At 63.8% G+C, this 230,686-nt stretch carries 183 protein-coding genes, 1 tRNA gene, 2 pseudogenes and 2 riboswitches (2 of these 188 only partly in view); of the genes and pseudogenes, 99 read left to right on the top strand and 87 right to left on the bottom strand.

Annotated features, from left to right (window positions below; translation table 11 throughout):
- The 5 genes from ACZ1JC_RS02440 to ACZ1JC_RS02420 all read right to left on the bottom strand — a co-directional run.
- On the bottom strand, window positions 1–1,690 hold the 5' portion of the coding sequence (locus ACZ1JC_RS02440; RefSeq protein WP_465139490.1) for a glycoside hydrolase family 97 protein. The gene continues 341 nt to the left of window position 1, outside the view; only the first 1,690 of its 2,031 coding nucleotides appear in the window; its start codon is at window positions 1,688–1,690; its stop codon lies off the left edge, out of view.
- 31 nt (window positions 1,691–1,721) lie between these two features.
- The gene (locus ACZ1JC_RS02435; protein WP_465139491.1) at window positions 1,722–3,185 is read right to left on the bottom strand and encodes a tryptophan 7-halogenase; all 1,464 of its coding nucleotides are present in this window, start codon (window positions 3,183–3,185) and stop codon (window positions 1,722–1,724) included.
- Window positions 3,182–4,741, bottom strand: coding sequence for a tryptophan halogenase family protein (locus ACZ1JC_RS02430; protein WP_465139492.1), 1,560 nt, complete (start codon window positions 4,739–4,741; stop codon window positions 3,182–3,184). Before ACZ1JC_RS02430 ends, ACZ1JC_RS02435 begins: the two co-directional genes overlap by 4 nt.
- A gap of 70 nt (window positions 4,742–4,811) precedes the next feature.
- A complete protein-coding gene (locus ACZ1JC_RS02425; RefSeq protein WP_465139493.1) occupies window positions 4,812–8,219 on the bottom strand; it encodes a TonB-dependent receptor in 3,408 nt (1,135 codons plus the stop codon).
- 191 nt (window positions 8,220–8,410) lie between these two features.
- On the bottom strand, window positions 8,411–10,018 hold the full coding sequence (locus tag ACZ1JC_RS02420; protein ID WP_465139494.1) for an MFS transporter: 1,608 nt from the start codon (window positions 10,016–10,018) through the stop codon (window positions 8,411–8,413).
- Between the two features lie 64 nt (window positions 10,019–10,082).
- On the opposite strand from ACZ1JC_RS02420, the gene ACZ1JC_RS02415 reads away from it, so the two are divergent.
- Window positions 10,083–11,096, top strand: coding sequence for a LacI family DNA-binding transcriptional regulator (locus ACZ1JC_RS02415; protein ID WP_465139495.1), 1,014 nt, complete (start codon window positions 10,083–10,085; stop codon window positions 11,094–11,096).
- Window positions 11,097–11,135: 39 nt separating this feature from the next.
- Here the strand turns inward: ACZ1JC_RS02415 and ACZ1JC_RS02410 are convergent, their stop codons facing one another.
- Window positions 11,136–11,813 (bottom strand): TetR/AcrR family transcriptional regulator, encoded by a 678-nt coding sequence (locus ACZ1JC_RS02410; protein WP_465139496.1) that lies wholly within the window; start codon window positions 11,811–11,813, stop codon window positions 11,136–11,138.
- 108 nt (window positions 11,814–11,921) lie between these two features.
- On the opposite strand from ACZ1JC_RS02410, the gene ACZ1JC_RS02405 reads away from it, so the two are divergent.
- The 3 genes from ACZ1JC_RS02405 to ACZ1JC_RS02395 are packed head-to-tail and all read left to right on the top strand — an operon-like array spanning window position 11,922 to window position 16,054.
- Window positions 11,922–13,034 (top strand): LLM class flavin-dependent oxidoreductase, encoded by a 1,113-nt coding sequence (locus ACZ1JC_RS02405; protein ID WP_465139497.1) that lies wholly within the window; start codon window positions 11,922–11,924, stop codon window positions 13,032–13,034.
- Between the two features lie 54 nt (window positions 13,035–13,088).
- Window positions 13,089–13,676, top strand: coding sequence for an NADPH-dependent FMN reductase (locus ACZ1JC_RS02400; RefSeq protein ID WP_465139498.1), 588 nt, complete (start codon window positions 13,089–13,091; stop codon window positions 13,674–13,676).
- Window positions 13,673–16,054: a beta-glucosidase gene (locus tag ACZ1JC_RS02395; RefSeq protein ID WP_465139499.1), complete on the top strand. Its 2,382-nt coding sequence runs from the start codon at window positions 13,673–13,675 to the stop codon at window positions 16,052–16,054. The genes ACZ1JC_RS02400 and ACZ1JC_RS02395 overlap by 4 nt, the downstream gene beginning before the upstream one ends.
- Before the next feature lie 107 nt (window positions 16,055–16,161).
- On the opposite strand, the gene ACZ1JC_RS02390 is transcribed toward ACZ1JC_RS02395, so the two are convergent.
- Together ACZ1JC_RS02390 and ACZ1JC_RS02385 are read right to left on the bottom strand one after the other, a co-directional pair.
- Window positions 16,162–16,503: a hypothetical protein gene (locus ACZ1JC_RS02390; protein WP_465139500.1), complete on the bottom strand. Its 342-nt coding sequence runs from the start codon at window positions 16,501–16,503 to the stop codon at window positions 16,162–16,164.
- 58 nt (window positions 16,504–16,561) lie between these two features.
- Window positions 16,562–17,773: an MFS transporter gene (locus ACZ1JC_RS02385; protein WP_465139501.1), complete on the bottom strand. Its 1,212-nt coding sequence runs from the start codon at window positions 17,771–17,773 to the stop codon at window positions 16,562–16,564.
- Between the two features lie 221 nt (window positions 17,774–17,994).
- Here ACZ1JC_RS02385 and ACZ1JC_RS02380 point away from each other — a divergent pair, with 221 nt between their 5' ends.
- From ACZ1JC_RS02380 to ACZ1JC_RS02355, 6 genes are all read left to right on the top strand, one after another.
- Complete coding sequence (locus ACZ1JC_RS02380) at window positions 17,995–18,627, top strand: gluconate 2-dehydrogenase subunit 3 family protein (RefSeq protein WP_465139502.1); 633 nt, start codon at window positions 17,995–17,997, stop codon at window positions 18,625–18,627.
- Window positions 18,628–18,629: 2 nt separating this feature from the next.
- Window positions 18,630–20,324, top strand: a complete 1,695-nt coding sequence (locus ACZ1JC_RS02375; RefSeq protein ID WP_465139503.1) for a GMC oxidoreductase — start codon at window positions 18,630–18,632, stop codon at window positions 20,322–20,324.
- Window positions 20,325–20,350: 26 nt separating this feature from the next.
- Entirely contained in the window at window positions 20,351–21,748 is a 1,398-nt protein-coding gene (locus ACZ1JC_RS02370) for an MFS transporter (protein WP_465139504.1), read from the top strand.
- Between the two features lie 197 nt (window positions 21,749–21,945).
- Window positions 21,946–22,983: a Rieske 2Fe-2S domain-containing protein gene (locus ACZ1JC_RS02365; protein WP_465139505.1), complete on the top strand. Its 1,038-nt coding sequence runs from the start codon at window positions 21,946–21,948 to the stop codon at window positions 22,981–22,983.
- 148 nt (window positions 22,984–23,131) lie between these two features.
- Complete coding sequence (locus ACZ1JC_RS02360) at window positions 23,132–23,479, top strand: hypothetical protein (RefSeq protein WP_465139506.1); 348 nt, start codon at window positions 23,132–23,134, stop codon at window positions 23,477–23,479.
- A gap of 143 nt (window positions 23,480–23,622) precedes the next feature.
- The gene (locus tag ACZ1JC_RS02355) at window positions 23,623–24,513 is read left to right on the top strand and encodes a hypothetical protein (protein ID WP_465139507.1); all 891 of its coding nucleotides are present in this window, start codon (window positions 23,623–23,625) and stop codon (window positions 24,511–24,513) included.
- A 71-nt stretch (window positions 24,514–24,584) separates the two neighbouring features.
- Here the strand turns inward: ACZ1JC_RS02355 and ACZ1JC_RS02350 are convergent, their stop codons facing one another.
- The 3 genes from ACZ1JC_RS02350 to ACZ1JC_RS02340 all read right to left on the bottom strand — a co-directional run bounded on the left by ACZ1JC_RS02350 (window position 24,585) and on the right by ACZ1JC_RS02340 (window position 28,971).
- Window positions 24,585–25,559 carry a hypothetical protein gene (locus ACZ1JC_RS02350; RefSeq protein WP_465139508.1) on the bottom strand — a complete coding sequence of 325 codons (975 nt, stop codon included), beginning with the start codon at window positions 25,557–25,559 and terminating at the stop codon, window positions 24,585–24,587.
- A gap of 106 nt (window positions 25,560–25,665) precedes the next feature.
- Window positions 25,666–27,888 (bottom strand): GumC family protein, encoded by a 2,223-nt coding sequence (locus ACZ1JC_RS02345; RefSeq protein ID WP_465139509.1) that lies wholly within the window; start codon window positions 27,886–27,888, stop codon window positions 25,666–25,668.
- A 33-nt stretch (window positions 27,889–27,921) separates the two neighbouring features.
- Window positions 27,922–28,971, bottom strand: a complete 1,050-nt coding sequence (locus ACZ1JC_RS02340) for a glycosyltransferase family protein (protein ID WP_465139510.1) — start codon at window positions 28,969–28,971, stop codon at window positions 27,922–27,924.
- Window positions 28,972–29,235: 264 nt separating this feature from the next.
- Between ACZ1JC_RS02340 and ACZ1JC_RS02335 the strand changes: the two genes are divergently transcribed.
- Window positions 29,236–30,348 carry a glycosyltransferase family 4 protein gene (locus tag ACZ1JC_RS02335; RefSeq protein WP_465139511.1) on the top strand — a complete coding sequence of 371 codons (1,113 nt, stop codon included), beginning with the start codon at window positions 29,236–29,238 and terminating at the stop codon, window positions 30,346–30,348.
- Here ACZ1JC_RS02335 and ACZ1JC_RS02330 read toward each other — a convergent pair.
- From ACZ1JC_RS02330 to ACZ1JC_RS02300, 7 genes are all read right to left on the bottom strand, one after another.
- Window positions 30,345–31,382, bottom strand: a complete 1,038-nt coding sequence (locus ACZ1JC_RS02330) for a hypothetical protein (protein ID WP_465139512.1) — start codon at window positions 31,380–31,382, stop codon at window positions 30,345–30,347. The genes ACZ1JC_RS02335 and ACZ1JC_RS02330 overlap by 4 nt on opposite strands.
- Before the next feature lie 111 nt (window positions 31,383–31,493).
- Window positions 31,494–32,837, bottom strand: coding sequence for an O-antigen ligase family protein (locus ACZ1JC_RS02325; protein ID WP_465139513.1), 1,344 nt, complete (start codon window positions 32,835–32,837; stop codon window positions 31,494–31,496).
- A gap of 42 nt (window positions 32,838–32,879) precedes the next feature.
- Complete coding sequence (locus ACZ1JC_RS02320) at window positions 32,880–34,016, bottom strand: glycosyltransferase family 4 protein (RefSeq protein WP_465139514.1); 1,137 nt, start codon at window positions 34,014–34,016, stop codon at window positions 32,880–32,882.
- Window positions 34,013–35,167 (bottom strand): glycosyltransferase, encoded by a 1,155-nt coding sequence (locus tag ACZ1JC_RS02315; protein ID WP_465139515.1) that lies wholly within the window; start codon window positions 35,165–35,167, stop codon window positions 34,013–34,015. The genes ACZ1JC_RS02320 and ACZ1JC_RS02315 overlap by 4 nt, the downstream gene beginning before the upstream one ends.
- Before the next feature lie 167 nt (window positions 35,168–35,334).
- Window positions 35,335–35,727, bottom strand: coding sequence for a C-glycoside deglycosidase beta subunit domain-containing protein (locus ACZ1JC_RS02310; RefSeq protein ID WP_465139516.1), 393 nt, complete (start codon window positions 35,725–35,727; stop codon window positions 35,335–35,337).
- Complete coding sequence (locus ACZ1JC_RS02305) at window positions 35,727–36,629, bottom strand: alpha/beta hydrolase (RefSeq protein WP_465139517.1); 903 nt, start codon at window positions 36,627–36,629, stop codon at window positions 35,727–35,729. The genes ACZ1JC_RS02310 and ACZ1JC_RS02305 overlap by 1 nt, the downstream gene beginning before the upstream one ends.
- Complete coding sequence (locus ACZ1JC_RS02300; protein WP_465139518.1) at window positions 36,629–37,633, bottom strand: sugar phosphate isomerase/epimerase family protein; 1,005 nt, start codon at window positions 37,631–37,633, stop codon at window positions 36,629–36,631. Before ACZ1JC_RS02300 ends, ACZ1JC_RS02305 begins: the two co-directional genes overlap by 1 nt.
- 198 nt (window positions 37,634–37,831) lie before the next feature.
- Here ACZ1JC_RS02300 and ACZ1JC_RS02295 point away from each other — a divergent pair, with 198 nt between their 5' ends.
- From ACZ1JC_RS02295 to ACZ1JC_RS02250, 10 genes are all read left to right on the top strand, one after another.
- Window positions 37,832–39,064: a CaiB/BaiF CoA transferase family protein gene (locus ACZ1JC_RS02295; RefSeq protein ID WP_465139519.1), complete on the top strand. Its 1,233-nt coding sequence runs from the start codon at window positions 37,832–37,834 to the stop codon at window positions 39,062–39,064.
- A gap of 32 nt (window positions 39,065–39,096) precedes the next feature.
- Complete coding sequence (locus tag ACZ1JC_RS02290; protein ID WP_465139520.1) at window positions 39,097–39,729, top strand: GntR family transcriptional regulator; 633 nt, start codon at window positions 39,097–39,099, stop codon at window positions 39,727–39,729.
- A gap of 26 nt (window positions 39,730–39,755) precedes the next feature.
- Window positions 39,756–40,334 (top strand): cysteine hydrolase family protein, encoded by a 579-nt coding sequence (locus ACZ1JC_RS02285; RefSeq protein ID WP_465139521.1) that lies wholly within the window; start codon window positions 39,756–39,758, stop codon window positions 40,332–40,334.
- 238 nt (window positions 40,335–40,572) lie between these two features.
- Window positions 40,573–41,781 (top strand): FAS1-like dehydratase domain-containing protein, encoded by a 1,209-nt coding sequence (locus ACZ1JC_RS02280; protein WP_465139522.1) that lies wholly within the window; start codon window positions 40,573–40,575, stop codon window positions 41,779–41,781.
- 157 nt (window positions 41,782–41,938) lie between these two features.
- Window positions 41,939–43,099, top strand: coding sequence for a CoA transferase (locus ACZ1JC_RS02275; protein ID WP_465139523.1), 1,161 nt, complete (start codon window positions 41,939–41,941; stop codon window positions 43,097–43,099).
- Window positions 43,096–44,283 carry a CaiB/BaiF CoA transferase family protein gene (locus ACZ1JC_RS02270; protein WP_465139524.1) on the top strand — a complete coding sequence of 396 codons (1,188 nt, stop codon included), beginning with the start codon at window positions 43,096–43,098 and terminating at the stop codon, window positions 44,281–44,283. The genes ACZ1JC_RS02275 and ACZ1JC_RS02270 overlap by 4 nt, the downstream gene beginning before the upstream one ends.
- Before the next feature lie 59 nt (window positions 44,284–44,342).
- Window positions 44,343–45,221, top strand: a complete 879-nt coding sequence (locus ACZ1JC_RS02265) for an NAD(P)-dependent oxidoreductase (RefSeq protein ID WP_465139525.1) — start codon at window positions 44,343–44,345, stop codon at window positions 45,219–45,221.
- A 23-nt stretch (window positions 45,222–45,244) separates the two neighbouring features.
- Complete coding sequence (locus tag ACZ1JC_RS02260; protein ID WP_465139526.1) at window positions 45,245–46,195, top strand: SMP-30/gluconolactonase/LRE family protein; 951 nt, start codon at window positions 45,245–45,247, stop codon at window positions 46,193–46,195.
- Between the two features lie 2 nt (window positions 46,196–46,197).
- Window positions 46,198–47,055, top strand: a complete 858-nt coding sequence (locus ACZ1JC_RS02255; protein WP_465139527.1) for an HTD2 family dehydratase — start codon at window positions 46,198–46,200, stop codon at window positions 47,053–47,055.
- Window positions 47,052–48,530, top strand: coding sequence for an aldehyde dehydrogenase (locus ACZ1JC_RS02250; RefSeq protein ID WP_465139528.1), 1,479 nt, complete (start codon window positions 47,052–47,054; stop codon window positions 48,528–48,530). The genes ACZ1JC_RS02255 and ACZ1JC_RS02250 overlap by 4 nt, the downstream gene beginning before the upstream one ends.
- 94 nt (window positions 48,531–48,624) lie before the next feature.
- Here the strand turns inward: ACZ1JC_RS02250 and ACZ1JC_RS02245 are convergent, their stop codons facing one another.
- From ACZ1JC_RS02245 to ACZ1JC_RS02235, 3 genes are all read right to left on the bottom strand, one after another.
- Window positions 48,625–49,206: an outer membrane protein gene (locus tag ACZ1JC_RS02245; protein ID WP_465139529.1), complete on the bottom strand. Its 582-nt coding sequence runs from the start codon at window positions 49,204–49,206 to the stop codon at window positions 48,625–48,627.
- Window positions 49,207–49,337: 131 nt separating this feature from the next.
- A complete protein-coding gene (locus ACZ1JC_RS02240; RefSeq protein WP_465139530.1) occupies window positions 49,338–50,864 on the bottom strand; it encodes an MFS transporter in 1,527 nt (508 codons plus the stop codon).
- 111 nt (window positions 50,865–50,975) lie between these two features.
- Window positions 50,976–52,016, bottom strand: coding sequence for a LacI family DNA-binding transcriptional regulator (locus ACZ1JC_RS02235; protein ID WP_465139531.1), 1,041 nt, complete (start codon window positions 52,014–52,016; stop codon window positions 50,976–50,978).
- Window positions 52,017–52,259: 243 nt separating this feature from the next.
- Here ACZ1JC_RS02235 and ACZ1JC_RS02230 point away from each other — a divergent pair, with 243 nt between their 5' ends.
- From ACZ1JC_RS02230 to ACZ1JC_RS02215, 4 genes are all read left to right on the top strand, one after another.
- Window positions 52,260–55,067: a TonB-dependent receptor gene (locus ACZ1JC_RS02230; RefSeq protein ID WP_465139532.1), complete on the top strand. Its 2,808-nt coding sequence runs from the start codon at window positions 52,260–52,262 to the stop codon at window positions 55,065–55,067.
- 161 nt (window positions 55,068–55,228) lie between these two features.
- Window positions 55,229–57,055 (top strand): alpha-amylase family glycosyl hydrolase, encoded by a 1,827-nt coding sequence (locus ACZ1JC_RS02225; protein WP_465139533.1) that lies wholly within the window; start codon window positions 55,229–55,231, stop codon window positions 57,053–57,055.
- 22 nt (window positions 57,056–57,077) lie between these two features.
- A complete protein-coding gene (locus tag ACZ1JC_RS02220; protein WP_465139534.1) occupies window positions 57,078–58,670 on the top strand; it encodes an alpha-amylase family glycosyl hydrolase in 1,593 nt (530 codons plus the stop codon).
- 203 nt (window positions 58,671–58,873) lie between these two features.
- Window positions 58,874–60,940, top strand: a complete 2,067-nt coding sequence (locus ACZ1JC_RS02215) for a glycoside hydrolase family 97 protein (protein ID WP_465139535.1) — start codon at window positions 58,874–58,876, stop codon at window positions 60,938–60,940.
- Window positions 60,941–60,987: 47 nt separating this feature from the next.
- Here ACZ1JC_RS02215 and ACZ1JC_RS02210 read toward each other — a convergent pair whose 3' ends face one another.
- A complete protein-coding gene (locus tag ACZ1JC_RS02210; RefSeq protein ID WP_465139536.1) occupies window positions 60,988–61,767 on the bottom strand; it encodes a class I SAM-dependent methyltransferase in 780 nt (259 codons plus the stop codon).
- Between the two features lie 87 nt (window positions 61,768–61,854).
- Here ACZ1JC_RS02210 and ACZ1JC_RS02205 point away from each other — a divergent pair, with 87 nt between their 5' ends.
- The gene (locus ACZ1JC_RS02205) at window positions 61,855–62,322 is read left to right on the top strand and encodes an Rrf2 family transcriptional regulator (protein ID WP_465139537.1); all 468 of its coding nucleotides are present in this window, start codon (window positions 61,855–61,857) and stop codon (window positions 62,320–62,322) included.
- On the opposite strand, the gene ACZ1JC_RS02200 is transcribed toward ACZ1JC_RS02205, so the two are convergent.
- Window positions 62,283–63,197, bottom strand: a complete 915-nt coding sequence (locus ACZ1JC_RS02200) for a LysR family transcriptional regulator (RefSeq protein ID WP_465139538.1) — start codon at window positions 63,195–63,197, stop codon at window positions 62,283–62,285. The genes ACZ1JC_RS02205 and ACZ1JC_RS02200 overlap by 40 nt on opposite strands.
- Before the next feature lie 207 nt (window positions 63,198–63,404).
- On the opposite strand from ACZ1JC_RS02200, the gene ACZ1JC_RS02195 reads away from it, so the two are divergent.
- Together ACZ1JC_RS02195 and ACZ1JC_RS02190 are read left to right on the top strand one after the other, a co-directional pair.
- A complete protein-coding gene (locus ACZ1JC_RS02195) occupies window positions 63,405–64,649 on the top strand; it encodes a glycosyltransferase family 4 protein (RefSeq protein ID WP_465139539.1) in 1,245 nt (414 codons plus the stop codon).
- Between the two features lie 61 nt (window positions 64,650–64,710).
- A complete protein-coding gene (locus tag ACZ1JC_RS02190) occupies window positions 64,711–65,484 on the top strand; it encodes an SDR family oxidoreductase (protein ID WP_465139540.1) in 774 nt (257 codons plus the stop codon).
- Between the two features lie 3 nt (window positions 65,485–65,487).
- Here the strand turns inward: ACZ1JC_RS02190 and ACZ1JC_RS02185 are convergent, their stop codons facing one another.
- Window positions 65,488–66,336 (bottom strand): SDR family NAD(P)-dependent oxidoreductase, encoded by an 849-nt coding sequence (locus ACZ1JC_RS02185; RefSeq protein WP_465139541.1) that lies wholly within the window; start codon window positions 66,334–66,336, stop codon window positions 65,488–65,490.
- A gap of 308 nt (window positions 66,337–66,644) precedes the next feature.
- On the opposite strand from ACZ1JC_RS02185, the gene ACZ1JC_RS02180 reads away from it, so the two are divergent.
- Window positions 66,645–68,903 carry a TonB-dependent receptor gene (locus tag ACZ1JC_RS02180; protein ID WP_465139542.1) on the top strand — a complete coding sequence of 753 codons (2,259 nt, stop codon included), beginning with the start codon at window positions 66,645–66,647 and terminating at the stop codon, window positions 68,901–68,903.
- 36 nt (window positions 68,904–68,939) lie between these two features.
- Here the strand turns inward: ACZ1JC_RS02180 and ACZ1JC_RS02175 are convergent, their stop codons facing one another.
- The gene (locus ACZ1JC_RS02175) at window positions 68,940–69,899 is read right to left on the bottom strand and encodes a TauD/TfdA dioxygenase family protein (RefSeq protein ID WP_465139543.1); all 960 of its coding nucleotides are present in this window, start codon (window positions 69,897–69,899) and stop codon (window positions 68,940–68,942) included.
- Window positions 69,900–69,955: 56 nt separating this feature from the next.
- Window positions 69,956–70,708, bottom strand: a complete 753-nt coding sequence (locus ACZ1JC_RS02170; RefSeq protein WP_465139544.1) for a TetR/AcrR family transcriptional regulator — start codon at window positions 70,706–70,708, stop codon at window positions 69,956–69,958.
- Window positions 70,709–70,901: 193 nt separating this feature from the next.
- Here ACZ1JC_RS02170 and ACZ1JC_RS02165 point away from each other — a divergent pair, with 193 nt between their 5' ends.
- From ACZ1JC_RS02165 to ACZ1JC_RS02155, 3 genes are read left to right on the top strand one after another with little or no spacing between them, the layout of a single operon-like run.
- Window positions 70,902–71,795 (top strand): TauD/TfdA dioxygenase family protein, encoded by an 894-nt coding sequence (locus ACZ1JC_RS02165; protein WP_465139545.1) that lies wholly within the window; start codon window positions 70,902–70,904, stop codon window positions 71,793–71,795.
- 40 nt (window positions 71,796–71,835) lie between these two features.
- Window positions 71,836–72,912 (top strand): LLM class flavin-dependent oxidoreductase, encoded by a 1,077-nt coding sequence (locus tag ACZ1JC_RS02160; RefSeq protein WP_465139546.1) that lies wholly within the window; start codon window positions 71,836–71,838, stop codon window positions 72,910–72,912.
- Between the two features lie 4 nt (window positions 72,913–72,916).
- Window positions 72,917–75,007 (top strand): oxidoreductase, encoded by a 2,091-nt coding sequence (locus ACZ1JC_RS02155; protein ID WP_465139547.1) that lies wholly within the window; start codon window positions 72,917–72,919, stop codon window positions 75,005–75,007.
- Window positions 75,008–75,042: 35 nt separating this feature from the next.
- Here ACZ1JC_RS02155 and ACZ1JC_RS02150 read toward each other — a convergent pair whose 3' ends face one another.
- The 5 genes from ACZ1JC_RS02150 to ACZ1JC_RS02130 form a co-directional block, all read right to left on the bottom strand.
- A complete protein-coding gene (locus ACZ1JC_RS02150) occupies window positions 75,043–77,364 on the bottom strand; it encodes a TonB-dependent receptor (protein ID WP_465139548.1) in 2,322 nt (773 codons plus the stop codon).
- Between the two features lie 167 nt (window positions 77,365–77,531).
- On the bottom strand, window positions 77,532–78,194 hold the full coding sequence (locus ACZ1JC_RS02145; protein ID WP_465139549.1) for a TetR/AcrR family transcriptional regulator: 663 nt from the start codon (window positions 78,192–78,194) through the stop codon (window positions 77,532–77,534).
- Window positions 78,195–78,215: 21 nt separating this feature from the next.
- Complete coding sequence (locus tag ACZ1JC_RS02140; protein WP_465139550.1) at window positions 78,216–78,650, bottom strand: nuclear transport factor 2 family protein; 435 nt, start codon at window positions 78,648–78,650, stop codon at window positions 78,216–78,218.
- A complete protein-coding gene (locus tag ACZ1JC_RS02135) occupies window positions 78,647–79,213 on the bottom strand; it encodes an SRPBCC family protein (protein WP_465139551.1) in 567 nt (188 codons plus the stop codon). The genes ACZ1JC_RS02140 and ACZ1JC_RS02135 overlap by 4 nt, the downstream gene beginning before the upstream one ends.
- Window positions 79,210–80,925 carry an FAD-binding protein gene (locus ACZ1JC_RS02130; RefSeq protein WP_465139552.1) on the bottom strand — a complete coding sequence of 572 codons (1,716 nt, stop codon included), beginning with the start codon at window positions 80,923–80,925 and terminating at the stop codon, window positions 79,210–79,212. Before ACZ1JC_RS02130 ends, ACZ1JC_RS02135 begins: the two co-directional genes overlap by 4 nt.
- 259 nt (window positions 80,926–81,184) lie before the next feature.
- On the opposite strand from ACZ1JC_RS02130, the gene ACZ1JC_RS02125 reads away from it, so the two are divergent.
- The 4 genes from ACZ1JC_RS02125 (at window position 81,185) to ACZ1JC_RS02110 (ending at window position 86,833) form a co-directional block, all read left to right on the top strand.
- Window positions 81,185–82,444, top strand: coding sequence for an MFS transporter (locus ACZ1JC_RS02125; protein WP_465139553.1), 1,260 nt, complete (start codon window positions 81,185–81,187; stop codon window positions 82,442–82,444).
- Window positions 82,445–82,689: 245 nt separating this feature from the next.
- Window positions 82,690–83,004 (top strand): hypothetical protein, encoded by a 315-nt coding sequence (locus ACZ1JC_RS02120; protein WP_465139554.1) that lies wholly within the window; start codon window positions 82,690–82,692, stop codon window positions 83,002–83,004.
- Entirely contained in the window at window positions 83,001–85,916 is a 2,916-nt protein-coding gene (locus ACZ1JC_RS02115) for a hybrid sensor histidine kinase/response regulator (RefSeq protein ID WP_465139555.1), read from the top strand. The genes ACZ1JC_RS02120 and ACZ1JC_RS02115 overlap by 4 nt, the downstream gene beginning before the upstream one ends.
- Window positions 85,913–86,833: a diguanylate cyclase gene (locus ACZ1JC_RS02110; protein ID WP_465139556.1), complete on the top strand. Its 921-nt coding sequence runs from the start codon at window positions 85,913–85,915 to the stop codon at window positions 86,831–86,833. Before ACZ1JC_RS02115 ends, ACZ1JC_RS02110 begins: the two co-directional genes overlap by 4 nt.
- 32 nt (window positions 86,834–86,865) lie before the next feature.
- Here ACZ1JC_RS02110 and ACZ1JC_RS02105 read toward each other — a convergent pair whose 3' ends face one another.
- The 5 genes from ACZ1JC_RS02105 to ACZ1JC_RS02085 all read right to left on the bottom strand — a co-directional run bounded on the left by ACZ1JC_RS02105 (window position 86,866) and on the right by ACZ1JC_RS02085 (window position 92,400).
- The gene (locus ACZ1JC_RS02105) at window positions 86,866–87,135 is read right to left on the bottom strand and encodes a DUF6356 family protein (RefSeq protein WP_465139557.1); all 270 of its coding nucleotides are present in this window, start codon (window positions 87,133–87,135) and stop codon (window positions 86,866–86,868) included.
- Between the two features lie 124 nt (window positions 87,136–87,259).
- Window positions 87,260–87,493, bottom strand: a complete 234-nt coding sequence (locus ACZ1JC_RS02100) for a hypothetical protein (protein ID WP_465139558.1) — start codon at window positions 87,491–87,493, stop codon at window positions 87,260–87,262.
- 348 nt (window positions 87,494–87,841) lie between these two features.
- Window positions 87,842–90,082, bottom strand: a complete 2,241-nt coding sequence (locus ACZ1JC_RS02095; protein ID WP_465139559.1) for a fused MFS/spermidine synthase — start codon at window positions 90,080–90,082, stop codon at window positions 87,842–87,844.
- Window positions 90,083–90,167: 85 nt separating this feature from the next.
- Entirely contained in the window at window positions 90,168–91,811 is a 1,644-nt protein-coding gene (locus ACZ1JC_RS02090; RefSeq protein ID WP_465139560.1) for a S10 family peptidase, read from the bottom strand.
- An 82-nt stretch (window positions 91,812–91,893) separates the two neighbouring features.
- A complete protein-coding gene (locus tag ACZ1JC_RS02085) occupies window positions 91,894–92,400 on the bottom strand; it encodes a MarR family winged helix-turn-helix transcriptional regulator (protein ID WP_465139561.1) in 507 nt (168 codons plus the stop codon).
- A gap of 77 nt (window positions 92,401–92,477) precedes the next feature.
- On the opposite strand from ACZ1JC_RS02085, the gene ACZ1JC_RS02080 reads away from it, so the two are divergent.
- The 4 genes from ACZ1JC_RS02080 (at window position 92,478) to ACZ1JC_RS02065 (ending at window position 98,434) form a co-directional block, all read left to right on the top strand.
- Window positions 92,478–93,635, top strand: coding sequence for a serine hydrolase domain-containing protein (locus ACZ1JC_RS02080; RefSeq protein WP_465139562.1), 1,158 nt, complete (start codon window positions 92,478–92,480; stop codon window positions 93,633–93,635).
- A gap of 254 nt (window positions 93,636–93,889) precedes the next feature.
- Window positions 93,890–96,319 (top strand): glucose/quinate/shikimate family membrane-bound PQQ-dependent dehydrogenase, encoded by a 2,430-nt coding sequence (locus tag ACZ1JC_RS02075; protein WP_465139563.1) that lies wholly within the window; start codon window positions 93,890–93,892, stop codon window positions 96,317–96,319.
- 94 nt (window positions 96,320–96,413) lie between these two features.
- Window positions 96,414–97,778, top strand: coding sequence for a carbohydrate porin (locus ACZ1JC_RS02070; protein WP_465139564.1), 1,365 nt, complete (start codon window positions 96,414–96,416; stop codon window positions 97,776–97,778).
- 38 nt (window positions 97,779–97,816) lie between these two features.
- Entirely contained in the window at window positions 97,817–98,434 is a 618-nt protein-coding gene (locus tag ACZ1JC_RS02065) for a TetR family transcriptional regulator (protein WP_465139565.1), read from the top strand.
- A 615-nt stretch (window positions 98,435–99,049) separates the two neighbouring features.
- On the opposite strand, the gene ACZ1JC_RS02060 is transcribed toward ACZ1JC_RS02065, so the two are convergent.
- Window positions 99,050–99,505: a MarR family winged helix-turn-helix transcriptional regulator gene (locus tag ACZ1JC_RS02060; protein WP_465139566.1), complete on the bottom strand. Its 456-nt coding sequence runs from the start codon at window positions 99,503–99,505 to the stop codon at window positions 99,050–99,052.
- 126 nt (window positions 99,506–99,631) lie between these two features.
- Between ACZ1JC_RS02060 and ACZ1JC_RS02055 the strand changes: the two genes are divergently transcribed.
- Complete coding sequence (locus tag ACZ1JC_RS02055) at window positions 99,632–100,060, top strand: organic hydroperoxide resistance protein (protein ID WP_465139567.1); 429 nt, start codon at window positions 99,632–99,634, stop codon at window positions 100,058–100,060.
- A 75-nt stretch (window positions 100,061–100,135) separates the two neighbouring features.
- Here ACZ1JC_RS02055 and ACZ1JC_RS02050 read toward each other — a convergent pair whose 3' ends face one another.
- The 6 genes from ACZ1JC_RS02050 to ACZ1JC_RS02025 are packed head-to-tail and all read right to left on the bottom strand — an operon-like array spanning window position 100,136 to window position 110,727.
- A complete protein-coding gene (locus ACZ1JC_RS02050) occupies window positions 100,136–101,164 on the bottom strand; it encodes a glycosyl hydrolase family 8 (protein ID WP_465139568.1) in 1,029 nt (342 codons plus the stop codon).
- 18 nt (window positions 101,165–101,182) lie between these two features.
- Entirely contained in the window at window positions 101,183–101,644 is a 462-nt protein-coding gene (gene bcsD / locus ACZ1JC_RS02045; RefSeq protein WP_465139569.1) for a cellulose biosynthesis protein BcsD, read from the bottom strand.
- On the bottom strand, window positions 101,641–105,117 hold the full coding sequence (locus ACZ1JC_RS02040) for a cellulose biosynthesis protein BcsC (protein WP_465139570.1): 3,477 nt from the start codon (window positions 105,115–105,117) through the stop codon (window positions 101,641–101,643). The genes bcsD and ACZ1JC_RS02040 overlap by 4 nt, the downstream gene beginning before the upstream one ends.
- A complete protein-coding gene (gene bcsA, locus ACZ1JC_RS02035; RefSeq protein ID WP_465139571.1) occupies window positions 105,114–109,610 on the bottom strand; it encodes a UDP-forming cellulose synthase catalytic subunit in 4,497 nt (1,498 codons plus the stop codon). Before bcsA ends, ACZ1JC_RS02040 begins: the two co-directional genes overlap by 4 nt.
- Complete coding sequence (locus ACZ1JC_RS02030; protein WP_465139572.1) at window positions 109,607–110,341, bottom strand: cellulose synthase operon protein YhjQ/BcsQ; 735 nt, start codon at window positions 110,339–110,341, stop codon at window positions 109,607–109,609. Before ACZ1JC_RS02030 ends, bcsA begins: the two co-directional genes overlap by 4 nt.
- The gene (locus ACZ1JC_RS02025; protein WP_465139573.1) at window positions 110,341–110,727 is read right to left on the bottom strand and encodes a hypothetical protein; all 387 of its coding nucleotides are present in this window, start codon (window positions 110,725–110,727) and stop codon (window positions 110,341–110,343) included. Before ACZ1JC_RS02025 ends, ACZ1JC_RS02030 begins: the two co-directional genes overlap by 1 nt.
- A 395-nt stretch (window positions 110,728–111,122) precedes the next feature.
- Here ACZ1JC_RS02025 and ACZ1JC_RS02020 point away from each other — a divergent pair, with 395 nt between their 5' ends.
- The 5 genes from ACZ1JC_RS02020 to ACZ1JC_RS02000 all read left to right on the top strand — a co-directional run bounded on the left by ACZ1JC_RS02020 (window position 111,123) and on the right by ACZ1JC_RS02000 (window position 118,785).
- On the top strand, window positions 111,123–113,084 hold the full coding sequence (locus ACZ1JC_RS02020) for a putative bifunctional diguanylate cyclase/phosphodiesterase (RefSeq protein ID WP_465139574.1): 1,962 nt from the start codon (window positions 111,123–111,125) through the stop codon (window positions 113,082–113,084).
- 47 nt (window positions 113,085–113,131) lie between these two features.
- A complete protein-coding gene (locus ACZ1JC_RS02015; protein ID WP_465139575.1) occupies window positions 113,132–114,346 on the top strand; it encodes a sulfotransferase family protein in 1,215 nt (404 codons plus the stop codon).
- 32 nt (window positions 114,347–114,378) lie between these two features.
- The gene (locus ACZ1JC_RS02010; RefSeq protein WP_465139576.1) at window positions 114,379–116,649 is read left to right on the top strand and encodes an NADP-dependent malic enzyme; all 2,271 of its coding nucleotides are present in this window, start codon (window positions 114,379–114,381) and stop codon (window positions 116,647–116,649) included.
- Between the two features lie 148 nt (window positions 116,650–116,797).
- A complete protein-coding gene (locus ACZ1JC_RS02005) occupies window positions 116,798–117,583 on the top strand; it encodes an SDR family NAD(P)-dependent oxidoreductase (RefSeq protein WP_465139577.1) in 786 nt (261 codons plus the stop codon).
- A gap of 23 nt (window positions 117,584–117,606) precedes the next feature.
- A complete protein-coding gene (locus tag ACZ1JC_RS02000; RefSeq protein ID WP_465139578.1) occupies window positions 117,607–118,785 on the top strand; it encodes a DUF1214 domain-containing protein in 1,179 nt (392 codons plus the stop codon).
- An 11-nt stretch (window positions 118,786–118,796) separates the two neighbouring features.
- On the opposite strand, the gene ACZ1JC_RS01995 is transcribed toward ACZ1JC_RS02000, so the two are convergent.
- The 5 genes from ACZ1JC_RS01995 to ACZ1JC_RS01975 all read right to left on the bottom strand — a co-directional run bounded on the left by ACZ1JC_RS01995 (window position 118,797) and on the right by ACZ1JC_RS01975 (window position 124,238).
- Entirely contained in the window at window positions 118,797–119,849 is a 1,053-nt protein-coding gene (locus tag ACZ1JC_RS01995; protein WP_465139579.1) for a Gfo/Idh/MocA family protein, read from the bottom strand.
- A 13-nt stretch (window positions 119,850–119,862) separates the two neighbouring features.
- Complete coding sequence (locus tag ACZ1JC_RS01990) at window positions 119,863–120,879, bottom strand: alcohol dehydrogenase catalytic domain-containing protein (RefSeq protein ID WP_465139580.1); 1,017 nt, start codon at window positions 120,877–120,879, stop codon at window positions 119,863–119,865.
- On the bottom strand, window positions 120,876–122,066 hold the full coding sequence (locus ACZ1JC_RS01985) for a sulfotransferase family protein (protein ID WP_465139581.1): 1,191 nt from the start codon (window positions 122,064–122,066) through the stop codon (window positions 120,876–120,878). The genes ACZ1JC_RS01990 and ACZ1JC_RS01985 overlap by 4 nt, the downstream gene beginning before the upstream one ends.
- 29 nt (window positions 122,067–122,095) lie before the next feature.
- Entirely contained in the window at window positions 122,096–123,268 is a 1,173-nt protein-coding gene (locus tag ACZ1JC_RS01980) for a hypothetical protein (RefSeq protein ID WP_465139582.1), read from the bottom strand.
- Window positions 123,269–123,383: 115 nt separating this feature from the next.
- The gene (locus tag ACZ1JC_RS01975) at window positions 123,384–124,238 is read right to left on the bottom strand and encodes an SDR family oxidoreductase (protein WP_465139583.1); all 855 of its coding nucleotides are present in this window, start codon (window positions 124,236–124,238) and stop codon (window positions 123,384–123,386) included.
- A 126-nt stretch (window positions 124,239–124,364) separates the two neighbouring features.
- Here ACZ1JC_RS01975 and ACZ1JC_RS01970 point away from each other — a divergent pair, with 126 nt between their 5' ends.
- Both ACZ1JC_RS01970 and ACZ1JC_RS01965 read left to right on the top strand, forming a co-directional pair.
- On the top strand, window positions 124,365–124,877 hold the full coding sequence (locus ACZ1JC_RS01970) for a hypothetical protein (RefSeq protein ID WP_465139584.1): 513 nt from the start codon (window positions 124,365–124,367) through the stop codon (window positions 124,875–124,877).
- 53 nt (window positions 124,878–124,930) lie between these two features.
- Window positions 124,931–125,566, top strand: a complete 636-nt coding sequence (locus ACZ1JC_RS01965) for a TetR/AcrR family transcriptional regulator (RefSeq protein ID WP_465139585.1) — start codon at window positions 124,931–124,933, stop codon at window positions 125,564–125,566.
- Window positions 125,567–125,625: 59 nt separating this feature from the next.
- Here ACZ1JC_RS01965 and ACZ1JC_RS01960 read toward each other — a convergent pair whose 3' ends face one another.
- The 3 genes from ACZ1JC_RS01960 to ACZ1JC_RS01950 form a co-directional block, all read right to left on the bottom strand.
- The gene (locus tag ACZ1JC_RS01960; protein WP_465139586.1) at window positions 125,626–128,118 is read right to left on the bottom strand and encodes a TonB-dependent receptor; all 2,493 of its coding nucleotides are present in this window, start codon (window positions 128,116–128,118) and stop codon (window positions 125,626–125,628) included.
- A gap of 418 nt (window positions 128,119–128,536) precedes the next feature.
- The gene (locus tag ACZ1JC_RS01955) at window positions 128,537–129,604 is read right to left on the bottom strand and encodes a LacI family DNA-binding transcriptional regulator (protein WP_465139587.1); all 1,068 of its coding nucleotides are present in this window, start codon (window positions 129,602–129,604) and stop codon (window positions 128,537–128,539) included.
- Entirely contained in the window at window positions 129,601–130,887 is a 1,287-nt protein-coding gene (locus ACZ1JC_RS01950) for an MFS transporter (RefSeq protein ID WP_465139588.1), read from the bottom strand. Before ACZ1JC_RS01950 ends, ACZ1JC_RS01955 begins: the two co-directional genes overlap by 4 nt.
- 306 nt (window positions 130,888–131,193) lie before the next feature.
- On the opposite strand from ACZ1JC_RS01950, the gene ACZ1JC_RS01945 reads away from it, so the two are divergent.
- From ACZ1JC_RS01945 to ACZ1JC_RS01925, 5 genes are all read left to right on the top strand, one after another.
- Window positions 131,194–133,470: a beta-glucosidase gene (locus ACZ1JC_RS01945; RefSeq protein WP_465140311.1), complete on the top strand. Its 2,277-nt coding sequence runs from the start codon at window positions 131,194–131,196 to the stop codon at window positions 133,468–133,470.
- A 91-nt stretch (window positions 133,471–133,561) separates the two neighbouring features.
- The gene (locus tag ACZ1JC_RS01940) at window positions 133,562–136,744 is read left to right on the top strand and encodes a TonB-dependent receptor (protein ID WP_465139589.1); all 3,183 of its coding nucleotides are present in this window, start codon (window positions 133,562–133,564) and stop codon (window positions 136,742–136,744) included.
- Window positions 136,745–136,833: 89 nt separating this feature from the next.
- Entirely contained in the window at window positions 136,834–137,550 is a 717-nt protein-coding gene (locus ACZ1JC_RS01935; protein ID WP_465139590.1) for a SapC family protein, read from the top strand.
- Window positions 137,551–137,575: 25 nt separating this feature from the next.
- Complete coding sequence (locus ACZ1JC_RS01930) at window positions 137,576–138,595, top strand: cupin-like domain-containing protein (RefSeq protein ID WP_465139591.1); 1,020 nt, start codon at window positions 137,576–137,578, stop codon at window positions 138,593–138,595.
- Window positions 138,592–140,106, top strand: a complete 1,515-nt coding sequence (locus ACZ1JC_RS01925; protein WP_465139592.1) for a tryptophan halogenase family protein — start codon at window positions 138,592–138,594, stop codon at window positions 140,104–140,106. Before ACZ1JC_RS01930 ends, ACZ1JC_RS01925 begins: the two co-directional genes overlap by 4 nt.
- Window positions 140,107–140,122: 16 nt before the next feature.
- Here the strand turns inward: ACZ1JC_RS01925 and ACZ1JC_RS01920 are convergent, their stop codons facing one another.
- From ACZ1JC_RS01920 to ACZ1JC_RS01910, 3 genes are read right to left on the bottom strand one after another with little or no spacing between them, the layout of a single operon-like run.
- Window positions 140,123–140,713, bottom strand: a complete 591-nt coding sequence (locus ACZ1JC_RS01920; RefSeq protein WP_465139593.1) for a chemotaxis protein CheB — start codon at window positions 140,711–140,713, stop codon at window positions 140,123–140,125.
- A complete protein-coding gene (locus tag ACZ1JC_RS01915) occupies window positions 140,710–141,534 on the bottom strand; it encodes a CheR family methyltransferase (RefSeq protein WP_465139594.1) in 825 nt (274 codons plus the stop codon). The genes ACZ1JC_RS01920 and ACZ1JC_RS01915 overlap by 4 nt, the downstream gene beginning before the upstream one ends.
- A 1-nt stretch (window position 141,535) precedes the next feature.
- On the bottom strand, window positions 141,536–144,949 hold the full coding sequence (locus ACZ1JC_RS01910) for a response regulator (protein ID WP_465139595.1): 3,414 nt from the start codon (window positions 144,947–144,949) through the stop codon (window positions 141,536–141,538).
- A gap of 358 nt (window positions 144,950–145,307) precedes the next feature.
- Here ACZ1JC_RS01910 and ACZ1JC_RS01905 point away from each other — a divergent pair, with 358 nt between their 5' ends.
- The 6 genes from ACZ1JC_RS01905 to ACZ1JC_RS01880 all read left to right on the top strand — a co-directional run bounded on the left by ACZ1JC_RS01905 (window position 145,308) and on the right by ACZ1JC_RS01880 (window position 157,195).
- Complete coding sequence (locus tag ACZ1JC_RS01905; RefSeq protein ID WP_465139596.1) at window positions 145,308–146,363, top strand: phosphatase PAP2 family protein; 1,056 nt, start codon at window positions 145,308–145,310, stop codon at window positions 146,361–146,363.
- Between the two features lie 65 nt (window positions 146,364–146,428).
- Window positions 146,429–148,588, top strand: a complete 2,160-nt coding sequence (locus tag ACZ1JC_RS01900; protein ID WP_465169060.1) for a prolyl oligopeptidase family serine peptidase — start codon at window positions 146,429–146,431, stop codon at window positions 148,586–148,588.
- A gap of 315 nt (window positions 148,589–148,903) precedes the next feature.
- A riboswitch (cobalamin riboswitch) is annotated at window positions 148,904–149,147 on the top strand.
- Between the two features lie 175 nt (window positions 149,148–149,322).
- The gene (locus ACZ1JC_RS01895; RefSeq protein ID WP_465139597.1) at window positions 149,323–151,371 is read left to right on the top strand and encodes a TonB-dependent receptor; all 2,049 of its coding nucleotides are present in this window, start codon (window positions 149,323–149,325) and stop codon (window positions 151,369–151,371) included.
- A gap of 183 nt (window positions 151,372–151,554) precedes the next feature.
- Window positions 151,555–151,830, top strand: coding sequence for an HU family DNA-binding protein (locus ACZ1JC_RS01890; protein ID WP_465139598.1), 276 nt, complete (start codon window positions 151,555–151,557; stop codon window positions 151,828–151,830).
- Between the two features lie 747 nt (window positions 151,831–152,577).
- Window positions 152,578–155,352 carry a TonB-dependent receptor gene (locus ACZ1JC_RS01885; protein ID WP_465139599.1) on the top strand — a complete coding sequence of 925 codons (2,775 nt, stop codon included), beginning with the start codon at window positions 152,578–152,580 and terminating at the stop codon, window positions 155,350–155,352.
- A gap of 58 nt (window positions 155,353–155,410) precedes the next feature.
- Window positions 155,411–157,195, top strand: a complete 1,785-nt coding sequence (locus tag ACZ1JC_RS01880) for an arylsulfatase (RefSeq protein ID WP_465139600.1) — start codon at window positions 155,411–155,413, stop codon at window positions 157,193–157,195.
- A 91-nt stretch (window positions 157,196–157,286) separates the two neighbouring features.
- Here the strand turns inward: ACZ1JC_RS01880 and ACZ1JC_RS01875 are convergent, their stop codons facing one another.
- Window positions 157,287–159,341, bottom strand: a complete 2,055-nt coding sequence (locus tag ACZ1JC_RS01875; protein ID WP_465139601.1) for a TonB-dependent receptor plug domain-containing protein — start codon at window positions 159,339–159,341, stop codon at window positions 157,287–157,289.
- A gap of 122 nt (window positions 159,342–159,463) precedes the next feature.
- Between ACZ1JC_RS01875 and ACZ1JC_RS01870 the strand changes: the two genes are divergently transcribed.
- The 5 genes from ACZ1JC_RS01870 (at window position 159,464) to ACZ1JC_RS01850 (ending at window position 163,727) form a co-directional block, all read left to right on the top strand.
- Window positions 159,464–160,051 (top strand): homogentisate 1,2-dioxygenase, encoded by a 588-nt coding sequence (locus ACZ1JC_RS01870; protein WP_465139602.1) that lies wholly within the window; start codon window positions 159,464–159,466, stop codon window positions 160,049–160,051.
- A gap of 31 nt (window positions 160,052–160,082) precedes the next feature.
- Window positions 160,083–161,036, top strand: a complete 954-nt coding sequence (locus ACZ1JC_RS01865) for a cytochrome-c peroxidase (protein WP_465139603.1) — start codon at window positions 160,083–160,085, stop codon at window positions 161,034–161,036.
- A gap of 195 nt (window positions 161,037–161,231) precedes the next feature.
- Window positions 161,232–161,900 (top strand): glutathione S-transferase, encoded by a 669-nt coding sequence (locus ACZ1JC_RS01860; protein ID WP_465139604.1) that lies wholly within the window; start codon window positions 161,232–161,234, stop codon window positions 161,898–161,900.
- Between the two features lie 197 nt (window positions 161,901–162,097).
- Complete coding sequence (locus ACZ1JC_RS01855) at window positions 162,098–162,349, top strand: hypothetical protein (RefSeq protein WP_465139605.1); 252 nt, start codon at window positions 162,098–162,100, stop codon at window positions 162,347–162,349.
- Between the two features lie 40 nt (window positions 162,350–162,389).
- A complete protein-coding gene (locus ACZ1JC_RS01850; RefSeq protein ID WP_465169059.1) occupies window positions 162,390–163,727 on the top strand; it encodes a metal-dependent hydrolase family protein in 1,338 nt (445 codons plus the stop codon).
- Window positions 163,728–163,956: 229 nt separating this feature from the next.
- Here ACZ1JC_RS01850 and ACZ1JC_RS01845 read toward each other — a convergent pair whose 3' ends face one another.
- Entirely contained in the window at window positions 163,957–165,672 is a 1,716-nt protein-coding gene (locus tag ACZ1JC_RS01845) for an alpha/beta hydrolase (protein WP_465148503.1), read from the bottom strand.
- 366 nt (window positions 165,673–166,038) lie between these two features.
- Between ACZ1JC_RS01845 and ACZ1JC_RS01840 the strand changes: the two genes are divergently transcribed.
- On the top strand, window positions 166,039–167,592 hold the full coding sequence (locus ACZ1JC_RS01840; RefSeq protein ID WP_465139608.1) for an alginate export family protein: 1,554 nt from the start codon (window positions 166,039–166,041) through the stop codon (window positions 167,590–167,592).
- A gap of 9 nt (window positions 167,593–167,601) precedes the next feature.
- On the opposite strand, the gene ACZ1JC_RS01835 is transcribed toward ACZ1JC_RS01840, so the two are convergent.
- From ACZ1JC_RS01835 to ACZ1JC_RS01825, 3 genes are read right to left on the bottom strand one after another with little or no spacing between them, the layout of a single operon-like run.
- Window positions 167,602–168,060 carry a c-type cytochrome gene (locus ACZ1JC_RS01835; protein WP_465139609.1) on the bottom strand — a complete coding sequence of 153 codons (459 nt, stop codon included), beginning with the start codon at window positions 168,058–168,060 and terminating at the stop codon, window positions 167,602–167,604.
- 1 nt (window position 168,061) lies between these two features.
- The gene (locus ACZ1JC_RS01830) at window positions 168,062–168,367 is read right to left on the bottom strand and encodes a hypothetical protein (protein ID WP_465139610.1); all 306 of its coding nucleotides are present in this window, start codon (window positions 168,365–168,367) and stop codon (window positions 168,062–168,064) included.
- Window positions 168,360–168,800 (bottom strand): DUF983 domain-containing protein, encoded by a 441-nt coding sequence (locus tag ACZ1JC_RS01825; RefSeq protein ID WP_465139611.1) that lies wholly within the window; start codon window positions 168,798–168,800, stop codon window positions 168,360–168,362. Before ACZ1JC_RS01825 ends, ACZ1JC_RS01830 begins: the two co-directional genes overlap by 8 nt.
- Before the next feature lie 90 nt (window positions 168,801–168,890).
- Between ACZ1JC_RS01825 and ACZ1JC_RS01820 the strand changes: the two genes are divergently transcribed.
- Window positions 168,891–170,282 carry an aminotransferase-like domain-containing protein gene (locus tag ACZ1JC_RS01820; protein ID WP_465139612.1) on the top strand — a complete coding sequence of 464 codons (1,392 nt, stop codon included), beginning with the start codon at window positions 168,891–168,893 and terminating at the stop codon, window positions 170,280–170,282.
- 68 nt (window positions 170,283–170,350) lie between these two features.
- Window positions 170,351–170,959, top strand: a complete 609-nt coding sequence (locus ACZ1JC_RS01815; protein WP_465139613.1) for a hypothetical protein — start codon at window positions 170,351–170,353, stop codon at window positions 170,957–170,959.
- An 18-nt stretch (window positions 170,960–170,977) separates the two neighbouring features.
- Here ACZ1JC_RS01815 and ACZ1JC_RS01810 read toward each other — a convergent pair whose 3' ends face one another.
- The gene (locus ACZ1JC_RS01810) at window positions 170,978–171,301 is read right to left on the bottom strand and encodes a hypothetical protein (protein WP_465139614.1); all 324 of its coding nucleotides are present in this window, start codon (window positions 171,299–171,301) and stop codon (window positions 170,978–170,980) included.
- A 1-nt stretch (window position 171,302) separates the two neighbouring features.
- On the opposite strand from ACZ1JC_RS01810, the gene ACZ1JC_RS01805 reads away from it, so the two are divergent.
- The 7 genes from ACZ1JC_RS01805 (at window position 171,303) to ACZ1JC_RS01775 (ending at window position 177,146) form a co-directional block, all read left to right on the top strand.
- Window positions 171,303–172,349, top strand: a complete 1,047-nt coding sequence (locus tag ACZ1JC_RS01805) for a sulfate ABC transporter substrate-binding protein (protein WP_465139615.1) — start codon at window positions 171,303–171,305, stop codon at window positions 172,347–172,349.
- Between the two features lie 56 nt (window positions 172,350–172,405).
- The gene (gene cysT, locus ACZ1JC_RS01800) at window positions 172,406–173,257 is read left to right on the top strand and encodes a sulfate ABC transporter permease subunit CysT (RefSeq protein ID WP_465139616.1); all 852 of its coding nucleotides are present in this window, start codon (window positions 172,406–172,408) and stop codon (window positions 173,255–173,257) included.
- Complete coding sequence (gene cysW, locus ACZ1JC_RS01795) at window positions 173,254–174,093, top strand: sulfate ABC transporter permease subunit CysW (RefSeq protein ID WP_465139617.1); 840 nt, start codon at window positions 173,254–173,256, stop codon at window positions 174,091–174,093. Before cysT ends, cysW begins: the two co-directional genes overlap by 4 nt.
- Window positions 174,090–175,043 carry a sulfate/molybdate ABC transporter ATP-binding protein gene (locus ACZ1JC_RS01790; protein WP_465139618.1) on the top strand — a complete coding sequence of 318 codons (954 nt, stop codon included), beginning with the start codon at window positions 174,090–174,092 and terminating at the stop codon, window positions 175,041–175,043. Before cysW ends, ACZ1JC_RS01790 begins: the two co-directional genes overlap by 4 nt.
- 16 nt (window positions 175,044–175,059) lie before the next feature.
- Window positions 175,060–175,236, top strand: coding sequence for a YezD family protein (locus ACZ1JC_RS01785; protein ID WP_465139619.1), 177 nt, complete (start codon window positions 175,060–175,062; stop codon window positions 175,234–175,236).
- Between the two features lie 17 nt (window positions 175,237–175,253).
- Entirely contained in the window at window positions 175,254–175,958 is a 705-nt protein-coding gene (locus tag ACZ1JC_RS01780) for a glutamine amidotransferase (RefSeq protein ID WP_465139620.1), read from the top strand.
- Window positions 175,959–176,072: 114 nt separating this feature from the next.
- The gene (locus tag ACZ1JC_RS01775) at window positions 176,073–177,146 is read left to right on the top strand and encodes a Rieske 2Fe-2S domain-containing protein (protein WP_465139621.1); all 1,074 of its coding nucleotides are present in this window, start codon (window positions 176,073–176,075) and stop codon (window positions 177,144–177,146) included.
- Window positions 177,147–177,591: 445 nt separating this feature from the next.
- Here the strand turns inward: ACZ1JC_RS01775 and ACZ1JC_RS01770 are convergent, their stop codons facing one another.
- From ACZ1JC_RS01770 to ACZ1JC_RS01760, 3 genes are read right to left on the bottom strand one after another with little or no spacing between them, the layout of a single operon-like run.
- Complete coding sequence (locus ACZ1JC_RS01770) at window positions 177,592–178,359, bottom strand: SDR family NAD(P)-dependent oxidoreductase (RefSeq protein WP_465139622.1); 768 nt, start codon at window positions 178,357–178,359, stop codon at window positions 177,592–177,594.
- 3 nt (window positions 178,360–178,362) lie between these two features.
- A complete protein-coding gene (locus tag ACZ1JC_RS01765) occupies window positions 178,363–179,667 on the bottom strand; it encodes an acyl-CoA dehydrogenase family protein (RefSeq protein WP_465139623.1) in 1,305 nt (434 codons plus the stop codon).
- A 44-nt stretch (window positions 179,668–179,711) separates the two neighbouring features.
- Entirely contained in the window at window positions 179,712–180,776 is a 1,065-nt protein-coding gene (locus ACZ1JC_RS01760; RefSeq protein WP_465139624.1) for a phosphotransferase family protein, read from the bottom strand.
- Between the two features lie 137 nt (window positions 180,777–180,913).
- On the opposite strand from ACZ1JC_RS01760, the gene ACZ1JC_RS01755 reads away from it, so the two are divergent.
- On the top strand, window positions 180,914–181,795 hold the full coding sequence (locus ACZ1JC_RS01755) for a helix-turn-helix domain-containing protein (protein WP_465139625.1): 882 nt from the start codon (window positions 180,914–180,916) through the stop codon (window positions 181,793–181,795).
- A gap of 86 nt (window positions 181,796–181,881) precedes the next feature.
- On the opposite strand, the gene ACZ1JC_RS01750 is transcribed toward ACZ1JC_RS01755, so the two are convergent.
- Window positions 181,882–182,886, bottom strand: a complete 1,005-nt coding sequence (locus ACZ1JC_RS01750; RefSeq protein ID WP_465169058.1) for a hypothetical protein — start codon at window positions 182,884–182,886, stop codon at window positions 181,882–181,884.
- 38 nt (window positions 182,887–182,924) lie between these two features.
- Window positions 182,925–183,170, top strand: a riboswitch (cobalamin riboswitch).
- A 186-nt stretch (window positions 183,171–183,356) separates the two neighbouring features.
- Here ACZ1JC_RS01750 and ACZ1JC_RS01745 point away from each other — a divergent pair.
- A complete protein-coding gene (locus tag ACZ1JC_RS01745; protein WP_465139627.1) occupies window positions 183,357–185,363 on the top strand; it encodes a TonB-dependent receptor plug domain-containing protein in 2,007 nt (668 codons plus the stop codon).
- Between the two features lie 4 nt (window positions 185,364–185,367).
- On the top strand, window positions 185,368–186,897 hold the full coding sequence (locus ACZ1JC_RS01740) for a PepSY domain-containing protein (protein ID WP_465139628.1): 1,530 nt from the start codon (window positions 185,368–185,370) through the stop codon (window positions 186,895–186,897).
- 207 nt (window positions 186,898–187,104) lie between these two features.
- On the opposite strand, the gene ACZ1JC_RS01735 is transcribed toward ACZ1JC_RS01740, so the two are convergent.
- On the bottom strand, window positions 187,105–189,543 hold the full coding sequence (locus tag ACZ1JC_RS01735) for a prolyl oligopeptidase family serine peptidase (RefSeq protein WP_465139629.1): 2,439 nt from the start codon (window positions 189,541–189,543) through the stop codon (window positions 187,105–187,107).
- Between the two features lie 424 nt (window positions 189,544–189,967).
- On the bottom strand, window positions 189,968–190,570 hold the full coding sequence (locus ACZ1JC_RS01730; RefSeq protein WP_465139630.1) for a winged helix-turn-helix domain-containing protein: 603 nt from the start codon (window positions 190,568–190,570) through the stop codon (window positions 189,968–189,970).
- Between the two features lie 98 nt (window positions 190,571–190,668).
- On the opposite strand from ACZ1JC_RS01730, the gene ACZ1JC_RS01725 reads away from it, so the two are divergent.
- Window positions 190,669–191,940, top strand: coding sequence for a S41 family peptidase (locus ACZ1JC_RS01725; protein WP_465139631.1), 1,272 nt, complete (start codon window positions 190,669–190,671; stop codon window positions 191,938–191,940).
- Between the two features lie 89 nt (window positions 191,941–192,029).
- On the opposite strand, the gene ACZ1JC_RS01720 is transcribed toward ACZ1JC_RS01725, so the two are convergent.
- The gene (locus ACZ1JC_RS01720; protein WP_465139632.1) at window positions 192,030–193,229 is read right to left on the bottom strand and encodes a tyrosine-type recombinase/integrase; all 1,200 of its coding nucleotides are present in this window, start codon (window positions 193,227–193,229) and stop codon (window positions 192,030–192,032) included.
- A gap of 259 nt (window positions 193,230–193,488) precedes the next feature.
- On the opposite strand from ACZ1JC_RS01720, the gene ACZ1JC_RS01715 reads away from it, so the two are divergent.
- Window positions 193,489–193,568: transfer RNA gene (locus tag ACZ1JC_RS01715), tRNA-Ser, on the top strand.
- A 304-nt stretch (window positions 193,569–193,872) separates the two neighbouring features.
- On the opposite strand, the gene ACZ1JC_RS01710 is transcribed toward ACZ1JC_RS01715, so the two are convergent.
- Window positions 193,873–194,787 (bottom strand): S1/P1 nuclease, encoded by a 915-nt coding sequence (locus tag ACZ1JC_RS01710; protein WP_465139633.1) that lies wholly within the window; start codon window positions 194,785–194,787, stop codon window positions 193,873–193,875.
- Between the two features lie 165 nt (window positions 194,788–194,952).
- On the opposite strand from ACZ1JC_RS01710, the gene ACZ1JC_RS01705 reads away from it, so the two are divergent.
- The 5 genes from ACZ1JC_RS01705 (at window position 194,953) to ACZ1JC_RS01685 (ending at window position 201,846) form a co-directional block, all read left to right on the top strand.
- Window positions 194,953–195,588: an RNA polymerase sigma factor gene (locus tag ACZ1JC_RS01705; RefSeq protein ID WP_465139634.1), complete on the top strand. Its 636-nt coding sequence runs from the start codon at window positions 194,953–194,955 to the stop codon at window positions 195,586–195,588.
- On the top strand, window positions 195,569–196,555 hold the full coding sequence (locus ACZ1JC_RS01700) for a FecR family protein (protein ID WP_465139635.1): 987 nt from the start codon (window positions 195,569–195,571) through the stop codon (window positions 196,553–196,555). Before ACZ1JC_RS01705 ends, ACZ1JC_RS01700 begins: the two co-directional genes overlap by 20 nt.
- 86 nt (window positions 196,556–196,641) lie before the next feature.
- The gene (locus ACZ1JC_RS01695; RefSeq protein WP_465139636.1) at window positions 196,642–199,578 is read left to right on the top strand and encodes a TonB-dependent receptor; all 2,937 of its coding nucleotides are present in this window, start codon (window positions 196,642–196,644) and stop codon (window positions 199,576–199,578) included.
- Between the two features lie 13 nt (window positions 199,579–199,591).
- Window positions 199,592–200,809: an SGNH/GDSL hydrolase family protein gene (locus tag ACZ1JC_RS01690; RefSeq protein ID WP_465139637.1), complete on the top strand. Its 1,218-nt coding sequence runs from the start codon at window positions 199,592–199,594 to the stop codon at window positions 200,807–200,809.
- A gap of 11 nt (window positions 200,810–200,820) precedes the next feature.
- Window positions 200,821–201,846 carry a phospholipase C/P1 nuclease family protein gene (locus tag ACZ1JC_RS01685; RefSeq protein WP_465139638.1) on the top strand — a complete coding sequence of 342 codons (1,026 nt, stop codon included), beginning with the start codon at window positions 200,821–200,823 and terminating at the stop codon, window positions 201,844–201,846.
- Window positions 201,847–202,426: 580 nt separating this feature from the next.
- Here the strand turns inward: ACZ1JC_RS01685 and ACZ1JC_RS01680 are convergent.
- From ACZ1JC_RS01680 to ACZ1JC_RS01665, 4 genes are all read right to left on the bottom strand, one after another.
- A complete protein-coding gene (locus tag ACZ1JC_RS01680; RefSeq protein ID WP_465139639.1) occupies window positions 202,427–203,809 on the bottom strand; it encodes a M1 family aminopeptidase in 1,383 nt (460 codons plus the stop codon).
- Window positions 203,810–204,074: 265 nt separating this feature from the next.
- Window positions 204,075–204,662 (bottom strand): OsmC family protein, encoded by a 588-nt coding sequence (locus ACZ1JC_RS01675; protein ID WP_465139640.1) that lies wholly within the window; start codon window positions 204,660–204,662, stop codon window positions 204,075–204,077.
- Between the two features lie 29 nt (window positions 204,663–204,691).
- Window positions 204,692–205,597 carry a hypothetical protein gene (locus tag ACZ1JC_RS01670; RefSeq protein WP_465139641.1) on the bottom strand — a complete coding sequence of 302 codons (906 nt, stop codon included), beginning with the start codon at window positions 205,595–205,597 and terminating at the stop codon, window positions 204,692–204,694.
- Window positions 205,598–205,629: 32 nt separating this feature from the next.
- Window positions 205,630–205,752, bottom strand: a complete 123-nt coding sequence (locus tag ACZ1JC_RS01665; RefSeq protein WP_465139642.1) for a hypothetical protein — start codon at window positions 205,750–205,752, stop codon at window positions 205,630–205,632.
- A 169-nt stretch (window positions 205,753–205,921) separates the two neighbouring features.
- Between ACZ1JC_RS01665 and ACZ1JC_RS01660 the strand changes: the two genes are divergently transcribed.
- The gene (locus ACZ1JC_RS01660; RefSeq protein ID WP_465139643.1) at window positions 205,922–207,544 is read left to right on the top strand and encodes a bifunctional AfsR/SARP family transcriptional regulator/alpha/beta hydrolase; all 1,623 of its coding nucleotides are present in this window, start codon (window positions 205,922–205,924) and stop codon (window positions 207,542–207,544) included.
- Between the two features lie 304 nt (window positions 207,545–207,848).
- Here the strand turns inward: ACZ1JC_RS01660 and ACZ1JC_RS01655 are convergent, their stop codons facing one another.
- Genes ACZ1JC_RS01655 through ACZ1JC_RS01615 form a run of 9 tightly spaced genes read right to left on the bottom strand, consistent with a single transcriptional unit; the run spans window position 207,849 to window position 218,371 of the window.
- Complete coding sequence (locus ACZ1JC_RS01655) at window positions 207,849–209,783, bottom strand: hybrid sensor histidine kinase/response regulator (protein ID WP_465139644.1); 1,935 nt, start codon at window positions 209,781–209,783, stop codon at window positions 207,849–207,851.
- Window positions 209,783–210,427: a chemotaxis protein CheX gene (locus ACZ1JC_RS01650; RefSeq protein WP_465139645.1), complete on the bottom strand. Its 645-nt coding sequence runs from the start codon at window positions 210,425–210,427 to the stop codon at window positions 209,783–209,785. The genes ACZ1JC_RS01655 and ACZ1JC_RS01650 overlap by 1 nt, the downstream gene beginning before the upstream one ends.
- Window positions 210,424–210,807 carry a response regulator transcription factor gene (locus ACZ1JC_RS01645; protein WP_465139646.1) on the bottom strand — a complete coding sequence of 128 codons (384 nt, stop codon included), beginning with the start codon at window positions 210,805–210,807 and terminating at the stop codon, window positions 210,424–210,426. Before ACZ1JC_RS01645 ends, ACZ1JC_RS01650 begins: the two co-directional genes overlap by 4 nt.
- Before the next feature lie 35 nt (window positions 210,808–210,842).
- On the bottom strand, window positions 210,843–211,109 hold the full coding sequence (locus ACZ1JC_RS01640; protein ID WP_465139647.1) for a hypothetical protein: 267 nt from the start codon (window positions 211,107–211,109) through the stop codon (window positions 210,843–210,845).
- The gene (locus ACZ1JC_RS01635; RefSeq protein WP_465139648.1) at window positions 211,106–213,067 is read right to left on the bottom strand and encodes a chemotaxis protein CheA; all 1,962 of its coding nucleotides are present in this window, start codon (window positions 213,065–213,067) and stop codon (window positions 211,106–211,108) included. Before ACZ1JC_RS01635 ends, ACZ1JC_RS01640 begins: the two co-directional genes overlap by 4 nt.
- Window positions 213,067–213,918, bottom strand: a complete 852-nt coding sequence (locus ACZ1JC_RS01630) for a CheR family methyltransferase (protein ID WP_465139649.1) — start codon at window positions 213,916–213,918, stop codon at window positions 213,067–213,069. Before ACZ1JC_RS01630 ends, ACZ1JC_RS01635 begins: the two co-directional genes overlap by 1 nt.
- On the bottom strand, window positions 213,911–215,029 hold the full coding sequence (gene cheB, locus ACZ1JC_RS01625) for a chemotaxis-specific protein-glutamate methyltransferase CheB (protein ID WP_465139650.1): 1,119 nt from the start codon (window positions 215,027–215,029) through the stop codon (window positions 213,911–213,913). The genes ACZ1JC_RS01630 and cheB overlap by 8 nt, the downstream gene beginning before the upstream one ends.
- A gap of 2 nt (window positions 215,030–215,031) precedes the next feature.
- Window positions 215,032–216,444: a chemotaxis protein CheW gene (locus ACZ1JC_RS01620; RefSeq protein WP_465139651.1), complete on the bottom strand. Its 1,413-nt coding sequence runs from the start codon at window positions 216,442–216,444 to the stop codon at window positions 215,032–215,034.
- A gap of 4 nt (window positions 216,445–216,448) precedes the next feature.
- A complete protein-coding gene (locus ACZ1JC_RS01615) occupies window positions 216,449–218,371 on the bottom strand; it encodes a methyl-accepting chemotaxis protein (RefSeq protein ID WP_465139652.1) in 1,923 nt (640 codons plus the stop codon).
- A 240-nt stretch (window positions 218,372–218,611) separates the two neighbouring features.
- On the opposite strand from ACZ1JC_RS01615, the gene ACZ1JC_RS01610 reads away from it, so the two are divergent.
- Window positions 218,612–220,762 (top strand): catalase, encoded by a 2,151-nt coding sequence (locus ACZ1JC_RS01610; RefSeq protein ID WP_465139653.1) that lies wholly within the window; start codon window positions 218,612–218,614, stop codon window positions 220,760–220,762.
- Window positions 220,759–221,991, top strand: coding sequence for an NAD(P)/FAD-dependent oxidoreductase (locus ACZ1JC_RS01605; RefSeq protein WP_465139654.1), 1,233 nt, complete (start codon window positions 220,759–220,761; stop codon window positions 221,989–221,991). Before ACZ1JC_RS01610 ends, ACZ1JC_RS01605 begins: the two co-directional genes overlap by 4 nt.
- Window positions 221,992–222,095: 104 nt before the next feature.
- On the opposite strand, the gene ACZ1JC_RS01600 is transcribed toward ACZ1JC_RS01605, so the two are convergent.
- The 4 genes and pseudogenes from ACZ1JC_RS01600 to ACZ1JC_RS01585 form a co-directional block, all read right to left on the bottom strand.
- Window positions 222,096–222,275 (bottom strand): hypothetical protein, encoded by a 180-nt coding sequence (locus tag ACZ1JC_RS01600; RefSeq protein ID WP_465139655.1) that lies wholly within the window; start codon window positions 222,273–222,275, stop codon window positions 222,096–222,098.
- A 138-nt stretch (window positions 222,276–222,413) separates the two neighbouring features.
- On the bottom strand, window positions 222,414–222,563 hold the full coding sequence (locus ACZ1JC_RS01595) for a putative zinc-binding metallopeptidase (protein ID WP_465139656.1): 150 nt from the start codon (window positions 222,561–222,563) through the stop codon (window positions 222,414–222,416).
- A complete protein-coding gene (locus ACZ1JC_RS01590) occupies window positions 222,560–223,126 on the bottom strand; it encodes a putative zinc-binding metallopeptidase (RefSeq protein ID WP_465139657.1) in 567 nt (188 codons plus the stop codon). Before ACZ1JC_RS01590 ends, ACZ1JC_RS01595 begins: the two co-directional genes overlap by 4 nt.
- 143 nt (window positions 223,127–223,269) lie before the next feature.
- A pseudogene (locus ACZ1JC_RS01585) lies at window positions 223,270–223,503 on the bottom strand (zinc-ribbon domain-containing protein); the annotation flags it as partial.
- Between the two features lie 56 nt (window positions 223,504–223,559).
- Here ACZ1JC_RS01585 and ACZ1JC_RS01580 point away from each other — a divergent pair.
- Window positions 223,560–224,006 (top strand): pyridoxamine 5'-phosphate oxidase family protein, encoded by a 447-nt coding sequence (locus tag ACZ1JC_RS01580; protein WP_465139658.1) that lies wholly within the window; start codon window positions 223,560–223,562, stop codon window positions 224,004–224,006.
- Window positions 224,003–224,761 carry an SDR family oxidoreductase gene (locus tag ACZ1JC_RS01575; RefSeq protein ID WP_465139659.1) on the top strand — a complete coding sequence of 253 codons (759 nt, stop codon included), beginning with the start codon at window positions 224,003–224,005 and terminating at the stop codon, window positions 224,759–224,761. Before ACZ1JC_RS01580 ends, ACZ1JC_RS01575 begins: the two co-directional genes overlap by 4 nt.
- 289 nt (window positions 224,762–225,050) lie before the next feature.
- Here ACZ1JC_RS01575 and ACZ1JC_RS01570 read toward each other — a convergent pair whose 3' ends face one another.
- A complete protein-coding gene (locus ACZ1JC_RS01570; protein WP_207080913.1) occupies window positions 225,051–225,218 on the bottom strand; it encodes a DUF1328 domain-containing protein in 168 nt (55 codons plus the stop codon).
- Between the two features lie 377 nt (window positions 225,219–225,595).
- Here ACZ1JC_RS01570 and ACZ1JC_RS01565 point away from each other — a divergent pair, with 377 nt between their 5' ends.
- Together ACZ1JC_RS01565 and ACZ1JC_RS01560 are read left to right on the top strand one after the other, a co-directional pair.
- Window positions 225,596–226,102 carry a DUF4126 domain-containing protein gene (locus ACZ1JC_RS01565; RefSeq protein WP_465139660.1) on the top strand — a complete coding sequence of 169 codons (507 nt, stop codon included), beginning with the start codon at window positions 225,596–225,598 and terminating at the stop codon, window positions 226,100–226,102.
- A gap of 49 nt (window positions 226,103–226,151) precedes the next feature.
- Window positions 226,152–226,412 carry a hypothetical protein gene (locus tag ACZ1JC_RS01560; RefSeq protein ID WP_465169057.1) on the top strand — a complete coding sequence of 87 codons (261 nt, stop codon included), beginning with the start codon at window positions 226,152–226,154 and terminating at the stop codon, window positions 226,410–226,412.
- Window positions 226,413–226,491: 79 nt separating this feature from the next.
- On the opposite strand, the pseudogene ACZ1JC_RS01555 reads toward ACZ1JC_RS01560, so the two are convergent.
- Window positions 226,492–226,729, bottom strand: a pseudogene (locus tag ACZ1JC_RS01555) (plasmid stabilization protein).
- Window positions 226,730–226,914: 185 nt separating this feature from the next.
- On the opposite strand from ACZ1JC_RS01555, the gene ACZ1JC_RS01550 reads away from it, so the two are divergent.
- From ACZ1JC_RS01550 to ACZ1JC_RS01515, 8 genes are all read left to right on the top strand, one after another.
- Entirely contained in the window at window positions 226,915–227,184 is a 270-nt protein-coding gene (locus ACZ1JC_RS01550) for a hypothetical protein (protein WP_465139662.1), read from the top strand.
- Window positions 227,185–227,343: 159 nt separating this feature from the next.
- The gene (locus ACZ1JC_RS01545) at window positions 227,344–227,559 is read left to right on the top strand and encodes a hypothetical protein (protein WP_465139663.1); all 216 of its coding nucleotides are present in this window, start codon (window positions 227,344–227,346) and stop codon (window positions 227,557–227,559) included.
- A 223-nt stretch (window positions 227,560–227,782) separates the two neighbouring features.
- Window positions 227,783–228,586, top strand: a complete 804-nt coding sequence (gene xth, locus ACZ1JC_RS01540; protein WP_465139664.1) for an exodeoxyribonuclease III — start codon at window positions 227,783–227,785, stop codon at window positions 228,584–228,586.
- A 9-nt stretch (window positions 228,587–228,595) separates the two neighbouring features.
- Entirely contained in the window at window positions 228,596–228,742 is a 147-nt protein-coding gene (locus ACZ1JC_RS01535; protein ID WP_465139665.1) for a hypothetical protein, read from the top strand.
- Window positions 228,743–228,811: 69 nt separating this feature from the next.
- Complete coding sequence (locus ACZ1JC_RS01530) at window positions 228,812–229,066, top strand: hypothetical protein (RefSeq protein WP_465139666.1); 255 nt, start codon at window positions 228,812–228,814, stop codon at window positions 229,064–229,066.
- Window positions 229,067–229,241: 175 nt separating this feature from the next.
- Window positions 229,242–229,751 carry a hemerythrin domain-containing protein gene (locus tag ACZ1JC_RS01525; protein WP_465139667.1) on the top strand — a complete coding sequence of 170 codons (510 nt, stop codon included), beginning with the start codon at window positions 229,242–229,244 and terminating at the stop codon, window positions 229,749–229,751.
- Window positions 229,752–229,834: 83 nt separating this feature from the next.
- Window positions 229,835–230,008: a hypothetical protein gene (locus ACZ1JC_RS01520; RefSeq protein ID WP_465139668.1), complete on the top strand. Its 174-nt coding sequence runs from the start codon at window positions 229,835–229,837 to the stop codon at window positions 230,006–230,008.
- Window positions 230,009–230,178: 170 nt separating this feature from the next.
- Window positions 230,179–230,686, top strand: partial view of a TIGR03557 family F420-dependent LLM class oxidoreductase gene (locus tag ACZ1JC_RS01515; protein WP_465139669.1) — the 5' portion only. Its footprint extends 437 nt past the window's final position; the window shows 508 of its 945 coding nt (coding positions 1–508); the start codon lies at window positions 230,179–230,181; its stop codon lies off the right edge, out of view.

Raw genomic sequence — 230,686 nt, 5'->3', positions numbered from 1 at the left:
GGAAGGCGCCGGGGTTCTTCTCGTAGTTCTCGGGCAAGTCCGCCGCCATCTGCACGGGGCTGTAGACCACGACATATTCGGCGAGTTGCACCGCCAGCGTCGACTGCACGCGGCGTGTCAGTTCGATGCCGCCACGGGTGATGTCGAATATGCCGGGGGTGAAGTCCATCGGGCCGCCCAGCAGGCGGGTGAAGGGCAGGATGGTCATGTGCTCGGGCGGATTGGTGGGATCGCCCCAGGCGTTGTATTCCTGCCCGCGCGCGCCTTCGCGGCTGATCCAGTTGGGGTAAGTGCGGCGCAGGCCGGTGTCTTTCACCGGCTCATGCGTGTCGATGGCGATATGGCGCTTGGCCGCGGCTTCGACCACGGCAAGATCGTGGCGGACCATGTACTGCCCGGCGAACCACTGCAGGCCGCCGTCGGCATCGACGATGTTGCCGCTGTGGCGGACATAACCGGTCTTCACCACGCCCACGTCGTGCGCCTTGTAGAGATCGAAGGCGGCGTCCATCTGGCGCGCGTAGTTCTCCACCGCGCCGCCGGTCTCATGGTGGCCGATCAGGCGCACGCCGCGCTGGCGGCCATAGGCGGCGATCGCGTCCATGTCGAAATCGGGATAGGCCTGGGTGAAGCTGAACTTGTCACCCTCCACCGTCCAATCACCGTCCCAGCCCTTGTTCCAGCCTTCGACCAGCACGCCGTCGAACCCGTACTTCGCGGCGAAATCCATGTAGCGTTCGACATTGGCGGTGTTGGCGCCGTGCTGCGGCCCGCTGGCCCAGGTCGTGCGCTTCAGGTGCATTTCCCACCAGACGCCGATGTATTTGCCCGGCTTGAACCACGAAACGTCGCCCAGCTTGTTGGGTTCGTTGAGGTTCAGTTCGATCCGGCTGTCGGCCAGCGTGCCGATGGAATCGGTGATCAGAATGGTGCGCCAGGGGGTGGAGAAGGGCCCCGTCTTCCACGCCAACGTGCCGTCGGGCCAGGGCATCAGGCGGGCGGAGAGCGTTCCCGCGCCGTCGCCTGCCAGCAACATGCTGGGCCAGTCTACCAGGGCAGCCTCATGGAAGGAGAGGTAAAGGCCGTCGTCGCGTTCCAGCGTCAGCGGCGTTTCGGCCGTGGTGATGCGGCGGGCGTCGGTGGAGGTGTAAAGGTACTCGTCCCGCTCCTGACCCAGCGCGGGGTACCACCAGGCGGTGTAATGGCCTTGAGGGCGGAACTGCGTGCCGTCGCTGACCACGGCGACCTTTTGGCCAGCGGGCACGTCCTTATAGTCGTAGCGCAGGCCGATGCCTTCATCGAAGATCCGGAACGTCACGCCCACGTGGCGGTTGAGCGCGGTGTCGCCGGTGAGCGTAAGCCCCAGTTCCGAGTGGTTGTCCCGGATCAGGCGTTCTTCGCCCCACGGCTGCTCCCAACTGGTGTCCACAGTGCCGGTGCGGACATCCGACAGCGCGGAGTAGCGCACCGGTGCCTCGCCCGCGAAGCCAAGGCCCAGCGTGGCGGGGGCGAGCACTTGCTGGCCCCGGCGCGATACTTCGTAAGTCGCGCGACCGTCACGCACTTCGACGCAGACTTCCAGTACTTTGCCCGGCGACTGCGCACAGGCGCGCTGCTGCGCTTCGGCGGCAAGAGGGGCCGAAAGGGGCACGGCGAGCGCGCTGAGGAGTAACGCGGTGCGCAGGATCATCGGGGTTCCATTTTCCATTGTTGAAAGGGGGTCAGATGGCGGCAGGTGCGGCAGGGGGCAGGCACCGGCCATGGTCGGGTTGCGCCACAACGGCGTCGCGGATGAAGCGGAGCATGGTGCGCAGCCCATCGCGCAATTGTGCAGGATCGAGCCGGTCTGCTGCGGGTGGCCATGTCTCGGGCGTCAGGCCAAGGCCGGTGAACATCGCGCGCCAGCTGTCTTCGGAGAAACTTTCGTCCTCACGCGGGGCGATCTCCCCCCGCGCGCGGAACAGGGCCACGCGGTGAGAGAGGTCGGCGGAGACCGGCACGGCGCGGCCTTGTTCCCAGAAGTTGCCGGGCCACGGTGCCAGCGCGCGGAAGGCATGCTGGAAATCGCGGATCCGGGCGAAGGAGGAGGCCATGATGCGGTTGTATTCGGCCCGCTCGGCCGCGAAGCCGTCCCCCGTCGGCAGTAGCGAGAGGAAATGGACGAGCCCGAGTTGCAGGGCGTGCAGGTCTACATCGTGGAAATGGTCGAAGGTTTCGGCCGCGCGGCCCATGGCGATGCAGTTGGCGAGCCATGGTTCCTCGAACCGCACGCCGTCCTGCGCGTGGAAGGAGACGCTCTCCAGCCTTGCGCAGCCGGCCAGGCGGGTGGCGGCGTCTAGCGCAGCGCCGTCGTCCTCATCGGCGTCGAAGACATATTCGGCCGCGCTCGCGGTGCGGGTGGGCTTCAGGCGCAGCCAACCTTCAGGCCCGGCGCGCAGTTCCGCAAATGCCGGAATGCGCGTGAAGGGCGGCGCTAGCGCGGTGAGCATCCGCGTGGCCGGGGCGTCCGCCGCGATCCGCCGAGCGAACGGTAGGTGGCGCAGCAGCACCGCATCCTGCGTGAGATCGATGAACAGGTCGCCCGCGATGCATTGGCCGTCATCCAGCCGAACGGCGGCGATCATTTCCCGGTCTTCGGTCAGCACCGGATCGACCTTGCTGGCGGTGTGGACCGTCAGTTCGCCAAGATGCGCGCGCAGCAGGGCGGCGTAAGCGCGCGCGGGCAAGTGATAGCCATAGTCGCAGCGGCCGAACCGCGCGCTTTCGGCGCTCGGCAGCATCAGCCGGCCATTGGTGGCAGCGATGGCGCTGGGGCAGAATTGCTGCAGATCGGCATCGAGCCCATCGGCCCGCGCGCGGAGCCACTGCGCGAAGAAGGCGTGGCCCTCTATCGGTGCGCCATAGGCGGCCCAGGCATGGAAGAACGGCCGCGAACCGGGGCCAACCACGTTCTGCCCGGCCGAATAAGTGCCGCCCGTGGCGGCGAGCAACCTGCCTTCGTCCAGCCCGATGCGCGCGTGCAGCGCTTCCAGCGGCGGCTGCGTGGCATGGACTTTCGCCGCGCCGTCCCGGTTGGGGAGGGCGATCAGGGTGAGGTCCATCAAACCCGGCGGCAGCGCGCGGCGCAGCACGGCGGCGGCGAGCCACAGGGGGGCATCGTGACCGACGAGTACCAGACGCTTCATGCGGGCAGTCCTTCGCGGGCCGGCGCGGCGTTGCAGTAATCGCGCACGAAGCGGGCGTGGTCGGGCATAGCGGCGACGCCAATGGCAATCCGCGCGCGCAGATCGTCGAGCCGGGCGGTGAGGGCATCGGCCGGAATGGTCTGCGCCAGTGGATCGAACGCCTCCGGCTCGATGCCTTGGCCCATCAGCACCGAAAGCCAGCTATCGCGGGAGAACAGGCCGTGGCGATAGTCGGGCAGGGTCGCGCGTCTGCGAAACAGGTCCAGTTTGTGCACCAGCGTGTCGGGCAGTTCCATGGCGCGGACATGGTCCCACAGCGGCTCACCGAAGCGGCGGTTGGCGGTGTAGTGGAGGATCAGGAAATCGCGGATACGCGCATATTGCAGGTCGGAGAGGCGGTTGAATTCCCCGACGAGCGCGGGATCCGTGCATCCGGGGCTGCGCGGCATCAGCCGGGCAAGGTCGGTGACGGCGGCTTGGATCAGGAAGATGCTGGTCGATTCCAGCGGCTCCAGAAAACCGCCCGCCAGCCCGATCGCCACGCAGTTGCCGGCCCACGTCCGCAGGCGTCGGCCGGGGGCAAAGCGCAGCAGGCGCGGTTCGGCCAAGGGCTCTGCCTCCAGCCCGGCGAGCAGGGCCTCGCGCGCGGCGTCTTCGTCGATGTAGCGGCTGGAAAAGACATAGCCGTTACCGACGCGGTGCTGCAGCGGAATGCGCCAGGTCCAGCCCGCCAGCCGCGCGGTGGCGCGGGTATAGGGCAGGAACGCCTCGCCATGCGCGCTGGGCACGGCGAAGGCCCGGTCGCAAGGCAGCCAGTGCGACCAGTCTTCCCACTCCACGCCGAACTCACCCCCCAGCAGCAGCGAGCGAAAGCCCGAGCAGTCGAGGAAGAAATCGCCTTCGATGCGCTGGCCTGAGGCTAGGGTGAGCGCGCGCAGGTCGCCGCTGTCGCCGTCGCGCTCGGCGGCGCACATGCGGCCTTCGATGCGTGTCACGCCTTGGCCAATGGCCCAGTCGCGCAAGTATCCGGCATAGAGCGCGGCGTCGAAGTGATAGGCGTAGCTGAAGGTCGATGCGATCGCGCGCGGATCAGGATCAGGCATGGCGCAGCGGTTTGCCCGCGCGGCCATGACGGCGAAGGAATAGGCCTCCAGCGAGCCGGGATCGCGGCCCAGTTCTTTGGCTCTCAGCCAGTGATGCTGGAAGGCGATCCCGCCCCATGGCTCTCCGAAAGTGCCGAAGGGGTGGATGTAGCTCGATCCGGGCCGGTCCCAGTCGCGGAATTCGATTCCCAGCTTGAACGTCGCCTGCGTGGCGCGCAGCACTTCGGCTTCGTTCAGCCCCAGCATGTCGTTGAATTGCTTGATATGCGGCAGCGTCGCTTCGCCGACGCCGACCGTGCCGATCTCGTCCGATTCGATCAGTGTGATCGTGTAGTCGTTCGCGGGAAGCTGGCTTGCGAGACCCGCTGCCGCCATCCATCCGGCCGTGCCGCCGCCGAGGATGACGACCCGAAGAGGCCCCGCCGGCTGCCGATCCTGTGTTTTCGTGTTCACGCGGTCCTCCCGTCAGGAAAGGGGCCGCGCCGCCGAAGGGTTCGGTCAGCGGCGCGGCAGGGAGAGCCCTTCAGTATTTCAGGCGAAGGCCAAGCTGGAAGCGGCGGTCCACGCGGCTCCAGTTGGCATCGCGGTAGACCGCCTTGGCGCCCGGCGTCTGCGGGGAGTCCCCGAAGATCTGCTGCTGGTAGATCGACTTGGTGCCCAGCAGATTGGACCCTTCCAGCGAGATTTCGGCAAAGTCGGTAACCGACCAGCGGATCGACCCGTCAAGGAAGCCGGCGGACTTCTGGAACACCGGCAACCCGATGCAGCAGTCGAGGTTCTGCGTGAGGTAGCGAGAGCGCCAGTTGTAGGCGAGGCGGAAGCCGAACGGACCGTATTCGTAGAGGCCCACCACGTTGAACGTATTCTTCGAGATGCCGGCCAGGCGGTGCGAGTCGATCACCGAACCGGTGCCGCCAAGCGCCTGCTGCCCCGCGCCGAAGGCGCCCACGTCGCCGCTGGACGATGCGGTGATCAGGTTGGAGTTGCTGATGCCAGACTGGCTTACGTAGGTATAGTTGATCTGCGTGCCCAACCCCTTCAGCGCGCCCGGCAGGAAGGTGAAGAAGGTCTGGAATGCAGCCTCGAACCCCTTCAGCTTGCCGCCGCCCTTCGAATTCTGCGGGCCGATGATCTGCACTTCCTGCGTGGATGTGCCGTTGGTGATCTCCCGGTCGAACTGGCCGTAGGTGATATAGTTGTTCAGCTTCTTATAGAATGCCGTGAACGTGAACGAGGTCGTCGATCCGGCATAGTGTTCGAACGAGATGTCGAACTGGTCGGCCGAAACCGGCTTCAGCGCGGCATTGCCCGAATTGGCGCGAAACACGAAGTTGTAGCCAACGACGTTCGCCGCGATCGGCTCCGCATTGGGCGAATTGAGCACCACATAGGGCGAATCCGGCCCGGTGTTCAGGATCGGCGCATTGATCGCCACGGTATCGCGCAGCAGGCCGAAGTCCGGACGCGAGATCGCCTTGGAATAGGCGAAGCGCACGAAGTTGCGGGTATCCAGCCCCAGACGCAGGTTGACGCTGGGCAGCCAGTCGGTGTGCGAACCGGTATAGGTGTCTTCCTGAACCGCGCCGTTGGCGAAGTTGCGGACATCGTCCGTCAGGTAGCAGCTGGGATTGACGATATCGGTGCCCGAAAGCGGCGTGCCGCAGGGCTGCAGATTGTCGAAGATGTTGGACTGCGGGAAAGCGACGCTGCCTTCGCTGCGGGTCTTGGTATTGACCACGCGCAGGCCGATGTTGCCGGTCACGTTGATGCCGCCGATGTACTTGTCGTCCCCGCCGAAGCGGAGCATCGCGTAACCGGCCCAGGTCTTTTCGCGCACCTTCATCACTTCACCCGGCGTGAAGCATTCGTCCACGGTCGCTTCCGGACGGTCGCAGATGCCGGTGTAACCGGTGCCCAGCGGCGAATGGGTCTGCGCGCCGCCCAGCGAGTTTATCAGGCGGTCGTAATCGTTAAGCGTGCTGCGGTTGAGGTAGACCAACTGGCCGTTGGGGTAGGTCCCGCCCGAATAGAACTTGCCCAGGCTGTAGGATTCCCAGATCCCGTCGCCGTATCCGGCGAAATCGGGATGGCCCGCGTTACCGGCGCAGTTGCCGGTATTGGTGGGATAGGCGCCGCCAGTGGTATTGTCGGCATTGAAACCGGGGCCGTTGCAGTTCCACGGCGCCGCGATCGAGGTCCAGTTGAAGGTCGAATAGCGCACCGTCTGGTTGCGGTTCGAATAGCGCACGCCGACCGAAAGCGAGTCCAGCCAGCTGCCATCGGCGAACTTGTATTCGGCATCGGCGCGGGTGGCGAATTCCTTGGCGTCGTTATCCTCGACATGGCCCTGGATGAACGGGATCCAGTAGTTGTGCGGATTGGCAAGTCCGCCCGACGCGTAGTTGACGTTGTCGCCCGGCAGCAGGGAAACCTGCGGGGTGCCGTCCTTGTTCACGCTGTAATCGAAGTTGGCCATCGACCCGGTCGCGACCAGGATGTCGTTGTTGTAGGTGGAGGCATCGATGTACTGCGCGTCGGCGCTGAAGCGCAGCCGGTCGTTCGCCTGCCAGTCGATGTGCGCGGAAAGGTCCTTGGTGCCTTCCGAGTGGTTGAACTTGCGCGCCTCGTTCTGGAAATACATGCCGTCGCGCAAGGTGGAACAATTCGCACCGGCACCGCAGTAATTGACGAAGGGCACTCCGGGGATAGCCGAGCCGGCGTTGAGCGCCGCTTCGAGGCTGTCGTAGGAGCCGGAGAAGCTGCCGTGCGGCTGCGTCAGGATGCCCGATTGCAGCATTCCGTTCGATCCGAACACCAACGGTGAAGTGCCGTCCGCGGCGCCGAGGATGGTGCTGGTGCGCGGATTGAAGGCGGCCGTGCCGAAGTAGTTGCCGTCCAGAATGACGTGGCTGGCGCGTTCGTACCAGGCGTTCTTGTACTTGGAATCGAGGTACTGCACGGTGGCATGCACATCGCCGCCCGGGCTTTCGTACTGTGCGGCAAGGGCAAGGCCATGGCGCTTGCGGTCGTAATCGACCTGCGAATAGCGCACTCCGTCGGGCGCATAGGCCCAGCCCGTGCCGCCGAACGGGTTGCCGGTGCAGGCCACACTGCCGTCCGAATTGACGATCCCTGCGTCCTTGGTGCCGAAGCCCGAAGTGCAGTAAGTATCGATCTTGTCCATGATCACGCTTTCCGTGCGCGTGATCACGTGGCTCCAGGCATAGTCCGCCAGCAGGCCGAAGCGGCCCATGTCGGTATCCCAGGTGTTGCTGATGAGGCCGGAGAACTCCGGCGTAACCTTCTGCGACAGGGTGCCGTAGTTCAGCTTGGCGACGCCGGTGACCAGCAGGCCCTTCTGATCGAACGGCAGGCGGGTGCGCAAGTTGACGGTGCCGGCGATGCCGCCTTCGATCATGTCCGCCGTCTGGTTCTTGTAGGCGTCGATGCCGGCAAGCAGTTCTGGCGAAACGTCGTTGAATTGCAGCCCGCGCGCGGAGTCTGCGGAGAAGCTGTCACGCCCGTTGAATTCGGTGCGCACCATCGGCAACCCGCGGATCAGCACGCTGGTCGGCTCGCCCGAGGGGTGGGTGCTGTCGTCGGCCGACTGCAGGCGGTTCACCGTGATGCCGGGGATGCGCTGAAGCGCTTCGGCCGCGGACTTGTCCGGAAAGGCGCCGATGTCGGTCGCGGTGATGGAATCGACGAAGGTGTCGGCGTTCTTCTTGATCTGCTGCGATGTTTCCAGCGCACTGCGCACGCCGGTGACGATGATGGCATTGCCGTCATTGCCGTTCGCGTCGCTGTCGGTGGGTGCGGCAACCTGGGCGCCGGCCTGATCCTGGGCCTGTGCGTTAGTTGCGCTGAAAAGCAGTGCCGTGGCCGATGCGCCGCACGCGAGCGCACGCTTCGTCTGCTGCAGACTGAGCATATTTCCTCCCCATTGTCTTGCCGGGCTTGTTCCGGTCTGGTTGCAACATTTGCGCAATTTTGCGCAACGTGCAAGAGGGAAAATAGCCGAATAATCTAAGGTATTTGCGAATCTTTTCGAGGATAGTGGCGGTGCTTATGCAAAACTTTGCATAAATCGTCATGCAAAGTTTTGCATAACTCGAAGGATCCCTAAGCCGGGGCGGGTGCCACGCCGTCTGCGGTTTTCGGAAGCAACAGGCTGCTGGCCGCGGCAAGGGCCATGGCGACGGTCGCCACCACCAGCATCAGGTCGGCGCGGCCGCCAAGCAGGTTATCGACCACCAGCCCAAGGCAAGCCGCGCCGCACAGCTGTGGCAGCACCAGGAACACGTTGTGGATGCCCATGTAGACGCCGACTTTGGCAGCGGGGGCGGATTCGGCGACGATCACGTAAGGCGCCGCCAGTATCGATGCCCAGGCCACGCCGATGGCGAAAGCCGGCATCCACAACATGCCGGGGCCATTGACCAGCAGCAGCCCGGCAATGCCCATTGCCCCGGTAGCCAGGCAGGCCCCGTGGATCAGTCTGAGGCCAAGGGCGCGGACCAGCAGCGGAAAGCCCAGCGCCACCAAGGCCGCCGTCCCGTCATAAAGCGCCGCCAGCACGCCCACCCAGTCCGCGCTGGCGGCATAGGCGGCCGAACGCGGGTCGCTGGTGCCGAAGTGGCGCAGGGCTATCGCCGGCACCGAATAGACCCAGACGATGAACAGCGCGAACCACGTGAGGAACTGCGTGATCGCCAGCCGACGCATCGCCTGTGGCATTGCGGCAATGTCATCCAGGATCACCAGCACCCCGCGATTCCGGCTGTGGTTCCTGTCCTCCTTTGCCATCCTTGCCAATCGTGCGCGGAAAAAGCGCAGAATGCCGAAGCCGCCGATCACCGCCGCCAGCAGAAAGGCCTCCCGCCGCAGTGGTGCCAGCGCAGCAGTTACCGCGATGACAATGGCGAATCCGATTGAGGCAAGTCCGGCATGACCGCCTTCGTCGGCATCCGGCAAGGCTTGCGAAGGAGGCGTCGGTGAAGCGGCCGGGTGCGCGGGTGTCGCTACCGGTTGTTCACGGGTGCGAAGCAGGGCCCAGCCCACCGTCAGGATGACCGCCAGCGCACTCAATTCGAAAGCCAGTTCCACCGAACGGGGCAGTCCGTCCTCGGCCGTTCCGGAAACGCCGAAAAGGTTCACCAGCACCCAGGGCAGCGTCGATGCGAAAACCGCGCCGGCGCCGATGAACAGCACTTGCATCGAAAAGCCCAGCGCACGTTCGTCGGCGGTCAGCTGATCCGCCGCCAGCGCGCGCAAGGGATGCATCAGCAGGTTGACGGAGGCGGTCAACATCCACAGCCCCGCGATGGCCATGGGCAGGCTGGTGGCATGGCCCATCACCAGCAGGGCGATCACCGTGAGCACGCAGCCGACGGCCATGAAGGGCCGGCGGCGGCCCCATTGGCCTGCCCAGCGGCTCCAGCGCCCGGCATCCACGCCGCCCAGCCGATCGCTGAAGTGGCCGACCACCGGCTGCACCAGCATCCCGGTAATGGGCGCGGCGATCCACAGCAGCGGCAGGTCAGACAAGTCCGCGCCAAGGCTCTGGAAAATGCGGCTTGTATTGACGTTCTGCAGCCCCCAGACCACTTGCACGCCGAACAGGCCGACGCTCATGTCCAGAATTCTGGCCTTACCCCAGTTTCCGGCACTGTCCCGGATTTCGACGGCGTCCGGTTTTACCGGTACGCGCGCACGATCAGGATCGGTCATCTTGCAATCCTCCCCGTGTCATGCGCTACAGGATGTCGAAACGATTTGGTATGGGCGAGGCTGAATGACACTTGGGAATGCCCGGAAAACGACATTGGAGGATCTGGCACGGCTGGCCGGCGTTTCGGTGTCCACCGTGTCGCGCGCACTCAACGACCAGCCGCTCATCAGTTCGCGCACCAAGCAGCGCATCTGGGCCCTTGCCCACGAGCATGACTATCCGTTCCGCATGTCCATGCCGGCCGCGCCCATCGGGTCGGAAGGCAGCATCGTTGTCGTCACGCCCCATGCCCATGGCCGTCCGCTGCCGCTTTCGCACCCGTTCTTCCTCGAATTGCTGGCCAGCATAGGTGAGGCAGCGCGCGCGCGCGGATGCGATTTCACCGTCAGCCATGTTTCGCCGGGCAGTTACGAGGATCTGGTCATCGCCAGCACCACCAGCCGGGCGACGGGCGCGATCTTCCTGGGGCAGGGTGAGTTGCACGAAGCCTTCAACCGGCTGGCGGACAGCAACCATCCTTTCGTCGTCTGGGGCGCAGAGCTTCCGGGCCAGCGCTATCGCTCGATCGGGTCGGACAATCTGTTCGGCGGGCGCCGCGCGACCAGTCACTTGGTGCGGCTGGGCCGCCGCCGCATCGTCTTCGTGGGCGGCACCGATCCCGAGGCGGAGCAGCGCCGGCGCGGCTATGTGCAAGCGCTGGAGGAGGCCGGGGCCGATGTCGATCCCCGGCTGATGGTCACGGTGGAGTTCGAACTGGACCACGCCGATGCCGCCGTCAGTCACCTGATCGAGGATGGGATTGCCTTCGACGGCATTGTTGCCTCCAGCGACCTGCTGGCGCTGGGGGCAATTCAGGCGCTCAAGCGCGCGGGGCTGGATACCCCGCGCGATGTCGCAGTGGTCGGCTATGACGACATGCTGCTCAGCCGCCTCAGCACGCCCAAGCTGACCACGATCCGCCAGGATACCCAGCTTGCCGGGCGGCGGCTGGTGTCCAGCGTGTTCGATTCGCGCCCGCGCATGGCGGTGGATCGCCTGCCGACCGAACTTGTGATCCGCGAATCGTGCGGGGGGTGAGGGCCTGATCGCGGCGAAAGGCAGGCCCTCGCCAAGACTTCAAAGGTCGGTGGTCAGATAGGCCAGGCACATCCGGCCCAGTTCTATCTTCAGTTCCTTCCAGTCCTGCGGGTGTACCGACTCGCCGGTCGAACCGAGGCTCAGCTGCCGGGCCAGAGTGGCGAAGATGATCTGGTAGGCGGCATTGGCCTTGCGCTCCTGATCGGATCCGCCGAACTGGTCGCGATATTCCAGCATGGCCCCGATGCCCAGCGCGGCAGCGCGGTTGGCGCTTTCGCGGCCGGGTGCGGCCACCAGCGGGTCGAACGCGGCGCGGGCCATGCTCTGGCGCAGCAGCGGCGCTTCCTCGCGCAGCAGTTCGGCGTAGTTTTCGACGAAAGCGGGAACGACCGTTGCGAGCGAACTGGACTGCGCGCGCACCCGCTCCATCATCTCATTTTCGCGTTCTTCCATACGCTTGAGATGGTTGCCGATCACCGCGCGGACGAGGTTCTCCTTGCTTTCGAACCGCAAGTAGATCGATCCGATCGAGACATTGCCGGTCTGGCTAACCTCCTGAAGCGTGAACTCCTCGCTCCCCCGTTCCAGCATCAGCTTTTCGGCGGCCGTGACCATGCGTTCGAGCGAGGCCTTGCTGCGCCCCTGCTGCGGCGTGCGGCTGACGGAATCGACGGCCAGCTCTTTTTTGGCGGCCTTGGGTTTTGAGCGTGTTGACATGGCAGCAACAAACAGCCTATCGAAATACGAACGTCAATTCTAATTCAGTCCTGTTTCAAACAAACCGCACGCCATCGCGGCGGCGGCAATGCCCCAAGGGAGGGGAAGATGCGCTTTTCCGTATTTCTGAACGCCCGCTCGCTCGGCCCCGAGCAGGACCGAAAGCTGATGAAGGACCTTGAGGGGCACGCGAAACTGGCGGCCGATCTGGACTACGACGCCATCTTCCTGCCGGACCATCACTTCAACGGTTACATGCCGGTGGCCAGCGACAGCTTCATCTTCGCCGCTTACCTCGCGGCGCAGATGCCGAAGATGCATTTCGGCTTCTCGGTCGTCTCGGTGCCGCTGCATCACCCGGTGCGCTTTGCGGAGCGGATCAACATCCTGGACCAGCTGACCGACGGCAAGCTGCTGGTGGGTGTCGGTTCAGGCACCACGCCGGAAGAGATGATCGGCTTCGCAGTGGACTACCGCGACGCCGGCGCCCTTGCCGAGAACAATCTGGCGATTGCCGAACAGCTCTGGGCCAAGGGCATGGAAGATCCGGCGGTGGTGATCGACAACGGGCCCTACAAGGGCCGCGTGCTCCAGCGCATCACGCCTTCGCCGTTCACGCCGGGCCATGCGCGGCTGATGCCGGTGGCGATGAAGGAAGCCAGTTCGCGCCGCGCGGCAGAGAATGGCTGGCCGGCGTTTATCCCCGCTTTCACCCCGCCCAAGATCGGCGGAACCGAGCCTTTCGTCCACGTGAAGAAGTGGTTCGATATCTACAAGGGCTTCCTGCTCGAAGCCGGGCACAGCGATGAAGTCGTGAAGTCCGCGCTCGACTGGACGACGCACACCTATCAGGTGGTCCATGTGGCGGAGAGCGACGATCAGGCGCGCGAGGAACTGGAAGTGATCCTGCGCAGCTATCAGGAAGCGATCGAGCGGGAGGCCGAGTTCAACGCCCGCGCCGAAAGCGACGAAGCCAACAAGAAGACCGACAAGACGCCCGATGCGCTGACCGACGACTGGATCGGTACCTGGTGCCTCTACGGATCGCCGGAAACGGTGCTGGAACATCTGACGCCTTATGCCGAACTGGGCATCGGCAACGTGCTCTGCGGCACGACCACCGGCCCGCTGACCGAGGAGCGCCTTGCCTACGGCGATCAGACGCTGCGCCTGATGGCGGAAAAGGTGATGCCTGCGTTCAAGGCGGCCGTTCCGGCTTGAGAATGATGTGATGGCGCGGCCCGCAAGAAGGCCGCGCCGCTTGAGGAGATAGCGATGACCGTGATTTCGCCCGCCGCGCCTCGGCGGATCGTCGGGCTGGGCGGCACGTTCCGCCAGGCCTCTTCCAGCGAACGGATCGTGCGCGCGGTACTGGCCGAATGCGCCGCGATGGACGCCGAGACGGTGATGTTCGACGGGCCCGCGCTGGCTGCGCTGCCACATTTCAACCCGGAAAATCCGGATCGCACGCCGGAGCAGCAGGCGTTGGTAGAGGCGGTGCGTGGGGCGGACGGCATCGTCATCGGCAGCCCCGGCTATCACGGCGGCTATTCCGGCCTCGTCAAGAACGCGATCGACCTGCTGGAGGACCTGCGCGGCGATGCGCGCGTCTATTTCGACGGTCGTCCGGTCGGCCTAGCCGTCACGGCGGCGGGGTGGCAGGCCTGCGGCACCACGCTTTCGGCCATGCGCGACGTCGTTCACGCCATGCGCGGTTGGCCGACGCCGGTGGGCGTCGCGGTCAATTCAGTGGAGCAGAAGCCTTTCGCGCCGGACGGTTCGCTGGCCGACGAAGGCGTGGCCCGCGCCGTGCGCGCGCAGGCCGAACAGATCATGGGTTTCCGGATGGAGCTTTCGGCATGAGCGACGTGACTCTCCAGCAATCCTGCGCGCTGACGGCGGGCGGGGCCATGTGGTCGACGCTGGCGGTGCCAGAGGCAGGAATTCCGTCCTTCACCATGTCCGACGGGCCGCTGGGCATCGCCAGCGGCAAAGTGGACGAGCGCGATATCGCTTTGCTCAGTCCCTGTTCGACCTTGCTGGGCGCGACCTGGGACCGCGATCTTACCCGCCGCATCGGCGCGCTGGTGGGCAGCGAGGCGGTTTCGCGCGGGGTGGATGCGGTGCTGGCGCCGAACCTGAACCTGGCGCGGAGTCCGCTGGCGGGGCGGGCCTTTGAGTATTTCTCGGAAGACCCGGTGCTGACCGGCGTGCTGGGCGCGGAATGGGTGCAGGGGCTGCAATCGACCGGCACCGGATCGGTCGCCAAGCACATGGTCTGCAACGACAGCGAGACCTCGCGCGACGAAGTCGACGTGCGTGTGGATGAGCGGACCTTGCGCGAAGTCTATCTGCTGCCCTTCGAATATGCCGCGAATGCGGGCTGCGTGGGGCTGATGGCGGCTTACAACCGGGTCAACGGATCGTGGTGTTCCGAACAAGCGCATGTTCTGACCCAAGTGGTCAAGCAGGACTGGGGCTTTCCCGGCCTGATCATGAGCGACTGGTTCGGCACCCATTCTAGCGAGGGCACGATCAATGCCGGGCTCGATCTGGAAATGCCGGGGCCGGCGCAGTTCATGGGCAGCAAGCTGGAAACGGCTGTGGCTGCCGGGGCGGTCGATCCGGCGCGCATCGAGGACGCGGCTTCGCGCGTGGCCTCTGTCGCGCGCCGGATCACTGCGGACAAGGCCCCGCCGATGCCGAAGTCGGAGGCCGATGCGCTGCTGATCGAGGCGGCGGCGGCTGGGTTCACCCTGCTGCGCAATGAGGGCGAAATGCTGCCGCTGACGCCGGGATCGGTGAAGACCCTGGCGGTGATCGGCCCCAACGCCTGGGCGCCGTGTTTTCAGGGCGGCACGTTCGCGAAGATCTCGATCTCTCCCGATGCACCGACGCCGGTTGAGACCTTGCGCGCGGCCTACGGTGCTTCGTGCGATATCCTGTTCGAACCCGGCGTCGACCCGCAGCCGCGCCTGCCGAACATGAGCGTGACGCCGGCGCAGGATATCGGCGACGGCTGCACGCGCGGGATGACGCTGGAATACTTCGGCGCGCCGGACTGCGCGGGCGAGGTGCTCACGCGCGAGACGCGGGACACCAATTCGCTCGTCTGGTTTGTGGGCGTTCACGATCAAGCGGACTTTACCGTGCCGGGGTCGGTGCGGGCGAGCGGCCGCTACACGGCGACGCGCAGCGGCGCGCATATGCTCCATCTGGGTTCGACCGGCGCGGCGCGCATTCTTGTCAACGGCAAGGAGGTGCTGCGCGCGGGCGGAGAGATCCCGGCGGGCGATGTGATGGGCGTGCTGAAGCGCGGCGATTCCGATCACGTCAGCCTCGATCTTGCCGAAGGGCAGGAGGTGACGGTCTCGGTCGAGTTCTCATGGACCGGCGGGCGCGTGCAGGGCCTCTGGTACGGCCTTCGCGGCCCGGGAAGTGCCGAGGAGATGCTGCAGGCCGCCGTCGATGCCGCCCGTGCGGCGGATGCGGTGTTTCTGATCGTGGGCGAAACGTCCGATTCCAGCGTCGAGAGCAAGGACCGGCCCGATACCCTGCTTCCCGCCGAACAGTTGCGTTTGATCGATGCGGTTACGGCGGCCAATCCGCGCACGGCGGTGATCGTCAATGTCGGTCATGCCTTCGACAGCGCGTGGGAAGACAAGGCGGCGACGCTGCTTTCGGTCTGGTATCCGGGCGAGGGCTTCGCCCGCGCGCTGGCCGATGTGCTTTCGGGCGTGCGCGAGCCGGGCGGCCGCCTGCCGGTGACGATCGCGGCGAACGAGGTGGACTACCCCGCTTTCGCGCTGCAGCCTGCGGCCGATGGCTCTCTGGCCTATTCCGAAGGCACTCTGCTGGGCTATCGCGGTCTGGTCGCGGCGGGCACGGCCGCGCGCCATCCGTTCGGTTCGGGCATGGGCTATGCGCGCTTCGCATGGTCCGACGCGGCGGCTGAGGGCGATTTGCTGCGCGTGACCGTGAGCAACCTGTCCGATCGCACTGGCAGCGATGTGGTGCAGGTCTATCGTGACAGCCCCGAATGCGCGCTGGTGGGCTTTGCCCGCATCCAACTCGCCGCCGGGGAGAGCCGCCGCGTGGCCGTGCCGCTGGAACCGCGCGCACTCCAGCGTTGGGGGGAGGGGGGCTGGGAGCCGGTTGCCGACCGCCTGACACTGCGCCTCGCCCGGCACTGCGAGGATGCGGGCATTCCCGTCGAGATGGAGATCGCAGCTCTCGTTTAGGGGGCGCAGATCGCAGGCAAAGAGAGGCCCGCCGGGATCGATCCCGGCGGGCCTCTTTTTTCTTTGGCGTTGCTGCGCGGATCAGTCCGTCCAAACGCCGCTCTGCGTCAGCGCTTCTTCTTCGGGATGGTCGCGGTGAAGTCCGGGTCCTTGTTGGCTACCCAGTCGACGAATTTGCGCACGGCGGGATCGGCCAGCAGGCCCTCCACGTCCATGCCGTGGCGCTGCAGTTCGGAATTGGTGAAGTTGGCGATCAGCGTCTGCTGGCAGATCGGGTGCATCGGCACCACGTCGCGCCCGCCCCGGCTCTTGGGAACGGGATGGTGCCAGACGATGGTCTCGCCCGTGGGGCGGCCGCAGAGCCAGCAGGGGACGGGCGGCGGGGGAGCTTCCTCCTCTTCGCTGCCGAAATCGTCAAAGGATCCATGTTTGCGGTGCTTGCGGGCCATGGATGTGCCTATAGCGGGTGCGGCGGACATTGCCACACCCGCTATCGAGTCTGTGCCGTCAAACCGTAAGCGGCGTTTTGCCCCGCGTGATGCCCATGCTCAGCGCACCGATGGCGACGGCCAGCGATACCACGCCCGCCGTGACGAAAGCGCCCTGCATCGATCCGGTCGCGCCGCTCGCCTGATGGACGAGCACGGGGGAGATGAACTGGCCGAAGAAGAACGATCCGGTCCAGATGCCCATGCCCCGACCGCGATGTTCGAAGGGGAACTTGGTCTGGGCCCAGGCGATCAGCGAAGGCACGGCCATGCCCGCGCCGGTCTGCTGGATGGCCAGGCCCACGATCATCTCACCCGGATTGCGGGCAAGCCCGATTACGGCAAGGCCGGTGCCGAGGATAGCAAGGAACGCGCCGAGCTGGACGCCGTTGGAACGGCCCGAAAGGATGCGGAACAGCAGCGCGCCCAGGATCACGAAGAGGCTGGGCAGGAAGCTCATCTTGGCGACGTCTGCCGGGTTGGTCACGCCCACTTCGCCGAAAGCGATGCTGCCGTTGACGATGAAGACGTAGTACTGCGCGGCCGAGAACAGCGTCAGCGCGGCAACGCCCAGTGCGGCGCCCAGCGGGAAGCGGGCCTTTTCGCTGCCGGCCTGTATCGGCGTATCGTCATGCACGCCGCGGCCCTTTGGCTCGTAGAGGAAGGCCAGCATCGCGAAGTAGATCGGGAAGGCGACGAGGTAGACGAGGAAGCCGCCGTTCCACTTCATCGAGGCGACAAGGCCCGACATCAGGATCACGCCGGAGGCCAGGAACGGCCCGATCACGCCTTGCAGGAACAGCCAGTTGCGGCGGCTTTCGTTGTCCCAATAGTCGCCGATCAGGGTGTTGACGATGGTCAGGATGCCTGCCTCACACACGCCCAGCGCCAGTCGGCTGGCGAAGATTTGGTTCAGGTCGTCCAGGAAGAACGGCAGGGTGCCGAACAGGCCATAGAAGAACGTGCAGATCAGCAACAGCCGGCGGCGGCCGAACTTGTCGACGAACCAGCCCGCGAATGGGGCAAGGATGGCGATGGTAAGGCCCGGCGCGGTGACCATCAGCGGCACTTTGGCGGCTGCATCCGGATCGGTGTGGAAATGCGCGATCATCGACGCCACGATCGGGAACATCGATACGATCGCAAAGATCGGAAGGAAGGCCGCGATGACGATCGTCATGCCCTGCGGCTTCATGGTGAGTTTGCTGAAGAATCGGGAAACCGGGTTCATGCCTCTCCGCCCGCGCCGCTGACCGGCGCTATATTAGAATTACTATTCCTGTTTCCTATCGACGATTTTGATCGCGGTCAATGCAATCGAAGGCCTTGACCGAACGGCTCATCTAAAATTAGAACCATCATTACAAATTATACGAGAGGAAGCATGACGAAAGCGCGCCTGAAGAGGGGCATGGATAGGGTGTTCAGCGCCCGGCCGGTGGGAATTGGCGCATGAGGCGCGCCGATTCGGGCTGGAATCGCCGGGAGTTCACGGCAGGCGCCGCGCTGCTGGCGCTGGCTTTGGGCATTCCCGTGGCCGGGGTGAAGCTGACCGACCTCGATGCGGCCGACTTGCCGAGCGATCGCCAGCGCCGGCTGATCGCGGAGGTTTCCGATCTGGTCATCCCGCGCACCGATACGCCGGGCGCGATGGACGTGGGCGTGGGCGATTTCGTGGTGCTGGCATTGGCTCACGGCCTTTCCGGAACGCGCGCGCCGATGGCGTCGGAAATGGTGACGGCGGCCATCGCGCCCTTTCGCCGCCGCGACGGATCGCTGCGGCATCTCGCCTGGCTGGAACACACGCTGGACCGCGCGGCGGGGGGCGATTTCCTGCGGCATGGCCTTGCCGAGCGTACGCGCCTGCTGGCCGCTCTCGACGATGCAGCCTTCGCCCAAGGTGCGCCGCCATCGCCATGGAACGCGATCAAGGGGCTGATCCTCACCGGCTACTACACCAGCGAAGCGGGCGGATCGCAGGAGCTTCGTTACGAACTGGTCCCCGGCAAATGGGAATGGGACATCCCCATCCAGCCCGGCGACCGCGCATTTTCCAGCGACTGGACCGCAGTGGATTTCGGCTGACAATGACCAACAATACGCAATTCGACGCTATCGTCGTCGGCTCCGGCATTACCGGTGGCTGGGCGGCGAAGGAACTGACCGAAGCGGGCCTGACCGTTCTTATGGTGGAGCGCGGCCGCAATATCGAGCATCAGACGGGCTACGACACCGAACTCAAGGCCCCGTGGGAAATGGAGTTTCGCGGGCAGGGCGATGCGGAGCTTTATGCACGCGAATACCCGGTGCAGATGCTCAACAGGCACTTCAACGAGTTTACCGAAGGCCACTTCGTCAACGACGCTGATCAGCCCTACCAGAAGGCGCCGGGCAAGGATTTCGACTGGTTCCGCTCTTACCAGCTTGGCGGTCGCTCGCTGACTTGGGGACGGCAGTGCTATCGCTGGTCGGACTACGATTTCGGCGCGAACAAGCGTGACGGTTTCGGCACCGACTGGCCGATCCGCTATGCCGACCTTGCCCCGTGGTATGACAAAGTTGAGGAATTCGTCGGGGTTTCGGGCGCAGCGGAGGGGCTACCGCAGCTTCCGGACGGACGCTTCCTGCCGCCGATGGAGCTGAACTGCGTCGAATCCGCGATGCGGGAGCGTATTCGCGCGAAATACCCGGACCGGGTGATGACCATTGGCCGCACTGCCAATCTTACCGAGGCGCGGCCGGAACAGGGCCGCGCGCATTGCCAGTACCGCAGCATTTGCGCGCGCGGCTGCTCCTACGGCGCCTATTTCTCCACGCAATCGGCCACGCTGCCGGCGGCGAAGAAGACCGGGCGGCTCACTGTCGTCACCGATGCGCAAGTCCACAAGGTGGATTACGATGCGAAGACCGGCCGCGTCACCGGCGTGCGCTGGATCGATACCAAGACCGGCGAGCACAAGGTAGCCTATGCCCGCGTCGTGTTCCTGAACGCGGGGGCGTTCAACTCCGTCCACCTCATGCTGAATTCGGCCAATGAGGCGATGCCGCAAGGTCTCGCCAATTCCAGCGGCGTGCTGGGCACGCATATCATGGACCATGCCAATACGATGGCCGCCATGGCGGTGGTGCCGGGTTTCGAGGGGCGAACCAGCTTCGGCAATCGCCCGACCGGCATCGTCATCCCGCGCTTCCGCAATCTCGACACTTTGGACGGGGACGGTTTCACGCGCGGCTATTCGTTCCAAGGCGGGGCGCTTCAGGGCACCTGGACGCGTGGCAAGCGGATGGGCGGCATCGGCAAGGACTACAAGGAGCAGCTGCACCAGATCGGCCCATGGACGATGGTGCTGGTGGTTTTCGCGGATTCGATGCCGCGCGCCAGCAATCGCCTGACCTTGAGCAACCGCACGGACCCGCGCGGCGTGCGCCAGCTTGAGATCGCCTTCGAGCACGGCAAGGAGGAAATGGCCGCGCTTGCCGATGCGCATAAGGAAGCGACGAAGATGCTGACCGACGCGGGCGGGCATGTCATCATGGGCTTCGACAAGCCCGGCCATGGCGGCACTTCCATCCACGAGATGGGCGGCGCGCGCATGGGCTGGGATCCGAAGACCTCCGTTCTCAACCGGCTGAGTCAGGCGCACGACATCCCGAACCTGTTCGTCACCGATGGCGCGCAGATGAGCTCGTCGGCCTGCCAGAACCCCTCGCTCACTTACATGGCGCTAACCGCGCGGGCCTGCGCGACGGCGGTCTCGATGTTGAAGGAAGGCGTGATTTGACGGCGGTTGCCTCGCCGGCGTTCCCGATGGACCTGACAGATCGGCAGAAGTCGCTCGCCTACCTGACCTTGATGGTGGCGCTGGTTCTGGAGATCGTCGATGTAACCATCGTCAATACCGCGCTGCCGGTGATCGAGCGGGACTTCGGCGCCGCGGCGGCGCAGGCGCAGTGGGTGGCGGCGGGCTATTCGCTGGCCTTTGCACTGCTGCTGATGCTGGGCGGGCGACTCGGCGATGCCTTCGGCTACAACCGTCTGTTCATCGGCGGCGTGGCGGGATTCACTTTCGCGTCGATGCTTTGCGGACTCTCGGGCAGTCCGGACCAGTTGATCGCTGCGCGCGTATTGCAGGGGGCCGCCGGCGCGATGATGGCGCCGCAGGTCATGGCGCTCATTCAGGTGCTGTTCGAGCCGCTCGAACGCGTGGCAAAGCTGGCGTGGGTGGGGGTGATCGGCGGCCTTTCGGCAATCTGCGGGCCGATCATCGGCGGCGTCTTGATCCATGCGAACTTGTTCGACCTTGGTTGGCGCAGCGTGTTCCTGATCAATGTGCCGGTGGGGGTGGCGGCCGTGATAGTGGCTTGGCGACTGCTCCCGGCATCGCGCTCGGCCACTGCGCGCGGCATCGACGGGGGCGGCACGGTGCTGTTCGGCGCGTCGATGGCCGCGCTGCTCTACCCCTTGGTGCGCGGGCACGATCTGGGCTGGCAGCCGTGGCATGTGGCCCTGCTGATCGCCGCCCCGATGCTGCTGGCGTGGGTCTGGAAACGGACCGCTCGGCGCGCCAAGGACGGGATGGCGACGCTTTTCGCGCCTGAACTGTTCCACCAGCGCCAGTTTTCCATCGGGCTCACCATCGCGCTGGCCTTCGGTGCGGCGACCGGCGGGTTCCTGTTCGTCTTCGCTTTCGGTGCGCAGAAGTTGCTGGGGTTTTCGCCACTGGAAACCGGCCTGCTGCATATTCCATTCAGCGCGGGCGTCATGCTGGGGATCGCCTTCCTCGGCCGAAAACTGGTGACCAGCCACGGCAAATGGGTGCTGGTCGGCGGTATTGCGCTGATGGCCCTGTTCGCGGGCGGGACGCTGCTATGGATCGAAAGCGGCGTGCCGTTCTGGTGGGCGCTGCCCTGCCTTGCACTGGCGGGGACGGGCATGGGCATGACCAGCGGCCCGCTAACCCCCGTGATCCTTGCACGCGTGGACCGCAGCCACGCCGGCGCGGCCAGCGGACTGATCAAGACGGTGCAGGAACTGGGCATGGCACTGGGCATCGCGGTGGTCGGAACCGCCTTTTTCGCGGGCGCGCCGACAGGGAAAGTGGGCGCGATCTTTCCTGCCATCGCCGCGATCGAAGGATTGATGCTGCTTTGCTTTGCGCTCGCGCTCCGGCTGCCCGCGCCCTTGTTTCCTGAGCATGATGCTTGACTGGAATTTCCATTCTATTTAGAGTTCGGGCTGAGCCTGGTAGCGGAGTTTCTCCGCTTGGGAAGTCGGCGCTGCCTCATCCGGTCGCGCCTTCATGCTGCGGGCCGCTTTGTCCTTCGGGACGACCCTTTCGGGGGTGGCGGCGCAACGTGTGAACACATCGGCCCGTCTCCCTCGTCAGCGATTGGGAGAAGACCATGGCCGATTACGTCCGCAATCTCTGGTATCTTGCCGCCTGGGACCATGAAGTGCCGCAAACCGGCATGTTGTCCCGCACTTTGCTTGACGAAAAGTGGCTGATCGCCAGCCTGTCCGATGGAACATATGCGATGCTGGCCGACCGCTGCCCGCATCGCTTCGTGCCGCTGAGCAAGGGGCGATTGCAGGAAGACGTCATCCATTGCCCCTACCACGGGCTTGGCTTCGACAGGACCGGCGCCTGCGTGCACAATCCCTTTCCGGCATCCCCGCCCGCCCATGTTCGCGCGCGGACGATGCCGGTGGTCCATCGCCATCGCGGCTTGTGGTTCTGGCCCGGCAATCCCGACCGCGCCGACCCCGCCCTGATCCCCGACTTTGCCTTCGTCGACCGGCAGGGCATGCAGCGCAGCCGCCTTGTCATCCAGGGTAACTACGAACTGGTGACGGACAACCTGATGGACCTGACTCATGCGGAGTTCCTGCATGTTACCAGCTTCGGCGTGAACGGTTCCATCTTCTCCGGTCGGCAATCGGTGCTCACCGACGAGAGCGGGGCGATCTGGAACAATTGGGACATGGAAGCCGTCAAGCCGCCGATGTGGGCGTCGCCCATGCTGAACGAGGGCGAGCAGGTGGATCAATGGCTGCACATGCGCTGGCACGCGCCGGCCGCGATGGCATTGACGGTGGGGCTTTCCAGAGCCGGGACCGACCGCGGCGAAATGCTGGTGCCGATGATGGTCAATCCGCATATCATTACGCCGGAAACGCGCACCAGCAGCCATTACTTCTACGACCACGAAGCGACACCGGAAGCCGAGGCGCTGGCCCGTCAGGTCTTCGTGGACGAGGACGAGCCGATGATCGAGGCGGCGCAGGAAGCGCTGGGGGAGCAGGATTTCTGGGCGGCGCGTCCGGCGATCCTGGAAACCGATGCCGGGGCCATCCGGGCCCGACGGCGACTGATGCAGTTGCGGCGTGCCGAAGCCGAATTGGGCGAGGCGAAGGTGGGCGCAGCGATGGCGGCAGGCTGAATCGGGCGTCCCTGCCTGCCCTCCGTGCCCGCGAACATTATTGTGAAGAAGGGACTTTCTCGTTCCTGCCGGGCTTGCTAGGCGAAGGAATTGCACTTGCTGCGACAGTGGTGGTGCAATTCTCGCACGGGGCCCCAAGAACCAGAACATGAAGAATGCCGGGCAGATGCATCGTCCCGATCTGGAGGTCGCCGTCCTGCGGATGTCGCCGGCGCGGATCGATGGCCGGGTGATGGACGATGCCGCCGGCAATGGCCTGATCCGGGCGGGCGTGGACGTTACCGTGTTCCTGAACCCGCCGGGCACGGCATTCCGGGATCCGCAGATCATGGGCAGCGGCCGGATCTATGAGGACCGGATCGAGATCGACCTGACGCTGCCGCCAGCGCGTGTGGCGGCGCTGACCGGCGCGGTGGAAGCAGGCGCCCGCCTGCAGTTCAAGATGCGGTCGATCACCGACACGCTGTTTCGGGTGGAAGCGGTCGCCGCGGCCTGAAAATGCGTTCCCAAACCGCGCCCTGAGGCGGGCCGCAAGACGCCATTACCGCGAAAGAGATGGCGCGCTTCTCGCAATAGCAGGGGCGATCGTGCCTGCTGGGGCTATCCTGCCAGACGGGATGAAACCGTCGACCGGGATCGATGAAGGCACGCATCAACAAGCTTCTCAAGCCGCTCGGCTACGAACTCGACCAGTTGGACGAGCGTCCCTACTGGCCGCGAGCACGGGCCAAACGCATCGACAAACCCTTTCTTTTCCTGCTCAACCCCGCCGGATCGGGCTCTGCCGATATCGCCTGGTATCTCAGCCAGCGCAGCGACATCGGCGGGCTGCACCACAGTTTCGAAGGGCAGCGCCTGATCAAGGGGCTGATGGACAGCGACCGCTGGTGGCCTGAGAAATTCGTCGATTACGAAGCCGTGATGGGCGCGTGGAGCGCCCGCATTGCCGAGGCCGATCCTGAAGGGCGCTACGGGTACTGGCTGGAAAAGAGCCCCGCGAACCTTGTCCGGCATCGGCAACTCCTCGAATACTTCCCCGATCACCGCGTGGTGGTGAACAATCGCGGGCCGGTGGCCAATGTGGCGGCGCAAGTCCGCCGCTACCTGTACAAGGAATACCACGGCGCTCGCCGTCCGCTGGTGGTGCGCCATCTCGCACGGATCTGGCTGTGGCGCAGCCGGTTGCTGATGCAGGCCGCGCGGGACCATGGCTATCCCTGCCTGTCTTACGAGGCGTTCTGCCAGCGCCCCGATGCGATCGCGGAAGCCTTTGGCCTCGCTCCGCTGACGCTGGTGAGCGGAGTCCAAGCCTTACCGCCCGGCATGACGCGAACCACCCCCGACACCGCGCGCCAGCTGACCGAGCACGAGCGCGAAATGGTGGTGGATGAGCTTTCCGGAGCCGAAGAGGTGCTGGCGTTCTTCGGCTATGACCTTGCCACCGAACTGGCGGGCGAAGAGGGCGCCGATACGGGGCAACCTAGCGTGCACGCCGTTCCGGCCGCCGCCTCTGACAGCGGAGCCGAGTGAGGCGTCATAGTATGTGACGCTGATCCGTCATGCGAAGAAGTTCGGACATTTTCGCAATGCGGTCCTTGAAGTCATAGCTTGATCGAACGATCCCCTTGGAAAAGCTGCTCGAAGCAATTCGGCATTTCACTAGCTTCAGAAGCAAGCTCATACAATTTTGGGTCTGTCCAGACGTCCTCGAACAGAGGCTGCGCGTCTATGTCGCAGGCAATTCTCAGGACAGCGACGCAACTTTCGGGGGGTAGAAATCGCATTCGCAATATAGGTCGATCATAATTTCCTGAATAATGCCCGTTCAGCGAATGAGACCAATCCCAGTCGATTGCAAATGAGTCCTGTCTTGCTAGCTCACTGGGCTGTTCAATCTCACCCGACAGCAACGGATAAGCACCTACCAGCCATGTCATGACCTGGATCTGCCAATATGGATTGGGAATGGCGATTACCGAACGGAACCAAGGATCAATCGAACTGATAGGCAAATATCTGATGCACAGGAAAAGAGAAGCGGAAAGCAAATTTCCGGCGCTACGCCAACCGGCTAGCCCATTCGGGCCCTTCCATTTGCTTAGGCAATTCTCCGCATCGAATTCACCGCCGGGCCAGAAGCGGGGCGACATGATATAGCGGCCAAGTGTAGCCAGAACATCTTCGCGATAACCTGAATACGGCAGCGTATCATCGCTTTCCAGTCGATGTTGTATTATGAACGCCGTTATTAAAGCCTCGGCAGGCTGATAATGGGTCGTGATCCAATTACGCGCAATAAGACGCGGTAATAGGTAGTGATACCATTGCAGCCATTCGTCGCTCGGACCGAAGGCACTCGTTCCGGAAATTATTTCTCCGAGCGCGTGCGTAACGTCGTCGTCGGATGCCGCATCTAGATCGAAAAGTTGGCGATACTTCTTTCGCTCCGATCCCATGAACCAGGCTTCGCCCATCGGTTTAGTTGGTGCAGAAGAAGCGCGGGACATTCGATCAAGCGCTGAATGATCCGGACCGTGTTCTGGTACCCACAGATATGCTTGAGAAGCTTTGGACATTCCCAAAGCCTAAGCCAACTTCGCTAACGACCGCTTTAGGTTATGCCGTAATTGCTGACAGCAAAACAAGCGGGCGTTGAACGCATATCGCTCCAAAGGGCGCCGTTCAGGTCGTCGCAGTCCGGCTGTAGTAGTATTGATAATAGGCCATTTCCTCGCCCAGCACAGCGGCGGAGCGGGTATCGACCTGGGTCAGCACCACGCCGAAGATGTGTGCCTCTGCCCTTTCCAGTTCGCGCAGTGCCGTCTTGATCACGCTGCGCGGGGTCGTGCGCCAGCGCACGACCATCAGCACGGCGTCAGCCATGGCAGCGACGGCGCGCGCTTCCGCCACCGGAATGGCCGGGGCGATGTCCAGCACGATCAGGTCGTAGCGTTGCTTGCAGCTTTCCAGCAGCGCCACGGTTGCATCGGACTGGACGATGTCGAAATTGCCGGCGCCGGAGGTATTGAGCGGCAGCACATGCGCGCCGGAGGCCGGATCCGTCAGGATCACGTCGTCCAGGCGGGCATGGCCCGACAGCACTTCCACCAGTCCGGACCTGCCGGACAGGCCCAGCGCGAGTGTGGTGCCCAGACGGCGGAAGTCGCAGTCCACAAGCAGCGTCCGGCGTCCTGCCAAAGCGGCAGACCGGGCGAGTGCGATGGCGGTGCTGGTCTTGCCTTCGTCCGGGATCGAGGAGGTGAGGCCCACGGTTCGCGCCAACTGGCCTTTCTGGCCGATGCGCAAGGCCGTCCAGATCGCGCGGACCGATTCCGAGAACGGGGATTCGCGGTTCTTGATCAGGAAATCGGGCACCGAGAGCAATTCGCCCTTGCGGAAGTCGGGCTCGTCCATGGTGCCGATATCGGGCAGGCTGCTGATGACCTTGAAGCCGGTGAACTCCTCCGCTTCGGTGCGGGTGCGGATGCCGCGCTCACGCCATTCCAGCAGCAGTGCCAGCACCACTGCGGCGATTATCCCTGCGATCAGGCCGGCCAGCAGATAGACCAGAATATCGGGCGAAGTGGGCAGCGTGGGCGGCTGCGCGCGCGAAATGATGTCGGCCTTGCTCTTTTCCGTGCCGCGCGTGGCCAGTTCGACGCGATAGCGGTCAAGGAAGGTCTGGTAGAGCTGGCGGGAACTTTCCGCCACGCGGTCCAGTTCGGCCAGGCGAACCGAGGCATTGTTGCCGGCCACCAGGCGGCCCTGCGTTCCGCCCATCACGCTCTGGATCGCGCCGACGCGCTGGCTGGCGACGCGGATGTCCTGATTTACGCCGGCGCTCGCACGTGCAATCTCGCGGTTGAGCGAGGCGCGGGTTGAGGCCAGTTCCGCCTCCGTCCGCATACGGTCGGGGTGGTTGGGGCCCAGCGTGGCGGACTGCTGCGCCAACTTCTGTTCCAGCGTGGCCACCTTGCTGCGCAAGTCGGCGATCACCGGGCTGGAGTTGACGATCGAGCCGCTTTCGCCGGCATTGGCACTGGCCCGGCCCTGTGCGGCGGCAAGATCGCCCTTGGCCGAGGCCAGTTCGGTATTCAGCGTGGAGAGTTCCTGCTGCCCGATCGTATTGTCGTTGCTGGAACTGACGAGGTTGGCACTGGCCTTGTAGCTGGCAACGTCAGCCTCGGCCTTCTGCACATCGCCGCGCAGCTGATCCAGCCGGGTGCGGAGCATCTGGATGTCTACCGTCCGCGCGGCCTGTGCGGCCTGCACTTGGCCGCCGACGTAGGCATCGGCCACGGCATTGGCGACCATGGCGGACACTTGCGGGTTGTTGGAACTGAAGGCGAGGTTGATCGCGTAGGACAGCCCCTTGCGCTCCACCGTCAGGCTTGAGCGGACCAGGTTGGCCGCCGCCTCGACGGAAATCGGCCCGGTGGCATCGCGGGCCTTGGCGTGGAGGAAGGCGGGATTGGTGTTGAGCTTGGCCCGTTCGACGGCGGCCTGCGCGATTTCGGGGGAACTCAGAACCTGAACTTCGGTATCGACGGCGGGCGAATCGATCACGTTATCCCGGTCGCTCTGCTCCGTCCGCACGATCTGCTGGTCGTTGCGATCCAGCGCGAGGATCACGTTGGCGTCGTAGACCTTCTGCGCCAGCATGTAGGCCAGCATGGTCACCGCCATGATTGCGGCAATCACGCCCAGCATGACCCATTTGTACCGCCAGGCCAGCGTGGCCATCCAGGCCAGGTCTATCACCTTGTCGCTCTGGCCGGTGGCGGACGCGGTGCCTTTCCCTTCGGCCGCAGGGCCGGCGTCGTGGGAGAGCCGGGGTTCGCGCGCGCGCTCACGCGCGGAGTCGCGCGCAGAATGGGGATCGAGTTGCTGGGAACCGAAATGCAAGTCCGCAAGCTCCTGGGCCGGGGAACGCCGGGGCTATCTTGAGGTAGAACCGGGCGATTGATCCATGAGAAACAGGTAGTAATTCGAAATCTCCCGCACGATCCGAGCGGGCGCGCGGCGGGCCATGAATTGCCCGTCGATCGTTCCCATGACGCCTCTTGCACTGTCGAAAGCATCGGCGATTTGCGCATGGGTGAGGGGGGCGGATATCTCCGTGACGCGCGGGGGGCCCAGTTCTTCCAAAAGCGGCTCGAAAGCGGGCAGGGACGATACCAGCAAGGGCGTGCCGCGTTCGGCCGCCAGCACGGCAAGGCCGCTGTTCTCTCCGCTGTGGTAGGGCAGGACCAGCAGGCCCGCCTGGGCCAGCCGATCGGCCATTTCCTGCTCGCTCAGCCGCTGCAACACGAATTCCAGCTGCCATCCGCGGCGCTGGAGCGCGTGCAGACGATCCTTCAGCGCGGCAGGGTCAATCCCGTCCGCGGGCAGACCGTGCACCAGATAGCGCCGCTGGTCCGGCTCGGCCGCTTCCATTGCCGCTAGCAGCACGTCCAGCCCCTTATAGGCTTTCAGATCCCCCAGAAAGGCGATTGATCGTGTCGTCCGGGCGTCATGTTCGGCGGAGGGATAGGCGCCGTCATAGGTCCAGTGCGGTGCGACCAGACAGGCCTTTTTCGCAATTGCGGGATAGATGGCCCGCGCCTCGCGCAGGCTGGTATCCGAAAGAGCGTGCACACCGTCCAAAAGACCCAGCAACCGTGACATCCACCAGCGTTCGAGTCGCGGACGTACGGCTTCGTGCGATGCAACATTATGCACCGTCCAGACGATGTGGGCGCCTCTTGCCTTTTGCAGTGCAAGAAATCCAAGCCAGAGGCCGATCGAACGCAGGCTGAGCAACAGGCTGTCCTGCACGACCTTCTGCGGCCAGTGCAGGTGGATGATGTCACATCGGCTCAGCATGCGGGCAGGCCAACCGGGCGAGTAGGCGGTATGGCCCAACTTGCGCAATTCGCCGATCAAGGTGGAGGTATAGGGATTGCTCCGCCGATTTTCCTCTCCGGGGAACGACCAGATCACGGCCATCGGCATCTGCCTCGTCGCTGTGCCATCAGGCGCTTATACCTAATTGCACTGGATAGGGGTTCTGGTTGCACTGCACAATGACTCGTAAGAGACTGTTTGAAAATTCGCGAAATGCGAATTTTGCGGCACCGGCCCTCTCCCCCACCCTACCACCCATCGGTAGTATCCTGCGGGTGGTAGGGTGGGGGAGAGGGCCGGTGCCGCCTCAAAAATGCCCCTGCGGGCATTTTTCAAACGGACTCCTAAGTGTAAGGAACCAGCGCGATGCCGGTGAGCAGGGTGATCTTTCCCTTCACCAATGCCAAGATCGGGGGCAGCCACGTATCTTCGTTCACGCTGGGGGAGACGCTCCAGCGCGATCATGGGGTGGAGGTCGTTGTCGCCGCCCCGGCGGGCAGCCTTATCTGCGACGTTGCACGGGAACGGGGGTTCACCGTCTGGCCGCTTCCCGAGAAACCGGCTTTCCGCCATGGCGTGCTGGCGGAGGCCAGACTGCTGCCCGGCCGCCTGCGCTTGCTTTCGCGCCAACCGGCCGGAACCGTGGTGCACAACAACGATCTCTCCGCGCTGCAGAGCTGGGGCCCGGCGGCGCGCATGCGGGGCTTGCCCGTGATCTATCACAACCGCGCGTTCAACCGGACGGTGCCGCCCAATCTGGCGGTCATGGCCATGGCGCATCGCATCATCTGCATTTCGCAGGCCGTGGAGCAGCGCTTGCCGGGCTGGCTCGCGCGCCGCTCCACCTTGGTGGACAACCCCTTCGAACTGGCGAACGGGCAGGACGTGCCTGCGCTGCGCGATGCTTTCGCCCGCGACTATCCGGTCGCGGGGGGAGGAGGGCCGTTGATCGGCTTCGTCGGCAACTTCGCGCATCGCAAGCGGCCGCGCTATTTCCTGGAAATGGGCAAGGCCCTGCTGGAGCGCCGGCCCGACGCCTCGTTCGTGATCTTCGGGCGGGAAGTGGACGAGACGCAGGAGGAACTGGAACGCCACGCCGCATCGCTGGGCATCGCCGGGCGCGTGATCTTCGCCGGTTTTCGCCTGCCGGTGGAAGACAATATCGCGATGCTGGACATGTTGGCGATCACCGCTGTCGAGGAGCCGCTGGGCCGCACGCCGCTGGAGGCACTGATGCTGGGCGTGCCCTATGTCGCCACTGACGATGCCGGGCTCGGCGAGACGGGGCGCCGCTTCGGGGGCGGCCTGCTGGTCCCGCGTGATGCCGGTCCGGACCGCTTTGCCGAAGCGGTGCTGCAGGGGTTGCGCGATTACGATCCGGTCCGCCTGTCGCAAGCGCGCCAAAACGCCCGCGATATGCTGAGCGCGCGGCGGCATACCGACCGCGTCATGGCGATCTATGATGAGCTTGTGCCCTAATTGGTGATCCGCTGATCGACGATCACCTGCGATCCGGAATAGCTGCCGCTGCCTTTCAGGACCTGGTTCGATTTGGCGACCAGGCGGCCGATATGCAGGATGACCTTGCCATCTTCGGCCACGAACAGCGGGATGGCGGGGTTGCCGGAAGCTATCAGCACCTCGATCTCTATCGTGCGCGTTTCGGACGAACTGCCCTTGCCGATGATCCCGGCGAAACTGTTGGTGCCCAGTTCGATCAGGCCGTGATGCTGGCTCTGCCACGTCTTCAGCCCTTCGCGGCAGCCGGAGAGGTAGACGTTGTTGACGGTAACTGCGCCCTTGATGTCCAGACAGGCGTCGCTGGCATTCATCACCCGGCCGTTGGAAATCGTGCCGGAAAAGCCCTTCTCGGTCGAGATCCCGTCCACGTTGCGATAGTGACTGCCGGGCGCCATGTACAGATTCTGGAAATCGAAGTTCGTGACCTCGAACGTGCCGAAATCCTTGGCGTTCTTGCCCTTCAGCGTGATTGCGCCCCAGGCATCGTCGCCGTTGATCGCGGGGGATTTGGTGTCGCCGATCCACACCACATCGCGGAACACGGCATGGCCGATGCCGCTGCTGATATTGACGAGGCCCAGTCCCAGCGTGGGGTCTACCCGCGCGCCGGTGGCGGACACGCGCTCCACGCGCAAGTCGGGCACATTCACGCCGCGCATCACCGGGCCGTAATTGCGGGTGATGACGTCGGTCATCGCGAAACCCTGCGCATTGCTGCCGTTGACGAGGATCTTGCCGTCCGATGCGCAGATAGATTTCAGCGGCGGCGTGCTGGCGGTGAGGCGGATTGTCGAGCGAACCGGACAAGAGGACGTTGCCACTGCCGGCTTGGCGATGGACGGCATCCGGAATGTTGTTGCCCCGGCGGCGGTGGAGGCCAGGCCGACTACCGACATCGCCAGCGGCGCGGGCCGCGGTTCGCCGCCGCCCTGCGAGCCCACTGCCGGGCCAACCAGCAGTAACGGAAGCGCCAGACTGACAGTTTTCATCATCACCGTCCTCGCAAAGTCACGAAAATGCGGCTCGCCCAATCAAAACGGCAGTGGGCAGGAAAGTCTCCCGCATGATTTGCCATCCCGGCGAAAAGATCATGACCGCAGCGATCAAACCGGGCGGGGGCGAAGCGCATTTGCGACGGGGCGTTCCGGAGCGGGCCGATTGAGCCGCGTATAGACCGTGAAGCCGCATAATAGGCCGTAGAACAACAGCCCTTCGATCATCCAGAGCGGCATCGTCGCCATGTTGAGCACGATGAAGCCCAGGTGCGCCAGAACCAGCGTAATGCGGGTCGGGCCGGAGGTGGAAAGGGCGATGCCCAGCATCCACACCCACAGCAGCAGCATTGCCGCCACGCCCAGCGTGCCCAGTTCGTAAAGCGTGGAGACCAGTGTGTTGTGGGCATAGTAGCGATAGCGCCCCTCCCACGAATTGGCGCCATACCCCAGCACGTGCTGCCGTTTGCTGCCATGGCGCCACGCGTCGATATACTGGCTCCACAAATAGAGCCGGCCGGACATGATCGCCCGGTCCAGCTTGCGGAATTCGTCGGGCGTCTTGGTCAGCACTTCGGGTTCGGAGGCCAGCGTGGTGATCGTATCGAACCGGTCGCCGGCAAGGTGCGGGATGATCGGAACGGCTGACAGGATCAGCAGACAACCGAGGATCCCGGCCAGACCACGCTGTCTTGTCGGCACGGCAGCCATGGCCGACGCCAGCAGCAGGCCCAGCAGCAGCGGACCCGCCGCGACGATCGCGGTGCGGTAGTTCGCCGCCAGAATGCCCCCCACGCAGACCGCCGCAACCGCCAGCTTGTAGCGGGAACGCAGCGTTGGATGCAGCAGCCCGGCCAGCAGTCCTGTCAGCAGGATGATCGAGAAGCTGGCCTCATGGTTGTACCCGCCGATGTAGGACGTCGATCCATCGCTTTCGGTGGCCTTGGCCACGTGAAGCACGATACTGGCCGCCTGCAGCGTCAGCGGCAGTGTGAAGGTGCACAGCAGGCGCGACAGCACTTTGCCCGGGCCATCCACCACGAAGGCATCGTAGGCGGTCAGGATGATCGTGGCGAGGTAGGCGTACTTTACGAAGCTTTCGATGCCGCCGGACACGTCCTTGTTCAGCAGCAGGCTGGCAAGGACCACCAGCGACAGCGGTGCAAGCGGCACCAGAACCAGCGGCACGGCGCGCGATCGGCGCAGCAGCAGGAGTCCGACCAGCACCACCAGCACCGACGCCAGCGCGTTCCAGCTGAGCCCGGCGGGCGAGGACGAGAACGAAAAGCGCGGCTGTGCGGACATCGCCAGGCGCACGGCGAAAGTGATGACCAGAAACCCCGTGGAGGCGCTCGCCCGTCTGGCGACGACCAGCATCAGTGCCAGATAGGCCATCAGCACCGGCAGGACGATGAAGGCCGGAAGCGGCGGGCTGCCTGCGGTCAGCGATAGCACGGCGGCATCTCCTCGCGGCGGGGGGCGGCGGGCGCGAAGGGATCAGCCGGCATTGCGCAATTCCGGGGTTACGCGGGTGCGGCCCACCATCTCGCGGTAATAGGGGGCGGTGCGGGCGGCCACTTCATCCCAGCTCATCAGAGCGGCGCTTACCGGGCCGCCGCCGCCGTCCAGGTTCGCCTGGCCTTCGGCAAGACGCTGTGCCAGGGCATCGACGTCGCCCACCGGGAAATAGCATTGCGGCGGCAAGCCGAGATCGAGATTGGGCTGAATATCGCTCAAGAGCACCGGGCAATGGCAGGACAGTGCCTCCAGCGCGGCGATCGGCAGCCCTTCGTGGAAGGACGGCAGCACGAACAGCGAGGCATGGCGATAGAGCACGCCCAGCACACTGCGCGGTTGCATGCCCAGCATACGCACATTGTCCCCGGCCTGCGCCATCAACTCCTCGGCATAGCGATCGCCTTTCCGGCCGGCGCCGGCGATCACCAGCATGCGGTTGTCGCCGCTGCGGCGGTGGGCCTCGATCAGGTAATCGATGCCCTTTTCCGGCACGAGGCGGGCGGCGCAAAGCACATAATTGCCGCTTTCGCAGTGCAGCCGTGCCAGCACCTCTTCGGCAGGTTCCTCCGGCGGTTCGGGCGGGTCGACCCCATTCGGAATGAACACCACTTTGCCGGCGGCGGCGGGGTAGCGATCGCGCATGTCCTCGGCCAGAGAAGGGGAGACGCAGATCACCCGATTGGCGCAGCGCATTCCCAGCCACTCGCCCAGCCGCAGCATCGATCTGGCGACATTCCCCCACTTCGCCCGCTTGTAGTCCGCGCCGTGGTGCGTCAGCAGCACGCTCAGGCCCAGGATACGGGCAAGGGGGGCGAGAAGCGCGGGGCCGACAGCGTGGATATGCACGGCGTCCACGCCCTGACGCCAGGCATGGACGATGGCCACGGCGGTGGAGACCAGCGCTTCGCTGGCATTGCCCGATGGAGAATAGAGCGGTGCCAGCCGCACGCGGCGAAAGCTTTCCATTTCCGGGTCGACGTATTGCGCGCGGCAGCAGACCTCTATTTCGATGTCCGGATTGATCTGGGCGATCCGCGGCAGCAGTTCCTCGCAATGGGTTTCCACGCCACCGATCACGCCGGGAATGCCGCGAAGTCCTGTCACGCAGATCTTCATCCGGGCAGCACTCCGTTTCCGGCCGCAGCGGTCAGGATGGTATCACGAAAAGCCTCCACCGCGCGCGATACGGAGAAGGCATCGACCCGCGCCATGCCCTCGTGCACGCAGGCGGCGCGTGCGGCAGGTTCGACTAACCGGTCCATGCAGCGCGCCATCGCCGTGTGATCGTCCATGGCAACCAGCGCGCCACCGGCCCCGAAGGCCGGATTTTCGCCGTCCAGGCTGACCTGAAGAATTTCCGACGGGCCGGAGGGGCAATCCGTGGCGACCACCGGCAGGCCGCTGGCCATGGCCTCCAGCATGGCGTTGGGAAATCCTTCCGCATTGGACGTCAGCAGATAGCAACCCGCGCGGGCCAGCACGGCATAAGGATTGGCAAGGAAGCCGACCATCTGCACGCGCTCTGCCACCCCCAGCGATAGGGCAAGCGCTGCCAGATCGTCCCGCAGGGGCCCTTCGCCCAATACGATCAGCCGGCCTTGGGACTGTGATGCCGCCAGCGCGCGGATCGCCATGGCCGTGTTCTTGTTGGCGACAAGACGCCCCATCGTCACGAAATCCTGGGGTGAAACCGCGATTTCGGGCGTCATCGCGGCCATCTTGCGGATGCGTTCGATGTCCACGGGATTGTAGATCACGCAGATCCGTTCCCGTTCCACAGAGAAGTCGTTCTCCAGCGTCTGCGCGACGCCTTCGGACACCGCGATGATCTTGCGGGCCGAAGGATAAGTGCTGCGGATCAGCAGGCGGCTGAGGAAGCCGAACCGGCCGGACTTGAGGTGTGCCGTCGTATTGACGCGCTCGCTGATGACGGCCGGGCCGCCGGTGCGGCGCATGGCTACCACGGCTGCCACGTTGGCGCGGGACAGGAACGATACGGTGACATCCGGCCGCAGCCGCCCGACCAGCCGCCGCAATTGCGTGACGCTGCGCAGCAGGCCGCCGCGTGTATCCAGCCGTTCCACCGGGATTTCCGGCGGCAGGTGGTAGGCCTCGTCGGCCTCTTCATCCAGCAGGGCGACCGTGATCTCCATGTCTCGGCCCGGCCCGCTCAATTCGCGAACCAGCGTGGTAAACACGCGTTCCGCCCCGCCCCCGGCCAGCGAGTTGATTACGAACAAGGCACGGAGTTGAGCTTGCGAGCCCATCGCGACGCGGCCACCTTATCTGCCCTTATGCAACCTTATGCTGCATTGCGGCGGGAAGACACGTTAACCGCGAGAATGGCGGCGCACGACCCAGCCATTGGGAGTGGCCGGCAGGCGCAAAAGGGGTGCCCCGTCGGCCTTTACCGACGAGGCGTGCTGCCTGCGGGTTATCCCGGGAAGGACACCAACTTGGCGTCGCTGTTGATCGAGGGGAAGGGCAAGTAGGAAACGCGAAGTTGCTGCAACAGCGAAATTTCGTGATCGCCCTGCGGGAAACCGCCCGCCCGTTCGACAAGGATCGTCGCCGGGGTGCCGAATGGCCAGCGCCGCTCGTAAGCGGTCTCCATCTCGTCCAACGATAGCGGGCCGTTCCCTTCGTCGAAGCGCACCGCTTCGCGCGGAAGCGTCTCCCCGTCGATGGACACGTCCAGCTTCTCGATCATCGAGAGGCCAAGGCCGCGATAATAGCCCAGCTTCGCCTCGAACGCGAAGCCGGTTGGGGCATCGGCGGGGCCGGTGTTGCGCAGCGTGGCCGCGTCGATCAGGTACTTGTCGAACATCACTTCTCTCCCGACAGGAAGCCGGACGAGGCCAGCCACCTGTACAATTGATCCATCCATCCCTCTGTGGGGGTTCCGGGCTTGCCCAGGCCAAAGCCGTGGCCGCCGGCGGCGTAGTAGTGGAATTCCACCGGCTTTCCGGCCGCGCGCCAGCTATCGACTAAGCCGAACGGGCTCTTGCCGAACAGCGTATCGTCGGCGGCGAGGGCCACGAACATCGGCGGCGCGTTCGCGGGCACCTCCACCGCGTTCATCATCGGATAGATCGGCGCGATGAAGGCGGGCATGTACTGGCCCGGATGCGTGGCAAGGCTGCGCGTGAGCATCGCCCCTGCCGAAAAGCCCATCATGCCGATGCGGTTCGGGTCCACGCCAAACTCGCTGGCGCGGTCATGCACGAGTGCGATGGCCGCGCGGGCATCGTCCAGCGCCGGTTGCGGCGTATCGGCTGGCGGTGCGAAGCTGGCCTTTCCGCCGGTGACGACCTTGGCCATCTCGCTGGCGAACACCTCCTGATCGGGCGGCGTCGGCAGCACGCGGTACTTGAGCACGAATGCAGCAATGCCATGGTTGGCCAGCCATCGGGCGACGTCCCAGCCTTCCTTCTCGATCGCAAGACCAAGGAATCCGCCGCCCGGTGCCACGATCACGGCGGCTCCGGTGCCCTTGCCCACCGGCAGCACTGGCGTGAGCGTGGGCTGGGTCACGTTGCGCACGGCGACCTGCGTGCCGTCCAGATGCCAGACCTCTCGCTGCGGGGTGCTTTTGGCAACCGGCAGGTCGATGGCGCCGGGCTGGCGCGGCGCCGGGATCGTCTCCCGGCTGACGGCGGGCTGGGCGAATGCGGCAGGGCTGCTGCCCAGCAGCACCGTAGCCGCCAACAGGGCGGCGAACCGGCGCATCAGGCCGCCTCCCGTTCCGCTTCGGCCTTGGCGATCAGGTTTTCGAACATCACGTGTTGGCGGCGCACCTGCTCACGGCTGTCCACGGGCGAGACGTCCTGAATCCAGCGGTTGCCTTCGTACTCGCTGGAAAGCGTGCCTTCCCAGCCGCACTTCACCAGTTCGGGGATCACTTCGTCATAGGCGATCGTGGGGTCGGTGCAGTCCTCCGCCATGCCGTAGAACTTGGCCTGAATGTGGCGGAAATAGGGGGCATAGTCCTTGATCCGCTTCGGGTTGGCGAAAGGTGCGTGGCGCAGGGTTTCCGCCATGGCGACTTCCGCCTTGTTGCCGCCCATCTTCACCGCCACTTCGTAGATCGTGTATTCGCACATGATCTTCTGTTCGTGCTGGTCGACGATGAACTGCGTCACCTCCGGCCGCGCGCCTTGCCGCTCGAAACGGGCGCGGAATTCGGGCGGGTAGTGCTTCATGAAGATGCCCATGTCGGGCAGGATGCCGAGGTGCTTCGTGCCCAGCCGGTCTGCCACGTCGATCGTGCGCAGGATCCAGGCGTGTTCCAGATGCCACGGTGCGTGGACTTCCACGCCCATGTGGACGTCGAGTTCTTCCGCATAGGGCACGCACTTTTCGAGGATGTCGGGCCGCACGAAGACCAGCACGCGCATGTTGCGGATGCCCAGGCGATTGCACAGCACCAGATCGCGGCGGATGCTGGCCACCTGTTCCTCGTCCGACATCGTTTCGCCCTTGCGCAGCTTGGTGTCGAGGAACATGTCGTAGCAGGTGAAATGCGCGCCGTGGCGGGCGAGCATGTCGTGCCAGCGCGCCACTGCGGCGTCGTCTATATTCGGGAAGCGGGGCATGTTCTGTTCGGGCAGGATCTCTATGCCCTTAGCCCCGATGGAACTGGCGAAGGCCACGCAGTCCTCGACGTTCATCTGGCCCAGGAACATCTCTTCCTGAAAGCTGTAGAGGCTGACGCCCCGCTGGATCTTGGACATGGAACCTTCTCCCCGGCGGCCCGAACGGACGACCATTATTAGAATTACAATTCGTGTTTATGGGCGTGCGCTATGGGTTGTCAACGGTCTTTCAGGCGTCCGCGGCCAGCGGCCGGGGCGCCTCGCCGGCGGCGCCATATCGCCATGCGGATGCAGTTCCTTCTATGATGGATAATGCATTATTGTTAATCGTCGGACATGAGCAACGGATTTCGGCCCCTTTCGGGCATGCGCGTGCTGGAACTCGGCACCATGATTGCGGCGCCTTTTGCGACGCACATTCTCTCGCAACTGGGGGCGGAGGTGATCAAGATCGAGCCGCCGGCGGGCGATACCACGCGGTCGCTGGTGCGTGGCGGGCCTTCGGGAACGATCATCGCCTATAGCCATTCGAAGAAGGCGATTTGCCTGGACCTGACGACCGAGCAGGGCAGGGAGGTGTTCCGCCGGCTGGTCGCCACGTCGCGGGTGGTGATCCACAATCTGGCCCCGTCGGCGGCGCGCAAGCTGGGGGTTTCGGCGGACGATTGCATGGCGGGGAACCCGCATCTCGTTCACGTTCACATCAAGGGCTATACCCATGGCCCGCAAGCCGAAGGGCTGATGACCAACCCCATTGCCGAGGCGGCCACCGGGGCGATGGACGACCACCGCGTCGATGGCCGGCCGACCCGGTTCGGCCCTTCCTATCACGATCAGTTCGCCGGGACTTACGCGGTGATCCGCGTGCTCGCCGCATTGATGGACCCCACGGCGGACGAGGCTGCGCGCCGGATCGAGGTGGGGCTCTACGAAACCGGCCTGCATCTTGCCGCGCGCGATCTGGCGGGCATGCAGCTCAAGACCCAGCTTCTCGGCCGGCTGGAGAAGGAGGGCGGCGGCGAGTTCTCGATGCCCGGCTACGGTGCCTATCGCACCGTCGACGAGCGTTGGATCTACCTGCTGGTGCTCACCGACGCGCATTGGGCCAAGCTTACCCGCGCGCTTTCGATGCCCGAGGACGGCGCACCGGAATTTGCAAAGCTGCGAGACCGCAAGAAAGCGCGTGAGACGGTGGAAGAGGCCGTGCGGCGCGCAGTCGAAGCGTTGACGTTCGAGGACGCGGTGGGGCGTCTGGACGCGGCGGGGCTTGGGTTTCATGAGGTCATGCCGCTCGAACGTGTACTCGAAGCGCCGCAGGCGCGCGCCGAAGGCAAGCTGCGCGACGTCGAATTTCGCGGCCTCCAGTTCGAAGTGCCGGAGTTCGCGCCGGAGCCGGGAGCTGCCGCCGAACCCGGCCTGCCGCCGCCCGAAATCGGTGAGCATACCGAAGCGCTGTTGGCAGAACTCGGTTATGCCGCCGATGAAGCGGCCGCGCTGTTGTCATCGGGGGCGGCAAAGGCCTATCAACCGGGTGATTTCGCCTGGGCACCCGTCCGGCAGAAGGGGTGAGGTAGCAGATGGTGGCCGGTGCCGGGGCAACGATGCAGTTTCGCACGAAGGAGGAGCAAGTCGCCGACTTCCTGCGCGAAGGCATCATTTCCGGCCGGATTGCCCGCGGTTCGCGGCTGAAACAGCAGGAAATCGCCACGATGCTCAACACCAGCATCACCCCGGTGCGGGAGGCGCTGAAACTGCTTTCGGCCGAAGGCTACGTGATCGGCGACAGCCATCGCGGCGCCACCGTGGCGCCGTTCGATATCGAGGCGTCCAGCGAAGTGCTGAACTTGCGCATCCTGCTGGAAACCCAGCTTGTGCGCGGGGCGGTGGAGAAAGTGACCGGCGCGGATATCGCCGAACTTAAAGTGCTGGGCTCCGAGTTCGCGACCGCGTTTGCGGCCGGAGACAACGAGGCGGCGCGTGCGGCCAACTATCGCTTTCACCACCGCATGTTCGAGATCGCAGGGATGCCGCAAACGCTGCATTTCGTGCAGATTCTCTGGGCCCGCTATCCCTTCGACCTCATCAACCGGCTGGAGGGCCGCGTTAGCCGTGCCGCCGACGAGCATGACGATATGCTGGCGGCGCTGATCGCCGGCGATTCCGGTGCCGCCATGCTGGCGACCCGCCAGCACATCGAGACCGGCTTTCGCGAACTGCGCGAATCCGTCGCATAACCCTCTACCACCAAGGATTTTTCGCGATGAAAACCCTGTTCCTCGTCATGGACATGATGAACGACCTTGTCGCCGAGGACGGCTTCAGCGCGCAGACGTATGGGGTGCAAGTGCGCGAACGCGGCGTGCTGGAAAATACCCGTGCCGCCATTGCCGCCGCGCGGGCGGCGGGCGCCTTGGTCGGTTACGTCCGCGTGGGCTTTTCCGCCGATTACCGGGAGGCGCCCGAAAGCTCGCCGATCTTCTCGGGCGCCCGCAAGAACGGGATATTCCAGCTCGGGACGCCGGGAACCGAAGTCCACCCGGCGGTCGCGCCGGAGCCGGGTGATTTCGACATCGTCAAGCACCGCGTCAGCCCGTTCTACGCCACGTCGCTGGAAGCGATCCTGCGCGCGCATCGGATCGAGCGGCTGGTTCTCAGCGGCGTTTCCACCAATGGCGTGGTGCATTCCGGCGCGCGTGAAGCGCATGACCGCGACTACGATGTGGTGATCCTGGAGGACTGCTGTGCCGGGGTTTCACCCGAAGAACACCGGGACGCGCTGGCCTGCCTCGGCCGTTATGCCCGGATCATCCGCAGCATGGAATACGACTGGCACGGCTGAATTTCGGGGCAGATCAGTCCCCCACCAGAACGACACCTAACCGCACCTTAAAGACACATAAGCGCACCTGACGGCGCCCCTTGCTGTGCCTGCGAGATCCATCAAGCCTACAATCAATCGCCGGGGCGCTGCGCCCATGCTGGACCTCATCTCTGCTCCAAAATAATGCATTATCCATCATTGATGCAGATGCGGTGAGGGCACGCCCTTGCCCGATGGGAAAAGGGATCTCCAAAACATGGCTACCGTTACCAGCGAGAAGGAAGTCGGCGCGGCGCCGGCCGAGGGCAAGATCACGCCAGAGGCGATCAAGGCGGCCGAGAACATGATCGGCATGCAGCTGCGCCCCGAAGGCCCCTATCTTCAGGACGCGACCGAGGACACGATCCGCAACTTCTGCAACGGCATCGGCGATCTCAACCCGCTTTACCGTGATCTCGAAGTCGGCCGACTTACGCGCCATGGCTCGATGCTGGCCCACCCGAATTTCCCGATGGCATTCGGCTGGGTCGGCCGCACGCGCTGGGGCCTTCCGGGCGTTCACGGCTTCTACGCCGGCAACGACTGGGAAATGTTCCGCCACATCCGCCCCGGCGACCGTCTGACCGCGATCGAGCGCGTCGTCGGCGTGGACGTGAAGGAAAGCCAGTTCTCCGGCACGCTTGTCCTCCAGTATGTCGAGGCCAGCTACTACAACCAGCGCGGCGAACTGGTTGCCCGCGCACTGGGCACCTGCACCCGTCACGAGCGCAAGGCCGCGCGTGAGGCGGGCAAGTACGCCGACATCAAGACGCACGAATACACCGCCGAGGAATTCGAGCACATCGATCACGCGATCCTCGACGAAGAGAAGAACATTCGCGGCGGCAACGTGCGCTATTGGGAAGAAGTGCAGGAAGGCGAACAGCTGCCCGAAATCGTGCGCGGTCCGCTCAGCCTGATGGACACCATGGGCTTCCTGGTCGGCTGCGGCCGTGGCCACACCCACGGCGTGATCTTCAAGAACGCGGTGAAGCATCCCGGCCACTTCTTCCGCAACCCCGAAGCGGGCGGCGGCATCGAATACACCGGCATCGGCCACCACCGCGAATCCACCGCCAAGGAAGTGGGCGTGCCCGGGGTCTACGATTACGGCCCGCAGCGTTCGGCCTGGATGGCCAGCCTCGTCACCAACTGGATGGGCGACGCCGGCTTCCTGAAGCGCATCAAGACCCGCATGAGCCGCTTCAACACCATGGGTGACTGCACCTGGGCGCGCGGCACCGTGACGCGCAAGTACGTCAAGGACGGCCACGCCCTCGTCGATATCGAGATCAAGGGTGAGAACCAGCGCGGCGAACTGACCACGCCGGGTCTGGCAACGGTGGTGCTGCCGTCGCTCGATCCCCAGATCAAGGTCTTCGTCGACGGTTCCGGCCTCGACCTCGAACTGCCGGTCGTTCGGTGATTTCAGGCGGGCTCCTGTCCTCCCCGGAACGGGGAGGGGGACCATCCGCGCAGCGGATGGTGGAGGGGAGTCGCGTCCTGACGCGACGTTGCGTGAGGACGCCGATCCCCTCCGTCAGCGTTTCACGCTGCCACCTCCCCGTGCCGGGGAGGACCGCGTGACCGCTCCTCTCGATGGGCTTCAGGTCGCCGTTCACGCTTCGGGCGTGGCGGCGGCCTATGCGGCACGCCTTCTGGGCGTGCAGGGGGCCGAGGTGATCTTCGTCGAACCGCCATGCGGTTCGGCCTTGCGCGCGGAACCTCCATTCCTCGCACAAGGAGAGGGAGCGGAGCCCACCTCGGCCCTGTTCGCCTATCTGGCCGCCGGGGCGCGCAGCGTGGTCTGCGACCCGGCGACGGACGAGGGGCAGGCCGCGCTCGGCGCCTTGCTGAGCGAAAGCGACATTTTCATCGACGATTCCCCGCTCGCGGGGAGGCAGGGCCTGAAACTTGACGAGGCTGCGCTTTCCGCGCTCCATCCGCACCTTGTCCACGTTTCGGTCCTGCCGTTCGGTGCCCATGGCCCCAAGGCGCATTGGCACGCGAGCGAGATCACGCTCCAGCATGCTTCGGGTGAGGGAAATCTGCTGCCCAACGGGCTTTCGGTGGAGCTATTTCCGGACCGGGCGCCAGTGAAGATCGCCGGCCATTTTGCCGAGATGCAGGGCGGCATCGCCGCCGCGCTGGGCGCCTTGTCCGCGCTTTGGGTGCGGGACGATGTGGGCGGCCAGTTCGTCGATGTGGCCAGCCAGGATGCCGCGCTGGCGGTGGGCGCCTTCGCAATCCAGCGACTGGGCGATGGCTCCATCGAGCACCGCGTAGAGCGGTCCTTCCGTTATGGCGGGGTGATCCCCTGTGCGGACGGATATGTCGAATTGTTGACGCTGGAACAGCGGCAGTGGGACGGTCTGGTCAAGCTGCTGGGCAGCCCGGATTGGGCACTGGACCCGGCGCTGGCGGACAGTCTGGAACGCAGCCGGCGTGGGCCGGAAATCAATCGCCACATCCGCGAATGGGCGATCGTGCGCAAAGTGGATGATATCGTGGCCGAAGGGCAGAAACTCTCCGTGCCCATCGCCCGTTACAAGACGCCCGCCGAAATCCTGCGCGGCAGTCAGGAGCATCATCGCCGCCTGTTCCAGCCGGTGCCCGTTGCGGGAACCGGGCTGGTGAACATGCTGGTTTCTCCCGTTCACGTGGACCGGACGCCGCTCTCGCTGCGCGGCGGGCCGCCGGAACTGGGCGAAATGAACCCAATCCCGGCGGAGGTGCTGTCATGACGCTGCCCTTGAAAGGCGTGCGGATCGCCGATTTCACCGTGCACAACGCCGGGCCGTTCTGCACCCAATTGCTGTCCCAGCTTGGCGCCGAAGTGGTGAAGGTGGAGAGCACAATGCGCCTTGATGCCTTTCGCAAGCCGCATCCGGTCTATGGCCGCATGGGGCCGGCCACGTTCGATCAGGTCGCCTCCAACAAGCTGTCCGTACGCATCAATCTGAAGAAGGCCGAAGGCGCGGCGCTGGCCAAGCGGCTTGTCTCCGTGTCCGACGTGGCGGCGGAGAGCTTTCGCCCCGGCGTGATGGACCGGCTGGGCCTTGGCTTTGCGGCCTTGCAGGCGGTGCGGCAGGATCTGGTGATGCTGTCGGTCTCCTCCTGCGGCCAGAGCGGGCCGGACAGCCACTTTGCCGGCTACGCGCCGCTGTTCGGCGCATGGGGCGGGCTGGGCGAACTGACCGGCTATGAAGATGGGCCTCCGGTGGAAATGCGCCATGTGATGGACCACACCGTGGGCATGAACGCGGCCGTCGCGGTGATGGCGGCGCTCCATCGCCGCCGGGCCACGGGCGAGGGCGGCCATGTCGATGTGGCCGCGCGCGAAGTTGCCGCCTCTCTGGTGGGGGAGGCGCTGCTCTTGGCCGCTGCGGGAGGAGAGCCCCGGCGCGCCGGCAACGATCATCCGCGCATGGCCCCGCACGGTGTCTATCCCGCGCTGGGTGAGGATCGCTGGATTGCCGTGGCGGTGGAACATGATGCGCAGTGGCAGGCATTTTGCGGCGTGACCGGGATTGCGCCGGAACCCCGATTTGCGCGGGAGGCGGATCGCCATGCCCATCGTCGCGAACTGGATGCCGTGGTTTCGGCTTGGACGGCCACGATTCCCGCCGAAGAGGCGGCGCAGCGCCTGCAGGCGGCGGGCGTGGCTGCCCATGCCTCCTGGACGACGCCGGAAATCGCCGCCGATCCGCACTTGCGGGCCCGCCGCGCGATCGTCGAAGTCACCGAGCCCGACGGCAAACGCCGCGCTGCCGTGGGCGTGCCGATGCGGCTTTCGAAGGGCGCGGAGATCGGCATCGCGCGTGGCACCCCCGCGCTCGGTGAGCATGAGGACTACGTCTACGGCGAATTGCTGGGCATGGGCCGCGATGAGCGCAAGGCACTGGAAGAGGCCGAAGTTATCTGGTGAATTGGGCGCGAAGTACCTGAAAAACATGCGCCTGAAAACATATTGGGGACTTTGGGAAGATGGATGAGACGGCACCGACCTTGGGCTTCATCGGCCTTGGCGTGATGGGCAGCGGCATGTGCGCGAACGCGGCCCGCAAGCACGCCGCGCCGCTCCATGCCTTCGACATGAATGCGGAGGCTTTGGCCGTGCAGGTCGCGGGCGGTGCTGTCGCGGCGGGATCGGTGGCGGATGTCGCGCGGGCGGCAAAGGTGATCTTCCTTTCGCTGCCCGGCGGCAAGCAGGTCCGCGCCGTGTGCGAGGAGATTGCCGCGCAGGGTTCGGTGGGCTCCATCGTCATCGACCTTTCCACCACCAGCGTGGCCGAAGCGCGCGAGGTTGCCCTGCTGCTGGCGGCCAAGGGCATCGAATTTGCCGACGCTCCCGTGGCGCGCACGCGGCAGGCGGCGATCGACGGCACGCTCTCGATCATGGTCGGCGCGGGGGAGGAGCTCTACGCGCGGATCGAACCGCTGCTGCGCTACATGGGGTCGGACGTCACCCGCTGCGGCGAAGTGGGCTGCGGGCAGGTGGTGAAGCTGATCAACAACACCCTGCTGTTCGAACAGGTGGCGGCGCTGGCCGAAATGTTCGTGGTGGCGGAACGGGCGGGCGTTGCCCCGGCCAAGCTGGTGGAGGCGGTCTCGCTCGGTTCCGGAGACAGCTTTGCCCTGCGCAACCACGGGCTGAAGGCGATGGTGCCGCGCCAGTTCCCGGAAAAGGCCTTTCCCGCGCCCTATGCGCTGAAGGACCTGGGCTACACCATCGAACTGGCCGAGCAGATGGGCGTGGAGCCGCGACTGCCGCGTCTGGCCGCCGAATACTATCAGGCGGCGGTCGATGCCGGGATCGGGCAGGCCTATTTTCCCGCGATCATTCAGGTCGTCGATCCCCGCTGAACGGGGCCGAGCAGGAGAACCTCATGGAACTGCGCAAGCTGGAATACCGGATCGTCACCGATGGCCTGATCTTTCCCGAAGGCCCGATCGCCATGGCCGATGGCTCGGTGCTGGTGGTGGAGATCAAGGGCGCGCGCCTGATCCGCGTGCAGCCGGATGGCCGCAAGCAAGTGGTGGCCGAATTGGGCGGCGGCCCGAACGGCGCGGCGATCGGGCCGGACGGGGCCTGTTATGTCGCCAACAACGGCGGCTTCCACTGGATTACTGAGGATATTCAGGGCGTGAAGGGCTACAACCGCCCGCACGGCCGCGCGGCGGACTATACCGGCGGCGGCATCCAGCGCGTGGACCTTGCCACCGGAAAAGTGATCACGCTCTACACGCACTGCGACGGCGTGCCGATCAACGGCCCGAACGACATCACTTTCGATGCGGGCGGCAACATGTGGTTCACCGATCACGGCAAGACTTATGACCGGGTGATGGACTGCGGCGTGGTCTATCACGCGGCGGCGGACGGATCGTGGATCCGGCAGGCGGCGTTCCCGCTGGTGACGCCCAATGGCTGCGCCCTCTCTCCCGATGAGAAGACGTTCTATGTTTCGGAAACCGAGACGGGGCGGTTGTGGCAATGGCCGATCCTGGAGAACGGTGAGCTTGGCAAGGTGGCGTGGCCCTCGCCCAATGGCGGCACGATGCTGGGGCAGGCGACCGGATATCAGCGCTTCGATTCCATGGCGCTGGAGGCGGGTGGCAACATCTGCGTCGCCACGCTGGTGACGGGCGGGATCACCGTGTTCTCTCCGCAAGGGGAGAAGCTCGAATACTGGCAGGGGCCGGAGCCCTATTGCACCAATATCTGTTTCGGCGGGCCGGACATGAAGACGGCGTGGATCACCGTATCCGGCCACGGCCTGCTGATCGCCGTAGACTGGCCGCGCGCAGGCCTGCCCCTGCTCCACCAAAGGAACTGAACGTGAGCGAATTCGAAGACTGGATCGGCCGCAGCATTTCGGTAACCGATGTGCTGGAACCCGCGCGCAGCAATGCCCTGGACGTGGCGCTGGGCGGTGAGGGAGCGGGCAAGGCCGGCGATGCCCTGCCGCTGCTGCATCACTGGCTCTACTTCTGGGACGTGAAGCCGCCGCAGGGCCTAGGCGTGGACGGGCATCCGGCCAAGGGCGGGTTCCTGCCTCCGGTGCCGCTGCCGCGCCGCATGTGGGCGGGCGGCCGCGTGTCGTTCGTGAAGCCGCTGCTGCTGGGGCAGACCGTCACCAAGACCTCCACGATCAGCGCGATCAAGGAAAAGACCGGCAGCACCGGCCGCCTCGTCTTCGTGACCGTGCGCCACGATCTGGCTGCGGATGGCGCCGTGGCGGTGAGCGAGGAGCAGGACCTTGTCTACCGCGAGCCAGCCTCCGCCATGTTGCCCGCCCCGGTTGCCGCGCCGGCGCCCGATGCGCTTTGGCGGGAGGAGGTGACCCCGGATTCGGTGCTGCTGTTCCGCTATTCGGCGCTCACCATGAACGGCCACCGCATCCACTACGATCGCAGCTATGCGATGGAGGAAGAGGCTTATCCCGGCCTTGTCGTCCACGGGCCGCTTCAGGCGACGCTGCTGGTTTCGCTGGCCGCGCGCAATCTGGATGTGCCGGTGACCGGGTTTGACTTCCGGGGCCAGCAGCCCGCTTTCGACGGCGTGCCGCTGCATGTCTGCGGGCAGGCGACCGAGGACGGCGCCGAAGTCTGGACCCAGCAGGGCGCGGGCAAGAACATGGTCGCCACCGTGCGCACTTCGGTTTCGGCCTCGGTTCTGGCCGGGAGCGCATCATGACCGAGACTTACGGCCTTTTCATCGACGGCAAATGGCGTGCCGCTTCGGACGGCGGCACGCTTCCGGCGATCAATCCCTACGACCAGTCGGTCCATGCCGAGATCGCCGTCGCCACTGCCGGTGACGTGGAGGATGCCATCTCCGCCGCCCGGCGCGCGTTCGACACGGTGTGGAGCAAGACCACACCGGGCGAGCGGGCGAAGCTGCTGAACAAGGTGGCCGATCTGCTCGACGCCGATGCCGATCGCATGGCGCTGCTGGAGACCACCGACAACGGCAAAGTCATCCGCGAAACGCACAACCAGATGGGCTATGCCGCGCGCATCTTCCGTTATTACGCGGGCTGGGCGGACAAGATGCACGGCGATGTCGTGCCGCTGGACCAGAAAGATACGCTCGATTTCGCGATCCGCGTGCCGTTCGGCGTGGTGGCCGCGATCACTGCGTGGAACTCGCCCGTCGCGATCCTCACCAACACGCTGCCGGCGGCACTGGCCGCGGGGAACTGCGTGATCCTAAAGCCCAGCGAACATGCCTCCACCACCACGCTGGAAGTGGCGAAAATGTGCGAGAAGGCGGGCTTCCCCGCCGGCGTCGTGCAAGTCCTGACCGGTGCGGGGGAGGTGGGCCGCGTGCTCACCGAGAGCAAACGGGTAGACAAGATCAGCTTCACCGGCAGCCCCGGCGTCGGCCGCATGATCGCGCAGGCGGCGGGGGCGAACCTGAAGCCGGTGACGATGGAACTGGGCGGAAAGTCGCCCAACATCGTGTTCGACGATGCCGATTTCGACCGCGCGCTGATCGGCGCGCTGGCGGGCATCTTCGGCGCGACCGGGCAGACCTGCATCGCCGGATCGCGCCTGCTGGTGCAGCGCGGCGTCTATGACCGCATGGTCGAAGGACTGGCGGCCCGCGCGAAGATGATCCGCATGGGCGATCCGCGCCTGCCCGAAACCGAGATGGGCACCGCCGCCAACCAGCCGCAGTTCGAAAAGATCCTGTCCTTCATCGAAGCCGCCAAGGGCGATGGCGCCCGGCTTGTCGCGGGCGGCCGAAGGGCCGACGGTCCGGGGCTGGAAAAGGGCTTCTTCATCGAGCCGACCATCTTTGCCGATGTGCGCAACGACATGAAAGTCGCGGCGGAGGAGATTTTCGGCCCGGTGCTTTCGATCATCCCTTTCGATGACGAGGAAGAGGCGGTGCAGATCGCCAATGACACGCCCTATGGGCTGGCGAGCGGCATCTGGTCGGAGAATATCAGCTGCTGCCTGCGGATGATGCGGGCGATCCAGTCGGGCGTGGTCTGGGTCAACACTTACCGCGTCGCCGCACCGCAGGCGCCGTTCGGCGGGATGAAGGATTCCGGCTTCGGCCGCGTGCGCGGAGAGGCGGGTATTCTGGAATTCACCCAGACCAAGAACGTCTTCATCGATTTCTCGGGCGACCGGCGCGACCCCTTCTCGATGAAGTTCTGAAGCGCCGCATCCCACGGTTTGGGGCCTGTATGAAGCGAAAGGCCGGGCGCGGTCATGCACGCCCGGCCTTTCGTTTGCCAGACCCCGGCCGATGTCAGAAGTGGTATGCCACGCCGACCAGCGCCTGATGACGGTCGAAGCCGTTGCCGTTGCTGCCAAGGTCCGAATAGCGATATTCGACGCGCGCGGTGACGTTGTCGATGATCGCACGCTCCACGCCGCCGCCGACGCTCCAGCCGTCGAACGTCTCATGGCCTTGCGCAATGCCGTCTGACACGCGGGCGCGCATGTTCTCGTACCCGCCGCGCACATAGAGCATGGTCTTCGGCGTCACCAGGTAGCCGGCCCGGGCGGACAGATCGAACGCATAGTTCGGATCGACCACCGCAGCGCCGCTGCGTACGGCGTCGTCGGCGCCCAGATTGAAGCCGCCTTCGGCACCAATCACCACGTTCGGGGTGATCTTGTAATTGTAGCCGGCAAAGGCGCCGCCGACGAAGGAATCGCGGCTGTCGCGAATGTCGAGATCGCCGATATCGGTATCGGCGCCGCGAACGCGATCGTGGTTCCAGCCGGCCTGAGCACCGACGTAAGGACCCTTGAACGCATCTGCGAAGGCCGGCGTGATCGAGAACACCGATGCGGCGGCGAGGATCCCTGCGAGCAACGTCTTCATTTTCTTATCCCTGTATTGCTGTCCTCCTTGGGACGGCGGGGATATGCGCCTGCGATCGCGCCGGGATAATTCCTCAAGAGTTCGACAGACTGTTTCCCACGGGGAGACAATCGGCGGTTCGTACCACGCCGTCAGATGTGGCGATCGGCGGGCCCGGCAATTCGCAGCGCGGCGAGTGCGGCCACCAGCAGCGTTCCGGCGGCGAACGCCATCGTCCAGATCGGATCGTGCGGGAAGAAATGCTTCATGATGGAGCCCATCACGGTCGCCACCAGAAGCTGAGGAAGCACTACAAAGACGTTGAACAAGCCCATGTAAATGCCGAGTTTCGACTGCGGCAGGCTGCTCGCCAGAATGGCGTAAGGCATGGCCAGGATAGAGGCCCAGGCCACGCCGATGCCGATTTCCGGCAGGATCAGCGCATCGGGATCGCGCAGCACGAAAAACCCGGCAAAGCCCAGCGCGCCCAGCGTCAGGCAGAGTGCATGGGTGCGGGCCTTGCCGATGCGGCGCGCCAGCCAGGGCAGCAGCGCCAGCGCGGCAATCGCGGCGACGCCGTTGTAGACGGAGAACAGCACGCCGACCCAGTTGCCCGCTTCCTGATAGGCGGAACTGGCAGGATCGGCGGATCCGAAGTGGTACTGCGCGACGACCGGCGTGGTGTTGATCCACATGATGAAGAGGGCGGACCAGCTGAAGAACTGCACGAAGGCCAGCCGCTTCATGATCGGCGGCATTCCGCCGAAATCGCCGACGATCCCCGCCAGCATGGAGGCGCTGCGGCCCGAACGAGCGAGCAGGATCGCCGCGATCACCGCCAGACCGTATCCGGCGAGCAGCCCGGCGAGCAGGTAGACTTCCTTCTCCAGCGCCCACTGCCACACTGCCAGCGCGACAACCGCGCCTGCGCCGATCCATGCCAGTCCGCCCAGTGGGCTTCGCCGGGCCAGAGCCTCCGAACTCGCGATGTCGGGGCCGTGTTCACCGTCGAAGGTGGCCTGTTCCTCGGGCGAGTATTCGCGCGTGGTCAGCACCGTCCAGAGCACGGCGGCGAACAGTGCCAGCGCCCCGGCGCGGAAGCTGAAGCGCACCGTGTCCGGAATGCCGCCGGGGCCCGCCACGTTGCTGATGCCGAGATGGTCCAGAACGTAGGGAAACAGCGATCCCACCACCGCGCCCACGCCGATGAAGGCGGTCTGCACCGCGTAGCCGGCCGTGTGTTGATCATTGCGCAGCATGTCCCCCACGAAGGCGCGGAACGGTTCCATCGAGATGTTCAGGCTGGCGTCCAGCATCCACAGCAGCATCGCCGCCATCAGCAGGCCGGTGCTTTCCGGCATGACCAGCAGCGCCAGCGTCGCCAGCACCGCGCCGGCCAGGAAATAGGGGCGCCGGCGGCCGAGCCGGCCCAGCCATGTTCGGTCGGACATATGGCCCACCACCGGCTGCACCAGCAGGCCGGTCAGCGGGGCGGCGATCCACAGCGCGGGCAGATCGTCGATAGAGGAGCCCAGCGACTGGAAGACGCGGCTCATATTGGCGTTCTGCAGCGCGAAGCCGATCTGGATGCCGAAGAAGCCGAAGCTGATGTTCCACAGTCCGGCCCAGCTTTGCCGCGGCTTTTCAGCCCTGATTGCGCCCGAGACCGCCTGTTCCATCACGTCCTTTTCCCTGAGTTCCGCAAGGCTTCACGGCCTGGCGGTTGTGTGGTTTTCGGCCTCGCACGCAGCTCCGTTCACGGCAACATGCATACGAATGCCTAAGCGTACCTAGGCGGTACCTAGCGTGCTCCGCCGCACGATCAGGCGAGAGGGCAGGGTGGTCGCCGGCAGCGGCTTGTCCTCGATCAGCGCGACCAGGGTTTCGACCAGTCTTTCGCCCGCGCCTTTCAGGTCCTGCATCACGGTCGTCAGCGGCGGATTGGTCATGCTGGCGGCGGGCAGATCGTCGAATCCCATCACTGCCACGTCGCCAGGGATCGCGCGCCCGGCGGCGGATAGGGCGCGCATCGCGCCGATGGCGATCAGGTCGCTGGCGGCGAACACCGCGTCGAACTCCGCGCCGCTGTCCAGCATGTCCTGCATCGCGCGTTGGCCCAGTTCCTCATGGCTGATCGCATCGCGCTGGAGCGCCGGATCGCAGGCGAGGCCAGCCTCCGCCATGGCGGCGCAGAGGCCGTGGTAGCGGTCCGCGAATTCGGGATAGTGCTCGTCCGCCTGCCCCAGAAAGGCGATGCGCTTGCGGCCCAGGCCGATCAGATGCTCGCCCGCCAGCTTCCCCGCGCCGAAGTTGTCCGACCCGACGGTGGCGCCGATGTTCTTCTCGTCCACCGAACCCCAGCGCACGAACTGCGTGCCTTGGCCGACCAGCTGCTCCAGCCGGCTTTCGTAGAGCGTGTAGTCGCCATAGCCGAGCAGGATCAGCCCGTCCGCGCGGTGGCTGTCCTGATAGCGGACGTGCCAGTCGTCTTCCATCTTCTGGAACGAGATGAGGAGGTCCAGCCCCCGATTCGCGCATTGCCGGGTGATCGATCCCAGCATGGCCAGGAAGAACGGGTTGATCTTCGAATCGTCCGGGGTCTGCTCCTCGAAAAACAGCAGCGCGATCGTGTTGGAGCGCTGCGAACGCAGCGAAGACGCGTTCTTGTCGACCGAATAGTTCAGCTCCCGCGCGATCTCCTCGATCCGGGCGCGGGTGGCGGCGCTTACGGACTTCGATCCGCGTAATGCGCGGCTGACCGTGGGCTGCGACACGCCGGCAAGGTAGGCGATGTCGAAGCTGGTCGGCCTGTTGCTCGGCTTGCGTCCCACCTTGTTTTCTTCCTTAAAAACCCAGCATTTCCACCGTATTAGGCAGTGTTACGGAGGTGGCATAACTGCAACGCCCCGTTGCTTCCCGACACTTGCGTATACGTATGCCATATTATGCATTCCTCTGTCCCGCCCTAAGCGATGGGGGAACAGGAATGTCACGGTCGACAACGGCCGGGCCTTCCACGGTCGCCGACGGACGGACATCTGGGCGGCGGCCGGTCACACTGGAGGAGGACACAGATGTCGCTTCACGAACGAATTTCGCGCCCGCTTGCCGTTTCCGCGCTGGCGCTGACCGTGGCCCTTGCAGCCGCTCCGCAGGCCGCTTCGGCGCAGGATGCCGATGCCGCGACCGCCGAACCGGGCGACGTCACCAGCGATCCGGCCAGCCAGTCGATCATCGTCACCGGTTTCCGCGCCAGCCTTGAATCGGCGGTTAACCGCAAGCGCGAGGCACAGCAGATCGTCGAATCGGTTTCCGCCGAAGACATCGGCAAGCTGCCCGATGCCTCGATCGCCGAATCCATCGCCCGCCTGCCGGGCCTGACCTCTCAGCGCGTCAACGGCCGTTCCAACGCGATCTCCATCCGCGGCTTCGCGCCGGACTTTTCGACCACGCTGTTGAACGGCCGCGAGCAGACCTCCACCGGCGACAATCGCGCGGTCGAGTACGATCAGTATCCCTCCGAAGTGATCAACGCGGTCAACGTCTACAAGACGCCGATGGCCAGCCTGGTCGGGCAGGGCCTGTCGGGCACCGTGGACATGCGCACGATCCGTCCGCTCGATGCCGGCAAGCGCATCATCACCGTGGGCGCACGCGGCGTCTATGCCGACCTTGGCAAGCTGAACAAGGGTTCGGACGACAAGGGCTACCGCGTCAACGGCATGTACGTGGACCAGTTCGCGAACGACACGCTGGGCATCGCGCTTGGCGCCAGCTATACCGATGAACCCTATCAGGTGCAGGAGTTCAACTCCTGGGGCTATGCCGACACGTCGGACGGCAATCAGGTTATCGGCGGGTCGAAGTCCTACAACACGTCCAGCAAGCTGAAGCGCCTTGGCCTGAACGGCACGCTGCAGTGGCGCCCGACGCCGAACTTCACCTCGACGATCGATGCGTTCTATTCGAACTTCAAGGACGACCAGATCAAGCGCGGTATCGAACTTCCGCTCTACTGGTCGTCGGCGACGCTGAACCCCGGTTATACCGTCGAGGATGGCCTGATCAATTCGGGCAGCTTCTCTGACGTGAAGGGCGTGGTGCGCAACGACGTGTTCCAGCGCCATGCCGATCTCTACTCGTTCGGCTGGAACAACACCTGGAAGGGTGACGATGGCTGGAATGCCATGTTCGATGCCAGCTATTCGAAGACCGATCGCCACGAACTGACCATCGAAAGCTATTCGGGCACCGGCCGCGCGGGCGAAGGCGCGACGGATACCATCGGTTTCACCAGCGCCGCCAAGGGCACCACCTTCACGCATCAGCTCGACTACGGTGACTGGGACCAGATCCTGCTGACCAGCCCGCAGGGCTGGGGCGGCACCCAGATCGGCACCGACGGCACCGCGATCTATGGCGGGCAGGACGGCTACTACAACAACCGCAAGATCAAGGACGAACTCTGGCAGTTCCGTACCGAAGTGACGAAGGAGTTCGACGGATCCTTCTTCAACTCGATCCAGGCGGGGATGAACTACACCAACCATTCGAAGACGCTGACGCCTGAGGAATACTTCCTGGGTCTGGCCGCCAATACCGACGGCACGGTGAGCGTTGCCGTGCCGGAGCAGTATCGCCTGGGCACCACCAACCTCAAGTACCTCGGTCTTGGCAATGTGATCAGCTACAACCCGCTCGATCTGATCCGCGACGGCATCTACAATCTGGTGCCGAACCCGACCGGGGACGTGGTTTCGAAGGGCTATGCCATCCGCGAAAAGCTGATGACCGGCTATATCCAGGCCAACATCAAGTCGCAGATCGGCGCTTCGGAACTGACCGGCAACATCGGCGTGCAGGCGATCTGGACCGACCAGAACTCCAGCGGCGGCAGCGCGGCGCCGAACCTCGATCCGGTGACGGGCGAGCAGATCCTGAACGCCAACGGATCGCCCGCCTACATCTACGCCATGCGCAAATCGAGCACCGACTATCTGGACGTGCTGCCCAGCCTGAACCTTTCGCTGCGCATGCCCAGCGAGTTCGTGATCCGCTTCGCCGCCGCGCGCGAGATCATCCGCCCGCGTCTGGACGACATGCGCGCCTCGCTGGAATACGGCTACACGTTCACCAACGGCGTGGCCCAGGTCACGGGTTCTTCGGGCAACCCCGATCTGCGTCCGTGGCGCGCCAATGCGCTGGACCTGACGTTCGAGAAGTACTTCGCGGCCAAGGGCTACATCGCCGCGCAGTTCTTCTTCAAGGACCTGAAGAGCTACATCTACAATCAGGACGTGGTGATCGACAGTTCCACGCTGGCACTGCCCAATCCGGGTAATGGCTATACGATCTCGCCCACGGCGGTGATCAACGTGCCGGTCAACGGGCAGGGCGGCAATCTCTACGGCGTGGAAGTGGCGGGCACGCTGCCGTTCGATGCCTTCACTTCGGCGCTGTCGGGCTTCGGCATTACCGGGTCGGTGGCCTACACGGAATCGAAGATCCACCCGACGCCGGGTGAGGAAGCATCGGCGCTGCCGGGCTATTCGAAGTGGGTCGCCAACGGCACCGCCTTCTTCGAAAAGTGGGGCTTCAACGCGCGCGGCTCGGTGCGTTATCGCTCGACGTTCATCGGCGAAGTCTCCGGCTTTGCGGCCAACCGCGTGCGGCGCCGTGCCCAGCCCGAGACGATCATCGACGCACAGATCGGCTATGACTTCCAGCCGGGCAGCGCACTGGAAGGGCTGTCGCTCTACATTCAGGGCCAGAACCTGACCAATGCACCGTTCGTGACGACCAATCCGGGCGATAGCCGCCAGATCATCGACTACCAGCGCTATGGCGCGCGTTATCTGGCGGGCTTCACGTATAAGTTCTGAGCCCCTTCTGAAGCCAGTTATCGATGCTGCCGGGGAACCTCCTCCTCACCGGCAGCATCGCAATGGCGGAACCGGGAAGTCCCTCTCCCTCCCTTCCCGGTTCCGCTTCCCCCGAACGGGTTTCGGGGCGACGATGACGAAAACATCGGAGAGTGCCTGAGATGAACCGCCTGCTTCCTTCTCTTGCTGCGTTGGCTACCGCGCTGGCAGTCTCGCTTGCCGCTCCCGCCGCGATGGCAGGCCCGCTGGAAGACCTGCGCGCGCGTACGCCCGAGCAGGAAGTGATCTACTTCGTCCTGCCCGATCGGTTCGAGAACGGCGATCCGTCGAACGATGCGGGGGGCCTCAAGGGCGGTAAGCTGGTCACCGGGTTCGACCCGGCGGACAAGGCGTTCTATCACGGCGGCGACCTCAAAGGGCTGACGCAGCGGCTGGGCTATATCCAGAACCTTGGCGCGACGGCGATCTGGGTGGGGCCGATCTTCAGGAACAAGCCGGTGCAGGGGCCGAAGGGCAACGAGAGCGCGGGCTATCACGGCTACTGGATCACGGACTTCACCCATGTCGATCCGCATTTCGGAACGGATGCGGACTTCAAGGCGCTGGTCGATGCTGCCCATGCGAAGGGCATGAAGGTCTACATGGACATCATCGCCAACCATACGGCGGACGTGATCCAGTATCGGGAGGGCGCTGCGCAGGGCTATCCGTACCGCTCCAAGGCGGACTATCCGTTTTCGCGCCGGGGCGGCGTCGGCGGTGCGCCGATCAATCCCGGCTTTGCAGGCGACGGCGATGCCAGCGCGGCGAACTGGGCTAAGATGACCGATCCGTCCTTCGCCTATACCCCCTTCGTGCCGAAGGGCGAGGAGCGGGTGAAAGTGCCCGCCTGGCTCAACGACCCGATCTACTACCACAATCGCGGCAATACCGACTGGAAGGGCGAGAGCGCGCAGTACGGCGATTTCGTCGGGCTGGACGACCTTGCGACCGAGAACCCGCGCGTGGTCGAGGGCATGATCGCGATCTACGGCGACTGGATCGACAAGTACGGCGTCGACGGTTTCCGCATCGATACCGCCAAGCATGTGAACCCCGAATTCTGGCGCGCGTTCGTCCCCGCGATGAAGGCACGTGCGGCGGCCAAGGGTATCCCGAACTTCCACATCTTCGGCGAAGTGATGACCGGCGATTACGACCCGGCGCTGCTGGCCAGTTGGACGCGCAATGCCGGGCTGCCCGGCGTGCTGGACTTCGCCTTCATGCACGCGGTTCTGAAGGCGGCGGGCGGTGGCAGCAGCGAGGAACTGGCGCGCCTGCCCGATGATGACGGGCTTTACGAGGGCGGCGCCAAGGCGGCGATGCAATTGCCGACGTTCCTTGGCAACCACGACGCCGGGCGCGCGGCGATGTTCCTGAAGGCCGCGAACCCGGCGATGAGCGCGGACGAACTGCTCAGGCGCGACGAACTGGCCCATGCCATGCTGCTCACCCTGCGCGGCGTGCCGACGATCTATTACGGCGACGAGCAGGGTTTTGCCGGTGCCGGCGGCGACCAGCTTTCGCGGCAGGACATGTTCGCCAGCAAAGTCGCGATCTACAATGGCGAGGCGCTGGTCGGCACGGCAAAGACCACCGCGACCGAAAGCTTCGATCCCGCCCATCCGCTCTACCGCCTGATCGCGCAGCTTGCCGCCTTGCGCGTGAAGACGCCCGCATTGACCGATGGCCGTTCGGTCACGCGCGCGGCATCGGAGGAGCCCGGCCTCGTCGCCGTCTCCCGCTTCGATCCCAAGACCGGGCGCGAAGTGCTGCTGGCCTTCAACACCTCGACCGCGCCGGTTTCAGCAGCTGTTGCCGTCGATCCGGCCTCGCTTGCGTTCGAGACGCTGGCAGGCACGGCCTGCGCCGCCACGGCCAGCGCGCCCGGTTCGGTGCGCGTCGAACTGCCGCCGCTGGGCTTTGCGGTCTGCGCGGCCAAACCCTGATCCACTCCCCCCGGAATAGACCATGACCTTACCTGCCGAATGGTGGCGCGGTGCCGCCATCTACCAGATCTATCCCCGCAGCTTCGCGGACGCCAATGGCGACGGCATCGGCGACTTGCCCGGCATCGCCGCAAGGCTCGACCATGTCGCCAGGCTTGGTGTGGAGGCGGTGTGGATCTCGCCCTTCTATGCCTCACCCATGGCTGATTTTGGCTATGACATCGCGGATTATTGCGCCGTCGATCCGATCTTCGGCACGCTGGAAGACTTCGACGCGGTGATCGCGCGGGCCCGTGATCTGGGATTGAAGATCATCGTCGATCAGGTCTACGCGCACACGTCCGACCAGCATGCATGGTTCGTGGAAAGCCGCGCCAGCCGCGATAATCCGCGCGCGGACTGGTACGTCTGGGCCGATCCCAAGGAGGACGGCACCCCGCCCAACAACTGGCAATCGATCTTCGGCGGCCCCGCATGGCGTTGGGACGCGCGGCGCGGACAGTATTACATGCACAACTTCCTGGCCGAGCAGCCGCAGCTCAATTGCCATAACCCGAACGTGCAGGACGCGCTCTTGGGCGTCGCGAAGTTCTGGCTGGACCGCGGCGTCTCAGGCTTCCGCATCGACGCGCTCAACCATTCGATGCACGACCCGCTGCTGCGCGACAATCCGCCCGCGCCGGAGGATGGCAAAGTCCGCACGCGGCCCTACGACTTCCAGATCCAGCGCTTCAACCAGTCGCACCCGGACATTCTGGCCTTCATCGAGCGGCTGCAGGCGCTGATCGCCTCTTATCCCGATACCTATTCGCTGGCCGAAGTCGGTGGGCTCAATGCCGGCGTGGAGATGAAGGCCTTCACTCAGGGGGCCGCGCGGTTGAACAGCGCCTATGGCTTCGACTTCCTCTACGCCGAGAGTCTGACCCCCGCGCGCGTCGCTGCCGCGCAGGAATTCTGGCCTGATGAACCCGGCATGGGGTGGCCGAGCTGGGCTTTCGAGAACCACGACGCCCCGCGCGCCGTCTCGCGCTGGTGTGCTCCTGAGCACCGCGACGCATTTGCGCGGATGAAGGCGATGCTGCTCCTTTCGCTCAGGGGCAATCCGATCGTGTTTCAGGGCGAGGAACTCGGTCTGGAGCAGGACGAGGTGCCGTTCGAACTGCTTCAGGACCCGGAGGCCATCGCCAACTGGCCGCTCACCCTCTCGCGCGACGGCGTGCGCACGCCGCTGCCGTGGAAGGCGCAGGACGAGCATGGCGGCTTCACCGGCGGCCATCCGTGGCTACCGCTCTCCGAAGCGAACCTTGCCAGGGCCATCGACCGGCAGGAGGCCGATCCCGCCTCGCTGCTGCACCTGACGCGCCGTCTCATCCACTTGCGCCGCGACGATGCGGCGCTGCGTCGGGGCTCTTGCACGGTGCTGTTGGCGGACGAGACACGGCTTGTCTTGCGGCGTGAGGTGGATGGGCGTTCGGTGCTGGCCGTGTTCAACATCGGTGAGCGCGATGCGGCTTGGCCGGAAGGTGTATCGACTACGGGTAAAGTCCTTGCGGCGGTCAACGACGCGGCGCCGGGCATGCTCCCCGCATGGGCCGCGATCTGGATCGAGGAATGACCTCGTCCGGAATGGTAGGCAATCGGGATCAGGCCATCACCATCCACCATCGTCGCCCCCGCGCAGGCGGGGGCCCCGCTTCCTTCTGCGACCTCTCGTTTGGCCGCAAGAACAGCGGGATCCCCGCCTTCGCGGGGATGACGGGATTTTTTTGAGCGGGCTGGTTGGTCCGCATTCGCATACGTTTCAAAAGGAGATCGGGCATGAAGCCTTTCCGCCTGCTGGCAAAAGCCGGCATCCTCGCCGCCGCTCTCGCGCCGCTTGCCGTGCATGCGCAGGAAGCCAAGCCCAGCGTCACCGCCGCCTCGCCCGATGGCTCCATCGTGCTCACCGTCAGCACGGACAACGACAGCCGCCCCACGTGGTCGCTGTCGCGCAAGGGCAAGCTGCTGATCGCGCCGAGCAAACTGGGCTTCGTGCTGACCGACGGCGTCAACATGGTGCGCGGCTTTGCGATTTCCGGCAGCGAGACCGGCAAGCAGGACGATACCTGGGAACAGCCCTGGGGTGAACGCCGCAATGTGCGCGATCACTATAACGAAGTGACCGTCCACTTCCGCCAGTCCGCCGCGCAGGGCGGCCGGTTGATGGACGTGCATTTCCGGCTGTTCGATAACGGCGTGGGCTTCCGCTACGAACTGCCCGAGCAGCCGGCGATGAAGACGATGAAGATCGCCGATGAAACCACCGAGTTCGACATCGTGCCCAAGGGCGAGGCATGGTGGATCCCCGGCGGCGAGTGGAACCGGTACGAGCAGGTCTACCAGAAGACCGCGATCGAGGCCGTTTCCACCGCGCATACGCCGATCACCATGAAGCTGGAGGACGGCACCCACCTGTCGTTCCACGAAGCGGCCCTGGTCGACTATGCCGGATACTGGTTCAAGCGGGCGGATGGCCAGAAGTTCCGCACCACGCTCTCGCCCTCGTCACGCGGCGCGCGGGTGGTGCGCGATCTGCCGTTCAACACGCCCTGGCGCACGATCCGCATTGCCGACAATGCGGCGGGCCTTGTCGAGAACGATCTGGAACTCAACCTCAACGAACCCAACAAGCTGGGCGACGTCAGCTGGGTGAAACCGATGCGCTATATCGGCATCTGGTGGGGCATGATCCGCGGCGACTGGACCTGGGCGACCGGCCCCCAGCACGGCGCCACCACCGCGCGCGCCAAGCAGTACATCGACTATGCCGCGCGCCATAATTTCGGCGGCGTGCTGATCGAGGGTTGGAACAAGGGCTGGGACGGCGACTGGTTCGGCCACGGCGATTTCAGTTTCACCGAAGCGACGCCGGACTTCGATATCAAGGCGGTGACCGACTATGCCCGCAAAAAGGGCGTGGTGCTGATCGGCCATCACGAGACTGGCGGCAATATCGCCATCTACGAAAAGCAGATGGATGCAGGCTTCGCGCTCTACGAAAAGCTGGGCGTGCCTGCGGTGAAGACCGGCTATGTCGCCGATGGTGGCGGCATCATCGCCGATACCTGGCACTACGGCGAAAAGCCTGGCGAAACGCATATGGAATGGCATGACGGGCAGCGTCAGGTGAACCACCATCTGGACGTGGTGAAGCTGGCCGCGCAGCATCATATCTCCATCGATGCGCATGAACCGGTCAAGGACACCGGCCTGCGCCGCACTTACCCGAACTGGGTCAGCCGCGAAGGCGCGCGGGGCATGGAGTACAATGCCTGGGGTGCCTTCGCCAACGGGCCGGACCATGAGCCGACGCTGGTCTATACCCGCATGCTCTCCGGCCCGATGGACTTCACGCCGGGCGTGCTGAGCCTTGAAGGCGCGCATCATGATCCGCTGGCCTCCACGCTTGCCAAGCAGCTTGGGCTCTATCTCGCGATCTATTCGCCGATCCAGATGGCGGCGGACTTCGTGGAGAACCTGGACAAGTATCCGCGCGAGATGGAGTTCATCAGCCACGTCCCCACCGACTGGGCCGAAAGCCACCTGATCGCCGGTGAAGTGGGCGATTACGCGATATTCGCGCGCAAGGACCGCAAGAGCCCGGAATGGTTCGTCGGCGGCGTGAACGATGCAACGGCGCGAAACGTCACGCTCTCGTTCGACTTCCTGGAACCGGGCAAGACCTACAAGGCAACGATCTGGAAGGACGGGGAGGGCGCGACCTACCTGACCGATGCCCGCCACAAGATCGCCTATGACACGCGCACGGTGAAGAAGGGCGATACCTACAGCCTCTGGCTGGCGCCGGGCGGCGGTGCGGCGATGCGTCTGGTGCCGGGCAAGTAAGAGATGGGGGGGCGGTCTAGCCGCCCCCTTTTACTCAGGCCCCGATTTCATCGCACAGCGACGCCGATCAGCGCGGTCGAGGGAATGGGCAGCATGGTACGCCCGGCCGCCATGTGCCGCACTTCGGCGATCACCGCCTGCTTTTCCGCGTCGGTCAGGCTTGCCCAGTCGGGAGACATACCGAACAGGCTGTCGGGCTCGGCAAGTGCCGCCATGTCGAGTTCGTAGTCGAACGTGACGTGCTCGATCTGCGGATCGAGATAGCCGGCCGCGATCAGTTCGCGGGCGAAGTCCTCCGGATGGTTGAGCGCCTTTACCGCCGCCGGCATCGTCATGCCCTCCCGATCCGGAAACAGTTTCTGGCGGATCTGGCCCAGCAGCAGGAAAGTCGCGGCGCCGCGGTCCTGCCATGTCGCCACCACGCCGTGTCCGCCGGGCCGCGTTACGCGCGCCATCTCGGCAAGACCCTTGCGCCACTCTGGAAACATGATGACGCCGAAGATGGAAAACACGGCGTCGAACGTGGCGTCATCCAGCGCCAGCGCCTGCCCATCCATCACCCGCGCCTCCACATTGGGCAGTCCGGCCGCGGCGATGCGCGCGACCATGCCGGGCGAAAAATCGGTGGCCATGACCTGGGCGCCCGTTTGCGCTGCCGAGAGCGCGAGTGCGCCGGTTCCGGCCGCGACATCGAGCACGCGGCTTTGGGCGGTCAACCTGACGCGCGCGAGGGCCACCTCTGCAAAGCGGGCGGTGAAGGGATGCGCGGTCTTTTCGTAATGCTGGGCGGCCGTGTCCCAGTGATCGGGGTTTTCGAATTCAGCCATATCACGTGCTCCACGAATCATGTAACATCGTAAGTATCGTGACACGGGAGGCTTGCCAATCCCCGCCCAGATGTGAAGGAAAGTGCCGTGCGTAACGACAGCCGCCTTTCCCGAATGCTTCACGTGCTGCTCCATATGGCGCGGCACGATGGACCGATGACGTCGGATGCGATTGCGCGGATGCTGGGGACCAATCCCGTAGTTGTGCGCCGCACGATGGCCGGGCTGCGCGATGCGGGCTATGTCCGCTCCGAAAAGGGCCACGGCGGCGGCTGGGCGATCGCCGCCGATCTGAATGCGGTTTCGCTGCTGGATATCCATCGCGCCGTGGGCGGTCCGCGCATTTTCGCGATCGGCAGCGATCACGCGAATTCAGACTGCGCGGTGGAGCAGGCGGTCAACGAAGCGCTGGAAGATGCGCTGCAGGAGGCAGAGGCACTGCTGCTGGCGCGGCTGGGTGCGGTGACTCTGGCCGAACTGGCAAAAGGGTTCGACGCGCGCTGCGACGCGGATGGTCAGGCTTCTGAGGTCAATTCGGCCGTGAAGAAGGGCTGATCGGCATAGTGATCGATGAACGCGCGCTGCGCGGCCGACATGCCAAGGCGCGTGGCGAAGACCATGTGGATCACGCCTTCGGCCGTGTGCCAGCGGGGTAGCAAGCGCTCCAGTCGATGGCGGGCCAGATCCTCCCGGCAGGCGCGTTCGTGCAGCAGGGCGATGCCAAGGCCGTCCAGCGCGGCATCGCGCACGATGCTGGAATCGTTGGTGCAAAGGCGCGGCTGATGCAGCACGCGATGCTGTTCCCCGTCATCGCTGACCAGATCCCAACGATGATGCTCGGCATGTTCGCCCACCGATAGCGTGGGAAACCATTGCAACGTCTCGATTGTCACGGGCTCCACTTGTTCGGCCAGGAATTCCGGGCTTGCCACCAGAATGCGCTGCCCCCTGCCAAGCTGGCGCATGGTCAGCGAGAGGTCGGTTTCCTTTTCCACGTCCACGCGCAGGGCGATGTCGTACCCTTCGCGGATGATGTCCACGCGGCGGCTGGTCAGGTGCATGTCCACGCGTACCAGCGGATAGCGCGCCAGGAACGAGGCAAGCCGTTCGGCGCCCAGAAACCGTGCCAGCCCCGGCGGGCAGGTGATGCGCAGCACGCCGCTGACGTCCTCCCGCGCCCGTTCCGCAATCGCGCGGGTTGCGGAAACGCCGTCGGCTATGATCTCGCACTGGCGGTAGACCTGGCGGCCCACTTCGGTGATCCGCACATTGCGCGTGGAGCGTTCCAGCAACCTTGCGCCAAGCTCTCGCTCCAGTTTTGCAACCCGCTTGGACAGCTTGCCCCGTGCCTCGCCGGTGGCGCGTTCGGCAGCGGAAAAGCCGCCATGGCGCACAACCATGGCAAAACTGCGCAAGTCATCGAGATCCATTCGCTGCCTCCTGCTGGCAAGAAGCCATTCCTGTCCCTGCGCATGAATGCAAGCGGCATTGGCGCCACGGTTGCCGGGCAGGCGCGGTGCGCCGCAACAGCCCCTTCTTCCTTGGAAGAAATCCCAATGGCGCGAGAACCACCTTTACCGGACAATATCCGACGAGGGCGTTGGATCGGCGGATGCCGGCTATACGGGGTGATCGGGATGAACGCGGAACTGGGGTATGAAAGGCGTCTTGCACAGCGCTATCTGCTCGTGGCGCCGGTTCCTTTTGCGCGCGATCCGCAGGGTCGCGTCTGGCTGGACGAATTGTGGTGGCACGATCTGCACATGCATCTCGCCTATCTGGAAAACCTGACCGTCCTTGCGCCCTGCCGACAGATCGCCCAACCCGAACCGGGCATGGTCGAAGCAATCGGACCGGAGGGCGGCAAGCTCGAATTTGTCGAAATTTTCCCGGAAGGGGGGATGGTAAAGACCCTGTTGCACCTTCCCTTTGCCATCGGCAGGGCCTGGAAAGCCATTGGCCGGTCCGATCTCGTCCATTCGGGCGTGGCGGGCTGGCCCATCCCGGTCGGCGCCATCGTCAATCCAATTGCCGTGTTGCGGCGCAAGCCGCTGATCATCATCATCGAAAGCGCGTTCTGGCGTTTGCAGCAGAGTGATTCCATCGGTTGGAAGGCGCGGTTTCGGGCCTGGCTTACGGAATCGTTCGCCCGATGGACGCTGCGCCATGCCGCGCTGGCCGTCTATACCCATGCCGGTTACCGCGACAGCCTGCCTGTCGGCCCGCAGGGCACCGCGGTCGTCCTGCCCGCCAGCTGGATTTCGGACGACAATGTAATTTCGTTGGGGCAGGCTGGAGCGGCCTGGGATGAAAAGCGCGACCGACCCCATTTCCTGCTGGCATCGCGATTGGTGCCGGAAAAGGGCATTCCCCTGTTTCTCGAAGCTCTTGCTCATCTGGATCGGAAGGGCGCGGAGGCCGGCATCGATCCGATCGGCATCGATGTGATCGGCTCCGGCACGATGCGTGGCGATATAGAGGCTTTTGCACAAAAGACGAAGGCGGTGCGGGTCCGGTTGCTCGATCCGCTGCCCTATGGCCCCGCCTTCATGCAACTGATCCGATCCTATCATGCCACGATCGTGCCGCTGACGGGGGATGAACAGGCGCGCATTCTCTACGATTCCTTTTCACAAGCGGTCCCGGTGATCGCCACGGATACCGCCGGCAATCGCGAGGTGGTGACCGACTGCGAGACGGGATTTCTGGTTGGCGGCAACAATCCCGAGGCTTTCGCCCAGACCTTGCTCGATTGTGCGGCAAGGCCGGAGGTGCTGCGCCAAGCCGGGCTTTCCGCCCTGCGGGTCGCCGCCAGCCATACTCATAGCGATATGCATCGAAAGCGCGCTGTCCTGCTGCGGCAGTTGTTCGGCACGGGGTAAGCGGCCGAACAACATCGACCCAAGGCTGGTCGTCCAGTCGTGGGGGCTGTAACGGGGGGCGATGAAAACGCAGGATTCCCCCGTCCGATCTTCCGATGCCGGCCCATTGGCGGGCAAGACCGCACTGGTGACCGGAGCCGCGGGCGGGCTGGGCCGGGAAATCGCGCGCGGTCTGGCAGAGGCCGGCGCGCATGTGCTGGTCCACGGGCGCAACCCGGAACACGCCGCGCAAGTCGCTGCCATGATTGCAGAGGCCGGGCTTGGCGCCGAACCGGTGGTGTTCGACTTGTGCGATGAGGCGGCGATGGCGGCAGCAATGGCAGAACGCGGGCCCGTCGATATCCTCGTCAACAATGCGGGCCACCGTGACCGCAGGCCGATTGGAGAGCTGGACCGCGAAGCCGTCCGCCACATGCTGGAGGTCAACCTGATCGCCTGCTTCGATCTCGCCCGGCTGCTGGCGCCGCGCATGGCGGCGGGCGGGCGTATCGTCAACATCACCTCCATCGCCGGCCCCATCGCGCGGGCGGGCGACGCGGCCTATACGATGGCCAAGGGTGGGCTTGAGGCATTGACCCGCGCTTTGGCGGCGGAACTGGGCCCGCGCGACATCACCGTGAACGCCGTGGCGCCGGGCTTCTTCGCGACCGAGGCCAACGCGGCGATGGTGAGCGATCCGGCTATCGGCCGTCATCTGGAAACGCGCACCTCGCTGGGCCGCTGGGGCCGCCCGCAGGAAGTGGTTGGCCCCGTGGTCTTCCTGGCCTCACCCGCCGCGTCCTACGTCACCGGGCAAGTGCTGGCGGTGGACGGCGGCTATCTGGCGCATTTCTAGGGTTCAATTCTCCGCCGCGTAGAAGGCGTCGGCAAAGTCGAAGGCGTCATAGACGATGCGGCGATAGGTTTCGTCAAACGTCTTGCGGATGCCGCCGTCGCTGATCACCATCGGGCGGTCTTCCTCCACCGCCTTGACCACCAGCTTGCCGACCAGTTCGGCGGGGCGGAAGGTCACTTCCGCGTGCCACTGCGCGCCTTCGGGGATCTGCACTTCGCCTTCGCCGGGACCACCGAAGCGGGCAGGGCGGTAGCGCGCGTTGTTCGCTTTCATGTTGCTGACGACGCCGTGCGGTACGAAGGCGGTTACGCCCACGCCATATTCGCGCGCCTCCACCGCCAGGTTCAGCATCATACCGATGATCCCCATCTTCGCGCCCGAATAGGCGGCGTGATAGGGGATCCAGCTGGGTAGCAGCCCGGCCGTCGATGCCGTGGCGCAGACATGACCGTCCCGCGCGGCCACCATGTCCGGATAGAACGTCTTCACGCAGTTCAGCACGCCGATCAGGTTTGCGTGGACGATCCAGTCGATATCGTTCGCGCTCATGTCGGTGATCCGCTCGAACGAAGTGGCGCCGGCATTGGCGAACAGCAGCGACACCGGGCCGAGATGCTCGCTCGCCATCTGTCGGGCATTCGCCAGAGAGGCCATGTCGGTAACGTCGCATTCGATGGCCAGCGCCTTGCCGCCTTTGGCTGCGATCTCTGCCGCGACCGAACGGGCATTGTCGGCCATGATATCGGCAATGGCGACGGATGCGCCCTTGGCGGCCAGTTCCAGCGCCAGCCCACGCCCGATTCCGCTGCCGCCGCCGGTCACCACCGCCGTGCGGCCCGCCACCTTCGTCATCCGTGCCTCTCCCTTCTGGTCTCTGTTCGCGAGCCTATATTGTCACCGTTGTCGTTTCAATGCCTGCCATTTCGCGGGGTGAAGAGGTGTCTTTTCCGGCAATCGGTTATGACTGAGGCGGAAATTAATCACCTGATAGGTTTCTAATTCATTGACCGGTCATCCCCGGCCAACCACCGTTGCGGATGTGCGCTGCCGGAGGGTGCCGGCCGCACGAAGCAATAAGGCGAGGCGCGAGGGTGCGACTTCGCAAAGGGAGAGGCGCCGGCCCCTGTGCACGGCGCAATGCACGATGTGGAGGCCTTGCCATGAACGGACTTCGTCTGCCGTCCAGCCGCGTTCTGCCGCGTACTTGCCGCGGAACACTGGCTCTTTTGCTCGCGGGTGCGCCTGTTGCTGCCCTGGCGCAGGAAGCACCACCTCCACCGCAGGACGATAGCCACGGCGTGAAGGAGATCATCGTCACTGCCCAGCGGCGCGCGGAAAACCTGCAGGATGTGCCGATCGCGATCACGGCGGTCGGGTCCGAAGCGCTGAAATCCGCGGGCATTTCCGAAACGAACACGTTGACGCAGGCGGTTCCCGCCGTCCAGTTTTCCCGGTCCGGGGCCAGCGGCCTGTTCTTCGTGCGCGGCGTCGGCACCACCAATGCCTCGATCGGCGATGAGGGATCGAACGCCTTCTATGTAGACGGTGTCTACATGCCGGACCTGTCCAGCACCGTCATGCAGTTCAACAATATCGAGCGCGTGGAAGTGCTGAAGGGCCCGCAAGGCACGCTGTTCGGGCGCAACGCCTTCGGCGGCTTGATCCACGTCATCACCAAGGAACCCGGGGACCAACTGGAAGCATCGGCGCAGGCGGGATATGCGAATTACGACACGATTCAGGGGCAGGCCTATATCGGCGGCCCAATCACCGAGGGGATCAGCGCCGACCTTGCGCTGACCGGGTATGACCAACGGGACGGCTGGGGCCGCAACGTTACGCTCGATCGCGATATCAAGAAGATGAAGTACTGGGGCGCCCGCTCCAAGATCGTGATCCGCCCCAGTGACGCGGTTAAATTCGTGCTGGCGGGCGACTATTACGATACCGATGACAATACCGCCATCGGCTGGAGCGTGGACGAGGATTTCCTCGTCACCGGCGGCATCCGCTCGATCGGCAGCATGAACACGGCATCGAACGACTATTCGCTGACGCAGCTGCGGAACTGGGGCGTAAGCCTGACCGGCGAATTCGATCTGGGCTTTGCGGCGCTGACCAGCATCAGTTCGCTGCGCGACAGCCGCAATCATTCGGATTTCGACGTGGACGCGACCCAGGTGCCTTATCTGCGCATCGCCTTCACCTCCGGATCGCGCGCGTACCAGCAGGAACTGCGCCTTGCCTCGGCGGACACCGATCCGATCAGCTGGCAAATCGGTGCCTTCTACCTGCATTCGGAGGTCTACAACCGATCGCGCTTCACCGGGCTGGCGCTGGGCGGGCTGACCACCGGCCAGTATATCGACGCCACGCTGGATACCGATTCCATCGCCGGTTTCGGCGAAGTGACCTGGGCGATTACGCCTAGCACCAAGCTGACCGGCGGCGTGCGCTATACCAACGACAAGCGGCAGCTGGGCGGCGGCTATGCCGCGCTGGTGAGGGATGTGGTGGGCCCGCTGATCCCCACCGACGATGAACTGAGTTACGGCAAGTTCACCTGGCGCGCGGCGCTGCGGCAGGACATCACGCGCGATATCAGCGCCTATGTCTCGTACAATCGCGGCTTCAAGGCGGGCACTTACTCGTTGCAGAACCCGCAGCTTCCGCCGGTGAAGCCGCAGTACATCAACGCCTATGAAGTGGGCATCAAGTCCGAACTGTTCGGCCGCGCGCTGCGCCTGAACGCGGCGGCGTTCCATTATGATATCACGGACTATCAGGTCCGCTCGGCCGCCGTCGGCACGCTGGGTTCGGCGGTGCTGCTCAATGCCGCCTCGGTCAAGGTGGACGGCGTGGACGTCGATTTCGAAGCGGCGCCGGTGGAGGGCATCCGGCTGTTCGGCGGGTTTACCTGGCTCAATTCGCGGTTCCACTACTTCGGGCCGACCGACATGCTGGCGGGTGCGCCGTTCATCTATCCCAACCCGGCGGTCTGCGATGCACAGGGCACCAGCGATCCCGGCACCACGACCGGGCCGCAGACGGGCGGTTTCAAGACCTGCTTCGGCGATGCCTCCGGCTTCCAGACGCCGACGGCGCCGGATTTCTCCGCCAGTTTCGGTGCCAGCGCGACGATCCCGATTGATCAAGTGCAGCAACTGCGCGCAACCATGCTGGCGAGCTACAACAGCGGCTATCCGTTCGAAAGCGACGGGGTGCTGCGGCAGGACGCCTATATGCTGCTGAACGGTTCGATCGAATACCGGCCGACCGACAAGTGGGGGCTGGAATTCTGGATGAAGAACATCTCCGACACGAAGTACTTCCAGCAGAAGATCTCGACCGGGCTGGGCGCAACCACCGCTCGCGCCGCGCCGCGCACTTACGGCGTGACGGTGCGTTTCGACTACTGAGGGTGTTGGTGGGCGCGCTGGCGACAGCGCGACCCGTCACATCATGATCTGGGGCACGGCTTCCATCGGCGGGGATTCGAAACGGCCCAGGCCATAATCCCCGGCGATGGTAGTGCGCTGCATCGTGCGGCCATGGGCGGGATCGTTGCCCGAAACGGCGTGAAGCATGCGCCAGTTGTCCCAGATCAGCATCTGATCCAGTTGCCAGGCATGGTGATAGCTTTGATCGGCGGCGATCCGGTTGATTGCCTGGCAGACCTCTTCCAGCAGCGCCTCGCCCTCTGCCGTTTCCAGCCCCAGAATGCCTTCCGCCATGTAGGGTGAGACGTGAAGGCAGCGTGCTCCATTGCCGCGGGTCCAGATCGCGGGATGGATCGCACGCGGCGCCCCCTTGCGGTTCGCCATCATCTCCAGCGCACCGGGCTTTTCGCGCACGATCCGGAGGCCCTCCGGTTGGCCGAAGCGGTTGGTGCCGTAGGCGACATTCAGAGTATAGAGGATCTCCGCCTGCTCCAGTCGGTCCCGCAAATGGGCGGGGAACGCACGGTAGAGCGCCACGCCGTCGACGAAGCCGGTCAGCCCGCCTTCGGGCGTGATCCGGGTGGCGCGCAGCACGCCGGCGCGGTTCAGTTCATCGTTATAGCAATGGTCGAAATGCCAGGGCAGCCAGTGCGCCAGCGGACGCCCGGCAATCTCGACAACGCCGGAGGCATGGGGTTCCTGCTTGATCTCCACCACGCCGGGCAGCCGGTCTCCGTCTACGCGGCTGACTTCCTTAAGCGGATGCTCTTTCAAGGGGCCGAACACGCCGCTCAGCGCCACTTGCATCTCGTCGCTCTGCTCGATGGCGTCGAAGACGATCAGGCCTTCGCGTTCGAAGGCGTCGGCGATCGAGCGGCGATTGGCCGCGTCCGCCAGAACCTCATGCGTGACGCCGGAAATCCGCACACCGAACGGCAGATCCGGCCGAAGCGGTGCAATCTTCAGTTCGCCCATGGTCTTGCATCCTTCCCGTTTGACGCTCCGGCGTTTTGGTCGGCAGCGGCGGCGCCCTAGGGCGCCTGCGTTCGCAACATTGAATCGACCAGCAAGCGCCGCAATTGCTCGTTCTCGCGCTGCAGTCGCTCGATTTCGCCGGTGTCGGGCGCTGCGGCCGACTTGCGCGGGGCAGTTACGGGCAGCAGGCCATGGAGCAGCACGTGGACGGCATAGCGGATGTTGGCGTCGACCTCTTCCGCGCTGACCGGCACGCCCCAGGCGGCGGCGGTCGGCGGCCCGCCTACGGCGATGTTCATGAAGGCGATGGCCGCCTTGCGCGCCTCGTCCTCCGGGCAACCGAGACGGCGGCGGAACAGGTGGGACAGCCAATCGATCGTGGGGCCGGTGCCGGCCTCGTACGTGAAGGCGCCGATCTCCGGAATGCGGGGGCTTTCGGCGTTGGTGATGCGCAGCAGGCGAATGCCATCCTCGCTCATGACATTGGCGACGAGGCGGCGGCCGATGCGTAGCAGCGTCTCCTCCAGATCGTCATCCACGCATTCCTCCAGCGCATCCAGCGGCAGGATCCATTGCTCTATCGCGCGTTCCAGCGTGGCCTTGAAGAAGGTCAGCTTGTCGCCATAGCGCTGATAGAACGTGCGCTTGGCCATGCCCGCAGCGGCGCAGATCGCATCGATGCTGGTCCGTTCGAAGCCGTTTTCCAGAAAGAGCACAAGCGCCCGGTCCAGCAATTCCTGATTGCTGAGCGAGGGGCGGCCCGGCCCGCGACCGGGCGTAGCGCCGCCGTCGTCATCCGGCGCCTTCATGGCTGCTTTCCGATATATAAAACGATGCAGGTAATAATTGCTTGCATGGCGCCATCGAATGAGGGACAGTGTGAACCGTAAATCGCTTTTTGAAACGATATGGGTGATAATCGGCGCTGCAACGGTGTCGGTCAAGCCCGAAAGTGCAACGACTGTCGCACGGTGCAAATCCGGCGAGGGAGAGGCGAAAACCATGGTACCCGTAGGCGAAATGTCCGATGCCGGCACCATCCGGGCGGCAGACCTTACCCCGCGCATCGCCTCGCAGATCATGATCGACAAGCAGGCGCTGCTTTCGGGCATTCACGCCGGGGCGATCCGGTCGTTGCTCGTGCGGCGCGGCGTGGTGGTGGTTCGGGACGTGCCGCTGGACGACGACGAACTGCGCACGATCGCGCATTCCCTGGGAGAATTGCGGATCGGTTCGGCGCGGCGCGGCGCCGACGGCGCGGTCCTGACGGAGGGCGACGGCGGCGTTCTGCGCGTCACGCTGGACGAGACCCGCAACCCCGAATACGCCCGCTTCCTGTTCGGTAACCAGCTCTGGCACATGGACGGGACGTACGAGGAAGTGCCCCCGTTTGCGACGCTGCTGGCCCCCGTGCGCCTTTCCGTCCGCGGCGGAGACACCCTGTTTGCGAATACCGCCGCCGCCTTCGCCGACTTGCCGGAAGAGGAACAACGCCGGCTCGAACGCCTGCGCGTGGTCCACACGATGCAGGCGGCGCTGTTCCCGGCGAAGCGCGATTGCTCGGTCGAGGAATTCGCGCTGTGGAGTTCCTATCCGCAGCGATCGCACCCGCTGGTGTGGCAGCATCGTTCGGGCGTGCGCTCGCTCGTGCTCAGCACCTCCGGCGCTTATGTGGAGGGCATGGAGCCGGCCGAGAGCCACGATCTGCTCCAGCGGCTGATGATCCACGCCACGCAGGACCGCTACGTCTATCGCCACAAGTGGCAGCCGGGCGATCTCGCGATCTGGGACAATACCGCGACGATGCACCGGGTGGAGCCGTTCGATCGCGAAAGCGGCCGCGAACTCCACCGCTGCACGCTGAATGGCGAGGAATCCGTCACTGCGCCGGCCTGATCCGGCGCGCCGTTCAAACCGAAAAATCAGGGAACGATCCATGCAGGTTGGCATTCATCTGGGCTTTCAGAACCTCCACGGCATGCCGGATGGTGACTTCTTCCGGCGCGAAACCCAGCTGGCGATCGAGGCGGAGGCGATGGGCTTCGACTTCGCGGCGGCGGTGGAGCACCACTTCACCGATTACGCCGCGTGCCCCGATCCGCTGCAATTGCTGACCTATGTCGCGGCGAAAACCAGCACGATCAAGCTGATGCCAGCGGCCGTGATCCTGCCGTGGAACGATCCGCTGCGCGTGGTGGAGAAGACCGCGATGCTGGATCACCTCAGCAACGGGCGGGTGATCCTGGGCATGGGGCGCGGGGCGGCACGGCGCGAATTCACCGGTTTCCGTACCGATCTGGCCGACTCCCGCGATCGCTTCGACGAAGCGGCGCCGATGATCCTGGAAGGACTGGAAACCGGCTTCGTGGAAGGGGCGGGTCCGCATTTCCCGCAGCCGCGCGTCGAAGTCCGGCCCCGGCCGGAGGGATGGTCGAAGGACCGCTGCGTCATGGTTTCCATGTCGCGATCCTCGGTGGAGGAAGCGGCCGAACTGGGGCTGCGCACGCTGCGTTTTTCGCAGGGGGATTGGACCAAGGCGCTGCCCGAAATCGAATTCTACCGCGATACCTTCGCCCGGCTTCACGGCGAGCCGGCGCCGCCTTTCGTCATCAGCGACTTCGTGGTCTGCTTCGAGGATGAGCAACAGGTGGTGGACTATACGGACAAGTATTTTTCCGCGCAGTTCCAGCAAGTTGCCGAGCACTATGAATTCGGCGCCGAGCACTTTCGCAGCCTGCCGTCCTATTCCACGTACGTCTATATGGGGGAGGCGGCAAAGGCAGCCGGGGGCCCGGACAAGGCCTATCGCGACTACATTTCCGGCAACATGATCGGCACGCCGGATCAGCTGGTGGAAAAGCACTTCACGCGTCAGCGCATGGTGGGCGATTACTGGATCATCGCCAATTTCAGCTTCGGCGGCATGCCTTACGAGGATGTCTATCGCCAGATGCGTGTCTTTGCCGAAAAGGTGATGCCGCGCCTGAAGGAAGGCGCGCCGGTGGCGGCCTAAGGCGATGCATCCGCGCTATCCGCACGTCTTCTCGCCAATCGCGCTTGGCCCGGTCACCATCCCGAACCGCTTCTTCTTCGCGCCGCATGGCAGCGCGCTGAGTGTGGGGACCAAGCCTTCGGACGACCTTGTCGCCTATAGCGCCGAGCGGGTGAGGGATGGCGGCTGCGGACTGGTGATGGTGGCGCTGGTCGCGCACGAACGCGGGCGTACCCGGCAACCATCGCCGCACCTTGACGCAAACATCGCCGCCTTCGCGCGCATGGCGGATGCCATTCACGCGGCTGGCGGCAAGATCTTCGGGCAGATCTTCTACTGGTGGGGCGGCGCGGGCTGGTGGCAGCCGCTGAGCCCGCCGGCACCGGCACTAGGCCCATCCAGCCGGCAGTTCGCGCATGGCCGCCGGGCATCCACCACGCGGGCGATGACCTTGGGAGAGATCGCGGGCATGCACGAGGCCGTGCGCCGCTCCACCGCCAACTTGCGCAAGGCCGGTTTCGACGGAGTGATGCTGCACGGATCGCACGCGGGCCTGATCGAACAGTTCCTTTCGCCCTACTACAACGCGCGGGAGGACGATTACGGCGGCAGCTTTGCCAACCGCGTGCGTTTCGTGGTGGAATCGCTGGAGGCCGCCCGCGAAGGCGCTGGCCGCGAGATGGCCGTGGGGATGCGCTTCAACTGCGACGAGGGTGTGGCGGGCGGCTATGGCATCGACGGGGCGCGCGATGCGGTCTCGCACCTGACAGGGCGCGGCTTGCTGGACTATCTGGACCTCGACCAAGGCATGGAGCCGCAGCAGTTCGCGCATGGAATGCCCACCGGTTTCTCCGAAAAACAGCTCTATCGCCCCGCAGTCGCACAAGTGCGCGAGGCGGCGGGAACGGTGCCAGTGCTTTCCGTGCTGGGCCGCGTCACTCGCATGGCGGAGGCGGAAGAAGCCATTGCGTCGGGTGTGGTCGACATGGCGGGATGTGCTCGGCAATTGATTGCGGAGCCGCAATTCGTCTTGCTGGCGCGTGAAGGGCGCGAGGAGGAAGGGCGCACCTGCATTGCCTGTAACTGGTGCACCGCTGCCGGTGGCGATGGCGCGCAAGGCTGCACGATCAATCCGGCCAGCTATCGCGAACGGCTATGGGGTGTGGACAGTTTCGAACCCGCGCCGCAACCGTCGCGGGTGGTGGTCATCGGGGCAGGGCCCGGCGGGATGGAGGCGACGCGGGTTGCTGCGAAACGCGGCCACCGGGTCACGCTGTTCGAAGCGCGCACCGAGCCGGGCGGCGCGCTGGCGGATTGGGCGCGCTTGCAGGGGCGGGCGCATTATGGCGATGCCGTGCGCTGGTGGTGGGCGGAACTCGAACGCCTTGGCGTCGATCTGCGCTTGGGCATTCGCGCCAGTGCCGAAACGGTGCTGGCCAAGGCGCCTGACGCGGTGATCGTGGCGACCGGCGCGCGCTATCGCTTGGGCGGGCAGGGGATCGTGAGCGAGATGCCGATTCCCGGCCATGACCGGCCCTTCGTTCTCACACCGGAAGCCGTGCTGGCCGGCGCGCTCGATCTTTCCGGCCACGTGCTGGTGGCCGATGGGGAGGGTTATCACACTGGCAGTGGCATCGCCGAAATGCTGGCTGCGCGCGGTGCGCAGGTCACGCTGGTTTCCGCCGAAATGTCGCCCGTTTCCGCGCGATTGAGCGACGCGTGGGAGGAGCGTTTCGTGCTCGGCCGCATGAAACGGGCCGGCGTCGTTCTGGAGACCGGAACATGGATCGACGAGATTGGGGAAGGTCGGGTGACGCTGCGCGATGTGCATTCCGGTGCGACGCGCGTGATGCCGGTGGATGCGGTGATCCTTGCCACCTCGCGTGAGCCGGTGGACGATCTTGCGCGCGCGCTGGAAGGGCGGGTTTCGCAGCTTTTCACGATCGGCGATGCGCTGGCGCCGCGCATGTTTGCGGCGGCGAGTTACGAGGGGCAGCTGTTCGCGCGCATGATCGGCGAACCGGACGCTCCGCGCGATTTCGCGCAGGCGTGGTTCGCGTCCGATGCGCCTTGGCTCAATCCTTTGCCGGCGGACATGGACCGGCCTGTGGGCTGAGGCGCCCCCGGCGTGAACCGGGGGCGCGCACATCCTCAGTACTTCACGCCGAGTGTCACGCCGTAAGTCGCCGGTTCGGCCCAGACGCTGCCGATGCCGAGCGAGGCGTAGTTCACCGCCGAGCGGTAGCGGTGATCGGTGACGTTCTCACCATAGACCGCGATCGAGTACTTGTCCGAGGCATCCGTCCATTCCGCACGCAGGCCCAGCTGGGAGTAACCGCTCTGCTTGAACTGTTCGGCAATGCCGAAATAGAAGGACGAGGTGTAGTAGAGATTGCTGGACAGGTTCAGGCGCCCGCCGCCAAGATCCAACCCGTAGGAGGCGGCAAGGTTCGCGGTGAATTCCGGCGAACGCTGCATCTTGAAGCCGCTGGCGTTGGTGGTCGTTTCCACCAGCGAACCGGGCCCAAGGCCGCCAAGGCTGGTCGGCGTGCAGGCCACCGGCGAGGTGCCGAAGGTCAGCGACGGATCGCAGAACTGGTAGAACGGCGCGTTGGGGAACTTCTTGTAGCGGGCATGGGTCCAGGCCGCGCCGCCGGAAATTGTGAAGTCCGACGTCACGCGGGCGCTGACTTGCCCCTCGATGCCGTAGATTTCCGAACTGGCGGCATTGGTGATACGCGCGGTGCCGGCCTGGAAGCTGGAGACCTGCAGGTTCTTGTAATCGTAGTAGAAGCCGGAAAGCTCCGCAGAGAACGGTCCCTTGGCGTACTTGTAGCCCAGTTCGTAGGCGTTGATCGTTTCCGGCTTCACCGGGCGGTACGAATAGCCGCCCACGTTCAGCAGGCCGGCCTTGTACCCCTGGGTGAACGAGGCATAGAGGCTGGATTCGTCATTAGGCTTGAAGCGCAGCACGAAGCGCGGCGTCACGCGGTCGTTGGTGAGGTTCGGCACGTCGTAACGCGTGTAGAGCGGCACGTTCGATGGGAATGGCACCGGATTGCCATTGGCATCCTCATAGACCGAGGCAGTGAGGGCGCGCAGGAAGTAGGCGTCGGAAACCCAGTCATGGCTGTAGCGCGCGCCGGCAGTGACGAAGAGTTGCGGCGTGATTTCGTAGGTGGCGTCTCCGAAGACCGCGATCGACTGGGTTAGCGTGCCGGATTCGCCGTTGCGCACGAACGGATTGGTGCCCAGCTTCGCGTCGGTGGGCCAGGTGTCGCGGTTGTTGAAGTAATAGACGCCGGTGGTCCACTGCAGGCGCGACCCCGCCTTGGAGTTCAGCAGCAGTTCCTGCGTGAAGGTTTCGCTGTTGGATCCGATGCGGATGGTGAAGATCGGCAGTGCCGTCGCGTCGAGATCCTGCACGCTGGTCACCCGCTCATTGCGGTACTGGGTGTAGGATGTCAGGTCCGCAAAGCCGAGGTTGGCCTTGATCGTGCCCTGCACGATGTCCGAATTGCTGTGCGCGCCGATGCCGTCGCTGGGCTGCAGGGCCACCTGGTTGGGTTTGGTCGCGTAATAGCCGGTGGGCGTGTACTGGTAGATCCAGCGGGTGCCGTCCTCATCCACGAAGGCATTGTGCATCAGCGCGGAAGGATCGTCCGTTGCGGAATGGATATAGCGCAGCAGGAAACTGACGTCGGGCGTCACTTCCACCTTCAGGCCGGTGCGGACAGACCAGCGGTTGTATTTGCCGACATGATTGTTGTTGTCGATGATATTGGTCTGGAACCCGTCACCGCGCCGGTAGAGCCCCTCCACGTCGAAAGCGACGCCGGGCGCGACGCCCGATGTGGCGTATCCTTGCACTTCCACCGTGTTGAAGCGGCCATAGGTGGCCTTCATCTCGCCGCCCGGCGTTTCGCTGGGATCGGCGGTGGTGACCAGGATCGCGCCGCCCGTGGTGTTGCGGCCGAACAGCGTGCCCTGCGGGCCTTTCAGGACCTGAACCGACTGGACTTTCATCAGCTGGAAGTCGGTCGCCGCCGCGCTGGGCGAGAAGAAGCCGTCCACGTAAGTAGCGACGTTGGGGCCGCCGCCAGAGGTGGTGATTGCGGTGCCGACGCCGCGAATGGTGGGCTGGGTGTAGACGCCCGACTTGTCGAAACGCAGCGCCGGCACCACGCGCGACATGTCGGAAAGCTGGCGGACGCCGGCATCGGTCAGCGCCTGATCGCTGAGCGAGGTGATGGTGATCGGCACATCGAGCGAGCGTTCCGAACGGCGCTGCGCGGTGACGTAGATTTCACCGGTAGGCATGGGCTGCGCGGTTTGCGGAGTAGCGGCCTGATCGGTAGGCGCCTGACCTGTGGGAGCCTGAGCGGCATCTTGCGCGAAAGCCTGCTGCGAGAGCAGGGCGGTTGCCAGAACGGCAAGGGACGATGTTGCGCATCGCCGGAAACAGTTCGACATTTTTTCCTCCCGATGTGTCGTAGGCCCGGCTTTTTCAACGCGGTGCCCGTTACGTTTTCGCACTAGGCCGGCTTTCGGCAAAGTTTCGCGACGGCCATATCGTCACGGCGCTTTCGCCGGGTTCCTTGCCGGCAAAAAAGCTTGCTCCCGCCAGCGGGATCGGCCCGTCACCACCCGTCGCGCCCGGCAATGAAGGCGCCAACGGTGCGGCGGATCCAGTCCTGCCGCGCCGGGCGGGGCACCGGCCGGTCGGTCAGCATCACGTTCACGTAATAGCCGCGCAGCATCAGGATGAACGCCTCTGCAGCCGCGTGCGGATCGCCGGGAACGCGGCCCTGCGCGGCCGCACAGTGGACGATGAAATCCGCGATTTGCTCAACCCCGATCTGGGTGCGCTCGGCCGCGGCGATGCCCAGTTCGGGAAACCGGTGGGATTCGCTGTAGATCAGCCGGTTAACGCCCAGAAAGCTGCCCTGAAAGCTGAGTTCCAGCGAGCGATCGGCATAGGCGACAAGGCCTTTCTCCAGATCGGTGTCGCTGATCTGCAATTGCATCAGCGTCGCCCCCAGCGCACGGTCCATCTGCTGCACCATGATGGCGCGAAACAGCTGCTCTTTCGAGGAATAGCGCGAATAGAGCGTCGTCTTGGAAATGCCCGCCGCCTTGACGATCCGCGTCATGGACGTGCCGCCATATCCGTGACGTAGGAATTCCTGCAGGGCGACGTCCAGCAACTGGCCGTCTATTTCCGCGCCTTCCTCCAGCGTCGGCCGCCCCGGCGCGCGGGATGCAGCCGAACGGGCTGCAGTCGAGGCCGCCGCAATGCTCATGAACCGGCCATTCCGCGCATGTCAGCGGCCTTCCATGGCGTGGCGCTGCCGCTCCACATCGGCGAGCAGGGGAAGGATCTTCTCATCCGCCAGCAGCGTGCAGTAGTATTCGTTGACGTGCCGGATCCTGCCTTCGTGCAGGGTGAAGGCCATGCAGTACTGGTTGCAATAGGCCTCCCCATTGGCCAGCACCGCATCGCCTTCGAATTCCACGACGACGCGGTCGCCCTCTGCAGTCACCGTCTTGAATGCGGGGCGGAGGCCGGTGGGGATGAGGTCGCGGAAGGCGGCCGTTGTCGCTAGGATCATCTCGCGGACTCGCGGGCCGGATAGCTTGCCGAAGCCCTTGGCGTCCGTCACCGCATCGGGCGCGAGGCACTTTTCGGCGGCCACGGCATCGCCTCTGCTGAATGCTTCGATGAACTCGATCACGATCCGCTTGTTCGCTTCGCTCATGACATTCCCTCCCTTTCGATTGCAGCCGGCCTTCCGAACAGCTTCCCGATCAGCCGGAGCAAGCGGGTCAGCATGGCGGGGCGAGTGGGCGTTTCGATCATCGTTTCCGGTCCCGCTCCTCCGCCGGGCGCCTCGATCTCCGCCTTCAGCTGTTGCGCGAAAGTCCGCGCGAACTGTGGCAGCAGCGGTTTGCCCATGGCTTCCCACATCATTGCCATCTGCCCGCTGCCGATCACCTGCACGTGCAGTGTCACCTCGGTTTCCGTGGGGCCCAGCGACCGCGCGCGGTAGGTGCCTGCACCCCGCACGGGATCGCCATCCAGATCGTAGGTGAAGGCCACGCGTTCCGGGCCGTCCCACGCGTCCACATGGACATTGACGTGAACGGTGCGGACCAATCCGCCGGCGCCGACTTTCAGCACCCAGCTGGAATTGTCCGCATCGACGATCCGGCATTCGCGAAGCCCGGGCATCAGGCTGGCCCAGCGCTCGATATCGCGCACATGGGTCCAGACCTCCTCGATACCCCGCCCGATGGTGACGGTCTGTTCGGTTTCGATCATTCGGCGGCTTCCGCCTGTTGTCGCCGCGCTAGCGCCGCGTCCAGCAGCGTGCTGGGCTGGCCCACGGCATGGAGCGCGGCCAGATAGCCGTGGGTCATCCCGCGCGCATTGGTCATGCCGCTTTGCATGACGGCGCCATTGTCCAGACGGGCCATCGAATTGCCGGCGACGTAAAGCCCCTCGATCGGCTCGTCGTCCCAGCCGATCACCCGGCAATGCTCGTCGCCCAGCAGCCCGGCAGAGGCGATGCCGCCACCTGCCAGACGGTGCAGCGGCACAGCGTAGAACGGTCCTTGTTCCAGCGGTCCCAGATTGGCGTTGGGCTTCTGGTTGGGATCGCCGCACATGGTGACGCTCCACGGGAAAGCCCCGCGTCGGAATTCCGGGTCTTCCCCGGCTGCCGAATAGCGGTTGAAGGCCGCCACCGTCTGTTCCAGCCCCGGCCCGTCCACGCCGATCATGGCGGCGAGTTCGGCCAGACTGCCCGCCTTCGCGCCCATGCCGTCGGGCAGCTCCTGCCCCGGCATCACGCCGCCGAACGGGTATTTCTCCCGCGCCTGGCTGTCGAAGATCGCCCAGCAGGGATAATTGACGTGGGTCTGCGAATTGCCGTCGATCACGTTCATGGCATGGGCGATCGAGCGGTAGAAAGCCTCGTTCCCGAACCGCTTGCCCGCGCGGTTGACCACGATCGTATGCGGCAGGCCCATGTAGGGCAGGGCACCGCGCCAGAGCGGCAGGTCGCCCTCCTGTTCCTCCCCCGGCGTGTGGACGCCCAGGATCGTGCCGTCCGGAACGCGGGCGATGCGGGCGCCGAACGGGCCGGCCAGCCGCAGGTGCGCGCCGTCGATCGACTGCATGACCATCGATTCCGGATCGATCAGGTTGCCCAGCGTGCGCGAGTAACCGGGATCGCGCTCGTAACTGCTGACCGCGATCACCACGCCGCGATTGGCCTTGATGAAGATGTCCTTGCCGTCGCGCTTTGCCCGCACGCCGATGATGCGCTGGCCGTCGCCGATCAGCTTTTCCGCATTGACGCCGGTGATCAGGGGAATGCCGCGATCCAGCGCGCCCTTGACGAAATAGGCGGCAAGGCCGGGCCCAAGACAGCGCTCGTCATTGCCCATGCGCTCTGCCATCGTGGCATAGTCCCAATTGCGCATGTTCGCGGTGCCGCCATTGGCGAAGATATCATGATGCGTCATGCCATAAGGCACGTGCGGCGAAACCCGCGTGCGGTGCTGCCATTCGCCCAGCGAAGCCGCCGGGAACGGCACGGGTTCCAGCAGCCGCCCTTCCGCCACGCTATCGTTGCTGTGGGGATAGTAATAGTCCGGACAGTCCGGGATTGCTGCCAGCTGCAACCCGATCACGTCCTCGAAATACTTCAGCGCGACCGGGGCGTGGATCGCCTGATTGAGGATGGAAACCTCATCCGCGTAACCGGCGGAAAGTCCCTGCACGTAACGGAAGCCGCTTTCGGGGGAATCGTCTATGCCCAGCGTCTTGGCCAGATGATTGCCGGCGATCCAGACCTCACCCATCGAATAGGCAGTGACGCCGCCTACCTTGTCCGACCGCTCGAGCACCACGGCAGAGCAGCCGTGATCCTGCGCGGTGATTGCCGCGCACAACCCGCCCGCGCCGGAGCCGATGGCCACCACGTCTGCTTCCAGATCCCATTGTTCAGGCACGATGTCCGTTTTCACCGGCTGTCTCCCAGCTTTTGCCAACCACATTCATGGCCGAGGATGCGCCGCGTTCGCCCGGCGCTTTTCCCGGTAGGTCGGTCCTGCTGCGGTTATGATACGGCATGGACCGATTAATGACCAGTTCGCCCCGGCGATGGGTTTTTATCGAATCCTGCTGCCGGTGATTGCTTTTTCACGCGTCGCGCTTGCCAGCCGCCGCGTTACTCGCCAGCAGCACCCCGAAGCGTGGCCCAAAGCGCGCCCGTCGGAGAATGCAGTGAACCCATCGAGACACCCCCTCTCGTTCCCCGCCTTCCGGCTGTTCTGGGTGGCACGGCTCTGCACGACGATGGCGCAGGGCGGCATGGTCGTGGTGCTGGGCTGGCAGGTCTACGAAGTCGCCCGGCTCACCCGCAGCATCAAGGATGCGGCCTTTCAACTGGGCGTGGTGGGGCTGGTCCAGTTCATCCCGCTGTTCCTGCTGGTGCTGGTTACCGGCTGGACGGCGGACCATGTCGACCGGCGCGTGATCGCGCGGCTGTGCGGGGTGGTGCAACTGGGATGCGCGGTACTGCTGGGCTGGCTCAATTCGGGCCATGGCGTGACCCTGGCGGCGCTGTTCGTGGTGGCGGGCTTGTTCGGCGTGGTAAGGGCATTTTCCATGCCGGCGCTCAGCGCGCTGGCGCCGGACCTCGTTCCGGCCGAAGTGCTGCCCCGGGCCATCGCCATCAATTCCATCGCCAGCAGGCTGGGCGCCATCGTCGGGCCGGCCTCGGTCGGGTTCCTTTATGCGGTCGGGCCGGTGTTTCCCTATGCCGCCGCTTCCGCGCTGTTCGCGGTTTCGCTGCTGTGTTTCATGATGATCCCGCCAGTGCCGCGCACGCCGCGAAATGCCGGCGTCCATCCGTGGCAGCAGATGGTGGAGGGCATATCTTATGTGCGCCACCATCCGCTGATCCTGGGCGCGATCTCGCTGGACCTGATGGCGGTGCTGCTGGGCGGGGCGACCGCGCTGCTGCCGGTTTTCGCGCATGACATTCTGGCGATCGGCCCAAGCGGACTGGGCACCCTGCGCGCCGCGCCCGCATTGGGGGCAATGCTGGCGGCGTTCTGGTTCTCATGGCGGCCGCTTAACCGGGATGTCGGGGTGAAGATGCTGGCGGCGGTCGCCGTCTATGGCGTGGCCATCCTTGGCTTCGGCCTGTCGCGCTGGCTGCCGCTTTCGTTGCTGTGCCTGACCGTATCGGGCGCGGCCGACATGTTTTCGGTCTACGTCCGCCAGTCGCTGATCCAGCTTTCGACGCCGCAGGACATGCGCGGCCGGGTGGGGGCGGTCTCGTCGCTGTTCATTTCCGCGTCGAACGAACTGGGTGAGGCCGAGTCCGGCTTCGTGGCCTCTTTCCTCGGCCCCACGGCGACGGTCGTGGTCGGCGGCATCGGCGCCATCGCCGTCACGCTGATCTGGTCCCGCCTGTTTCCGGCGCTGCGGCTGGCGCGCAGTTTCGATATCCGCCCGTTTGAGCGGGAACGAAAATAGGCGGAAAATTCAACGGCGGGCAGGGCAGAACAGCGCTTTTGCTGAAATATATTTTTTCGCGACCGGGGAATACGCGACCACACTATATTTACGATTGAAACACCGTTACTTAGCTATGCTCGCACACCCGGGGGGGATTGGTGGGTGCCATGCTGTTGCAAATGCACGGGAATCAGTTTGCGGAGCCGTTCCGCCCGGATAGTCGGCCCCGATTGCGGGTTCGTGACCTTTTGCCTGCCTTCCTGATGCTGATTTTGCTCGTTGCCGGGCTGCTTGTCGCTTCGTTCGGCGTGGGCGCCGCTTCCGGCGAAGGCTATCTGGTGGTGACGCCGCCCAGCTGGACGCTGGCCCGCACGACCGGGCTGGTACGCGCCTCTGGCGGCAGGCTGGTTCGGCCGGGCGGCTTTTCCAACACCGTCATCGCCGCCTCGGCCGATCCTCGCTTCGCACAGACCGTGGAACGGGCGGGGGCGCTTTTCGTGCGCCGCGTCTCCGGCCCGCTTGGCTGCACTGCTCCGCAAGAAACCAGCCCGCCCCTCACGACGAGGTCACAGCCATGAACCACGAAATCGCTGCCCTTCGTACCAAGTTCGGCCGGTTTCTGGTCGTGCTGCTCTGGCTGCACGTCCCGCTGCATGCGCTGGTTGCGCTGATCCAGGGCGAATCGCCGCTCTATGCCGCGCTGGCGGGCGCCGTCCTGGCCGGATCGTTCCAGCTGATGTGGGTGCTTCAGGGACCCGCGCCGGCGACCCGCTATCTTTCCGCCGTCGCCCTGATGGGGGAGGCGGCGATCCTGCTGTTCCTCCTGCGTGGCCATCCCTGGCAGATGGACATGCACATGTATTTCTTCGCGATGCTGGCGCTGACCATCGCCTGGCTGGATCGCGAGGCGATCCTGATCGCCGCGGTTGCCATCGCGCTGCATCACCTGGTGTTGCTCTACCTGCTGCCTTACGCGGTGTTCTCGCAGGCCGGCACGCCGGAACGCGTCCTGCTCCATGCCGCGATCGTGGCGTTCCAGACGGCGGTGCTGGTTTGGCTGAATGGCATGTTGACCGGCAGTTTCCAGCGCATCGGCCGGATGAGCGACGAAATCCTGCTGAAGAACGAGGCGCTGGAGGAACGCACGCGCGAAGCGGAAGAGGCCACGCGGGTAAAGAGCATGTTCCTGGCCAACATGAGCCACGAAATCCGCACGCCGATGAACGCGATCCTGGGCTATAGCCACCTGATCGGCCATACCAGCCTGGACGACCGTCAGCGGGACTTCGTGGAGAAGATCAAGGGGGCCGGATCGTCGCTGCTGCGCCTGATCAACGACATCCTGGACTTTTCCAAGAACGAAGCCGGCAAACTGATGCTGGAATCGCATGATTTCGACTTGCGCACGACGATCGCCGATCAGGTCCAGCTGGTTTCGTTCGAGGCCCAGGCCAAGGGCGTGCGCGTCTTCACGCATATCGGCCCGGATGTGCCGCAGGCGGTTTGCGGCGATCCGCTGCGTCTTGCGCAAGTGGCGATCAACCTGCTGAGCAATGCGGTGAAGTTTTCCGCCGGCGGCCGGGTGGAGATCGGGCTTGAACTGGTGGGCAAGCGCGATGGTCCGGCCGGCGAACTGGCCGTGCTGGAGCTAGTGGTGGCCGATGACGGCATCGGCATGAGCGCACAGCAGCAGGCGGGGCTCTACAAGCCATTCTCCCAGGCCGACACTTCCACGACACGCCGGTTCGGCGGCACCGGGCTGGGTCTGGCGATCTGCAAGCAGATCCTGGAGCAGATGGGCGGATCGATTTCGGTCAAGAGCGCGCCCGGCCAGGGCAGCACTTTCACCTGCCGCTTCGAAATGGCGGAAGCCGGCGCAGTGCCGACAAGCCGGGCCGTCTCGTTCGACCAGATCCGCACGCTTCGGGTACTGGCGGCGGACGATAACCCCGCCTCGCGCGAGATCGTGCAGGGCATTTTCGGGCACTGGGGCATGGGGATCGACCTTGCCGCATCGGGCGAGGAGGCGCTGGCCGCCTATGCCGATGCCTGCAAGCGCGGCAAGCCGTTCGACCTTGTGCTGATCGACTGGAAGATGCCCGGAATGGACGGCATCGAACTGGCGCGCATCCTGCAGGAACGCGCCGGAGACGGTCCGATGCCGATCACGCTGATCCTCACGGCCTACAGCGTGGACGAGGCGATGGCGGAGGCGCAGGGGATTCCGATTTCGGCCGTTCTGGCCAAGCCCATCGATCCGCAGGCCCTGCTGGAGACGATCACCGTTCTCTTCGCCGACGAAGCGGCCGCGATCGCGGCGGCCTCGTCCGAAGAAGCCACAAGCCGGCAGGTGGAGCCGCACTTACGCGGCCAGCGCGTGCTGCTGGTCGAGGATAACGAGATCAACCTGGAGATCGCCACCGAATTGCTGACGCAGGCGGGCCTGATCGTCGATCCCGCCGTGAACGGGCGCATCGCATGCGATCTCGTGGCACGACGCGGCGATACTTATGCCGCCGTCCTGATGGATGTGCAGATGCCGGAGATGGACGGGCTGGAAGCCACGCGCCTCATTCGCGAAACGCGCCCGCGCGGTACTTTGCCGATCCTGGCCATGACCGCGCACGCCTTCGAGGAAGAAAAGCGCAAATGCATGGATGCCGGAATGGACGATCACATCGCCAAGCCGGTTTCGCCTGCCTCGCTGGTTGCGCTGCTGGATCGCTGGCTGAAGCCTGTCACCCCGGATGCGGAAGGGCCGTGCGCGATTGCCCGGCCCGGCCAGGCTGAAATCGAGCCCGTCCTCCCCGCCAAACTGCCGCCTTTCGACATTCCCGTCGCGCTGGAACGCGTGGGCGGCAAAATCGCGCTGCTCCATCGGCTCATCATCAGCTTCGGGCGGGATTACGCAGACGTGGCTGCGCGGATGCGGGAGGCTCTGGCGGAACGCGATACCGACGAAGTGCGGCGGCTTGCGCACGGATTGCGCAGCGTTGCAGGCTCGCTTGGTCTTCACATCGTCCAGCATCACGCCACCGAAACCGAACGTCTGGTCCTTGCCGGCGAGATTGATGCCCTGTCTTGCGAAATCGACGCGCTGGACCGGGGGCTGCGGCCGGCGGTGATCGCGGCGCGGACGCTTCCCGCAGCGGCAGGGCATAACGGGGCGGCTGCAGAGGCGCAGCCGGTGGACGCCAAGCATGCGGCCCAGGCCTTGGCCGAACTGCGCGGCCTTCTGCTGCGGCGCAGCCTGAGGGCCCGAGACGCCTTCGAAAAATTCGCCGATGCTTCGGGGCTATCGCAGCCCGAACGACAGCATCACCCGCTGTGTCAGGCCGTGCTTCGGCTCGATTACGCGGCCGCTCTTGAAATCGTGGACCGCATCGATGACCGCATGGGCATTGATGCTTCCGCCGATGGCGCCGGCGGAGATCTTTCCGCTAACGGCAAACTGGCGACCGATCGCGTCGCCCAAAGGACGAATTCGTGAACAAGGCGACGATCCTGATTGTCGATGACGATCTGGCCAATATCGAAATCATGAACGCCGCGCTGGAGGAAGAATACGACGTTTGCTTCGCCAGTTCGGGGGAGGATGCGCTGGATGTGGCGCGGTCCGTTCAGCCCGATCTTGTCCTGCTGGACGTGGTGATGCCCGGCATCGACGGCTTCGAGGCCTGCCGCAAGCTGAAGGGCGATCCGCTGCTGGCGGACGTTCCGGTCATCTTCACCACCGGGCTGGGCGATGCCGAGGCGGAGATGCGCGGCCTTTCGCTGGGCGCGATCGACTACATCACCAAACCCGTCCAACCCGCGTTGCTGCGCGCGCGCGTTGCCAACCATGTCGAGCTGAAGCGGATGCGCGATCGGTTGGCCCAGATGGCAGTGACCGACGCGTTGACGGGCCTCAGCAACCGCCGTCATCTGGAGATCGACCTTGCCGCCGATTGCGGCCGCCTTGCCCGGACTGGGGAATGGCTTTCGGTCATCATGATCGACATCGATTTCTTCAAGCAGTTCAATGACACATACGGCCATCAGGCCGGTGATCGTTGCATCATGATGATTGCTTCCGCGCTGACGCGGGCGATCCGCCAGTTGAGCGGCAAGGCAGCGCGTTATGGCGGTGAGGAGTTCCTTTGCGCGCTGCCCGGCGTCGATCCGCAATCGGCAGGCGAAGTGGCGCTGGAGATCAAGCGGCAGGTCGATTCCCTGGGCATCCCGCACAAGACCTCGCGCATCGGCCCGCAAGTGACGGTGAGCATCGGTGTGGCCTGTGCGCGCTGCGCCGACGGGATGGCACCAGACCACTGGATCGCTGCTGCGGATGCCCAACTCTACAAGAGCAAGTCATACGGACGCGATCGGGTGACGCTGGATTGCTTCGACGGGATCGCCTCTCACTAGGGCGCAACCAATGAATGGCGCGCGATCCCGGATCAGATCTCGTATTCGAGGTGCCAGCCGGTAGCGGCGGCGACGGGATGGTGCCGCGGCGAGGCGCCGGACTGTCGGCGCATCATCTCGCCGTAGAGCTTCTTCACCATGTTGCTGCCGGTACGGGTCATCACGCCGGGCAGGAAGCCATGAAGCATGGTTCCCAATCCGGCAACGATCATGAGCAGGCCGAAGCGATTGGCGACGTACCAATGCTCGCCGTAGGTTTCGTTCACGGTGCGGGGATGATCCAGGAACAGCTTGCGGAGCATTGCCGTCTCCCTTGAATGTAGGCCCTAACGGCCGGTACCGGCGGCGGCGCGGGTGCGGAACCCCGCACCGCCGTCGGCATGGCATGTCCGACCGATCAATCGGTCGGCAAGGCTTTCCGGCCGATCAGGCGGTCGGCGGATAGGGGTGAAGGCCGAAGATCCACTTGGCACGCAGTTCTTCTGCGCGATCGACAAGCAGAACGCGGGCATCGTGGCCCGCCATGCCGGCCTGATGGGCGACATCGATGGCGCGGTTCAGCGCGGCCTTCATGTCCGCGAAGACGGCCAGCGCCACGCCATGCAAGGTGACTGCCCAGTTATCGCCCTGCTGGGCGACGTGATAGTCGTTCTGTGCCATGTGCCGTTTCTCCTTTTTCGCATCCGTGCCGATCCGATGGCGGAAAACATGCGTTCGCTTGCCATCGGGCTGGACATCTTCAGGTGTCCTCGGCCCCGAGGTGTTTCTTGGTTTCGTACATGGTGCTGTCGTGGTCGACCCGCACGATTGGTCGGTGATCTAATCTATGATCCGACCGGAACGCCTTCCCTCTACATTCTCAACCATACCGGTAGACAAAGTGCTGTCAATGCGATTCGACGGCGCCGCCGCCGCGTGGCTCGTTGCTTGTCGCGCATGGCGCACCGCTCGTCGGTATCCCCTTTCAGACCGGTCGCGCAGGCCGGGCCTCAACCCTTCCGCTGCCTGCTATCCGCCCGCCAGTCTGTTCCAGCGAATATACGGCAGGATCGAGGCATGGTCATCGGTCCAGGCCTGCGCTGGCCGTTCGTTCAGCACGGTCCATGGCATGTCCGATCGCGCATGGGCGAGTTGGTTCAGCGCCCCGGCGTCGGCCGACAGGGCGATCCAGCGGGAAGGGGTGTAACGCTCGGTATCGGTCGGGATGTCGAGCCGGGTCAGCGCCGCCAGGCCGCCGTCGCGCGCATTCGCGGCAACGACCGGAGCCAGATCGATGTAGCGGTTCGATATATGCAGAAGCAGCAGTCCGCGTTTGCTCAGCGCCGCCATGTAAACCTGCAAGGCCTCCCGCGTCAGCAGGTGCATCGGAATCGCGTCCGAGGAAAACGCGTCGATCACCAGGACATCGAACGAGGCGGGTGGCAGCGCGGCCAGTTTCAGCCGCGCATCGCCGATCACGATCCGTGCGCCGGGCGTGCAATCGCGCAGATAGGTAAAGCGGCCCGAAGTGGAGAAACGCAGGACGACCGGATCGATCTCGAAGAAGGTCCAGCTTTGTCCGGGATGCGACTGGCAGGCGAGCGAACCCGTCCCCAGGCCGACGACGCCGATCCGCGCGTGGGGCCCGACGATGGCCGGGGTTGCCGCCAGCGCGAGCGCTACGCCGGAGCCGGGGCCATAATAGGTCAGGGCATCGCGGGCATGGGCCGGATCCAGCGACTGTTCGCCGTGCAGCGTGGTGCCGTGGGCCAGTGTGCGCATGCGCTCCTCCGCCCGGTCGTGAACGGTATAGATGCCGAAATAGCTGCGCGTACGCTCACCCTTCAGTGTCGCGCGGATCGTCCAGATGCCGCCTTGCGTCACCATGGCGAGGGCCAGAACCGTGACGAAGGCCCAGCGCCACGCCAGCAGCATCACCCCCGTTCCCGTGAGGAAGACGGTCAGCACCAGTGCGATCAGTTCGCCTTCGGGCCGCAGCGCATAGCCATCCAGTTGCCAGCCCAGAAACGCGGCGAACAGCAGCAGCAGGGCCAGGGCGATGCGCACCTGCAACGGATCGCCGCCGTCATCCCCGTTCCAGCGCAGAACGGGTTCCAGCGGCATCAGCAGCGCGGCGGCCAGCACCAGCAGCGGATGCTCCCACGCCCAATCGAACAGCAGCGGCGCCAGCAAGGCGGTGAAGACGCCGCCCAGCGCGCCGCCAGCCGAAAGGACGAGGTAGAACCGCGTGAGTTGGGAAGCTTCGGGGCGCAGGTCGTAGAGCCGCGCATGAAGCGCCGTCGCCACGCAAAACAGCAAGAGGCAGGTGGCAAGCGCCGTCCACAGCCCCCCCGATCCGTTCGAGAGCATCGCATAGCTGCCCGCAAACAGCGTCACCACCGGTGCGATCCGGCCGATCAGGCGCGCACCGCCGCGCCGGTCGGAGAAGGCAACGACGAAACTGAGCAGGTAGAGGCCCAGCGGGATCACCCAAAGCAGCGGCATTGCGAAGATGTCGGTGGTCAAATGCGTCGTCGTGGACAGCAGCAGGCCGGAAGGGACGGCCGAGAGCGCCAGCCACAGCAGCAGCGTTCGCCTTGGAATGCGCGCGGGGGCCTGATCCGACGGCGGCGCCGGCACGAGGGCAACCGTCGCAAAGCGGCTTGCCCCGGCCAACACGACCAGCGCAACCAGCAACAGGAAACCGGCCGACCAGAACAGGCTCTGTTCCCGCAGGCTCAACAGCGGTTCTGCCAGCAGCGGATAGGCGAGCAGCCCGGCAAAACTGCCCAGGTTGGACGCGGCATAGAGTGCCCATGGCTCCCCGCCGCGCGGATCGGCCGCAAACCACCGCTGCATCAGCGGCGCCTGCGCCGAAACGGCAAAAAACACCGGCCCGATCGACAGCGCCAGCAGCAAGGGCACCCATAGCTCTTCGGGCAGGCCCCCAACCGGCGCGACATTGGCAAGCCCCACCGGCAGGGTCAGGCCCGCCAGCGCCAGCACGCAAACATGGATCAGCGCCTGCCGCCGCAGCGTAAAGCGGCCCAGCCAGTCGGCATAGGCATAACCGGCCAGCAGCAGCGCCTGGTAGACCAGCATTGCGCTGTTCCACACGTTCGGCGCGCCACCCAGATGCGGCAGCGCCATGCGAGCGACCATCGGCTGCACCAGGAACAGCAGGAAGCTGCCGACAAGTATCGTCGCGACGAACAGGCCGCGTGCGGGGCCATGCAGGCCGAAAGTACGGGAGGTATCGGCAGCGGCCATCGGCACCGTCTATCGCATTGCCCCGTCAGTATAAAGCCGCAAGGCGCCGCCGTTCCGTATGCGTTATGGCCGAGCGAGTGACTCCTCAGTTCCCCCCGCCAGCCGTATTGCGGATGAAGGCAGCCACATTGTCGTGCAGTTCGTGCAACGAGGGCAGGTGGGCATAGACCATGTGGCCGGATTCGTAGTGCTTGTATTCGACATTGGCCTGTAGGGCCGGGGGCACCGGCAGGTGGCGCATTTCGAACACCCCTTCGAAATAGGGCGTGGAAACGTCGTAATAGCCGCCGTTGACCATGACTTTCATCGTCGGGTTCTGCTTCATCGCGATGGCCAGATCGGGCAGCACGTTGGGCAGCGCGATCAGCGGCTTGCCCGCGCCGGGGGGCTGGTGGCGATAGTCCCAGCTGCCGTAGATGCTGACGCCGGGCTTGAACTGCTTGTCGCCCCCATCACCGGTCCCATAGTGCAGCGTACCGCGTGCGTACTGGTTGAAGGCGGCGATATAGGCGCCTTCCAGTGCGGCGCTCTGCGGATCGTAATCGGCCACCTTGCTCAGCGGATCGAGCGTCGTCCCGGAAAAGCGCGTGTCCAGCGTGCCGGTGGTCAGGCCCTGATCGGCCAGCAGTTCCTTCTGGAACGCGCCATATTCGATGCGAAGATTGGTCTTCAGCAGATAGGGCACCGAAAGCCCGGTGAAGGCGGAAAGCTGGCTCGCGATCCGCTGCCGCTCGGCTTCGGGCAGGGCATTGCCCTGCATCAGCGCCTGCGCATAGTCACCCGTGGCGAAGGCCTCCACTTGCGTTAGCAGGGTCTTCAGGTCAGCCGGTTGGTTGGCCAGCTTGTGGTGATACCAGGCGGTGGCCGCGTAAGTCGGCAGTGCGACGATATAGGGCAAGTCCACCGAAGGATTGGCCTGCGGATCGTCGGGCATCAGGTCCCAGTTCAGGATGTCCGACAGCAGGATCACGCCGTTGAGGTCGATCGACCGGTTCTGCAGCGCCAGCGAGAGGCCGGCGGCGCGCATTGTGCCGTAGCTTTCGCCGAACAGATACTTGGGCGAATTCCACCGCCCGTATTTGTTCAGGAACTGCTCCACGAACTGGGCGAAGGCGTCGATATCCTGATCGACGCCGTAGAACGCCTTGGCCTTGTCCTTGCCGGCGATGCGGCTGAAGCCGGTGCCGGGCGCGTCGATGAACACCAGATCGCTGGCGTCCAGCAGGCTCGCGTCGTTGTTGACCGTCTTGTACGGCGCAGGTGCGGTGTGCGCATTGTCCGCCGTTTCCACGCGCACCGGGCCGAAAGCGCCCATGTGCAGCCACACGCTCGACGATCCGGGGCCGCCGTTGAACAGGAAGGTGATCGGGCGGCCCGGCGTGCGTACGCCATCCTTGAAGTAGGCGACATAGAACATCGAGGCTTCCGCCTTGCCGGCCTTCGCATCGTCGTCATCGGATGCCTTTGCGTCGAGCGCGTCGGTATCTTCCCAGCCCTTGGCGTGGGCGACCAGCGTTCCGGCAACCGCGTGATAGGCGATCCGCGAACCGCCGACGGTCACCGATCCGGTGGACTGCACCGCTTCGGGCTGGAACAGCGGGGCCGGCGCATCCGCCGCCGTGTCGGCCTTGGCCGGAGCTGCATCGGCCTTGCCGGTGGACGGCGCGGCAAGCGCGGTGGACCCCGCCAACAGGCAGGCGAAGGGAACGGCAACCAGGGCAGACTTCATCTATCGTCTTTCGGGAAAGGGCGACCACGATTGGAAGGCGCAGGATTACGGCGCGATCCCGACAAGGCAAGCGCTGCCGCCGTTAAATCAACGGCTTTGCATCCGGATCGGAAGGTTCCAGCCGCTCCTTCAACCGATCGTAGAGGGATCGGTGCATCAGCGCCTGATCCAGCCGGGCAAGTGCAGCCGAAACTTCGCCCGCCTCACGGTCGAGGTCTCGCGCCACATCGTCGAATGCTTGCCACATCGGGCGGAGGCGGGCGACAAGTTCGGTTCCCGCCGGTGACAGGCTGAGCACCCGCCGGCGGCTGTCCTGCGGATCGGGCGCGGAGTGGATCAGCCCGGCGCTTTCCAGCGATTTGCGCGCTTCGCTGACGGAGGGATGGCTGATGCCCAATGCCTCCGCCAATGCACTGACGGTCATAGTTCCTTCCTGCGCGAGTTGGTTGATCAGCCCGAACCAGCGCTGTTCGAACCGGATGCCAAGATCGGCATAGATCCGCGTGGCATCGGCATCGATCGCGGCGCTCAGCCGTCGCAGCCGGGCCCCCAGCGCCGCGCCGTGCATTCGGCTTACATAGTCGGACATTCCCGGCCTCTCGATTGGCATTGACTTATTGGTAGGCGCCTACATAAATAATGGCAAGCACGTTCGGGAGGATGGAAATGACGATCGGCAAACAATTCGGCCATTCGCGGCGATCGGTGATCGTTGGCGGCCTTGCCACGGCTTTGCTGCCGCGTTCGGTGGCTGCGGCAGCGCCTTCCTTGGACGCCTTCGTGGCGGACAACATGCGGTCTGCCGGCATTCCGGGGCTGGGGCTGGGCATCGCGCGCGACGGCGTCGTCACTTTCGCCAAGGGCTATGGCCTTGCCGATGTGGCCACGCGCCGGCCGGTCGATGGCGATACGATGTTCCACATCGCCTCCATCACCAAGACGGTCACCGGAACCGCGATCATGCAGCTTGTCGACCAGCGCATGATCGCGCTAGACGATGCGATCGCGCCGCATCTCGATTTCCGCATGGTGGGCGAAGGCGCCGATCGGATTACGTTCCGCCACTTGCTGAACCACACCTCCGGCATATCGGACGAAGTCTATTACGGGGTCGATTTCCGCGTCAGGGGCAAGGATGCCACGACGCCGCTGGGCGATCTGGTGCGCGATTATTTCGCAGCTGGCGCGCACTACACGGGCACGGGCAATGTGAAGTCGCCGCCCGGTGCCCGCTGGGATTACAGCAACATGGGTTTCGCGCTGCTGGGATACCTGTTCCAGCGCGTATCCGGGCAGGATCTGCGCGTCTACACGGCGGAGCACATGTTCAAGCCGCTGGCGCTAAAGCACATTTCCTGGACCCTGGCCGGAACGCCCGAGCATCTGCGCGCCACGCCCTATGACGTTACGGACGCCGGCGCACAGGTGGCCGTACTGCCTGCCGGATTCCCGGATTATCCGGGCGGCATGATCCGCGCATCGGTGGGCGATTTGACCCGGATCGTCGCAGCCGCGGCCAACCAAGGCGTGTCTGGGCAAACGCGCCTGCTCAGCGCGCAGGCGAACGCGCAGATGCTGCAAATGACGAAGCCGGTCGATCTGCCCGACTGGTTGACCGGGCAGGGCCTGGCCTGGCAGGAAGCTGCGCTTGGCGGTGTTCCTCGGCCCAATCATTGGGGTGGCGATCCCGGCGTGCTCACCATGGCCTACCTCGATCCGGCGACGCGCACGGCTGTGGTCCTGCTCTCCAACCTGACCGCCACGCGCGAGAGTCGCGATGCACTGAAGGCGATTGCGGTGAAGGCGCTGGATCGCCCTGCATAGCGCGAAGTATGCGACCTATTTTGCGGTCAAGAATCCCCTGATTTCGGCGCGTTCGGCGCTGCCGGACGTGCGCTGCATCGAAGCGCGATACACGTGGCCTTGCTCTGCAACGATCTATGTACTAGTTGGTACACAGATCGCGGACGGCGTTGCAGCCGTGCCGTTTCCAATGCATTCTGCGCCGACCCCACTGCTCGCGGCTTCGCGAGGCGGGGCCAGTCCGGCGCGGTCGAAAACGACAAAGGAGGTGCCGCATGTCCGGCACGAACAACGCGAATGGCTTTCTGGCCAAGGCATGGCTCTACCTGATCGGGGCCGTGGTCCTGCTGGCCGGCCTGTTCTTCACCCTGGGCGGCATCAAACTCGCCAGCCTGGGTGGCAGCTTCTACTTCGTGATTGCCGGCGTGGCCTTGCTGGTGTCCGGCTTCCTGATCGCCCGCCAACGCCCGGCGGGCGCTTTGCTGTTCGGCGCGACGTTCGTGCTGACGATCGCCTGGGCGCTGTGGGAAGTGGGCTTTGCCTTCTGGCCGCTGATTTCGCGACTGCTGGCGATGGGTGTCGGGGCAACCGTGATTGCCCTGTCCTATCCCCTGCTGCGCCGCGCCGTGGGCCATCGACCTGCGTGGCGCCCGTCATTGGCGGTTGCCGCCGTGGTGGGCCTTGCTTCGGCGGCTGGTTTCGCGGGCATGTTCGTGCCGCATCCGACCGTGGCGTTTTCCGGCAAAGTGGCGGGGCTGATCCCGGTCGATCCCGCGCATGAGCAGAAGAACTGGGAAGCCTATGGCAATACGCCGGGCGGCAGCCGCTTCGTCGCGCTGGACCAGATCACGCGCGACAATGTGAAGAACCTGAAAGTCGCCTGGACCTACCGCACCGGCGACATCGCCGTCAGCGACGGTAACGGCGCGGAAGATCAGGATACGCCGCTGCAGGTGGGCGACACCGTCTACATCTGCACCCCGCACAACAACGTGATCGCGCTTGATGCCGATACGGGCCGCGAGAAGTGGAAGGCACGGATCGACGCGCGCGCATCGGTATGGATGCGTTGCCGCGGCCTTGCCTATTTCGATGCGAAGGCGCCGATCCAGCAGCCGAACATGCCCGGCTCTACTCCGATCACCGCCGTCACCGTGCCCGAAGGCGCACCGTGCCAGCGCCGCATCCTGATGAACACCATCAATGCCGAACTGATCGCGCTGGACGCCGATACCGGCAAGTTCTGCACCGACTTCGGCAATGGCGGCCGCGTCGACCTCAAGGCCGGCCTCGGCAATGCGCCCGATCCCCAATACCAGCTGACTTCGGCGCCGACGATGGCCGGCACCACCGTGGTCGTCGGCGGCCGCGTGGCGGACAATGTGCAGGTGGACATGCCGGGCGGCGTGATGCGCGGATTCGACGTGATCACCGGCAAGCTGCGCTGGGCCTTCGATCCGGGCAACCCCGCGATTACGCAAATGCCGGCAGCGGGCCAGACCTATACCCGATCCACGCCGAACGTCTGGGCGGCGATGTCCTACGACCCGGCCTCCAACACCGTGTTCATGCCGGTGGGTAGCGCTTCGGTCGATCTCTACGGCGTCACCCGCAGCGAACTCGATCACAAGTACGGTGCCTCGATGCTCGCCCTCGATGCGACGACGGGCAAGGAAAAGTGGCACTTCCAGACGGTTCACAACGACCTTTGGGACTTCGACCTGCCGATGCAGCCCAGCTTCGTCGACTTCGCGGTGGGCGGCGGCAAGACCGTGCCGGCGCTGGTCTTCGGCACCAAGGCAGGCCAGCTCTACGTGCTGGACCGCGCGACCGGCAAGCCGCTGACGCAAGTCGACAACGTCAAGGTCAAGGCCGCGAACATCCCGAATGAGCCCTATTCGCTCACCCAGCCCCGATCGGTCGGCATGCCGCAGATCGGCGTCGGCCCTCTGACCGAGGCGGACATGTGGGGCGCTACACCGTTCGACCAGTTGCTCTGCCGCATCGCCTTCAAGGGCATGCGCTACGAAGGGCTCTACACCGCGCCGGGCACCGACAAGTCGCTCAGCTTCCCCGGATCGCTGGGCGGCATGAATTGGGGCGGCCTGTCGACCGATCCCACCACCGGCACGATCTTCGCCAACGACATGCGCCTGGGCCTTTGGGTGCAGATGTTCCCGCAGACCAAGGCGCAGCAGGGCAAGTCGGGCGCGGCGGGTGAAGCCGTCAACACCGGCATGGGCAGCGTTCCGCTGAAGGGCACGCCCTATTCGGTGGTGAAGGACCGTTTCCTCTCGGCACTGGGTGTGCCGTGCCAGGCGCCGCCGTTCGGCACGCTGACGGCGATCGACATGAAGACCCGCCAGATCAAGTGGCAGGTCCCCGTCGGCACCGTGCGCGATACCGGGCCCAAGGGTGTGAAGATGGGCCTGCCGATCCCGATCGGCCTGCCCACGCTGGGCGGAACGCTGGCCACGCAGGGCGGCCTCGTCTTCATCGCCGGCACGCAGGACTATTACTTGCGCGCCTTCAATTCGGCGAACGGCAAGGAAGTCTGGAAAGCCCGCCTGCCGGTGGGCAGCCAGGGCGGCCCGATGAGCTACAAGTCGCCGAAAACCGGCAAGCAGTATGTGGTGATCACGGCAGGCGGCGCGCGCCAGTCGCCCGATCGCGGCGATTACGTGATCGCTTACACGCTGCCGTGACGGCCTCCGGGGGCGGATTCCCAACTCCGCCCCCGGACTTCCTTTCAATTCGAAGCAAACCCGTGCCCGTGGAGGCAGCGGGGAGGAGGGGGCCTTGGGCCAACCTATTCGTACCATCACCCGGCTGACCGCGTGCAGCCTGATGATTGCAGCGCCTTTCGCGGCAAATGATGCGCGCGCCGAGGACGCCGAAGCGGCTGAGGAGCAGGTGGCGTCGCCGACCGCTGCCACGCAAACCGAAAAATCGCCCGACTCTGCAACTACCTCGCTCGGTGGTCGTGAAACGCTGACCGGCGATTGGGGCGGGCTTCGCACGCAGTTGAAGCAGGCCGGCGTGACGGTTCGGGGCGATTACGTCTCGGAGACGCTCTCCGCCGTCGACGGCGGATTGCGGAGAGGGACTACGTACGTCCAGCAGGTCCGCGTCGGCGCCGATTTCGACATGGACAAGCTGGCCGGCGTCGACGGCGCGACGATCCACGTCACCGTCAACGACCGGCGCGGTGTGGGCCTATCGTCCGACTTCGTGGGCAATCGCCTGCCGATTCAGGAAGCTGCAGGCGGCTACTATGCGCGACTGACCGAGTTCACCTGGGAGCAGAACCTGATGGCCGGCCGCCTGAACCTGCGCCTGGGCTATTTCGCAATGGGTAACGATCTTGGCGGAACGCCGATCGGCTGCAATTTCGTGAACGCGGCGTTTTGTGCCCATCCGCTCTCGATGTCGGGAGACAGTGGGTGGTACAATTATCCCAACGCCCGCTGGGGCGCGGCGGTGCGCTACAAGCTGCGGCCGGACGTGACGATCCGCACCGGCGTCTATCAGGTGAACCCGCGCTTGAATGACGAGGATAATGCCTGGAAGCCCTTCGCTGGCGGGACGACCGGCGTGGTGCTGCCGATCGAGGTGGAATACGATCCCGGCGCTGCGAAAGACAGCCGCGTGCTGCCCGGCCATTACAAGCTGGGCTTCTATTACGACACCTCCCGCGTCACGCTTCAGGGCGGTGGCGGCACGGTGAAAGGCCGGCACGGTGTCTATCTTCTGGCGGACCAGATGATCTGGCGCGACGGGAAGGGGCCGCGCGGTCTATCCCTGTTCGGACAGGCGACCTTCAATCCCGAAGAGACGGGCCAGATCACCCGCTGGTACGCGGCCGGACTGGTGAAGAACGGCACTTTCAAGGGCCGTGACACCGATACGGTGGGGCTGGGCTTCGTCTATGCCGAAGTCGATCCGCGCCTGCGCCGTGCCCATGTCGATGTCGCGCCGGTGCCGGGCAGCTATGCCTCGATGCCGGTCGGCGAAATGGCGATCGAAATGAGCTATGGATTTCAGGCCAATCGCTGGCTGGTGATCCGGCCGGACGTTCAATACATCATCGAACCCGGCGCCTTCAGCTATCGCCGCACGCCCGATGCGCTCGCGATCGGCTGTCAGGTCAGAATGCAGTTCTGAAGTTGCCCTCGGCAAGCCTACCGCCCATAGCGCGCGCCATGCAGGACACCGGCTTCACCGAGCGCAACCGGCGAGAGATCATCGCGATCGCCACGGCCCACTTCGCGGACAAGGGCTTTGCGGGCGCGCGGGTGGACGAGATCGCGGCTGCCACTGCGACGTCGAAGCGCATGATCTACTACCATTTCGGCAGCAAGGAGGGCCTCTATCGCGCCGTTCTGACCGAGGCCTATCGCGGGATCCGCTCCGCCGAACTGGAGGCGGGGTTGGACCAGCTGGCACCGCTTCCCGCGCTGGACCGGCTGACTGCGGTGACCTTCGACTATCACTTCCACCACCCCGAACTCGTGCGATTGGTGATGGATGAGAACATGCGTCACGGCCCGCACGTGGCTTTGGTGAGCGAAGCGCGTAACGAACTGGTCCTGCCCAAGACGGCTGCCCTGATCGAGCGCGGCGTGGCCGACGGCAGCTTCCGCGCCGGCATCGATGCGATCGACCTGCATATGACGATCAGCGCGCTGGCATTCCACTTCGTGGCCAATCGCTACACGTTCGGTGCGATTTTCGGTGTGGATGTGACTAGCGAGGCGGCGGCGGCGCAGCGGCGTGAGCAGGTTGTGGCTATCGTGCGGGCTTATTGTCAGGCGGTATAGGGTAAGACAAAACCGGAAGTACACCCAGCGCGGATTGGTGGCGGATTAGGCGCCCGAACTATTGATCGGTAAACGATCATCACCATCGCAAGAATGATAGTTATCGAGAAACAGAGGGCATCCGAAACTAGCTATATTTGCAAGAACGTACGGCGATAACGTTGGTCCGCCATCAAAACTGGACTGGAAATGCCCGCACCACCATATACCGTCAAATCGGTCATATAGTCCGGTGATGATTGATCGATAAGGTATAAGTCGGCGGGATACTAACGCCAGTGCATCCTCCAAGGATTGCCATTCATCCTGATATTGAGGATCATCGCTCGCATTGTAGCCCCAAAAGGGCAATCGGTTTCGTTTGCCAATTGGTTCGCCTGTCGACCATGTGGTGGCTTGGAGCCCTATGATCGAGGACACTTCGATTGGATCGAGGTCATCACCATAGAGACGGAACTCCACGGAGTACGTGTGGTTCGGCTGGATTTTTTGGCTGCTCATCCTGCCCGCATAGCATAGGATCATGCCTGATTTCTGAAATCTGATCTCGGAAATAAGCCAGCTTGTTCCCCGTCCATTTCGCGGGCCGACATTGCTAAAACCGCTCGCCGTTGATCAGTCCCGCAAGTTTGCGCGCAGGGCCTTCATCGTCTCGTTCAATTGCTGAAGTTCCGGGATCGTCATGCCCGTTGCCGCCAGCACTTCCTGCGGGACGCAGCGCGCTTCTTCCATCGTTTCGCGGCCCTTGTCGGTCAGCGCCACGCGCACCACGCGTTCATCTGCGGTGTCGCGCCTGCGAGTGACGAAGCCTGCCGCCTCCAGCCGCTTGATCAGCGGCGTCAGCGTGTTCGATTCGAGAAACAGGCTCTCACCCAGTTCACTCACGGTCTGATCGTCGCGGCGGGTGAGGGCGATCAGCGCGAGGTACTGGACATAGGTCAGGCCCAGCCGGTCCAGCAGCGGCTTGTAAATCCGGTTGAACGCCAGCCCCGTCGAATAGACGGAAAAGCACAGCAGTTCCGCGAAGGGATCAGTGCGGGCAGGGGCGGTCTGGTCGGGCGTGTCGGTCATGTCCGGAATATAAATCGCACGCGATTTAATCGCAAGGGTTGACTCCGCGTAAGACTCGATGCATTTAGATCGTACACGATTTAATCGATCCCGATACAAACTCCATTCCGACGAAAGGAAAGCACGATGTCCATCAAGCCCCTCTACAAGACCAGCGCCACGGCAACCGGCGGCCGCGACGGCCAGGCCCGCACCGATGACGGCAGCTTCGCCGTTACCCTTGGCACCCCCACCGAACTGGGCGGCAACGGGCAGGGCAATAACCCCGAACAGCTGTTCGCTTCGGGCTATGCCGCTTGTTTTCTGGGCGCGATGAAGTTCGCCGCCTCGCAGGACAAGGCACTCCCCCGTGTTCCCGCCGACGCCAGCGTCAATGCCACCGTCGGTATCGGCGCGCGCAGTGACAAGGGCTTTGGCCTGACCGTTGCCCTGCAGATCACTCTGCCCGGCGTCGATCGCGAAGCGGCAGAGGCTCTGGTTGCCGAAGCGGACACCATCTGCCCCTACAGCCACGCAATCCGTGGCAATGTGGAAGTGTCGCTTTCAGTCGCCTGACGGTCAGACGGCGCAATGAAAAAGGCGCGGACTCCAGCGAGTCCGCGCCCTTTTCGCGTGCTGAGAAGGAACCCCTCAGCCGTTGATCCGCAACCGCGCCAGCAACTGCAAGGAGGCGGCGTAATAGTCGTCCGCCAGCAGAGTAGGCTGTGACGTGCCGAGCAGCAGGCCAGCGACTGCCGCGCCGCCGCTGGACAGGGCATATTCCGCTTCCTGCCCGGTGTTCACATCCACCCACGCGGGAATTGCCTTCCCTGCCGCGATGGACGAGCGCCAGTAGGCAGCAACATCGGCAACCAGAACCTGCTTTCCGCCGAGCGCGGCCCAGAGCGGCACGCGGATCGCGTCGTAGCCGAAGCGCGGGTCCTTGTCCGGCGCTGGGGCAACCTGCGACGGTCCCGAAACCGCCATCCAGTCCACCGGCAGATGCCGCGCGCCGAACCGCCCAAGGCCAGCCAGCGCCTGACCGTCCTCGATCACTTTGCCCCAGACCTGCTGCCCGTCCAGCTTGGCGAAGGCATCCAGCGCCGGCCAGACGTAGTAGGAGGGGTTGAGCGTTACCGCAGCATCGGTGACGAAACCCTGCACTCCGGGCAGCAGAAGCTGGCGGCCATAGCGGTCCATCACGCATTGTTTGCGGACCGCAGCGCGGATTTCCGCGGCGCGCGCCAGATAGTCGGGCCGGCTCCAGCGCTGGCCGGCCAAGCCCAGGGCCCAGGCGATGACGATGTCGCCGTCGGTCGCATTGTTGTGGTCTGCCACCGGATCGGTGGCATTCGGATCATAGCGCCAGACATGCAGCGCCATGTCGGTGCGTGCGATCGTCTGGCGCGTCCAGTTGGCGATGCGGTCGAACGCCTCCCGGTCGCCGGCATCCAGCGCGAAGAGCAGGCCGTAGCTCTGCCCCTCGCTATGGCTTACGCCATTGTTGCCGGTATCGACGATGCGCCCGTCGCGCTGAAGATAAAGCTCGCGATAGCTGGCCCAGGTGACGGCGCGGCCCGGCGTGCGGCTCTGGGCGCCGCCGTTGCAGGCTGCCGTCAGGGTCAGCATTGCGCCCAACGTGAATTTCCGGCGGTCGATGCCCGCTCCGTCGCTCGTCATCTTTGCCTCTATTCCCGTTCAGCGTCCGTGACGGACTTCCAGAAGGTCATCCTTCCACACCGCGACCGTGCGCAGGGTGGGGCCGCTGCCCAGCGTGCGGAACCACGCATCGTAAGCACCTTCCAGCACGCCCAGCAACATGGCCTGCCAGGAATGCCTGAGGTCCGGCACGACCGGTTCCGGCAGGCGGTGATGGCGCACGGTAATCGCATCGTCGCCCACGACAAGCTCGATATCGCCCCAGTCGAGATCCTGCCAGAAGTGGTTGATCCGATCTTGCAGGGCCGTGGCCTCGCTGACGTCCTCCAAAGGGACCAATGCGGCCATGCGCCGCCCGATCGCGCCAAAGAAACCGCGCGCCTGCTCGGCAGGCAGGTTCTCGGCCACTTCGGCAGCGGTCATCGTCGCCATCAACGCCAGACCGCCTACGCCGGTCATGTCCCCTTCGTGCCGGGGCGGCGGGAATGCCTGGAACTTCATCTTCCCGTGCTCCCGAAATTCTGTCTTACGCCAAACAAGCTGCGAAACTCATTGTAGTTGCCAAACGTATTATAGCTGGCTTCGCCGCCGATCCGCGTGGTGGGCGTGATCTTGTAATAGAGCGAGAGCAGGGTCGAAAGTGCGAACCCGGTCTTGCTGGTTTCATCGTAATAGGCACGAACGTCGTTGTCGGCCGCCTTGTCCGCATCCAGTTGCGCCTGCAGCACCGGATCGATCGGATAGAGCGGGCTGGCGTCCTGGCTGTAGCTTTGGAAACCGGGCGTGAACGAGGCATGAAGGTCGAAACGATCGTCCTCCATGGCGTAGTTGATCGGGAAGCCCACGGAAATGAAGCTCTGCGGGCTGAAATAGCCGCCGTTCCCCCAGGTGAAGTAGTTCTGGCTCTTGTCGTAACCCTGATAGTTGACGTTGAGCCCCACGGTCAGCGTCGCGTGCGGGCTGGCATAGGCGCGCAAGTAACCGCCGACATTCGCCTCGAACCCGTTGTTGTGCGCTACGTTGGTGCCGCGGAAGCGGTAGTAGCGGCCGTCGGCATATACGCCGCTGCCGTCTTCGTCGTAGGACAGGCCCCCGCCGCCGGCCGTGCGCATGACCTGGCCCCAGAGCCGCCCGCTGACCGGATCGCGCGCGCCGGCGTAGGATACCACGCTGTCCGTCACCGGCTTGCGCTCCACCATGGCGGTGGCGCGCAAGTTCTGCGTGACTTTGGGCGTGACGGCGGCGCGGAAGGCGACTTGCGTCTTGCCCATGCCCACCGGCGTGGTGCCGACTTCGGCCTGGGCCATGTCGCTCTCATACCCTGCGGAGAAGGCGACGCCGGATTCGTTGACGCTGCCTGGGCCGGAGAACTGCGCCTCGGTCTGCGCGACGATGTTGTCCGCCTCGATCGTGGCGTTCTGGCCGAAGCGCGCCTGACCGGACTTGTTGGGCGCGCCGGCGTCGATGACCACGGCTTCGGCCTTCGCGAAGACGCGGCCGCCGGGGGCATCGGTGGAGAAACGCACCGATCCCTTGATTTCGTCCAGCTGGCTCAGGCCCTTTTCGCCGGAGCGCTGGCGATACCCGGTTTCGACGTCCACGCGCGGGCCGGTTTCCTGCGTCAGCGATGCCAGTTGGGACTGGATCTGCGCCATCACCGGATCGGCGGGGTAGGGCGTGGAGGAAGCCCCGGCCGGAACCGAGGTGACCGGGTAAGGTGAGGGCGCTGATCCAGCGGTGCCGACGCCGTAGGACGGCGAGGCATAGGCCATGCCGCCGGGGGTCTGGCCCGCCGCCGCGACCTGCATGGGAGCCATCGGTGCGGCGGCCATGGCTTGGGCCGCGGGCGTCGCACCCGTTCCGGATGGCAGCCGGGTGCCGGAACCCAGCGCGAAGGGATTGACGGGCTGCGGTGCCGCGACGGCCATGTTGCGGAACGGGTTGGCGCCGCCCGCGGGGCTCATCGCCGCGAAGGGATTGGCTCCGGAAAGCCCATCGATAGACGTGCCGCCCTGCCGCGCGACGTAGATTTCGCGGGCATCCTTCAGCAAGCGTTCGGCCGCGCGGTTGTTTCCGCGCGATTGTTCCACCCGGGCGAGCGTCATTCGCACTTCGTAGTCCTGCGGGAATGCGCGCAGCACATCGGCCTGCGCCTTGCGCGACAGTTCGGTGTCGCCCGCCGCCTGCGCGGTTTCGGCGAGCCCGAGCAGCGCATCGCGGTCGCCGGGCTTGCGGGCCAATACCAGCTGCCAGGTCTGCGCTGCGCGCGCGGGCATTCCGCCGCTCTGGTAGAGCCGGGCGAGGCCAGCCAGCACATCCATATTGTCCGGCGCGGCAGTCCATGCCTGCTGGAGAATGTCGAAGGAATCGGCGTAGCGGCCTTCCAGGCGGGCACGGTCTGCTGTGGAAACCATCAGCGCGGCATTCATGCGCGCATAGGCCTGCTGCCCTTCCGGAGAGGATCCGGCCATGGCGCTGGCGCGCTGCAGCGCCTGCTGCGCCAGATCGTCCCGTCCGACACGGGCCAGCGTACCGATCAGCCCTTCGTAGTCGCCGATGCTGGTAACTTGTCCCTGCAGCGCGTTCTCCGCCATGGCGCCGGCGCCGGCAGTATCGCCCAGTTCGTAGAGCGCATTGGCGATCGCGGCCTGCTTGCCGACGGGAATTCCGCTCATGGAGCCGAGCTGGCGCAAGTTGGCAAGCGCCTGCGCGGTCTGCCCGGTGGCCGCCATGGCCTTGGCGCGTTCGATCGCCTCGTCCGTCTTTACGCCGACCGCGAAGCTGCGCATCGGCGCGCTTCGCTGCGTTTCGGGGATCAAGTCGATCAGCCGCGCCGCTTCGGTCGGACGGCCGAGATCGGCATTGAGCAGCGCGGCGGCATAGATCGCGTCGGGCTGGCCCTTGTTGACCAGCGACCGGATCAGCGCTTCGGTTTCCGGAATGCGTCCGCGCTTCAGGTTGAATTCGGCGAATTCGTAGCGGATCCAGGGGTCTTCCGGATCGAGCACCAGTCCCTGCTGGAACTCGCGGATCGCGCCCAGATCGTCGCCATTGGCGGCGGCCGCCAGTGCGCGGCTGCGTGCGGCGCGCATCTGCAGGCGCTTGTCCTCGGCAACGGCGTTGCTGCCCGGGCTTTGACCGGCCTGCCGGTAGAGATCGGCGGCATCGGCGTGGCGGCCCTGCCGCTCGTAGATATCCGCCAGCAGTTCCAGCGCGGCGCCGGGCTGCGGATAGCCGGAGCGGACTAGCGCTTCTGCCTTTTGCTGAGCCACGGCCAGTTGTCCCTGTGCGAGTGCCCCGCGCGCTTCGTCCATTCCGGCGAAGAACCGGGCCGAGGCAAGACCCTGCGCCCATTGGTCGGGCTTGCCCAGCCGGGAGGCCTGATCCAGCAGATTGGCGGATTCGGCGAAGCGGCTTTGCCGCAGGCGCACGATGCCAAGGCCGCCCAGCGCATCGGGATCGCGGGCATTGACCGACAATGCGCGCTCGAACTGATCGGACGCGCCTTCCAGATCGCCGCGATTGAGCGCGGCATAGCCGGCGACGCGGGCCTGACCGCCGCGATTGGCGGCAGTGGTGGCGGGACTTGCCGGCGCGGGCTTGGCCGGTGCCGGAGTGGCGACTTTCGCCGGGGCCTGCGTGCGCGCCGGAGCCGGTGCGGGCTTCGGTGCAGCAGGCTTGGCCGCGACCGGTGTCGGCGGCGCCTTGGGCTGGGCGGCAGGACGTGCCGGCGCGCCTCTCGACGCGGCGATCACCGCTGGGTTGTTCGGATCGAGCGCCCGCGCGCGGCGCAGCGCCTGCTGGGCCAGATCCTCACGCCCCTTGGACCGCCAGTAGCGCGCCTGCTGCAGCAACGCATCGACACCCGACGCCTGGGCGACCGCGGTGCCCGCGCCGACGGTCAGACCGATCGGCGCGGTGGTGAGCAGCAGGGCCATCCCGGCCAGACGCATAGGTGACTTCACGCGGTTCATGCCGTTTCGTCCGGATTGCCGAGGCGGCGCTGGGCCTGACGGCGGAAGTAGAGGTAGGTCGGCCCGGCCAGGATCACCGCGATGGCGAGTGCGCCGATGCCCATCAGCAGCGGCCGCTGACTGAACCAGTAGGCCATCTTCATCCAGATCGGCAGCGATCCGGTCCAGTACCGGTTGCCGATGGCAAAGCTGCTCATGCCGTCGCCGCGCGTGACCGCCAGGTCGCCCTGGATCGATGCGTTGATCTTCACATCGGCCATGCCGTCCACCAGCGCGGGCAGCGCCGCCGCATTGTCCGAAAGCAGCGCGACCACGGTGCGATCGGATGCATAGGGGGACCGGAAGCTGACGATGCCCGAGAAACCGCGCGCATTGTAGACCAGCGGGGCGGCCTGCATCGGATCGTCGCGCTGGGTGCCGCCGAAGAAGGCGGTGACGTATTGCATCGGCGACCGTTCGGCCACTTCAAGGTGCCCGTTGACATAGCGCACCGGGGCGCGGTCGAACAGCGAGCCGGCGCCGGCAAGTTCGATGCCGCCCACCACCAGCACGTCCTGATCGGCAAGCTGGCCCGGATCGACTTGTGAAGCCACCGTCACCGAGGTTACCGGAACGCCGGTGGAATCGCCGAACCGGCCCATAAGGTCAAGGAACGCCTCTACCGATGCGGGCGAGGGGTTCTGCGCCATGATCACCGTCGTTTCGGCCAGATCCGGCGCCACCGTGAAGGGGAAGCCCGCGCCCGCAAAGGTCGCAAGGTCGGGCATCAGCAGAGCATGGTAAGCCGAGGTGAAGTCGATCGTGCTGTCCGCGTCGATCGAACTGCGCACGTTTTCGGGCAGGGTGCCGGTGCACTTCTTCTTGTCGGCAATGACCATGTTGTAGTCGAACGTCAGTTCGTTCTGCCCGAAAAGGTTGTAGCGCGGCAGCACGATCGTGGCGGTCGAATCCTGACTTTTCGCGCCGCTCTGGCCGAACAGTTCTTCCCACCACTTGGAGCCCATCGGGAGCGATTTCAGGTACTGCCCGTTCAGCGACACGTCGAGCCGTGAAGCCCGCTTGTCCAGCCACTGGGCGACCGGATAGCGATAGCCGAGGCTGAGCTTGCCGCCTTCGCGCGGCCAGAAGAACAAGTCCGGCGCGACGCGGAAGCTGGCGCTGAGCGGTCCGGGGCGGAAGCCCATGCCTTCGAGCGCGTAGGCGGGCATGATGCTGCCCAGCTTGACGGGGTGATCGGTGCTGATCCAGCGCAGCGCGCCATAGCGCGGCCATGACGGGATGCGTACGTCGTCGAAGCCCATCCGCTGGCCGCCGAATACACCGCGGCCAAGCGCGACGGCACCGGCGGCAAGCCGCAGTTCGCCATCGCTACGGCCCGTCAGCACCAGCAGCGTTCCGTTCGGGTCCGCCGGGTTGCGGACCACCGCTGCCGAAGGCCCGCCGATATCGCCGACGGCAAGGCCCGGAATGGACTGCCCCGCCTTCAGGAAGACGACCGCATTGCCCTTCGGCAGCGCGCCATAGACCGGCTTGAACGAGAACCCGCGATAGCTGGCCATTGCGCCCAACCAGGAAGCTGTGGCGGCGGCGGCCTCAAGCTCGCCCTTGTGGGGCTGGCCGGCGAACACGAAAGGAACCTTCAGTTGCGAATTCTGCCCCTTGTCGAAGAAGGGCATTGGCAGGCGGGCAAGGTCTGGCGCGAAGGGCAGCGGCTGATACTGGAAGTCGATCCAGGAGCGGACGTTGCTGATATTGGCCCAGAGCACCGAATTGAACGGATCTTCGCAATCGCGGGCATAATGGCCAACGAGGCGCAGGTTCAACTGGTTGTCGCCCGGCAGGAACAGCGCCGGATTGATGGCGATACGCAGGACCTGACCAGCGGCGTCGCCGCGCGTCAGGGGCACGGTCTGCACCACTTCGCCGTTCATCATGACCACCAGGTGGCTCATGTCGTCGAGCATCATGGGCGACCACGAGGTCTGCAGCGTCAGGACGGCGGAAGTCACCACGCGGTCCTGGCGCATGCCGAAGGGGATGCCGATCTCGCCCGAAGTGCCCTGCAAGCGGATCGGACGCGTGATGCGCATGTCCTTGAGCGTCAGCCGCTCACCAATGCCGCCCGGCTGCAGGGCTGCGGCAGCGGTCGCCGGTGCGGCTACAGGTGTTGCGGCCTTTGCTGGGGATTGGGCCGGCGCCGGGGCGGCGTGAACTTCGCGGGTGCCGATCACCATGGTGGCCAGGCCCAGTGCGAGCGCGCCGATCAGCGCTGCCGCCTTGGCGGCACGGCGGAACGGCAGTCCACCAACCTCGGAGGTCTTGCCGGGCGCGCCGGGCGAGGGAAGGAAGGGATCGGTGTCATCCACCGGCGCGATAAGGGCGGCCTGTTCGCGCATCGCGCGCCGTTCGGCAAAGTTTAGGCGCAGCATACGCTTGATGGTCACCATGTCGACAAGGATGATATCGGCGAGCGAGCGGATCCCGTGGACCTGCTCATGGGGGCCGGACGGCTGCCAGGCATCGGCCCGGCCCATCACGGCACGGACGAGATGGCGCCCGGCAAGGACGTCAAGCTCTTCGAAACGAACGTAGGCATTGGTCCCGTTGGTACGCAGGGTTTCCACCGGGATGGACAGCACTTCATCGCCCATGGCCATGGTGATGTGGCTGACCGCCAGATCACGCACCGGCTGCCCGGCGGGCAACGAAAGCGCCGCGCCGCCCATCGAAATGTCGATAGTGCGGGCGGACAGGACGTGGCCGGATTCGAGATAGGCGGTTACCGGCAGTTCCACAGGAATGCGGATGTCCTTGCGCGCCTGCCGCGTCTCGCGCGCCACCGAAACGGCAGCGACGAGGATGATCAGGCTGAACGACGCCCATGCCGCGTTCAGCACCAGCGTATCGGTCTGGACGTTGAACATGTAAGGGAAGAACAGCCATTTCACGACGGCCAGCGCGATCCCCGCCACTAGCAGACCGATGCAGATCAGGTGCGGACGCACGATCGCCCAGTCGAAATAGGTGCGATCGAGCAGGCTGCCCTTGTCCGTCACGTTGAACTTGCCCTTGCGGGGCTGGAACAGCGTCAGGATCGTCGGCTTCACCAGATGGAAGGCCAGGATCGTTTCGTAGACTTCGCCCCAGAACGGCCGGCGATCACCCCCCTGCGTGCGCAAGTTGGCCGCCGCCGCGCAGAACAGGTGCGGCATGGCATAGGCGAAGATCAGCGAGGCGGAGGCCTGGATGATGTTCAGTCCGAAGATCAGGTAGGCCAGCGGACTGGTCAGGAACGCGATGCGCGGCAACGGATACTGAAAGTGCAGCATCGCATTGAGGTAGCAAAGCCGCTGCTGCCAGGTCAGGCCGGGGCCGAACAGCGGATTGTCGATACGCAGGATCTGCGTCATGCCGCGAGCCCAGCGAATGCGCTGGCCGACGTGAAGAACCAAGCGCTCGGTCGCAAGGCCGGCCGAAAGGCGCGCGCTGACATAGGCCGTGTTCCAGCCTGTCCGCTGCAGTTTCAACGCGGTATGTGCGTCCTCGGTCACCGTTTCGCCGGCGAAACCGTTGGTTTCCATCAGCGCGGCGCGGCGGATGATCGCGCAGGAACCGCAGAAGAAGGCCGCGTTCCACAAGTCGTTGCCGCCCTGGACCGGGCCGTAGAACAAGTCGCCCTCGCCGGGCATACCTTCGATCACGCCGGCCAGATTGCGCTGGACGGGATCCGGTGAATACATGTGGTGCGGGGTCTGCAGCAGGGCCAGACGCGGGTCTTTCTGGAACCAGCCGACGGTCAGCTGGAGGAAAGCCCGGGTGGGCACGTGGTCGCAATCGAAGATGGCGATCAGTTCGCCATCGGTCTTGCCCATCGCCGCGTTGAGATTGCCCGCCTTGGCGTGCAGGTTGTTGTCGCGGGTGATGTAGCCGCAGCCGGCCTCTCGCGCGAAGGCGCGAAATTCCGCGCGCTTGCCATCGTCGAGAATGAAGACGCGGTAACGGTCGGCCGGATAGTCAAGGTCCATCGCCGCGAACACCGTGTTGCGCACGATGTCCAGGCTTTCGTTGTAGGTTGGGATATAGATGTCGACCGTCGGCCACAGCTCCGCCGGGCCCTGTGGCTCGATCACGGGCCGATCGAGGGGCCAACTGGTCTGGACGAAGCCCAGCACCAGAATGACCCAGGCATAGAGTTCGGCCAGGTAGAGCCCGCCGCCCAGCAGGAATTCGGGCAGGGTGCCGAAGGCCAGCGTCTGGGTGGTGCGCCAGAACATGTACCGGGTGGAGATCAGCACCGCCAGCAGGCCAAGCGCCAGCGAACCCTTGCGGCCCGGCCAGCGCTGCAACACGATCGTGCCGGCTATGGCGACTGCCGCGAAGATCCACTGGGATCGCATGTCCAGCGGCACGCCGACGACCATTCCCGCCACCAGTACGATCGGTACGATGGCAAGATACTGCAATGCCTTTTGCGGCAATATCCTACCCGTCATGCAGCGCGGCTCGCGGATGGGGCGATCCAGGATGCGGAAGTGGATTCCAGCGCAGGCACGATAGCAGCCGAAATGGCGCGAACGTCATGAAGAGCCGTGCTGGCCGGTGCATAGCGCGACAACGGTTGCAGCATGGCGATAGCTTCGGGCACGGCTTCGTCCTGCCGGATGCGGCCGATCAGGCGCGGTCCCGCCAGTTCGCGGACGAACGCGGCGCCATGACGCGAAAGCCGGCGTGTTTCGTCCAGGGCGTTGATCACGAAGGCAGTGCGCAGCAAACCCTCGCTGCCGGTCTCGCCGAACATTTGCGGCAGCAAAGCAAGCGTGTCGGGCTGCGCGGTCAAGGTGCAGATATGGGCGCAGGCCTGCTCACCAACGCGCAGCGCTGCGCGATATTCGCCCGATGGCATGTCGATCACCATGACGCGGTCACGGCCGGGGGTAAGGTAGCCCAGATCGCCCAGCATCGGCAGGAGATCGGCATCTTCGGCGGAGCGATGCCAGTGGCGCAGGTTGATGCCGCCCACCAGCACGGCTTCGTCAGCAGGCGCAGTCAAGGCGGGCAGGGCGATGGCTTGCGAAAGCCCGAAATGCAGCGCGAGGGTGTCGCGCGGGGCAATGGTCAGCACGGTAACGTCCGCACCTTCGGCAGCAAGCCCCATCGCCAGATGGGCCGCAACGAACGTATTTCCCGTTCCGCCTTTGGGGGCATGGCAAAGAACCAGCGGCATCAGTTTTCTCCCCGCTCGCTGTCATCGCGGCGTTCGCCGGAAAGGCGGCGAAGCAAGCCGCGAACGTCCTTTTGCGGCACCACCTCGTTCGGCTGCGCAGGGGCGGCCGGCACATCCTGCTCGTAGCGGCTGAACACGGATTTCAGCGGTTCGGCCGCCGGCTGCGGTGTTGGGGAGGCCGAGGTTTCCGGCCGCTCGGAGGGAAGGGGTGAAGCTGCGGCCGCCTTTTGGGGAAGGGCCGGGTCGAGGGCCTGCAGGCGAGGATCGCGCAAAAGCGCTTCCAGGATCGGCCAGAGTTCCAGATCGGTAAACCGATCCTCAAATTCCTTGTATGCAAAATCACTTCTGCCGAGACGGTCCAGCAGGTTGCGGGCATCGATGCGCATGGTTCGTTGTCCTACCTTACTCTGGCCGACCTAATTAAAATTGGTAAATATCCGGTTTGCGCGCAACGGAAAGTCGAAATGCTTGCGCAGCGTGAATTTTCTTTTGCACTGCAGCAGAAAGAGCGCAGCGATCCGACTATGCATCGGCACGGCGATGGTGCGAATGAGCGGCCTGGATGTTTGGGCCGATCATGGCGGCGCAGTTTTCCACCTTGCTGTCTTCCCCGGTTCCGCCGCGCAATTGCCTTTTCGCATATAATGTGAACCAACTGGTAAATCTGGATTTCCGCCGAAACCCTCGGACGCGCCTATTGCCGGCGCAACCGAAGGCCGGCTTCGGGACTTTGGCAAGAAGACGGCCCCGCAAGAGTTCGCCGCGATAGAGGATTGGCAGGGTGCAAAGGGACAGCCAACTCGAATTGCCTGTGGCGCAATACTTGCGCCTGAGGCGTCATATACCGCCGCTCTACGGCGTTCTTGCGGTTAACGCGGGGGCGCTGGCGTTTACACATCGCCACACTGCACCGGTTTTTCTGACACTGGCGATTCCCTGCCTGCTGGTGCTGGCCTGTCTTCACCGCATCCATGTCTGGGCGCGGCCCGTAGATGCGGCGACCATCGCCGCTACAGAGGCGCAGCGAATGATGCGGCGGACGACCTGGCTGGGCATCGCCATGACGCTGGGCTTTCTTGTTTGGGCTCTGGTGCTGGATCAGTACGGCAGCCCGGAGCAAAAAGGCCACGTGGTGGTCTTCATCGCGACCACCGTACTTGCCTGCATATTCTGCCTCACGCATCTGCCGCGCGCGGCTGCGGCGATCGGTGTCATCGTGATCGGCGCATTCACGATATATTCGATTGTCATGGGGCCGGAAGAGCGCATCGCCATGGCCCTTTCGATCGGACTGGTGACCGCGCTGATCCTCTTCGTGATTCGCGATTCCTTCGCATCCTTCGTTCACCTGGAGGAATCGCGGGCTGCGCTGATTGCCGGCCAAAGGCGGGCGGAGCGGTTGGAGGCTGAAAGCGCGCGTCTGGCCAGGACCGATGCACTGACCCAATTGCCCAATAGAAGGCGCTTTTTCGAAGACGTGGAACAGCGCCTTGCGCAGGCGAGGGCGCATACTGGGATACAGAATGGGGCGGGCAGGAGCGGGGGCGCCGACGCAAGATTTTCCATCGGACTGATGGATCTCGACGGGTTCAAGCCGGTGAACGATACGCACGGGCACGCTCAGGGCGACCGGCTGTTGCAAATCATCGGCCAGCGTCTTGCCGATGCATGTGCGGACAAGGGGGCGGTGGCCAGGCTCGGCGGCGATGAATTCGGCATCATCGTGCCCGGCGGCCTGTCCGATGCGCAGGCGCTGGTGCAGGACCTTTGCGTGGCCACGCAGGAGACCGTCAAACTTGGCGATACGCTGGTATCCGTGGGCGCATCCGGCGGGGTTGCGGCTTATCCCGTGTCCGGCCAGAACGCCAACGACCTGTTCGATCGCGCCGATTTCGCGCTCTATCACGCCAAACGACATGCACGGGGCAATTGCCTGAAGTTCTCGGAAGAATTCGAAAAGCTGATCCGGGCGGATCACATGATAGAGGCAGCCTTGCAATCGGCCGATCTGGCAGCGGAAGTATCGCTGGTGTTTCAGCCGATCTTCGCGCTTGAAACAATGAAGCCGGTGGCGGTCGAGGCGCTGGCGCGATGGACCTCGCCCGTTGCCGGGCCCGTCTCGCCGGGAACGCTGATGTCCTGCGCGGAAAAGCTGGGCATCCTGCGCCCATTGACGTTTCACTTGTTCGAACTGGCGGTGGGGGCTGCGCAGTCCCTGCCAGGTCATCTGCGCATGTCCTTCAACCTTTCGGCAGGCGATCTGGCCAATGCCCAGACGGTGGACGGAATTCTGGAACGGATCGCCAGCACCGGTCTCGATGCAAGCCGGCTGGTCTTCGAAGTTACCGAAACCTCGCTGATCTCGAATTTCCCGGCAGCCGTTCGCGAACTCCAGCGTCTGCGCGCATGTGGCGCCAAGATCGCTCTGGACGATTTCGGCACCGGATTTTCGACGTTCAATTCGCTGCAGCGACTGCCGCTCGATATCCTGAAGATCGACAGAAGCTTTGCCGATCGAATGCAGGATGACGCGTGCCGCCGCGTGCTTACGGGCATTTGCTCACTGGCGGCCTCGATGTCGCTCGATTGCGTGATCGAGGGTATCGAAACCGAGAGCCAGTTGGATACGGCCCGCGCGCTGGGATTTCCTTTCGTGCAAGGGTTCTTCCTTGGCCCGCCGGTACCGCGCGAGGATATCCTGCGTCAAAACGCCGATACGGGAACTGCGTCTCAGATCGATTAAATTTAACATAAGATATATTATCAATCTAATGGGATGGGATAGAGGGGATGCTGGACGCGCAGGCGATCATCGAGAAAGCGCAAGCGAAAGTCGGCATCGATGACACCGACCTTGCCCCCCGTCGCAATCTGCAAATGCTGCTGGCTTCGCTACGGAACTCTTTCCCGATGTCGCCCGCCGGCGAAGTCGCTGCCGCTGCCATGCTGGAAATGGACACGGTCAACCGGCTGGAAACGCTGAAGTGGCTGCGCGACTATCCGGAGATCGCCGATGAAGCGGTGGCAGCGCCGGTCTTCCTGATGGGCCTGCCACGTTCGGGCACCACCTTCCTGCAATACCTTTTCGATCGCGATCCCCGGTTCCGGCTGATCCGTACGTGGGAATCGATGATGCCCTGCCCGCCCGCGGGCTACGCGCCGGAAACGATCGCACCGCGACGGCAGGCCTGGATCGAGCTTCAGAAAAAGCGGCCCCATTTCGACGGTTTCGAAGCCTTGCATCTCTATGACGAGGATGGTTCGGACGAATGCCATGCGTTCCTCGAACAGAGTTTCGGCGCTGCCGGGCTGCACAACCTCTACAGAGTGCCCGCTTTTTTCGATTACCTTATGGACGAGGCCGATCTCGTCGAAACCTATCGTATCCACAGGCGCCAGTTGCAGTGCCTGCAGTGGCACCGCCGTCCCAAGCCCTGGGCGCTCAAGTACCCGAACCATGTGCTTGCAATGGACGCGATCCTGAAGGTCTATCCCGATGCGCGGTTCGTCATGACCCATCGCGATCCGGTCCAGGCGCTGGCATCCATCGCGAAGATGACGGCGAATTTGCGCGCCATGAAAAGCGCCGATCCCGTGGACCGTGCGCAAGTCGGCAGTGACATGCTTCACTTCATCAGCCGGCATATCGATCGCATCATGGAGTTTGACGCAGGCCCTCACCGGGACCGGGCCATCCACGTCGACTATTATGCCCTTGCCGACGATCCAGTGTCGGCAATGCGGGAAATTCACTCCAGACTGGGGATCGACACCCCGGACCAGACCGCGCGGTCGGTCGCCGCGTGGCATGCGGACAATCCCAAGAATGCCCGCGGAAGCAATGCTTACGCGCTGGAGCAGTTCGGATTGCTTGAGCACGATGTGCTCGCGCAGTTCGCGCCCTACGTCCGGCGTTTCGATATTCCGCGCGAGGCGGAAGGCGTGGCGGCAGCGCGACGGCAGCCTATTTGCAAAGATATGTTTCAAGGGGGCGCCCAAGCATAGGCAATCGCAAAATCTTTACCTATGAGGACCGCATGGATGACAACCTGCGCCGCGCCGCTCTCGATTATCACCGGTACCCTCAGCCGGGAAAACTTCGGATCGAACCCACCAAGCGAATGGTCAACCAGCGTGACCTCGCGCTGGCGTACTCCCCCGGCGTCGCCGCGCCTTGCGAGGAGATCGCCGCCGATCCCGACAAGGCCCTGGACTATACCGCGCGCGGCAATCTGGTCGCAGTGATCTCCAACGGCACGGCGGTACTGGGCCTTGGCGCGATCGGCGCCCTCGCCTCCAAGCCGGTGATGGAAGGCAAGGCCGTCCTCTTCAAGAAGTTCGCCGACATCGACGTGTTCGATATCGAGGTGGACACCACCGATCCCGACAAGTTCGTGGAAGCCGTGGCACTGCTGGAACCGACCTTCGGCGGCATCAATCTGGAGGATATCAAAGCCCCGGAATGCTTCGCGATCGAGGCGCGGCTGAAGGAACGCATGAACATTCCGGTGTTTCATGACGATCAGCACGGCACGGCGATCGTGGTGGCGGCGGCCGTGCGCAATGCACTGGTGTTGCAGGGCAAGACGCTGGCCGAGGCCCGCCTGGTCACGTCCGGCGCGGGCGCCGCGGCCCTCGCCTGTGTTGATCTTCTCGTCTCCATGGGCCTGCCGGTCGAGAATGTGACGCTGACCGACAAGGACGGCGTTATCCATTCGGGGCGCGAGGGCATGTTGCCCAACATGGCGCGCTATGCCCGCCAGACCGACGCCCGCTCGCTGCCCGAAGTGCTGCCCGGCGCCAACCTGTTCCTGGGGCTTTCGGCGCCCGGCGTGCTCAAGCCCGAATGGCTGCCGCTGATGGCCCCCAATCCCCTGATCTTCGCCCTTGCCAATCCGGAGCCGGAAATCCGCCCCGAACTGGCGCGCGAGGTGCGGCCCGATGCGATCATCGCCACTGGCCGATCCGATTATCCCAATCAGGTCAACAACGTCCTCTGCTTCCCCTACATCTTCCGCGGCGCGCTGGATGTGGGGGCAACCGCGATCAACGAGGAGATGAAGGCGGCTGCAGCGGAAGCCATTGCCGCCCTCGCCCGCCTGCCCGCGCACGACAGCGTGGCGGAGGCCTATGGCGGCCGCAAGCTGGTGTTCGGGCCGGAATACATCATCCCCACCCCCTTCGATCCCCGCCTGATCGGAGAGATCGCCACCGCCGTCGCCCGCGCGGCAATGGCCAGCGGCGTGGCCCGCAAGACGATCGACCTGGACGAATACAAGCGCACCCTCACGCACCAGAACGCCCGTTCCGGCCAGCTGATGCTGCCGGTGTTCGAGGCGGCGCGCGGTTCGGGCCGCCGCATCGTCTATGGCGAGGGTGAGGATGCCCGCGTGCTGCGCGCCATTCAGGACGCGCTCGACGAAGACATGGTCCGCCCGACCATCATCGCCCGCCGGCGCATCCTGCGGGAGAAGTTGCCGGACCTGGGCCTGAGCTTCGAACTCGATCGCGATGTCGAGGTGATCGATCCCGAAACCGATCACGAAGTGATGAACGACCTGGTCGACGCCTATCGCTCCATCGCTTCGCGCAAGGGCGTTCCCGCCGACGAGATCTTCCGCCATGTCTATCGGCGGCCGACGCTGACTGCGGCGCTGATGCTGCGCACCGGCCGGGTCGAAGCGGCGCTTGTCGGCGGTCGTTCGGAATACTGGGGCCAGATCGAGCACGTTCTGCGCGTTATCGATCGCAAGCCGGGCAACAGCCGGGTCTATGCCCTCTCCGGCCTGATCCTGGATGCGGGCGCGCTGTTCATCACTGATACCCACATGGTGCCGGATCCAACGCCGGAACAGATTGCGGAAATGGCCCAGTTGGGCGCTACGCAGCTGAAGAATTTCGGGCTGCGTCCGCGCGTTGCGTTGCTGTCGCATTCCAACTTCGGCGCTTCGCATAGCCCCAGCGCGCGCAAGATGCGTGCAGCGCTGGAGATCGTCAAAGCGGCCGCGCCGGATCTGCAGGTCGATGGCGAAATGCATGCCGACGCTGCCCTCAGCCAGGCCTTGCGTGACCGTCTTGTTCCCGATTCACGCTTCGAAGGTCCGGCGAACCTGCTGGTGATGCCCACGCTGGATGCGGCGAACATCACGCTTACCGCGCTCTCGGCCTCTTCAAGCTCGCCCACCGTGGGTCCGATCCTGATGGGCCTTGCCCAGCCAATCCATGTCCTGACGCCGGGCGTCACCGCGCGCGGTATCCTGAACCTGACCGCGATCGCTGCAGCCGAACTGGACCAGCGCGCCAAGTAAATCGCCTGGGAGAGCGAGGTCGGCCGACCTCGCTCTCCGACCAATCGCTGCGATCAACGCACGCGCGATACCGCACATAGCCCCCTTCCCGCCGCACTAAATAGTATTCACTATTTACGGTGCCAGCACGCGGACGGAGGACGGGGCGATGATCACCGAACTGCTCGATTTTTCGGGAAAGGCGGCCATCGTCACGGGCGGCGCGACGGGCATCGGCTATGCCACGGCGTTGCAACTGGCGTGGCTGGGAGCACGGGTGGTGATCTGCAGCCGTTCCGCCGATGAACTCGATGCCGCGGCCTGTCGGATTGCGGCAGAGAGCGGCAGCGAATGTCTGGCGATCCCGACCGACGTGAAGGACGAGGATGCCGTGATCCGCATGGTGGCGCGCACGGTGGATGCGTTCGGCCGGATCGATGTACTGGTCAACAATGCCGGCGGCACCCGCATGGGGCCACTGGAAGCAATCCCGACGCGCGGCTGGGATGCGATCTTCGACCTAAATGCAAAATCCGCCTATCTCTGCACGCGTGAGGCAGGCCGACACATGATCGCGGCCCGATCGGGCGCGATCGTCAATGTCTCATCCAATGCGGGGATCACCGGCGTGAAGGGCGGCGCCCACTATTCGGCCGCGAAGGCGGCATTGCAGATGTTCACCACCGTCACCGCCGCCGAATGGGGGCGACATGGCATCCGCGTGAACTGCGTGGCCGCCGGCATGATCGCCAGCCCGCGCGCGGCTGCGGCGTGGGACGCGGCGGGCCTTTCCGGTGCGGATATGGCCGCGCCGATCCCGCTCGGCCGCCCGGGCACGCCCGATGAGATGGCGAACATGATCGTGTTTCTGGCCAGCGATGCGGCTTCCTACGTCACCGCGCAGACGATCGCGGTCAACGGTGGCCCGTCTCTGGGCGGTATGGCGCTGGACTGAAACGGAAAGGGAGGGATCCGGACATGACCGATGCGATCAAGCCGCTGATGGACTATCTGGCCCCGCTGGAGGACGCGGCGGCGCAGCTTGCGAACACTTGGCGGCCTGACGATCCGGCCTATCGTGCCGACGTCTATCGCCAGATCGCGATGCAGTTCTCCTACGCCTATTTCGCGTTCTTCCATGCCGATGCCGACCATCCGGACTGGGCGCCGCTGTGGAACCCGGTCTTCACGCTGCAGCCCAATCCGGACGACATCTACCTCTACTGCCCGATCAGCAGTAATCGGCGCTACCGCATCAGCGGCAATCGCGGGACGGTGAAGATGGTGACCTTCACCACCCAGCTGAGCCTTGCCGGCATGCCCTGGGAAAACGACCTGACCGGCGCGCACTACAACGACATCGACGACGGTGACTTGCAGATCGACGCCCAAGGCGACTTCGAACTGCTGCTGAGCGCCGAGCGGCCGGAGGGCTATCGCGGCAACTGGCTGCGCATCGCGCCCGGCGCGCGCGTGCTGATGACGCGCTATCGCAGTTATGACTGGGAGAATGAGGTCGATCCCCGCATGTCGATCGAGTGCCTGGACCCCGTGGCACCGAAACAGCGGTTGTCACCGGAAGAGATTATCGAACGCATCGATCACATGGCGCATATGCCGGAGCGCGCATTGCGGCTGTTCTACCCGATGCAGAACGGCATTCGCGAGTGTGTGGGCGTGAATGTGTTCGAACCGGTCAAATACGGCGGGTCATTCACGCGGCAGGTCTACCTGCCGGCGGTCTACGAACTGGAGGATGGAGAGGCGCTGATCGTCGAGACGGACCTGCCCGCGCAGCGCCGCTATTGGAATTTCCAGCTTAACGACCCCTACTTCAATGCCACCGAATACGTCTATCGCCTGTCCAGCACCAACGGCCACTATGCGCGCGTAAGCTCGGACGGGAAGTTCCGCGCGGTGATCGCGCTGGAGGATCCCGGCGTGCCGAACTGGCTCGATCCCGCAGGGTTCAAACAGGGGACGATCTACGGCCGCTGGTACGATTGCGACAGCGAGCCGACGCCGACGATCACGCGTGTACCGCTGGCCGAACTGCGCGATCATCTGCCCGCCGACACGCCGGTCGTCTCACCGCAGGACCGGGCGGAAGAACTCCGCCGCAGGGTGCGCGCCTGCCAGCGCCGGCGGCGCTGGTAAGGTCGCCTCTCTCAGACCTGCTGCAACGCGCCGTCATTTCTGGACGAATGGCGGATCGCGTCCATCACCTTCATCGCGGCGAGACCATCGGCGAAAGTGGGAACCGCGATCGGAGATGACGTCCCCTCGCCGGTGATCGCATCGTGCAGCGCTTCGCACAGGCGGATGAACGGTGCCAGTTCGAAGCTGGGCGGCCGGCCGGAGGCGGATGGCGCGATTTCAGGCAGGCGCAGATCGTCCGGCACGTCCAGTTCGCGCGTGCCACCCTTGTCGGCCAGCATGACTTTACCGCTTTCGATCCAGACAGTGCCCTTGCTTCCCGCACAGCGTACAAGCGTGGTGGGTGCGCCCCAGCCCCCCGCACACTGCTGCATCGATCCTTCCAGCCCATTGGCCATCCGAAACCGCAGTGAATAGCTGTCATCTGCCACATCGTTGCGGTCGGAAACGGTGAGGAGCCGGGCCGAAACAGTATCGAACTCGCCGAGCCAGGCCCGGATCTGGTCGATCAGGTGCGATCCCCCAGCGCCCAGCCATCCGCCGCCCGAAGCCTCGTCGAACCACCAGCCGGGCAATCGCGCCTCGGGATCGGCGCAGAACGGAATGAACTGATCCATCGCCAGCAGTCGCGGCTCACCGATCAGGCCCTCTGCGATGGCGCGGCCGAACAGCGCGCGTTCCGGTTGCCAACGGAACTCGTGCGCGATCATGTGGACTACACCCGCCTTCTCCGCCGCCTCCAGCAAGGCAGCGCCTTCGGAGGCATCGAGCGCGAAGGGCTTCTCGCAAAGCACGTGGCAGCCATGCGCGATGGCCTTCATTGCCAGTGGCGCATGGGTCGAAGGTGTCGAGGCGATGGTGACCACTTGTGCAGCGGTGCGCTCTATCGCCTCGTCCAGATCGGTGAAGAACGCCGGAATGCCGGCATCTGCCGCCTTGCGTTCCAGCTTCTCGGGTCGGGTGCCGACAAGCCCAACCACCTCGAAACCAGCCGCGCGCAAGGCCGGAACATGGACGCGGCAGCCAAAGCCGGTGCCGACGACAAGCGCGGGTATCTTCGTCATGACCGGCTCTCCGTCAGGATGCGTTGCAGCGTACGTGGACCTTGGTTTCCGCGTTGGGCCCGCGCAGCGCCGCGAACATCGCGGGAAGGTCCGAAAGGCCGATGGTATTGGTGACGATGGCCTTAGGATCGACGTGACCCTTGTCCATCTGGTCCGCGATGTAGATGAATTCCTTCATCGAATAACCGACCGCAAACTGCATCGAGACGCACTTGTAGGACGCAATCGCCGGGATCACCGGATCGGGCGCGGTGCAGAACCCCAGCGAGACGATGCGGCCGAACTGATCGGCATGCATGATCGCCTTGGACAGCATCCCTTCTGCCCCCACCGCCTCGAACACCACTTGCGGCGGCCCGCGCAGCGCCTCGGCCACTTCGCCGATCTCGCCATCACCATAGGTAACGAAAGCGTCGGCCCCCATTGCCAACGCCAGATCCTTGCGCCGGGCAGAGCGGGACATGGCAACGATGCGGCCCGCCCCAAGCCGCCGGGCCCAGTATATCGCGTAGAGCGCCACCGTGCCGCCACCCAGGACCAGCACTCGGTCCCCCGGCGAAATCGCGGCGAATTTCGTGCCGTAGAGGCTGATCGCCAGTGGTTCGATCAGGGCACCGTCGGCCAACGACAGCGTGGAGGGCAGCCGCGTCGCCACGCTTGCGGGAATGCTGGCGAGTTCGGCAAAGCCGACCATGGCCTTGGCCGGGCTCGACTGGCAAAGCACGTTGTTGCCATGCGCGCGGCACTGGCGGCAGTTCCCGCAGGCGACCGAGGGTAGGACGGCAATCTTCTCGCCGATCCGGAAGCCCTCCACATTGCTGCCCAGTTCGACGATCTCGCCCGCGTATTCATGGCCAAACTGCACGTTCGCGCCATAATCCCAGGTGCCACCCTTGGTCATCGACAGGTCAGTGCCACAGATGCCGCAGCGATCCACACGGATCAGCAGGTCGTCCGGTCCCGGGCGGGGATCGGGCAGGTTTTCGATGACGATCGGGCGACCGCCACCCGGATAGAGTGCTGCCCTCACTTGCCTTTCTCCACCAGATCGAAGCGTTCGATGTAATCGCCGAAAGGCTCCCGCGCCTGTTCGTGCGTCATGCCGTAATCGGCGATGGAATAGCGATGGACGCCGTGCTGAAGTTCCGGCTTTTCCTCGATCCGCTGCGCGAACTGGGCCCGCGTGGCATCGGGAATGTCCATATCGATGAAGGCGTAGATCCGGTCCAGCACGCCCATCGGATTGCGATGGAAATCGAGATGGACGACATCGAGCACCTCGCCGGGATGTCGTTCGCGTACGGCATCCGCCTTGTGTACGGCGTTCGCCCACTTGGCGACCTCGCGTTCCAGCATGTTGGCGGCGCGCTGATCGGCGCGACCCTCTTCCATCGTCGGGTGCAGCGTCATCAGCAGCGATACCAGAGACGGCACTGCCTTGGCCGGATCGCGGTGCGTCTGGATCACTTTTGCATCGGGGAACACCGCGAAGAGCAGGTCCAGATTTTCGATATGGCCGGGGTTCTTCAGCAGCCAGCGCTTGTCGCGGTCATTCGCACCGATCAGTTGGACGCAGCGGTAATAGTAGTCATAGGCTGCCTGCTCGCTCTGGCACTGCCACCATGCGTCATAGGTCGCGGCGCTCCATCCGCAGCCCCACAGGTTCGAAACGAAGGACTGGCGCAGCAACATGCAGCATTCATGCACTTCCTCGGCCGCGATATGGTGCGCGGCGCGCTTCTGCGGCGCGGCGGCATAGCGCGCTTCCAGCACGGCGACGGTCTTGCGGTATTCGGGATAGCTCTCCCACTCGCTGACCGGGGGACGCGGCATTGGGGCATCGAGCAACCAGGTCTGCAACCCCTGAAACCGCTGGTCTACCGCCATCAGACGATGGAGCGCGGTCGTCCCGGTGCGCGGCACGCCGGTGATCACCACGGGGCTGACGATGGCCTCGGAATCGAAGCCGGGATTGTCCTTCATCGCCTTGAACGCACCGGCCCGGCTGCGCAGCACGCCGATCACTTGCCCCCAGGCAGCTCGCCGGCCCTGCTCGGTGAAATGCGGGTCATAGTCCATCGACTGGAGCATGACCTTCAGCCCGTGCAGGTAATCGCCAGGCCCGAAATCGTCATGCCCCAGTTCGCGCGCGACGATCCCGTGCGCCTGGTCCGAGGCGGTGCGGAACCGCTCGGGCGGATCGTACCCGAAATCCATCGACTGTCCCCTCTCGTCTCTCGTTCTTCTTACCAGCGACGCCGACGCTGGCAGGCCCGCACGCGCTGGCGTAATTCCTCCGCCCGTTCCTCTGGCGTGACGACCCGCGTGTCAGCAGGCAGATGGTCGCGCAGATCGGCCAGCTTCACGCGTTTGATCGTGGGCGTCGGCTCGCTGTCGCAATCGTACCAGCGGCCGTAGATGCCGCCTTCGGTATACCCCGCCGGGTCCAGCCAGTTGGGCACGCCGGGGTCTTCCAGCGCGATCACCGCGCGGTATTTCCCATCCGAACTCAGCTTCGCGAAATGGCCGTTCGAGCTGGAGATGTGGTAGACGTATTCCAGCGCGTTGAAGTAGGGATCGTTGAGCTGGATGTTCCAGTACGGCGCCTTGGCTGGGATGTCCGTCTCGATGATCAGCGCCTCGTCCGGGTCGAGCTGGAAGCACGCGGGCCAGTAGACCTGCTTCACCAGCGCGCCGGGCATCCGGATCGGTTCGAAGACGTTGAAGCCCACGCGGTCCTTCACGCCGTTCTGCATGGGGTAATAGAGCTTCGTCTTGCGGCCGGGAAACTTCGCCATTTCGCCAATGCGCCGCAGGATTTGCTCGGACGAGAGACGCGGTTTGGGCGGCACGGGATCGAGGCATTCGATCGAAAGCTGCGGATCCATCTCGTTCAGCCAGTCATAGCTGCGATAGCGCAGATAGAGGTAACCCGCCTCGGGATCGATCTTCGCCCACTTGCCGGTATAGCCTGCCGGGCGCTCGGCGCTGAAGATGACCGAGAAATCCTGCCCCAGTTCCAAGCCGAGATCGCTGTCGTCCACCTCGTTATGCCCGTTGGGGCGCGGCATCTCGTCCACCGATCCGGACTGCACCTTCTGGGTGGTGAAGGACAGGATCCGGCACGTGCCGCGGTTGCCCGATATCCGGTAGGTCAGGTCGCCCCGGATGGGGGACTGGACATAGATGTCGTCCGGATTGGGCTGCAGGGTGTAGACCGGGTTCCACAGTGGCGCCCAGTCCGGATGCTCCGGCGTGGCATGGAAATAGGCGAAGTAGGCGTAGGACAGGCTGGTCATCGTCTGGCGATAGACATCGGCGCGATAGGCCGGATCGTCCGGGCGCCAGGTATCCTTCAGATTGTCGACCGCGCTTTCGAGGTCGGCGAGATATGCAAGAATGCTCGGCTCGATTTCCATCGTGTGGGCCTCTCCAACCCTAATGATAGCACGCACTATCTAAATGCGTTCGGCGCGGCCGGACAAGCCATTTCGCGCTGCCTGCCCCGCCAAACGCCCCGGCGATTTCGCGCGGTCAGGCTTTCTCCCTTTGGCTGCCCATCATGAACGACGCATCGATTGCCCCGGTCATCACGCCCGTGGCGAAGCCCTGGTCGGTATAGAGAAACGCCCCGGTTACCGCGCCGTTGAGCGGGCTGTTGAGCAGCACCAGCGGCCAGGCCTGGTCCTCCGCGGTGGCGATCCGGCCGAGCGAGGGATAGGGCCAGGCGTCAAGGAATTCCTGGCTGATCACATCGGCGGATTGGTCCATGAACGCGGTCTTGGTCGGGCATGGGCCGATCGCGTTGAAGCGGATTCGCCGCTCGTTCCCCAAGGCGACCGCCGCCTTGGCCACCCAGACGACCAGCATTTCCTTCGACGTGGTGTACCCGTCGCGCAGGCGCTTTTCGGGATCGGCTGCCACCCAGGCGAGCGCTTCGTCCGGATCGGCGATCGCCAGCATTTCAAGGCTTTGCGCGACGTTCTTCTGCCAACCCATCGCCGCGTCGGAAGAGATCAGCGCGATCCCCGCCCCGTCGGCCAGCGAGGGCACGAGGCACTCCACCAGCAGCCGCGTGCCGATGTAGTTGACCCGCATGCAATAGAGCGCACCCTTGATATGCGGCGGCAGGCCCGCGCAGGGGAACAGGAAGTGGATCGGCGCCTCGGCCTTCAGCGCGTCCGCCGTGGCGCGCACCTGATCGAAGTCCGAGAGGTCGCACTGATAAAAGCCCGCGTGCGGGACCTTGGGCTCCTGAATGTCGACGATGTGCACATGTGCGCCCAGATCGCCCAGAATCCGCGCCGCCGCCTCACCCATGCCGGAGGCGCCGCCGGTCACCACCACGGTTTTCCCGCGATAGCCCAGTCCATCAAGATCGCTTGCCATGTTCATGTCCTCTCCATGCGGGCGGCGTCGCGTGCCGTTCGATTCACGGATCGTAAGGCGAAGGCCGGCTCTTGCGCAAGATAGATAGCATATACTATCCTTATCATTCCGCGAGAGGAGACCACGATGCCGCTATTGCTTGACCGTTCCATGGATCGTTTCGAAACGGGTTCGGGCCTGCTGCTCAGCGAACATTTCCAGATGGCTTACGTCACCAACGACATCGACGCGGCGCGGGACCTGTTTTCGGGTCGATTGGGCATCCGCGAGTTTGCCCGACTGGAAGGCCAGTTGCCGCAAGGCGGTTATATCAAGGCCGATTTCGCGTGGGTCGGTACGGTGATGTACGAGGTGATCGAAGCAACCGGCCCCGGCTCCGCGATCTACAGCGACCGGCTGCCTCAGGGCGATGGCTTCCATCTACGTCACCATCATCTGGGCTTCCTGATCCATGACGAGGAGCAGTGGGAGGGTGTGTTCCGGCAGGCGGAGCGCAACGGCTGGGCGGTCCCCTATCGCAGCCGTAATCCACTGCTGCAGGCCTGCTTCGTCGATGTACCGGAGCTTGGCCATTATCTTGAATACCTGTTTGCGGAGCAGGCCGGGCTGGATTTCTTCGCATCGGTGCCGCGCAGTTGAACGGTTCCGCCCTTCGCTGCTAGGCGCTGTAGGCATCAAATGATGGAGCCGTGGTGAGCGAAGAGAGCAAAACGACGCGCAGGAAGCGGCGGACTTCGGAAGAAGTGGCCAACCGCCTGCTGGAAGCGGCGGAAGAGGAATTCAAGCGCTGCGGCTATGCCGGTGCCACGACTGCAGCCATCGCCCGGCGCGCGGAGAGCACAGAGGCGCAGCTTTTCCGCATGTTCTCATCCAAAGCTGCGCTGTTTCAGGAGGCGGTGTTCCGCCCGCTCGACGCCCACCTTGCGCAGTTCAACGAAAGCCACGCCATCGACGATCCGGCAACGGGTAGTCGCCGGGACAACGCTCAACTCTATATCAAGGAGTTGCAGCGATTTCTTCAGGAGCACTCGCAGCTTTTGCTGACTGTGCTGACCGCCAGCCTCCATGGTTCCGACATCGATGCCAGCGCCCGCGCCATTGATAGCCTGAACGGTTATTTCGAACGCGGTGCTGCGGTTCAGGCGAAACGGCTTGGTGGCCCGCCCCGCATCGATCCGAAGCTGATGGTACGCGTTTCCTTTGCTGCAGTCCTGGCCAACGTCATGTTCAAGAACGTGCTTTTCCCGCCGGGGCTGGCTTCGGATGAAGCAATCGACGAGGCGGTGCTGGAATTCGTGCTCGACGGGATCAATGCCAACGAGGATTGAGGCCCGACGGCTCGCAAAAGCGGAGGGGCGGACGTTATCGCCCGCCCCTCGCCAGACCGTTACAGCGCGTCGCCGCCGAAACGCACGCGCAGGCGCACACCGTACATGCGCGGTTGACCGAGGATCAGCGAGTCATAACCCGTTGAATTCCAGGCATTGCCGACGAAGACGGGATACTTCTCATTCGTCAGGTTGCTGACGAAACCGGATAGATCGACCGGGCTGCCGGCGATCGAGTTCCAGTTTGCGTTCAGGTTCCAGAGATTGCTCGACGGCAGCCAGCCGATCGGGCTGTCGTTGGCAGCAAGCTGCTGCGCGGTGTAGGTATAAGTGGCCGAGAACGAGACCTTGCCGATGCTGTCATCCAGCGGCAGCGTATAGGTGCCCGTCAGCGTCACCCGGTGCTTCGGCGAAAGCGGCAACACGCCGCCCACTGCCGCGCCCGTCGACGGCGGTAGATAGCCGGGGATCGAGGGCGGCGTATAAGACTTCAACTTGGTATCGAGCCAAGTGTAGCCGCCCGTGAGGTTGAAGCCCATCCAGTTCAGCGCGCCTTCCGCCTCGATGCCCTGAATGCGCGACTTGCCGGCGTTGACGATCACCTGAGAGGGCGATGCCCCCGCCACCGTGCCGTCCGGAATGAGGTTGGCCGAAAGCTGCTGGTCGCTGAAATCGTTGTAGAATCCGGCAAGGTTCAGATAACCCGATACTTTGCCGTGGAAGCTGGCCTTCGCGCCGATCTCATAGGCGTCGACCTTTTCCGGTCCCCAGCCCACCGGAACCGTGTTCGATACGTTGACGTTGCCCTGCCTATAGCCGCGCGCATATTTGGCGTAGACCATGACGTCCGGCATGATCTTGTAGTCCAGGCTGACCAGCCAGGTTGGCTTTTCGGACTTCTGGCTTAGCGATGTAAGGCAATCCTCCCCCGTCGGTGCCGGGCGGGTGGGATAGGCAGCGCAGAAGAAGGACGGCGTATCGTTGGTGATGCGGACCGTACGGGTCCCCCCCTCCCCGCGCACTTTGTCCATCGTATAGCGGATGCCGCCCGTCAGCGAGAGGTCTTCGACGATCTTGTAGGTCGCCTGCGCGTAGAGGCCGATGTTGCGATACCAGTACCGGGTTAGCGAGTTCTGCAGGATCGAGGGGATTTGCTTGATCCCCAGGCTGTTGAGGTTGGTGCAGACGTAGTTCGCGATGTCCGAACAGGAGGACGTAGTGAACACCGGGATCGGCAGCCCGGTCTGTGCCGGCGAAAGCACCGTGGTGATCTGGGAAACCGTGCCCTGCCAGTTCGAGAGCGGCCCCGATCGTTCATAGTAGACGCCGCCCTGATAGATCAGCTTGTTATCCGACGTTCGGCCCTGCAACTGAAATTCGTCGGTAAAGGTCCACTGGTCGATATTGTTCAGGCTCCTGGCCGGCGTAACGCCCACCCAGGTGACCGGCAGGCCCTGATAAGTCAGGTTGTCGGCACCGACATTGAACGCCTGCGCCTGCGTGAATTCCTGATAGCTGGCGATGTTCTTCAGCGTGATCGTATCGCTGGCCTGCCAGGTCGTGGTGTTGATCAGTGAGAGGCTGTCGATCTTCAGGAAGGGATTGGGGTGGCCGCTTTCGACGTCCCAGTATCCGTAATCCTGCGCCTCTGCCCGCGCCAAAGTTCCGGCGCAGACCATTGGGGCGAGGTAAGAGGCGGTGGAGCCCGGCGTGGGTGGCGCAAATCGATCTGGCACGCCATCGCGGCAGCCCGGCGTGTTGGCGACGACGATCTTGCCGGTCGTGCCGTTGGTGCGCGAACGGGTGTAGCTGGCGATAGTGTAGTTTTCGAGGTCCGGCGTGATTTCCGCCAGCACGGAGCCTCGGAAAGCCCAATAGTCCACATCGCCGAAATCGTCGGGACCGATGCCGGAACGGTTGTGCAGATACCCATCGCGGACCTGGCGATCGACGCCCAGGCGAACCTTGAACGTTTCGGCAAGCGGCACGTTCACGACGGCCTGGAACCGTCGCATGTCGAAGTTGCCGATCGATCCCTCGGCATAGCCGCCGAAGTCGTCCTTGGGCCGCTGGGGCACCAGCAGCACCGCGCCGCCGGTGGTATTGCGGCCGAACAGCGTGCCTTGCGGGCCCTTCAGCACCTGCACGTTCTGAAGATCGAAGAACATGCCGACGCCGGCGCCGTTGCCGCCCGGCGTACCGCCTTGCGCGCGCGGACCGACCACATCGGCGAAATAGACGCCGACCGAAGGCGAAGTGTAACTTTCCTGTGTGAACCCGCGGATCGCGAAAGTCGCGGTTTCACCGCCGTAGCGTGCGTTGGAGGAAAGCGAGGGCGTGTAGGTCGCCAGATCGGCGCCCGATACCACGTTGCGGTTGCTCAATTGATCCTGGTTATAGACCGTGATCGAGATGGGGACGTCCTGCAGTCGCTCCTCGACGCGACGTGCGGTGACCACGATTTCGTCGACATTTTCCTGCGCGAGTGCCGGTGCGGAAAATCCAACTACGGTTCCCGCCAAAAGCATGGCGCGGTAAACGGATTTCGTCATTACCCTCTCCCCATCTATATCGTTGTTTTTGAACTTTATTCTCTACCGTCATCCTGTTTGTAAGTGAGTGTGGCGGACCTTGCAGGCTGATCGCAGAAGCCACCGTCGGCCGGCCGCATGCGGAACCGGAGCGGCTGGCAGCGCATGATGCGCGCGGTGATTTGCTGGAAGGCCACGGCGTGATCCAGTCTGATGTCGCGGCAAATAATCTAGTTGTCGCTATTTAAAGAGTCGAGAAAGCGCACTTATGATTTTCATGAATGAGATGAACATAACGCCGGGGCGAAGTGCAGCGGCCGCCCGCTTCTTGATGAGGCGGGCTTATTTATCTCTTCTGCGCGACAACACGACTGACACCCCTCTTCCAGAGAGATAATCTTCAGACATATTTCAGAAACGAAGGGTCAATCCTCGCACGTCAGGTTTCTGGTTTGAAAACCGGTACTGTCCGCGCGCTTTTTGTCTGGTGGCCGTTAGCCGGACCGGTGCTTTCGCGTTCGACCAGCGAATAGCTCAATTCCACGCACTCGTTCCCATCCGGCTTTTCGCGCGGGGCGCCGCCGACCAACAGGTCAACCGCCACGGCAGCCATTTCCGCATTCGGCTGGTTGACCGTGGAGAGCGGCGGCCAGGCCATGCGGGAGATTTCGTCGTCGTCGAACCCGGTGATCGACAGTTCGGCAGGCACGGAAACGCCGTGCCGCATTGCCACCACCATCGCTGCGAACGCCATCTTGTCATTGCTCGCAAAAATCGCGGTGGGCCGCCGACCATCGGCAAAAATCGCCTCCGCAGCAGCGAGGCCGGACTTGAAACTGAAATCGCCCTGCAGGACCCGGCGCGTGGGAATCTCGATCCCTGCCGCAGCGCAGGCATCGGCAAAGCCCTGCCAGCGCAAGGCCGAGGCGCTGTGGCCGGGATGGCCGAGAATGAAGGCGATGTCCTGGTGGCCTAGCGCAATCAGTCGCTCCGCCATTTCGCGCGCGGCGGCCCGGTCGTCGATCCGCACTTGCATCGCGCGGTCGGGCTCGGTTGCTGGGGATAGGCGCACCACCGGAATACCGTGACTGTCGAACAGGTCGAGCAATTCCGTCCAGTCGCAGACCGGAGCCGCCAGAATGGCGCCGGACAGCGAAAGTTCGCGCAGCGTGGCATCTATCTGCGCCAACCAGTCCGGACGGTCACGCTCCACCTCTTCAACGACAAGGTGATGACTGCAGGCCCGGCATTGCGCCAGCGCGCCGCGCTGAAGGTCGGCGGCATAGCCCGAGACCGGATCGTCCACGAACAGGCCGACAAGGAAGGAGCGCGAACTGGAAAGGCCGCGCGCGAAGGCATTCGGCTTGTAGGCCATTTCGTCGACGACGCGCATTACACGTTCGCGAATCTCATCGCGCACATGCTGTTCGCCATTGATCACGCGCGATACCGTCTTGGGTGAAACCCCCGCACGCGCGGCAACGTCCTTGATCGTAACTGCCTTCAAGCCATTCTCCATGCCAGTGCAGCAGGATAACCCGCTCGAACCACAGCGAACATCGCGATGATGAGATAGCAGATGCCGGGAACGACCAGCGACGGCAAGAGGCCGATGCCATCGGCCAGCGCTGCCGTTGCCATGGGGACCACGGCACCGCCGACAACAGCCATGCACAGGGCCATGGATGCATAAGGCACCGCGGCCTGCTCGTCCGGCAGGGCCAGGGCGAAAAGCGTGGGGTACATGACCGAATTGCAGACGCCGACGGCGATAAGCGCGGCCGCACCGGCCATCCCGTGGCCGAATGTCGCAATCGTCACCAGAACGGTGGCCGCAAGGGCGGTCGCGGCAAGAACTCGCGTGGCGGGCCAGCGGCCTAGTGCCAGAGAACCGGCGAAGCGGCCCATCATGGCGCCCCCCCAATAGAGGCTGACAAGGCGCCCAGCCGTGACCGGATCGGCGCCAATGATTTCGGGAAGCACGAGGTAATTGGTCAGCAAAGTGCCGATCGTCACTTCCGCCCCGACATAGCCGAACATCGCGATGCAGCCGGCCGTCAGGCGGGGAGTCGACAGCACGCCCAGCAGGCCGGACAACGACACCCGTTCCGGCGGGGTTGTTCCCTGCAGAAGATCGCGATTGCGAAAATACGACCAGGCCATGGCCAGCAGCACCACGAAACTGGCGATGAACGGTACTGCCACCATCAGCCACGCGGCGGCATCCCCCCCGGCGCTGCGGTTACTCAGCAGGAACGATGCGCCCAGCAGCGGGGCCAGCACCGTACCGATCGAATTGAACCCCTGCAGCAAGGTCATTCGCGCAATCGCCCGGTCCGTTCTCTCGACAAGGGTAATCACGACGTTGCCGGCAATCTGCAGGAAGGTAATCCCGCCCGCCAGCGCCAGCAGCGCGATCAGCACCAGCGGATAGTCGTGCAACGCCGCCGCACCGACGAATCCCAGGCTACCCGCCGCCATGACCGCGCAGCCCACCGCGATCACCCGCATATAGCCGATTCGCACCAGCAGGGCGGTGATTGGCAGCGCGAACAGCAGATAGCTGGAATGAAACGCCGCCTGCACCAGTGCCGCGCGCGTATAGTCCAGCCCCATGAGAAGTTTCAGCCGCGGCACCAGCAGACTCACCAGCGAAACCACGAAACCGCCCATGAAATAGGTTCCGATCGACAGGTTGAACATGCGCGCGGCACGCAGTCGTTCCGCCGTGACTGGCGCTGGCGCGGTATCTTCCGCTGCACCGGCATATCCGCCAGACCGTGAGACCATGGTGGCACCCCCTCATTTTATTTTGTGCGCCATTCATAGCCAGTTTTCGGCAAATTCGCGCGCATCCTTTCCGCGCTATCGACAAGAAAGGGCAACAATGTCGCAACAATGCCTTCAGAGTCCGATTGACAACGATGTCAGACTTTGCAATCAGGCCCCCAAGCCGACCAAGATGCGGCGGGGAGGATCATGAAAGCTCAACCGAATATTCGGCAGCGGCGCGCCCGTCTGCATGCCTTGCTCCGGTCCACCCGACTGGCTGGGCTGGCCCTCGCCTTTCCGGCGGTGGTTTTCCCGGCATCGGTGATGGCCCAAACCACCGGCAGCGCCACCACGACCCCGGCTGCGGCAGAAAAGCCCGCGACTGGCGTGTGGCAGGATAAGTCCCGCCCTGCGCAGGAGCGTGCCGACGCGCTGGTCAAGGCCATGACGCTCGAAGAGAAGCTGGCGATGGTTCACGGCCTGTTTCCGCCGCAAACCAAGAATCCGCCCGCCGACATGATCCCGTCCGCCGGCTATGTTGCTGCCATTCCGCGCCTTGGCATTCCGGCCATGCGCGAAAGCGACGCCTCGCTGGGTGTTGCCAACCAGGTGGAACAGCGCAAGGGCGACGTGGCGACCGCGCTGCCTTCCGCCCTCGCCACGGCAGCCGGTTTCGACACCGATATTGCCTATGCCGGCGGGGCGATGATCGGCGCGGAAGCCCGTGCCAAGACTTTCAATGTCTTGCTGGCAGGCGGCGTCAACCTGACCCGTGACGCCTGGAACGGCCGCAACTTCGAATATTTCGGCGAAGATCCGCTGCTCTCGGGCCTGATGGCCGGGGCCGCCGTCCGCGGCGTGCAGTCGAACAACATCGTCTCCACCGTAAAGCACTTCGTGCTCAACAGCCAGGAAACCGGCCGCACTATCCTGGACGCGCGGATCGACACGGTGGCGCTGCGCGAAAGCGACCTGCTGGCTTTCGAGATCGCCATTGCCGATGGCAAGCCAGGCTCGGTCATGTGCGCTTACAACCGGATCAACGGCGACTATGCCTGCGAGAACAGCTTCCTGCTGACCGATGTGCTGCGCAAGGAATGGAACTATCCCGGCTTCGTGATGTCGGACTGGGGCGCGGTCCACTCCACTGAGAAGGCCGCCAACGCCGGGCTCGACCAGGAATCCGGACAGGAGCTGGACTCCAGCATCTTCTTCGGCACGCCGTTGGCCAAGGCCGTGGCGGAAGGCCGCGTATCGAAAGCGCGGCTGGATGAAATGGTTGGCCGTATCCTCACGGGGCTGATCGCCACCGGCGCTTACGACCATCCGTTGCCGACAAGTGCGCAGCCGATCGACTACGAAACCCATGCCAAGGTGGCGCAGCACGCCGCCGAAGCGGGGATCGTCCTGCTCAAGAACACCGGCAATATCCTGCCACTGGCGCGAGAAGCCAAGACGATCGCAGTCATCGGCGGCCATGCCGACGTGGGCGTGCTGTCCGGCGGCGGATCGTCGCAAGTGCGGTCGGTCGGCGGTGTGCCGATCGAAATTCCGCTAACCAGCGGCGCGGCAGCCTCATTTGCGCGCGTCACCTATCATGCTTCGTCCCCGCTCGAAGCGATCCGCGCGCTGGCGCCGAACGCCACTGTCCGCTTCGTGGACGGCAGCGATCCGGCGGCAGCCGCCGCAGCGGCCAAGCAGGCGGATATTGCCATCGTCTTTGCCACTCAGTGGCAGACAGAGGCACAGGATGCGCCGTCCCTTTCGCTCCCCGATGGGCAGGACGCGCTGATCGGCGCGGTTGCCGGGGCGAATTCACGCACGGTCGTCGTGCTCGAAACCGGCGGCGCGGTGCTGATGCCGTGGCTGGATCGTGTGCCTGCCGTGGTCGAGGCATGGTATCCCGGGCAGCGGGGCGGTCAGGCGATTGCCCGCGTGCTGTTCGGCGAAGTCGACGCATCCGGCCGCCTGCCGCTCAGCTTCCCCCGCTCGCCCAGCCAGTTGCCGCGTCCGGAGCCGGTACAGATGCCCGCCGGGGCGTCCGACAATGGCGCAGCAGCCAATGCGGCGCTGGGTGACGCAGCGAAGCTGCCCCCCTACCCCATCGAGTACAAGGAAGGCGCCGACGTTGGCTATCGCTGGTATGCAGACAGCAAACAAAAGCCGCTGTTCCCGTTCGGGTTCGGCCTCAGCTATGGCCACGCCGCCTTCTCAAACGCCAGTTTTTCGGGCGGTGCGGCACCAGGTGCAAGCGTAACCGTCCGCAACGACGGCAAGCGGGTGACGACCGTGGTGCCGCAGCTCTACGCCACGATCCCCGGCGTCGCTACGCCGCGACTGGTGGGTTGGGCCCGCCGCGTTCTGCAGCCGGGCGAGAGTGCAACGCTCACGATCAAGGCCGATCCGCGCCTGCTGGCACGCTGGAACACCCAGGGCGCGGCGCAAGGTTGGCACATTTCAACAGGAAATTACAAACTGACGCTGGCTACGGACGCCGAGAACGTAGTCGCTGAAAAGATTGTTAATTTGGACGGTGTCCGACTTGGCGTTACTGCCGCCGAAACTGGTGGCAACAAAGGCGCAAAAAACAAGACACATTGACAACGATGTCGGCAATGTTAGCAAAGCAGATCAAGACGGCGTCAATGCCGCGATGACTGCAGAATACTGGCAGTAACAGGGAGAGGGTATCATGAAGGGTTCACGCCTTGCGTCGTCGTTCGCGCGATCGACGTCAGCAATAGCTATGCTGGCGGGTCTGGTTGCGCCAGGCGTCGCCATCGCGCAGGATGCTGCAGCACCGGACAGCGCGGCCGTCGATGCGAACGAAATCGTCGTCACCGGCGTTCGCGCGTCGCTGGAACGGTCCGCTGAAATCAAGCGCAATTCCAACGGCGTCGTCGACGCCATTTCGGCCGAAGACATCGGCAAGTTTCCGAATACCAACCTTGCAGAATCGCTGCAGCGCATTCCCGGCGTTTCGATCGACCGTGTGAACGGCGAAGGTTCGACCGTTACCGTGCGCGGCTTCGGCGCGCAGTACAACCTTGTCACGCTCAATGGCCGCCAGCTGGCCACCTCGGACATTACCGCAGTCGGCGGCGACCAGGGTGGTGACGGCGCTTCGGGCACCGGCCGTTCGTTCGACTTCTCGAACCTCGCGTCGGAAGGCATCCAGACCCTTCTGGTCTACAAGACGTCGCGCGCGGCAGTTCCTTCGGGCGGCATCGGCGCCACGATCGACATCCGCAGCCGCCGTCCGCTGGACAACAACGAAAGCGGCTTCCAGGGTTCGGTCGGCGCCAAGGCCAGCTACGACACCAGCGCCGACGATTGCATCAGCTGCGGCGCCCATGTGACGCCGGAATTTTCGGGCATCGCCAGCTGGAGCGATCCGGATCAACGTTTCGGCGTGGCCCTTTTCGGCAGCTACCAGAAGCGCAACTTCAGCGTTCCCAGCCAGGCGAACGATGACTGGAACATCCGCACTTTGTCGGATTTCCTGAATCCCGCCAATGGCTTCGTGAACGCGAATACCAAGTACACCAACCTGCCCAGCGATCCGAACGTGCTGGTGGCCGTCCCCAACGACAGCCGCTACCACTTCTCGGAAAACAGCCGCGAACGCATCAACGGCCAGGCCGTTCTGCAGTACAAGCCCACCGATACCCTGACGCTGACCGTAGACGGCCTCTACGCACAGCTGCGGGAATCGGAACGCCGCTCCACGCAGTCGAACTGGTTCAACCGTCCCTTCGATCAGGTCGGCTTCGACGACGCTTCGGACGGAATTGCCACCACGCAGTTCCTGCATGAAACGATCAACGGCGTGAAGGACGCCGCGTTCGAACAGGCCTATCGCGCCCAGAAGAACCGCCTCTACGACATCGGCGCCAATGTTGCCTGGCAGGCAACCGATCGCCTGTCGTTCACGCTGGACGGCCACTTCGGCAAGGCGGACAGCACGGGTGACAACCCGAACGGCCAGACCTCGACCACTGTCGCGATCAACACGCCGGTCGTGACGTCGCAGTCTCTGACCTGGACAAAGGGCGGTTTCCCGCAGCAGGCCTTCACCTTCAACGATTGCGTGGGCAGCACCACCCCCGCGGGCGTGGCCTTCACCAAGGGCAACTGCGACGGCAAGCTGGACGAAGGCGACCTGTCCGGCGCTATCCAACGCCAGTTCGACTCCGCACAGACCCAGCGCGTTAAGGAACTGCGCCTGGACGGCAAGTTCGACCTTGGCGGCGACAGCCATTTCGATTTCGGCGGCAACTATCGCACCACCAAGACGCGCCAGACGCAGTACAACACGCGTCAGGTTCTGGGTGACTGGGGCAACTCGCTTCCGCCTGAAATCGCTGCCGTTGCGCCGGGCCAGGTCTTCCAGTTCTGCAATACCTGCCAGTTCCACCACAACAACGCGAACTCCGACGCCAACACGATGGTCGCATGGCGCACAGAGGACGCGACGAAGCTCTACAACACGCTGTTCAACTACTACAGCGGCATCACCAACGACGGCATCAAGCACAACAACAATATCGACGCGAATAACGACAACCGCGTCCAGGAAGACATCTGGGCGGTCTACGGCCAGTTCACCTGGAACGGCCAGATCGGCGACATGAATGCCCAGCTGGTTGCCGGTGCCCGCTTCGAAAGCACGAAGGTCAAGGCTGTTTCGCTGCAGCCGATTCCGCTGGCGATCGTGTGGCAGGCGGATAACGACTTCAACATCCTGTACACCGCCGATCGCCAGGAAGTGAAGAACAGGGGTAGCTACAACAACTTGCTGCCGGCGTTCGACTTCTCGATCGACTTCACGCCCACGCTGAAGGGTCGCTTCTCCTACGGCAAGTCGATCGCGCGCGCGCCTTACGGCAACCTGTTCGCCTCGACCACTGTCGGCTCGCCGCCGCGCCCGACCGCGATCGGCGGCGTCGCGACTGGCAACGCCAACAACACCGACCTCGATCCGTTGAATTCGGACAACTTCGACGTGTCGCTCGAATGGTATCCGCACAAGGATGTCTACCTTTCGATCGGCTTCTTCGACAAGCGCGTCCACAACTTCATCGGCAACACGCTGGTCAACCGTTCGCTGTTCGGGCTGGCCGATCCCACCTCGGGCGCGGCAGGAACGCGTTCGGGTACCGCCAAGACGCAGTTGCAGTCGACCTTCGGTGCCGACATCACCGACGTGAACCTGTTCACCTACACCGCGCTGCTTCAGCAGAACAACGGCGACGTGAATGCGGCCAACGCCCAGTTCGCTGCGCATTACAATACGCAGACCCGCGCGCTGGATCAGGGCTTTGTGGACAGCACGCTGGCAGCGGTCGACATCGTTGCCGATGCCAACGATCCGCAGTTCAACTTCTCGGTCAACACGCCGATCAACAACAAGGACGCCGAAATCTACGGCGTGGAACTGGCTGGCCAGTACTTCCTTGGTGAGACCGGCCTTGGCGTGGCCGCCAGCTACACGCTGGTGCGCGGCGACGTGGGCATCGACGTTGCTGCGGACCCCAGCGTCGACCAGTTCGCGCTGGTTGGCCTTTCGGACACAGCCAACGTGACGCTGATCTACGAAAAGTACGGCATCTCGGCTCGTCTCGCCTGGAACTGGCGCGACAAGTTCCTGAGCCAGCTGAACCGCGACAGCTATCACAATCCGGTCTTCACGGCGCCTTACAGCCAGGTCGACCTGAGCGTGAGCTATGACATCACGCCGAAGATCACCGTCAGCTTCGAAGGCATCAACCTCTTCGAGGAAGGCGTGCGGACCTACGGCCGTGACAAGATGAACACCTGGTTCGAATCCGAAGGCTCAGCCCGCTACTTGCTGGGTGCCAGCTACAAGTTCTGAGAATAACTGCCGCCCACGCGAAGAAGGTCAGCTTGATATGGCTTTCTTCGTGTGGGATGGCAGTCCCATACGCATGCTGGCGATAGAACATGACCGACCCCGTACTACTCAATAACGTCGATCATCACGACCTGCGGATACGCGCGGATTACGGGGCGGAACTGGGTGATGCCGTCAATCAGGTGACGGTGTTTGCCCCTGAATTTGAGGCATTGTCACGCGAATACCCGATCGTATTTCGCCGCGATGCCGCAGGAGCCTTTCGGGCCGTCGCACTGCTCGGTTTTGCACAAGACGAAAATCTGTATCTCGATGGCCCGCACTGGAATGCGCGCGTCATCCCTGCCCTCGTGGCGCGCGGTCCGTTCTCCATCGGGGTGCCAACGGCGGGCGAGCCGGGCGAGCCGATGATTCACATTGCGCTTGATCATCCCCGGATCTCTCATGATCAAGGCCACCGCGTGTTCCTCGATCACGGCGGCAATGCGCCTTATCTCGATCATGTCGCGGCAATGCTGCGCATGATCTATGCGGGAACCCAGATCGGTCCCGCCATGATCGCCGCTTTCGATGAAGCCGGCCTGCTGGAAGCGGCGACATTGCAGATGGAAGCGGCCGATGGCCGGCGCTTCGTTATTCCCGATTGCTGGACGATTTCGCAATCACGCTTCGCCGCTTTGGACGGTGCGCAGCTTGCAAAGCTGCACGACGGGGATTTCCTTCGTTGTGCGGTCTGGCTGATGTCCTCAATCGGCAATCTTTCCGCACTGGTCGATCGCAAGCTGGCTCGCGATGGCGGAAGCTGATCGCCCAATAGGTCAAGCTGCCGACATGCGGTGCACCCGCGTTCTCGAGGGTGCCACGCTAGAGAATCTGGACCTCACCGCGCTGATCGAAGCGGGAGAACCGGTTATCCTTCGCCAGGCCGCTGCCGATTGGCCGTTGGTGCGTGCGGGCAAAGCCTCGCCGGAATCCGCTGCCCAGATCCTGCGTCAGCATGATGCCGGACTACCTATGGTCGCCTACATCGGCGATCCCAGCATTGCCGGACGGTTCCACTACGATTCCGAGTTGGCCGGGCTCAACTTCACCACTGAACGCGGCATGTTGTCCGCATTCCTCGATCGTCTGCTGGCTCTGCGCGCTTCTGCCGATGCCCCCGCAATTTATTTGGGCTCGACAGACCTCGATACGTTTCTTCCGGGAATGCGCACGTCGCATCAAGTCTCCCCGGCGGACGGCACCTTCGACCGCCATCCGCCGCTTGCGAGTGCATGGATCGGAAATCGTACCATCGCCGAAACGCATTGGGACATGTCGAACAACATGGCCATATGCGCGGTCGGCCGACGGCGCTTCACGCTGTTTCCGCCCGATCAGATAAGCAATCTCTATCCCGGCCCGATCGAGCCAACTCCGGCCGGGCAGATCGTCAGCATGGTCGATCCCGCGCGGCCTGACTTCACCCGCTATCCCGGCTTCCCCAAGGCTCTGCAAGCCGGACAGGTCGCCGAACTGGAACCAGGGGACGTGCTGATCTACCCGGCGCTGTGGTGGCACCGGGTAGAGGCGCTGGACGATTTCAACGTGCTGATCAATTACTGGTGGAACGCCGCGCCAACGTTCCTGGACGACCCGATGACCACGCTGCTCCACGCGTTGCTCAGCCTGCGTGACCGGCCGGCGCACGAAAAGGCTGCCTGGCGCAACATTTTCGATCATTACATCTTCGGCCCGCAGGACGCCGCTGCGGCACATCTGCCCGCGAAAGCGAAAGGGCCGCTCGCCCCGTTGGACCTCACAATGGCGCGTCGATTGCGGGCGCTGATCGGCAACAGGATCAATCGATGAACACATTCGCACGCAAACGCGTGGTCGTTGCCGGTGGGGGCACCGCCGGATGGCTGGCGGCGACGGCCATCATCCGCCAGCTGGCCGGGCTGGTGGACGTGACGCTGGTGGAATCCGACGATATCGGCACCGTCGGCGTTGGGGAATCGACGATCCCCACGATCCGTACCTTCCATGATTTCATCGGCGTGGATGAGGCGGAATTCGTCCGTGCCACCAATGCCACGTTCAAGCTGGGCATCTCGTTCGAAAACTGGGACCGCGTCGGCGACCGTTATTTCCATCCGTTCGGTTCGGTGGGCAAGTCCACATTCGTGGCCGATTTCCAGCATTTCTGGCTGGAGGCGCGCAAACAGGGTTTCGGCGGCGACTACGGCGACTATTCGCTGGAGCAGCAGGCGGCGGACGCCGGAAAGTTCCCGGCAGCGGGCGATTTCTCGGCCGGCTACGCCTATCACCTGGACGCAACGGCCTATGCCCAATTTCTGCGCCAGCTAGCCGAAGGCGCGGGTGCTCGCCGGGTCGAAGGCCGCATCATAAGCGTTGAACAGCACGGCGAAAGCGGCGATATCGATGCCCTCGTGCTGGAATCCGGCGCGCGGGTCGAAGGCGATCTGTTCATCGATTGCACCGGTTTTCGCGCCCTGCTGATCGAACAGACCCTGAAAACCGGCTTCGAAGACTGGAGCCATTGGCTGCCGACGAACAGCGCCTTTGCAGTACAGACGGAGTTTGCCGGCGATCCGGCGCCGTACACGCGTGCCATCGCACATGGCGAAGGTTGGCGCTGGCGCATCCCGTTGCAGCACCGGGTCGGCAACGGCATCGTCTATGCCAGCGATTTCCTGTCCGACGATGCGGCCCGGGATCGGCTGCTGCAGACGCTGGACGGAACGCCCCTGTTCGACCCACGTTTGCTGCGCTTCACCACCGGAATGCGCAAGCAGGTCTGGAACCGCAACTGCATCTCGCTGGGTCTTGCCAGCGGCTTCATCGAACCGCTTGAATCGACCAGCATCCATTTGGTGATGATTGCGGTTACCTGGCTGATCCAGAGCTTTCCGTTCGGGCCGGACACCACCGCCGCGGCGGCATGGTTCAATGCCCGGTCGCGCCATGAGTGGGAACACGTGCGCGATTTCATCGTGTTGCACTATGCCATGACGCATCGCGAAGACACTGAGTTCTGGCGCACCCACCGCGCCGCCGCCGTTCCGGACAGTCTTGCGCAGCGGATCGCCCTGTTTCGCGAGGCGGCGATTGCCCATCAGGGGCAGGACGAGATGTTCCGCGTCGATTCCTGGGTTGCCGTCCTCACCGGTCAGGGCGTCTGGCCGAAGCGGCATCACATGTTGCCGTCCACGCTTCCCGCGCCGCAGTTGCAGGCCGCGCTGGGCGATCTTCAGCGCAGCATTGAGGCTGCCGTGGGGCAGATGCCGACCCACGCGGAGCGGCTGGCACAGATCGCAAATGGCGCAAGAGTGGGTGCAAGAATGGCTGAGACGGCATGAGTTGAAGGGAGCACCTTCAGTTCCGGCCGATGTCGCACAAGAACGCAGCTATATCGCCAAGCGACAGTGTCATTGCGTTCGGACACCCCTGTAGCGCCGCCAGCGGCATGGCATCGGCATAGGCTGTGGATGGATCCTCCACGATTGCAGTGCCGCCGGCATCGGCAATGGCCCGCAGCCCTTTGGCGCCATCCGGACTGGCCCCGGTAAGGATAACGCCGATCGCGCCGGCGTCGAAGGCATCCGCAACGCTTTCGAACAGCACGTCGATCGAAGGGCGGGAATGCAGTACCGGCTCGTCGCTCGACAGCGCCAGCGTGCCTTCCGCCTCCACCAGCATGTGATATCCGGGGGGCGCAAAATAGACCGTACCGGGCAGCGCCGGCTCCTTGTCCTCCGCCTCTCGCACCGGGACGCGGCACTTTTGCCCGAACAGGGGTGCCAGGACGTTGCCGCTATCGGCAGGCATGTGGATCACGACAAGGATCGGCACCGGATAGTCATCGGGCAGCGCCGAAAGAATCCGGGAGAGCGCCTCGATACCGCCTGCCGACGCGCCGATCGCGACCACGCGAAGGCTACTGGCAAGCGGTCCGGCAGAGGTCATCCTTCGCGCTTTCTATAGATCTTGTCCTCCCGCACGAAATCGCCAAATGCGTTCGCACAGGCCGAAAAGCGGATGTTCTCCTTCGCACCCAGCCCCAGAAATCCGCCGCGGATCAGCGAGTCCCGGAACAGACCGATAGCGCGATCCTGCAGTTCGCGATCGAAGTAGATCAGCACGTTACGGCAAGAGATCAGGTGCATTTCCGAGAATACCGCATCGGTGACAAGACTGTGATCGGAAAACACCACCCGGTCCCGCAGGCTCTTGTCGAACACGGCGCTATCGTAGGCCGTACTGTAATAGTCCGAAAGTGACGATTTGCCGCCGGAAGCGCGGTGATTTTCCGTAAAGGTCCTGATCCGATCGAGCGGATATATCCCACGCGAGGCGAGGTCGAGCGCATCCTGGCTGATATCGGTGGCATAGAACAGCGTGCGCTCTTCCAGCCCCTCTTCGCGGAACAGGATCACATAGGAATAGAGTTCCTCCCCCGCGCTGCACCCCGCGATCCAGACCTTGAGCGAGGGATAGGTGCGCAAGTGCGGCACCACCTTCTCGCGGATCGCGCGGAAGAACGAAGGGTCGCGGAACATCTCGCTGACCTGCACGGTAAGATAGCCGAGCAGACGCGGCAGCATCGCCGGTTCGTGCAACAGCCGTTCCTGCATCATGGAGAAGTTGGCAAGCCCCATCCTCTCTCGCGCCTGCCGCAGCCGCCGCCGCACCGATGCCTGCGAATACTGCCGAAAATCGTAATGATAACGCTGGAACAGTGCTTCCAGCAGCAAACGGATCTCGATATCCTCGACCGGATCGGACATGTCAGCGCGGCATCCAGACGCGCACCAGCGACAGCAACTTGTCGACATCCAGCGGCTTGGCCATGTAATCGTTCGCGCCGGCCTCTATGCAGCGTTCCTGATCGTCGGGCATGGCCTTGGCAGTCAACGTGATGATCGGCAGCTTTTTCCAGCGCGAGTCCTTTCGGATTTCACGTGTCGCGGCAAGACCATCCATCACCGGCATCATCACATCCATCAGCACAAGGTCGATCTGCCCCCCGTCGACCGCCCTTTCCGCCGATTTGTCGAGCGCCTCTATCGCTTCCCGGCCGTTGCGGGCCACTTCGATCACCGCCCCTCTAGGCTCCAGGATATTGGTGAGCGAATAGACGTTGCGCACGTCATCCTCCACCACCAGTATCCGGCGGCCCTCCAGCACGGCATCGCGGCTGCGGGCCTGCTGGATCATTCGCTGCTGCTCGGCCGGCATTTCGGTGACCACCTGGTGCAGGAACAGCGATACCTCGTCCAGCAGTCGCTCGGGCGAGCGCGCGCCCTTGATGATGATCGAATCCGAATAGCGCCGCAGGCGCTGCTCGTCCGCCGCCGAAAGCTCGTGCCCGGTGTAGACGATCACCGGCGGGAAACTGTGGTCCCCCTGTTCACGCAGCGTTTCGAGCAGAGTGAAGCCGGAGGCATCCGGCAGCTTCAGATCCAGCACCATGCAATCGAAAGTCTCGTGCCGCAGGCGTTCGATGCATTCGGCGGCGCTGCCCACGCCCACGGTTTCGACTTCGGCAGAGCCAAGCAATGTCGAAACGGCTTCGCGTTGCCGCTCGTCATCCTCGACGATCAGCACCCGGCGCACGTCCTGCGCCAGCTTGTCCGCCAGCGCCTGAAGCACGTCCATCAGTTCGTCACGCCGAACGGGCTTCAGTAGATAGCCGATGGCGCCCAGCGAAAGCGCGGTCTGGGCATGATCGCTGGCCGATACGACATGAACCGGAATGTGCCGCGTGGCGACATCGCCCTTGAGACGGTCCAGCAGGGCCAGTCCGGACTGGTCCGGCAGACCCAGATCGAGCACCACCGCGCTGGGCCGGTATTGACGCGCCAAGACCAGAGCCTCTTCCGCGGTTCCGGCGACAAGGCAATGGAAACCCAGCTCATGCGAAAGATCGCGAACGATGGCGGCAAAGCTTTCGTCATCCTCGATCACCAGCAGGATGCGTTCACCGCCGCCCAGTCTGTCCCGATCGTCGTCGACCTTGCGGACAAACGCTGCCGGCCTTGGCATGGCGGCGGAAGACGGCGGCCCAGGGTGGCGATCCGCGACGGAAGGTTCCTGCCCTGCCGCCGCTTCGGCAGTTGTCGGATCGTAGGCCAGCGGCAGGGAAAGCGTGAAACGGCTGCCCTCGCCCGGCTTGCTTTGTACCGTGATCGCCCCGCCCAGCAGGCGCGCCAGTTCGCGAGAGATCGACAGGCCCAGCCCGGTGCCGCCGTACTTGCGGCTGATCGTGCCGTCGGCCTGCCGGAACGCCTCGAAAATTTCGCGCTGCTGGCTCTCGGCGATTCCGATGCCGCTGTCGGTCACCGAAACCTTAATACCCTCGGCCCCATCGGCTTCGATGGCCAGCGTGACGCTGCCTGCCTCGGTGAACTTGAAGGCGTTCGAAAGCAGGTTCTTGACGATCTGATCCAGTCGCTGCCGGTCGGTATCGATCGTGCCGGGGCAGTCCGCCGCGATGGCGATGGCGAAATCCAGGCCGCGCTGCCGGGCAACCGGATCGAACATCTGCCGGATGTCGGCCACGAAACGGTCCAGCACGATTTTTTCGGACCGCACCTGCACATGGCCCGCCTCGATCTTCGACAGGTCCAGAATATCGTTGATCAGCGCCAGCAGATCGTTGCCCGAAGACTCGATGGTGTGGGCATAACGGATCTGCTCTTCGGAAAGGTTCCCCGCGGCATTGTCGCCCAGTAGCTTCGACAGGATCAGCAGCGAATTCAGCGGCGTGCGCAGTTCATGGCTCATGTTGGCCAGGAATTCGCTTTTGTAACGGCTTGCCTGCTCCAGTTCCTGCGCCTTTTGTTCGACGACGGAGTTCGATCGAGCCAGATCGTCCCGCTGGGCGCCCAGTTGCAGCGTCTGTTCCTCCAGCTGGGCGTTGGTCTGTTCAAGTTCGACATGCTGTTGTTCGAGGCGGACCTGCGATTCCTTCAGCACGCGGCCCTGTTCTTCCAGTTCCTCGTTCGAAACGCGCAGGTCCTCGCTCTGCACCTGAAGGGTTTCCGCCTGGCGCTGCGTCTCTTCCAAAAGATTGTGCAGTTCGGAGCGGAACCGGGCAGAGCGCAGCGCGACGCCGATGGCGCCCGATGCCTGCTGCAGGAATGTCAGCGCCAGGTCGTCCACCGGCTTCAGGAAGCCGAGTTCGACAACACCCTGGACTCCCTGGTCGGCGCTGGCGGGAGAGATGACCAAGTGGCGAGGCTTGTCATGCCCCAGGCCCGATCCGATCGCCAGATAGCCATCGGGAATGTCGCTGAGCACCGATTGCTCGCGCTCCGATGCGGCACGACCGAGCAATCCGTCTTTCGTCGTGAAGCCTTCCAGCACGCCGGCATCTGCCGGAACGCCCAACATTGCGACGCGGTGGAACTGCGTGCCATCTCCCGCATAGATTGCCCCCGCCTGTGCGCCGAGGAAACGCATCAGGAATTCCAGAATGCTTTCACCCAGGTGTTCCGTTGCCGGATCGCCCAGCATCGCAGAGGCGAGCCGCGCCTGCCCGTGCTGCAACCATTGCTCACGATCGCGTGCGCGGGTGGAACGGCGGACCAGCATACCGACCACCACCGTCAGCGCGATACCCAGCGCGGCCGCCATCAGCGCGGTGGTCCAGGCCGTCCGGTAGGCGCCGTCCATTTCTTCGACGCGGGCCTGGCGCAACCGCGCCTCTTCCTGCTCCATCTCGTCCATCTGGACGCGGATGGCGTCCATCTCCTGCTTGCCGCGGTCGGTCCTGACCACGGCAAGCGCCGCCTCGGCCCCTTCCCGACGGCGCAAGTCGATGGATTCGGTCAGCTCGGAAATCTTCGCCTCGGCATGGCGGCGTAATGTCGCCAGCCGTGCCTGCTGCGATGGATTATCCGCGGTCAATGCCGCGATATCGCGCATCTGCCCCGGAAAGCGTGCCTTTGCTTCGTTGTACGGGGAAAGGTATTGCTCGTTTCCGGTCAACAGGAATCCCCGTTGCCCGGTTTCGGCGTCCTGCAAGGTGGAAAGGATTCCCCCGAGTCCGGCGATTACCGCGTGCGAATGGGTGATCCGGCCGGCATCCACGCGCATGGTTTCGACATTGCGCACCGCAATCGTGCCACTGACAACGAAAAAAGCGACTACCAGCCCAAGGCCCAGCCATACCCGGCCTTCCAGACCGAATCGCGCCATGCCCCCCTGGGGCGCGAGCGAAGGCGACATTCTTATCCCCCCATGCAGGAAGCCGGCCGTCGAAGCGGGCCCTTCCAGCGTCAAATCAAAAAGATGGGCCGCAGCGAGCGCCCGTCCGGACGCTTACCGCAAACGGCCGCGCCCCTGCAACGAACCCGTCTGCGAATGGTTCCCGAAGGCTCCGGATTTTTGCTTACGTGCAACCTTGGCAACAGCTCCGAGGAAAAGCGACGCGGGCCCATGCACGGTCTTTGGTTTTCCGGTTCATCCGTGCTTAAGCGCGACTCCGGCTTTTCACCGCCCTTCGACGATTCCCACTTTTCGGCCCTTCTGGACCCGCCTTCCTGGATTTACCACGATGTCATTGATGCAGCCGTCCTGGCCCACGCCACCATCTTCCAGCGAAGGTGCGGGAAAGCGGGCGACGGAGGCGCCGACGAGCCCCGCCCTCGCGGCGGCCGGAAAGCAGGGCCCGCTCGTGCGTCGCCATGTGCTGGCCGCCCTGCTGTTGGGGTTGTTCGGCCTTGCCGTGCTGATGCATCTGGCGCGGCTGCATGTCGATCCGCTTTTGCCCGACAATCTGCCGTTCTACGCCGCCGGCATCCTTGCCGTGATCCTGCGCTTCGCCCTGCCCCGCACGACATGGCGCCACGCCGCGCCGGTTGCCCATTTCAGCGAATACGCGATGTTGTTCACGGTGATTTCGCTGATGGGTGCCACTGCCAGCTATCCCATAGCTGCGCTCACGCATGGCTATGCCGATGCCAGCCTGCAAGGCATCGACCAGGCACTGGGCTTCGACTGGCTGGGCTGGTATCGCCTCGTCGCCGCGCATCCAATCCTCCAGGCGTTGGGCACGACCGTCTATCGCAGCATTTACGTGACGCCGGCGCTGCTGCTGTGGTCGGCCGCCCGGGCAGGAGATCATGTCCGTGCCTATCGCTTCCTTGCCGGATTCTGCGTGGCCGCAGTGATTACATTGGCCGTGTTCAGCCTGATGCCCGCCGTGGGCCCATTCTCGCATCTCTGGCACGGCCCGATCCCATACATGCCCGAAAGCGAACTGTGGCAGCAGGGACTGATCCCGGCGCTGCGCGCGCATGAAGTGCATGTCGTCGACCTGGGGCATTTGCGGGGCATCGTTTCGGCGCCGAGCTTCCATACCGCGGCAGCCGTGCTGTACATCGTGGCGGGCTGGCGCATCGCTGAACTGCGCTGGCCGATTGTCGCGCTGAATGCCGCAATGCTGCTCTCAACCCCGGTGGAAGGCACGCATTACCTGATCGACATGATCCTCGGCGCCGGGGTGGCAGCGCTCTCGCTGGGGGTGGTGCACATCTACTTTCGCGCGCTCGATCGGCGCACTGGGGGCGGGACCGCATTTCCAACCAGATTGGCTGAAATGGCCGCGTGAACCGCCTTGCGGATGCAGGCAGGCAAGCTAGGCTGCTCGCATCTTGATAGGGGGGTACGGGGATCATGCAATCCATGAACCGGCGCGAGTGGCTTCGTGCAAGCACGCTTGCCATTACGATGTCTCTGGTCCCCGCCCGCATTTTGGCTGCGCCCGCGGCGGCCGGATCCCCTCGCCCGCCGGCGGCGCGCGTAAATCCGGTGCAGGACACCTATTTTGGCGAGACGCTGACCGATCCCTATCGCTGGATGGAGGACGACAAGGATCCGGACTGGTTGCCGTTCCTCAAGACCCAGAACGACTATACCCGCAGCGTTCTGGACGGCTTGCCGCAACGTGCCGGGCTGTTGACAAGGATCCAGCAACTTTCGGGTGATCTCACCGTCACCGCCGAAGTCCAGCACGCCGGCGCGCGCCTGTTCTATCAACAACGTCCCGCCGGTGCAGACAACTACAAGCTTCTCGTCCGCGAAGCCGGCAAGGTCCGCGTGCTGGTGGATCCCACGCAGATGTCCGGGGCCGGGGCCGGACACTACTCACTGGACTGGTGGCGCGCTTCGCCTGACGGCAAGCGGCTGGTCTATGGCGTTTCGGCCAATGGCAGCGAGGATTCGATCGCCCACGTTCTGGACGTGGCAACGAGCAAGGATCTGCCGGAAACGATCCCCAACACCCAGTTCGCCACGCCGCAGTGGCTGGATGACGGCAGCGGGTTCTTCTATAACCAGCTGACCGGCAAGGTCGATACGCCCGACCGCTTTCTGGATAGCCAGGCCCGTTTCCATCGCGTAGGGACCGATCCTGCCAGGGATCCGATCCTGATGAAGCGCGGGCTGGATCCGGCCATTGCCTTCGAAAATATCCAGACGCCGTTTATCGTCACCGCCCAAGGGTCGTCGCACGCGCTGCTGGCCCTGGCGGACGTGCGCACGGAAATGCGCCTCTATGTCGCGCCGCTCGCCGATATCGTCTCAGGCAAGCCCCGCTGGCAGGAAGTCGCACGGTTCGAGGATGAAGTTACCGCCTTCGACCTACATGGTGACGATCTGATCCTGCTGGCCAACAAGGATTATCCACGCGGCCGCCTGTTGAAGACTTCCGCCAGCGCCCCCTCCCTCGCCACGGCGACGGAACTGGTGGCGCAAGGGCCGCAAGTGATCGAGAGCATGGAGCGCGCGGCAGACGGGCTCTATCTCAAGATCATGGACGGCGGCGTCAACCGCCTTCGGAAGCTGGGAAGCGATGCGAAAGTCGCGGAAATCCCGCTGCCGTTCGACGGTACCATCGGCGGCCTGTTTGCCGACCCGCGGCAACCGGGCCTGCTGATGACCTATGGCGGGTGGCTGACGCCGCCGGATGTATGGTCTGTCGATGCGTCGGGAAAACTGGCGAAGACAGGCATGAACCCGTCGCCGAAAATCGACGTCAGCGGCTATACCACCACCCGTGCATTCGCCACCGCGCGCGACGGGACGCAAGTGCCCTATGCACTGATCTACAAGAAGAACCTGCCCCGCGATGGATCCGCTCCGGCGTTCATCCAGGCATATGGGTCCTACGGCGCGGCGGCCTATACCCCGACGTTCCTCGGTAAGATGCTGGCTCTGATCGATGCCGGTGCGGTCGTCGGCTTCGCTTATGTCCGGGGTGGCGGCGAATATGGCCGCGAATGGCACAAGGCGGGGCAACTGGCCAACAAGCCCAATACCTGGCGTGACCTGATCGATGTGTGCGAAACGCTTTGCCGGGACAAGTGGACTGCGCCCAAGCATCTGGCCATTGGCGGCCGCTCGGCCGGCGGCATCACGGTGGGCCGTGCGCTGACGGAACGGCCGGACCTGTTCGCCGCCGTGGTCGACGGCGTGGGATGGTCGAACCCGCTGCGCTACGTGGTCGAACAGAACGGCTATGGCGAGGAGCCGGAATGGGGCGCGATCAGCGATCCCAAGGGCTATCAGTACCTCAAGGCGATAGATAGCTATCAGCATGTGGTGGATGGAACGCCCTATCCGGCGGTGCTGCTGACCACCGGGGTTACCGATCCGCGCGTGGCGCCGTTCCACGTTGCCAAGATGGCCGCGCGCCTGCAGGCCGCCACCAGTTCAGGCAGGCCGATCCTGTTGCGTGTGGATTACGACGCCGGCCACGGCATCGGCTCTACCCGCAGCCAACAGGATCGCGAAGCAGCGGACACCTATGCTTTCATCCTTTGGCAGACCACGTAGGCGCTGCAGGCCAGACTTCATAGCCATGGCGCTGCTTGCCCCTGTCGGCTTGGCCGCGTTGGAATCGCCCTACGAGGCGCAACTCGCTGCGAAAATCCAGCCACGGGGCACCGGTCAACGAGAATGTGCCGGACTGGTAGTGCCGCCAGCAGCAATTCGCCCGTAATTGCAGACCTCGCCTTAAGTGCGAGCCAACGGCGGTTGTTCGCCGTCACCAACTGCCCGTTTCCGCGACGAAAAACGTGGGATCGTCACAGCGGCTTGCGTGATGGAGTGATGCAGGATAGCTGGCGCCATCCATTACCTTTAAAAGGCGATGGGTAAGATCGCGCCGGTGCCTCGAAAGAGGCTTAATAGGGAACACGGTGAGAGAGCTTGTCTCTCGAATCCGGGGCTGTCCCTGCAACTGTAAGCGGTGAGCGCGATGTACATTCGCGGCGGGGCAAGGACGCCCGCCGCAGCCACTGGGCCGGACGCTAAACCATGCGAGGCCTGGGAAGGCCGTGCATCGTCGCATTGACCCGTGAGCCAGGAGACCTGCCGGCGTCTGGTCGCTCTCGCTTTGGTCCAGGGGATGGCCGAGGCCCGGTAATTTTTCCGTCTGAGCGACGAACGAGCGGTGAAGGCCGCATCGGTTCGCGTAACGGTCGCCTCGGGCGTCCGGCCGTCGACGCGCGCCGACCGTCGTTGGCGGCACGCCTTCACCCCCAGTCGCAGGCGCCGGGGGAATTTTGATGACTATCTACATGAACGTGCTGCGCGCGGGCCTATTCGTGGGCGCCGCTCTTGTCGGTGCGACAGCCCATGCCGAAGATGCGCCTTCGGCGGGATCGTCCGCCAGTGATTCCGGAAGCGGCGAGGCTGCCGAAATCCTTGTCTTTGGGCGCGGCGAAGCGAAGATCGGCACGGCCCATGCTGCCAGCGAGGGCAGCGTCGGCGGCTCGGACCTGCTCGTTCGGCCTCTGCTACGCGTGGCCGAACTCCTGGAAGCGGTACCGGGGATGGTGGCCGCTCAGCATTCCGGCAGCGGCAAAGCCAATCAGTACTTCCTGCGCGGCTTCAACCTCGATCATGGCACCGATTTCACCACTTACATCGATGGCGTGCAGATGAACCTGCGCACGCACGGGCACGGGCAAGGCTATCTGGAGCTCAACGGCCTGATCCCGGAGATCGTCGCGCGCGAGGATTTCCGCAAAGGCCCCTACAGGGCAGACGGCGGCGATTTCGCGCTGGCCGGCGCGGCCTATATGACCACGATCGACGCTTTCGATCGGCCCTGGCTCTCTGTGGAAGGCGGTTCCTACAAGTCCGGCCGCCTGGCTGCCGGCGGCACGATCAAGGATCTTGGCGGCGGCAATCTCACACTCGTGGGACAGGCCAAGCGCTATGACGGACCATGGGAAGAAGCCGAACACCTGCGCCATTACGCCGGCTTTGCCAAATACTCGATTCCCGTTGGCGAAGGCACGGTTCAGGCCTCGCTCCACGCCTATCACGCGACCTGGCGGCCGACCGAACAGATCCCCGAACGCATCATCGGCTCGGATATCTGCGACGACGTATTCTGTTCGCCCGATCCTTCGGCACGGGGCCGAACGACGCGCTTCGTCGGCAATGTGGGGATCACACAAGCCACGTGGAGCGCGAATGTCTATGCCCAGTATTACGACTGGAACATGTATTCCAACCCGACATACGCCGATCCCGACGGCACCAGCGCCCAGATCGACCAGTTCGACAAACGCTGGGTGACAGGGCTGACGGCCCGCAAGCAATGGCAGATTGCCGACAGTCTGGAACTGTCGGTCGGCACCGAAAATCGCTATGACCATATCGGCAGCGTGGGCGTCAACCGCACATCGAACCGCGAATTCCTCTACTCTCTCGGCCGTTATCATGTCGAGGAACTGTCAGGCGCGCTCTACGGCGAAGCGACGTGGAAGCCGCTGGCCGGTCTGCGCCTGACAGGCGGCCTGCGCGGCGATTACTACCATTACACGGTGCGCGCGCGTGATGCCGCCGCGGCCGATCTTGGCGAAGGCAAGGGCCACGATTCCATCGTTTCGCCGAAGTTATCCGCCGCATACGCAATCACATCGCAGTTTGAGGTCTATGCCAACTGGGGCAGAGGGTTCCACTCCAACGACGTGCGCGGTGCAGTCAATGTCGATACGCCGGTGCCCGTGCTGGTGCGCGGCACCGGCAAGGAACTGGGCGGGCGCTTCCAGGCGGGGACGTTCTCGCTGACGGGAACCTACTGGTGGCTCAACGTTGCCAGCGAATTGCGCTTCGTGGGCGACTCCAACGCGGTGGAACCCACCGGCGCCAGCAAGCGGCACGGTTATGAAGTGGTTGCGTTCTGGCGGCCGCTGCCGTGGTTGGCGCTGGACGGCAATTATACCTGGAACCATTCGCGCTATGACAATGGCGACCGGATCCCCAATGCCTTCGAGAATGCCGCCTCAGCCGGGGCAGCCATCGTGCTGGACCCGTGGGAAGCCAGCATCCGCGTCCGCCATCTTGGCCCCTACCCGCTGGTGGAGGACAACAGCGTGCGGGACAAAGGCAGCACGGTCTTCAACGCGCGCGCCGCGTGGAAGGGCGCCAAGATCGAAATCTACGGCGAAGTGCTGAATATCTTCAACAGCCGGGACAAGGACATCGCCTACTACTACGAATCCTACGTTCCCTCGTTCGATGCAGATGGGCCGGTGGAAGGCCGCCTGAGCCGCGTGATCGAGCCACGCACATTCAAGATCGGCGCACGCTATACGTTCTGAGCAGCGGGAACCGTAGAGTCTTAAACTCGAGCGTTCCCAAACCAGCCCACTGGGTTTCGAGAAATCGTCCAGACCCGGTGGGCTCCGATAAACTATGCACAGGTGTTGGCGGTGTGACATTGCTGCCTTGCGCAGCCGGCTATAATTCTCCTGGCAGAATTCATAACGACAGGAGAATAGACGATGAACAATTCGGACCTTGCTGAGAAGCTCGCTGCTGAAACCGGCGCCACGAAGGCCGATGCCAAGAAGGCGGTCGATGCAGTCTTCGCAGCCATTGCCGACGCGGCGGCTGCCGGCGACGAAATTTCGCTGAACGGCTTCGGAAAGTTCAAGGTGAAGGACTCTCCGGCTCGCGAAGGCCGCAATCCTTCGACCGGCGAGACCATCCAGATCGCCGCCTCGAAGAAGCTGACCTTCGCTCCGGCCAAGGCCGTCAAGGACAAGTTGAACGGCTAAGACTGCGCTTCAAGAATGGGACGGCACGCCGCCACCAGCGCCGTGCCGTCCCATTCCATGTTCAGGTGAAATTTCCACGATGCGCTGCCGTGTCGTCGCGGAGCCGCTGGATATCGCGATAGCCGTCCATGCCGCTCTACTTTCTTACCGAAGTCTCCCGCCGTCTGCGTTGACCGGATGAACTGGAGCAAAATGAGGGGCACGATGCCTGGCTGCGTCGGCTCGGCTTCGTGAAACCGGCGCTTCAAAAATAGCTGAATGCCGGCCCGCACGCTTATCTACCGATCTAGCCTGGGCCACCTCTGTCATCGGGCGGAAGGTGCGTGCAGTCGATAATGCCGCGCCGATCCAGATCGGCACGCGTCGACTGGAAACACCGGACTTCTAACTCATGTAGATCTGCCATTCCCAATGGCTGGACGCCGCGCTCGTCAAATTTGGCATCGCCACAGCTGTGCGCCGGAATCGCGATTGCTGCACCCGGCCTTGGAATAGGAATGCTTCGGCCAGACGAAGCACAACTACCTTGCTGATGTTTCTCAACTTTTTAGGTTGACTTAAGTGTGGAGCCTGCGGGCTTCAGCTGAGGCGACCGCGCCAGGCAAATCATCCAAACCGAATTTTCCGAACCGCCCGCCCGTGCGCTGCCCGGCAGGCGATGTCGGCGTTCGTCTTGAATCCAGGGGCTACATGAGATCGATCAAGCTGGCGGGCTTTCGTCATTCACTTTTGCTGCGTGCGGGATATGTGTCCGTTGCGATCATGGCGTTCTCAGCGGGAGGCGCCGCCGGGGCGCAGGAAGTCGCTCCGGAAGAGGCCCAGGCGAGTGACATTGTCGTCACCGGCATTCGCCAATCGCTGGAACGCGCCGCGCAGATCAAGCAGCAGGCGCCTCAGATCGTGGATTCGATCGTTTCGGAAGATATCGGCAAGTTTCCCGATCCTACGACCGCGGCCGCACTGCAACGCGTGCCGGGCGTGCAGGTGTCGGTCACCCAGTCGAACGAGATCGGCAATGTCCGCATCCGCGGGCTCGGCGATATCCTGACCACGCTCGACGGCCGCGAGATCATCACGACCACCGGCCGCACGTTCTCGATGCAGGATCTGCCCGCCGATGCGCTGTCGCGGGTCGACGTGATCAAGTCCAACACGGCAGACCTGATCGAAGGGGGCATCGCCGGCATCATCGATCTGCAGCTCAACAAGCCGTTCAGTTTCAACAAGCCGACGATCGTCGTCAATGCGCACGGCAACTACGGCGTGAAATCAGACAGGCTCGATCCTCAAGTGAGCATACTGGCCACCGATACCTGGGAAACCGGGATCGGCGATATCGGCGCGCTCATCAACGTCAGTTGGGCCAAGACGCATTACAACCACCCGCGCACCCGCGAAGGCGTACGCCGCGCCGCGCAGGGGACGGGCATTCCCTACAATCTGCCCGGCGTCCTCCTGCCCAACGTCGTCGAGAGCCACTCCGACTATGGCTGGTATGAGCGCCCACAGGCCAATGCCTCGCTCCAATGGCAGGCATCGGACAGCCTCCAGGTCTATGCCGACGGGCTCTACACCGGCTATCGCTCACAGAGCCAATGGTCGCTGGCCAATGCGCAGCTGTTTCTTCCCGGCACGACCATTTCCAACATCGAACTGTCGGACGATTGCATCACCGCGCGGGCCCGCAATGACAGCGGCCAGTCCCCCCTTCCCAGCGGCACGCCGCCGACGCTTCCCGCCTTCAATGTGCAGGATCTCTGCCAGGTCCAGTCGGCGACGATCTCCAACGCGGTGAGCGAGCAGAAGACATACAGCTACGACAACCGCACCGATGCCTGGCTTGGCGCGATCGGGGTGAAATACGATCGTGACGGCGTCAGCGCCAAGGCTGACGTTTCCTATCAGCGATCGGTCAATACTTCCGAGACGATTCTGGCGGTGATCGGTCAACGCATCCCGACCTTCCAATACACCGCGAACAGCGGCAGTGGAGCGACGGTCACCACGCCGGGCGATCCTTTCCTTTCGTCGACCAACCTGGTGCTCAGCGAAGGCTTCGACCAGACTTTCAGCCGTTCCGTAGGCGACCTGTTTCAGGCGCGGCTCGACACCAGCTTCGACATAGACAGCAGTCTGCTCCGCAAATTCCAGGCAGGTATCCGCTATGCGAACCGTGGCAGCGAGTTCCAGCAAGCCGTCGTAAGCAAGGCAGCGCCCGGCGGGGTAATCGGTTCGGCCAGCGAAGCGACGGCGGTAAAGGTCGATGCTTCGGGGCTGCCTGGCGATTATCTGACGCTCATGCCCGGCGTGCCGCAGTTCAACAACGGAACGGGCGCGCTTGTACCCAATCCCGACTTCCTGCGATCGGACGAGGGCCGCGACGCCCTGCGGACGCTTTACGGCGTGGCCACCGGCGACCCGGCCTATCAGCCACAGCGCGCCTTCTATGCTACCGAGAAGACTTTCGCGGGATACGCCCAGTTCAATTACGAAACGCCGATCACATCCGGGATTACGCTCGACGGCGTCGTCGGCGTGCGGCCGACCCGCACCGAGCGCACGATACGCGGTTCAAGCGTGGTAACGATTCCGGCATCGGGCGGCCAGCCGGCACGCACGGAAATCCGGCCGCTTTCGCAGACGACCACCGATACGGACGTCCTGCCCAATGCCAGCGCGCGGCTTCAGTTTGGCGGCGGGCTCCAACTGCGGGCGAGTTATGCGAAGACCATCCGCCGCCCGGACTTCGCCTCGCTCAATCCCGGGCTCACGTATTCGCTGTCCACCAACCCCAACATCCTCAACGCAGGTTCTGCCGGCAACCCGGACCTGCGACCGCAGAAATCGGACAGTTACGACCTCAGCCTCGAATATTATTTCGGCCGAGGCTTCATTGCCGTGGCGGCCTACAAGCGAGACATCACCGACCGCGTGGTGACCGCTTCCGCCAACGAGGTCATCGACGGGATCAATTACTCGATCAGCCGTCCGCGCAATATCGGCCAGGCCGAATTGCAGGGCATTGAAGTCAGTGGCCAGACGTTCTTCGACTTCCTGCCGGGTGCGCTCTCGGGCCTCGGCGTCATGGGCAACTTCACTTATGCCGATACCGAGGTGAAGGGCAGCGACCGGCTCGCGGGTCTGCCGCTGCAGGGTGTGTCTAAGTACAATTTCAATGCGGGTCTGCTTTATGAAAAGTCGGGCGTCTCCGGCCGCCTGATCTACACCTGGCGGTCGAAATATTATGACAGCGACGAGACTGGCGCGCTCGGCATCCGAGAGGTCGATCCCGCGCGCGCCAACGATGCGACCTACAACCCGTTGCTGCTGAACTATGTGCGCCCCAGCGGACGGCTCGACTTCGGATTGAGCTGGGACGTGAACGACCGGCTTCGTTTCGATCTTGGCGGCACCAACATCCTCGGCGCCAAGTATCGCGGCTACTACAACCAGCCCGCCTATGGGCAGGAGTACCGGTACGACGACACGACCTACACCGCCGGCGTCCGCATCCGCATCTGACGAGAAACCGGGGCACGCCGCGTCCGTGCCCCGCAGTACCATCCACGGGAGAATGACTATGCGCGCAACCACCAATTCCGGAATCGTGGGCCCGCGCCGCCGTTTCCTCCAAAGGCTGGCCCTGCTCGGCTCGCTCGCCGCGATGGGCGGACCTGCCAGCGCGAGCCTGCTCGGCGACTTGCCGTTCACCCCGGCCGGGCGCCCCCGCAAGCGACCCAATATGATCGTAATCATGGGCGACGACATCGGCTATTCGGACATCGGCGCGTTCGGGGGGGAAGTCGATACGCCCAACCTCAACGCACTGACCAAGCGCTCGGTCAGTTTCACCAATTTCTACAACATGGCGCGCTGCTGCCCCTCGCGCGCCTCGCTGCTCACGGGACGCTATCCGCACCGCGTGAACATGGCGGGCAACGGCACCAGTCTCTCGCTGGAAGTTCCCACGGTCGCCGAAGAACTGCGCCGTGCGGGTTATGCCACCACGATGGTCGGCAAATGGCACCTCACCGCTGCGCAGCCGATCGAAGACAAAGCCGAGCATCTCAAGTGGATCAACCATCAGGCCCATTTCGACCGCGATTTCGGCGATCGTCGCACCTACCCCGCCGCACGCGGCTTCCAGCATCACTGGGGCATCATCTGGGGCGTAGTGAACTATCACGACCCCTTCAGCCTCGTGAACGACTTCCAGCCGGTCAGGTCAGTTCCCAAGGGTTTCTATTTCACTGACGCGATCAGCGATCACGCGGTGGGAGAAGTGAAGCGCCTCGCAAAAGGCGCCGATCCCTTCATGATGTACCTGGCCTATACGGCGGCGCACTGGCCGCTGATGGCCCCCGCCGCGTTGATCGAGAAGTACATCCCGCGCTTTTCGGGCGGGTGGAACCAGATCCGCCAGGACCGCTATGCCCGCCAGATCAAGCTTGGGCTTGTCGATCCTGCCGTCGATCGGCTCGATGCGGTCGAAAGTTGCTACGAACACAACGCATCGATCCCGTGGGAGCGCCTTACCGACGATCAGCGCGCGGTGCAGGTGCGAAAGATGGCAACGCACGCCGCCATGATCGAAGTGATGGATCAAGGCATCGGCCGGTTGGTTCAGGCGCTTAAAGATACCGGACAGTATGAGGATACGCTGATCGTCTTCACTATCGACAACGGCGCTTCGCCGGAGGTCATGGTCGAAGCAGGCTACGACCGGTGGAGCGAGACGCGCGACGGCCGCAAGGTCGCTTACGGCGAATATCCCGACCACGAGATCGGCGACGACCAGACGATGGCCTGCCTTGGTGCGCAATGGGCCAGCGCGGCAAACACCCCCTGGCGTTACTGGAAGGCGGAGAGCTACCAGGGCGGAACACATGCCCCGTTCCTGATGAGCTGGCCCGCGGCGATGGGGGGACGCGAAGGTACGCGGGTGGCCACGCCCGCGCATATCATCGACGTGACGCCGACCCTGCTCGACCTTGCAGGCGTTACCCCGCGCACGGACAAGGCGCCCGTCGACGGCGTTTCGCTCGCGGGTGTGTTCGAAGGCAAGCCGATCCCGGCCAATCGTCCGTTCTTCTTCGAACATTACGGCGCCCGCGCGGTGATCGACGGCCGCTGGAAGCTGGTTTCACTGGCGCCGGGAGGGCAGCGGGCCGACCTTGCCTGGGCGCTCTACGACCTGCAGAACGACCGGACCGAGACGCAGGATGTTCGCCAACTCTACCCCGAAGTAGTTGCGCGGCTGGACAAACTATGGCTCGACTGGGCACGCGATGTCGGCGTTCCGCTACGCGGCGGCGTGCTCGGCACTCCACCGGAGGAGGTACCTCAGGCGCATTTCAGCGACTGACCGGCAATGTTCCGGTGCGGAAACAGGGAAACGTTATTTCCGCTATGAATCGGCGGGATAGGGGGCGACCGCCAAGTCGCCCCTTTTTCATTCAGTACTTGAAACCGAAGCTCAGGAAGAAGCTGCGACCCGGTTCCGGGAAGCCATCGGTGAGCACGTAATAATCGTCGAACAGGTTGCGCACGCCCGCGCCTATCTCGACACCCTCACGCAGCGCATAGTTCACCGTGAGGTTGGCCAGCGCATAACTCCCGGTGCGATAATAGCGCGTGCCCGCCGTGTTCACGGTCCAGCGGTTCGAGGCGATGTCGGCATTAGGCAGCACGTGCAACCCTTCTAGCGGCGACCAGTCGGCCCAGAGAAAGGCCTTGTGCGTCGGCACCCCGGTCGGCTGGAACGCGGTGTTGGTCGGATCGTCAAGATCGCGGTGGGTGTACGTGTAGTTGCCGCCAAGGCTCAGCGTGCGGCCCAGCCGCGCAGTCAGCGCGATTTCGCCGCCGTAGTAGTCGCCACTGCCAAGGTTGCGGCTCTGGGTCACCGACTGGCCCTGATAGATCATCGGGAAAGCGACGATCACGTTGTCGAGATGCGAATAGAAGGCTGCCGCCTCGGCATGGAGCGGGCCGAAATCGCGCGCGCCGCCGATTTCGTAATTGGTCGCCCGCTCGGCCTTGAGGTCCGGATTCGATGTGGCACCGCCGAAGCGCGAACTGAAGCGCTCGAAAATGGTCGGGAACCGTGCGCGCGAGGAAATGCTCGCGTGCAGACTGGTCTGCGCATCGACGCTCCAGACCAGCTGCGCCTGTCCGTTCAGCGCCTGCCCGTTGTGCAGCGCATATTCGATCAGCGCCCCGCTGGCATAGTCCTCGGCCCGCGAGAGGTCGCGCCAATCGAAGCTGACACCGGCGGTGAAGGCCAGTGCCGAAGTCAGGTCGAGCCTGTTCTCGGCGGCAATGCTGTAGGTTTCCTCGACGCTGGTCTGCTTCGGCTCGACCGCTCCCGAGGGGAAGGCCTGCTGCCATTCTACATGCTTGTCGCGCCGGTAATGGGCGGCAACGCTCAGCCGGTCGATATCGCTGACCGCAAGGTCGAGCTGCGCCGATCCGCCCCAGGCAGTGTCGGCATAATAGCTGTTGAAGGCGCGCGCCTTGGTCTGAGTGGTCTGGCTGGCATCGTCGAAGGCGCGCAGCAGGTTGTCGAACCCGTTACGATAGACGCGGGTCTTGAGCGTCGCCCGGTCCCCCAGCGCGGTGGTCGAGAGGAAATAGATGCTATCGATATTCCAGTAGGGCCAAGACCAGTTACGCTGAGAGGCAGCCGGGTCGGTCACGTGCAGCGGCGCGTTCTTGGACCCTTCCTGCCGGGTATAGCTGATCGAATATTCGTCGGTAGCATTCGGCGTGAAGCCCAGTTTGGCGTTCACGCGCCAGTCGGCAGTGCGAGAGAAGTCGCGATGGCCGCCATCCTCGGCCGATCCGGCACTGGGCTCGTAGCTGCCGGGAAGATCCCAATGATCGGTGAAATTGCGGGTATAGCTGGCCTGCGCATACCACATGTCCTGCTTCGTCCCGAGCAGGGCGAAGATGTTGTAGCCAGTGTACTCGCCCTTGCGGCCAAGGTTCAGAGTGCCGCGCGCTTCGGCTTCGATCGGCTCGACCGGCTTGCGGGTGACGAGGTTGATGGCGCCGCCCATCGCCCCCGGCCCGTCGAGCACCGAAGCATAGCCCTTGGCCACCTGCACTTGCGCGATGTCGGAAGTTAGGAAACGTCCATAGTCCAGCCGCCCGTCGGCAGGCAGGTAGACGCGAATGCCGTCGATCGAGAGCGGCACCTGATAACGGTCGAAACCGCGCACGTTGATCAGCCGCTCATTGCGCGAACCGCCGCTGTTCGACGACGAGACGCCGGGCATCAGGTTGACCGCATCGTCCAGACTGTTGCGCTGGAACAGGGAGATCGCCTCGGCATCGAGCGTGGAGGACGTGATCGAGGGACCGCCCGGTGCTGGTGCAGTGACGATGATCTGGCCGAGCGTGAAAGCATTGCCGTGCTGCGCGTCCTGATCGGCGGGCGCCGCGGACTGGGCAAAGGCGGGCGTTGCAAGAATGCAGGAAAGAGTGACCGCACAAGCGGATGCGAAACGCATGAAAAAAGCCCCCATGTTTTGTGCTGTCGCCGTTTCGACGATTCGCTATATCCGTCCGTATATAGTTTTTGTGCGATGCAAAAGTGCAGCGAAATGAGGACTTCAGGATGGTCGGACGCAAAATGACGAGTTCCAAAGGCGGGCTGCTTCTGGCCGCATTGCTGATGCTGGCGCCGACCGGCAGCGCGCTGGCGCAGGAGATGACCGGCGGGGCTGCGGCCTCCCCCGCTATCGCGCCCTCGCCCATTGCCTGCCCGGCCACGCCCGCCGCGCTGCCCGGCGAACTTTCCGGCTGGAACCGGCGCATGCCCCTGGCCGCCGCGCAAGACGCAGCGGCGGCAGCGCGGCTGACGCCCGGTACGGCAGTGGACGGCACGCTCAGCCCCACGCCCGCGGTCCGCTATGCGCTGCGCCCCGAAAAACCGGGCGGATCGGTGAGTTTCGGCGGCATCTACGTCTTTACCGTGCCCACGGCGGGCCATTACCGTGTGGCGCTCGGCTCGGCGGCGTGGATCGACGTGATCAAAGCTGCCGACACCGGCAAAGACAATCCGGTCACGGGCCAGACCTCTATCGCCCATGGTCATGGTCCGGACTGCTCGGGCATCCGCAAGATGGTCGATTTTGCGCTCGAACCGGGGGACTATCTCCTGCAGATCTCGGCCAACGCCGACGCGAAGCTGCCCCTGCTCGTTACCCGCCTGCCCTGAGGGCGCGATGCGAAATGCGGTAAGGGGGGCAGTGACCGGACTGCTGCTGATCGCCACTGCGTTTTCCGGGCTGATGGCAGCGTCGCGCCCTCAGGGCAGGCAGGCGACGCAGCCCTCCGAGCGTGCCAAAGCGACCCGGATCGAACTTGGTCGTCGGCTGTTCTACGACGCGGATCTTTCGATCAACGGTACTATGTCCTGCGCGACCTGCCACGAGCAGCGCCACGGTTTCGCCGATGGCAACCGCACCCATCCGGGCGCGCTCGACGATCCAGGGCGGCGCAATGTGCCAACGCTCGCCAATCTTGGAGATTTCCCGCGCCTGACATGGGCCGACCCGCGGCTCACCAGTCTGGAAGCGCAAGTAGCGGTACCGATTTTCGGCGACCACCCGGTCGAGATGGCAATGAAGGGGCAGGAAGCCGAAATCGCCCGCCGACTTGGCCGCGATCCCTGTTACCGCGCACAGTTCGCAGAGGCCTTTCCCGAGAGCGACGGCGCCATCGATTATCCCAGGGTCGCCAGCGCCCTTGCCGCCTTCGAACGCACGCTCGTATCGCGCGGCAGCGACTGGGACAATTTCGCGCTGGAAGGGCAGGTCCGGGAAGGCGCGCAGATCTTCCGGCGCAATTGCGCAGGCTGCCACAGCGGCGCGAACTTCACCGATTCGCGCTATCACCGCATCGGTGCGATGCCGCCGTCGGGCGCCGCCGATCCCGGTCTTGCCGAAGTAACCCACCGTTCCAGCGACCGTGGCCGCTTCCGCACGCCCAGCCTGCGCAACGTCATCGTCAGCGCGCCATACCTGCACGACGGATCCGCTCCGACGTTGGACGCCGCAATTGCCGCCCACACCCGGATCGCCCCGCTGCCGGCCAAAAAGCGCGGCGCAGTAGCCGCGTTCCTCGCCAGTCTGACCGATCATGCTTTCCTGACCAATCCGGCGTTCGGGCTGCCGCAAACCGCCTGCGGCAAAGTGCTGTGATTCTGCGGAGGTGGGCGTCGGCCGCTTTTTGGTCGCCTGAAAGTCATCTGGATTTCGCAGACATTCGGGGAAACCAGCGACCATCGATCGCGCCAAGCTCGCCAGCGACGGGCAGCTTAGCGCTTGCATTGCTATCCGGGCAATCGCATTGCCCGCCCAAGGAAACAACGTGCAGCCTTGGCGCGAAGACCACACATGAACGAGCCTGTCCTCTACAGCTTTCGGCGATGTCCCTACGCCATGCGCGCGAGGCTGGCCCTATATGTCAGCGGCACGCGCTGCGAACTTCGTGAAGTCAAGCTTTCCGCCAAGCCGGCGGCAATGCTCCTGGCTTCGCCCAAAGGTACGGTGCCCGTGCTGGTAACCGCCAATGGCGGGACAATCGATCAGAGCCTCGACATCATGCGCGCCGCGCTCGGCTGGAACGATCCCGAAGCCTGGCTGGATCGCGACGATCCCGCGCTGATCGCGATCAACGACGGCCCGTTCAAATACGACCTCGACCGCTACAAGTACCCCGAACGCCACGACGCCGACGCCGCGGTGCACAGGGAAAGCGGAGTGAAATTCCTTGAAATACTGGAAACCAGACTGGTCAGCGCGCCCTTTCTGGGCGGCCCGTCACGCGGCTTGACCGATGCCGCCATCGCCCCATTCGTCCGGCAATTCGCCGCGGTGGATCCTGAATGGTTCAAGCGGCAAAAGCTGCCGGGTGTTCAGCGGTGGCTGAGCGACTATCTGGCTTCCGCACTATTTGCCGCAATCATGACGCCCGTGAAGCCATGGTCACCTGAGGCAAATCCAGTCTTCTTTCCCGAGGACTCGATTGCATCTACGCCCCATAGCCGCCCTACGGCGAGCTGAATTCGGATTAAAAGACCAGACGTTCCCGCCTTGGTCGGAACGCTGCGCAGGCGGTCAACCACCCTATCGACCGGTTATAACGAAGGTGATCGCGCGATTGCTGTTACCGACGTCGGTGGTCGGGTGCTGGGGTTTATCCCGATACCAAGGGGCGCTTCGAAGGTGCACTCTTGCTCTTCGATAGGCCGAGCCACGGCTTGATCGTGCTGATGGACGTGACCATGCGCCAGGCCCCTGCCCTCCCCAGCGCGACATCAATTCCCGGCCGAGCGCCCACCGACCACTTCGCCTACTTCCGATCCTATCCGGCAGCGGGCGCCAAGGACGTGGTTCGTTTCAATTTCGGCGCGATGGGTCGAGCAGACGGCGATATCTGGAGGAGGAAATGCCATGAGGTCGTGCACATGGTTGAAGAAGGTGCCGGGCGTGCCGGACTGGCGCGTCTTTAGGCATTGCCGGGCCCATTCCCGGGGTCGTTTCTGGCCGACGGTGCTTCTGGCATCGCTGCTTGCGATGCTTTCCGTTCCCGCCATGGCCCAGCAGGCGTCTGACGCGGCAGGCCCCCCGGCGACGCTTTTCCAGAATGTCCGCATTTTCGACGGCAAGAACGCGAACCTGTCCGGCCCTTCCAATGTGCTGGTCCGAGGCAACATCATCGAGCGGATTTCGACGGATACGATTGCCCCCGATGCAAATACGCTGGTTATCGACGGCGGTGGCCGGACCTTGATGCCGGGCCTGATCGACGCGCATTGGCATGCGATGTTTATCCGCCCGACCCCGGCCGAAATGCTGACCGGAAACGAAGGCTACCTCAATCTGATCGCGGGTGATGAGGCGAAAGACACGCTGCTGCGCGGCTTCACGACGGTCCGTGACGTGGGGGGGCCGGTGTTCGGCCTCAAGCAGGCGATCGACGCCGGATTTGCGATCGGCCCGCGCATCTACCCGTCCGGTGCGATGATTACCGTTACCAGCGGCCATGGCGATTTCCGGCAGCTTTCGGACTTGCCGCGCCAAATCGGCGGCCCGCTCACGCGCGGAGAGCAAATGGGCGGCTATGCGATTGCCGACAGCCCCGACGAAGTGCGCGTGCGTGTGCGCGAGCAGTTGATGCAGGGCGCCTCGCAGATCAAGCTTACGGCGGGAGGCGGCGTTTCCTCGCCCTTCAGCCCGATCGACGTGGTGACCTTTACCGAGCCCGAGCTTCGCGCCGCCGTGGAGGCCGCGCACAACTGGGGCACTTACGTCACCGTGCACGCCTTCACCCCGGAAGCGATCGAGGGGGCGATTGCCGCGGGCGTGACCTGCATCGAACACGGTTTCCTCATGACCGAGGCCGATGCCAAGCTGATCGCCGAAAAGGGCATCTGGCTCAGCCTGCAACCACTGCCCGATGAGTTGCGCACCGGCTTTCCGGTCGGCTCCGTCCAGCGCGAAAAGGCCGATGAAGTCTTCCCCGGAATTGGCCGCACCTATGAGCTTGCCAAGAAGTACAAGATCAAGACGGCGTGGGGTACCGACGTCCTGTTCTCACGCGCATTGGCGCAGCAGCAAGGCGCCATTCTGGCGTCGCTTGCCCGCTGGTACACGCCTGCGGAAGCGCTGATCATGGCGACCTCCACCAACGCCGAACTGCTGAAGCTGTCGGGCAAGCGCGCGCCTTATGCGGGCACACTGGGCGTGGTCCAGACCGGCGCGCTGGCGGATCTGCTGCTGGTGGATGGCAACCCGCTTCAGAACCTCAATCTCGTAGCCGATCCGGCCAAAAATTTCGTGGTCATCATGAAGGACGGAAAGGTCTACAAGAACACTCTGTCCCGATAATCGAAGTGGTGGGGCATCGGGGCCCCTATGCCCCACTGCGGTGCCAAGGCAATTGCGGGACGATGCCCTCCTTCGGCCAGCGGCGGCTGAGATGGCCGGAGACCAGATGAAATCAGTCCCGGATCGCATTGAGCCGATCGGTTTGGCAGCTCTTACTTCTACCATCGCGCCCGGGCGACCTTCGCTGACAGGTATGATGTCATTCGGCGATGCGGTCGATCGGCGACACTTAGCCGCCCCCGTTTACATATCCGTTTTCCTCGTGAGCGGCATTCGCCGCCGCATTACGCGCGGCTCGGCCCAATTTTTCCTTGAGGGCGGTGAGCGCGTCGGGAGACCAGTCGTGTACGTCCGTCACAGCCGCCCAGGCATCGATATAATGCTCCGGCGCATAGACGTGGCCGTGGCCCATCGGCGTGGACATGGAGAGAGGCATGTCGATTGCGATCTGCACCATCGTCACCACGGGATACCAGCGCAAATCGGGGGAAACATCCGGGCCGACCGGTGCCTTCATCCATTCGGGTTTCCTGTAGAGGTCACGATAGTCGAAGAAGGTGATGGCGTCGCTGGAGTACTGCAGATAGGCGACCCGCATGTTGCCCCAGCGCGTGTTTGCGGGCACGGCGAAGCCGTCCTGGTTGATGAACCGCACGATGCGACTGTCGCGGAATTCCGGCCGCCAGATCGGCGAGCCCTTTTGCCGCTGAGCCGTGATCGAGCGCCAGATCCGGTTCTCGAACGTCGGGCCGCTCCACACCGCACCGGCGATCGGATCGTCGATGGTGCCGAAGAGTTCGACCGACTTTTCGGAATTCATGGAGCCGAGGCTAAGGCCATGAAGATAGAGTTGCGGCCGCTTGTCGCGGGGCAGGTGCGACCAATAATCGTAGATTGCGGTGAAGAGTTCCTGCGCGGCCTGCGCCCCGTTTTCGGGATGAGCCAGCAGCGCCAGCGGGCTGCTGAGGTAGGAATATTGCGTGGCCACGCTGCTGACGTCGCCATGGTGCAGGTATTCCAGGCTGTCGATGGCTGAAGGGTCGACCCAGCCGGTTCCGGTGGGCGTGATGACCACCAATATGGAACGATCGAACCCGCCCTGCCGCTTCAGTTCCTCCAGCGCCAGCATGGCGCGCGCATGGGCCGTGCCGGCACTCCGCAGGCCGACATAGACGCGGATGGGCTCGATAGCCGGGCGACCGGTCATTGCAGCGATCTGGCGGGCCGTAGGGCCGGAGGCCACGAAGCGTCTGCCCATGCGGCCAAGCTCGTCCCATCTCACCAGGGATGCAGCGCTGCCGGTTCTGGCGGGATCGGACGGCTGTTTGCGCTCCGGCTCGAAAAGGGCGTCGGTCTCGCGATAGGAGAAATCCAGCGCATCGAATGCGCCGCGCAGCGCGACATCGCTGGTCAGCGACCAGACGACAAAGGCCGTCAACGCGACGCCGATCACGGTGGCGACGCGGGGCGGAACATAGCGGGCCGCACGGGCGGTGAGCGCGCGCGCCAGCCGCAGCAGCAACCGCGCCACGATGAGGAGGATCATGAAAGTGGCCAGAGCAATCAGGCAGACCTGGAGCGTGTAGCCCGCGTCGACGGGCTCCATGCCCATCAGCGATCGTATGGAGTTCTGCCAGCCCGCCGCGCGCCAGAGGACGATCAGGAGAAGGATGCCCATGCCGGCCGCCATGCCGCCCAGAAGGATCCTTCGTGTCTTTCCCACGGGATCGGGCAATTGCATGTACCGCCATAACCAGCGGCAAAACAGACCGAGGGCGTAGCCGAAGGCAAAACCCAGCCCGCCAAGTGCGCCTTGTGCGATCGTGCCACGGGGGATCAGTGTCGGAGTAAGGGCGGCCGAAAACGTGAGCGCACCAAGGATGAGGCCGAAACGGGACAGTGATGCTGCCCAATGGCGCAAACCGCGCGCAAATCTTTCGGCCATACTCACCGGGCGCCCCCTGAATGGATTTCGCCAGACTATCCGAATCCGGACCATAGCCAACGTGCCGAGGGTGGCAAGCTGCGGTGGTCTGAGCCAAAGCAAGGTATCGGGCGGATACTGCATTGGTCTTGGCCATGCGGATGTAGACGCGATAATTCCATCGGCAGGAGCACCTGCGACCACGCGGGCGCATCCGACAAAACAAGAAATGACGATGGAGAAGATGCCGTGGTCGCCATGACCTTCGCGGGAATTCCTGCGCCCAGTTCGCCTGCCCGCTCCGGATCGCCGCAGCCCTAGAGCGCATAGCGGGAAGCTGGTCGGCCCTCGCCCCCCCTTCAGCACGAACATCATCGGAGAGAGACGATGGTCAGCCTTCTGGTTCTGGCCGCGGCTACGGCCGCGCCCCTGATTTCTGCGGCGCCTGGCACTGGCGCCACACTTGCCGCCGCCGCCCCGCAGGACGAATTGCAGCAGGTGCCCGCGGCGCCCGATCCCGCGCCCCGTACAGCACCGCCGCGCGTAAAACTGCCGGTACCGCCCACCGCACCGCCGGACCTTTCGAAAGCTGCGGTGGAAAACCCGCCGATGGGTTCCGACGTACAGCTTCAACGCACACCGCGTGCGCAGGCCCTGCCTTATGATGAAGACTACAGCGACTTCGCCGATCCGGCCAAGCGCAAGGGGCTCTGGGCCAAGCTGAAGTACATTCCTCTGACCGACGCCAGCTATCTGACGGTCGGCGGCGAGATGCGCTGGCGCTTCGAACTGCGCAATGAAGAACGCTTCGGCGGCGGCAAGCAGGATGACGACGGGAATTTCGAACAGCGCATCCGCGTCTGGGGCGATCTGCATCTGGGCGATCACCTGCGCGTGTTCGGAGAACTGAAGAGCGGATTGCAGGCAGGATACAGCGGACAGCAACTGGTGTCCGACAAGAAGACCATCGATCTGGCGCAGGCCTTCGTCGAAGTTCACGCCCCGGCCGGCAATGGCACGCTGAGCTTCCGCGTGGGGCGTCAGGAAATCGGCATCGGCGGCTTCCGTCTGTTCGACATGCGCGATGGGCCGAACGTGCGCCGTTCTTTCGATGCCGCGCGCATCCGCTTCACGCAGGGCCCGTGGGATGCCGAAGTGCTGGGCGGCTTCACGATCACCGAAACCACCACCGCCTTCGACAACAGCACCAATTACGACACGCCATTCTGGGGTGCGCGCGTGGCGCGGGACCTGGGATCTGTCGTGCCCGGTGGAAGGCTGGAAGGGCTATGGGTCCATACGCGCCGGCCGGTGGCGAAGTATGACGCAGGCTCCGCCGCCGAAGCGCGCGACACTTATTCACTCCGCTTCAGTGGCAAACAGAAAAAGCTAGAATGGGACGTGGAGGCCATCGGCCAGACCGGCCATTGGGGCGACCAGACGGTACGCGCCGGGTTCCTGACCGCTTACGCCAGCTACGGCCTTGCCCTGCCCGCCGCGCCCCGCCTCGGCCTGCGTTTCGAGGTCGGTTCGGGAGACAAGAACAAATCCGACAACCGGATGAATACCTATTACCAGCTGTTCGCCCGCCCGCTGACGATCAACGGCGAACTGGGCCGCGCCAACCTGATCACCTTCGGCCCCACCGCCGCGATTACGCCGATGAAGAAGCTGACGGTGGACGCCACAGTGATGGGGCTGTGGCGCACCTCTCTGCAAGATGGCCTCTACGGCGCACCCGGTCAGTTGATCATCAAGGCCGATGAAGGAACCGCGCGGCAAGTGGGCGTGCGCGGCACTTTGGGCGCGCGTTACGCGATCTCTCCGTTCTGGGTGGTCGGCACTTATTTCAACCATGTCCAGAAAGGCCGCTTCATCAAGCAAGTGCCGGACGGGCACAATCTGGATTACTTCAACCTCTTCACTACCATAAGGTTCTGATCGACAGAGTCAGGGCGAGGCCCTCTGCGTGCGGAGATAGGCGATCAGGTCGGCGCGATCGAGTGCGTCGGGAACGCCGCGAAACTGCATCGTCGTGCCGGGAACGAATGCTTGCGGATCCGCCATCCAGGCGTCCAGCGTGCGTTCGTCCCAAGTACCGCCGGCTTTGGCTAGGGCGGCAGTGTAGCTGTAGCGGGCGCGATTGGTGGCGAACTTCGTGCCATAGACGCCGAACAGGTTCGGTCCGCCCCGGTCCATCGCGCCTTCCATGATGCTGTGGCACGCGGCGCATTGCCGGAACTTGCGTGCGCCGGCCTCCCCGCTGGCGACTTTCATCAGATCGGCCAGTGCGGGATGCGGACCTGCCTGACGCAGACGCTCGTCATGCCGGTCGTCCCCGCAGCCGGCCAGCGTCAATGCCAAGGCCAACAGGGCAGGCCCGGCGATTGCCGAAAATGTCTTCGTCACGTCAGTCGCGGTGGAAGAATGCGGGGCGTCCGCTGAGGACGTTGCGGGCCATCAGGCCGTTGTCGTGCAGCGCCAGCGCGCCGCCGGGCGTCGCTTCGTCCCAAAAACCCGGGTCGGCATATTGGTCGAGCGCTTCTCGATAGCGCGCCAGAACGCCGGCCTGCCTTGAAAACAGCTCTGCGGCTGCGCGAATTTCGGGGAAGTCATCCCCCTCCCCCGCGATCACCATGCGGGACAGGTCCGCGCGGCCGGTGGCATCGAAATAGCCGGCCACGAAATCCCGCGCGAGGTCGATCCCTTCAGCCATCGTGCTTGTCCGCGCGCGCGTTCAGTTCGGCCCAGAGCTTTTCGGTTCCGGCCTCCTGCGCCTTGTTCACATATTGCGATGCGACCAGCCAGCCCTTGATATAGGGCAAAGGCAGGATGCAGCCGATCCCCAGCAGCGGGAACGATGTAATCAGATGCACCCAGAACGGCGGCTCGAACGCAACCTGCAGCCAGACCGCGAAGAACGTCAGCGGGAAAGCGACGATACACAGCGAGAAGAACGCAGGGCCGTCGTCCGGTGCTGCAAAACCATAGTTCAGGCCGCAATTGGGGCAGGTATCCTGCAGCTTCAGCCACTTTCGGAACATCGGGCCCTTGCCGCAGCGAGGGCACAGCCCCTTGAGGCCGCAATGGAATATCCAGCGGCCCTTATCGGTCTGCTTTCCCGTATGCGATGCGTCTGGTTGCGTCATGGTTCGATCCGCATGTTGCTTCGACTCGGACGAAAGTGCGCCCGTTCAGTCGGTCTTGCCTTATATGGGTTTTGTATGCATACAAAGTCAATGCAAACGACATCGCAAAGCTGGCTGCCGGACATCGTGCAGGCCCATGGTCCGGTCTATCTCGCCATCTGCGCGGCAATCGGGCGCGATGTCGAAGTCGGCCGGCTGAGCCCGGGCGATCGTCTTCCTCCCCAGCGCGAACTGGCAGACGCCTTGGGGATCGACACCGGCACGGTGACGCGCGCCTATGCCGAAGCGCGTCGACAGGGGCTGATCGATGCGGAAGGCCGGCGCGGCAGCTTCGTGCGGGGGCCGGCGCGCAAGGCGGCAGAGCAACTACCGCCGTTCGACACCGGGATGAACCTGCCGCCGATTCCGGCCGACGGGACGTTCTCCGCCCGCTTCGCCGCAACGTTGCAGACGGTTCTGGACGGTCCTTCGGCTGCGAACCGGATCCAGTACCAACCTGCCGGCGGGGCGCCGGAGGACCGGCTTGCCGGGGCGCGGTGGCTTGCCGCGCAAGGCATCGCGGCGGACGAGGACAATGTGGTCGTCACCAGCGGTGCGCAGACTGCGCTGCACGCGGTCGCCAGTTCCATCCTGGAACGCGGCGACGTGGTCTGCACCGCCCCCTTCGTCTATCCGGGATGGGCGGCGATCTGCCGCCGATTGGGTGTCAGCCTGATCTCCATCGCGGCGGACCGGCACGGAATCGATCCCGATGCGCTGGAACGGGCCTGTACCTCCGGCAAGATCCGGGCGGTCTACGTCGTGCCGGATAATGACAATCCCACCACCGCGACGCTGAACCGCGAACGCCGGGAAAGGATCGTGGAGATCGCACGGCGGCACGATGTGCTGATTATCGAGGACGATCCCTATTCGCGCCTGTCGGAACACAGCATACCGGCGCTGGCCGCGATCGCGCCGGAGCGCACGTGGCACGTGGCCAGTTTGTCCAAGCTGATATCGCCCGCGCTGCGCATCGCCTATTTGCGGGCGCCGCTGTTGCGCGACGCACTGCGACTGGCGACGGACACGCATGAAACCACAGTCATGCCACCTCCGCTGAACCTTGCCGTCTGCACGCGCTGGCTGACGGAGGGGACGTGGGCGGACCTGGTGGGCGAAGTGCGGGCGGAATGTCTGGCGCGGCAGACCATCGTTCGGGAGGTTCTGCCGGAAGGATCCTATCGCACCGCGCCGGCCGGTTATCACCTCTGGATACCGCTGGAAGGAGAAACGCGCGCGTTCGAACTGGTGGCGGCGATGCGGGCCTTGGGAATCTCTGCGGTATCTAGCGAGCAATTCCGCGTCGATCCTGCCGTACAGGAACATGCCGTGCGGCTGTCGATCGGTGGCAGCATCGATCACCAGCGGCTGCGGCGCGCATTGGAAGTCACCGAAGCGATGCTTCACCATCGCGGAGGCCGGGCCAGCCCTTTGGTTTGAGCCGCAGCTGCGGGGTTTTCAGCGCCAAGGGTATGGCCTGAGCGCAGGCACGGCGCTAAGGGGCGCCGATGTCGATTGCCAAAGACCTCGCCCAACTTGGAAAGCACATCGCCGCGCAGCATGGCTGGCCGGCAGCCAAGGCGTTCAAGTCCTATGAGATGTCGGACGCCGACCGTGCCGCTCTTTCGAAGTGCGCGGTGGACCTGCTGACGGTCTTCCCCGCCGCTGCCGATTCCAGCGCCATGATGAGCGCGGCCCTGGCCGTGGCCCTGGAAAGCCGGCTGAACGCGCCCGTGCAAGTCGTCGCCGGCACGCTGTCGGTGGAAGGCGTGCCGGTGTTCGGCGACAGGCAGCCGTTCGACGGCGCGAAAGTCTTCGGAGAGGCCGATCAGGACGGGAATGGGCAGGACTGGAACGGCCACGTCTGGGTGATGGTGGGTCCGTACATCGTCGATATCTCGATCTTCCGAACCGCCTATTCCGCGGAGGGACCGGCGCGGCTCTCCCGCCATGTCGATCTGGTGTTCGGCCCGGGCAAAGCGCTTTATGTCGACTTGTGGAAGCGCACCGGGCAGCAGGGCCTTGGCTACGAACCGCAATACGTGTTGAGCGCGGATGAAGTGACCCGCCTGATGGGCAGGGCCTATCACCTGATCCAGCAAGCCCGGCCGACCTGATCCGGCGAAAGCACCTCCTTAGGGAGCTTTTTCTACATTCACCGATCCATCCTCACGGCGATTAACCTTGCCGGGGGGAGCGTTGCGCCTGCGTTCGGCCAAGTCTCCGTTCGCCGCGATGACGGGCCTTGTCAGTTGAAATGACGGTCGAAATGGCGGAAAATCGTGCCCGTGCCGCCATGCGTCCGGAAAACCGAGCAACTTGCCGCGCTTGAAGCGCGCCTCCCCCGCATGGGCGATGCCCTTCCCCCAAAACCCTGCTTGTATCCCTGCAACAAGAACTTTAATGTCAACCAAATCAATTGAGATTAGGCAGACGTCATTGAACGGGAGACGTGTCACGATGAGTACGCCGAAATTCCATCGCCGCATGTTTCTGGCCGTGGCTGCCGCAACCGCACTCACCGCGTCTATCGCGGGATGCTCGGGCGGCGGCGACAACAAGGCCGGGAACAGCGTGCAGATTACCAACGTCTCCTACGATCCGACTCGCGAACTCTATCAGGCCATCAATCCCGCATTCGCCGCCTACTGGAAGAAGAAGACCGGGCAGGACGTCACCTTCCGGATGAGCCATGGCGGTTCGGGCAAGCAGAGCCGCGCCATCATCGACGGACTTGATGCCGACGTCGCCACGCTGGCGCTGGCCTATGACATCGACGTGATCTCCACCAAGGCCAAGCTGCTTCCGGCGGACTGGCAGAAGGCGCTGCCCGACAATAGCTCTCCCTATACCTCCACCATCGTCTTCCTGGTCCGCAAGGGTAACCCGAAGGGCATTCACGACTGGGGCGATCTGGTGAAGGCGGGCGTGGAAGTGATCACCCCCAATCCCAAGACCAGCGGCGGCGCGCGTTGGAACTTCCTGGCGGCTTGGGCCTATGGCCGCAATACCGGCGGCGGATCCGAAGCCGCCGGCGAGGCTTACGTGAAGCAGTTGTTCTCACACGTTCCTGTGCTGGACAGCGGCGCACGCGGATCGACCACCACGTTCGTCGAACGCGGCATCGGCGACGTGCTGCTGGCCTGGGAGAACGAGGCGCTGCTGGCCGAAAAGAAGCTGGGCGCCGGCAAGTTCGAAATCGTCGTGCCTTCGGTCTCGATCCTGGCCGAACCGCCGGTTGCGGTGATCGCCGCCAATGCGAAGAAGCACGGTACCGAGGAAGTTTCAAAGGCCTACCTCGAATATCTCTACACGCCCGAGGCGCAAGTCGCGATCGCGCGCAACTTCTATCGCCCCACAGACCCCAAGATCGCCGCACAGTTCGCGGACCAGTTCCCCAAGGTCAATCTGGTGACCATCGACAAGGACTTCGGCGGATGGACCAAGGCTCAGAAAGCGTACTTCGACGATGGGGGCGCCTTCGACCGGATCTACACCAAGAAGTAAACCGGCGTCCCCGGGTTCCTGACCCGTGGCGCCCTCAATCGAGCAGGCCACTGCAGATGACTTCAATCGCAAAGCGCAAGTCGCGCTGGCGCGCGCCTTCGGTGCTGCCGGGCTTCGGGCTGACCTTCGGGTTCAGCCTGGCCTGGCTCTCGCTGATCGTGCTTATCCCGCTATCCACCCTGTTCCTGAAATCGGCGGGCATGGGCTGGCATGCATTCGTGGAAGTGGGCTTTTCGCCCCGCGCGCTGGCCGCCTATCGCCTAAGTTTCGGCACAGCGGCGGCGGCGGCGCTGGTCAACGCGGTGTTCGGCCTGCTGGTCGCCTGGACGCTGGTGCGCTACGAATTTCCCGGAAAGCGCGTGGTCAGCGCGTTGGTGGACCTGCCTTTCGCCCTGCCCACAGCAGTTGCCGGCATCGCCCTCACCTCGCTCTACGCACCGTCGGGCTGGGTGGGCCAGTTCCTTGACCCGCTGGGAATCAAGGTGGCCTTCACCGCACTGGGCATCACTATCGCGCTGGTTTTCATCGGCCTGCCCTTCGTGGTCCGCTCCGTAGAGCCCGTCTTGGCCGATCTGGGCAAGGATGTGGAGGAAGCCGCCGCGACCCTTGGTGCCAACCGTTTCCAGACCTTCTTCCGCGTGATCTTCCCGGCCATCATGCCCGCGCTGTTCACCGGCGCTGCGCTGGCCTTCGCGCGCGGCGTGGGGGAGTACGGATCGGTGATCTTCATTTCCGGCAACATGCCCGGAAAGACCGAAATCGCGCCGCTGCTGATCGTCACCCAGCTTGAGCAGTACGCCTACGACGGCGCCACGGCGATCGCGATGGTGATGATGCTGATCTCCTTCGCGGTGCTCTTCGTCCTCAATGCCTTGCAATCCGCCCGTCGCAGGAGGCTTGGCGTATGACACACTCTTCACCGGGCACCGAAAGCCGCACTACACAAGTGCTGCTGATCACGCTGGCGCTGGCGTTCCTGGCCTTCTTCCTCGTCCTGCCGCTGATCGCGGTGTTCAGCGAGGCATTGAAGCAGGGGCTGCAGCCCTTCTTGGAAGCCGTGGTCAATCCCGATGCGCTGGCCGCGATCCGGCTGACTCTGTTCATCGCCGCGATCAGCGTGCCGCTGAACGTCATCTTCGGGCTTGCCGCAAGCTGGGCGATCACCAAGTTCAGCTTCCCCGGCAAGAACCTGCTGCTGACGCTGATCGATCTGCCGTTCTCGGTATCGCCGGTGGTTTCGGGCCTGATCTTCGTGCTGCTGTTCGGCGCACAGGGCCTGCTGGGGCCATGGCTGGCCGATCATGGCCTGAAGATCATCTTCGCGGTGCCGGGCATTATCCTCGCCACGGTCTTCATCACGTTCCCCTTCGTCGCCCGCGAACTGATCCCGCTGATGATGGAACAGGGGAAGGACGATGAGGAGGCCGCCGTCTCGCTGGGCGCCAATGGCTGGCAGACATTCTGGCACGTGACGCTGCCCAACATCCGCTGGGGCCTGCTTTATGGCGTGCTGCTGTGCAATGCACGCGCCATGGGCGAATTCGGCGCGGTCTCGGTCGTCTCCGGCCATATCCGGGGTGAGACCAACACCATGCCGTTGCATGTCGAGATCCTCTACAACGAATACGACTTCGTCGGAGCCTTCGCGGTCGCCTCGCTGCTGGCCGCCCTCGCCCTCGTCACGCTCGTCCTCAAGAGCGTGCTGGAATGGCGCTTCGATCTTCATTCGGGAGCAAAGCATTGATCCGCGTCGAGAACATCACCAAGCGCTTCGGCGACTACGCCGCGCTCCACGGCATCGACCTGGAGATCCAGCCGGGCGAGTTCATCGCCCTGCTCGGCCCCTCCGGATCGGGCAAGACCACCTTGCTGCGCATCATCGCCGGCCTGGAGTTCCAGGATGAAGGGCATGTGTTCTTCGATGGCGAGGACGTGTCCCACATCCCCGTGGGCCGCCGCAACGTCGGCTTCGTGTTCCAGCAATATGCCCTGTTCAAGCACATGACCGTGGCCGACAACGTCGCCTTCGGCCTGAACGTGCGCAAAGCCAAGCACCGGCCGAAAAAGGCTGAAATCCGGGACCGTGCCGAGGAACTGCTACGCATCGTTCAACTTGATGGGCTTGGCGGGCGCTATCCCGGCCAGCTTTCCGGCGGCCAGCGTCAGCGCGTGGCGCTCGCCCGCGCGCTGGCTATCGAACCCAGCCTGCTGCTGCTGGACGAACCGTTCGGCGCACTGGACGCCAAGGTCCGCAAGGATCTGCGCCGCTGGCTGCGTGATCTGCACAAGCAGATGGGCCTTACTTCCATCTTCGTGACGCACGATCAGGAAGAGGCGCTGGAACTGGCCGACCGCGTGGTCGTCATGGACCATGGCCGCATCGATCAGGTCGGCACGCCCGAGCAGGTCTACATGGAACCGGCAACCGCCTTCGTCTCCCACTTCGTGGGCGAGACCAACCGCCTGCCCGACGGCCGCCACGTGCGCCCGCACGACATCGCCATCGTATCCGAAGGGGGCGAGGCGGTGCATGTCGCCAACGTCTTCCGCAAGGGCAGCGCCTGGCGCGTGGAAGGCCGCCTTTCGATGAGCGAATCCATCATCGAGATCGATGTGGACGCCAACGAGGTTCCCCCCGCCATCGGCCAAACGGTGCGGATCGAGGCCCGCCGCGCGCGGACTTTTGCAAGCTGAATTCAAGGAGCCGCCAATGACCGCCAACTCGCCCCATTCGGGCAATTCCTCCCAGACGGAAAAACAGCTGGAAGAAAACATCGCCACCGTGCGCGAGGCATTGCAGAGCCTGCGTTACGGCAATATCTCGCTGACCGTGCATGACGGCCGCGTCGTGCAGATCGACGTCACCGAAAAGAAGCGGTTCCAGTAAGGCGCACCCCACCGACAATGCCGCAGAAGCACGCGCTGATCATCCGGCACGTCCCGCACGAGGGCGTTGCCGGCTATCGCAAACCCATCGAGGATCACGGCTATCTGGTGGACCGGATAGACGTGACCGATCCGGCCTTTGCCTCGCTCGATTTGTGCGAGCCGGACCTGCTGATCATGATGGGCGGACCCATGGGAATCTATGAGCAGGACGCGCATCCGTGGATTTCGTGCCAGATGCGCCGTCTTGCCCGGCGGCTTGAGGCGGATCGCCCGACCTTGGGCGTGTGCTTCGGCGCGCAGATGATCGCCGCCGCCATGGGCGCCCGGGTCTACCCCGGCCCCGCAAAGGAAGTCGGCTTCCATGCGGTGACCGTGCGCGACGTGGCACAGGAGGGCCCGTTGCGACACCTTGCCGGCGTGCCCGTGCTGCACTGGCATGGCGATACCTTCACGCTGCCGGAAAATGTCGAACTGCTGGCGTCCAGCCATGTCTACGACCATCAGGCCTTCCGCCGGGGCAGCAATATCCTTGCGCTGCAGTTCCATGCGGAAATGGGTATGGATCCGCGCTTCGACGCGTGGATCGAGCAATGGCCCGGCGCCGTGGTGGAAGCGGGCGGAAACGAGCAGTCCCTGCGCCGCGCCCACGCCGAACTGGGACCCGGCGCCGTGGCGGCTGGACGGGCGATGATCGGTGAATGGCTGCAAGGTCTTACCTGAGCTGGAACCAAGGCCGCTCTAATTTTCGCAACACGACGTCAGAATCATTGCGTTTGATAGGTCGGTGAAATTCACCGATGGATCGGGTCAACCGTTCACTACCGGATGCGATCCATGGCCACTGCCCCCACCCTGGAGCCTTCGCGGCCCGCCCTGCCGCATGGCTGCACTTTCGACGCGGAGGACTGGTATGTCCTTGCGCGGCACTGGTACCCGGTCGCTCTTGCCCGTGAAATCGGTACGGTCCCGCTGGGCACCCGCCTGCTCGATCAGCCGCTGGTCGTTTATCGTGCGGGAGACGAAGTGGTCGTCGCCACCAATGTCTGCCCGCATCGCGGCGTCCCGCTCAGCATGGGCACGCAGGAGAACGATGGCGTCGTCTGCCCATACCACGGGCTAAAATTCGGCACCGGGGGCAAGTGCATCCACGTTCCCGCCCACCCCGCGCGCGACATTCCCGCCCGGCTTCACCTGAAGACCTATCCCAGTGTAGAGCGCTATGGCCTGATCTGGACCTGCCTCGATGCGCAGGACCTTGCCCCCGGAGCGGCTCCCCCGCCCGGCGCCATTCCCGATATGCCGCACTGGGACGAGGCCGAATTCCAGCAGATCACCTGCCCCTGGATCGACATTCACGGCTTCGCCGGTCGCCAGCTCGAAGGGTTTCTGGACGTCGCCCATTTCGCTTTCGTCCATCACGAGACATTCGCCGATCCCGACAATGCCGAAGTGCCTGCCTACACGCCGAAGCGCACCGCCTATGGCTTCGAAGCAGAATATTGGAGCAGCGTGGGCAACTATCCCATCGGCCTGACCCAGCGCGGAGTGCCTGATTTCCACTGGCTCCGCCATTTCCGCTGCCACTTGCCGTTCACCGCGACGCTGGAGATCCATTTTCCCGGCAAGGATCGCTTGGTGATCATGAACGCGGCATCGCCGGTATCAGCCAAGACTACGCGCCTCTTCGCGCCGATCGCGCGCAATTTCGACACCGATCTGCCCGTGCAGGACGTCTACGACTTCAACTTGCGGATTTTCGAAGAAGACAAGACCATCGTCGAGGCGCAAATGCCCGAATGGCTCCCTCTGGAACCGGCGGATGAGGGGCATATCCCCGCTGATATGAGTTCGATGACCTACCGCCGCGCGCTGAAGGAAATCGGCCTCAAGCGCTTCTTCGGATATTAGCGCGGATCAGTTCAGGACGTATTCCACAGTCGCAAGGGCCGGGGGCAGATCCCTTTCACCCAGCGCGCAGAGCATCTCGCGCTCCACCGTCCGTGCTGGTGGACCTCCAATATCTGATGACGCTTCTCTCGGGCGGGAGCTACATGAACGGATCCCGCTTCGAACGAGATATGGGCGCGATCCGCTGCCTCTGCGGCGCTACCATGACGCGCTGCGCTGGCGACGCGTTCCGTTCCCGACATCGATCAATGTGCGTCAGGCCGCGGCTGTATCCAGGTTATCTGACGGTCTGCTCCTAGAAAGCGAAATTTAGCCACTGAACATCTTGGAAGGGTCGGCCGAAGAAGCAATAGCTAAGCACAGCGCACTATTGCGAAATTTTGATCGCCAATGCGGCAACGCGGAAGGGCTGAGCTGCCAGACTTCCCACCCACGCTTTCTCAGGTCATCCGCGTGCAATCAGATGCCCACCGTCAACGGCAAGACATGCCCCGGTGACATAGGACGCCAGATCGCTGACCAGATAGACCACGGCGCCGACGATTTCCGCTGGTTCGCCACCGCGGCCGAGCGGCTGGTTCTTGCGCGCGTGTTCGGCAAAGCCTTCGGAGCGGGACCATGCCTTGGTGCCGTCGGTATGGAACGGCCCCGGCATCACCGTGTTGACGCGCACCGTGGGGCCATATTCCTTGGCAAAGCTCTCGGTCAGCGTGTTGAGCCCGGCTTTGGCGGCGGCATAGGGCGCGAAGTAAGGCTCTGGCTTGCGCGATCCGCTGGAACTGACGTTGACGATCGCCCCGCCCCCGCGCGCCACCATCTGCGCACCGAACAGCGCCGAAAGCCGGAACGCCGAACGCAGATTCACCGCAAGGATGAGATCGAAGGCGGCCTGCGATGTCTCCAGCGAGGACGGCTCGACCGGCGACTTTCCGGCATTGTTCACCAGAATGTCCGCCCCGCCCCAGCGCTCGTTAACTTCGGCGAAGAGGCGGTCGCAGTCTTCCCACGAGGCCGCGTCGAAAGCATGGGCCGAGCCGCGACCGCCCAGCGCCTCTATCTCCGCAACCAGCGCGGCGCAGCTCTCCCGCTTGCGGCTCGCCACCGCAACCGCCGCGCCGGCCTCCACCAGCCCGAGCGCGATCGCCCGGCCGAGCCCGCGGCTGCCGCCGGTGACGACGGCCACGCGGCCGGTGAGATCCATCGTGATCGGCATGGCTCAGGCCGCCAGTTCGCGCTCGATCTCGGCCAGTTCGGCGGCATAGCGGGCCTCCGCCTCGGCCGTCCGGCTCGGGATGTGCTCGCTGGGGAACAGGCCCTGCGCCGGGGCGGTCTGCTTCAGCAGCGCATTGGCGATCTGCACCTGATGCACTTCGGTCGGCCCGTCGGCCACGGAGAGCATCGGCACGCCCATCCACATGCGCGCCAGCGGCGTCTCATGCGTGGTGCCAAGCGCGCCGTGAAGGTGGACGGCCCGCCGCACGATATCGTGATAGACGCGCGCCATCGCGACTTTGGCCATGGCAATATGCGTGCGCGCGGCGCCATGCGGCTGGGTATCGATGATCCACGCAGCCTTCAGCACCAGAAGGCGGTACATCTCCAGTTCCAGCGCGCTGTCCGCGATCATCGCCTTCACCAGTTGGTGATCGCCAAGCTGGCGACCCTGCGTGCGGCGGGAGACGGCACGTTCCTGCATCATCTCCAGCGCGCGCTGGCACTGGCCGACGACGCGCATGGCATGGTGGATACGGCCCCCGCCCAGCCGCGCCTGCGCCAGCTTGAAGCCCTGTCCCGGCCCGCCCAGCATGGCGTCCAGCGGCACGCGCACCTTGTCGAACCGCAGATAGGCGTGATGGCCGTGATCGACCGGATCGTTCATCCCCGCCACGTCGCGTATATCGACCAGCCCCGGAGTGTCCGAAGGGATCAGGAACATCGACATCCGCTCATGGGGCGCGTTTTCGGGATTGGTGACGACCATCGCGATCACGAAGGAGGAAACCTTGAAGTTGGAGGCGTACCACTTCTCCCCCTCGATCACCCATTCGTCGCCCTCCCGCCAGGCGTGGCAGGTGAATTCCTTGGGATCGGCCCCCGCCTGCGGCTCGGTCATCGCGTAAGTCGAGAAGATTTCGCCGTCGAGCAGCGGCTGCAGATAGCGCGCCTTCTGCTCGGGCGTGCCGAACATGGCCAGGATTTCGGCATTGCCGGTATCGGGCGCCGCGCAGCCGAAGATCACCGGGCCCCACGACGTGCGGCCAAGGATCTCGTTCATCAGCGCCAGCTTCACCTGCCCATAGCCCTTGCCGCCCAGTTCCGGCGTCAGGTGGCAGGCCCAGAGCCCCTGCGCCTTCACTTGCGCCTGAAGCTTCTTCGCCATGGCGCGCGCCTTGCGGTTGCGGATATTGAACTGCTCGCTGCCCTGCGGGAACAGAAGGTCCATCGCCTCCACTTCCTCACGCACGAAGCGGTTCATCCAGTCGAGCTTTTCCTGAAATTCAGGATCGGTCGAGAAGTCCATGTGTGATCCTCATCCTCAAATGTCGTGATTGTGTTTGGCGGGTCTCAACCCGCGATGATCTGGCGCGCCTTGGTCATCAGCCAGGTGGCGTAGCCGTGGACCGATTCCCCCACATTGGCGGGCACCTTTCCGGCCTTGGAAGCGGCGTATGTGCCCTCCAGCAGGCAGGCGAGCTTGTAGCAGGCAAGCGCGAAGAACCACGGCATCTCGCTCATGTTCCGCCCGCTGAGCGCGCCGTAGCATTCAACCAGTTCCCGCCGTGACAGGAAGCCGTCCCAGGGGCGCACCATCGGCGCCTTGCCTTCGGGATCGCCGGCTTCCGACCAGCTGGACAGGATCCAGCCCAGATCGAGCAGCGGATCGCCCAGCGAAACCAGTTCCCAATCGAGCACGCCGGAAATCTTCGGCGCCTTCAGCGAGAACATGACGTTGGGAAACTGCATGTCGCCATGGACCAGACCGATCCGGCGATCGGTCGGCAGGTTGTCGGCCAGCCTGCGGCCCACTTCATCGACATGCGGCAATTCGCCCGGATCGTAGCCCGGCGTTGCCGCATAGCCTTCCAGCTGGGATCGCCAGCGCTCAACCTGCCGTTCGTGCCACTGGTCGGGCTTGCCAAGATCGGCAAGGCCCACCGCGACGTGATCGACCGCGCCCAGTGCCGCCGCCGCCTTGACCAGTTCCTCCCCCATGGCGCGCCGCCAGCCGGCATCGGTGGCATATTGTCCCGGCAACTCGCCCGACTGCGCGAAGCCTTCGAGCGGCTCCATCAGGAAGAAGCAGGCCCCGATCACGTCCGGATCGGCGCAGGTCGCCAGCACGCGCGGATGTGGCACCGTGCTGCCTTCCAGCGCGGTCAGCACGCGTGCCTCGCGCAGCATGGTCTCATTGCTCTTGGGCTTCAGGTGCTTGCCCGGCCGGCGCAGGATCAGGTCTTCGCCGCCGCGCGTGATCAGGAAAACGCTGTTCTGAAGCCCGCCCGCCAGCTTGCGCACGGCGGTTACGGGGCCGCTTCCCGGCACGTCCTGCGCCGCGATCCATTCGTTGAGGCGGGTCCAATCGATCTGGCCGCCGAAGTCGTCGAGCGCTTCGGCCATCTGCTGCGGCATGGCATCCTCCAGTGTTCTGTCTTGCCGCCAGTCTGCGGATCCCGGTGCCCCTTCGCAATCCGGTCATGCATCCCGATCTGGACGAGAGGCGGAGATTTGGCCAAATTGCGACGCAGTATTGGGCGGGATCTCAGAGCATGAACGCAGCGAGCGAAGGACGGGGACGATCAAGGGCGGGGGCCGACCTCAGCTTTTCCTCGGCCGAAGTCACTATCGTCCACGGCAGCTTGTCGAGCGGAGGCACGACGATGCTGGCAAGCGATCATGCGCTGCTGGACCTCTGCGTCACCCCGCGCCCCACCAATGCGCGCGGAGCCTTCGCACCGGACGGATTGACGGGGCACCGTTTCGAAAGATTGGGCGATATCGTTTTCGTGCCGCCCGGCCATCCGCTTCAGCTACGATGGGACGGGGCAGAAGTGCAGCATTCGATCCGCTGCGAACTGCGCGGACGGCTTGCGCAGCACCGTTTCGCCGAGCGCATGGAATGGACGCCCCCCCGTCTGACTGCCGCGCTGGACATCGCCAGCCAGACCGTGCGCCTGCTGCTGCGCCGCCTTGCCCAAGAAGCGCGCACACCGCGCCGGGATTCCAAACTGCTGGTCGGCTCGATCGCCACCCAACTGACCATCGAATTATGCCGCTATTTCGAGGAAATCGCTGAAGAAACCGCGCACGGCGGCCTGGCTCCCTGGCGCCTGCGCGTGATCGACGAACGGCTGGAGCGCGATGCAATGCCGCCTTCGCTGGACGAACTCGCCGCACTGTGCAGCGTCTCCGTCCGCCAGCTTACACGCGGCTTTCTGGGCAGCCGGGGCTGCACCGTGGGGCAATATGTCCATCACCACCGGCTGGAAACGGTGAAACGCCTGCTCGCCACGCAGGAAAGCATCAAGCAAGTGGCCGATGCCGTGGGCTTCGCCTCGACCTCCAGCCTGGCTCATGCCTTCCGCCGCGCCACCGGCCTGACACCGCGCCAGTACCAGCAGCGCATCTGGCGTTCGAAAGAACACGTCTGAAACCGTGGCGACCTTGCGCTGCCGGAGTTAAGGGACGCCAAATAGAAACCGACCTCAGACGCCGTTGCGATGTCGCCGAAGCGATCCTATCGCGAACGCAAGAATTCAGGGGTGGCAAAGAAAATCGCTGACATGAAATACGACGGTACGGTTTGCTCATGCTCGTCAAGGGCCGGCGAATAGCGGGCGTTTTTCATTATGATATCACATGCATTGACTTCGAAATCGGGCACGCCATCGGTCGGGAATGTTTTGCATTCGGTCGGCGCACCGGTTGCGTCGACCATTACACGTAGGTGTAGACGGGCAAATCCTCCCAGGCTTCTGACTGCTTGTGGCGGGTCGTCGGCCGCGACTAATGCATTCACGGCGCGGGCGTTCAGCGCCTTCACAGGACGGGACAGTTTCGCTTGCACATCCGGGTTCAAGCCCCAGCTTTCGACCAGTTCGTCCGTGCAATGACGCACCGCGTTCATAACCGGCGCAATCGGCCCTGTATCCAGGACCAGCTTCTGTTTGGCGGCGCTGATGCTGAACCGGCTGATACTACCTTCCAACGCCGCGTCTGGGTAGGAACGATCCGCCTTCTCAAGCGCACGCTGGTCGACTGACATATCGGTATTGAAAATGATGGCCGCGCCATGTGCCGCCGAAACACCAGAGGCGAGCGACAGGAATGGCAACGGGGCACCAGATCCATAAGCGATGAATTTGTCCTGCGCCGACTTGATCCTCGTGACTGGCGGCCCGGCAAGGGTGTAGTCAAAATTGTATCCCGGCGAGAACGTGCGCATGCGCAGAAACAGATTATCCTTTGTCCTGCCGAACTGCCGCGAGAGGACGCAACTGTCCTGCGCCGGGGACAAGCTCCATGGCGATGTCGGCTTCAGAACGGAGTCCGTTTTCTGCGCTGAGGCCGCGCCATGGCCGAATGCCATGGCGGCCATAGGAAACGGTATCCGCTCAACAGGCGCGATCGCAACGGGAATATCGGCTGCCTCAACCGGTTTGAGGCAGCGCCAGCTTCCGGGAGAAAAAGCATCGTCTTCGCGAATGCCACCAGACAGTTCACTCTTGCGCCAATTACACACCCCAGCTAGCTCTGCGCCCGCCTTCCCTTAAACGGGATGGCGGACAAGATCGCGCCGGTGCCTCGAGAGAGGCTTAAAATGGGAACACGGTGAGAGGGGTTCGCCCTTCGAATCCGAGGCTGTCCCTGCAACTGTAAGCGGCGAGCGCGATGCACATCACGCGGCAGGGCCAAGGCGCCTGTCGCAGCCACTGGGCCGGACGCTAAGACATGCGAGGCCTGGGAAGGCCGTGCATCAAGCTATGACCCGCGAGCCAGGAGACCTGCCGGCGTTCGGTCGCTCTTGCTTTGGTCCAGGGGATGGCCGGGGCACGGTGTTTCTCCGTCTGAGCGACGAACCAGCGGCAGGGGCCGCACGGTGCGCTGAGCGGTCGTCCCTTTATCATGGGCGCCCGGCCGGACGGCGCGCCGGCCGTTCGCGAACGGCAGTCCCCTGCTTCGGATCGCATGGCGCTCGACAGGGGGAATGAAATGAAGTTCGCATCCGTTTCGCACACGGCGCTTGCCGTGGCGCTTGGTCTTGTCTGGAACACGCCGGCCGGCGCCGAGGAAACCGGGGAGGATCAGGCCATCGTCGTGACTGGCCAAAGCCTTGAGGAAACTCTGCCGCAGGAGCTTTCCCGGTACGGTAACGACGTTGTCACCGTCAGCGGAAAGCAGATCAAGGACAGCGGCGCGGTGGACGTGGTCAAGGCGCTGGAATCGGTGCCCGGCCTTTACATTCGCGGCCGCAACGGTCCGTTCACTTATGTCGACGTGTCGCTTCAGGGCTCGCGCACGCAGGACGTTCTGTGGACGATGGACGGCATTCGCCTGAACAACCGCCTCTACGGTGGCACTTCGCCCAACGATACACTGCCAGCCAGCATGATCGAGCGGATCGAAGTGCTGCGCGGCGGAGAGAGCCTGTTCTACGGCACGCAGGCCTCAGCGGGCGTCATCAATGTGGTGACGCGCAGTTTTACCGACGATTTCAATGGCCAGGCCAATGCCTCGGTGGACTCGTGGGGCGGGACCAGCGTGGACGGCTATCTGCGCGGCGCGGTGGGCGGGCATCGCTTCGTGGCCTATGCCTCGCACAACCAGTCCGAAGGTTACATGCCTTACAGCGCCTACCAGCCCAGCCTGACCGATCGCCGCCTTGGCTACGATCTCTGGTCGGCGGGCCTGAAATATCAGTATGACGTTGCTCCCGATCTGGCGTTCAATGCCCAGTACCAGCACACCGAGGCGAAGCTGGACAACCTCTCGCCCACGCGCATCCGGGAAAGCAGGAACGACCGGAACGAGGAAATCGCCAGCGTCCGGCTCGACTACACCGGCAGCGATACGGTGCAGTTCTTCCTCAAGGGCTATTTCCACGACTGGAAGACCGCCTACGTCCAGATCCGCAATTCGCTTCCCGATCTTCAGCCGCAGGTGATCTACCCTGCCGGCACGTTCTGGGGGTATCGCGACTGGGGCGGCAGCGCGGTGGTGAAGCTGCACCTCCACCCCGGCCTTGAATACCTGCTGGGCTACGACTTCCAGAACTTCTCCGGCCGCGATGACGTGCTGCTGATCGCGCCGACCAGTGAGCAGGTCCACGCGGGCATCTTCCAGGTCCGCACTACCGACGAGATTTCGTCGAAGGGGCGTCTTGCCGCCGGGCTGCGCTACAACCGGACGGATGGCGCGAAGAAGACGATCTGGAACGTCTCGGGTCGCTATGATCTTGCCGATGCCCTCTATGTGGAAGCGAACGGCGGCACCTCCTTCGTGCTGCCCGATGCCTCGCAGCTTTACGGCAATGATCCCTGCTGCGAGATCGGCAACCCGAACCTCGAACCGGAACAGAGCCTCAATCTCAATGCCTCAGCAGGTGGCACGGTGCCGGTGGGTGCCATCTCGCTGGGCTGGAAAGCGACCTACTTCAACCGTCGTATCACCAACATGATCGATACCGTCTACGACGATCCCGCCTACCCGAACGGCACTTACGCCAATCTCGACGGCAAGGTCCGCTCGCAAGGCGGCGAGCTTGAACTCATGGCGCAGATGGCCGGGGGCTGGAGCCTCAACGCCAGCTATACTTACGCCCGCGTGCGCGAGAAGGGATCGTCGACCCAGCTCGACCGCAATCCCAAGCAATACGCCAAGGGCACGCTGTCCTATGCGCCCGAGAACCAGCCATTCGGCGCCAATCTCTCGGTCAACTGGATCGGCGATGTCTGGTCCACCGCATCAGGCTTTGGGCGCCGGAACTACGGCAACTATGCACTGGTCGATGCCGGAGCCTATCTCTACCTAGACGGTACAGCGCGGCGGAACCGCTTTGGCGTCAATGTCGATAACCTGTTCAACAAGGAATACGCGACGCGCGGCTATCAATCGGCCGTGACGGATCAGGGCGCGCTCGACGGCAGCAACAGCCGCTTCCTTTACTTCAACCGGGGCGTGCCGCGCACGTTGCGGATGAGCTACGGCCTGAGCTTCTGAGGCGATGACGACCTTTCAGCCTCGGGCAGTCCGTTCGCGCAGCCTGCTGCCGCGCCCGATCCTTGTGCTTCATCGCTGGCTTGGCGTCTTCGTCGGGCTGTTGATGACGATCTGGTGCCTTTCGGGCTTCGTGATGATCTATGTGGACTATCCGAGGCTGGAACCTTCCGCGCAGGTAAACGGGCTTGCGCCCCTGCACCTGCCGGAATCGGGGGCATTCGAGGCAGTCGATATTGCTCCGGACACGCCGATCGCCTCCGCTCGCATGGAGATGATGGCGGGCCGCACAATCTTGCGGGTAACTCCCGCAGACACCGCCGATCGACCCATCCCGCAGATGCGGACGACCCCCGCCGCTTTCGACCTTGCCAGCGGCAAGCCGCTCGCCTTGCCAGGCACGCCCGAAATCGGCCGAATTGCCGCCGATTTCGCCGAGGGACACGGCATTGCGGGCAGCGCTGCAACACCGGTCGAAACCGATATCGACCAGTGGACGGTCCAGACCTACAAACGCAACGCGCCCCTCTTCCGCGTGGATTTTGCCGATCCGGCCGGAACCGAGATCTACGTCTCCGGCAAATCGGGCGAGGTCGTACAGGAGACCACTCGTTTTCAGCGCTTCTGGGGCTGGCTGGGCGCGGTGCCGCACTGGCTCTACCCCACGATCCTCCGGCAGGACGGCGCGCTGTGGAGCCAGGTGGTGATCTGGACTTCGCTGGCCGGCTGCTTCCTCACCGCGACCGGCATCTGGGCGGGCATTGCCCGCGTGCGCCGCAAGCGCGATGGCAATATCGGTTCGCCCTATAAGGGCCTGTGGTGGTGGCATCACGTCTTCGGCCTGTTCTTCGGCCTGCTGACGCTGACATGGGTGGCCAGCGGGCTGTTCTCGATGAACCCCTGGGGTTTCCTCGATAGCATGGCTGGTCTGGCGGAGCGTGAGAGACTGGCGGGACCAATGCATTGGCGCGATGTGCGGCAGGCATTTTCGGCCATTCACGATCTTCCATCCGGCCCCGTGCGAGTGGAAACCGCGCCACTCGGCGGACGATCCTTCCTGCTGATTTCGCGGCATGGCAATAGCCCGGTACGGCTCGATACCACCGGGAATTCTTCTCCGCTGACCGAACCGGAATTGCGCGCCGCGCTGACCGGGCCGATGGCCGCGGCCTCACTCGATTTGATGCGAGAGGAAGATGCCTACTATTACCGCCACCGCTTCGCCGCGCCATTGCCGGTCTGGCGCGCGGTACTGGCGGATGCCGAAAAGACGGGGCTCTACATCGACCCGACCAGCGGGCAGATCGTCCGCGCGTTCGATCGCAACGGGCGCGGTTTCCGATGGTTGCAGGATGGCCTGCACAGTCTCGATTTCCCGGTGCTGCGCAAGCGACCCTGGTGGGACTTCGTGGTGCTGCCGTTGCTCGCAGCCGTCACGCTGGTCTGCGCTACGGGAACGTGGATGGCGTGGAACAAGGTTCGCCGCGATTTACGACGTCTTTGGCGGCGGAGGCGCCGGCGCAGACCGCTCCTATAGTGGCTGAGCGAGAATGGCCTTCAGTGATTTGGCCAATTGCCGGAAGACATCTGCTTTCCGCCCAGCCGACCTCGGGTACCACCTTGAGAGCGACGCCCGCTCCGCAAATCTACCGGCGCCAGCGCCGTGCCTTCCGGGGCGCTATGGAGCAACTGGCAGCCCGCCAGCCTTGTGACGGCCGGCGCCGTCACAAGGCGACCGTCCCAATCACTTCCCTGTTTTTTGAGTGGCGACCGCCTCTTTAGGCTTAACGTAACGGTCGAGCCAGTCGGTCATCTGCCACAAGGTCTCCTGCGTGGATTCCATTGCGCGATAGCCATGCGGCTCGTTGGGGAGCACGACGTAGCGCACGATCGCGCCATTGCCCTTCAAGGCGGCGTACATGCGTTCGGACTGGATCGGAAACGTGCCCGAATTGTCGTCCGCACCGCCATGGATCAGCAGGATCGGCGCTTTGATCCGGTCTGCGAAGGTGAAGGGGCTCATCTCGGTGTAAGTCTGCGTCGCCTGCCAGTAAGTGCGCTGCTCGGCCTGGAATCCGAACGGCGTCAGCGTGCGGTTATAGGCCCCCGAACGTGCGATGCCGGCACGGAACAGGTCCGTATGGGCCAGCAGATTGGCCGTCATGAAGGCGCCATAGCTGTGCCCGCCCACGGCCATACGGCTGCGATCGCCCACGCCCGTGGCGACGACCGCGTCGACTGCCGCCTGTGCGTCTTCCTGCAATTGCTTGACGTAAGTGTCGTTCGGCTCGGCCCCGTTCTCACCGATGATCGGCATCGCCGGATCGTCGAGCACGGCATAGCCCTGCGTCAGCAGGAACAAGTGGCTGATCCCGCGCGGACGCACGAAGCGGTTACCTTCGTCGACCGTCTGGCCGGCAACCTTGGGGTCCGTGAATTCAGCCGGATAAGCCCAGAGCAGTGTCGGCAGCGGGCCATCGCGCTTCGCGTCGTAACCGGCTGGCGTATACAGCGTGCCCGAAAGCGGCAGGCCATCGGCCCGCTTGTACGTGATCGTGCGTTTGGTCACGCCGGCGAAGACCGGGGCAGGATCGGGCAGGTCCGTCACTTGGCGCGGCTTGCCGCCACCGACCGTCTCGATCACGTAATTCGGCGGCAGCTTCGCACTTTCACGGCGTGTCAGAATATGCTTGCCGGCATCGTCCAGAAGCGCCTCAACGGACTCGTAATAGGGCGCCTGCGCAATCCAAAGCCGGGTCTGATCACCGCCTTCTATCGGCATGCGGGCAAGAAACGGGAAAGCACCCGCCTTGGTCGCACCTTCGCCCGAGGCGAACACCGCCTTGTGATCGGGCGTGAAGCGCATCACTGGCTTGCCAGCGACGTTCCCCTCCAGCATAGGCATGCCCGGATCGCCGTAGCGGTCCTGATAATTGCGCGTCAGCAGAAGGCGCGCGTCGCCAGAGTTGGAGGGAGACACGGCATAGCGATGTTCCGTACGCGTCTTCCATTCGCGGTCCAGGACGAGCGCGAAGCCATCGTCACCCCATAGCGTTCCCGCATAGCGCTTTGCGACATCCGCGAACTTGGCAGGGGCCGCCGTGAATGGCGCGGACTGGGCGAAAAGGCGATCGTGAACAGGGACATCCCGCTTGGGATCGCCACCGTCCTGTGCTTCGGCCCAGAGCAGGGTTGCAGGCGCATCGGAGCGCCACTCCACTTCGCGCGGCCCCTTCACCACGGCATCGAAATCGACCGGCAGATCGTCGGCCAGCGGGCGATCGACGATGGTACGGACGGGCTGACCTTCGGCGGTGGAAACGGCAATCTCGGTCGGGAAGAATCCGGCCGGTAGCAGGTAGCTGTAGGGTCGCTTCAGTCGCTCTGTCAGCAGATAGCGACCATCGGGAGAGGCCGAGAAATCGGTCCACAGCCCGGCCGGCTTGATAGCGCTTGCGGTGCCATCGAGGCCGACGCGCATGAGGACGCCGGTGAAGTAATAGTCGAACAACGCCTCGTCATGCGCGTCGCCGAGGAGATCCTCGTAGGTACGCGCGGCCGAGCGACGTCCATTGCTTTCCTGCACGACCGGGCCGGTCGGCGCCGTGCTTTCCGCAGGTGGCGTCCCGCGCGCAGGATCGACCACGCGCACGATCAGCCCCTGGCTGTCGGGAAGCCACTCGTAAGGAGCGCCGGGAAACGCGCCGTTGACATGCTCGACCAGAGCCGCGGCCTTGCCATCGAGTGTCGCTGTCCACAATTGCAGGCCATTCGCCACCTGCACCACCATTGCAAGGCGCTTGCCATCGGGCGACCAACTGGCATTCGTGAACCGGGTGCCCGCAGGCAAAGAGACTGCAACCTTCCTCCCGCTGGCAAGATCCTGCAAGGTCAGGGCGTTGAGCCAGACCACACGCACTTCGGCCTGCCCGTTGGTGGCAGGATCGATACGATAGCCACCAAGCCGCAGGATCGGCTTGGCCATATTGGCAACCGTCGGCAGGTTTTCGCGGCCCAGGATCGCCAGCGTCCGGTGATCCGGGCTCACCGCCACGGCGGGCGTCGGCGGCGTTTCAAGAATGCGCGCGATGGCTTCGGGTGCACGGTGGTAACCGGAAGGCTCGGCATTCGCCAGCGCGGGAACCGCTGTGGCCAGCAGCAGACAAAGCACGGAGCGGCGCATGTTTGGATTTTTCCTTTGAGGTGTTGGAGAGCGTCTTGCCGGCAACATCCTGTAGAAAAAAGGAAATGACAAGAGGCGCGCAACATCTGATCGGAGGGTAAAATCCGGATTTGTGCTCAAGCACTCACCTTTCCGGAAAAGGTCCGGAACGCTGCAATGCTTGCGTAGATGTCTGACCTTGATACGTTGCGACCACTCGCCGCGATGACCGATCTAACGCCAGCTAAGAGCGAAAGACTCAACGCGCCACTGCGCCTTGAAACAGGCAACACGGATCAACCGTATCATCGCGCATTGAACCGGAAACGGATCGCGCCTCCTGTCGGACAATCATGGGCTATCGCCGTCCCTCGATACTCGTCCAGCGGTCCCGCTCTTCGGGGCGCGACGAACTATCGGCACCGGCGCACGCATTACGCAATCCCTATCTCACCTTGCCGGACGCCCTCCGCTTGGGACGTGGATCGATTGGAGCCAACGAAAAAGCCAGACTGACAAGGCGATCTTTGCCTTCCGCCTTCGATTGGCTCGTCAATTCGCTCAAGCGTTCGAGTAGCGTGTTCACCTCGATCAGGTCGCTGGCGCTCAGCCAACCCTTGTTGCGTGAAGCCCATAGCTCGCGCTCAGGACCGGACACGACAGCATCCACTTTGCCCAAAGCACCCTGAAAATCGCGCTCGGCTATTTGCAGCAATGCGTGAGCGAAATTACGCAGTTCGCCAGCATTGCCTTCAGGGCGCAGATCATAGGCCAGCCGAATTGGACCGCCGCTGCGGCTAGCCAATCGGTAGCGACGATCGCCGTTTTCGTCCGCCGGCACCTCGCAGATCAGCCCGCCCGCCGCGAGCGTGCGCAAATGATAATACAAACCATCTGCCGGGCGCCCCAGTTCTTCGGCCAACGTCGCAACGCTCGCCTCGCCTCCGATGGCAGCCAAAGTGTCCACCAGTTCCTGGCGCATTGGCGAACTCAGAAGCCGGATCAGCGCCGGATCGCCGAGCGCCCCTGGATCGAATTGATCACCCATCCACATGGACTCCTGTTGAAATACGACCCATATATTTCAACGAATCGTTCCATGGAAGCCCGAGATCCGTACAAGGCTGCAAACGAGGAAGGCTGATCGTGAATTGCTCTAAGGTCCTTGCTGCAATCGTGGTTCCGGCATGCATTTTGTCTAGCACCTGCCTGGCGGCCGCTCCGCAATCGTTCGAACCCGCCGCTCTGCAGGCAGATTTGCGCTTCGCCATCGACACGATTGAACGGCAGGATCCCCAACTTGAACATTCGACCACCCAAGAGCGTCTGGAAGCCGCCGCAGTATCAATACGGGGGCAGCTTTCCCGCCCCATGACGCAAGCGGAGGCGTGGGCGGCCATGGCGCAACTCAACCCACTGCTCGCGGACGGCCACTTGTTCATTGGCCTACCGAATTGGCGAGAACAGAGCGCAGAGGAAGTGCGCCAGGGAGCCGGATTTTTCCCTTTCGAAGTCAAGCTCAACAGGCAGGGTTATCCGGTCGTTACCGCAAAACTGGGCGGTGCCGCGACGCCGTACGCCGGGCGTAGGATCACGCAAATAAATGGCCGTGATGCCCAGGATATAGCGTACGCCTTGCTGGCCCGGATGCATGGAGACACGCCGGCATTTCGGGCAGCTTTGCTATCGCAGCGCTGGTGGCTTGGGTTCGCCAAACTCTATGGCACGCCGGCAGTCTACGATCTTCAATTCGCCGGTGACCACGCCTCACATCGAGTATCGGCGGGACATGTGCTTCCCGCAATCCTGCAGCAAGAAGCTGACTTTGATCGCCTTTACTCCTGTCGCATCGACGCGGACCATACGGCACTGATGACGGTTGTCTCCTTCGCTTGGAGCGACAAGGCACAGTTCTTCAAATTTACGCATGACTGTTTCACACGGATCAAGGCGGCTTCGGCGCAGCGTCTGGTAATCGACGTCAGCGCCAATGGTGGCGGCGATGACGACATGTGGAAAGAGGGTATCCTCCGCTACGTTGCCACCAAGCCATACAAGCAGGGATCGACTTACGTTAAACGCGAACGCGATAGCTCCCTTTCCTCAGGAACGATCGAGACCGCGACCGCCCCAATCCCTGGCGAAGCGCTGCGATTCAGCGGCAAGGTTGAGGTCTTGATCGGCCCATTGACGTACTCGTCAGCGGTGTTGTTCGCCAATGTCGTGCGCGATTATGGCTTCGGTACCTTAACGGGCATTGGAAATAGTGCACGAACACAGCAATCCAGCGGCGTACAATCCGTACCGCTTCCAAATACCGGATTGGTTCTTTCCTACCCACGCTTTGTGCTCAACCCACCATCAGGGGCAGCCGCACCAAGGTATCTGGAGCCGACGGACCAGATCACCTCGCCATAAGAGAGCAGCGGCCCAAGGGCGCTGCGAAACCCGTCGGACAGCTTCCCTACGGTCAGCAATAAAACCTGCCGGTCATTTTTCGGCCAACTTCAGATACTCAGAAGGTCAGAAATCAAAGGGACAACAGCCCTCGCCGAAACTTCGTCCATAACGTCGGCAATGTACCGGCCGTAATGACGCTCGATCATTTGGACAGAGGTATCATGCCGCGATGCGACGAGTCGGATGGGCTGATTGACGCGCAAGCCCCGCACGATGCTCGAGTGGCGCAAAGCATACGGAATTACGCCGGGTAGCCCTGCCTTTTCAGCCAAGGCTTTCCACGGCGTCACTATTTCGGATGTGTTGACCCACGGCCCGCGCTTGTCGCGAATCCACTGAATGCTTCCCGGGATCTGCTTGTGCCTCCAACGTTCAAGGAGCCTTGCCGAAGGCGACCTTCCATCCACGACTTGTCGCAAGATTGCCAAAACATCGTTGCCCACTGAAAACGGCGTACTGGGGTTCTTGCTACCTTTGCCCTTTCGGCTCGTGGGAACCATCAGCCTTGAGGTTTCAAACTGCACGTCGATGACCCGCATCCGGACAATCTGCGACATCCGCGCACCGGTAGCCGCAAGAACCACGACAAGCCTGTAAAAATCCCCGTCCCAACCGAGCTCTGCATCAACCTCCCGTGCCGCTTTTATCAGATGAACGATCTGAGAATCGGCCAGGATCTGATTTTCGCGAGCAACGTCCTCTTCATCCCCTTCACTTCGCGCCACGTCCCTCAAACCGAATTTGATGATCGAAGGAAGCGTGGAGGGGAGACGCCGGCGATTCGAAGCATACCCTTCGTTCAGGGCAGCCTTCAGATCATTTATGGTCCTTTGCTTCGTCGCTGCTTTGAGCTCATCTGGCAGCCCCTTCCGCCAGCCGATAAGATGGTCTTCGTTCAGCAGATGCAACGGCAAGTTTGCCAACTTTGCCGCCTTACCTTTGCCCCTGCCACCATAGCCCGTGCGCCCAAGTACATACTTGCCCAGCCTGATGCTCGCATCTGAGCGCTTTGGACGACCGCTTCTCGCGCTTTCGCGCGCATCGCGCATGGCAACGTATTCTTCAATCACTGACCTGACGGTCACTGTTGGAGCTTCATCTTCCCCATCTTCACCACCTCGCTTCGCGTCCACAACGCTGCGCGCTGCGCGAATAGCAGCTGCATAATCCAAGGTCCCAGCCTGATGTTCGTCATCGGCGGGACCCAGGCGCTGTTCTCGATAGGCGCCGCCCTCTCGCCAGCGCACGATCCAAGCCCCTCCCTTCTTCCCCTTCCTGTAACCAAGGTGAACGTCTGGATCGATGGCTCGCCAATACGGCTTGTTCCGCGGCAGCAGACGACGCCTCTCAGAACGTCCAGCTATCTTCGCTTCATCCAGAGTCTTTGCCGCTCAAACCTACTCGCAAACCTGAGGCTAAATTTTTGTCTAATATTTGCCTAATATACGATGGCGAATGCGAGCAAACAAGGACGCACAAACTCTCAACAAATGGCGGATTTCTGCGGACTATTACGAACAAAAGGGGGATATTTTACCTGCTCTCTCACGGCTGAAACACGGGTTCGATTCCCGTAGGGGTCACCAGTCTTTTCAAGCACTTAGCTTGGCAAACTTTGCAAAAAAATCGCGCGATCTAATATGGGTCTAGTATCCGACAGCGGATTACCCTGACCTATGGCGAACACGCCGAATGGTTGGCCCATCTTTTTTCCACAGAAAAATCCGATCAAACAGGGCGACTTGCGAGAAACGGAGTCATGTTCAGCCGCTTGAACTACCGACGATTATGGCTGCTGGGCAGCACCGCAGGACGTTTCCGGTCGCCGAGGTTCCGGTTTGCTCAACTCCCGGGCGACCAAGCGGCGCAATCTCCTTTTCAGCGAAACTTCTAGCTGAGGATCGATGCCAGCAACTCCGCCAGACGCAGGCCCGCCTGCTTGAGCCGATAGGAAGCCAGGTAATATTCCTTCGTTTCGTAATCCGCCGGCAATGCCGTGGGAACCGCCGAACAGGCAACGCCCGTTCGGCCGCCGCAAACGGGCACCTTGTATGCATCGCTCGACGTCGGAGTTACTGGGTCGAGGAAGATGTACTTCTTTGCGAGATTGCGGCTTTCCACCGCCCAGTCGCGCGGGGTGTAGCCCGTGGGCGGGTTGAGCGTGGTGTCGGCCCACAACTCCTTGCCCAGTTGTATCGCGGTCAGGCCGTGCTTCTTGACGATGGAATAGTCCCAAACCGAATGCATGTCGGGATACTTCACCACGCCGTTCGTGGTGGTGGGAAGCAATATGCCGCCGGGAATGTCGACCTGATCCTGCGCGCCGCCGGGCTCAGTCCCGTGAAGCGGCTGGTGCAGATCGCCGACCAGATGGAGAATGAATTTCAGCGCGATCAGCCGCTCTTCATTCGAACGGCCCGTGTCCTTCAGGATCGCGGCGTATTGGGCAATCGCCTGATCCGCACAGGCCACGGCGGGCTGGTCCGCAATGCAGGCGGGATCGCTTGCCGAAGGCACTGCGGCCAGGACCGGGATCCGCACTGTATGGATCAGGTTGGGATACGATGTGCGCACATCGTCCGCCCAACCGGCCACATCTTCGTCGTACAGATTCGCGTCGCCCAGAATTTGCGCGAGCTTGGCCCAGACGGGCTTGTTATCGGTCTTCAGTTTGGCTTCGGCGACGAAGCCGACGGCAGCGTGCCCGGTTTTCGTCCAGGCATGGGCCGGGCCTGCCAGAGCGAGTGACATGCCAAGGGCGGCGCACAGCATGCTGCGGGCCCGGCCGATCATCCTGTTTTTCATCGATCTTCCTTGCATCTGATGGTGAAGAAAGCGCCTGTCGACCGGCATGATCGTCTAGGGCGTTTCGTCACCTAGATGCGGGCGTGCTGCACTTCCGCCATGTGGCCGCCGGTTAATTTTCGGAAGCCGCGTAGAGGGCTCGCCGGTCCTTGTATTGTATCCAAATTGTCATTCTCGGCAGATAGGTGCGGCAGCATGTCCTTCTCCCGCGAACGTGCTGTCTGGTTGGGAAGCCATGTCTTTCCGCACGAAGCCGCCTTGCGGCAGTGGCTGGCTGCGCGCGCGGCTTCGGCGGGGATGGAAGTCGACGATATCGTGCAGGAAAGCTATGCGATCCTGGCGTCCATCGAACGCGTGGATCACATTCGAAACCCGCGCACTTATCTGTTCGAAGTGGCCAAGTCGGTAATTCTGCAATCGCTGCGCCGCGCGAAGATCGTGACCATCGACGTGCAGGCCAATGCGGACGTCCTCGAAATTCCGGAGGACGCGCCGACGCCGGAACGCGTCGCGGCCGATCGGCAGGAGCTTTCGCAGGTCGCCGCCGCGATCGCCGCCCTGCCGGATCGTTGCCGCGAGGTATTCACCTTGCGCAAGATACAAGGCCTGAGCCAGCGCGAAGTCGCCCAAAAGCTCGATCTGGCGGAAAGCACGGTCGAAAAGCACATGGTCAAGGCACTGGCCATTCTGACGAATGCAATCGGGCGTGGCGGAAATTCCCGGAATACGCCATCTAGGTTCCGTGAACAGCAAAACGACAGCGAAGGCGACGGCCGCCCCTATGAGCGTGAGCGCGCTTGACGAGCGTGCGGCGTATTGGGCGCTTCGTGCCGAAGCCGATACGCTGAGCGCGCAGGAGCAGGAAGAACTCGACGCCTGGATCGCGGCCGATACCCGGCACGCCGGCGCCTTTGCGCGCGCCATGGCGGCCAATGCCTATTTTGAGCGGGCGGTGGCGCTGGGCGTCGATCGCGATATTCCCGATGAAGCTGGCCCGGCAGCGGGACTAGAAATCGAGCCGGAAAGCCTGCGCACGCGCAAGATCGATCGGCGGCTGTGGCTGGGCGGCGCGGCCGGCGCCATTGCCGCTTCGGTCCTGGTCGCTATCGGGCTTGAGAAATTCACCCGCGCGGAGGTGCTGAACGCCGAAAAGGGAAGCGTGCGCCGTGCCGCACTGGCCGATGGATCGGCGGTCACGCTGAATTCCGGAACACAGGTTTCGGTATCGATGCAGCCGCTGGAACGGCGCGTAAGCATGCTGGCAGGCGAAGCGAATTTCGATGTGGCCAAAGATGCCGCCCGCCCCTTCATCGTGGAGGCCGGCGCCGTGCGCATTCGCGTGGTGGGCACCAGCTTTCTGGTTCAGATCTCAGACATCGGCGATGTCGCTGTGACTGTGCGCGAAGGATTGGTGGAAGTCCGCGCAGGGGACTCGCAGCCCCATCTGCTCTCCGCAGGAGACCGCATCGCGGTTCCTGCACGCGGCCCCGTCGCGCAGGGTCAGCTTTCGCCGGGCGACGTTGATCGGGCCGGCCTGTGGCAAAGGGGCGAGATGGACCTGACCGGCCTCACCTTGGCCGATGCCGCCCGCCAATATGCCCGCTATTCCGACCGCCGCATCGTGTTCGGGGATCCCGCGCTGGGCGAATTGAAAGTAGCCGGCGTGTTCTCCACCAGCGACCCCGCGGGCTTCGCGCAAGCCGCAGCCCTCGCCCACGATCTTCGCGTCACGGTGGGCGAGGATACCGTCACTATCTCTCGCAAATAAATTTCGGCGCCGGGTGGAGGATCGCCGGGCGGCCTGCATCTAGCCCTCGAAAGCGGCAGACACGCCGCTTGTGGGGACAGCTTACCATGATTTCCAGACTTCTATCCGGCAGCGGGCTTGCCGCCGTCACCTGCGCCGTCGCCGCCTGTGCGATCGCCACGCCGGCGATGGCGCAGGACCGCCAGTTCGATGTACCGGCGCAGTCCTTGCCTGCGGCGATCGCTACGCTGGGGCGGCAGGCGCAAGTGCAGATCGTCGCCCCCGGGGAAGGGCTGGAGAAGCTGCGGAGTCGCCCGGTCAAGGGCCTCATGGACGCGCGCGCCGCGTTGCGCATGTTGATCGCCGGAACAGGCCTTGAAATCGCCGCGGACGACGGCGCGCGGATCGTCCTGCGCCGTGCGAAAATCAGCGAAGCTCAATCACCAGTTCCCAGCGATGCCGCAGCTGCGAATGACATCGTCGTGACCGGCTATCGCGCCAGCCTTGCCTCGGCACGGGAGATCAAGCGGAACTCGTCCTCCATCGTCGACGCCGTCGCGGCGGAAGATATCGGCCAGCTTCCCGACAACAGCGCGACCGAGGCGCTGGCCCGCCTGCCCGGCGTGCAGGTCTTCCGCAATCGCGGCGAAGGTCAGTCGATCACGATCCGCGGTATTTCCAGCGTGGTGACGATGATCAACGGGCAGGAGGCCTATACCGGATCGTCGCGGCGTACGCTGCTGAACAGCTATCCGGCCGGCCTCATCCGCTCGATGGAAGTCTACAAGGCGCTGACGCCCGATGTGATCGAAGGCGGCATCGGCGGCGCGGTGGACGTGCAACTGCGTCAACCGCTGGATTTCAAGAAAGGCCTGAGCGCCGCCGGCACGATCCGCGCCAGCTATGACGATCAGGCCGAAAAGTTGATGTACAACGGCGACGTGCTGCTGGCCGGCAATTGGGACACCGGCGCGGGCGAGCTCGGCGTGCTGCTCAACGCATCCTACACCCGGCGCGACTACTACGAATCCTACCGCGAGAACCTGCAGCCGCAGACCAATGCGGCGGGAAATATCCTGCCCACCGGCATCCTGGCGAAGAACCCAAAGGGGCATTACCAGCGCCCGGTCCTGACCGGGGAAATCCAGTGGCGCCCGGCCTACAACTTCGGCGTGCACTTGCGAGCAACCAATGTCACGGACGACAACACGTACACCGATACCGATTTCCAGACGAACATCGCCGTCACCACCCCGCTCAGCAATGTGGAGCTGGTGGACGGTACCAAGATCGTCAAGAGCGCGACCTTCACGGCACCTGCCACCTCCGGACCGCGCTCCAACCATACGCGGCAAGTGCTCGATACCACACAAGTCGAACTGGGCGCGGACTTCACCTCGGGCATTGCCACGCTGACCTCCAGCGCCGTCTACACCACATCGCGGATCAATACCGATCAACAGTTGTTCCTGCTGGCCTTCAACAAGGCCCCGGTGATCGACGCGGTGTTCCAGAGCGACAGCAAGTGGGGCGGCCTTGCCTATGCCTACCCCTCGGTCGACATCACCGACATCAACCAGTTCCACGTCCGCGCCTATTCGGACACGCGGGAGCGGCAGAAGGGCAAGGGTCTGCAGTGGCGCGGTGATCTGGAGCTGGACACCGGCTCCGGCTTTTTCCGATCGCTCAAGTTCGGCTATCGCTACGCCAGCCGCACCGCGAAGTACCGGTCGGGCACCGGGCTGGTGGACCTGAATTCCCTGAATCTGCCGATGTCCTCGTTTCCCGGCGGTGACACGCCTGTCGTGCTTGCCCGCCGTCCGACTGCGGACGACGCCGCCATTCCCTCCGGCTGGGTGGGCTACGATGCCAGCTATCTGAACAGCGAAGCCAATGTGATCGCGCTCAACGAATATATCCGCACCTTGAAGGGGATGAGCGGCTACTTCACCGACAATGGCCGCCCGGCCTACGATCCCGAAAGCTCGTTCGACGGCAAGGAATCGAGCTTCGCCGCCTATGGCCAGTTCAAGTACGGCTTCAAAGTGGCCGGCATTCCGGTCGACGGCGTGGCCGGCGTGCGCGCGGTGAATACCTGGCTTTCGATCGACGGCACCCAGCGGATCAAGGAAAACACCCCGACCACCGGCGGTACCATCACCCGCTACGACCCGATCCACGGCCGCCAGAACTACATCGACGTAGACCCCGCGATCAGCGCCATCGTCCACTTCACACCGCAGCTTCAGCTGCGCGGGGCCTGGACCAAGACGTTCAGCCGCCCGGACTTCGCCAACCTCAATCCCACCGTCTATCTGGTGCAAGTCCAGGCCGCATCGGGCAGCTATACCGGCGTGGCGACGGCGGGCAATCCGGACCTGAAGCCGGTGCACTCCACCAACTGGGATCTGTCGCTGGAATACTACCTCGGGCGGACCGGATCGATCACGCTTGCCGGTTTCTACCGCGACGTCAAAGGCTACATCGTCAAGACGACGCTGGAGGACGACACCATTCCCGGTGCGCTCGGCACCGTGGATGTCACCAAGTACGTCAACGCGGGTGACGGCTACATCAAGGGCATCGAAGTCGGCGCCAGCACCTTCTTCGACTTTGCGCCCGGCGTGCTTCGCCACTTCGGCGCATCGGCCAACTACACCTATATCCAGTCCGAGCAGAGCCTGCCCGCAACCGCCGCCAGCACCGCATTCAAGGGCCAGACGCCCGGCATTTCCAAGAACAGCTACAACACCAGCCTGTTCTATGACGACGGCAAGTTTCGCGCGAAAGTGGCATGGTCCTGGCGCAGCGATTTCACGCTCAGCTACAACGCCACCGACCCCAGCAAGAACCTGAACTGGTATCCGATCTCGCGCCTGGATGCGTCTGCGACCTATAACTTCAGCCGCAACCTCTCGCTCACCGTGGACGGCACCAACCTGCTGAACCGGCCGCAGCGTGCCTATTGGGGGACCAAGGCCTTTACCGACCGCGTCTATTTCGAAGGGCGGGTCTATTCGGCCGCCCTGCGGTTCAAGTTCTGAAGGGGGCGGCACAATGAAGCCTCTTTTCACCGCAGCGCTGCTGTGCGGCACCGTGGCATTTTCGGCGGCATTCTCGGCCACGGCAAATGGCGAATCCGCAGCACAGTCGACGACGCGTGAATGGGCCGGTGCATGGGGATACGCCACCTCCCCCGCCACCGGATCGGTCAAGGCGGAAAACCCGGCCGGAACCTATCGCTACCGCATGCGCGTCAGCCAGTCGGGCGATGCCGTCAGGCTGACGCTGACCAATCCCGACGGCGCGCGCATGCTGCAGATTGCCGGGATCACGCTGGCCCGCGCGGCCGACAAGGACGGCTTTGCGCAGGACACGCAGACCCTGCGACCGGTTGCGCTGACCAGCCCATCCCTGCCCGCCGGGCAGACGGCGGACACGCAGCCGGTCAGCCTTCCGGTAAAGGCGGGCGAAGACCTGATCGTCGAAATCGCCACCGCCGCGCCGAGCACCACCGTCGCCGGCAATGCCGGCTTTCCGGCTGCGTTTGCCGCAGCAACCGGGGATGCGGGCGGCAGCGCGTACGAACCAGCGAAGATCCGCCCGCTGGTGACCCAGATCGCCGTGCGCAACCCCGCCGCCCCCTGCACTATCGTCACGCTGGGCGATTCCATCACCGAAGGCGCGCGGGGAACCCGGCCCGATTGGCGCGGGTGGCCGGGCGTGCTGGCGCGGCGGCTGATGGAACAGCGCCCGAAAAGCCACTGCGGCGTCGTCAACATGGGGATCAGCGGCAATCGCCTGCTGCGCGATGGGCGGGGAACCGCCGCCATCGACCGTTTCGACCGCGATGTCGCCTCCGTGCCCGGCGTCTCTCACCTGATCGTTCTGGAAGGCGTGAACGACATCTGGCGCGCCTCGCTTCCCGGCGAACCCGCGCTCACCGCAGAGGACCTGATCGCCGGCTATCGCCGACTGATCGCCGCTGCCCATGCCCGCGGCATCCGGATCATCGGCGGAACGATCACGCCCGGGTTCGGCTGGAAAGCGTTCACGCCCGCCATGGAAGACATCCGGCAAAGGACCAATGCCTGGATCCGCTCCAGCGGCGAATTCGATGCCGTGATCGACTTCGAAGCCGCCCTGCGCGACACCGCCTCCCCGCCGGTAATCAAGCGCGTCTTCGATTCCGGCGACCATCTGCATCCGGGCAATGCCGGCTACGAGGCGATGGGCCGGGCCATTCCGCTCTCGCTGTTCCAGCCTGCGCATTGAAGAGAGCCGGTATGCCGAAAAATGTCCGTCTCCACATGACGTGTCAGTTACTGGCCGCTTGCCTTGCATCAATGCCGTCAGCGGCATTCGCCTGGGGCCAACAAGCCCACGAGGCGATAGACCGTGCCGCGATCGAAGCCCTGCCGGCGGATGGCCCCATCTTTCTCAAGGCTCAAATTGATTACATTGCCGGATCCGCGACGTTGCCCGACAAGTGGCGGGCGGCGAGCGAGCCATTTGCAAAGATCGAAGAGGATCCGAACCACGGCTGGTTCAAAGAGCAATTTGCATTCATGAACCCCATCCCGCGTTCGCGTTATGCCTTCGTCCTCGCGCTCTATCGCGAACGGCTGCGGATCAAGGACAGCGACCCCGAGGGCGCCGCGAGAATGAATGTACGTTGGACGGGAACGCTGCCTTATGCCGTGATGGAACAGTACGAAAACCTGGTTGCGCAGATGCGGCTTCTCAGGGAAGCGCGGGGCAAGGGCGAGATAGAACAAGCCAGGTTTCTGGAGCAGAGCTGCGCCTTTACCGTCGTTCGTCTAGGGCATTACGTTGGCGATGGCTCTCAGCCGTTGCACGTGTCCGTCAACAGCGACGGTTGGCGGGGTCCGGATCCGCAGGGATATACCCGCGCAGGTGCCATCCACAGTCAGTTCGAATCTCGATACGTCGCCAGCATCGGGTTGACCGCCGCCGACGTCTCGAGCCGAATGCAGCCGATTGCGCATCAAAACGGCGACCTCTTCCCTCAGATACTCGCTTTTCTGGAAACGAGCGGCCGGCACATGGAGGATGTCTATCGGCTCGAAAAGCGCGGTGCGCTCAGTTCCTCCAATGACGCCGAGGCGCGAAATCTCGTCTTGGACCGGACTGGCGCCGGTGCGGCTCTACTGCGCGACCTGATCGTCCGGGCCTGGCGTCAGTCCGCTGCGGAGCCCACGGGAATTCCGAACCCCCTGGATCCATCGAATCCCGACTATGATCCGGATACGGGCTCTGCGCCTGCCGTCCTTAATTCCGATAAACAGTGAGAGCGATTAGCCAGATCGGCCAACGAGATCGCTCTACTTTTCTGCCATCGTTGATGCGTTTTAACGGTAAAACGGACGATCGAATTTCCGAGCTATAAAGTCGCCCCCGGATTGGCCATCTTCGGGCGCTAGCTGCTATATCCCCTGCCCTGCCCTGCCCTGCCCTGCCCTCCCTGCCCTCCCTGCCCTCCCTGCCCTCCCTGCCCTCCCTGCTCTCCGATCCGGAACCGCCGACAGAGCAGCATCTCCGACGCGGCCATTCGTTCACCGAGACCAGCCCGGGTGAACAGCTAGCAATGGGGCCTTCGCGACTGTCGGTTTCGGAGCGCCTGGCTCAAGAATCCAGACACTCCTAGCGTTCAGCTTGCTCAGAATCCCTTGGCAGCAATCGCCCTCAATTCAGACATACGGCGACCACTCCTGTGATCCCGAAAGCCGGCCGTCCGCCTCGCTGGATGGCGTCCATGCGAATGGCGCAAATGGCGGTTGCCTGGCCGGTTCTAACGGCACGGCTTGCGGGATGGGAGATGATACCCGCGTTTATCGCATCGTCGCGCTCGAGTGGATTGAAGATCGCTTCCTAGTGGGCGGAGCTTGGAAAAGCAGGCCCTTCCGCTTCTGACGGATCACCAAAGACCCAATCGGCGAAAATCTGGCGCAAGTTTCGGCCGCTCGCAGCTTCCATCGCGCGTTCAAGGTCAATGCTAGTGACGACACCCCCAGCATGGGCGCGGGTGAAGCGGCTTAGCCCGGACCAGAAAGCCGCATCCCCCAGCGTGGCGCGTAGATGGTCCATGAACAGGGCACCCTTGCTATATTGGATGGCGCGGCGCGTTCCAAGCGTGGGATAATGACCGCCCCATGCAAGTGGCTTGTCATAGCCCTTGGCCCTCACCTTATCCAGTCGCCCCCTAGCGATGTCGAGTTCGGACTCATAAGCAGAGTGGCCGTAACGATGTTCCTTCCAGGCGGCTGTCAAGAACGTCGTGATCCCCTCGTTCAGCCAAAAATCCTTGAGGCTCGCACTGGTGACGAGATTGCCCCACCATTGATGCGCAAGCTCATGGATGATCACCCAATCCTGATCAGGGAGGTCACTACTTGCCGGCAACTCGTCCATCCCGATTACGGAATAAGTCGCAGCCTCTTGCGCTTCGTCACCCTTGATCAAGAGCTGGCGGTATTCGGCAACGGGAAGCGGTACACCTGCCTTTTCCGAAAGGAAGCGAACCATTTCAGGCGTTGGAGCAAACCGCTGCTCTAATTCGTTCACATCGGCCACGTCACTGAGATAAATGAGCTTGGCCGATCCGACCTGTTTGCTGACGCTGGCGAACTGCCCGACGGCGAACCCATAGAGATAGGCCGAATATGGCCGGGCCGCCTTCCACCTTTGGATCTCACTGCCGTCTGGCCCCGCCCGTTTCGACACCAGCCGACCGATCGAGATCGTGTCCATTCCCGCCGGCACGCGAAGCGCAAGCGAGAATGCCGCCTTGTCTCCAAAATCGTTTTGGCGACAGATCATCCAGTCACAGGCAAAATAGCTTGTGTAAAGGGACGTTGCCGATCGTGAGAAGCCGCGCGCAGGGCGTCCATGATAGGCGAGTTCAAGTGTCATCGAGCGCCCGCGCGCAATCGGTGTGGGCAGGTCGAACGTGAGACTGTCCCCCTTCAAGGCTGGGGAGACGGGCACGCCATTGAGCGTCGCGCTGTCGATGGTGAGCGCATTCGCCGAAAAACTGAGCTGCCGTAACCCCTCGTCGATCGCACGGAAGCGGATCGTTTCGCGGGCAGCAACCGTCTCGTTCTGCATATCTGGCGTAAGCGCCAGATCGTAGCTTTCAACGTCGAAGCCCGCGCCGCGTGTCGGATCAGCAAAGGCGGGGTTCGCGAGCAAGGCTGATCCAGCGTTTCCGATTCCAAACAGGAGCGTGGAAGCAACAAGCCGAAAACGCGGCAACTGAAATCTCCTGCTTCGGTGGGCGTACGATAGCGTAGCGTGGAGCAGACCCGCAGCAATGGGCGATCGAGAAAAACGTGAAGAGGCCGGCTATTGCTTGCCTGTTGCTTGTTAGGAAGCGGACGCGCGGCGAGCTATCAATTCATATGGCAGAGCATGTTTCTTTCCGTTTCGATTGGGACGACGTCGCCAAGGCGGAAGAAACTTCGGTACCAAAGACGAACCCGGCCATGCCTTCCAGTGACAAGGCATGACCGGGTTGGCATCACGCAGTGATAGCTCCGCTATCGACATTCACGACTTCGACACGGCCGTTCATGAAAATCGGCTGGGCAAGATTGAAGAAGTTCGGAGACGTCTTCATCACCGCCTCATGGATGTCGCGGAACTGTTCGACGCTGCCGTTGCCGCCGATGCGCACGGTATAGTCCAGCTGGCGGTAACCGGGCGGGACACCGTCATCGAGCCCCAGGAAACCCCGCAGATCGAGTTGGCCTGTCGTCTCGATCTCCAGCCGTTCCAGTTCGACCCCGCGCACTGCGGCCTGCGCGACATAGCCCACGGTCATGCAGGCATTGAGAGCCGACATCAGCAGTTCCTGTGGGTTTGGCGCGCTGTTCGTTCCCAGAAGTTCTTCGGGTTCGTCCGCCACGACCTTGAAGCGCCTTTCGATCCTCTCGCCAGCCAGCTCAAAGGCCTCGACAACAGACTCGCTGCGCGTCCGCCCTGACCAATGCGTGGTGACGCGGAAGCGGACGCGGGCGGTGGCCGGATCGGACTGGATGGCGGCGACGACTTCGGACAGGGCCGCAAGATCGATCCCGTTGACGATATTCGATACTGCATGTTCCATGGTGATTTCCTTTCTTAACGATTGAATGGTCAGGCGTAGGCGGGGGCGATGGCGTCCAGCCGAACAATGAAATCGGGCGAGAGCCAGGCAAGCGTCTGGCGGAAGCGGGGGTGGGCCATGCCCGAGCCCAGAAAAGTCCAGCGCGATGCCTGATGCTGCTGCTTCACCAGCCGCTCTCTTGCGTCCGGTCCCAGCGTGCCGATCCGGCTCTCCAGCACGGTGACGTTCATGGTCGCCTGCTGGGCCAGCCCGCCGTCCAGAAAGTCCACGATGGCGAGGTAGCCGCGAAATCCAGCCTCGATATCCGTGGCATCAAGGCCTTCGACCAGTGCCTCCACCATCAGGGTGTCTATCCGTGCGTGCTGCGCTTCCTCCATCCAGTGATGGCGCAACAGGCTCTTGAAGCGCGCTTCGATCTGGCGATCGCCGCGCACGGATTCTAGGTAATGGGCCTGTGTCATCCATTCGATATGAAGAATGGCCAAGGCGACCGAGAGCGGAGCGTGCGCCATGACGGCGCGCCCGATGGCCTCCGCCGGGCCGATCACCGGGCACCGTTCGCCGAAACCGCGTGAAAAGGTATCGGCGAAGCGGCGGAAGAGGTGAATGTGCTTGGCCTCCTCTCCTGCGAATTGCAGAAGCGCGCGCACGCGCAGGTCGTCGCCGTTCAACAGCGGCCGGGCGTGATCGAGCACGAAGGGCAGGATGAACTCCTCGACCAGCCCGAACAGGGCCAGGTATTCGTGCGCCCTGATCTGGTTGAGGAGCAGGCGATCGCGGTCCGGAAGGCCGGAGCCACCCGTTCGCGCCAGAGCTTCCGGCAGGAACGGGCGGGTGAAATCCAGTTCGGCATCGCCTGGCAGCACATCATCGAGCTGCCAGGCGGCCTTCTGCGACGATGCGAGCACAGCGCCGTAGGAAAAGGGTGCGTACATGGGCGTTTTCTCCGCTGAGGACGATATTGCCGTCAGGCCAGCGTGAAGGCGCCCGCCAGGGGGCCGACGGCGGTGCTGACGGCGAAGCTGGAGGTCAGCGCAGCCAGCAGGCTGAGCGCGGCGCAGCGGGCGAATGCTTGAAGGGCAGTGTTCATGGAATGGGCCTTTCGCTTTAATCCCTGGCCCCTGATTGGGCCGGTAGGAATGTTGTGCGGGGAGGCTGTGAGAGTCGGCGTGGGAAGCGGCGTGGAAATTGGCGTTTGAAGCCCGATCTGCTAATTTACCACGCGCGGATGGCTGCTGGGGGGCAGCAAGGAAGGGTGGATGAAGGTGCGGATTGCCCTTGATCTTGTCGGTCCCATGGCGCTGCGTCACGAGGGTGAAGGCGTTTCACTCCCTTCCTCTCGCAAGACGCGGGCGCTTCTCGCCTATCTGGCCGCCACCGACCGCCCGGCACGGCGGGAGCACTTGTGCGGCCTGTTGTGGGACCTGCCGGACGATCCCAGGGGCGCGTTGCGCTGGAGCCTTTCCAAGATCCGCCCCCTGGTTGATGAGGCGGGTCGCGCCCGGCTGGTCGCCGAGGGGGAGACCGTCTCGCTCGATTGTTCGGACATCAGCGTGGACTGGCGCAAGCTGCGCGAGGTTGCCGGCGGCGATGTGCGCAAGGTCAATTCCGAAATCCTCGAAGCCGCCATCGCGCCGGAAGGAGAGTTTCTGGAAGGCGCAGAATTGCGGGCCTGCGATACCTTCCACGGCTGGCTGGTGGCGATGCGGGAGGATACGCGCCGCTGGCAGTTGACCATCCTGCGTGAACTGGTTGGTCGATTTGCCGAACAGGAGGAGAGGCGCGAACAGGCCCTTGCACTGGCGCGGCGTTGGTCGGTGCTCGATCCCTACGATGCGATCGCGCGCACCACGATGATCGACCTTCTGCGGTCAAGTGGGCGGGTGCAGGAGGCGGAGCAACAACGCGGCGCAGCCATTCGCGCGCTAGACGCGGCCGAATTGCGTGTGCCGGGCCAGTTGCGCGCGAAAATCGGGCCGACTGGCGGCAGCACCCCGGCAGACGTCGAGGTCGTTGTCGAGCAGGCCCTGCACCAGCAAGTGCGCTTCTGCACGGCAAGGGACGGAACCGGGCTGGCCTATTCGAGCGTCGGCAGCGGTCCGCCGCTTGTGAAGACCGCGAATTGGCTCAACCATCTAGAACACGATTTCGACAGCCCCGTCTGGCAGCACTGGATACGCAATCTGGCCCAGTACCGGACCCTGTTCCGCTATGACGAGCGGGGCAATGGGCTGTCGGACTGGAACGTTCGCGACATCGGGTTCGAGGCTTTCGTCGACGATCTTTCCAGCGTCGTCGATGCCGCCGGGTTGGAGACCTTCGATCTGTTCGGCGTCTCGCAAGGGTGCAGCGTGGCGATTGCCTATGCCGTGCGCAATCCGGACAGGGTGCGCAAGCTGGTGCTTTACGGCGGTTATGCACTTGGCTGGGAACTGCGAGACACGCCGGACGAAGTCGCGATGCGCCGGGCGATGGTCACGCTGACGGGCACAGGTTGGGGCAGAAACAATCCTGCGTTCCGGCAGATGTTCACCTCCCTGTTCTTTCCCGACATGCCGCCTCAGGCGGCGGACTGGTTCAATGAGCTCCAGAAGGTTTCGGCGTCGCCTGAAAACGCGGTGCGGCTTCAAGAGGCCTTCGGGAAAATAGATGTGCGAGACTTGGTGCCTCAGGTCATGACGCCTACTCTGGTACTTCATGCGGACAAAGATGCGGTTATTCCGTTCTCATCGGGCAGAGGGCTGGCCGCCACCATTCCCAATTCGCAGTTCGTCCAGCTCGACAGCCTCAATCACCTGGTGCTTGAGGAAGAGCCCGCCTGGCCGCGAGCCGCTGGCGCGATCCGGACGTTCCTGGAAGCGGACAGCCAATTCAAGTCGTAATGCGATGGTCGACAGCTACCGCCCCCATTGCTGCCGTCCAGAGCACCTGATCAGGTCACCAAAAGCGGCCATTGCGTGAGACGACAGATATCACGCAGGACAAAACCTCAGCGCCGATATCTGCCGTTGTGAGGAGCCCATGCCCATCAACATTCCGGATCCCAAAGCAGGGCTACGCGAGGAACAGAATATGGATGCCGACCAATGCGGGCGCGGCGTCGTCGCAACGCAGAAGAACTGCCTTTTATGATTTTTCTGTTCTCGGGGTCACTGTCGCGTCGCCCTTCGAGTAGTAGCTCAAAGTTCAGCCTCTAGCGGTCGCCAGATCGACAGCCTGTTTCAGATCTTGCTGGCCGAATGGTTTGCCAAGCTTGATCATGCGCGATGGTGCACCGGCCGGTAGCTCGGCATAACCGCTCGCAAGAATGATCGGCAGATCAGGCAGCAGATCGATGGCTAGATCGGCCAGTTGGGTTCCAGTCATGTTCGGCATGGCCTGATCGGTGATCATCAGGTCCACATCGGGTATTTTCTGGAGAAGTTCAAGCGCCCGTTGGCCGGAATGTGCCTCGAAGACTTCATGTCCCAGGTCTTCCAGCATTGCAGCGGTGTTCATCAGGATCAGGCCGTCGTCGTCGACCGCGAGCACCTTCAGCTTTCTCGTCTCAGTAGGGATAGCGCGAACCGGAGCGATGGGTGCGGGCGCCTCCAAATGTGGCGTAGTAACGGGAACCCACAGCGTTGCTACCGTTCCTTGGCCGGGCGCACTCTCGATTACGAAGCCCCCGCCAAGTTGCTTGGCAAATCCGTGAATCATCGAGAGGCCCAGCCCCGTCCCCTTCCCCACGCCCTTGGTCGTGAAGAAGGGCTCCGTCGCGCGGGAAAGCGTATCGGCATCCATGCCATGCCCGGTGTCGACAACGGAGAGGGTCACGAACGATCCCGCCCCCGCCTCGCTCAACTCTCCATCGGTCAGCACCTTTTGCCCGGCCTCGATCCGCACCGCGCCACCTGCAGGCATGGCATCGCGGGCATTCACCACGAGATTGAGCAGCGCCATTTCGAGTTGGTTGGTGTCGACCAGAACTGGCGGTAAATCGTCAGGTATGGCCAGTTCGAGCTGCCATTGCGGGCCAAGCGTCCGTTCGATGAGGTCGCGGAAGCCAAAGACCAGGGTGCGGACATCGACATGTTCGGTGACGAGATCCTGCCGGCGGGCGAAAGCCAGCATTCGCTGGGTAAGCGCTGCCCCTCGGCGCGCGCCCTGCTCGGCGTTGTCGATCAGGCGGGCTGCGGTTTCATCGAGAGGAACGCGCTTTCGCAGCAGTTCCAGACTGCTGGATATCGCCATCAGCAAATTGTTGAAATCGTGCGCGATGCCGCCGGTCAGTTGGCCGATGGCCTCCATTTTCTGGGCCTGGCGCAACGCGTCTTCCGCGCGGTGCCGCGTGGCGACTTCCTGTTCGACCCGCGTTTCCAGAGTGTCGTTCAATTCACGCAGCGCGGCTTCCTGCTCCTTGGCGGCAGTGACATCGTAGATCACGCCGACCAGCCGATAGCCTGCCCCTTCCCGGAAAACTTCCCCGCGCCGGGCTATCCACCTGTGGCCGCCATCGTCGCGGCGAGCGATCTGGAATTCCGCATCGAACCCATCCTCGACGATGCTGTCGTCAGGCCCGGGAATGAGCCGTTCCCGCGTATCGAGGTGCACGCTGTTGATCGTCTGCACGGGTAGAATGGGCGCGGGGTGCAGCCCCAGTAGCCGGCAGAACTCGTCGGAGACCGTCGCCGTGGCAAAACCGTCCATGTACTCGAAGGTGCCGATACCGCCTGCAGACTGGGCAATCCGCAGCCTTTCTTCGGTGCGCTTGCGTTCGGTCACGTCGACGAGCAGTCCAGTGAACCTGATCGGTTCATCGCTGTCGCTGGTCAGGCCTTGCCCGCGGGCGTGGACCCACAGGGTCGCCCCATCGGGCGCGACGACCCTGAATTCCTTGGAAAAGAACTCAGCGCCCGCAAGAATGCCGGCAACCGCTATGCGAACCCGGGCGCGGTCTTCGGGATGGACCGCCTTGAAGAATGCGCTGGGGGGCAGACCCACCATACCCGCTTCGGGATCGATGCCGTAAAGCTCCGCAAAGCCCGCATCGACGGTCAAGCGGTCGGCAACGATATCCCAATCCCAAGTGCCGCTGGCACCAGGGGCAACCGAAAGCAGGCTGATCGCGGGTTCGTTCATTATTCCCCAATATCCTCGCCGACCACGCGCTCGATAAATTCACCCAGCAGATCCTTCAGCGTCGCGAGCGAAGGAAGGTCCATTATCATGGCAATATACCCGCGAATGTCCCGGCGGCGGACGGCAAAGTCGATGTAGAGGAACAGGACGAGCCCCTCCCCCTCGCCATGATCAGTGGTCTCGAAAAGGCTCGCACCTGTGCCGCGCAGCACTTCCGGAATGGTCATCGTCAGCGACCGCTTGAGCATGTTGGCCATCGTCGCCAGACAGGAATTGAGGATGACATTGCCGGTTTCGGCAAGCGCCTCGTTCTCCATTTCCAGAACGTCTTCCGGTGAAAGCGCGTCGCCGGTAACCGCTCGTACCAGTTCAAGGCTGTTCGTCTCGGGGAAGATAAGGAGTGCCCGGCCGGAAAATGGGCCGGAAAAGTCCTGCCGCACGGCCACCAGGTCGCTGACCTCGCGCTCACTGATGAGGCGGGCCGCGCGCTGCTGGTTCACGATCTCGATCGAGGGGACCGAAAGCAGAACCTGATCGCCGATCATCTTGCGCAGGCTAGAGGCAGCCCGACTAACGCCGATGTTGACGATCTCCGTCAGTGCATCGCGCTCAAGCTCGGCCAGGACAATGGCGTCAGGCGTCATGCCCGTTTTGCCCGGAAACGCAGGGCCGCGCCGGAAAGGAACGGCTCAAGCGCATCGGCGGTTACCGGCTTGGGAACGAAGCCCGCGCCGATCTCTCTCGCCCGCGCGACTATCTCGTCCTGAATGTTCGCTGTGATGATGGCGATAGGCATGTCGGGGAGGAGAACGCGCAACTCGCTCGCTAGTTCTAGTCCATCCTTCTCCGTCATGTTAAAATCTATCAGCGCCAGATCGGGCGCCGTTTCCTCGATGATCTCAAGAGCCTGAGCAGCGCTTCCGGCCTCTACCTTTTTCCATTCGGGCTGGAGTTCGGCCAGCGCCTTTCCGGCGACGATCCGCGCCAGCTTGCTGTCATCTACGATCAATACGGTAACGGACATATGCAACTCCGGGATGGCCGCCTTAGGCGGACCTGTCAGTTATGAAAATTGCCATCGTCGGCGCCGTGGGAAGCCAGAGGGGAAAGCAGACCGGCGGCCAGGGGGCACTCTGCGGGCAGATTGAGGATCGCCGGGCGGAGCGCAAACAGAATCTGGACCACGGCAAAGTGCATCCGCGTGGCCCCGGATAGATCCACTGGGCCGCGGCGCTGCGTTTCGAGCGCGCTGAGCAAGGCTTCGGCATCTTCGGCGGAGCATCGCCCTTCCAGTACGATGCGATCGTCTCCAAGCCTGACCGTCACGCCACCAGCTCCGGTATGTCGAGGACGATGAGGACATCGCCGTCGGGTGTCAGCGCGGATCCCATGACCCCGCGCATCGCCGCAAGTATTCCGCTCGACGGTCGCAGCACGGTATCGATCCGCTCCCCGAAACCATCGACTTGCAACGCGACATCCTCCCCGTTCATTCGGGTGACGACTAGCCGGGCATGCGCACTCTCGCAGGCCTCGGCGTCCAGCAAATTGCCGAGATGAAGCACCGGGATCGTCCTGTCGCGCAGAACGCAGGCCAGCCCGCCACCCACCGGAAGCAAGGCGGTTCGATCGATCCGAACGGTTTCGACCACCTGTTCGAGCGAGAGCCCATAACGCTCGGCCGCCACTTCGACGACCAGCAAGCCGGTGGTAAGCGCATTACCCGGCAGATGAATGTGAAAATCGGTGCCAATGCCGATCCGGCTGCGGACTTCGATAGTGCCCCGCAGAGCGGTGACCGCATTCTGCACGACATCCATTCCCACGCCGCGCCCAGAAACTTGCGAGACCGTTGCCGCCGTCGAGAAACCGGGTGCGAAGATCAGCCGTAATGCCTCGCAGTCGTCCAGTGTTTCGGCGCGTTCGGCCGCGACAAGGCCCCGGTCGACGGCCGTGCTCCGGATCGCTGCCGCGTTTATCCCGGCACCGTCGTCGCTGAGCGTGACCGCGATCCTGTCGCCCTCACGCCGAAACGACAATGCGACGCCTCCGCGCTCGTCCTTCCCGGCCGCGCGCCGAATGTCCGGCGCTTCGATGCCGTGGTCGACGGCATTGCGCACCAGATGGAGCAGCGGTTCGAAAAGGCTGTCCGCGATCTGCTTGTCGACTTCCAGACCATCGCCGGTGATGGTGAGTTGGATACGCTTCCCCAAGCTCTCGGCGATTTCGCGCGCCATGCGCGGGAGACGCCGAAGCGCGGGTTCTAGCGGAACCATCCGCACCGCGCCGAGATCGCTGCGCAGCCTGCCGCTGGCACGCTCGATAGCCAGTTGAGCGCCGCGCAGCCGCGCGCCCAGCGCAGGATCCAGCCGCACGGCTTCTTCCGCAATGGGCCCCAGAGCGTTGATCGCCACAATCAGATCGCCCAATCCATCAGCCAGTAGGTCCAGCCGTCGCCCCTCCACGCGCAAGTAGGATCCGGTGGCTGACGGTTCGGACGCCAGTAGGTCCGCTGCAGGAGTACCCGACGCCACATGACCATGCGCGACCGGAATTGGCGCTAAGCTGACCTGCCCGGGTACAAGGCGAAACGCGCTGCGGAGCGCATCCTCAGGCGCGGCGCTCAAGCCTTCGAGCACGCTGAAGCACGAAAACGGCTCAAGCTCGGAAATATCCGGCCAGTCGGCATCGGCTGGCAGCACCGTCAGCGCGACAAGCTCGGGCACACCTTCCAGAACGGCCAGCGGATCCTCGCCGCGAAAGAAGCAATCTGCATCGGGTGTATAGCGGAAGGCGACCAAGGGACCGGCAGCGCCCGCAATCGCCGCGCTTTCGCGAGTTCGCAGCGTCTCGACCCACTCGGCCCCGCCATCGCTCGTTCCCACTGGCGCCAGTGGCGCATGAGCCCCCCCAACCGGCAACCGTGCCACTGCCGCTCGGCCCATGTCTTCCGCATCGTCCGGCAATCGGCCGACGCGCTCCATGTCGTCGATCCAGCGATCAGTCTGGTCGATGCATCCCAGCAGCCCTGCAATCGTGTCTTCGCTCAGCACACCGGGCTCTTTGCGCGCCCTATCGAGCAGATCCTCGGCGGCATGTAGCATCCGCTCCGCCGGAAGCAGCGAAAAGACGGCAACCGATCCCTTCAGGGTGTGGACTGTGCGAAAGGCGCTGTCGATGTGGGAACTGCTGGACGGATCCCGCGCGAGCGCAGCCAGGTCTTTCCCGGCCTGCGCAACAAGTTCGCGCCCCTCGATCAGGAACTGTTCGAGCATGTCGTCCATCAATCGCGACGATAGACTATTGCGTCGGGAAGGCGAGTGAGCGTGAAGCGGTTGGAAATCCGCCCCATCGATTCGCTATGCCCAAGGCACACAAAACCGCCCGGATTCAGGCAATCGTGGATATTGTCAGCCGCGACCAGCCGCGCCGCATCGTCGAAATAGATTAGCAGATTGCGGCAGAGGATCACGTCGAACTTGCCCTGACGGGCCATGTCCGCCGGATCAACGATGTTTGCACTCGTGAACCGCACGGATTCGCGAATATCCTGAATGATGCGGCGCCGGTGTCCGTGCTCGGACTCGAAATAGGATTGCTTAACCGCCTGCGGAAGCCGGGCCAAAGAACGTTCGGCGAAGTGTCCTTCGCGCGCCCTCGCCAGTGCATGCGTGTCTATATCCGATCCGACGATCTCGATGTTGTAGGCATCCACCAGAGCCCAGTTTTCAAGCAACCAAAGCGCAATCGAGTAAGGCTCCTCCCCCGTGGAGCACGGCAGCGACCATATGCGAACCAGATCGCCGGGCCGCCGTACCCGAACCAGCTCGGGAAGAATATCGTTCGAAAGGGCGGCCAATTGCTGCTCCTCGCGGTAGAAATAGGTCTCGTTGATCGTGAAGGCGTTGATCAGCGCCTCACGTTCTTCAAGGTGGGTGCCTAGCAAGGCGATGTAACCGGCGGCGCTTGAAACTCCGTTGCGGTGCATACGGTCGGCAATCCGGCGCTCGATATAGTACCGCTTGTTTTCCCCGAAGACCATTCCGGTCCAACGATACAGAAGCTCACCGACACGGGCGATTTCTCCCGCGGTCAGCGAAACCGTCGGCTGCGGATTTGCGCGCTCGTCAGGCACTGAGAAGTCGTTTCGACAATTCGGCGGCAATATCGTCCAGCGGGCAGACGCATGACGCGGCGCTGCGCGCCACCAGAGCACCCGGCATTCCCCAGATTACCGCCGTACTCTCCGCCTCCGCAATGGTTTGGCCGCCCATGGCGTGCAATGTGCTCATGGCCGAGGCTCCATCTGACCCCATACCAGTCATTAAGACGCCAATCAGCTTTTCCGGCGCGACCACGCGCATGGCGCTTTCGACCAGACGGTCGACGCTGGGATGCCAGAAATATGCGGCACTGGACGGCGCCGGCATGGCCACGAGTTTTCCGCCTCGGCGAGACAGAATAAGGTCGGCATCGCCCTTGCCGATATAGGCGTTGCCCGGTGCAAGGGGCGTGGTTTGGGTCACCTCATGAACCGCAAGACCGCCAATGCGATCGAGCCTTCGCGCCAAGGGCCCTGTAAAGCTGCCGGGCATATGCTGCGCGATCACTACCGGCCAAGGGAAAGCCTCGGCCAAGTCGCCAAGCAGGACATCCAGCGCCTGAGGGCCGCCGGTGGAGCAACCCACCAACACCACGCCGGCCTGGGACAGATGCTCCGAAGGAGTGGAAACAGGGGGCGAAACGGACCGCGATCCTGTCACCTTGCGAGTGATGGCGCCGGCAGATGGATTCGCCTGCTTGCCGGCGTGCAGAGCCCGAACTCTTTCCCGCAAGCGCAATGCGCGCGGGACATGCGCCTTCGCAGCGGCCCGCACTTTGTCCACCAGCGCGTCCGCTATCGCGTCGATCTCCAGTGAGAGTGCGCCGCGCGGCTTCGCGACGAAATCGACCGCCCCCAGGCTCATGGCCTCAAGCGTCTCTTCGGCGCCCTCGCTGGTGAGTGAGGAGACCATGACGACGGGTGTCGGGCGCAGCACCATGATGCGGTCGAGACAGGTCAGCCCGTCCATATCGTGCATGTGAACGTCGAGCGTGATCACGTCCGGCGCGAAGTCCGTAAGCATCTGCAGCGCCTCCGTCCCGCCGCGCGCCGTCGCCACTTCGAACTCGCCGGTCGATCCGAAGATATCGCTGAGCAGGCGCCGAATAAGCGCGGAATCGTCGACGACCAGCAATCGCGTCACGGTCAGGCCTTCGCAGCCTTTGCGCTCAAACCGGCAAGAAGATCGCGTTCCGCCCGGTCCAGCAGCGCCTGCGGATCGACGATCAGCACTAGATCCTCGCTGGTCGCCAATTGAGCGACCCGGTCGAAAATCCGCGCCTCCTCACTGCCGAGATCGGGAGCCTCGCGAATGTTCGCCTCTGCAATTTCGATCACTTCCGACACGGCATCGACGATAAAGCCCGCAGTGAGCGTGCCGATGCGGACGACGATGACGCGCGGCTTGTCCCCAGCCACCGCTTCCGCGCCGTTGAAGCGCCGAACCTGATCGATCACCGGAATCACTTCGCCGCGCACGCTCATCAGGCCTTTCACGAAGGCAGGCGCCTTGGGCAAAGGAGCGAGGCGTTCCGGCAAGGAGCTGATTTCCTGCACTTCGCGCACCGGCAAGGCGAAGCGGTCGCACCCGATGCGGAACAGCACGAAGCGTTCCCCTTGCGCCATGGTCTGGCCGCCGTTCATCTCGTCTTGGTCCCCGGAAGCGGTTTGGTGCAGCCTTGCGGTGATATCTTCGCGCAGCAACTGATCGCAGGAAAGCACCGACAGCAATCGGGTTCCTTGGTCCATCCGGCAAATGGCCTGAATCTGCGCTTCACCTCCGCGCTTGAGGGCCTGCGGGACAAGGTCGATCTGCCTCTCCGACACTCGCTCTATGGCTTTCATGGCTTCTACGACGAGCCCGACTTGGTGACCGCCCACATGCACGATCACGACACGCGCCGCTTGCGACCTATCCCGCGCGCGAAGCCCCAGCAGCGCCGACAGCGACAGCAGCGGCAGAACTTCACCGCGCAGAGGCATCGTACCCACCACGGCTGCGTCCGCATGCGGCATGAGCGTTATCTCGGCGGGAAGCCGGCGAATTTCCACCACCGAATCCAGGGGAAGCGCGAAATCCTGCCCTCCGGCCAGAAACGTGACCAGCGCATGGGTTTCGCCGTCATCAGCTCTATCGGCGGTTTCCGCCTGATCCTGACCGATTGGCGCAGCACGCTGCCGGGTGCCCTGCGGGCGCCTCTCCGGCACGGCACGCTTCATCAGGGCAGCAAGGTCCAACCTCGACACTTCCGGGGGGGCATCATCCCCCACCACCTTCGCAACGGCCGTGACGGCAAGACCAACCGGCCCGTCCAGATCGGCCACGATGATCGGCCCGACCTCTGCATCCGCCTCGCCCAGCAGGCGCGCCACCGAAAGCACAGGAACCACCGTCCCGCGCAGGTTGGCAAGCCCGAGCAGCGCGGCAGGCCCATGCGGCACACGTGAGAGGCGGCTGGGCGGCGCGATTTCCCGCACGAGTGACGCCGGCAATCCCAGGCGACGCTCGCCCACGCTGAATGTCAGCGTTCGGCCCGTCAGGGCAGATACCTCCTCCACCGGCTCAAACGTCCCCAGTGGCAAGCACGGACGCGATGGAGGCAATGTCTTCGATCGCCGCTGCCAGCGATTCCGCGCCCTGAGCTTGCTGGCGCGCGGCGGAGCTTGCTTCTCTGGCGGCAACGGCCGCCAGATCGGCAGCCTGGGCGATCTGGTCCGTGCCGCTTTTGACTTCGCGCACCGATCGCAACATGTCTTCGGCTCCGGCAAGGATCGCGCCGTTCACATTGCGGACTTCGTTCAGTTCCTGCGTGACCAGCGAAAAGCGATCGATAATCGCCCGGTTGCGCCCGATTTCGGTCTCCGCCGCACCGAGAACCTGTTCGAAATCGCGGCGGACAGTGGATATCTGGTCCTGTATCTGCAGCGCGGTTTCCTTCGTGCGTTCCGCACTCACGGCAGCTTCGCGCGACAGCTTGCGGATATCGGCCGACACGGTCGCGAACCCGCGCCCCGCCTCGCCGGAGCGCGTTGCCTCCACCGCGCCACTGACAGCGAGCATGCTCGTCTGAACAGCGATCAGCGAAAGATTGTCCGCCATGCGCTCGATCCGGCGGGTCGCCTCAGCCAGCGTGCCGTAAAGCCCGAGTACACCGCTCACGTCGCTGAGCGCAGCACCCACGCCCTCCGCCAAGCGCTGGACCATTTGCTCACTGTCCTGAACCGAGCCGACGATGCCGTCGATGGCCGTATCGGCGATCTGCGCGCGAGATTGCGCAATCTCAGCGGCGCGTTCGATCTGCGCCATGGCGGCATTGGCCTGGACAGTGGCCGAAGCCTGGATGTGCGTGCCGCGACCGATCTGCTCCAGCGCGACCAGGATCTGGCCCGAAGCGCCGGACAATTCCTGGATGGTCGCCGAAAGTTGTTCCGCGGCGGCCGCCACGTCCACGGCGGCGCCGCCGACATCGCCAGCCTGCAATCGCGCGGTCAGATCACCCAGCGCGTCCGCGGTCTGCTGGCTTTCGTCCAGCGAGGTGCTTTGCTGCTCGACCGCCTGCTGCGCCTCCGCCGCCGCTGCGGACTGTTCCTCCGCCGTGCGCGCGATCTGTTCGGCGCCTCGTCCAGCCTCGCCGGCAGCGCGTTCTGCCTCCACGGCGTTTTCGAGAATTTCCTGTGCCCCGAGGGCCAGCGCCTGAAGGTTTTCGGACGCCGATCGCAGCCGCGCCACAACCTGATGGCCGGACTGGGCTTCGCTGCTCGCGGCAGTGGAAGAAGATCGCACACGCTCCGCGATCCGCACCACTTCCTCACCGATGCCGGACGCCAGCGCGCGAACCTCATTCGCGCGCGCTTCGGAATCTTCTGCCAGCAACCGGACTTCGTCGGCCACTATGGAAAAGCCCGCGCCGCCATCGCCGGCCCGCGCCGCCTCGATCGCCGCGTTCAGCGCCAGAAGGCTGGTCTGATCCGAAACATCGACCACACTCGCCCCGATGTCCGCGATACGGGCCGCCGCCTCCTCAAGCGCCATCATTGACCCTGCGGTGGCAAGCTGACGCTGTGCACTCAGTTCGATGGCGGAAACCGAGGCGGTGATCTGGGCACTGATATCGGCAAAGCCGCCCTGCACCGCCTCAGCCTTGCGCTTTGACTCCTCGGCCCGAATGCGCGCCTCGCGGAAACCGGATCCCAGTGCCGCAATCAGGCCCAGCGACTCCTGCGCCGCACCGGCAGCCTCCTCCGCACCGCTGGAAATCTGGTCCATCGCCATTTGCAGCTCTGACGATGCCGCCGATGCTTCGGCGAGGCTGCTGGCCAGTTCCTGCGCCGCCTCATCGATGCGATCGACGGCCGAGACCGGCTTCGCCTTGGCCCGGCGGCGCGACTGGGGCGCAGTTTTGGTCAGCGCCGGTGGATGCGGCACCGCAGCGGGTGCGGGCGATTTGGTGCGGGATCCGAGGGTCGATTTCTTCACCAGCGCCATGGGTTCTCTCGATTCTGTGTCAACGCAAGAGGGCTTACGCCATGCAACCGGCGCCCGCTAGTGCCCCACAGCCCGACGATCGAGCGGACAGATCCGCCAGTGAAACGACCGCGCCGGGCAGCGCGTCCAGAGCGACGAGGCGAACCGCTGGGGGAACGCCAACACCTCCCGGAAGCTTTCATTGGAAAGCTGGTCGGAGTTCCCGCGTGCCGGCTCTGTCACTTCTCAGGAGATGTTCGCATGCCCTCCCCAAAGGACGACCGCAGCCCCGCCGTAAACAACGCTCTCGACAAATTCCCGGCCGGCTCCGGTCGGAGCGAGAGCAAGACCACCGCGGGAAATGGGGGCGAACTGCATCATGAGGTGGTCGGCGTGGGCAGCGATCCCGCAGCGTACCTGACGGACAATTTCGGCCATCGCATTTCAGAAAATCAGAACAGCCTTCGTGCCGGGGCACGCGGCCCGTCACTGCTGGAAGACTTCGTTTTGCGTGAGAAGATCTTCCATTTCGATCACGAGCGCATTCCCGAACGCATCGTCCATGCGCGCGGGTCCGGCGCGCACGGCGTGTTCGAATGCACCAAGGCGATACCGGAACTGACCAAGGCATCGATCTTCCAGAAAAAGGGCGCGACCTGCCCGGTCTTCGTCCGCTTCTCGACCGTCGCCGGGGGCGCCGGATCGGTGGATACACCCCGCGACGTGCGCGGCTTTGCGGTGAAATTCTACACCGATACCGGCAATTGGGATCTGGTCGGCAACAACATCCCGGTTTTCTTCATCCAGGACGCCATCAAGTTCCCGGACCTGATCCACTCGGTGAAAATGGAGGCCGATCGCGGCTATCCGCAGGCCGCGTCGGCCCATGACACGTTCTGGGATTTCATCTCACTGATGCCCGAAGCGTTGCACATGGTCATGTGGGCGATGTCGGACCGCGCGATCCCGCGTTCCTTGCGTATGATGGAGGGGTTCGGCGTGCATACTTTCCGCTTCGTGAACGAGAGCGGCGAAAGCAAATTCGTGAAGTTCCACTGGCGCCCGGTGCTGGGCATGGAAGCACTGGTCTGGGATGAGGCTGTGAAGATCGCCGGAGCCGATCCCGATTTCCACCGCCGCGACTTGTTCGAGGCGATTGCCGGCGGAAACCATCCGGCCTGGGACCTGGGTGTGCAAGTGTTCGATGAAGATTGGGCCGCGAAGCAGCCCTACGACGTGCTGGATGCCACCAAGCTGATCCCCGAAGAGGATGTTCCTCTGGACATCGTCGGCAGGCTAACGCTCGATCGCAATGTCGACAATTTCTTCGCCGAGACCGAGCAAGTTGCCTTCCTGCCCAGCAATGTGATCCCGGGCATCGATTTCACCAACGACCCGCTGCTTCAGGGACGTCTGTTTTCCTATCTGGACACGCAGAAGTCGCGCCTCGGCACCACCAATTTCCACCAGATCCCGATCAACGCGCCCAAGTGCCCGTTCCACAATTTCCAGCGCGACGGGCTGATGCAGACCATGGTCCCGACCGGACGGGCCAACTACGAACCCAACAGTCTGGCAGAGGCCGGTGAGGATGCCGGCCCGCGCGCCGATCCGGAAACCGGCTTCACCACCTTTCCGCAAAATGCGGAGCGCAACGATCCGGCAGAGAAGCTGCGAATCCGATCGGAACTCTTCGCCGATCACTACAGCCAGGCGGCCCTGTTCTATCACTCGCAGACCGAGAACGAGCAGGCGCATATCGCTTCGGCCATCGTGTTCGAGCTGTCGAAAGTCGCCATCCCGCACATCCGCGAGCGCGTGGTTGCCCGCCTGCGCAATGTCGATGAGGATCTGGCCAAGCGCATTGCCGAAGGGCTTGCCATCGGCCTTCCCGCAAAAGCCAAGCCGGCGCGCGAACCGGTTGCGATGAAGCCGTCCGATGCCCTCTCCATCCAGAAGAACGCGCTCGATACGCTGGAGGGGCGCAAGATCGGCATCCTGTTTGCCGAAGGGTCGGACAAGGCCGCTATCGAAAAGCTGAAGGCGCAGATCGAGAAGGCAGGCGGCACGCCGTTTCTCGTCGCGCCAAAGGTGGGCGGCATTGCCGTCAAGGGCGGCACGCTGGAGGCCGATGGCCAGTTGGCGGGCTCCCCCTCGGTCGTGTTCGATGCGGTTGCCTCGATCCTGATGCCGGACGCGGCCGAGAAGCTGGCCTCTCAAGGCGCGGCGGTGCAGTGGTTCATGGACGCTTACGGGCATTGCAAGACGATTGCCCACTGCCCGGGCACCCAAGTGATCCTCGACAAGGCTGGCGTCGAGAAAGACGACGGCGTCGTCCCGGTGGAAGATTTCGCGAAAGTCGGTGCGAAGCGGCACTGGTCGCGCGAGGCGACGGTGCGCGATCTGGCGTGAGCGCGTCCATCCCGCTTACCGAGGCGAGGGACCTCAGAACCGGTAGAGTGCCATGGCGCGACACCGAATGGAGCCCTCCCCACTCCGGTCCGCTGCCAGCGGCGCATGTCGACGTTGCGATACTGGGCAGCGGGATCATGGGCTCGATCCTTGCCGAGCGGCTGTCTGGCAGCGGACGGGCTGTAGCCATCTGCGATCGGCGCGCACCTGCCACCGGCAGCACCGCTGCTTCCACCGCGCAGATCATGTGGGCCATGGACGTCCCTTTGATCTCGTTATCCAACGAACTGGGTGAGGACGAGGCGGCGCGGCGGTGGAAGCGGGTGTTTGCCGCCGTCGAACGTTTCGGCAAGCATCTCGATGGATTTGGGCAACCTGTGAAGCGAGACGCGCCGACGCTCTATCTGGCTGGCGATCTCCTGGATCCGGACGGTCTTGAAGCGGAAGCCAATCTCCACCGGCAGCATGGCCTTCCCTCGGATTTTCTCCCGGCCGCCGCAGTTGCGGAGCGTTTCGGTACGGTCCCGCGATCCGGCATCGTTTCTACCGGCACTTATGCCATCGACCCAGTCCGGACCTGTCACGCTCTGCTGGCCCGCGCGCAGAAGCACGGCTGCACCTTGACCTATCCGGTGGATGTCGTCGCCCTTCACCGCTCTGCCCAGGGCGTGGAACTGGAGTTGGCGGACGGCCGCAGCTTCACCGCAAGCGACGTGATCCTCGCCACCGGATATGAGCGCGCGCGCCTGTTCCTTCCGCCAGCCTTCGCCCTCCTCTCCACTTACGTCATCGCTACCAGACCCGGCACCGCGCCGCTATGGAAAGAGGACGCCATGATCTGGGAGGCGAGCGATCCCTATCTCTACGTCCGATCCTGCGGCGAAGGTCGGATTATCGCCGGCGGCGAAGATGTGGAGATTTCCGAATCCGAAGCGCGCGACGATTTGCTGCAAGGCAAAGCAGGCCGGATCGCCGCCCGACTGGCGGCGACGCTGGGCCGCGAAAAGATAGTTTGGGACTGCGCTTGGACGGCCACCTTCGGCAGTTCGCCCGATGGATTGCCGGCCATCGGACCCGCGCAATCGATGGAGCATGTCTGGATCGCCGCAGGCTTCGGCGGCAATGGCATAGCCTTCGCGGCACTTGCCGCCGAAATTCTCGAAGCCTCGCTCGATGGTTCTCCGGATCGGGATGCCGAAGGCTTCGATCCTTATCGGTTCCGTGAATGATGCTCTTCCGCTCGCCAACGCAAAAGCGCCGCCCCATCCGAAGATGGCGGCGGCGCCTCTGACCGGCAGACCTGTTTCAGGCCGCCGGACTCAACCTGTCAGGCTCAGGGCTTTTCGGAACCCGGCGCACCCGACTTGGGCGCTTTGCCATCTTCGATCCGCCCTTCGTTGCGGAGATCGCGGCCTTCCTGCGCCTTTTGCTGGCTCTTGGCGGACTTGCCGTGCTCGTAGGCTTCTTCCTTCACGTAGCCGGCCGCTTCCTTGATTTCACCCTTGATGCTCATCGATGTTCTCCTGTGATTTTGCCATGCCTGGCTCATGCAAAGAAAGCGCGCGAAAGTGGCATAAGCTCCCGTCCCCGGAGCGTTTTCGCCTGCCGCTGGGACGGAGCGTTGCCCGCACGCGGCAGATGCGCATTGCGTTCATCCGAGCGGAACCGCCGATTTCGCCACCAGCCGCGCAACGTAATCTAGCTTGCCGACGATCGCGGCAGAGAGGTGAAATGGAAAGAGGATCGGCTGCCCCATCGCCCGGTCCATGGCGTTCATGCTGAACGACAGAGGGGCCGTCATTTCTGCAAGCTGCACCGCATCGGCCGCGTAAGGATCGAACCCCGGCGACGGCGACCGGTCCGCCCACTCGTCGATCGACGAAAGGGAGAGCGCCCCCCAGCCGTGGCCAACACGTCCACGATGTGAAGGTAGTGGGCAAAGGTCTCCGCAAAGTCCTCCCAGGGGTGCGAGGTTGCATAGTAGCTGACGAAATCGTCGGTCCAGACTTTGCCAACGCCTTCGGCGTACTGGGCCTGGAGGCTTGCCTGATAGTCGGCCCTTTCGTCCCCGAAGACCGCCCTGAACGCTTCAACTTCATCTGGGTCGCTGCCGACGAGGCGGGACCAGAAATGGTGCCCCACTTCGTGCCGGAAATGGCCCAGCAGCGTACAATAAGGTTCGCCCATCGCGTGCCGGATGCGCTCCCGTTCGGCATCGTCGGCCTCCACAAGATTGAGCGTGATCACGCCGCCATCGTGGCCGGTAAGCACTTCCGGCATTCCCGCCTCTTCCGCAGCGCGATCGTACAGGAAATCGAAGGCCAGCCCCTGCCCGCCGCACGGCGCGTCTGCCTTGGTCTCCAAGGGCAATCGCAATTTAAGCAGCGTATGGACAGCCTTCGCTTGGCTTCCTCGATACGCGCCCATCGCGCCGGCACAGAGGGTTCGGAGAGGTCGGGAATCGTGCGATTGTGGCGGCGGGCGCGGCACAGCGCAGTGGGCGCATCATTCTCCACCAGCCAGTTGCAGATCTGGAAATCGTCGTCGTTGGCGCAAACGACCACTTCGGCGTCCGCGCCGGTTCCATCGCGCCACCGGGTCGCATTGTCGGCCAGAAAGCGGAACATATCCGCCGCCGGATCGCATCCCAGCGTAGCGGAACAATCGGGACACAGCCGCGCCTCGAAATGAAGTAGGCGGCTGCAATTCGGACATGGGAATTCCCGCCAGCGGTTACGCATCGAACGGCTGCCTCATGCGTTGCCTCCTCAGATGCAAACAGATGAGGATAGCCCCAATGACATGGTCTCTTGCAGAGCTTTCCAATAAAATGAAGGACATCGACTTCGCCATGCTCGCGACGCATACAACGGGCGGAGCGATCGCGGCGCGGCCAATGAGCAACAACCGCAAGGTCGACTACGATGGCACGGCCTGGTTCTTCACCGAGGAGAGCTCGCTGATGGTGGCCGATATTGAGGCCGATCCCAAAATCACGCTGTCCTATCAAGGCAAGTCGGGGTTGCTCGGCCAGCGCCCGTTCTTCCTCGCCGTCGAAGGCCATGCAAGGCTGATCCGCGACAAAGCCGCACTTGCCGCACATTGGACGGACGGCCTTGTCCGATGGTGGCCGGAGGGACCGGAGACGCCCGGCCTCGTCCTGATCGAAGCACAAGGTGAGCGTGCCCATTACTGGGACGGGGAGGAAGAAGGCGAAATCGTTCTGGGAACTGCATCGTCATGACCCCGCTCTCGGACGCTCACACGGCCGTTTCGACGCTCGCCGGCCGCAAGGCGATCATCTCCGGTGGGACGACCGGGATCGGTCGGGCCATTGCGGTCCTGTTGGCCAGTGAGGGCGCTGAAGTCTTCATTTGCGGCCGTTCGTCCGAGCACCTCGCCGACGCGCTCGCAAGAATAGGCGAAGTCGGCAAGGGCAGCGGCATCGCGCTCGATCTTGCCGAACCTGGGCAACTGGACCGCTTTTTTGGCGAAGCCCGAAGCTACCTCGGCACTCCCGATGTCGTGATCGTTAATGCCGCCATTCCCGCCCAAGCGCTCTCCAAGATGTCCGCTGACGAAATTCGCTACGCGGTGGAAGTCGATTTCACCGCTTACATCCTCAGCGCAAAGGCCGCGCAGGAGATATTGGCCGACAAGGGCGATATCGTGTTGATTGGCTCGATGTCGGCGCATGTTCTGGGACCGGGATCAACGGTCTATGCCGGAATGAAAGCAGGCATTGCCGGCTTTGCCGAGGCCCTTCGCCGCGAACTCGGTCCCAAGGGAATAAAGGTGGGTCTGGTTGAGCCTGGAAAGACCGGTGCGGACTTCCAGTATCCCGACATTCCGGCGGAGAAACAACGCGCCATGATTGCGGAGGAAACGATGCTCCGCGCCGAAGATATCGCGGTAGGCGTCCACTACCTGCTTACTCAGCCGAGACGAGCCGTGGTCCAACAGATAACTATAGCGCCCCGCGAACAGGCGCAGGAATGATCGAGGGAAGCTGGTCTAGCGCTAGTCGAAGCGTGCGACTTGATAACAGCGAAGGTTCAGTCGCGGGAAACGGGTTATTGCCGTCCACCGCCGGGGGGGATGCAATCTATCAGGCGGCACGAGAGGAGACCCCTCGCTGCCAACATAAGCTGCGCCCATTCTCGCTAGACGCTTTCTTGTTCCAACGGCGCAGCGGGCCCTTTGCAGTAGGCCGCTGCGCCGCAGAATCCGCAACTTCAAGCTATGGCCGGCGGTTCAGCGCTTGCGCCTCGACCGGGTCCAACGCGTTTCACGGCACCCTTCGGCCTCGACCGAAAAAGAAGCCAAGGACCAGGATCACGACTGCAACAAGCAGGAAGACCTTGGCAAGGCTGGCGGAAAGACCTGCTACACCGCCAAATCCCAGAAGCGCTGCAATGAGTGCAACAACGGCAAAAATGATGGCCCAGCGAAACATGAGGCCTCTCCCTACATACAAACGCCGCGTCGACCATTTCGAGCAGCTCTATTCTGAAACATTCCACCTATCCCGATGTTCCGCGAGCAGCTGGAATGACCGTCGGCAAGGCATTTCAACTTGTAAGGTTCCTGTTTGCGTTCGGCGCCATCCCGAGCCCGCTGTGATCGGCGCGCGACTATCGCGAGGCGTTTGGCCGCCGAGGATGCGACCGATTGACGTGTTTGACGAATTTGTTTGCCCTGAGGAAAGCCGGACAAGAGTCCTAACAGTCTGGCGCAGCGATCCAACAGATTGACATGGCAATCGTAAATGACGGGATCAAATCCTCGGCGGTGCGCATTTCATCCATTCACGATTCAGGATGAAAGCCGATCATGATCCGTTCAATCCTTATCGGTCTTGTGGCCGGACAACGTGGCATATCCCCGCTAGCCTCGATCGCTCTTGGAACGCGCCGCAGGGCTATTCCGTCGGCCCTTCCCCTGCAGGCGCTGTTAAAGAATCCTATTGTTGCGGCAGGAACGGCGGCCTTGGCTGCTGCAGAGATGGCCGGCGACAAGATAAAATCGGCCCCGGATCGCATTGTGCCTATAGGATTGGTCGTGCGTTCAGTCACCGCTGCATATGCCGGGGCTGCGCTTGCCCCCCGCGGAAGCCGCGCGGCAGGTGCGATCGTAGCGTCGGCGACCGCACTGGTGTCTTCGTACATTGGCTGGCGGCTGCGGTGCGCGGCGATGCGGCGCTACGGGCAGACGGCAACCGGCTTCGTTGAAGATGCCATAGTCCTTGGTTCCGGCATTCTCGTGGCAAACCCTGATCTGATCGCGGGACCGAAGATCGGCGGATTACTCACTCGACATATTCGCAATGCCGGAGCCTAACGTTTCGATCGATGCCCGGGGATCGTTCGAGATTAATTTGAGGAGAGGAATGATGAGCCCCGACAACGAAAGAATAGAGGTTCCAAAAGAGGATGCCCGCGCCGGAACAACACTCGGAGTTGTCCGGTATGTGCTACTTATCAGCTTGATCCTAGTGGTCGCTGCCCTGTCAATGATCTGGATCGTACGCGCCGTTCAAGCCCCCAAGGATACAGGCAGCATCAACGATACCCGCCAAGCGGTAGAACAGGGTTACGCGGCACCGCAAGATCAACCCGGGATGCAAAGCCCAACGCCGCCGGCAGACTGAGCCGATCTGCGAATTTGCCCGTCCCGAGAGCCAGACGGTTTCGTCGCGTTGAAAGGGCGATCGAGACCCTTAAGCCGTATCAGCCTCCGGACCGCTTGCGTCGCGTTTCCCAACCTTTCTTGGCGGCCGCAGATCGATCGGAAAGCTCTGCGAATTCCCGCCAATGCGAGCTCCTTTCTTGGACGCCGCGTGGTTTTCCTTCTTTCCCCGAGCTGACCCGGATTTTTACCGCCGCCGGACTCCTTGTTGACCGTTGCCCAGGCCCGTCGTTCGGCCTCTTTGTGCCCGGCTCCGCGGTTTTCATAGCATTCTTCGATATGTTCGGCTTTGCGCTTTTGCTTATCCGTTTAGCTGGATTTGTCACCTCGCGGCGCAGCCTCTCTCCTTTGACAAACGTTCTTATGCGTCAGGAATTCGCCTCAAAACGCTTCGTGAGCAGCTTCGACACGCACAACTGCCGAAAGGGCAGAGTTTAGGGCTCGTAACCGAAGCTGAGCGCACAATGAAACCGGTTCAGGAAGTTGCCTTCGACGAATGCAAGCCGAATACCCTTCTCGCCGGCATCATCTTTTTCGGCCGACTTCCCGAATATTTCCCGGCGGAGCCGGTCCATCCTTGGGTCTACGCGCGCTCTCGTCGTCTTTGTTCGGCGCCGTCGCTGGTGCTGGCGGATCACCCTCGACGGCCGGAGTTCGGATCATCTCGTTCTCTACCTCGTGGTTCTTGGGCCGCGATCGGCTTTCGCTCATGGTGCATCTCCTTCAAAGCGTGACACTCGGCACCTGCATGTTTGTCCTAAACAAGGGTCGGCCGTTTATCGTTCCTCGCCACAACAGGTCGGCAGTGTCCGGCGGCACAATTGCGGTGTCCTGCGGAACGCGAAATGCGCCGCATCCGTTGTAGATATACGAGGGCAAGCGAGGAGACCGTCATGGCAGATACGAAAACCACCTATCCCCCGATCCGCGACAAGTCTGGTCATGACCATGAACGCGCCGCGCCCGGCCAGGATACCCAAGGTACCGGCGGCGTCGGAGCCCGGCCGACCGATAACCATGGCGGCGGAGCGGCGAAGGATATTCCCCTCGACACCCGAACCGGTGTTCAAGCGGGAAGCCCCCGCGGCAAACCCAGCCAACAGGGATAGTTTTCAGAAAATCGCTGGGCGACGGCCGCGCGAGAGCCGGTGCCTCCGGAAAAATGGCCAGAACGCGGGGGTGCGCCGGTGGATGAGCCAATCAGCCGGACGGAAATGAAAACGATCGGCAAGGTCTGGGTTTCTCGATCGCCGATACTGCCGGCGTATTACGCCCAGCATTGGCAAAGATACCGGTCGGATTTTCTGCAGCAGCTCAGGAGAGGCCAGATCTGTGAAAATCGCGACCTACAACGTCAATGGCATCAACGGACGGCTTCCAGTGCTTTTGCGCTGGCTTGAACTCGCCGAACCGGACATCGTTTGCCTGCAGGAATTGAAAGCGCCGCAGGACAAGTTTCCCGAGACCGCGATTGGGGCAGCGGGCTACCAGGCTATCTGGCATGGGCAGAGCCGTTGGAACGGAGTGGCAATCCTCAGCAAAATCGGCGAAATTCACGAGACCCGTCGCGGGCTTCCTGGCGATCCTGAAGATACGCAGAGCCGCTATATCGAAGCAGCGATCAACGGTATGCTCATTGCCGGGCTCTACCTCCCCAATGGCAATCCGAGGCCAAGCACCAAGTTTGAATTCAAACTGAGATGGTTCGAGCGATTGCGGGATCGGCTTGCCGAACTTGTCGCGCTGGAAGCTCCGGTGATTGTTGCGGGAGACTTCAACGTCATGCCAACGGATCTCGACGTCTATGCCCCCGAGCGCTGGCGCGACGATGCGCTTTTCGCGCCGGAGGTGAAGGCGGCTTACGCCGGCCTTCTTGAGCAGGGATGGACCGATGCGCTTCGGCATCTCCACCCGCATGAAACCAATTACACGTTCTGGAAATACTGGCGCGGTGCCTTCGAGCGCGATGCAGGCCTCAGGATCGATCACGTCCTTCTCAACCCGGTGGCATCCAGGCTTCTGGTGGCTGCCGAGGTCGACCGGCGCGCGCGTAGCTGGGAAAAGACCAGCGATCATGCACCTGTCTGGATCGAGCTTGGCAATGAGACGGTTCGCAAGTCTCGGCGCAAAGCATAGGAGCACGATATGATCCCGGAGAAATTCCTGCTCGATGCCAATGACTGGGTGCCCAACAATCAACGCCTGCCGGTGCTGATATACCGAGGCGTGGAAGGCGGCGAGGCGGAACAGATCGCCGAAGCCTTCGAAAGACGCTTCGCAGAGCATGGCTAGCCGCCGAAATGGCGCGACACGATATTCGATTATCATCACTATCACTCGACGGCTCATGAGGCATTGGGCGTGGCGCGCGGCCGCGCCTCGCTGATGCTGGGCGGACCAGGCGCCCTGACCGTGAGTGTCAAAGCGGGTGATGCACTCGTGCTCCCGGTCGGCACCGGCCATTGCCTGATCGAGGCCAGTGAAGATTTCTTGGTTGTGGGCGCCTACCCCGAGGGGCAGGTTTGGGATATTTGCCAGGACTCGCCATCGAAGGCGGCACTCGAGCGCATCCAGACGATGGAAGCAACCAAGCAAGATCCCGTTTCTGGTGGATGATCGCGAAGTTGCGCGAACAGGAATCGCCCGGCTTCACGCTTCGACCTCCACTCGTCTCAAAAAGCAAAAGCTCCGTGGCCTTTCCTATTCGGACAGCACTTGAGGAACGAATAGCTGGGGAACGAACCCGTCAACGGCGCACTTACTATTGCAAGCCCCGAAAACGGAGGATTCCATGGCAGACGAGTTCACCGACGCAATCGCGCTGTTAAAGGCCGACCACCGGAAGGTCGAAGACCTGTTCCAAAAGTTCGAAGCCGCGCGCACGTCATCCCAGAAGAAATCACTTGCGCACGAGATTTGTATCGAGCTCAAGATCCACACCACCATCGAAGAGGAGATCTTTTACCCGAGTTTCCGAGGAAAAATCGAGGACGACACGCTCGATGAAGCCTATGTCGAACATGATGGCGCCAAGATTCTGATCAACGACATCGAGGCAGCCTCGCCGGAGGACAACTTCTTCGCAGCCAAGGTCAAAGTGCTGTCCGAAGAAATCAAGCACCACGTCCACGAGGAGGAAATGCCTTCTGAGGGGATGTTCGCGCAGTGCCGCAAGGCAGACGTCGACCTCATCGAACTGCGGGACCGGATGCTGGCTCGGAAGAAAGAACTGCTTGCCGCAGCGAGAGGCGGAAGCTTGCCCGCTGCAAAACCAACCGCAGTCAATCTCATCGCCGCCTGAGAAGGCAGACGGCCGGCCGATCGTCGTTCCGGTCGAGAATTAGGACCATCTCTTGAGCCAAAACGACAAGGCACCGTGAATCGATGAGCACTCCAGACAAGCCAAGCGCCCGAAGATTGAGCCGCGCCGGCATCTTTGTCGTCGTCGTTATTCTCGCGGTTATCGTGCTGGTTTTTGCCGCGCGCAATATTTGGCATGCTGAAAAGCTGGATCAGGAGCAGGAAACCGGCGTCAAAGAACAGAGCGGCCTCAATTAATCTCAGCAGTTTTCCGGCATTGCTAATGCCTGAGGCGGTACTGGGCCGCGCACTGCAAGCTACCTCGCCGGATAGATGCCCCGCTGCAGATCGCTCATCCGTTGGACGATAACGCCCGAACCTATTCTACTGCCCGGGTGCTCGAAACGCGAACGATGAGGAGAGGTAAGATGGCGCGCTTCGGCTACAAGCTCATGAGCGAAGAACACGGTCCAAAGGCCTTGGTCGAGAATGCTATAGCCGCCGAACGCGCGGGTTTCGATTTTGTCTCTATCTCCGATCATTACCACCCATGGCTCTTCGCGCAGGGTCATGCCTCGTTTGCCTGGAGCGTGCTTGGAGCAATCGCACACGCAACCTCGCAGATCGGCATTACGACAGGTTTGACCTGCCCGATTATCCGCTATCACCCGGCAATCATCGCGCAAGCCGCCGCGACGATTGCGATCATGAGCGACAACCGCTTCTCACTGGCAGTTGGGGCGGGCGAACGGCTCAACGAGCATGTGACGGGAAATCTGTGGCCCTCCATCCCGGAGCGCCATGCCATGCTGGAAGAGGCCATCGATATTTTCCGACTGTTGTGGTCCGATGGGGCTCATAGCTTTCAGGGCGCCTTTTTCACGCTGGATCATGCCCAGATCTTCGACCTCCCGAGCGAGCCGATCCCTGTTATCC

It is taken from the genome of Sphingomonas sp. BL-S-28 (assembly GCF_055521515.1).
This window is presented reverse-complemented; position numbering and strand designations above follow the sequence as displayed.

Bases quoted from the DNA above. Each gene is read 5' to 3' on its own strand.
- ACZ1JC_RS02285 (WP_465139521.1), top strand. From the start codon at position 39,756: ATGAAAACCCTGTTCCTCGTCATGGACATGATGAACGACCTTGTCGCC.
- ACZ1JC_RS02210 (WP_465139536.1), bottom strand. From the start codon at position 61,767: ATGGCTGAATTCGAAAACCCCGATCACTGGGACACGGCCGCCCAGCAT.
- ACZ1JC_RS01655 (WP_465139644.1), bottom strand. From the start codon at position 209,783: ATGAACGAACCCGCGATCAGCCTGCTTTCGGTTGCCCCTGGTGCCAGC.
- ACZ1JC_RS02170 (WP_465139544.1), bottom strand. From the start codon at position 70,708: ATGAAGGCGCCGGATGACGACGGCGGCGCTACGCCCGGTCGCGGGCCG.
- ACZ1JC_RS01575 (WP_465139659.1), top strand. From the start codon at position 224,003: ATGACCCCGCTCTCGGACGCTCACACGGCCGTTTCGACGCTCGCCGGC.
- ACZ1JC_RS02230 (WP_465139532.1), top strand. From the start codon at position 52,260: ATGTCGCTTCACGAACGAATTTCGCGCCCGCTTGCCGTTTCCGCGCTG.
- ACZ1JC_RS02080 (WP_465139562.1), top strand. From the start codon at position 92,478: ATGACGATCGGCAAACAATTCGGCCATTCGCGGCGATCGGTGATCGTT.
- ACZ1JC_RS02025 (WP_465139573.1), bottom strand. From the start codon at position 110,727: ATGCGCATCGATGCCCGCAACCTGCTGGACCGTCTCGGCAGAAGTGAT.
- ACZ1JC_RS01860 (WP_465139604.1), top strand. From the start codon at position 161,232: ATGAACGAGCCTGTCCTCTACAGCTTTCGGCGATGTCCCTACGCCATG.
- ACZ1JC_RS01915 (WP_465139594.1), bottom strand. From the start codon at position 141,534: ATGTCCGATCCGGTCGAGGATATCGAGATCCGTTTGCTGCTGGAAGCA.
- ACZ1JC_RS01545 (WP_465139663.1), top strand. From the start codon at position 227,344: ATGGCAGATACGAAAACCACCTATCCCCCGATCCGCGACAAGTCTGGT.
- ACZ1JC_RS02200 (WP_465139538.1), bottom strand. From the start codon at position 63,197: ATGGATCTCGATGACTTGCGCAGTTTTGCCATGGTTGTGCGCCATGGC.
- ACZ1JC_RS02005 (WP_465139577.1), top strand. From the start codon at position 116,798: ATGATCACCGAACTGCTCGATTTTTCGGGAAAGGCGGCCATCGTCACG.
- ACZ1JC_RS02180 (WP_465139542.1), top strand. From the start codon at position 66,645: ATGAACGGACTTCGTCTGCCGTCCAGCCGCGTTCTGCCGCGTACTTGC.
- ACZ1JC_RS02360 (WP_465139506.1), top strand. From the start codon at position 23,132: ATGAAGAATGCCGGGCAGATGCATCGTCCCGATCTGGAGGTCGCCGTC.
- ACZ1JC_RS02390 (WP_465139500.1), bottom strand. From the start codon at position 16,503: ATGGCCCGCAAGCACCGCAAACATGGATCCTTTGACGATTTCGGCAGC.
- ACZ1JC_RS01685 (WP_465139638.1), top strand. From the start codon at position 200,821: ATGCCGAAAAATGTCCGTCTCCACATGACGTGTCAGTTACTGGCCGCT.
- ACZ1JC_RS01985 (WP_465139581.1), bottom strand. From the start codon at position 122,066: ATGGATTTCGGGTACGATCCGCCCGAGCGGTTCCGCACCGCCTCGGAC.
- ACZ1JC_RS02075 (WP_465139563.1), top strand. From the start codon at position 93,890: ATGTCCGGCACGAACAACGCGAATGGCTTTCTGGCCAAGGCATGGCTC.
- ACZ1JC_RS02100 (WP_465139558.1), bottom strand. From the start codon at position 87,493: ATGGCACAGAACGACTATCACGTCGCCCAGCAGGGCGATAACTGGGCA.
- ACZ1JC_RS01780 (WP_465139620.1), top strand. From the start codon at position 175,254: ATGCCGCAGAAGCACGCGCTGATCATCCGGCACGTCCCGCACGAGGGC.
- ACZ1JC_RS01570 (WP_207080913.1), bottom strand. From the start codon at position 225,218: ATGTTTCGCTGGGCCATCATTTTTGCCGTTGTTGCACTCATTGCAGCG.
- ACZ1JC_RS02300 (WP_465139518.1), bottom strand. From the start codon at position 37,633: ATGTCCAAGATCCAGCGGGGCGTCAGCCTCTACAGCTTTCAGGAAGAG.
- ACZ1JC_RS01890 (WP_465139598.1), top strand. From the start codon at position 151,555: ATGAACAATTCGGACCTTGCTGAGAAGCTCGCTGCTGAAACCGGCGCC.
- cysT (WP_465139616.1), top strand. From the start codon at position 172,406: ATGACTTCAATCGCAAAGCGCAAGTCGCGCTGGCGCGCGCCTTCGGTG.
- ACZ1JC_RS01805 (WP_465139615.1), top strand. From the start codon at position 171,303: ATGAGTACGCCGAAATTCCATCGCCGCATGTTTCTGGCCGTGGCTGCC.
- ACZ1JC_RS02375 (WP_465139503.1), top strand. From the start codon at position 18,630: ATGACCAACAATACGCAATTCGACGCTATCGTCGTCGGCTCCGGCATT.
- ACZ1JC_RS02150 (WP_465139548.1), bottom strand. From the start codon at position 77,364: ATGTCGAACTGTTTCCGGCGATGCGCAACATCGTCCCTTGCCGTTCTG.
- ACZ1JC_RS02395 (WP_465139499.1), top strand. From the start codon at position 13,673: ATGAGCGACGTGACTCTCCAGCAATCCTGCGCGCTGACGGCGGGCGGG.
- ACZ1JC_RS02240 (WP_465139530.1), bottom strand. From the start codon at position 50,864: ATGGAACAGGCGGTCTCGGGCGCAATCAGGGCTGAAAAGCCGCGGCAA.
- ACZ1JC_RS01695 (WP_465139636.1), top strand. From the start codon at position 196,642: ATGATTTCCAGACTTCTATCCGGCAGCGGGCTTGCCGCCGTCACCTGC.
- ACZ1JC_RS02220 (WP_465139534.1), top strand. From the start codon at position 57,078: ATGACCTTACCTGCCGAATGGTGGCGCGGTGCCGCCATCTACCAGATC.
- ACZ1JC_RS01740 (WP_465139628.1), top strand. From the start codon at position 185,368: ATGACGACCTTTCAGCCTCGGGCAGTCCGTTCGCGCAGCCTGCTGCCG.
- ACZ1JC_RS02155 (WP_465139547.1), top strand. From the start codon at position 72,917: ATGCATCCGCGCTATCCGCACGTCTTCTCGCCAATCGCGCTTGGCCCG.
- ACZ1JC_RS02120 (WP_465139554.1), top strand. From the start codon at position 82,690: ATGCTGATTTTGCTCGTTGCCGGGCTGCTTGTCGCTTCGTTCGGCGTG.
- ACZ1JC_RS02315 (WP_465139515.1), bottom strand. From the start codon at position 35,167: ATGGGCTCGCAAGCTCAACTCCGTGCCTTGTTCGTAATCAACTCGCTG.
- ACZ1JC_RS01875 (WP_465139601.1), bottom strand. From the start codon at position 159,341: ATGCGTTTCGCATCCGCTTGTGCGGTCACTCTTTCCTGCATTCTTGCA.
- ACZ1JC_RS01615 (WP_465139652.1), bottom strand. From the start codon at position 218,371: ATGGCGCTGGTGAAGAAATCGACCCTCGGATCCCGCACCAAATCGCCC.
- ACZ1JC_RS01970 (WP_465139584.1), top strand. From the start codon at position 124,365: ATGCCGCTATTGCTTGACCGTTCCATGGATCGTTTCGAAACGGGTTCG.
- ACZ1JC_RS02225 (WP_465139533.1), top strand. From the start codon at position 55,229: ATGAACCGCCTGCTTCCTTCTCTTGCTGCGTTGGCTACCGCGCTGGCA.
- ACZ1JC_RS01995 (WP_465139579.1), bottom strand. From the start codon at position 119,849: ATGACGAAGATACCCGCGCTTGTCGTCGGCACCGGCTTTGGCTGCCGC.
- ACZ1JC_RS01840 (WP_465139608.1), top strand. From the start codon at position 166,039: ATGGTCAGCCTTCTGGTTCTGGCCGCGGCTACGGCCGCGCCCCTGATT.
- ACZ1JC_RS02195 (WP_465139539.1), top strand. From the start codon at position 63,405: ATGAACGCGGAACTGGGGTATGAAAGGCGTCTTGCACAGCGCTATCTG.
- ACZ1JC_RS02175 (WP_465139543.1), bottom strand. From the start codon at position 69,899: ATGGGCGAACTGAAGATTGCACCGCTTCGGCCGGATCTGCCGTTCGGT.
- ACZ1JC_RS01565 (WP_465139660.1), top strand. From the start codon at position 225,596: ATGATCCGTTCAATCCTTATCGGTCTTGTGGCCGGACAACGTGGCATA.
- ACZ1JC_RS02115 (WP_465139555.1), top strand. From the start codon at position 83,001: ATGAACCACGAAATCGCTGCCCTTCGTACCAAGTTCGGCCGGTTTCTG.
- ACZ1JC_RS02215 (WP_465139535.1), top strand. From the start codon at position 58,874: ATGAAGCCTTTCCGCCTGCTGGCAAAAGCCGGCATCCTCGCCGCCGCT.
- ACZ1JC_RS01560 (WP_465169057.1), top strand. From the start codon at position 226,152: ATGATGAGCCCCGACAACGAAAGAATAGAGGTTCCAAAAGAGGATGCC.
- ACZ1JC_RS02095 (WP_465139559.1), bottom strand. From the start codon at position 90,082: ATGGCCGCTGCCGATACCTCCCGTACTTTCGGCCTGCATGGCCCCGCA.
- ACZ1JC_RS02420 (WP_465139494.1), bottom strand. From the start codon at position 10,018: ATGACCGATCCTGATCGTGCGCGCGTACCGGTAAAACCGGACGCCGTC.
- ACZ1JC_RS01665 (WP_465139642.1), bottom strand. From the start codon at position 205,752: ATGAACACTGCCCTTCAAGCATTCGCCCGCTGCGCCGCGCTCAGCCTG.
- ACZ1JC_RS02290 (WP_465139520.1), top strand. From the start codon at position 39,097: ATGCAGTTTCGCACGAAGGAGGAGCAAGTCGCCGACTTCCTGCGCGAA.
- ACZ1JC_RS02310 (WP_465139516.1), bottom strand. From the start codon at position 35,727: ATGTTCGACAAGTACCTGATCGACGCGGCCACGCTGCGCAACACCGGC.
- cysW (WP_465139617.1), top strand. From the start codon at position 173,254: ATGACACACTCTTCACCGGGCACCGAAAGCCGCACTACACAAGTGCTG.
- ACZ1JC_RS01815 (WP_465139613.1), top strand. From the start codon at position 170,351: ATGTCGATTGCCAAAGACCTCGCCCAACTTGGAAAGCACATCGCCGCG.
- ACZ1JC_RS02370 (WP_465139504.1), top strand. From the start codon at position 20,351: ATGGACCTGACAGATCGGCAGAAGTCGCTCGCCTACCTGACCTTGATG.
- ACZ1JC_RS01525 (WP_465139667.1), top strand. From the start codon at position 229,242: ATGGCAGACGAGTTCACCGACGCAATCGCGCTGTTAAAGGCCGACCAC.
- ACZ1JC_RS02065 (WP_465139565.1), top strand. From the start codon at position 97,817: ATGCAGGACACCGGCTTCACCGAGCGCAACCGGCGAGAGATCATCGCG.
- ACZ1JC_RS02060 (WP_465139566.1), bottom strand. From the start codon at position 99,505: ATGACCGACACGCCCGACCAGACCGCCCCTGCCCGCACTGATCCCTTC.
- ACZ1JC_RS01870 (WP_465139602.1), top strand. From the start codon at position 159,464: ATGACGAGTTCCAAAGGCGGGCTGCTTCTGGCCGCATTGCTGATGCTG.
- ACZ1JC_RS02365 (WP_465139505.1), top strand. From the start codon at position 21,946: ATGGCCGATTACGTCCGCAATCTCTGGTATCTTGCCGCCTGGGACCAT.
- ACZ1JC_RS02280 (WP_465139522.1), top strand. From the start codon at position 40,573: ATGGCTACCGTTACCAGCGAGAAGGAAGTCGGCGCGGCGCCGGCCGAG.
- ACZ1JC_RS02135 (WP_465139551.1), bottom strand. From the start codon at position 79,213: ATGATCGAAACCGAACAGACCGTCACCATCGGGCGGGGTATCGAGGAG.
- ACZ1JC_RS02410 (WP_465139496.1), bottom strand. From the start codon at position 11,813: ATGTCAACACGCTCAAAACCCAAGGCCGCCAAAAAAGAGCTGGCCGTC.
- ACZ1JC_RS01920 (WP_465139593.1), bottom strand. From the start codon at position 140,713: ATGACCTCTGCCGGACCGCTTGCCAGTAGCCTTCGCGTGGTCGCGATC.
- ACZ1JC_RS02425 (WP_465139493.1), bottom strand. From the start codon at position 8,219: ATGCTCAGTCTGCAGCAGACGAAGCGTGCGCTCGCGTGCGGCGCATCG.
- ACZ1JC_RS01905 (WP_465139596.1), top strand. From the start codon at position 145,308: ATGTCATTGATGCAGCCGTCCTGGCCCACGCCACCATCTTCCAGCGAA.
- ACZ1JC_RS01550 (WP_465139662.1), top strand. From the start codon at position 226,915: ATGAAACCGGTTCAGGAAGTTGCCTTCGACGAATGCAAGCCGAATACC.
- ACZ1JC_RS02385 (WP_465139501.1), bottom strand. From the start codon at position 17,773: ATGAACCCGGTTTCCCGATTCTTCAGCAAACTCACCATGAAGCCGCAG.
- ACZ1JC_RS02050 (WP_465139568.1), bottom strand. From the start codon at position 101,164: ATGACGAGCGACGGAGCGGGCATCGACCGCCGGAAATTCACGTTGGGC.
- ACZ1JC_RS01675 (WP_465139640.1), bottom strand. From the start codon at position 204,662: ATGGAACATGCAGTATCGAATATCGTCAACGGGATCGATCTTGCGGCC.
- ACZ1JC_RS02090 (WP_465139560.1), bottom strand. From the start codon at position 91,811: ATGAAGTCTGCCCTGGTTGCCGTTCCCTTCGCCTGCCTGTTGGCGGGG.
- ACZ1JC_RS01635 (WP_465139648.1), bottom strand. From the start codon at position 213,067: ATGGACGACATGCTCGAACAGTTCCTGATCGAGGGGCGCGAACTTGTT.
- ACZ1JC_RS01930 (WP_465139591.1), top strand. From the start codon at position 137,576: ATGCGGTGCACCCGCGTTCTCGAGGGTGCCACGCTAGAGAATCTGGAC.
- ACZ1JC_RS01755 (WP_465139625.1), top strand. From the start codon at position 180,914: ATGAACGCAGCGAGCGAAGGACGGGGACGATCAAGGGCGGGGGCCGAC.
- ACZ1JC_RS01825 (WP_465139611.1), bottom strand. From the start codon at position 168,800: ATGACGCAACCAGACGCATCGCATACGGGAAAGCAGACCGATAAGGGC.
- ACZ1JC_RS02145 (WP_465139549.1), bottom strand. From the start codon at position 78,194: ATGAGCATTGCGGCGGCCTCGACTGCAGCCCGTTCGGCTGCATCCCGC.
- ACZ1JC_RS01960 (WP_465139586.1), bottom strand. From the start codon at position 128,118: ATGACGAAATCCGTTTACCGCGCCATGCTTTTGGCGGGAACCGTAGTT.
- ACZ1JC_RS02015 (WP_465139575.1), top strand. From the start codon at position 113,132: ATGCTGGACGCGCAGGCGATCATCGAGAAAGCGCAAGCGAAAGTCGGC.
- ACZ1JC_RS02330 (WP_465139512.1), bottom strand. From the start codon at position 31,382: ATGATGAAAACTGTCAGTCTGGCGCTTCCGTTACTGCTGGTTGGCCCG.
- ACZ1JC_RS02265 (WP_465139525.1), top strand. From the start codon at position 44,343: ATGGATGAGACGGCACCGACCTTGGGCTTCATCGGCCTTGGCGTGATG.
- ACZ1JC_RS01980 (WP_465139582.1), bottom strand. From the start codon at position 123,268: ATGGAAATCGAGCCGAGCATTCTTGCATATCTCGCCGACCTCGAAAGC.
- ACZ1JC_RS01950 (WP_465139588.1), bottom strand. From the start codon at position 130,887: ATGGTCTCACGGTCTGGCGGATATGCCGGTGCAGCGGAAGATACCGCG.
- ACZ1JC_RS01760 (WP_465139624.1), bottom strand. From the start codon at position 180,776: ATGCCGCAGCAGATGGCCGAAGCGCTCGACGACTTCGGCGGCCAGATC.
- ACZ1JC_RS01690 (WP_465139637.1), top strand. From the start codon at position 199,592: ATGAAGCCTCTTTTCACCGCAGCGCTGCTGTGCGGCACCGTGGCATTT.
- ACZ1JC_RS01650 (WP_465139645.1), bottom strand. From the start codon at position 210,427: ATGACGCCTGACGCCATTGTCCTGGCCGAGCTTGAGCGCGATGCACTG.
- ACZ1JC_RS01580 (WP_465139658.1), top strand. From the start codon at position 223,560: ATGACATGGTCTCTTGCAGAGCTTTCCAATAAAATGAAGGACATCGAC.
- ACZ1JC_RS02165 (WP_465139545.1), top strand. From the start codon at position 70,902: ATGGTACCCGTAGGCGAAATGTCCGATGCCGGCACCATCCGGGCGGCA.
- ACZ1JC_RS01820 (WP_465139612.1), top strand. From the start codon at position 168,891: ATGCAAACGACATCGCAAAGCTGGCTGCCGGACATCGTGCAGGCCCAT.
- ACZ1JC_RS02305 (WP_465139517.1), bottom strand. From the start codon at position 36,629: ATGCGCCGGTTCGCCGCCCTGTTGGCGGCTACGGTGCTGCTGGGCAGC.
- ACZ1JC_RS02270 (WP_465139524.1), top strand. From the start codon at position 43,096: ATGACGCTGCCCTTGAAAGGCGTGCGGATCGCCGATTTCACCGTGCAC.
- ACZ1JC_RS02380 (WP_465139502.1), top strand. From the start codon at position 17,995: ATGAGGCGCGCCGATTCGGGCTGGAATCGCCGGGAGTTCACGGCAGGC.
- ACZ1JC_RS01945 (WP_465140311.1), top strand. From the start codon at position 131,194: ATGGCCCAAACCACCGGCAGCGCCACCACGACCCCGGCTGCGGCAGAA.
- ACZ1JC_RS01670 (WP_465139641.1), bottom strand. From the start codon at position 205,597: ATGTACGCACCCTTTTCCTACGGCGCTGTGCTCGCATCGTCGCAGAAG.
- ACZ1JC_RS02040 (WP_465139570.1), bottom strand. From the start codon at position 105,117: ATGAACCGCGTGAAGTCACCTATGCGTCTGGCCGGGATGGCCCTGCTG.
- ACZ1JC_RS01880 (WP_465139600.1), top strand. From the start codon at position 155,411: ATGCGCGCAACCACCAATTCCGGAATCGTGGGCCCGCGCCGCCGTTTC.
- ACZ1JC_RS01770 (WP_465139622.1), bottom strand. From the start codon at position 178,359: ATGCCGATCACGATGGATCTCACCGGCCGCGTGGCCGTCGTCACCGGC.
- ACZ1JC_RS01845 (WP_465148503.1), bottom strand. From the start codon at position 165,672: ATGGCCGAAAGATTTGCGCGCGGTTTGCGCCATTGGGCAGCATCACTG.
- ACZ1JC_RS01645 (WP_465139646.1), bottom strand. From the start codon at position 210,807: ATGTCCGTTACCGTATTGATCGTAGATGACAGCAAGCTGGCGCGGATC.
- ACZ1JC_RS01895 (WP_465139597.1), top strand. From the start codon at position 149,323: ATGACTATCTACATGAACGTGCTGCGCGCGGGCCTATTCGTGGGCGCC.
- ACZ1JC_RS02335 (WP_465139511.1), top strand. From the start codon at position 29,236: ATGCCGGTGAGCAGGGTGATCTTTCCCTTCACCAATGCCAAGATCGGG.
- ACZ1JC_RS02250 (WP_465139528.1), top strand. From the start codon at position 47,052: ATGACCGAGACTTACGGCCTTTTCATCGACGGCAAATGGCGTGCCGCT.
- ACZ1JC_RS01975 (WP_465139583.1), bottom strand. From the start codon at position 124,238: ATGGCAAGCGATCTTGATGGACTGGGCTATCGCGGGAAAACCGTGGTG.
- ACZ1JC_RS02340 (WP_465139510.1), bottom strand. From the start codon at position 28,971: ATGGCCGTGATCTGGTCGTTCCCCGGAGAGGAAAATCGGCGGAGCAAT.
- ACZ1JC_RS01765 (WP_465139623.1), bottom strand. From the start codon at position 179,667: ATGGACTTCTCGACCGATCCTGAATTTCAGGAAAAGCTCGACTGGATG.
- ACZ1JC_RS02405 (WP_465139497.1), top strand. From the start codon at position 11,922: ATGCGCTTTTCCGTATTTCTGAACGCCCGCTCGCTCGGCCCCGAGCAG.
- ACZ1JC_RS02055 (WP_465139567.1), top strand. From the start codon at position 99,632: ATGTCCATCAAGCCCCTCTACAAGACCAGCGCCACGGCAACCGGCGGC.
- ACZ1JC_RS01940 (WP_465139589.1), top strand. From the start codon at position 133,562: ATGAAGGGTTCACGCCTTGCGTCGTCGTTCGCGCGATCGACGTCAGCA.
- ACZ1JC_RS02105 (WP_465139557.1), bottom strand. From the start codon at position 87,135: ATGCTCCGCAAGCTGTTCCTGGATCATCCCCGCACCGTGAACGAAACC.
- ACZ1JC_RS02030 (WP_465139572.1), bottom strand. From the start codon at position 110,341: ATGCCGCTGGTTCTTTGCCATGCCCCCAAAGGCGGAACGGGAAATACG.
- ACZ1JC_RS01830 (WP_465139610.1), bottom strand. From the start codon at position 168,367: ATGGCTGAAGGGATCGACCTCGCGCGGGATTTCGTGGCCGGCTATTTC.
- ACZ1JC_RS02085 (WP_465139561.1), bottom strand. From the start codon at position 92,400: ATGTCCGACTATGTAAGCCGAATGCACGGCGCGGCGCTGGGGGCCCGG.
- ACZ1JC_RS02190 (WP_465139540.1), top strand. From the start codon at position 64,711: ATGAAAACGCAGGATTCCCCCGTCCGATCTTCCGATGCCGGCCCATTG.
- ACZ1JC_RS01745 (WP_465139627.1), top strand. From the start codon at position 183,357: ATGAAGTTCGCATCCGTTTCGCACACGGCGCTTGCCGTGGCGCTTGGT.
- ACZ1JC_RS02350 (WP_465139508.1), bottom strand. From the start codon at position 25,559: ATGTCCAAAGCTTCTCAAGCATATCTGTGGGTACCAGAACACGGTCCG.
- ACZ1JC_RS01730 (WP_465139630.1), bottom strand. From the start codon at position 190,570: ATGGGTGATCAATTCGATCCAGGGGCGCTCGGCGATCCGGCGCTGATC.
- ACZ1JC_RS01660 (WP_465139643.1), top strand. From the start codon at position 205,922: ATGAAGGTGCGGATTGCCCTTGATCTTGTCGGTCCCATGGCGCTGCGT.
- ACZ1JC_RS01925 (WP_465139592.1), top strand. From the start codon at position 138,592: ATGAACACATTCGCACGCAAACGCGTGGTCGTTGCCGGTGGGGGCACC.
- bcsA (WP_465139571.1), bottom strand. From the start codon at position 109,610: ATGACGGGTAGGATATTGCCGCAAAAGGCATTGCAGTATCTTGCCATC.
- ACZ1JC_RS02245 (WP_465139529.1), bottom strand. From the start codon at position 49,206: ATGAAGACGTTGCTCGCAGGGATCCTCGCCGCCGCATCGGTGTTCTCG.
- ACZ1JC_RS01600 (WP_465139655.1), bottom strand. From the start codon at position 222,275: ATGAGCATCAAGGGTGAAATCAAGGAAGCGGCCGGCTACGTGAAGGAA.
- ACZ1JC_RS02000 (WP_465139578.1), top strand. From the start codon at position 117,607: ATGACCGATGCGATCAAGCCGCTGATGGACTATCTGGCCCCGCTGGAG.
- ACZ1JC_RS02160 (WP_465139546.1), top strand. From the start codon at position 71,836: ATGCAGGTTGGCATTCATCTGGGCTTTCAGAACCTCCACGGCATGCCG.
- ACZ1JC_RS01535 (WP_465139665.1), top strand. From the start codon at position 228,596: ATGATCCCGGAGAAATTCCTGCTCGATGCCAATGACTGGGTGCCCAAC.
- ACZ1JC_RS02010 (WP_465139576.1), top strand. From the start codon at position 114,379: ATGGATGACAACCTGCGCCGCGCCGCTCTCGATTATCACCGGTACCCT.
- ACZ1JC_RS02260 (WP_465139526.1), top strand. From the start codon at position 45,245: ATGGAACTGCGCAAGCTGGAATACCGGATCGTCACCGATGGCCTGATC.
- ACZ1JC_RS02415 (WP_465139495.1), top strand. From the start codon at position 10,083: ATGACACTTGGGAATGCCCGGAAAACGACATTGGAGGATCTGGCACGG.
- ACZ1JC_RS01900 (WP_465169060.1), top strand. From the start codon at position 146,429: ATGCAATCCATGAACCGGCGCGAGTGGCTTCGTGCAAGCACGCTTGCC.
- bcsD (WP_465139569.1), bottom strand. From the start codon at position 101,644: ATGAAGTTCCAGGCATTCCCGCCGCCCCGGCACGAAGGGGACATGACC.
- ACZ1JC_RS02295 (WP_465139519.1), top strand. From the start codon at position 37,832: ATGAGCAACGGATTTCGGCCCCTTTCGGGCATGCGCGTGCTGGAACTC.
- ACZ1JC_RS01910 (WP_465139595.1), bottom strand. From the start codon at position 144,949: ATGGCGCGATTCGGTCTGGAAGGCCGGGTATGGCTGGGCCTTGGGCTG.
- ACZ1JC_RS01520 (WP_465139668.1), top strand. From the start codon at position 229,835: ATGAGCACTCCAGACAAGCCAAGCGCCCGAAGATTGAGCCGCGCCGGC.
- ACZ1JC_RS02320 (WP_465139514.1), bottom strand. From the start codon at position 34,016: ATGAAGATCTGCGTGACAGGACTTCGCGGCATTCCCGGCGTGATCGGT.
- ACZ1JC_RS02400 (WP_465139498.1), top strand. From the start codon at position 13,089: ATGACCGTGATTTCGCCCGCCGCGCCTCGGCGGATCGTCGGGCTGGGC.
- ACZ1JC_RS02435 (WP_465139491.1), bottom strand. From the start codon at position 3,185: ATGAAGCGTCTGGTACTCGTCGGTCACGATGCCCCCCTGTGGCTCGCC.
- ACZ1JC_RS02355 (WP_465139507.1), top strand. From the start codon at position 23,623: ATGAAGGCACGCATCAACAAGCTTCTCAAGCCGCTCGGCTACGAACTC.
- ACZ1JC_RS01710 (WP_465139633.1), bottom strand. From the start codon at position 194,787: ATGAAAAACAGGATGATCGGCCGGGCCCGCAGCATGCTGTGCGCCGCC.
- ACZ1JC_RS02185 (WP_465139541.1), bottom strand. From the start codon at position 66,336: ATGACGAAGGTGGCGGGCCGCACGGCGGTGGTGACCGGCGGCGGCAGC.
- ACZ1JC_RS01935 (WP_465139590.1), top strand. From the start codon at position 136,834: ATGACCGACCCCGTACTACTCAATAACGTCGATCATCACGACCTGCGG.
- ACZ1JC_RS01785 (WP_465139619.1), top strand. From the start codon at position 175,060: ATGACCGCCAACTCGCCCCATTCGGGCAATTCCTCCCAGACGGAAAAA.
- ACZ1JC_RS02140 (WP_465139550.1), bottom strand. From the start codon at position 78,650: ATGAGCGAAGCGAACAAGCGGATCGTGATCGAGTTCATCGAAGCATTC.
- ACZ1JC_RS01610 (WP_465139653.1), top strand. From the start codon at position 218,612: ATGCCCTCCCCAAAGGACGACCGCAGCCCCGCCGTAAACAACGCTCTC.
- ACZ1JC_RS01595 (WP_465139656.1), bottom strand. From the start codon at position 222,563: ATGACGGCCCCTCTGTCGTTCAGCATGAACGCCATGGACCGGGCGATG.
- ACZ1JC_RS01735 (WP_465139629.1), bottom strand. From the start codon at position 189,543: ATGCGCCGCTCCGTGCTTTGTCTGCTGCTGGCCACAGCGGTTCCCGCG.
- ACZ1JC_RS01700 (WP_465139635.1), top strand. From the start codon at position 195,569: ATGAGCGTGAGCGCGCTTGACGAGCGTGCGGCGTATTGGGCGCTTCGT.
- ACZ1JC_RS01775 (WP_465139621.1), top strand. From the start codon at position 176,073: ATGGCCACTGCCCCCACCCTGGAGCCTTCGCGGCCCGCCCTGCCGCAT.